The organism is Arthrobacter crystallopoietes, from assembly GCF_017603825.1.
Classification (GTDB): Bacteria; Actinomycetota; Actinomycetes; order Actinomycetales; family Micrococcaceae; genus Crystallibacter; species Crystallibacter crystallopoietes_B.
This window is the reverse complement of the sequence record NZ_CP072014.1, coordinates 1,483,000-1,713,685: the sequence shown is the minus strand read 5'-3', so window position 1 is coordinate 1,713,685 and position 230,686 is coordinate 1,483,000. Positions and strand designations below refer to the sequence as shown.

The following is a 230,686-nucleotide window of genomic DNA, read 5'->3' as shown; positions in this document are numbered from 1 at the left end:
GGCCGCCAACAGAATGAGCAACAGCTCTACCGCCGGCGCATCCAGCGAGGGGCCTTGCCGGAAACCCGCGGCAATCCTGCCCCACCATTCGACGGCGAAACCCTGAACGTCTTGTGCTGTGCTGGTCATCTCATCCTTGGTTCTCGAACTGCATCCGAACCGGACTGTAGCAGGGCAAGCTGGACGACATTCGGGAACGCCGGGGCACGTCAGCATAATTTGCGACGACGGCACTGGAGCCCGGCGACCCGGATTGCGGACAGCTAACTTGACACTTCAAGTGTTTTGCTGTCATTCTTTTATTGAAGCGTCAATCAATTGATGCTTATCGCTCGTTCCCGACGGCCGATACTTTGACCATAAGAAACGGTGAAAACATCATGAACAAATTCGCTTTGACTACCACCGCCCGCACTGTCCTGCGCGTTGTCCTCGGCTTCCTCTTTACCGCCCACGGCTGGCAGAAGTTCAACGAATGGACGATCGCCGGAACGCAGGCCTCCTTCGGCCAGATGGGTGTTCCCGCCGCAGAGGTCGCAGCTCCGGTTGTCGCCACCCTTGAACTGGCCGGCGGCATCGCCCTGATCCTGGGCCTGCTGACCCGCCCGGTCGCTATCCTGCTGCTCGTAAACATGCTCGGCGCCCTGTTCCTTGTTCACGCCCCGGCCGGTGTGTTCGCTATGGACGGCGGCTACGAACTGGTGCTCCTGCTCGGCACCGCCGCCCTGACTCTTGCACTGGTGGGCCCCGGACGCGTTTCGGTGGATCATGCCCTCTTCGGCCGTAAGGACTCCAAGCTGAGCGTCCTCGCGTAACCAGCACCTAGGCTCAAGAACCTAGACTCAGCACCTCCGGACGCGTCCGCAGTTTTGGCTGGAGTGGCAGCGTAACCTGCCGCCATTCAGGCCAAGGCCGCGGGCGCGTTCGCGTTCGTTCCTGAGAGCAGTCGAACGGCGCTTAGTCTGCTGGTCCATCCCAACGGACAATGCTGCCGTTTAGCCAGGCTCCCTCTGCCACTTTGTGCGGTACCAGCTTGCCGCCGGGCATCAAATGCAGCACGTCCACACCGTGGCGGAGAACCAGCACATCGGAAATAATGCGGCGGTGGCAACGCCACCAGACAGTTTCGCTGCACATCACCGTTGTCACCTGCGAGCGCGCGTAATCCAGCAACCGCTCCAGGCCTGCATCGAATTCAGGGGTCCGCGTGTAGGCGGCATAGGCGCGGAAAGCGGCTACCTTCCACCAACTGTCCGGCTCAGGCTCGCCGGCAGGAATTCTTCGCCTGCCGCCCAGCTGCTCTTCCCAGCGGTATGCGATACCGGCGTCGGGAAGCCATTTGGCCAGAGCATCCTTGCCCATGTCCGGATGCTTGCGGCTGCCCGGAAAGCGCCGCACGTCAACGAGCGCTTCGACGCCTGCCCCGGCCAGCAGCCCGGCCAGTTCATCGCGGCCGCTGGTACCGTGGCCGACCGTGAAGATTCGCAAAGCTGTACCGGACGCCATACCGACAGTCTGCTCGGCACCGAGGCGCCTGTCCAACGCTCCGGCCGGTTCCTGATGACGGCGGAAGCACGCGGACGGCTGGGACGCGGCGAGGGATCCATCTGCTTAAACAGAAACAGGACGGAAATCCCGCCCTGTTTCCTGGCCGAAAGCCTCAGGTCCCTATTTAGAGGACCGTGATGTTTACTGCCTGGGGTCCCTTGGGGCCCTGCTCGGTTTCGAAGCTAACCTTCTGGTTCTCTTCGAGGGACCGGTAGCCACCCGAATTGATCGCAGAAAAGTGCGCGAAAACATCTGCGCTGCCGTCGTCAGGCTGGATGAATCCGAAGCCCTTTTCAGCGTTGAACCACTTGACGGTACCTGTTGCCATTTTTATGCATCCTTCTGTTTGAGACTGTTCCCGACCTTCGGGAAGCCCCAGTCGCGGTGTCCATTGTCCGCTTCTACAGAAAAAACGGCTAGCCCTTTGGGTTCGCCGTTCCAAGTACATGCGCAACACTACAACTGTGACCTAGTGTACACGGACTCGCCCGACACGGACATAGCCCCTGCTCAGTGGAAGTTTGCCTCGCCCAAGAACGGCTGCAGACGGGACTTTTGCTCCGGCGTAACACGCAGTAACCGCTGGTCTGCCTCGTTGAAGAACGCCAGCGTCGTCTCGGCCCGGACGCACTCGTCCTCCGTCACCGGATCACTAATGACATAGGCGATGGTCAGACTTGCCGCCTTTAACGCACTGACCCAGACCTCTACATGTGCCGGAATGTTCCGGTAGTTCAACGGCCGCACATACTTGACCCGGTGCTCGACCACCAGCGCCTGGGCGCCGTCGGGCAGGTCGGAAAATACCGGCAGGTCCACCTCAAGCCCCGGTCCGCCAGTCCCGGCCGGCGGGCCGAAAGCGTGAATGCGCGCCTCCTCGAGGATGCGCAGGATCTCCACATTGTTAATGTGCCCGTAGGCATCCATATCGCCCCAGCGCATGGGAACGTTGCAGCTCAGCCGCTTCCCGCCCTTTTTGGTGTCAGTCTTCATGCTGTTCATTCTGCCGCCGCTGGACTTCCAACAAGAATTTCAGGCCGGCTTCGCTGGCCAAAGGTGGACTGTCGAGAAAATCCTCCTCTTCGAAGACGCCGAGGGTCGCCAGCGTTCGCCGCGCTTCGATGAAGAGGTACATCCCCTGCGCATCGGTGATGCCAGCGCCGTCCGCTGCCCGGAAGCCTGCGGACATCAGGCTGTCCGCGACGGCCTGCCCAAGCATGTTGTGCGGGGGTACTCGGTCTTCCAGCAGCCAGTCCACGAGACGCCGCCGGACTTCTGCCTCTCCAGAGTCTCGCGGATGAGCGAAGCGATCGGCGAGATAGCCCCAGAGCCGCACGTCGTCGTCGTACGTCTTGCGCCCCGCCGGAGTCCGTACGAGCTTCCCCTTGAACTTCCGCAGCAGTCCCCAGTCCTGCAGCGTTGATCGCAGTTCGAACACCGGCAGCGTCTGCGATTCCCGGTTGAACTTGCCGTACCAACGCTTTTCCCAGCCGAGGGTGGTCATCGCGTCGGCGACGACGGCGGGCTTGAGGTAGTCGTCCTTGGTCAGCTCGAGCCCGTCCGCACCGACGCGTTGCAGCAACCACTTTGCAGGAAGTACGACGGTTGCCATTTCCTCAGGCGTGGGCGTCGCGTCCCCGAGTTGGGGACTTAACCGGGCGAGGCTCCGGTTGCATTTCTCCAGGTCGAATTCCTGCGGATCGAACTCCGCGGCAGGCTTATTGGTAACCCAGGAGTACCACGTGGCCAGGTCGTCATGCCGTTCGTGGCTTGGATCCAGCAAGATCCCGCACAGCTCCCGGTAGCCACCGGTTCCGCCGGAATCTTCGACCGGACCGCGGTTGGCGCCGGCGAGGCAGGAGAGCTGGCCGGCGGGCGCCACTGCATGGCCGCTGATGCTGATCTCGTGCTGCCAAGTGTCGCCGAAGTCGTACTCGTAAACCAGCGTGGTGCCCCTGGAAGTGAACACGTCTTCAAGAGTGAAGACCGCTGCAGGCTCGGTTTCCAGCTCCATGATCGTTTCCTCGTTGCTGGCGAACCGGCGCTCCTGGCCCGCGGCATTGGAGCTTTCGAACATGTGCAGGTGCCGGTTGTCCCAGCCGAACGCCCGCTGGATGACCTTGTGCAGGTCAGTGAGCGTGATGGCGGCGGGCACACGCACGTCGCGCCAGATCTCAGGTTCCGTTCCGGCAATAGTGATGTGCAGGTCGAGGGCTTTCTCGGCAGCTCGCATGTTCGTCATTCTGCCAGCTTTGCCGCCAGTCCTGCCGCTAACGTGCGAAAGCGCGTGCCTGCCGGTAGATCTCCGCCAGGTCCGCCTCTTCCCCCGCCTCCAGCAGGCCCACCCAGGTATCCAGCGCGGCGCGGGCCACGGCCCCGGAAATGTCGATGGCCAGGCGCAGTTCCATCTGGTCAGCCCGCTCGGGACCGAACTTTGCGCCCAAGGCAGCCAGCAGGTCCTCGGTTCGTTCCACCGTCTGCCGGACCTGCGCCGAACGCAGCGACGGTTCCTTGCGGATCAGCTGGCTGACCTGCAGCATTCGCTGGGCAGACGGTGAATCATTGTCTGTGTAGGGCAGCACGGTCAGGGCGTAGAGCCGGTCCACTTCGCTGCGAACATCGCCCTGCGGATTCACAGAGGGCAGACCTGCGGCAATGGCCTCATTAAAGTCTTGGTGGACGGGCAAAGCAGCTTCTTCCTTGGTGGAGAAATAGCGGAAGAAGGTCCGCGCCGAGACTCCGGCAGCCGCGGCAATATCGTCCACGGTGGTACTGGCAACTCCGCCCACCGCGAACAGCCGCAGTGCCGCATCGGTGATTTCCGCCCGCGTTTGCAGCCGCCGGCGCTCCCTCAAACCAGGCGAAACAGCAACCGGATGGTCCGCCGTCGCCCGTGTTTCTGCGCTTTTGACCCTCATCCGCCTCTTTCGTCCTTTCCGGTGCCATCCCGGACTTCCCGTGGCGCCGGCCGGGTTCTAGGATATCCCACATTTGCCCACCCCCTGCCAATGTGGCAGTATCTGCCATAATGGCATGAAAGGGCATTATTCTCATGAAGCTTAACGTAGGCGACAGTCTTGTCTACCCGCCGCACGGTGCAGTGACCGTGACAGGCGTTACCAACCGCTCCTTTAACGAGTCCGACACCAAGTACCTGCAGTTCCGCGTCCACCACGACGGTCTGATGATCGAGGTACCCGCGGCCAAGGCCAAGGACCTCGGCGTACGCCAGCCGATCGGCAAGAAGGGCGTACAGAAGGTCATCGGCATCCTGCGCACCCCGGTCTCCACCGAGAAGGAAATCTGGTCCCGCCGCTTTAAGGCCAATCAGGAAAAGATCACTAACGGGGACGTTTACAAGGTCAGCGAAGTTGTTCGTGATCTGACCCGCCGCTTGCAGTCCGGCGTCGCCCCTGCCGGTGAGAAGCGCCAGCTGGAACAGGCCCGCCGGATCCTGGTGTCCGAACTCGCGCTGTCCGAGAACACGGACGAAGCCGGTGCCGGCGCCATCATTGACGACGTCCTGCGTCCGGAAGACGTGGAAGAAACACCAACACCGACGCCGAAGCGCGTCAAAACTGCAGCCAGCGCCTAGCGCGCAACTTGGCAGTACCGCCAGCGGAGCCGGATCGATTCCGGCTCCGCTGTTGCATTCTCAGGAGCCGTTGATGATCCCGAGCTCGTGCAGTTGGGCGGCAATCCCGGCGCCGTCCGGAGCGTAGATCCAATCAATGCCCGGTGTGGCGTTGGCCGGTTTGGCCTGGGAACGTCCACCGGCCAGCACAGCTTCGCTGACGGACAGCTGGCGGATGGCAATGGCCGCAACATGCTCCGGATAGCGCTGGGCGAAGCCTGCGTAGATGGCTTCGTCATGCTGGCCGTCGTCGCCAATGAGCAGCCACTTCACGTCGGGGAATTCGCGGGCCAGCCGCATCAGCTGGCTGGTCTTGTGCTCCATCCCGCTGCGGAACCACCGCTCGCGGGTTGGTCCCCAGTCGGTGAGCAATAGGGCGCCGTCGGGATACAGGTTCCGCGAGAGGAATCGCGTGAGGGTCTGGGCTACATTCCAGGCGCCGGTGGAAAGGTACAGCACCGGGCTCCCCGGATGCTCGCGGGTGACGCGTTCGAGCATGACAGCCATGCCCGGCGTGGCATTACGGGCGTGCTCGTCCAGGACGAAGGTGTTCCACGCTGCCAGGAACGGCCGCGGCAGCGCGGTTACCATCACCGTATCGTCGATGTCCGACAGGATGCCGAACTTGATGTCGGCGGGCACGATGTAGACCGCCGCCTCCACCGGGATCGAGCCCTCGCAGCTGAGCGTCACGGTGGTCCAGCCTTCCGGCAGGTCCGCCGGCACATGCGAATCGACAACGCCGCCGCGGTCTGCCGTGACTTCATGCTCCACGCCGTTGATCCCGATGACGACCCTGGCGTTGGCGACGGGCGGACTGATGAAGTTGCGCCAGCCGCGGATGCCATCCGCCAGAATCTGCGAGGCAACCTTCCCGTTCTCGAACGCGCCTTCCTTGGCCATCACTACGCGTCCGAGTACACGGACCCAGCCATTGGTCCCGTAGCCGGTGAACGGCAGGACTGCGACATTATCGCCGCGCCCACGGGCCTTGCGCTCACGCCAGTTTTGCCACTTGTCCTCAAGGCGCATCCCGATATGGGCGGCCTTCTGCTGGATGTCCTGGTTCTCTACGCTGGATGACATACGCACAGTTTGCCATGCTGGTCCCGCCCCACGGAAAGATTCCCTGTCCCGGGTCGGCATCTGCGCATATTCCGCCCGCTCGGGCAACCCAGCCGCTAAGCTGTCGTCATGCCACCGGAATCGGCTGCATCTTCACCTCTGAGTGTGCCCGAAGCTTTTCTGCTGCTCTGTCTGCGGGACGGAGACGGCAAGGCGATGCTGGACGGATCAACGCTTAGCTATGGTTTGGGCGGAGCGATTCTCAGCGAGCTGGCCCTCACCGGCGCCATCACCATCGAGGGCCGGAAGGTCGTTCCTGCGCCCGGGTATGAGGTCGCCAGTTCCAGCGGTTACGGGCGTTTCCTCCAGCTCATCACCGACGCACGCAGGCCGTATAGGACCGAACACTGGGTGACGAAGTTCGCCAGCCGCTCCCCCAAGAAGTTGGTCGGCGACCTGCTCGCCGACCGGCGCGTTGTGGCCCGCGTAGAAGGCAGGATCCTAGGGCTCTTTCCTACTGTCAGGTACCCGGAGGTCGATCCAGTCCCGGAGCAGCGGCTGCGCGAACGGATTGGCAACGTCCTGTCCGGTCTCCGGCCCGACGGCTTCAGCGCCAGCGTGATCGCGCTGGCGGATGCCACGAAGATTCTGGAGAAGTGTTTCGGCCCGGTCGCCAAGGAACGGGTGCAGGAAATTACCGACGGCGACTGGGCGTCCAAGGCGGTGAAGGACGCTATCTCCGCCGCGATCACGGCTGCCACCACCGTGACCACCATGACTGCGGTGTCCTCAGCGGGATCGAATTAGTGGGGCCGGTTTGAACCAGTGGACCAGCCCTCAGCGGACCGGCCCCGCTAGCAGCCGTCGGCGTTGACCTCAGGCACGGTCCGCCACGTCCTGGTATCCGGATTCCCTGGCACAGTGTGCACAGCAGTACATCCTCTCTTCAGCCTCGACGCCGTGGCCCAGAATGCGGCATCCGCAGTGCTCGCAGGTAGGGGCCAGAGCGTGGATGGCGCATTCGAAACTGTCATAAGTGCCGGTCTTGCCGCCCTTGGTGATCGTGAAGGTCTTGTCGTACGAATTGCCGCAGGTATCGCAGGTGTCCATGAGCGTGCTCTTTCATGCGGTTGGCGCCGGGCCCCGATGCCGCGGCACTGGTAATACTCAGCCTACTTATGCCCTAGAGGTTAGCCACCGTTATCAAGGCAATCGGCTACCGCCGGTGACCGGGGGAACCGCGGCCGAACAGCCGCCGTCGTTATTGCCGGCGGCAACTTTTCCATATGCTTGGCACCCCTGCAGCAGTAGAATTTAAGTGCTGGTACTCCGTCAGATACGCCCTACCAACAGCCGGGCAACCACCCGGAAAATTGTTACTCACAGTTTTGGGAGGAGAAATGACCACCGCTTCACCGTCTGCGCATCATGCACATGTCTCACGTGGAAATGTGCGCAATGCTGCGATGGGCTCGGGCATTGTTCTAATCGTTCTCGGCATCCTGGGATTCATTCCCGGCATCACTATGGCTTATGACCAGCTGGCATTTGCCGCTGGTTCCGAGGCCATGCTCTTCAATGCATTCCAGATCTCCATGCTGCTGAACATCGTCTACATCGTGGTCGGTGCCGCGGGGTGGGCCATGAGCCGTACGGCCGCCGGGGCCAAGGACTTCCTGCTTGGGGCAGGCGCCTTGTATCTGGCCATGTGGATCTATGGCCTCATTATCAATCTCGAATCCGTGGCCAATTTCCTGTCCTTCAATATGGCCACCAACTGGCTGCACTTCATTGTCGGCGTGGTCCTGGCAGGACTCGGAGTTACGTACATGGTCCGGCACCGGGGCGATACACGGATGAAGACCTGATCAGTTTTCAGAATAAATATGCCCTGTACGGGAAACGTACGGGGCACATTTATGTGCAGCTTCTATTCGATTCAGTCCGTCTCAGGGGTGGCCTCCAAATGTCCGGTGGGCTGGCCCTCGTCGAGGGGCTCCTCGCTGAGGGGCTGCTCACTGTCTTTGGACGGTTGGGCCGGCTCCGTTACGCCGAGAGCGTGCTCCCGGTCCCCCGTTTTTTGCTTGATCTCTTCTGTTGATGCCATGACTACCTCCTGGTGCCGCGCGGCTGGCTCCGGCTGGATCCATTCCGGCGGGCCATGACCGACGGCTGCCGGTACCTCAACATTAACAGCGTCCGGGCCGAAAAATAAGGGTATGCGGCACGGGCGCTGAGCAGTAATCACCAGTCCGGGCGGTAGCAATCTTCTGGCTCACTCATGCCAGCAATTCCGGCCATTCCTGAACGCCGGCTGGGAGGTGGATTTGCCTGCGCCTGTTAGCGTCGGTGGTTAACTTGATTGGAAAGGACTTTATGAGCAGCAAAAAGTGGCTTTTGGCCCTGGCCGTGGCGGGCTCAATTTCCGCCGTTACCGCATGCAGTGCCCCGGCCGGAGAAGGCGGGAACAGCGCGAGCACCCAGCAGGAAGCACCAGCCCCGAGCGGCGCGGCCTCCGAAGGCGCGAATCCGGAGGCGCAGGAAATGCCCAAGCCGGACACCGAGGGCGTTCCTGATGTCGTGGCGGAAGTCAACGGCGAAAAGATCGCCAAGAAGGACTTTGTCGCCGCCTATGAAGGCCAGTTCCAGCAAATGGCCATGCAGTCGCAAATGAGCGGGCAGAAGCTTGACCAGGACAAGCTCAAAGACCAGACGGTCGAAGGCATGATCAGCTCGATCCTGCTCACGCAGGAAGCAGACAACCGCGGCCTTGAGGCACCCAAGAAAAAAGTGGATTCCACCTTGGACGAGCTGGTGAAATCGAGCCAGCTCAAGAGCAAGGACGAATTCCTTGCTGCCATGAAGGACCAGGGCATGGACGAGAAAACAGTCATGTCCGAAATCGAGAAGCAGGTAAGAGTGGAAGCGCTCGTTGCCGAAGAGTCCGGGGACACCAAGCCCACGGAAGAAGAGCTGAAGAAGGCCTATGACCAGGCCAAGGCCCAGCAGGAGCAAATGAAGCAGCAGGGCGGCCAGGGCGCCGAGATTCCGCCTTTTGAGGAAGCCAAGCCGGCTCTCGAAGAGCAGCTGAAGAGCCAGAAGCAGGGCGAAGCAGCGCAGGCATTGATCAAGGACCTGCGTGCAAATGCAGACGTAAAGATCCACCTGTAGCCCGCGGGCGGGACTGGCTGCCGCGTCGCGGCCGGTCCCGCGCAGCAGCCGTTTGCCGACAGAGGCCGGAGCATCAGGCTACACCGCCGGGGTTGAGGAAAACCTAGCCTGGAGTAACTCTGGACGACGGCCATCCGGCGGCCGGATACTAGCCGCATGTTAGTCATGGTTGGCTGCGGCCTTCTGGCGCTTTCCGGGCTGCGAACATCGGAATATGGGGCGGCCATGCCCTCACTCCTCCTGCCCCGACCAGCGGCGGCCCCCTCCTCTGGGAGGTCCTCCGCCGGACGCTCTGGTGGGCGAATCTGTCCTTGTCTGCAGGTATCGCTGCTGGGATCCTGCTCGCGGGAGCCGGAGGCCGTTTGGTTATGCGCCTGCTCGCCGTCATGTCACCGGAGGAACAAGGACGCCTGACCGAGGCCAATGAAACGATCGGCGAAATCACGCTCGGCTTCATCGTCTTTGCCGGGCTGTTTGCCGGTTTGTCGGCTGCCCTGCTTTATTCGGTCTTGCAGCGCTGGCTGCCTTCAGGCCGGCTGGGCGGCGCGATCTTCGGATCTGGGCTGCTGGTGGGGCTGTCCGCCGTTGAACCCCTCCGCGCAGATAACCGCGACTTCCAGATTCTCGGGCCGGGATGGCTGTCCGTCCTGGCCTTCGGACTGCTCGCAGTGCTGCATGGCATGCTCGTGGCCGCCGTAGCGGCCCGGCTCAGCCGTGCCGTCCCCTTGCTGCACCGCACTCGCGACCTGTGGGCCTACGCGCCGCTGCTCGGCTCGCTGCTGTTGCTCTTGCTGGCGGCCCCGGCCGCAGCAGCAATCGTGATCGGCGCCATCATCCAGGCCGCGCTGGCGGGGACAGTTATCCGGTGGGCCGCCCCAAACTGGGAGGCTCGCTGGCGCCAGCCTTGGGTCACCCTCGCAGGGCGTGTTGTTATCGCGATGGCCGTTCTAGCGGCGGTGCCGGCCTTCACCCTGTCTGTCTCTGAAATCCTCGCCGCACGGCCCTGACGGGGAACCACCCGAGTCTGGTCCCGCCGTCGTACTTTAAATAGTTCCGCCCTGCCGTGCTTCACAAGCACTGCAGGGCGGAACTATTTCTGCTGGACCTTGCCTGATCAGGCGCTGACGGCCAGCAGTTCGGTGCGGATGGTGGTGAAGCCCTTGGCCCACGGGACCAGCTGGTCAACCATAGGAGCCAGTGTGCCGGCGTTCTGTTCGGTCGGCTTGAAGTCGGCGAAGTTCTCGAAGTCCGTGAAGAGCGAGAACATCACCTGGTTGCGGACGACGGCAATCTGCAGTTCGGCGAGAACGTTGCGCAGGTGCTCGGCGGAGCGGACACCGCCCATGGAACCGTAGGAGACGATGCCGGCGGCCTTGTTGTTGAATTCCACATTCAGGAAGGACAGGGCGTTGGTCAGCGCCGGCCCGACCGTGTGGTTGTATTCGTTGGCAACAAAGATGAAACCGTCAAACCCTGCGATCTTCGCGGACCAGGCCTTGGTGTGCTCGTTCTGGTAGCTCTGGTACATGGCCGGGGCCGGCTCGTCCAGCAGCGGCAGATTGAAATCGGCGATGTCAACAAGTTCGAATTCGGCGTCGGTGCGGCCGGCGGTCTGGGCCAGGACCCACTCGGCCACGGAGCCGTTCACCCGGCCCGGGCGAGTGCTTCCGGTGACGATAGCGATCTTGGGAAGGCCCGCAGCACTCGCGACAGGGGCAGCCTCGACTACCGGCGCCGGCGCGGCAGCCTCCACTGTTACAGCGGCGGGAGTCTGCTCAACGGGGGTTTCGGCAGAGCGACGGCCATTGGACGAGCGGAAGAGGTTCTTGAACCAGGACATGATTACCTTCTGTCTGTTGGTTGATTCTTCAACTATCTTAGAGGCAGGTTCATTGACATGTCAACAGAACGGGCATCGTCGCGCCCTGCAGGCGCAGATCGCATATCGAGCAGACGGCGGCAACGGCAGGCTGGGTCAGGGTGCGAGCGAACTGCCGGGCGGACGGACGTATTCGAAAATCACCGTGGTGTTGGTCCCGGCCACTTCCGGCCGGAGGCTCAGGTTGTTGGCCACAAGATCCCGCAGCGCCTCGGAGTCGGCCACCGCGACATGGATCATGAAGTCCCGGTCCCCGGTGACAAAAAAGATGCTTTCGACGGCGGACAAGCCGGCCAGGTACTTTTCGAACCTGGTCAGGTTGGACCGCGCATCCGCCTGCAGGCGGATGGAGATCAACGCCTGCAGACCCCGTCCCACGGCAGCGGGGTCGACATCCGCATGGAAGCCGCGGATGATCCCGCGCTCCTGGAGTGAGCGGATCCGGCCGTGGCAGGTGGATGGTGCGATGCCGGCGGCAGCGGCAATCGCATTGTTGGGTGTGCGCGCATCGGCCTGCAACAGCTGCACGACGATGCGGTCCGTTTCGTCCAAAACAGGGTGTCGAACGTTATTCGGCCGGCGGGTATAACTTCCGGCTTTTGTTGAATCACTCGGCATAAATCCAGCTTCGCGCAGAATCATTGTCGAATCAATTGCGACTTGTTTTTAGATTGTTCACACTGGAGGCAATGCCATGTGGCACGAGTCATAGTTTGAGGGAGAGCAAAGTGTACTCACGCGCACAGTCGCCGCGCACCGCCGTCGTTGTCGGTGCTGGAATGGTTGGCCTGGCTACGGCTTGGCATCTGCAGGAACGCGGGCTCGAGGTGACGGTCCTGGATCGCTCCGGCGTAGCTGCCGGCGCTTCATGGGGCAACGCCGGGTGGCTGACACCCGGCATGGCCATGCCGCTGTCCGATCCGACTCTGTGGTCCTACGCACCCAAGGCGCTTCTCGATTCGACCGCGCCGCTGCACATCCCCGCCCGGCTGGATCCGAAGCTCTGGGCGTTCCTGGCACGCTTCGGCCTGCACGCCACTGCGAAGGCCTGGGAAAAAGCGATGGCCGCGCTGACGCCGATCGACCGCATGGCTCTGGACTCCTTCGACGAACTGACGTCGAACGGCGTGGACGCGTGGACGCGGAAGGGCCCCTTTGTCATCGGCTTCGAGCGGGAAAGGGAAAGCGGCCCTTTCATCCACGAGATCCAGCAGGTGGAGAAGGCCGGCCAGCGCGTGCCCCTCAAGCGCCTGGACAATCCGCAGGTGAAGGTGCCCCAGCTGTCCGCCGGAGTGTCCACGGTTTATGAAATGGAAGACCAGCGCTTCATCGAACCGGGGCCGTTTGTGCAGGCACTGGCCGACGCAGTGCAGGCCCGCGGCGCCAGGATCGTGACCGGCGGCGAGGTGCACTCCCTGCGCCACGGCCCGCAGGGAATCTCTGTCGACAGCTACGGACAGGAACCGGTGAACGCCGACGTCGTGGTGCTCGCTACCGGGGCCTGGCTGCCGAAGCTGGCCAAGCCGCTTGGGGTGAAGACACAGATCCAGGCCGGCCGCGGCTACTCGTTCAGCGTGGCCACCGACGATCCTGCCGAGTTCCCCATCTACTTCCCGGCCCGCCGCGTGGCGTGCACGCCTTACCAGGGCCGGCTTCGCATCGCCGGCACGATGGAGTTCCGCGGTCCGGACGAGCCACTGCAGACCGGACGCATCGACGCCATCCTTGCCTCGGTGCGCCCGCTGTTTACCAACATGGACCTGGAGAACCTCGAGGACATCTGGGTTGGCGCACGGCCGGTCACACCGGACGGACTGCCGGTGGTCGGCGCCACCCGCTCCCCCGGGGTCTACGTGGCCGGCGGCCACGGTATGTGGGGCATTGTCCTAGGTCCGGCAACCGGCAAACTGTTGGCCGAGCAGATCGTCACCGGACACGTTCCGGATGAGATCCGCCCCTTCGACCCGCTCCGGTAACACCATCCGGTCCGGTGACAGCACGGAAGGCCGGGTCTAGCATTGATGTCACACGGAAGGTGGCGTCATGGAGACACTGAGCATTCCCAACCTGAACGCGCGCACCATTGAAGGCCTCCGTGTGCTGGCCGCTTGCCACGGCCGCACACTGGAGACCGAGGCGCGAGCCATTCTTGAGCAGGCCGCCCGCGGACTGACCGAAGCGGACGAGTTCCTCGCCTCGATCGTCACCCACGACCAGCCGGCCCCTTAAAAGAACTTTGCCCTGCCGCACGTTGGAGTAGCGGCAGGGCAAAGTTCTTCTAGCTGGGTATGCATTTACCCGCGGGGTCAGCCGCCGAAAATCGGGGCGATGGCCTTGACCAGCTGCTGGACACCGAGGATCCCGAACAGCAGAGCACAGATGCCCAGGGCGATGTTGGTATGCAGCTTGTTCGACCATTCCTTCGGCACGCGCTTGCCGTTGAGCAGGCCCAGCAGGGTCAGGGCCAGGAACGGCATGAACAGCGAACCGAGTACACCGTAAGCCAGGATCAGGCCGATCGGCTTGCCCAGGATGAACAGCAGCATCGGCGGGAAGGTCAGCCAGAGCACGTAGAACTTGAAGTACTTGCCGCCCACTCGGGTATCCGGGTGGCCGGATTCCTTCTTGCGCATATGTCCCCAGAAATCGGCGAACATCAGGGAGACACCGTTCCACACGCCGATGATCGACGAGAACGATGCGGCCCAGAAACCGACCAGGAAGCCGGTGCCGACGACGTCGCCATAGCGCTCGTTGAGGACGCCGGCCAGTTCCAGCAGGCCTTCGTCGCCACCGCTGATGGAGACGCCGGCGGAGCGGACAACCTCTGCACCGACAATCAGCATGGCCAGGACGAAGATGCCGGTCATGATGTACGCAACCGAGTTGTCGATCCGCATGACGCGCATCCACTTGGGCGTGTACCAGCCCTTTTCACGCAGCCAGTAGCCATAGGCCGCCAGCGTGATGGTGCCGCCGACGCCGCCGGCGAGGGCCAGGGTGGACAGGAGTCCGCCTTCAGCCGGGATCGACGGGATCAGGCCCGTGAGCATTTCGGGGATGTTGGGAACCGCGATGACTGCCAGCCCCACAACGGTCACGAACATGATGCCGACCAGGGCAGCGGTGATCTTTTCGAAGGTGGCGTACTTGCCGAACCAGACCATCGCGAAACCGGCCAGGCCCATCAGGATCGCCCAGACCCAGAGCGGGAACACCGGGAACAAGGCAGCCAGCGGCAGGGCGGCCGAGGACATCGCGGTGGCGCCGTAGACGAAGCCCCAAATGATGATGTACGGCCCGAAGTACCAGGTGGTCCAGCGGCCCAGCGAGCGCCAGCCTTCGAAGATGGTCTTGCCGGTGGCCAGGGTGTAACGGCCTGCACCTTCAACCAGGACAATCTTCAGGATGACACCGACGATAACGGCCCAGAAGAGCTGGTAACCGAACTGGGAGCCTGCCACCAGGGTGGCCACCATGTCCGCGGCACCGACACCAGTCGCCGCAACGACGAGTCCGGGGCCAACAATTTTCCATTTGGCGGGCTTGCCGCCGTCGTCGTCAATCCGGTCGGCGTGGTTCACCGCTCCGGTTGGCGTGTTGCTGTCAGCTGACATCAGCCATTTTCCTATCCTTGGGGAGATTGGTCCCGGGCTCTGGCGGTATGCCGGCCATCACGGGGACCCGTGTATTGTTTCACAGCTTCCGACCGGACATTCAGTAATACGTGGCCGGCACGATGGCCGGCGCGATGGACGGGGCCATTTTGTCGGCAAGCGGATCGGCCCGCCCCACGGCTGCGTAACTTTGCGTGCGCGGATTCTCCACCAGCCGTGGCCTCGGCGGAAGGGACCGGGCGGAGATTCCACGTTTAAGTCGCAAGATTTCCTCACTGCCGACCAATTAGGGCACAAAAGTTTGACGCAAAGGGCAGCCTAAGTAAGGGTTACCTTTGTTCCTTTCCCCGGCTACCTCAGGGAGTCTGCTGATGACTTTGCTGCCCCAAACGGAAGAGCGGGCCGATTTCGGCTCGCGGATTGAACTGGCTCTCGGTGCCAGTAACCAGCTCTTCAACGCCCGCAATTCCCCGCGCTATGTGGCCGATGTCCTGCAGGCGGTCAATCTCGTCGCCACCAAGGTCTCCCGCGTCGACAGGCCCTTCACCGGAATCGCCCCGGCACAGCTGGCTCCTGTGGTGGACGCCGTTGACCTGGAAGCCCCGTTGGCGGACACTGCCGCTGCGCTGGAGGAGCTCGAAACCCTCTACCTCCGCGACGCCGTCTACTTCCATGACAGCCAGTACGCGGCCCACTTGAACTGCCCGGTGGTCATCCCCGCGCTCGTGGGTGAGGCCGTCCTCTCGGCGGTGAATTCCTCGCTGGACACCTGGGACCAGAGCGCCGGCGCCACACTGATGGAACGCCGGTTGATCGATTGGACTGCCGGCCGGTTGGGTCTGGGGCCGGCGGCGGACGGTGTGTTCACCAGCGGCGGCACGCAGTCCAACCTGCAGGCCCTGCTGATCGCCCGCAACCATGCCGTCAGCCGGCTTCGGCAGGATCAGGCCCTTGCCGCCGAGCGCCTGCCCGGCCTGCTGGACAGGCTGCGGATTTTCGCCTCCGGGGCCAGCCATTTCAGTATCGAAAAGTCCGCCTCGCTCCTGGGTCTAGGGTACGACGGCGTCATTCAGGTTCCGTGCGACGCTCACCAGCGGATGGACCCGGCTGCCCTGCGCGAGGCACTTGCGGGCAGCCGGGCCCGGGGCGAGTTCCCGCTGGCCATCGTCGCAACGGCAGGCACCACCGACTTTGGCAGCATCGATCCGCTCGCCGCCCTGTCAACGCTGGCGGAGGAGTTCGGCGCATGGCTCCACGTCGACGCGGCCTATGGCGGCGGGCTCATCACCTCCCTGCGGCACCGGCACTTGTTGGACGGGATCGGCGCAGCAGACTCGGTCACGGTGGATTACCACAAGACGTTCTTCCAGCCCGTCAGCTCCAGCGCAGTACTGGTACGCGACGGCGCCATGCTGGGGCACGTGGCCTACTACGCGGATTATCTGAACCCGCAGAGCACGGCAGGCAGCGTTTCCCTCAACCAGGTGGACAAGAGCATCCAGACCACCCGCCGCTTCGATGCCCTCAAGCTCTGGTTGACCCTGCGGATCATGGGGCCGGACGGTATCGGCGCCCTGCTGGATGAGTCGATCGATCTGGCCCGGCAGGCCGGCGAACTGCTGGCACGCGACCCGGACTTCGAGCTCGCTGCCCCGGCGCAGCTGAGCACCCTGGTCTTCCGCTACCTGCCGCAGGCTCCGGACGGCTTGGACAGCGTGGACGGCACCCGCGGTCTCGACGGAGAAACGGCAGACGCCCTCAACCTCCACATCCGCCAGGCCATCTTCGCTTCGGGCAAGGCTGTCATCGCCGGGACCAAGGTTGATGGCCGGCACTACCTGAAGTTCACCCTGCTCAACGCGGAGACCACGCTGGAAGACCTGCAGGAGATCCTCGCCCTGGTCCGGAGCATCGGAGCCGGCTACCTGGCGGGAGAGCGTGCATGAACACCAAAATCCACGACTTCATAGCCGTCGGCGTCGGGCCCTTCAACCTGGGCCTGGCCGCACTCACCGAACCGATTCCCGAGCTCGACGGCGTATTTCTGGATGCCCGCCCCGGCTTCGATTGGCATCCCGGCATGCTGCTCCAGGACGCCCATCTGCAGGTGCCGTTCCTGGCCGATCTGGTCACTCTCGCCGACCCCACGTCGTCGTACTCCTTCCTGAACTATCTGAAGGACAGCGGACGGCTGTATCCGTTCTACATCCGAGAAAACTTCTATCCCCTCCGCGCGGAATTCAACCAGTACTGCCAATGGGTGGCGGCCAAGCTGCCCAACGTCCGGTTCGGCGAGCGCGTGGTAAACGTCGGCTATGACGACGGCGTTTACGAAGTTCGCTCCCGCAACGCCCGCAGTGGCGATGAAACCGTCAGCCGCGCCCACCGGCTGGTGCTGGGAACCGGGACGGAGCCCTTTGTCCCGGAGTCCTGCCGTGACATCCTTGCCTCCGGCGGAACCGCGCTGCACAACTCGCAGTATGTGGAGCGGAAACGCGAACTGCAGGACAGCGCCAGCATCACCATTGTCGGCAGTGGCCAGAGCGCCGCGGAACTGTATTACGACCTCCTGCAGGACATCGATACCTGTGGCTACGAGGTGAACTGGGTTACGCGCTCAGGCCGGTTCTTCCCGCTCGAGTACAGCAAGCTGACCCTGGAAATGACATCGCCGGACTACGTCGACTACTTCCACGCCCTGCCGCCGGAGACCCGGCAGGGTCTGAATGCCAACCAGCACAATCTGTACAAAGGCATCGACGGCGCCCTGGTCAACGACATCTACGACTTGCTCTATACCAAGAGCCTGACGGGTCCCGTGCGCACCCGACTGCTGACCAATGCCTCGTTGGAAGCTGCGGAGTACAACCCGGCAACCGGACTCCACACGCTGGAACTGCACCACGTCGAACAGGGACGAAGATTCACAGTGGATAGCGCCGCCGTCGTTCTTGGCACTGGCTACACGTACCGGGAGCCGGATTTCCTGGCCGGCATCACCCACCGGATCCGGCGGGATGGGCAGGGCAGGTTCGATGTGGACCGCGGCTACGGCATCGGCGTCGGGTCCGGCGAAATTTTCGTGCAGAACGCGGAACTGCATACGCACGGGTTCGTAACACCGGACCTGGGCATGGCCGCGTACCGCAATTCCTGCATCATCCGCGAGATGCTCGGCTGGGAGTACTACCCGGTGGAGCGGCGCATCGCGTTCCAGGAGTTCGGCGTTCCCCCGGCCGAGGCGTCCGGCGTTCAGCCTGCGGCCGCACCGGTAGCGGCCGAGGTGGCACTGTGAACTTCACCTTTGAGCCCGTTGATCCCGTCCTGCACGCACCCCTCCTCCACAGCTGGGTCACGCAGGAATACGCACGCTTCTGGGACATGCTGGATGCCACGGTCAGCGACGTCGCCAACGAGCACTCCAGGATTGCCGCCGACCCGCACCACGAGGCGTGGCTAGGGTACGACGGCGGTGTCCCCGTCTTCCTGCTCGAATGCTACGAACCGCTGCACTCGCCCTTGGCGGGCCGCTACAACGTGCTGCCGGGCGACGTCGGGATGCATCTGCTGGTCGGGCCGCCGGAAGTTCCGCGCACCGGCTACACCGCAGCCGTCTTCCGCAGCGTTATGGAGTTCCTCTTCGAGCGGCCCGGGACCGAACGGGTGGTGGTCGAGCCGGACGTGCGAAATGCCAAGATCCTCGCGCTCAACGCCCGCATGGGTTTCCGGCCGGACCGGGTCCTCACCCTGCCGGACAAGGACGCCCTGCTCAGTTTCTGCAGCCACGAACAATTCAGCCAAGCCATCGAAGGAGTCCGATCATGACTACCGCAGCCGATTCCCGCCACGCTCCCCTGCCAACCCACGACGTCCCAGCCCACGACGCCGCCTTCCACCCCGGTGCCTGGCGGAACGTCACCACACCCGAGACCACAGCTGGCGAACCTGTCCATCTGACGCCCGCACGCTGGGCGGCGGCGAACCGCCATCTGGTCCGGAAAGCCCTGGCCGAGTTCTCGCATGAGCGGATCTTCACGCCCGAACCCCGCGGCGGCGGCGCCTACCGGCTGGTCTCCGACGACGGGCGGGTGCAGTATCTCTTCGCCGCCGAACTGCTGGAGCTGGACCACTGGCTGATCCCCGCTGCCAGCATCCACCGCGTGATCGATGGAGCGGAGCGGCCCCTCGATGCCCTCGACTTCATCACGGAGTTCCGCCGGACCCTCGGCATCAACGAGGCCATGCTCCCGGTCTATCTGGAGGAGATCAGCAGCACGCTCTCCGGACACGCCTACAAGAATTCCGGGCAGGCCGCGGATCCCCTCGCGGATACTGCGGAGGATCCGGCCACTCGTCCGGCCGCCCCGGCTTCCACGGCGCTGGCTCAGGGCGTCACGCGCGGGGCAGATCCCGCCGCCGACTTCCAGACCATCGAGCGGTCCATGTCCGAGGGGCACCCCTGTTTCGTCGCGAACAACGGCCGGCTCGGTTTCGGCCTGCAGGACTATCTCGCGTACGCGCCGGAGACCGGCAGCAGCGTCCGCCTGGTGTGGATTGCGGTGCACCAAAACCACGCGGCGTTCCACGCGATCAACGGACTGGGCTACCGGGAGCACATGGAGGCCGAGCTCGGTGCGGCCGCCCTGGCCGTCTACGACGCCGAGCTGACCTCGCGTGGCCTGCTGCCGGAGGACTACCTGTTGATGCCGGTCCATCCCTGGCAGTGGGAGAACAAGCTGACGGTCACCTTCGCCGCCGAGATCGCCCGGCAGCACATCGTCTACCTGGGGCCCGGCGAGGATCTGTACCAGGCGCAGCAGTCAATCCGTACGTTCTTCAACCGGACTACCGGCACCAAGTGCTACGTCAAAACGGCGCTGTCGGTCCTGAACATGGGCTTCATGCGCGGGCTCTCACCCGACTATATGGAGAGCACGCCGGCCATCAACGACTGGGTCTACCGCCTTGTCGAGTCCGACGGAACTCTGCAGGACCAAGGCTTCAGCATTCTGCGCGAAACCGCTGCCATCGGCTACCGCAACCGCTATTTCGAGGCCGGCTCGCCCGCCGGTTCCGGACACCGCAAAATGCTTTCGGCCCTGTGGCGGGAAAGCCCGATGCCTTCGCTGGCACCGGGAGAACAGTTGGCCACCATGGCATCGCTGCTGCACGTGGATGCGGACGGCCAGCCGATGGCCGCCGCCTTGATACGCCGCTCGGGCCTGTCGGCGGCAGCCTGGCTGACGCGCTACCTGCGGGCGTACCTGGTCCCCGTCCTGCACTGCTTCTACCGCTACGAACTGGTCTTCATGCCGCATGGCGAAAACCTGATCCTGGTGCTGCAGGACGGCGTACCGGTGCGCGCCATCATGAAGGACATTGGCGAAGAGATCGTGCTGCTGGGCGACTCGGTTCACGTACCGGCCGAGGCTGCGCGCATTCGGGTCGAGGTGCCGGAGCAGGACAAAGTGCTCTCCATTTTCACCGACGTCTTCGATTGCTTCTTCCGTTTCCTCGCCGCGGTCCTGCACGAGCACGGCGAACTGGACCAGCTTCAGTTCTGGCGCACCGTCGCCGCCGTCGTGAATGAATACCAGGAGGAGCATCCCGAGCTGGCGGATGCCTTCGCCCGGCACGATCTTTTCGCGCCGCAGTTCACGCTTTCCTGCCTGAACCGGCTGCAGCTGCGCAACAACCAGCAGATGCTGGATCTGGCTGATCCATCCGGCAGCCTGCAGTTGCAGGGAACGCTGGTTAACCCGCTGGCCCGCTCCCGGCCGTAAAGAACGCAAGCACGCAGCAGCCGTCCCTCCGGCGCCCCATCCGGAAGGACGGCTGCTGCCTGCCGTTACTCGCTGGAAGAGGTGTCCGTGGTCAGACCGCGGTCGTCCGGTTCCTCCCGGTCCTTTTCCGCCGCCGGTCCCGTGGGTTCGCCGGCCGCGGGGACTTCGACGGATTCCGGATCGGCTGATGCGTCCTCGGCGGAGGCCTGCTCGGGCACGCCGAGGTCCGGCGAACGTTCCTCGTGCGCCACCGGGGCGGGCCGCCCGTCGTTCAGGTCATCGGTGCCGCTCTCGGAAGAGCTGCTGCTGCCCGAGCCGCTGCTACGGTCAGAACCGCTGTCCGAATGCCCGGTGTCCTCGGGAGCGGCCTCCGGGGTTTCTTCCGGTTCGAAGGTGCTGGCCTCTCCCCCGGCGCCCATGCCCACGCCGTCCTGTGTGTTGGGGATGGTCCCCTCCGGCTCGGTCGTCCGATCCTCTTGCGGATTGCTGGCGTCAGTGCTCATTGACCTTCTCCTTCTCATCCTCGGGCGGCGTTCCCAGGCTGCGTTACAGTGCCTGCGGCCGGTGTTTTCCACGCTAACAGTGCTTGTCGCCAAAGGTAAGGCTCCGCCGTCGTTCGCACGGCGAAGCGCGGCAGTCAGTAGGCTTGGAAGATGAAACGACCGAGTATCCTGGCAATCATTCTCGCCGGCGGAGCGGGCGGCCGTTTGGGCGTGCTGACGGACCAGCGGTCCAAACCCTCGGTCCCGTTCGGCAGCCACTACCGCTTGATCGACATCCCGCTGTCCAACCTGAAGCACAGCCATATTTCGGACGTCTGGATTGTGGAGCAGTACCTGCCCTATTCGCTGAACGACCACATCGCCAACGGCCGGCCCTGGGATCTTGACCGCACCCACGGCGGCCTGCAAATCCTGCCGCCGTACCAGGGCGCGGACGGTGAGGGTTTCGCCGAAGGCAACGCGGATGCGCTCTACCGGCAGGCCAAGCTGATCCGCGATTTCAATCCAGATCTGGTCCTGGTCCTCAGCGCCGACCATCTGTACCGGCTGGATTTCCGTGACGTGGTCGATACGCACCTTCAGGCCGAAGCCGCAATGACCATGGTCACCACAGAGATCGACGGCGATACCTCCCGTTACGGCGTGGTCCAGGCTGACGGCGGCCGGGTCACCGGATTCGACTACAAGCCGGAGGAACCGCAGGGCAAGCTGGTGGCCGCGGAGGTCTTCCTCTACGACGCCGAGGTCCTGCTCGACACCATGGATCTGCTCGCCGACTCGGAGGCCGGGCTAAAGGACTACGGGGACAGCCTAGTCCCGTATCTGGTGGAAAAGGCTGCAGTGGCCGAGCACCGGCTGGACGGGTACTGGCGTGACCTCGGTACGGTGCCCAGCTACTGGGAAGCGCACATGGAACTGCTCGACGGCGGCGGATTCAACCTGCATGATCCGGGGTGGCCCGTCCTGACCGCCAGCCCGCAGCTGATGCCCGCGTACATTGCCGCCGGCGCGCGGATCGAGGACAGCCTGATCGCGGCGGGAGCTACGGTTCACGGGACTGTGCAGCGCAGCGTCATCGGCCCCGGTACCGTCGTGGAAGAAGGCGCCGTCGTTGCGGATTCCGTCCTCCTGCACAACGTCCGGGTGGGACCGGATGCCCGGCTGGTCCGGGTCATCGCCGACGATAGCGTCGTCGTCGGCCGCAATTCAAAGATCGGCGACGACGGCGGCATCACCGTTCTCGGCGCCGGAAACCAGGTCCCGGCGGACCGGCTGGTTGCCGCGGGAACGGAACTCGAACCGGACAGTGGCACCAGCAAGTAGGTGAGGTGCTGCTGCGGCTGTGAGCCCAGCGCGAACCGGGCCACAGCCTGTCGGCCGTGCGTGACAAGATGGAAGACGTGCCCCAACTTTCTTTTCCGCAGGTGGATGCCGGCGAGATCATCCGCCATGTCGGCGGTGCCGCCTTCGCCCGCGGCAAGGCTTACTCCTCGGGCAACACCGTGGAGGATCTGACCTGGGATCCGGACACCGGCGTGCTGCAGAGCAGAGTCAACGGCACCGCTGCGGTTCCGTACCGCTGCCGGGTCCAGCTCAAGAAGAAGCACGACGGCGGTTACAGCCTGCTCGATAATTCCTGCAGCTGCCCGGTGGGTTACGACTGCAAACACGTGGCGGCGACCCTGCTGTACGGCAACCTGATGAATCTGCGCGCGAGCGAGGAATTCAAGCTGTCCGCTGAATCCACTCCATTTGCCGGTTACGGTGCATCGGCTTCTCCGGCGATTCCGCAGTGGCAGCAGGCGCTGGACTCGTTGCTGGCAACGGGACCGCAGTCCACCCCGAAGCGCGCTGCCAGCAGCATCGGCCGCAAGACACGCAGCCGCCTGATGCCGCTGGGGCTGCAGTTCGAAGTGCGGGACCAGACCTTGCAGGCGCACCAGCAATGGCGGCCCGGATCGGGTGTGAGCCATAGCGGCCGCGTGCCTACCAACCGGATCCAGCTCGGCGTACGCCCGGTGGTCCGGAACGACAAGGACCGCTGGGTCAGGAACAATCTGCGCTGGAATTCCATCAGTTTCAAGACCTTCGGAATGAGTCTGGATCCCGAGCAGCACCGCTGGTTTTCGCAATTCGTGCCGCTCCACCGCGCCAGCGGCCAGCTGCATTTCGGCGAAGACAATGACTGGCTGTACCTGGATGAGTTCAGCAGCCCGCTGCTGTGGCAATTACTTGACGAGGCCAAGCGCCTTGGCATTGCCATGCTCGGCGCCAAGGCGGACACCGCGGTCATCATCGGCCGGCACGCCGAGCTCCGTCTGGACGCCCGGGCGCCTGAGTCGGGCCTGACCCTGGAGCCCTCGCTCTACATCGACGGGACGCCGCAGCCGCTGGAAATGGCCGGTGCCATCGGCAACCACGGAGCGTACAGCTACGACAACGTGCTACGCCAAATCACGCTGGCTCCCACTCGAAAGCAGTTGACTGCCGGCGAGCAGCAGCTGCTGCAGCGGCCTGCCGCCGTCGCCGTTCCTGAGCAGGATGTCCCGCAGTTCCTCGAACAGGTCTATCCCCGGCTGCAGCGCACCATTAGCGTCACCAGCAGCGACGCCTCCGTGGAGCTGCCCGAAATCCTGCCGCCTACGCTTGTCCTTACGGCGACCTACGGCAAAGCGAACAGCCTGAAGCTGGAATGGGCCTTCGAATACGGCCGGAAAGAGTCGGCGGCCCGCAAGCCGCTCGAAGCAGAACCGCAGGAAACCGGCTACCGGGACGCGGAAGCCGAAGCCGAGTTGAAGGCTGCCGTCCGCAAAGTCCTGCACGTTGAGCACATTCCGGCCGAAACCACGGTTAAGGACATGGGCGCCGTGGATTTCACGCAGGAGACGATTCCCAGGCTGGAAAAGATCGACGGCGTGCGCGTGGACGTCATCGGCGAGCAGCCTGACTATCGCGAGCTCACCGAGACGCCGGAACTGACCATCAGTACCGTGGAAACCGAGCAGACCGACTGGTTCGATCTGGGTGTCATGGTCACGGTGGCCGGCCGCAAGATCCCCTTCGGCGACATCTTCAAGGCACTGTCCAAGGGGCAGAAGAAGCTCCTGCTGGTGGACAAAACCTACCTGTCACTGGAACAGCCCGTGTTCGACAAGCTGCGCGAACTGGTGGATGAGGCTATGGCCTTGCAGGACCGGGGCAGCGGCGAACTGCAGATCAGCCGGTACCAGGCCGGGCTGTGGGCCGAGTTCGAGGAGCTCGCCGAGGACACGGAGCAGGCGCAGGCCTGGCAGCAGTCGGTCAGCGGGCTGCTGAAGCTGGACAAGGTGGAGCCCACGCCCCTGCCGGCCGGGCTGCACGCGGAACTGCGTCCCTACCAGGCCGAGGGGTTTAACTGGCTGGCCTTCCTGTGGCGGTATCGCCTCGGCGGAGTGCTCGCCGACGACATGGGCCTGGGCAAGACGCTGCAGGCTTTGGCGCTGATGCTTCACGCTAAGGAAACCGCAACAAACGACGTCGGCCCCTTCCTCGTCGTCGCCCCCACCTCCGTGGTACCCAACTGGGTGACCGAAGCCCGCCGGTTCGCTCCCGGCCTGCGCGTCACCTCGATCACCGATACCCAGGCGCGAACCCGCCTCCCGCTGTCCGAAACGGTGGCAGAGGCCGACGTCGTTATCACTTCCTACACAATTTTCCGACTGAACGCGGAGGACTACCAGGAGCAGAAGTGGGCCGGGTTGATCCTCGACGAGGCACAGTTCGTGAAGAACCGCACCACCAAGGCTCACCAAGCTGCCCGCCACCTGCAGACACCGTTCAAGCTGGCCATCACCGGTACACCCATGGAAAACAATCTGATGGAGCTGTGGTCGATCTTCGCGATTACGGCCCCGGGACTGTTCCCCTCGGCGCTGAAATTTGCGGACACGTACCAGCGGCCCATCGAACGCAGCGGCAGCACCGAACTGCTGGCCAGATTACGACGGCGGATCCGGCCGCTGATGATGCGGCGCACCAAGGAGGCGGTCGCCTCGGACCTGCCGCCGAAGCAGGAACAGGTCCTCGAGGTTGAGCTCAGCGCCAAGCACCGGAAGATTTACGACACCCACCTGCAGCGCGAGCGGCAAAAGATCATGCGCCTGGTGGACAACATGGACAAGAACCGGTTCACCATCTTCCAGTCGCTGACGCTGCTGCGCATGCTCAGCCTGGATGCTTCGCTGATCCACGATGACTACGCCGCCGTGCCGTCAAGCAAACTGGATGTCCTCTTCGAGCAACTCGAGGACGTGCTGGCGGAAGGCCACCGGGCACTGATTTTCAGCCAGTTCACCAGCTTCCTCAAGAAAGCAGCCGAACGCCTCGATGTCGAGGGCGTCGAATACACCTACTTGGACGGCTCCACCCGCCGCCGGGCCGAGGTGATCAACCGCTTCAAGGAAGGGCATGCGCCAGTCTTCCTGATCAGCCTCAAGGCCGGCGGTTTCGGCCTGAACCTGACGGAAGCGGACTACTGCTTCCTGCTGGATCCCTGGTGGAACCCCGCCAGCGAGGCGCAGGCGGTGGACCGGACGCACCGGATCGGGCAGACCAAGAATGTGATGGTCTACCGAATGGTCGCCAAAAACACCATCGAGGAGAAGGTCATGGCCCTGAAGGAAGGCAAGTCCAAGCTCTTCTCGTCCGTGATGGACGACGACGCCATGTTCTCATCTAAACTCACCGCCGACGACATCCGCGGGTTGCTCGAGAGCTAAGAGCTCCGCCTACTCGAGCGACAATGCCTCGCGGTACACCCAGCTGCCGCCGTCGTCGCGCACAAACGTACTGACCTCGTGATGCTCGTGGTCAGCGCCGTCCTGCCGGAAACGGGCCGTAAATTCGACCGTGCCCATTTTGTCCTGCGGGCCGCCCTTTCGAGTACCGAGGATCTGTAGTCCCGTCCACTTCTGTTTCGGATCCAGTTCCACCGCGGTGGGCCGGGTCTCGCTGTACCAGGTTTGCAGAAGGTAGTCCTCGGCGCCGACCGCGAAAGCTGAATAGCGGGACCGCATAAGTTCCTCCGCGGTGCCCGCCGCAGCGTCACCTCGATGGAACCGGCCGCAGCATTCGGCATACTCCTGCCCGCTCTGGCAAGGGCAAAGTGCTGAGCTGTCGTCGATGGATGAGGCAGTAGATTTCACCTGCCCATTATCAGCCATTCGCGTGCCGCAGCGACCAGCGCATCAATCCCGAGGCCGAGGGTCGGCCGGATGAGCGGAGCGAAATGCGGCGAGTGATTCGACGGAATGTCCTCGGGCAGCCTGCCGGTAGATGCCAAGGCCTCGGCCAGTGACGGGTCGGCACCACCGAGAAACCAGAAAACAAGCGGCGCTCCGGCAGCAGTGGCGAGCACTCCGACGTCTTCGCTCCCGGAGATCGGGCCGGGATCAATGATCTGTTGGCCGAAAACGTTGCCCAGTGCCCCCGTCGTTCGACGGGTTGCCTGTTCGTCGTTGCGGGTCAGTGGAAAGTGCTCGTCGTAGCTGATCAGCGGGTCCTTGACGGCACCCGATACCGATGCTTCACCTCGTACGATCCGCTCAATGGCATTCACCATCTTCGTCCGGACCGGTTCATCGAAGGTGCGCAGGCTGATTCCCAGGGTGGCTTCCGCGGGGATGATGTTGTTCTTGGTTCCGGCGTGGAACTGTCCAACAGTCAGAACCGCCGAATCGCCGGCCGCCAGCTCCCGCGAAACAATCCCTTGGAGCCGCATGGTTGTCGCAGCCGCCATGACCACCGGGTCGACGGTTGTTTCCGGCCTGGAACCGTGGCCGCCGGCTCCGAACATCGTGATGTTGATCGAATCCGCCGATGCCATGGCGACGCCCGGCCTGATGCCGATCCAACCCGCGGGAAATGGTGCTACGTGCTGGCCGAGAACTACATCCGGTCGGGGAACAAGATCGAAGAGGCCGGCGTCGACCATAGCTTGGGCCCCACCGCCCGACTCTTCCGCCGGTTGGAAAACCGCGATGACCGTTCCTTGCCAGTTTGCGCGCTCGTCCACGAGCCTTTCCAAGGCCCCGAGGAGACAGGCGACGTGGACGTCGTGGCCGCAGGCATGCATGACCGGTACATCCTTGCCGTCCTGATCGACGCCACGGGCAGTGCTGGCGTAGTCCAGTCCTGTTGCCTCTGCTACGGGCAGGCCATCCATGTCCGCCCGCAGCAGCACGGTTCCACCCGGACCGTTGGTAATGATGCCGGCAACACCGGTGACGCCGATGCCGGGGTGCACGGTGAACCCTAGGGCACGAAGGTGCTCAGCCACGATCCCGGCGGTCCGGTGTTCCTGGAAGGAAAGCTCGGGGTGTGCATGCAGATCCCGGTACAGCTGCTCAACGTCTATGCCCATACTGCAGTGTAGGAATAAAGGATGATCCGCGGTAGAGGATAGGAACCCGCCCCATTTTCACCGACTTTTCAAGAACGACGGCGCCGTCCGGTTTGGTAGCCGGACCAGAAGGTCAGTAGCAGCAGGCCCAGACCTGCCAGGGCCAGGCCCAACTGGTCCAAGCCGGTCAGCAACAACAGGCTGCCGCCGCCGGTCAGGGTCTCCTCAGCCAGCGGCGCATAGGCGAACCAGCCGAACGATTCGGTTCCGGCAACTACGAGCATCAACGCGACACCGGCAACGATGAGCAGCACCGCGGCAATCGGCGCGCCAATCCGCACTCTCCGTCCCATGCCCTTGGTCATATGCCCACACAATCATGCTCCCGCTGATCAGTCGATGCCCCCTGGAACCGTTGCCACGGGCAGCTGCTGATGGTTGCATGAGGCATGCAGTATTCGGCATGGACAGCCTGAGCCGTGGCAATTCTGTTCGCCCTTGGTTCGGCGTTCTTTTACGGCGTCGCGGACTTTGTGGGCGGTTTGTTGTCGAGACGGGCTGATCCAACAACGATCGCCCTGATCGGCCAGCTGGGCGCCCTGCTGCTCAGCCTGGCTGCCGCTCTATTCTTCCCGGCACCGTCCGTCGAGCTGGCGGACCTGACCTGGGGTGCGGTGTCCGGCATCGGGACGGGCATGGGCATGATGTTCCTCTACCGCGGCCTCAGCCGCGGCAGCATGAGCGTCGTCGTTCCTTTCGTAGCAGTCGGCGGCACCGCCCTTCCCGTCCTCATTGGCGTCACGGTCCTGGGTGACCGCCCCACCGTTCCAGCCTGGCTGGGCATCGCTTTGGCCATCCCGGCACTGTGGCTGATCTCGGTCATCAAGAACGGTCCACAAGGTCCACGAGCGGCCGGCACGCTCGACGCCCTGTTCTCCAGCATTGGCATCGCCGTGCAGTACATCGCCCTGGCGCAGGCCGGGGCAGAAGCAGGACTGTGGCCGATTGTTGCCGGTCGCGTCGCCGCTGCCTTGGCCATCCTTCCCCTCGCCCAGCCGTCGGCCGCCAAGCTGCGCGGTATCGGGGCGCGGATTGTCCTGGCTGCCGCACTGACTGGAGGCATGGCCGCGCTGGCCCTGACGCTTTACATGCTCGCGGCCCGGTTGCAGTTGATGAGCATCGCGGTGGTGCTGTCTTCCCTCTATCCGGTGCTTCCAGTGGTCCTGGGCATCACCGTACTCAGGGAGCGGCTGACCGCCCGCCAGCTGGTCGGGCTGGTCAGCGCCGGAGTGGCCGTCGGCCTCATCACCATGGCCTAGCCGGCCTCGTCGCTTTCGGCTACCTCGGCAATCACATAAGCAAAACTATTTTAGATCTCCGGTTTAAACAGTTTTACAGGTCATTGCGGATACCGGATTATCGATAGGAAGTGATAGGCGACACACACAAGGAGTTTTGCAACATGACCGGTACCGATCTGACGCCACGCGTCGTCACCCTGGGCACTGCCGGCGGTCCACGCTGGTGGACCGGCGAGAATGCCGGGAAGCGCTCGGGGATCGCCACCGCCATCGTTGTTGGCGACAGCACTTACCTGGTGGACGCCGGGCACGGCGTGGGACGCCAGCTCATGCTCGCCGGGCTTTCGGTCAACTCGCTGCGCGGGATCTTTATCACCCACCTGCATTCGGACCACACGATCGATCTGGGCAGCCTGGCCATTTTCGGCATGTTCACGCTGAAGGACAACCAGCACCAGATCAAGATCATGGGCCCCGGCGACCGCGGCGAGCTTCCCCCGGTTTCCGCCCGTGCCGCCGTCGCACCTCCGCCGGTCTTCCCGGAGAACCCGACGCCCGGCACCAAGGCAATGTTCACCCATCTGATGGCCGCCTACGCCACGGACCTGAACGACCGCATTCTGGACGCACTGCGGCCTTCCCCCTTCGACTACTTTGTGCCGGAGGACATCCAAATCCCGACGTCGAGTGGTTACCACCCGAACGAAAATCCGACACCCGCCATGGAGGGTTTCGAGATCTACCGGGACGAAAACGTCACGGTGACGGCCACGCTGGTGAAGCATCCGCCGATCGCGCCCGCCTTCGCCTTCCGGTTCGACACCGCGCACGGCTCCGTCACCATCTCCGGCGACACCGCACCGTGCGAGAACGTGGTCCGCCTCGCAGCGGACACTGATCTGCTGCTCCACGAGGCCATCGATTTTGACTGGGTGCAGCGCGCCTATGGCTCGGCCGCGAATTCCACCGGCCAGGCATCCATCGACCACCACAAGAAATCGCACACCAGTGCCGCTGAAGCAGTCGCACTGGCCAACCGCGCAGGGGCAAAAGCCTTGGCCCTGCATCATTTAGTACCAGGCACCACTCCCGTGTCCGTGTGGGAAAGCGCGGGCGCCGACTTCGACGGCCGCTTCTACGTCCCGAACGATCTGGACGTTATTCCCTTCGGTACTGACTCCACTGACCGTATTCTGGAAGAAATGGCTACTGTCCAATGAGTGCTAATACCGTGACTCCCCCGCAGCCCCAGGCATCCTCCATCTCGGAGAGCCTGAATACGAAGCAGATGCGCCGCATCCTGGCCTCCAGCTTCATCGGCAGCGCCATCGAGTTCTACGACTTTATTCTGTACGCGATGGCAGCGTCCATCGTCTTCAACCAGGTGTTCTTCGCGAACGTCTCCCCCGCCGTCGGGCTCTTCATGTCCTTCGGCACCCTCGCTGTGGGCTACGTTGCCCGTCCGCTGGGCGGAGCGATCTTCGGCCACTTCGGCGACCGGATCGGCCGCAAGACCGTACTGATCGTGTCGATGACCCTGATGGGTGCGGGCACCACGCTCATCGGCCTGCTGCCCACCACGGCGCAGATCGGCATGGCGGCGCCCATCCTGCTGGTAGTACTGCGGCTTGTCCAGGGACTCGCCGTCGGCGGTGAATGGGGCGGAGCCATGCTGGTTGCCCTCGAGCACGCGCCGGCAAAGCGCCGCGGTTTCGCCGCCAGCTTCGCCAATATGGGCGGCCCCGCCGGTGCGGTGCTGGCAACGCTGACCGTTTCGGCCTTCTCCACCCTGCCCGAGGAAGCATTCATGAGCTGGGGCTGGCGGATCCCGTTCCTGCTGAGCCTCGTGCTGATCGCCGTGGGCCTGGTCATCCGGCTCAAGGTTGCCGAAACGCCGCTGTTCCTGGAACTCGAAGCCACCGCCGAAAAGAAGAAGATCCCGTTTGTAGAGGTCGTCACCAAGTACCCGAAGAACCTGGTGCTGGGTGTGCTGGCCGGCATGAGCTCCTACACGGTGCAGGGCCTGATGACGGTGTGGGCCGTCTCCTACATCATCGAGGCCGGCGTGGACACTACCTCGGTCCTCAACATCAAGGCCGTCGGCGCCACCCTGACCATCGTGGCCATCTGGTTCGCGTCCCGCCTGAGCGATAAGTACGGCCGCAAGCCGGTCATGCTGGCCGGTATGATCGCCGGAGCGGTCCTGGCCTACCCGATCCTGTGGCTGCTGCAGACCGACACTTTGTGGGGCTTCGCCATCGGCCTGTTCCTGGCCAACGGCATCATCCAAGGTGTCATCTTCGGACCGTTCGGCGCCTTCGTGGCCGAGCTCTTCCCGACCCGCATGCGTTACACGGGCGCCTCGCTGACGTACCAGTCTTCCTCCACCCTGGGCGCTGGCTTCACACCGATGATCGCCTCCGGCCTGGTCCTCATCGCCGGCGGGGAGCTGTGGCTGGTCGGCTTGGTCTGGCTCCTGTCCTTCGTCGTGGCGGCCGTCTGCGTGCTCGCCACCAAGGAAGGCAAGAACATGGACCTCAGCGGTGAAATGAAATAGTAGTACGACGACGGTGCCGGTTCCTGCGGGAGCCGGCACCGCTTGGTTTAAGCACTGTTTCGGTTCAGCCGCGCGTCAGTCCTGCCGCCCTGCCGCCCCGTTGCCGGCCTCGACGCTCTGGGCACAATAATCCATCAGCGCGGTCAAGCGCCGGCTTAACCGTTGGCGCCCCGGGTAGGCGAAACAGATGTCGCTGTGGCCGATGTGCCCATCGATGGGAACGCAGACCAGCGGCAAGCCTTCGTAGCTGACATCGAGCGGAGGCCGCTGGACCAGGACCGTATAGCCCAGTCCGCGGGCCACCATCCCGCGCACCGCTTCAAAGCTGGTCGACCGCCAGGCGATTTTCGGATCCAGCCCGGCGTCGCGCAGGTTCGGCAGCTGGTTGTCACGCACCGAGGGGATGTCCAGCAGTACCATGTCGTCCTCGGCGAGCTCCGGCAGGGCGATCTTCCCGCGGCCGGCCAACCGGTGCTCCGCGCCCAGCAGGATGTAGGGCCGGCCCTCCTTGATCACGCGCATTTCCGCGCCGCCGGTGACATGCCGCGTGTGCGTCAATACGGCATCGAGCCTACCCTCGAGCATCTGCAGCTGCAGCTCATCGGCCGCGCCTTCGGTGATCGTGAGCTCCAGCTTGGGATTCGGCGCCGCGAAACCCGCCGTCATCAACGGTACCCAGAACGCCGACAGCGTGGTGTAGCAGCCGATCGCCAGCGGTCCGGCCAGCTCCCCATGCCGCTCCTCGATCCGGGCCTGGATCTCCTCGGCTTCGCGCAGAAGTACCTGCGCGTCCTTAAGGAAGCCCCGCCCGGCAGTGGTCAGGGTAATACCTTTCGCCTTCCGCCGGACGATGAGCTGGGTCCCGACGGCCTTTTCCAGTTCGTTAATGGCCAGCGACATTCCTGCCTGCGACACATGGCAGGCTTGTGCGGCGCCGCTGATGGAGCCGGATTCAGCGACTGCCACGTAGTACTGGATCTGCCGCAAGGTGTACCGGAACATAAGGAAAGCCTATCCATTTCCGCCCGCTTCCACGGTTCCCCTGGCACGCGCTACCCGGGCTTATGGTCCGGAGCCGTGGTCTGCGCCACGGCGTACCGGCCCACTTGCCACGGGTCGATGGCCGGCACGGCAAGTTTGCTGTAGCCGGCGACGTTACGGGAGACGACGGTCAGGCAGTACCGGATCGCCGTAGCCGCGATGAGCGACTCCACCGCCGGAACATCCGGGCGGCTGGACATCGGCCCCCAGACCGTCGCGACCTTCAGGTCCACCGGCAGGATGAAGCCTTCAAAACGCTTAGTCAGCTCCGCAAGCCAGCGGCCGTCGTCGTTGTTTGACGCGGTTTCCTGCTGGGCATGCGCGGCACGCAGTTCCCCAACGGTCAGCGCGGAGATGAAGATGCGCAGGTGTCGTCGCTGCTGCAGGAAATCGACGACGGCGGCGTGCGGCTCGGCGCTACGCACCTCCGTCACCACGTCCGTATCGAGCAGCAGACCGGCTTGCTCCCTCACGAGCCCGTGTTGATCGCGCTGGCGGCGGCAGACCGGGCGGCGGCAGCGCGGCCGGTGCGGAGGAGGAAATCGACAAAATCCTCCCGGGCGGCTGCTACCTGCTCGTAGTCATTGAGGCTCATTACGCGCAGATCCTGGCGCACAGGGGAAATACTGATCATGAAAAACGGTGCCGGGCACCGGTCCTTTCGCGTGCTCTTGCCCGCACCATCTGCCAACGGCGAATGCAGGCCGCTTCGTCATCCGAACCACCCATAGAGCGTGGGGTTGGTATGCGGCCAAGTCGGAGCTTAGCGACCGCAGTTCCTGAAGCTGTTGAGAGTATGCCACGGGTTTGGCGTCGCGTCACGCACTGTTGTTCATGCTGTGTAACAGGACGAGAACCAGCGACTCGGAGCGACATTTAGCCCTATCCGAATATTTACCTGTGGGCAATCGTTTGGCTATCTGCGTCCGTGACCATATAGTAGGAGTGCTTCACGAGATGTGACGGGCAACACAGTCGGCTAGCCGGCGGTGTTGCAAAGGCTCCGACCGGTCACGCACCAACCCCATGTTCGCGGGTGGTTCGGATGACGAAGCGGCCTGCATATTCGCAGAACGACGAGGTTCTAAGGGGGACCCGTGCGGGCAAGAACTATCGAGAGAACGAAATGATGAATACATACTCAACAGAACACCACCGCAATCACACCGACCAGGCCGCGGGCCTTCCGGACGAAAGTATCTTTGACGAATGGGTGGATGTCCGGATCCACATTGAAGCCGAGCTCAGCCTGGTGCAGTTCTGCCAGCAGGGCGTACAGAAGATGTTCTACTCAGAGGACATCGACGCTGTACAAAAGGCCGCTCTGGACTCCGACGGCACCGCACAGTGGTGCGAGAAGTACGCGAAACTGCTCATTCCCAGCACCCGCAGCGGCGCGGGCAACCGCTTCTTTTCACTTGTGCGGATGGAAATGGACCCAGCGGACAGGTAACCGCCGCAGCATCGTCATAAATTGTCAGACCGGGCTGGTAGAAGTTAATTACGTCTATCAACACCGCGGACGCCGGAATTCCCCTCAGGGATTCCGGCGCCGGCGGCACCGTCAGCCCGGGAGGCCTTGTGTTCCTGCTTGAATCAGAATCAGCCGGCGCGGAACCGCAACTGGTCTTCACCGCCAGCGACCTGGTGGTGGCTGCCGGCTGTGAGTACCAGTTGCTGCGGAAGCTGGACGAGAAGCTGGGCCGCATGCCCAAAGCCGCCTTCGCTCCGGACGAGATGCTGGAGCGCACGGCGGTGCTCGGCGATGTCCATGAGCACCGGGTTCTGCAGGAATTCAAGGACCGCTTCGGGGCCGGCGTTGTGGAGATTGCCGAAACCACTGGATACACCCGCCCGGAACTCACCGCCAAGCATGCCGAATCCATTGCCGCCTTGGAGACCGGGGCAGATGTCGTGTTCCAGGCATCCTTTTTTGACGGCAGCTTCCATGGGCGCTCGGATTTCCTCGTTAAGGAGAACGACGGCGGGACGTTGCGTTACGCGGTGTATGACACCAAGCTGGCCCGCCATGCCAAGGTGACCGCCCTGCTGCAGCTTGCCGCCTACGGCGACCAACTCGCCAAGGCTGGAATCATGCCCTCCCCCACGGTCACGCTGGTGCTCGGTAACGGCGTGCACAGCAACCACAGTCTCACGGACATCCTCCCCGCCTTCAAGGAGCGCCGGGCCCGGTTCCTGGCCATTACCGGCCAGCATCGCGCGCAGCCGGATCCCGCGGCCTGGAATGACGAACGCTACACCGCCTGCGGCCGCTGCAATTACTGCGCCGAGCAGGTCAAACTGCACCGGGACCTGCTGCTGGTTTCGCACATGAGCACCGCGCGCCGGCGCCAGCTGATGGCAGACGGGATCCGCACCATCGATGACTTCGCCTCCATGCCGCTGCCGGCGGGCGAAGGTTCCGGCGGAACGTTGGCCAGGCTGCGGGACCAGGCGCGTATGCAGACCGGCGCTCAAGAGCCGGACGGATCGGTCGAGTTCACGGACAAAGACGGCGAACCCCATAAGGTCGCCTACCGCGTGCTGGAGCAAAACGCGCTGGCAGCGCTCCCCCGCCCCAGTGAGGGTGACATCTTCTTCGACTTCGAGGGGGATCCGCTATGGCAGGATGCCACCGGTACGTGGGGCCTCGAGTACCTTTTCGGCGTGGTGGAGAACCCTGTCTCCCCGCGGGACAAGCCGCCGTTTCTGCCCTTCTGGGCGCACAGCCGCGCGGAGGAAGGCCAAGCCCTGGTTAACTTCCTGGACTACGTCGCGCGGCGGCGCGAACGGTATCCGGACCTGCACATTTATCACTATGCCAACTATGAAAAGGCGGCCCTGCGCCGGCTGTCGCTGCAGCATGTTGTGGGCGAGGACGCCGTGGATGGGCTGCTGCGCGAAGGCGTGCTGGTTGACCTCTACGACACGGTGCGCAACAGTCTGCGGATCTCGGAGAACTCCTACAGCATCAAGAAGCTCGAGCCGCTATATATGGGCGACAACCTGCGCAGCGGTGACGTGACGGACGCCGGGGCCTCGGTGGTGGCTTATGCCCACTACTGCGCGGCACGCGATGCCGGCCGGGCCGACGAGGCGGCGAAGATTCTCGCCGGAATCAGCGACTACAACGAATACGACTGCGTCTCCACCCTTGAGCTGCGCAACTGGCTGCTCAAGCTGGCGGCCGAACGGGGCATCCAGCCCGGCTCGACCGCCGATGGCGCTGCGTCAGTCGAAGGCGGGAAAGCACCTGAGGCTCCGGAGGAGCCCTCCCAGGACGAACAACGGCTGCTGGACCACGTGGCCGCCGCCGCGGACAAGGCCGCACATACAGGCGAGCCGTTGTCCGACGATGACCAGGCCATCGCCATGGTTGCCGCGGCGGTCGGTTACCACCGGCGCGAGGACAAGCAGTTCTGGTGGAGCCACTTCGACCGGCTGAACGCGCCGGTACCGGACTGGGCAGACACGAGGGACGTGTTCATCGTGCAGGACGCAGAGGTTGTTGAGGAGTGGGCCGTACCGCCGGGAAAGCGGAATCCCGTCCGCGTGCTCCGGCTGACCGGATCGTTGGCCCCCGGCTCGACCATCAAGGAAGGCACCTCGCTGTGCCGGCTCTACGACCGGCCGTTTCCGGACTTCGTGCAGGCCAGGGACACCGGCGTCGACCAGCGCAGCTACTGCTTCGAAACGCAGGTCATCGAGTTGGATGCGGCCGGCGACAAGGATGTCCTGCTGGTCCAGGAGCGGCTGCCTTCCAAGGCGGATCCGTATGACCAGCTGCCGATGGCGCTGTCGCCGAACCAGCCGCCGGCCACCACGTCGCTGAAGCAGGCACTGGCTGACCTTGCCGGATTCGTAAGCAGCGGATTGCCGCAGCTGCCGCCGCATCCGGCACTCGATCTGCTCCGCCGTGTTCCGCCTCGACTGCACAACCTGGCGTCGCTGCCGGTCGTCGAACAGGAGCCGGACGGCTACATCGACGCGATCACCACCGCTGTCCAGGCATTGGACCGTTCCTATCTGGCTGTCCAAGGTCCGCCCGGCTCCGGCAAAACGCATATTGGCGCCCATGTTATCGGCCGACTGGTGGCGCAGGGCTGGAAGGTTGGCGTGGTCGGACAGTCCCATGCTGTCGTGGAAAACATGATGAAGGCCGCGGTGGAGAAGGGTAGCGTCCCGCTGGAGCGGGTGGCCAAGAAGCTCAATGGGGAAAACGTCCCATGGCGGAACCGCACGGATGCCGAGGTGGAACGGCTGCTCACGGAACCGGGTGGGGCGCTGGTCGGCGGCACAGCCTGGACGATGACCGGCAGCAAAGTTCCGCCAAGGTCACTGGATCTGCTGGTTATCGACGAAGCCGGACAGTTTTCGCTGGCCAATACCCTGGCCGTCTCCCGCGCCACCCGGCGCCTGCTCCTGCTGGGAGATCCGCAGCAGTTGCCGCAGGTTACCCAGGCCACCCATCCGGAACCGGTGGATACGTCCGCTCTGGGCTGGCTGTCGGCCGGGCACGCCACGCTGCCGCCGGAGCTGGGATATTTCCTCGCGCTGACGTGGCGGATGCACCCGGCTTTGTGTACCGCAGTCTCGCGGCTCGCCTATGAGGGCCGCCTGCACAGCGCACCGGCTGCGGACGGACGCCAACTTCAGGGCGTGCCAGCGGGAGTGGAATGTGTCCTGCTGGAGCATCAGGGAAATTCGACCTCGTCGGCCGAGGAAGCCGCTGAAGTTCTCCGGCAGGTGCAGCGCCACCTCGGTCTGCACTGGACGGACGGCGGCACAACCCGGCCGCTGGCGCCGGCGGACATTCTGGTGGTGGCGCCCTATAACGCCCAGGTACAGCTGATCCGGCACCAGCTTCAGTCAGCCGGACTGGGCGCTGTCAGGGTGGGAACCGTGGACAAGTTCCAGGGCCAGGAGGCTCCGGTCGTGATCGTGTCGACGGCAGTATCGGCACCGTCAGAAGCGCCGCGCGGAATGGAGTTCGTCCTCAACCGCAATCGGACCAACGTAGCTGTTTCCCGCGGGCAGTGGCGGGCGGTCATCGTCCGTTCCCGGGAGCTGACCAGTTATCTCCCGAGTAAGCCGGAGGGACTTGAAGAGCTGGGCGCTTTCATTGGACTGTGCCTGCCGGACTGAGCCCTGGGCGGCCAGGCAGCGGTCGACGCGGCTCATGCCGGCGCCGTACCACAGGGCTTGCGAGTCGTTCACCCACTAACAGACGAACCATGGGGTGTCCGCCGCATCGCACGCTCCACCGCGTCCACAATTTTAAGACACACCTAACTCATTCCTTTTTCTCTACACAGCGTAGAAGAATGGATGCATGATGTTCCAACACGATGAACCGGTCCTAGAACTCACCGACGAGCAGTCCTGGAAACTACTGGAAAAGAGCCAACACGGTCGCATTGTCCTGACCGCCGCCGGAGAGACGGACATCTTCCCCATCAACTACCCCGCTCACGAGGGCAAGCTGCTGATGCGAAGCGCACCAGGCACCAAGCTGGCTGAAGCCACCATTAACGAGAACGTCCTATTTGAAACGGACGGGATCACCAGCGATGAGGCATGGATCGTCGTAATCAAAGGAACTGCACGGATATTGCAGTCCGGCGATGACATCGAGGCTGCAGAAAAGCTCGGGCTCAAGTCCTGGATTCCAACGCTCAAGGATTTCTACATTGAGCTCAAGCCAGTGCAGCTCAGCGGCCGTCACTTCAATCTGGGCGACCAACCGGAGCGCTACTGACAGACAGGCCGAGGTCAGCGACCGACGTTGGCTAGGATTTCTTCGAAACTCATTGACTCGATGCCGCCGCGGCCTTGCTCTTCGGCGGGCACATCCTGGACCAGCGCCACAAGCTCCGCTGCTGCACGGCCTGCCCGGCGCCCTATGCCGCCGCCAGCCTCGTCCGCGCCACCCCAGTCTTCGGGTGCAGCGAACACCACGGTCTGGGTCGTGCGTGCCCGCAGGTAACTGAAGAGCGGGCGGATGGCGTAGTCCAGGGCGAGTGAATGGCGCGCGGTACCCCCGGTCGCGCCAACGAGTACCGGCTTGCCGGCCAGCGCATCCTTGTCGATGACATCGAAGAAGGACTTGAAGAGGCCGCTGTAGGAGGCGCTGAAGACCGGCGTGACGGCGATCAACGCATCTGCCGCGGTGACAGCATCGATGAGCTCCTGGAGTCTGGGCGCGGCATAGCCTGCCACCATGTTGTTGGCGATATCTACAGCATACTCACGCAGTTCGTAGGTCTTCACCGAAGCGTCGGCCCCTTCTTGCCGGAACCGGTCAGCGGTGGATTTTGCCAGCTGGTCCGCCAACAGCCGGCTGGAAGACGGTACGCCCAGCCCTGCGGACAACACCACGATTTTGCGCTCTGACACCGGTTTCTCCTTCATGTCTTCATTGTTCATGCGATTGCATCTATCTCCACAACTGAGAGCGCGGTCGGATTATTCCTGCCGGCGGAAATGCTTCTGTTGCGCGCACAGAAACGGTGCCACACTGGGATAACCATCATCCGATAAGACCCCCGGCAAGGGCCTTCTCCCGCCAGGAGGACCGGTGATCCTGAATCAATACCACCTCAGTTCACTGTCATTGAGCTCCTACTTGATCGGGGACGAGAGCACCGGAAATGCTGTTGCCGTGGATCCACAACGGGACATCGACCAGTATCTGGACGACGCTTCCCGGAACAACCTCACCATTGTGGGCGTGATCGACACGCACTTCCATGCCGACTTTGTGGCCGGACACCTCGAACTGGCCGCCGCCACCGGAGCGTGGATCGGGCTCGGCGCCCGGGCGGAAGCCGCCTACGACTTCCGCAAACTGCACCACGGGGAAAAGATTTCGCTAGGTGAGGTCGAACTGGAGATCCATGAAACCCCCGGCCACACCTGGGAGTCCATCACTGTGCTGGTCCGCGAGCGCGCAGCGGACAAAACTCCGCTTGCGGCCCTGACCGGAGACACCCTCTTCATTGGCGATGTGGGCCGGCCCGACCTTGCCGCTTCTGTCGGCGCTGATCCCGTGGAACTTGCCCGCGCGCTCTATCACTCTGTGCACGATGACCTGATGAAGCTTGATGGCAGCGTGCGCCTGCTGCCTGCGCACACCGCAGGAAGCGCATGCGGCAAAAACCTCTCGGCCGAGCGCGAATCGACGATCGGTCAGCAGCAGGCCGCGAACCCTTCCGTCCAGCCGATGAGCGAGGACGAATTCGTGACCCTGATCACCAGCGGCCAACCGTCCGTCCCGACCTACTTTGCCACCGATGCGAGGCTGAACCGCAGCCGGCATCCCGTGATGGCCGGCAGGCTGCACCCCGCAGCCCTGCCGACGGATGCACTGGAACGGGCACTATCTTCAGGGGCACGGATTCTTGATGCGCGGCCGCCGGCCCCGTTCGCCGCAGGCCATGTGGCAGGTTCCATCAACGTCGGCATCAACGGGCGCTTTGAGGAAACAGCAGGCATGTTCTTCGACCACCGGGATGTCATCGTCGTTGTAGCCGAACCGGGCAAGGAAGCCGAAGTCCAACTAGGTCTTGCCCGAATTGGTTGTGACAGAGTGGTCGGCTTCGTCCCGAATCTTCCCGACCTGCTCGTGGCGAAGCCTCAGCTGGCCGGCAGCACGGACCGGGTCCCCGCGGATGAATTGGACAGCACTCTGGCCGATCCGGAAACCGTCGTGCTCGATGTCCGCAATGCCGGGGAGCGGGAGGAAGGCGCCATTCCCGGAACCCAGCACATTCCGCTGGCCGAACTGCCGCAGCGCCACGACGAACTCCCGGCAGACAAGCGCATCGTTGTGCACTGCGCCAGCGGCTGGCGCTCCAGCGTTGCCGCGAGCGCGTTGAAGGCGCTCGGCTATACCGACGTCGCCGATGTTGCGGGCGGCTATAACGCCTGGGCGCGGGACCACCGCGCGGCGTAGATTACGAATAACGACCCTTCCAGGAACCGGTAGCCCGCACCTCGGTTTGACCGTGCGGCGAAATCCGTGCGCGCAAGCCTGTAACCACGACGCTGGCGGCCGAAACGGCGCCACAGCATCATGGAAACGGCCTTCAATTGGACGCGTCGAGAGTCGTGTTATCGACCCATCTTTTACACCCACACTGCTTTATGTGTCCACAAACACGCATAACGAATTTGTAACAAGACACGCCGACACGATACTTTTGAAAGGCATTCTTACGCAACCAGTGGTAAGAGCCTGATCCGTACGCCTAGCCCTGTCAGCGGATCAGTCCGTTCAATTCTTCCCAGACAGGGGCGGAGGAACCACACACGGCGCTTGGGGCGCCTTGGGGTGAAGTTCTGTCAGCAATATCGAAGGCACATTGTTTGCCGCTGACCGAACCGAGTGAACTCTCTCTCGAATCCGACAGCTAACTTCGCAGGCGCAAATGAGAGGACCTCCCCTTTGCACACGAACAAGCCTGTGCGCGGACGCCGTCGCGCCGAAGATACTTCCCTGCTGACCGCCGTGCGGAACCAAGACAGCGAAGGCCGCCGTCGCGCCTCGAAGCGCCGCTTTTCCAGCACTTCCCAGAAGGCCGGCCTGGCCTTGGCTGCCACCGGCATCATTGCCTTGGCCGCCGTCCCCACCGCCCAAGCGGTCTCCGGTAACGAGGACCTGAGTACCGTCAGCGCCGCCAGCACCTCTTCGGCCCCGGTGACGGCGGCCCAGGACAGCGAGATGAAGTTCGAGCGCATCGAGGTAACCAGCAAGGCTGCCCCCAAGCAGAAGGCTGAGCCGAAGACCGAAGTCAAGGCTGCGTCGGCTGAAAAGGCCGATGCTGCGAAGAAGACCACCGCCAGCGGACTGGCCGCCCCAGTCGCCGATCTGAATGAGTCCTCGGGCTTCGGCTACCGGATCAACCCTGTCACCGGGGCAGCCGGCGAGTTCCACAACGGCTCCGATTACGCCCTCGCTTGCGGTACCGATGTCAAGGCTGCTGCAGCAGGCAAGGTCGTAGAGGCCTCCTCCAGCGCCGTCGGCTACGGCAACCGTATTGTCATTGAGCACGGCGACGGCATGAAGACCACCTACAATCACCTGCAGAGCATCGGCATCAACAAGGGCCAGCAGGTGTCCGCCGGCGATTCCATCGCCGATCTGGGCACAAGTGGCAATTCCACCGGTTGCCACCTGCACTTCGAGGTCGTCGTCGACGGCAAGGAAGTAGACCCGGCCAAGTACTTCTAGCCACAACATCCGCCTCGGCGGATCCACGGCCAGACCCAACGGGGCTGCGCGGCATGAGCTGCGCGGCCCCGTTTTTTGTCCCTAGTCACCACCTGTCAAGAGGACTAGCGTGGGGCGTACCCGCCGCATCCTTACACTGGTGCTGAGCCGCGCCAGTACCGAGTCGAGCCGTCCCATGCCGGCGGAACCAGCGCTAGGAGACAAAAATGAACACCCTTACCCTTGCAGATGCCCGCAGCATCATCGCAGCTGCCGAAGCCCGCGCAGAAGAAATTGGACAGCCGATGAACATCGCCGTGGTCGACGCCGGCGGCAACCTCATCTCCCATGTGCGGATGGACGGCGCCTGGCTGGGCAGCATCGACATCTCCATCAACAAAGCCTTCACCTCCCGTGCCTTCGACATCCAGACCAAGGATCTGGGCGACAACTCGCAGCCGGGCAACCAGTTTTACGGCATCCATGCCAGCAACCACGGCCGGATCATGATTTTCGCCGGCGGCGTGCCGCTCAGCCGAGACGGCCAGGTAGTCGGCGCGATCGGCGTCAGCGGCGGCAGCGGCGAGCAGGATCAGACCGTTGCGGAGGCAGGCGCAGGCGCCCTCTGACAACCGCACCCTAAGTACCTATAGCCATAGTGGGTGAAGTCCGCTAGCGTGATGGCTATCACCGTGCGGTCCAGAATAAGGAGTCATGCCCGTGTCAGGAAACAGAGCCGTTGCCTACAAAGGACCTGGGAAGGTCGAGGTCATCGACACCGACTACCCCACCTTCGAACTCAAGGACGCCCCGGGGATCAACCCGGCCAACATTGGCCGCAAGGTCCCCCACGGCGTCATTCTGCGAACAGTCACCACCAACATCTGCGGCTCGGACCAGCACATGGTCCGCGGCCGCACCACCGCCCCGACCGACCTGGTACTCGGACACGAAATCACCGGCGAAGTCATCGACACCGGTCCCGACGTCGAATTCATCAAGACCGGCGACATCGTCTCGGTTCCCTTCAACATTTCCTGCGGCCGCTGCCGCAACTGCAAGGAACGCAAGACCGGCATCTGCCTCAACGTCAACCCGGACCGCCCCGGCAGCGCCTACGGCTACGTCGACATGGGCGGCTGGGTCGGCGGCCAGGCCGAATACGTCATGGTGCCCTACGCGGACTGGAACCTGCTGAAGTTCCCGGACCGCGACCAGGCCCTCGAGAAGATCATGGACCTGACCATGCTCTCGGACATCCTGCCCACCGGCTTCCACGGCGCCGTCACCGCGGGCGTCGAAGTCGGCTCCACCGTGTATGTCGCCGGCGCGGGCCCGGTCGGCCTGGCCGCCGCAGCCGGCGCGCAACTGCTCGGCGCCGCCGTCGTCATTGTCGGGGACCTCAACGAACAACGGCTCGCGCAGGCACGCAGCTTCGGCTGCGAAACCGTCGACGTCTCCCAGGGCGACCCGAAGGACCAGATCGAACAGCTCCTGGGCGTGCCCGAAGTGGACTGCGGCATCGACGCCGTCGGTTTCGAAGCCCGCGGCCACGGCAAGGACGCCTCGCACGAAGCCCCGGCCACCGTGCTGAACTCGCTGATGGACATCACCGCCGCCGGCGGAGCCCTGGGCATCCCCGGACTCTACGTCACCGGCGACCCCGGCGCCGCGGACGAAGCCGCGCAGCACGGCTCGCTCTCCATCAGCCTCGGCACCGGCTGGGCCAAATCGCTGTCCTTCACCACCGGCCAGTGCCCGGTCATGAAGTACAACCGGCAGCTGATGATGGCAATCCTGCACGACAAGGTCAAGATCGCCAAGGCCGTCAACGCCAAGGCCATCCCGCTCGAAGACGCCCCCAAGGGCTACGCCGAATTCGACGCCGGCGCCGCCACCAAATACGTCCTGAACCCGAACGGCTACGTCAAGAACTGATCGAGGAGAGGAACAGCAACGATGAATGCGAAGAACCTGCAGGAAGTCCTGGATGCCTCCGGCAACACCGTCGAGCTGCTGCGCAATTCCCAGCTCGGCGCCTACATCTACCCGGTGGTCGCCCCGGAGTTCACCAATTGGCGCAGCGAACAGCGGGCTTGGCGCGAGACGGCAGTGCTCTATGACCAGTCCCACCACATGGACAATCTGTTCATCAAGGGTCCCGACGCCTTGAAGCTGATTTCCGACACAGCCATCAACAGCGTGGCCAACTTCCCGGTCAACAAGGCCAAGCAGTATGTGCCGACCACGCCGGCCGGACATGTGATCGGTGATGGCATTCTCTTCCACGAGGCCGAGGACGAGTACATCTACGTGGGCCGTGCCCCGGCGGCCAACTGGCTGCTCTACCACGGCGAGACCGGCGGCTACGATGCCGAGATCGTCGTTGACCGCCGTTCGCCGTCGCGCCCGATGGGCCAGCCGGTCAAGCGCAAGTACTGGCGCTTCCAGATCCAGGGGCCCAACGCCTGGCAGATCATCGAAAAAATCAACGGCGGCCCGGTGGAGCAGCTGAAGTTCTTCAACATGGACCACATGAACGTGGCCGGCGCACAGGTCCGCACGCTGCGCCACGGTATGGCCGGCGCTCCCGGACTGGAGCTGTGGGGACCCTACGAAACCTATGACAAGGCCCGCGACACGATCCTGCAGATCGGCCAGGAGTTCGGCATGCTGGCCGTGGGCTCGCGCGCCTACCCGTCCAACACCTTGGAGTCGGGCTGGATTCCGTCCCCGCTGCCGGCGATCTACACCGGTGAAGAACTGCGGCCGTACCGCGAATGGCTGGGCGCGGACAGCTACGAGGCGACCAACGCGGTGGCCGGCAGCTTCGTCGCGGACAAGATCGAGGACTACTACCTGACGCCGTGGGAGCTGGGTTACGGCTCGTTCGTGAAGTTCGACCATGACTTCATCGGCCGCGAGGCGCTGGAGAAGATCGATCCGGTCGCCCAGCGCAAGAAGGTCACGCTGGCGTGGAACCCGGAGGACATGGCGAAGATCTTCGCGTCCCTGTTCGACACGGAGGGTACGCCGTACAAGTACTTCGACCTGCCGCTGGCCAACTACGGCTCCTCGAACTACGACGCCGTGATCGATGCGGACGGCACCAATGTGGGCCTGTCCATGTTCACCGGCTACAGCGCCAACGAGAGGCGTGCACTCTCGCTGGCCACCGTGGATCCATCCGTGCCCGAGGGAACGGAGTTGAGGGTCATCTGGGGCGAGCCGGACGGCGGTACCCGCAAGACCACGGTGGAGCCGCACCAGCAGCTCGACGTGCGCGCCGTGGTCAGCCCGGTCCCGTACTCAGAGACGGTCCGGAAGGACTACCAGGGCGGTTGGCGCTCCGGCCAGCAGAGTTAACCGGAACCGGCGGGGCCAGGAACATCATCCTGGCCGCGCCGGTAAACACTCCGAAGAACGACGGCGGGTGGCGGGCCAGGTGCCCGCCACCCGTTGCGTTCATCCGCCGGCGCGGAACTCGCGGACCCACTCCGCCGTGCTCTTCAGACCGCCGAAGGTGTAGAAGTGCAACAGAATCCGGCCGTGCTCGGCCTCGTTGTGGCGCTGCGCGACTTCCTTAATGATCTTGTCCGGGCCGGCAGTACCGAGCAGGTTCGTCAGTGAAAACCCGTACTTGTGCACAATCCCTGCGGAGGAAGCTACACCAAAACGGCGCGCATAGTTGAGCAGTCGCTTGACGCCGGCAGGTCCGGGCACACCGATCTCCACCGGGGCCAGGACACCCCGCCGCCGAAGTTCCGACAGCCAGGCGAAGACCGGATCGGCGTCGAAACCGAACTGCGTGATGATCGAGCATTCCAGACCGAGTTCCTGCAGCGCAGTGTACTTGTCCGTGAGCGCCTGCCACAGCACGTCGTCGCTGATGTCGGGGTGCCCTTCCGGGTAGCCGCTGATGCTCACATGCTTGAAACCGTACTTGCCCAGCAGCCCCGTCCGGATGAGGGCAAGGGAGTCCTCATAGGGTCCTTCGGGCTGGGCGGGGTCACCGCCGACCACAAACACATCCTCGGGGGCCGCCTCCGTTGCCAACGCATCGAGGAATCGTTCCAGCTCGGCCTGCGAGGCCAACCTGCGAGCGGAGATGTGGGGGACCGGGACGAACCCCAACCGCTTGACGGCAGCCGCCGCGGCGACCCGCATGGGCAGGTCCTCGTTGCCCAGGAATGTCACTGAAATCCGGGTGCCCAAAGGGATGACACCCGCCGCTTCTTCCAGCGCGGGCACATCCTTGCCCGTCATCTCCAGGGAGAAGTCCTCGAGCAGCGAGCGCACGGCGTCGGGGTTGGTGGGACTGTGGTTGGCCATAGCGTTCCTTCTTCTGTCGGATCTCGCCGAAGACCGCGGGTGCCGGCGACAGTGATTCGATTCTATCGTCCAATAACTATCTGCATAGGGGTTGGGGGCCGCATTGGGCCGCCATTGTTCCGCAGCTTAAAATGGGTGTATGGCCGATTCGCTCACCCCCGAGCAGCGCAGCGCCAACATGTCCCGGATCCGCGGCAAAAACACCAAACCGGAACTCATTGTCCGCCGACTGCTGCATGCCAGAGGTTACCGGTATCGGCTGCACGGCTCGGCCGCTGGAGCCAAGCTTCCCGGCCGGCCGGACCTGGTCTTTGCGGGGCGCCGCAAGGTCATTTTCATCAATGGCTGCTTCTGGCATGCGCACAGCTGCAAGGTAGGCCAGCACGAACCCAAGTCCAATACCGAGTTCTGGCAGGCAAAGCGGTCGCGGACCGCGGCCCGGGACGCGGCGCAACGTCAGGAATTACACGAGGCAGGCTGGGACGTGCTGACGGTGTGGGAGTGCGAGTTCAAGAAGTCGAGCGATCTGGGCAGTCTGGAAGAACGGCTCGTCGGCTTCCTGGGCTAGAGGCCGTACTCGCGCCGGCCAAGTCCGGCAGCCTCCTACCTCACCGTGGTACCGCTCTGCTGTTCCCGCAGCCGCAGTTCCGCGCGCGTGGGCAGCGCCTCCCAGTCCCCCGGATAACCGACGGCGAACGCACCCAGAGTGGCGCCGCGTTCCAGCCGCGCCGGCACATCGAGCCCGTCCAACAGACCCGACAGGTAGCCGGCGGTGAAGGCATCACCGGCACCCACGGTGTCCCGTACCACGACCTGATGGGCCGCCACATGATGCGGCTGCCCATCGCTCCAGCCCGTGGCGCCGTCGGCCCCGCGTTTGATGATGACTTGGCCCACGCCCTGGACAGCCAATGCAGCGGCAGCCGCGGCCTCGCCGTCGTTGGCTTCGGGGACTGCGAGCGCGAGCTCGTCCTCGGAGGCGATAACGACGTCGGCGCACGCGGCGATGGCGGGCAGCGTTTGGGCCGCCTGCTCCACCGTCCAGAGTTTGGCGCGGAAGTTGACGTCGAAGGAGACCAGGATTCCGGCATCGCGCGCTGCACGTGCCGCCCACAGCACCGTCTCGGCGGCGGAGTCGGACAGCGCAGGCGTGATGCCGGTCAGGTGGAGGATCCGGGCGCCGGCTGCCACGGCCGGACGGATCAGGTCGACCGTCAAGGCGGAACCGGCAGAGCCCGCCCGGTAATACTGCACGCGGGCCAGCTCCGCGGTTCGCTGCTCTAGCAGCATCAGTCCAGTGGGCCGGTGCTCATCATGGCTGACCGCATCCGTGAGCACGCCTTCGGCCCGCAGCTGCCGCAGCGCGAAGGCGCCGATCTCGTCCTGCCCCAGGCGCCCGGCCCAGCGCGTGGTGTGCCCCAACCTGGACAGGCCGATGGCAACATTGGACTCCGCGCCGGCCAGGCACAGCTGTGCGCTGCCGCCCATGCGCAGCAGGCCGGCGTGGCGGAACGAGCCCATGGACTCGCCGAAGGTCAGGACGTCTGCCGGTTCCACTATCAGCCCCGGGAGTCCGCGGCCAGCTGCAGGTACGCGCGCGCCCGGCTGCGCAATTCCGCCAGGTTCCCGCCGGAGGCGGCATCGCCCACCAGCGGGCCACCGACTCCGACGGCGAGCGCGCCGCGCCGCCAGTACTCGGTGGCTTCGGCTTGTCCCACACCGCCTATGGCGATGAACGGGATGTCCGGGAACGGATCGCGCACCGCCTTGAGGTAGTCCGGTCCGCCGGCCGAGGCGGGGAAGAGCTTGATGGCGGACGCGCCGAGTTCCATGCCTCGATAGCACTCGCTCGGTGTGAAGGCACCGGCGATGACCGGGACGCCGCGTTCGGCCGCTTCGGCGACGGAAGGTGCCAGCGACGGGGTCAGAATGAACTGCGCCCCGGCGCCCAGGACCGCCGCGACGTCGTCAACGGTCAGGACAGTTCCGGCGCCTACCACCACCTCCGGACCCGCATGCTCGCACACGGTTTCGATCACCCGCTGGGCGTCCGGCGTCGTGATGGCGATTTCAAGGTACTTGACCCCCTCCTCCGCCAAAGCGAGCGCCGCGGCAATGGAGGCGTCGGCGTCGTTCCCGCGGATGACGGCCAGCAGCCGGGCCTCACGGAGTCCGGCGACCAGATCGTCCGGTTTTAAAGGGTTCGGTTGCATCATCATCACCATTCCGCGTGGGAGCCGTCGGCGTGGCGCCAAAGCGGTGAACGCCAATGGTGTTCCAGCTTGTCGGCCACCCGCACCGCGTTTTCGTCAATCTCGATGCCGAGGCCGGGTCCGGTCAGCCGTTCAATATGTCCGTCCACGAACTTCAGCGGCGCCTTGTCCAGCACGTAGTCCAGCACCTCGGCGCCTTGGTTGTAGTGGATGCCGATGCTCTGCTCCTGGATCAGGAAATTGGGCGTGGCGAAGCCGACCTGCAGGCAGGCGGCCAGCGCCAAAGGACCCAGCGGGCAGTGCGGGGCCAGTTGGACATCGAAGACCTCGGCCAGGGAGGCAATCCGGCGCACTTCCGAGATGCCCCCGGCGTGGCTGAGGTCCGGCTGGGCGACGGCAATGCCGGCCTGCAGCACGGGCAGGAATTCCTGCCGGGAGTACAACCGCTCCCCCGTGGAGACCGGGATGGAGGTGGAGCGGGCCAGCTCGCCGATCAGATGGGAGTTTTCCGGCACCACGGGTTCTTCCAGGAAAAACGGGCGCAGCGGCTCCAGCAGCGGCGCCACCCGGCGGGTGTTGGCCAGGGTGAAACGGCCGTGGAAATCCACCGCCACGTCCCGGTGCTCCCCCAGGACTTCCCGGGCCGCCGCCACGCGCGCGACAACGCCGTCGATCTCCGCCACGGTGCCCAGCCTGCCCATTTTGCCCGAGGCATTCATTTTGACCGCGGTTAGCCCGGCGTCGAGCTGCTCGAGGATGTGGTCCTTGACCTCGTTGGGGTCATCGCCGCCCACCCAGCCGTAGACGCGGATGCGGTCCCGCACGTGTCCGCCCAGCAGCTGGTGCACCGGCACGTCAAGGTGCTTGCCGGCAATGTCCCACAGCGCCTGGTCGATCCCGGAGACGGCGCTGGCCAGAATGGGGCCGCCGCGGTAGAAGCCCGCCTTGGTCATCACCTGCCAGTGGTCTTCGATCCGCAGCGGATCCGACTGCAGCAGCACCTCCGCGAACTGGGCGACGGCGGTCCGCACGGTCTCCGAGTGGCCTTCGCAGGTGGCCTCGCCCCAGCCCACAATGCCCGCGTCCGTCTCGATCCGGACAAAGAGCCATCGCGGCGGCACCAGGAAAGTCTCAACTTTGACAATGCGCATTGGTCGCGCTCCCATCCCTGGCCTATCCCTTGGTCGCGCCGGCGGTCAGGCCGGAGACGATGTACTTCTGCGTGAACAGGGCGATGATCATGATCGGAATCGTGACCACCGTGGCCGCGGCCATCAGGCCGCCCCAGTCGATGGAGGCGTAGGAAACGAAGTTGAAGATGGCTACCGGCAGGGTCTTGGTGTTGGCCCCGGACAGCACCAGGGCGAACATGAAGTTGTTCCACGAGAAGATGAAGGACAGGATGCCGGCGGTGGCGATGCCGGCCACGGACAGCGGCAGCGTGATCCGGGTGAACGCGCCGATCGGGGTCAGCCCATCCACCTGCGCCGCCTCCTCCAGCTCCAGCGGCATCGAGTCGAAGTAGCTCATCATGATGTAGACGATCAGCGGCAGGGCCACGAACATGTGCGAGAGGATCAGCACCTCGTACCCGCCGACCATCCGCAGGTTCGAGAACACGTAGTACCAGGGCACCAGCAGCGAGACACCCGGGATGATGCGCGCCATCAGCACCACCAGCGCGGAGCGGCGCATCGCGAACCGGCTCATCGAGTAGGCCGCCGGAATCCCGATGATCAGGGACAGTCCGGTGGAGACGAAAGCCACCCAAAAGCTGTTGAAGATGAAGGTGAAGTAGTTGTTCCGGCCCAGGACGTTGTCGTAGTTTTCCCATGTCGGGGGGAAGATGACCGCCTTGGACGCGTCGTAGATATCCACATTGGTCTTCAACGAGGCCAGCAACATCCACACCAGCGGTGCCAGGAACGTCAGCACGATCGCCACCAGCGCCACGACCCGGAACCACTTGTAGGCGCGGGTACGGATCGGCTTACGACGGCGGGCGGCCGGCTTCGCGGCGCCGGTTCCGTTGCCGGAACCATCGGCTGCCGTGGTGGCGTTGCGTTGGGTATCAGTCAGGGCGTTCATTACTTGTTCCCCTTCCGGCGGAAGGTCACGAGCCACATGCAGGCGACGATGATCATGAAGAACAGGATCAGCACGGCCGAGGCCACACCGTAATCCATGTAGTCGAAGCTGAGGCCGTAGGCGTAGATGTTCAGCGTTTCCACTTCGTTGAAAGAACCGCCGCCTTTGCCCTTCGTTGCGTAGAGGATGTCGAAGGTCTTCAGCGCGTCGATGCCGCGCAGCAGGACGGCCACGATCACCGTGGGCATCATCAGCGGCAGCGTCACGTACCAGAAGCGCTGCCAAGCGGTGGCGCCGTCGATCCGCGCAGCTTCGTCCGGTTCATCGGACAAGGACGTCAGCCCGGCCAGCAGGATCAGCACCACCATGGGCGTCCACTGCCACACGTCCACAAACAACAGCGTGGTCAGCGCCGTCTCCGGGCTGGAGAGCCAAGGCTGACCCGGCAGGCCGAAGAACCCCAGCAACTGGTTGGCGAACCCGATGTTCGGATCCAGGATCAGCCGCCACATCATGCCGACCGCCACGGGGGTCGCCACCAGCGGTAGCAGGATCACCACGCGGACAAACTTTTCGCCCTTGAATGGCCGCCAGAGCAGCAGCGCAATGCACATGCCCAGCACCATCTGGATGGCCAGGGCACCGATGGTGAAGTAGAAAGTGCGTCCGACGGCGGGCCAGAACCGCTGGGTATCGGTCAGGACTTCCGCGTAGTTCTCGAGCCCGATGAAGTCGGATTCGGCACGGACGGAGCCGGAGGCATCCGTCAGGCTCAGGTAGAGGGTCCAGGCCAGCGGGAAGACGATCAGGATGCCCACGAAGGCCATCGCCGGGGCGGCGAAAAGCCATTTGCGGTGGTCGTTGGCCCAGTCCGAGTAGGCCTGCCAGCCGGTCTTTTTCGGTCCCTTGCCGGCGGGCCCGCGCTGCGTGGTGTCAGTGGATAGTGCAGTCATCTCTCACCCTGGGTTGGAGTGGTGGGAGAACGACGGCGGCGCTTCACCGCCGTCGTTCTCCGTCAGCCTTTGATCCGGCTACTTTTCGTCTTCGAGGAAGGCCTCGAAGGACGTGTTGGCGGTTTCCGCGGCCTCGGCCGCATCCGCACCGGTGATGGCGGCAACGATCGGATCGCCGACAATTTCGCGGGCCTCGGCTACCGAGACCACGAGCGGACGGTCATAGCCGACCCCGTTCTCGGCGCTGACCGCAATAGCCTCCGCGAGGTCCTTCGGGTAGGTGGAGATGCCTTCCGGGTCCTCCCAAACGGACGAGCGCGGTCCGGGCACGCCGGCCTTCTGGACCTCGAGCGTCTTTTCCTTGCTGGTGGCCCACTCGATGAACTTCCACGCATTGTCCTGGTTGGCCGAGGCTTCGTTGATCGCCAGACCCCAGGAGGGAACGTTGTACGGCTTGGAGCCTGCCGGGCCTTCGGGCATCGGCGCGAAGCCGACCGTCTCCGCCACCTTCGAGTCCGCGGGATCCGTGGCGTTCTTGTAGAGGCTGTCCGCCTCGGTATAGAACGCGGCGCCGCCCTGCGTGAAGATGGCCATGGCCTCGGGCCAGCTCATGTCCGTGCTGACGTTCTCCGGGCCGTACTCGCGGATCATCCGGCCGTAATAGTCGTAGGCTTCCTTGGCCTCGGGAGTGCCGATGGCTGACTTGCCGGAATCGTCGATGAAGTCCCCGCCGAAGGAGTACAGGTAGGAGGAGAACTGCGTGACCGCCGCAGACCGGCCGGTGCGCGCGACGAAGCCCGCAGTGTCCGGATTTTCTTCCTTGATCTGCTTGGCCGCGGCTTCCAGCTCCTCCAGGGTCTTGGGCACCTCAAGGCCGGCCTTTTCCAGCAGATCCTTGCGGTAGTAGAGCACCTCGCGCTCGGTGATCAACGGCACGCCCACCACTTTGTCCTCGAACGTGGTGGCCTGGACGGGACCGGACTGGAAGTCCGACCAGTCCCATTCCGCGTTGCCCTCGACCCGCTCGGTCAGATCCGCCAGGTAGCCGTTCTGCGCGAAAAGCTTGCCCTCCTGCAGCGGCCGGTACATCATCACGTCGATCTCGTCCGTACCCGCATTGAGCTTCACGTTGTACTGGTCCGAGAGCTGGTCTTCGCCCAACTGGGTGAGCTCAACGGTGAGGCCGGTCTCCTCTTCGAATTCCGGGATGGCCTCCTTGATGATGTCCGTCCACACGTGGTTGGCCAGGGTTACCCGCAGCGTGCTGGAGGCTTCTTCGCTGCCTCCGCCGCCGCTGCCGCAAGCTGTGAGCCCGAGGGAGAGCAGGGCTGCCACCGCCGTAGCGCGCATTACATTGTGTCGTTTCACGCTGACTCCGTTTCTGGATGGGGCCCTGATCGACTTTGACGGACCCGGAGCAAATGCCTCTTTACATCTGCCGATTACTTGAACAATAGTGAGTTAGATCATACTTATTCAAGAGGCGTAGTGGAATTGAAAGATCAGTGGCGGGAGGCACGCGGCAAAATGAGCAAGCGCACAGCGACGGCGGACGCGTCGGCAGGGCCGGCCGCGGCCTCCGCGCCCGTGCCGACCTCGTCGGCGCCCACGCCGACAGGGGGCGCGCCCGGCTTGCAGGGGCGCGTACTGGAACAGCTCGGCATGGCAATCTGCGGGGGAAGCCTGCACCCGGGCGAGGTCCTGCGCAGCGACGCGTTGGAAGAGCGCTACCACGTCTCCCGATCGGTAATCCGGGAGGCACTGAGCATCCTCGGTTCCATGGGCCTGGTCGAGTCACGCCGGCGGGTGGGCGTGACCATCCAGCCCGCCACGGCCTGGAACCTCTACGACCCGCTGGTTATCCGTTGGCGCCTGGCCACCAATGGACGGCTGAAGCAGTTGCGCTCGCTTACCGAATTGCGCAGCGCCGTCGAACCCCAGGCCGCGCGGCTCGCCGCGCAACGCGCCCCCTTATCGGGCGCCTCGGACCTGGTGGGACTGGCTGCCAAAATGTGGGCCGCGGGACAGGCCGGCAACTCCGAAGAGTTCTTGGCCTTGGACATCGAGTTCCACCGGTTGGTGCTGCAGAGTTCGGGCAACGAGATGTTCGCCAAGCTCGATTCACTGGTCGCGGAGGTGCTCGCCGGCCGGACGCAGTACGGGCTCATGCCGCACCATCCCAGCGACGAGGCCCTGCAACTGCATGCCGACGTCGCCAGCGCGGTCCAGCGCCGCAAGCCGGATGAGGCCCATGCGGCCATGCTGCACATCATGCAGCAGGCCATTGAGGAAATGAGCAGCCTGTGGGCGCAGGATCATCCCGGCGAGCCGCTGCCGGCCGAATAAGAATGCCGCGCCTCAGTCGGTTGCCCGAACCTCTCGCTGAGCAGAAAAAAGCAGTCCCCCCACGCGGGAGGGGCTGCTTTCAACCGAACGGCTCGATGGAGCCGCCGCCAACTAAACTACTGGCCTGAATCGCCGGAAATGCAGTCAACCTGGCCTGTGCCCGAGTTGGAGGCAACGCTCTGGCCGTCCATGATGATTTCACAGGTCACCGTACCGGAATCTCCCGTCACGCTGAGCTGGCCGAAAGGAAGACCGGTGAATTCGATTTCGGTTTCCCAGTCTCCCGGAATCTCTTCCTGGCCCACGGTCGCTCCATCGAAGTACTGGACCGTGGCAGGACCTTCCGAAGTCACCTTGTACTGCACGGTGTGGTCACCGACCGCGTTGCTAAAAATCGTGGCGATGATCGCGGTGATGACGATGGCTGCGATCACGCCGAGCGCGCCCAGGACAATGCCCGTGATGGACATTCCCTTCTTCTGCTTCTTGATCAGCGCGATAATGCCGAAAATGATCGCCAGCGGACCAAGGATGAAGCTGAGGAAGCCAATACCGGGAACCACCCCGAGCACAAGGGCCACGATGCCCAGCACCAGTGCCGTAATGGCCAGGCCCTTCTTCTCCTGCACCGGGGCCTGGTAGCCGTAGCCGCCCTGGTCCGGGTACTGGCCATATGGTGAATTCTGCTGCGGTGCCTGGCCGTAAGGCTGGTTCGACGGGTAGTTCGAGGCAGGCTGGCCTGCGCCTTCCTGTGGCTGGTTGGACGGATTTTCGGGAGACTGGTTAGACACGGATTCCCCTGGGCTAGGTGCGGGTGATACGGAAGCAGCATCGACCGCTGCCCCCTTCGGCGAGTCTAACCGAACCGCGGGAAGTCCTCGATGGGGAGTTCTCTCCCGCCTCTCTCACGTTGCCAGGTGCGTCGGGGCGAACATCTTGAGCAACGTCTCAACAACGACGACGTTGGGACCGTCCGCCGCGAAGCTCTCCTCGAGGGCCTGGCGGACGTTCCCGGGCTCCACCCGGCGTGCCGGGACCCCGAAGGCTTCGGCCAACTTCACGAAGTCCGGCCGCGCGAGCTCGGTGGCGGTAGCCTGCCCGAAGGTGTCCTCCATGTATTCGCGCAGGATGCCGTAACCGCCGTCGTCGACAATCAGCCAGGTAACCGGGAGATTGTGCTGCTTGGCGGTGGCCAGCTCGCTGATGGAATACATTGCGGAGCCGTCGCCCGAAACGGCCAGCACGCGTGCCGGCAGCCCCTTGCTGGCCAGCCCGACCGAGCCGCCGATGGCTCCCGGGAAGCCGAAGCCCAGGCCGCCCGCGCCCTGCGCCGAGTGGAACTGGCCCTCACGCGAATCCCAGCAGCTCCATGCCCAGTATGCGGAAATTGTCATGTCCCAGAAGGTCTGCATGTCGTCCGGAACCGCCTCGCGGATGTCGGCCATGAACTGCCGCTCCTTGGCCAGGTCCTGGGCATCAAGGCGGGCCTGCACATTGGCCAGGGTTTCCTTCACCAGTTGTTCCGGAGACTTGCCGTGCCAGTCCGGCGAGAACGCGGGCTCCGGCTGCGGCAGGGCCGAGGCGATCAGCGCTTCATCCAGCGCCTGCAGGGCCTGGCCCGCGTCGGCCCGGATCCCCAAAGCCGGCCGGTTGGATTCGAGTACCCGGGGCTCGGCATCGATCTGGATGATCCGACCGCGCGGTTCAAAGGTGAAGTAGTTGCTGGTCACCTCGCCCAGCGAAGAACCGACCACCACCAGCACGTCGGCGTCTTCCAGCACATCGGTGACATAGCGGTCCTCCACCCAGGACTGCAGCGACAGTTCGTGCCGCCAGGGGAATGCGCCGTTGCCGCCCGGCGAACAGACCACGGGGGCACGCAGCTTTTCCGCGATGGAGCGCAGCCACGGCTCGGCCCTGCCCCGGCGCACCCCGCCGCCGGCGATGATGGCGGGGCGTTCGGCAGCAGCAAGCCACTTCACCGCTTCCTTCACGAGCTCGGTCCGCGGCGGATTGTCGAAGGCTTCGGCGAGCGCATCCTCGACGGGCGGGACCATGATCGGGTCGAGCAGGACATTCTGCGGCACTTCCACCCAGACCGGCCCCTGCGGCGAGGAAATGGCCTCGGTCCAGGCGTCCTGGATGGCCGACGGAATGCCGGAGGCGTGCTGGATCAGCCGTTGGCTCTTGGTGACATTGGCGGCGGAGGCCTTCTGGTCATCGAGCTGGTGCAGCATGCCCTTGCGCCGGGCTCCGAGCCCTTCGAGCGGAATCTGGCTGGCTACCACCACCATCGGCACCCCGGTGGCGTAGGCTTCCTGCAGCCCGGCCAGCGAGGTCAGCGCACCCGGTCCCGTGGAGAGGAAGAGGACGCCGACGTCGCCGGTGGCGCGGGAGAAGCCGTCCGCGGCGAAGGCCGAGTTGTTCTCCACCCGGGAAGAAACAAAGTGCAGATTGGACCGGCTCAGGGCGTCGAAGAGCCCGAGCGCGTGCTGGCCGGGAATGCCGAATACGGTGGTGGCGCCCAAGGCGCTCAGGGTTTCCACGACGAGGTCCCCGCCGTTGCGGGCCGCGACGATTGTTCCGCTCGTGCTCGCACCGCCAGTACTGGGCAGCGCCATGTCAGGACCCTTCCCCGCCGCGCAGCGCGTTGGCGGCCAGCGGATCCCCGTGCGGCGGCGTCCCGGCCTGCGCCTCGCTGCCGCGCTGGTCCGCTCCCCCGCGGCCAACGGAAGCACCGCGGCCAACGGAAGCACCGCCGTCGTTGTTCTGGCTGTCCGAGGCGTTTGCGGCCATCAGCGTCAACAGATCGTAGGCCACGTGGCTGGCGGCGACACCGGTGATTTCGGCATGGTCGTACGCCGGCGACACTTCCACCACGTCGGCACCGATGAGGTTCATGCCACGGAAGCCGCGGATGATCTCCAGTAGTTCGCGGCTGGTCATGCCGCCGGCCTCGGGCGTCCCGGTGCCGGGTGCGTGCGCCGGATCCAATACGTCGATATCGACCGAGATGTAGAGCGGGCGGTCGCCGATCCGGTCGCGCAGCTTGGCCACCACTTCGCGGACGCCCTGGTAGTAGACGTCGGAACTGGTCACGATGCCGAAGCCGAAGCGGTGGTCATCGTCCAGGTCCTTCTTGCCGTAGAGCGGGCCGCGGGTGCCCACGTGCGAGATGGCTTCGGTGTCCAGGATGCCCTCTTCCACCGCGCGGCGGAACGGGGTGCCATGGGTATACTCGGCGCCGAAGTAGGTATCCCAGGTGTCCAGGTGCGCATCGAAGTGCAGCATGGCCACCGGCTGGCCGGCACGTTCGGCGGCGGCGCGCAGCAACGGCAGGGCGATGGTGTGGTCACCGCCGAGCGTGATGAGCTTGGTGCCGCTTTCGGTCAGATCCAGCGCGTTCTGCTGGATAGTCTCGATCGCCTCGTTGATGTTGAACGGGTTGACTGCCATATCCCCGGCGTCGGCGGCCTGCAGGCTCTCAAACGGGCTCACGTCCCAGGCCGGATTGTACGGGCGCAGCAGCCGCGAGGCTTCGCGGACGTGGTTGGCGCCGAAGCGTGCACCCGGGCGGTAGGAAACCCCGGAATCAAAGGGAATACCGACGACGGCGACATCGGCCCGGGCGACCTGGTCCAGCCGCGGGAGGCGCGCGTAGGTGGCGGCGCCGGCAAAGCGCGGAATCCGTGATGAATCGATGGGGCCGAGTTTGCCGTTGGCCTCGACGCGGAGTTCTTCCATGTGGTCTCTCCTGAGAAAAAGTTGCCCAATAAGCATCAAGTGTTTTGAAATAGGCTAATTGTGGTCGGCGTCTCAGTCAAGGTTGGCCGATCTCTGGCCAACGGGAAGGGGCGTGTATAGCCTGACACGAAGCTGAGGTTGCAGCACGGCATGGGAGGCAGGATTGCAGGCACTGACGGTTACCCCCGGGGTCAAAGATTCCCTTGCACTACGGGATGTGGCGGAGCCGGACTCCGGGGAGGGCGCGGTCCTTGTCGATGCGCTGTCCGTCGGCCTCTGCGGCACGGACCGGGAGATCATCGCGGCCGAATACGGCTCGGCGCCGGACGGCAAGGAGCATCTGGTGCTGGGGCACGAGAACCTGGGCCGGGTCCGCGAGGCGCCGCCGGGGTCCGGCCTGGCGCCGGGCGATCTCGTGGTGGGCATTGTCAGGCGCCCCGATCCGGAACCTTGCGCCGCCTGCGCCGTCGGCGAGTGGGACATGTGCCTCAACGGGCAATACACCGAGCACGGCATTAAGTCACTGGACGGGTTCGCTCGGAAGCATTGGCGGGCCGAGCCGGACGCGATGGTGAAGCTCGACGCCGCCTTGTCCGAAGTCGGCGTGCTGCTGGAACCAACCACCATTGTGGCGAAGGCCTGGGAGCAGATCGAGCGCATCGGCGCACGTGCCTATTTCGATCCCAAGGTCGTCGCGGTAACCGGCGCGGGACCCATGGGCCTTCTGGCCGCGCTGCTGGGAGTGCAGCGCGGGCTGGAAGTCCACGTCTACGATCTGGCCGATGAAGGGCCGAAACCGGGTCTGGTGAAGGACCTCGGCGCAGCGTTCCACTCGGACCCGCTCCCCGAATCGGGCGTGGAAGCCGACGTACTCCTCGAATGCACCGGGGTTCCCTCCGTAGTGCTCGACACCATCAGCTGCGGCGCAAACAACGCCATCACCTGCCTTACCGGTGTGTCCGGAACCGGACAACGGACACCTGTCGACTTGGGCCGACTCAACCGCACCGCGGTGCTGGAGAACGACGTCGTATTCGGCACTGTCAACGCCAACCGCCGCCACTACCTCCAAGCCGCGGAAGCGCTGGCCAAGGCCGACCAGGCCTGGCTCGGACGCCTGATCACCCGCCGGACCCGGCTCGAAGACTTCGCCCAGGCCTTCGAACAACGCGACGACGACGTGAAGGTGGTCATCGACTTGCAGCAGGAGTAGCCGTAGACCTGCGCCGGAAGAATTAGCGCGCGGCAGCCGGGACCAGGGTCCAGGTCACGATTGCCTGCTCATCCGTCTCGTTAATCCAGCTGTGCGGCTCGCGGCCGGAGAAGGAGATAGTGTCGCCCGCATTGAGTTCGTAGCGTTCGGACGTGAAGATCAGCGTGATGCGGCCGGCAATCACATGCAGGACGTCCACTTCGCAGTCCACCGAGTACAGCTCGGATTCGCCCCGCCCGCGGGGCTCAATGACCGCCCGGATGATCTGGAGGCGGCGCTCATGGCGCGCGGTCAGCAGCTCTTCCCTAATGCCCTGACCGCCGAGGCTGATCCGCGGCCCCTCCCCCGCCCGGGACAAATGCGTTTCCGGCATCAGGAACAAGTCGCCGATGGAAATGCCCAGCACCTGGCACAGCGTCACCAGTGAAGCTACCGACGGCGACGTGAGGTCCCGTTCGACCCGGCTCAGGAAGCCCTTGGTCAATCCGGTTGAGTCCGCAACCTGCTCGATAGTCATGCGCTGCTCCTGCCGCGCCGCGCGGATCCGCGATCCGATCGCTACCGGGGCATTGCTGGGCTCAACAGGCAGTGCTTTCACTGAGCAACTCTTTCTCGCGGGCGGAGAGGACTACTCCCCTGGATCTTCGAAATATCTTGACGTGTCGGGCACATCACAATTAGCCTAGCACTCAACACTTGTTGCCTTACAGGCAATTTCTTCCTTTCCTGCTTCCAGGAGCTTCTTCCCATGGATGGACAATTCATCAACGTCATTATTGTGGTCGCCTACTTGGCCGCAATGCTGCTGTTCGGCTGGTGGGGCAAGTCCCGCACCAAGAACAATAGCGATTATCTCGTGGCCGGCCGCCGACTCGGCGGGCTGCTCTACACAGGCACCATGGCCGCCGTCGTTCTTGGCGGTGCCTCCACCGTCGGCGGCGTTGGCCTCGGCTACAAGTTCGGGCTGTCCGGCATGTGGCTGGTGGTGGCCATCGGCACGGGCGTGCTGCTGCTGAGCCTGCTTTTCGCGCCAACCTTGCAGAAACTGAAAATCTACACGGTGGCCCAGATGCTGACCCTGCGGTACGGCGTCAGCGCTACCAAGGTCTCCGGCATCGTCATGTTGGCGTACACCCTGATGCTGTGCGCCACGTCGACGGGTGCCTACGCGACCATCCTGGTGGTGCTCTTCGGCTGGGAACGTTGGCTGGCCATCACCGTAGGCGGCGCCATTGTGCTGATCTATTCCACCATCGGCGGCATGTGGTCCATCACGCTGGCGGACATGGCGCAGTTCGTCATCAAGACCATCGGCGTCTTCCTACTCATGCTGCCGTTCACCTGGAACGCTGCCGGCGGACTGGACGGGATCCGCGAGCGCGTTGACGCGTCCTTCTTCGACATCGGCGGCATCGGCACGCAGACCATCATCACTTACTTCGTTGTCTACACTCTGGGCCTGCTGATCGGGCAGGACATCTGGCAGCGCGTTTTCACCGCGCGGACTCCGGGGGTCGCCCGCTGGGGCGGCGCGACGGCCGGCATTTACTGCATCTTTTACGGTGCTGCCGGCGCCCTGATCGGCATGGCAGCCGCCGTTGTCATTCCAGGTCTGGAGAACCAGGACGACGTCTATGCGGATGTCGCGATGAACCTGCTGCCCATCGGCATCGGCGGCATTGTGCTCGCCGCCGCCGTGGCCGCAATGATGTCCACTGCTTCCGGCACCCTGATTGCCGCCGCCACCGTGGCGAAGGCAGATGTGGTGCCCTTTGTCCGTTCCTGGTTCGGCAAGCCGGCCCACCACGAGCACGGCGAAAACCCTGAGCACGATGTGCAGGGCAGCCGCTGGTATGTCCTCGGTCTGGGCGTCCTGGCGATCGTGCTGGCCATCCTGGTGCAGGACGTGGTCGCCGCGCTGACCATCGCCTACGACATCCTGGTCGGCGGATTGCTCATTGCCATCCTCGGCGGCCTGGTGTGGAAGCGCGGAACCGGTCTCGGCGCCGCGGCGTCCATGGCAGTCGGCAGCGTAGTCACCTTGACCACCATGATCATCCTCGAGGTCAACGCGGAAAACCAGTACGACGGCATTTACGCCAATGAGCCGATCTATTATGGCTTGATCGCCTCGCTGGTCGCCTACATAGTGGTGTCCCTGGCAACCAGGCCGACCGACCCGGCCGTGCGCGAGGCCTGGGATCTGCGGGTCGCAGGCGCCGTCTCGGACGAGGTCCCGGTGGAAGGCCCGGAAGAGGCCCACAGCCGCTGACCCGCTGTTCCTGCCGAGTCTGTTGTTCCTGCCCGCCGGCTAACCGCCCACGGGCAGGAACAACACCGTGTAAATGCCCAGCGCACCCAGGACAAAGACGCTGGCGGACGTAAAAAGGACACCAACGACGTCGGCATGGACCGTTTCGCTGGCAATGCCGCGGACGGCGCGGTGGTACCGGAGTTTCTGTGTCAGGTTGATGGCCAGGGCCGTCACCAGCGTGACGGCTACCAGGATCCCGGCAAACCAGCCGTGATGCGGCATCCAACGCAGGAAAATCGCGGCGGCAACCACCATGGCCATAGTAGTCCGGCCCCAGGCGAGCGACGTGCGCTCGGGCTGGAGTCCGGCGTCGTTATGTTCGGGTGCGGGACCGCGGCGCAGTGCCATGGTCAGAGGGGCCGCAGGACAACGAAGACCACCAGGATCGCCGCGACAACTGCCCCGCCGACGGCCAGGATGGGCGCGATCAGCGGCAAGGGCAGCGGAGTCTTGTGCCGCATGGCCCGCTCCACATTCAGCCACCGGAAGAAGGCGCCGGCACCAATCACCATGGCCAGGACCAGCAGAAGGATGGCCACGGTCTTGCGGATCTCGGTGACAAACAGTTCAGTGGTGAACGCCTCGACGGCGATGCCGCCGGCCAGCAGTGCCAGCGAGGTGCGGATCCAGGCCAGGAAGGTACGCTCGTTGGCCAGGGTGAAACGCGGGTCCGGTTCGGTGCCGCCGCGCAGCAGTCGGGTGGAGAACTTGTTGCGCCCGGGTGCGGGATCCGGGGTAGGAGATGCCGAGGTAGCCACGGCTCCATCCTAACGGCGGCCGGTGTTCTTCCCGGCATCGATGCTCCCCCATGACACTTCCCCGCGCTGTCCTTCATGAACGCCTGTGTGTGCCGGCTAACCCCCTGTCTCCGGGAACTTCGGGCCCCGCCACGGTATGATGGAGGCTGCGAAGGGGAGTAGCTCCACCGCCTGTCCGGGATTTCCGGTTTATCGGAATGCCCGTCATGGAACGGCGTGGAGGCCTGTCGACATACTGGCCAGCACGATTGGCCCGGCAGTCCACCTGATCCTGCATCAAACCGGCAGGCTTCGGGCGAGCGAGACCTTCGGTCAGTTTGCCGCATAACTGACCGGAGCCATCCCGTCTCCGGTCCATGATCAGGAGCATCGCCACCATGAGCCCTTCCCGCGAAGGACCCACCCAATCCAGCCAAGCCCCGCCGTCGAGCCGGAATATCAAACTCTGGCGCCGGTATCTTGCCGACGAACGTGCCGAAGCGGCCATCTACCGGGACCTGGCCCGCCGCCGCGACGGCGAAGAACGTGCCATCCTGCTGGAACTGGCCGAAGCCGAGGGCCGGCACGAACAGCACTGGCGCGATCTGCTCGGAGAACACGCGGACAGGCCTGCACGCCCATCCTTCCGGCGCAGTCTGCTGCGCACCATGGCGCGTTGGTTCGGCTCGGTTTTTGTCATGGCGCTGGCGCAGCGGGCCGAGGGCCGCTCCCCCTACAGCTCCGAACCGGCCGCCACGAATGCGATGGCCGCCGACGAACTGATCCACGAAGAGGTGATCCGAGGCCTGGCAACCCGCGGCCGGGCCCGGCTGTCCGGCAACTTCCGCGCCGCTGTCTTCGGCGCCAATGACGGGCTGGTCTCCAACCTCGCCCTGATCATGGGCATCGGCGCCACCGGTGTCTCCAGCGGCTTCATCCTGTTCAGCGGCATCGCCGGCCTGCTGGCCGGGGCGCTGTCCATGGGCGCCGGCGAGTACGTTTCGGTTCGTTCCCAGCGCGAACTGCTCAGTGCAACAAAACCCACCCAGATCACCCTGACGGCGGCTCCGGACCTGGATCTGAAATCCAATGAACTGGTTCTGGTTTACCGGGCACGCGGCATGACCCTTGAAGCGGCCGAGCACCGGGCAGCGGAACGGATGGGCTATCTGGCCTGCGACTGCGATCCCAGCCTGTCCCTGCACCCCGGAGTGGAGGAGGTCGAGTACCAGGAGATCGGGACCGGCTGGAACGCAGCCATTTCCAGCTTCCTGTTCTTCTCCAGCGGCGCGCTGGTTCCGATCCTGCCGTACATCTTCGGCTTGCAGGGCCTGCCGGCCATATTGGTTTCGCTGGTCCTGGTTGGCCTGGCGCTGCTCGTGACCGGAGGAATCGTCGGCCTGCTCTCCGGAGCTTCGCCGTTCAAACGGGCGATGCGGCAGTTGGGCATCGGATTCGGCGCAGCACTGGCAACCTATCTCCTGGGCCTGTTGTTCGGCACCGGGGTCGCCTGACACTGTGGCGCCGCTGCTGGCGGGACTGGACAAGCTGAGGGCTACGGCAGCGTGAGCTCCACCGCTGCCTCTACCGAATCGACCAGGTGGATGGCCTCCTCCATCGCCCGTCCGCGGGCCAGCGACTGCAGCAGCGGCCACACCGGAAGCTGCTCGGTCCAGTACGAAGCGCCGACCAGGATCATCGGTGAGAGCTTTTCCGGCGTCGCATAATAGTTTTCGCACGCGTCCTGGAAGATCTCCTGCACCGTTCCGCCGGCGCCGGGAAGGAAGACGATGCCGCCGTTGCACCGCTCCAGCAGCACAGCCTCGCGGATGGCATTGGCGAAGTACTTGGCGATGTGCGTGGCGAAGAGATTAGGGGGTTCGTGACCGTAATGCCAGGTTGGAATGCCAAGATTAACGACGCCGCCGCGGTGCTGTTCGAGGACCCGGGCTGCTGCCCTGGCCCAGGCCGTTACTGAAGGGCGGAAGGAAGGCACTTCGGCAAGCGAGGCCAGCGCCTGGGCGAAAGCGCTGTCCTTCGCCGATGACAGGTAGGCCCCGAGATTGGCGGCCTCCATCGCGCCCGGGCCGCCGCCGGTCGCCACTGCACACCCCGCATTCGCGAGTTGCCTGCCCAGGCGGGCGGCGTCGTCGTACGTCTTACTCCCCCGCTGGGCAGCGTGCCCGCCCATCACGCCGACCACTTTCCGGCCGTTAAAGCCCGGGCCGTCGAACAACGCATCCATGGCGTCGCCGACGGCGTGGTCATGCAGGCTGGCCGCGAGGGTGGCATCGAGGTTCACCCGGGCAGCAGGCTGCGTGGACCAGGCGTAAATAGTTGCGTCCGGCGTTGCCTCGTACTCCGCGGCGGCCAAGCCATCAAACAGCTCGGCGGGCGTATACACCGCGGCACGGTAAGGATCGAACGGGATACCGGGAAGGACGGGGAACAGCAGCGCGCCGCGGGCACGCAGCCACTCCTCCATCCTGGGCTCGAAGTCGCAGCCAAGGAAGATCGCACCGGAGGGATCCAGGTCCCGCAGCACGCCGGTCCGCTCCCGCAGGTCCACCGACTGGAAGTGCCAGCCGCTCAAGGATTGTCCGTCCCCGGCCCGCAGCGTCTTCGCACCCTCCGCTACGAGCCGGTCGAACTGCTCGAGTGTCTCGATTTCGAGGACACGCGGCTCTTTATGCAGTGCAGGTGATGCGCCCATGGAGCAAGCTTAGCCACCGGACCCGTGCCTCGGACTGCCATCCGGACAGTCTGCCGGACCCGTGGCCGCGGTTGGGCCGTGGTTCAGCGTCGGCTGGGCTCGGCCTGCCGGGCGGCCTCGCCGTCGTCGTCGGCTGTGATCAGCACGTTGCCCTCTGCGAGCGCCTCCGGCATCACGTCCGGCTCCAGCGAGGTGGCCAACGGCTTCTCCTTGATGAACAGGCACAACACGGCCGCAGCCAGGGCCAGCGGGACCATGAAGGCGAACAGCGGCATCAGCGCCTCGTTATAGGACTCGACGATCTGCGTCTGGATGGCCTCGGGCAGGCCATGGACCATTTCAGGGGTCAGCGAGTTGCCGCCACCGGTGGCCGCAACGGCATCAGCCGGCAGCCGTTCGGTCAGGAAGCCCACCAGCCGCGAGGCGAAAAGACTACCAACGACGGCGGAACCGAGCGTGGCGCCGATCTGGCGGAAGAAGTTGTTGGCCGCCGTCGCTGTTCCCACCTGCCGCGCGGGGAACGAGTTCTGCACAATGAGCACGAGGATCTGCATGTTCAGGCCCAGCCCCAGACCCAGCAGGCCGAGGTTCAGGCAGATATGCCAGACCGCGGTATCGGCGTGGACCAACCCCATCAGCACCAGTGCGACCGCGAGGATGGCCGAACCGGCAATGGGCATCCACTTGTACCGGCCGGTCTTGGACACCAGCGAGCCCGAGACCACGGAGGCCGCCAGCAGTGCGCCCATCATCGGGATCATCAGCAGGCCGGCCTCGGTGGCGGTGGCCCCGGTAGCCATCTGCAGATAGGTGGGCATGTAGCCGATGGCGCCGAACATCGCCACCGAAACCAGCAGGCCCGAAATGGTGGTGAGGTTGAAGTTGAGGTCCCGGAACAGCTCCATGGGGATGATCGGTTCCGCGGTGCGGCGCTCCACCAGGACAAAGAGGAACGCGGCCAATACGGTGCCGGCGATCAGGCTGATGATGACCGGATCGGACCAGTCGTAGGTACTGCCGCCCCAGCTGCTGACCAGCACCAGTCCGGTGGTGGCGGCGGCCATCAGCAGGATGCCCCAGATGTCGAGTTTGGGCCGGCTGGTCTTGGCCGGAGTCTTGAGGAAGAAGATCGCGCCCAGCAGGGCCAGCACAGCAACCGGCACGTTGAACCAGAAGGTCCAGCGCCAGCCCGGGCCCTCTGTCAGCCAGCCGCCGATCAACGGGCCCACAACGGAGGAAAAGGCGAAGACACCGCCCATCCAGCCCATGTACTTGCCGCGTTCGCGGGCGGGCACCACGTCGGCGATGATGGCCTGCGAAAGGATCATCAGGCCACCGCCGCCCAGGCCTTGGACGATGCGGGCGGCAATGAGCCAAGTCATGTCGAGGGCCAGCGCGCCGATGATGGACCCGGCCAGGAAGACGAGGATCGCCCCGATGAGCAGGGACTTGCGGCCGATCAGATCGCCGAGCTTGCCGTAGATCGGCATCATGATGGTGGAGGCCAGGATGTAGCCGGTAATCACCCACAGCATCAGGTTGGCGCCGTTGAGTTCGCCGACGATGGTAGGCAGCGCTGTGCCCAGGATGGTCTGGTTCAGGGCGGCAAGCAGCATGGCCATCACCAGGGCCACAAAGACCAGCGCCAGTTTGCCGTGCTGCGCGCCGCTTTCGACAGTTGCGGGTTTGCTCACAGAAGTTCCTTCAGGATGTTGCGCATCAGTTCCATGCCCTGATCGAGGGCCTCGGACTGCGATTCGCGGGTGGGGTGGGAAATGGTTTTTTGGATGGCAAAGCGGAGCCCGGCTCCGGCGACGAGGACCAGCATCTTGGCGACGTCCTCTACGTTGTAGCCCGCCGGGGCGGCAGCCCATCTGCTCGACTGGGCGAGCTTTTCGGCCACGGCATCGGTGACGAGCTGCTCCACCTTGACGATGTACTGGAACCTGCGGTGCATCAGCTGCGGATACCGGCAGATAACCTCGCGGCACCGGTTGCCGTCCTCGTCAGCGCTGCCGTGGATGGTCCGGGTGACGGCGTGCATCAAATGGCTCACGCTTGCCAGCAGGTCCCCGTCAACGTCGAAGTCCGCCAGCATGGACTCGTCGACGAACGGTTCCTGCAGGCCCAGGACGGCGTCTTCCTTGGAAGCGAAGTAGTTGAAAAAGGTGCGGGGGGAAACGCCGGCGTCAGCGGCCACGGCGTCCACCGTCACGCACTCCAGGCCCTTGTCCAAGGCTGTGCCGGCTGCCGACAGGTGCAGTGCCGCCCACGTCTCGGCGCGCTTGCGGTCCCGCAGGGAAAGTAGTTGACTCACCGAACCATTATTGCAGTCACTGCAAAAATACACAACTGCAAAGTTTCAGGAGTGCAAAGGGTCACGCCGGCAGCGGTTAAACAGCAACGGCGGCTCTCACCTGAAAAGGTGGGAGCCGCCGTCGTTGTTTGCCAGCGGTGCCTTAGGTCAGCGCAGCACTACGGTCCGGTTTCCGTGCAGGATGACGCGGCCTTCGCAGTGCCACTTCACTGCGTTGGAAAGCGCCTTGCATTCGGTATCACGCCCGGCCGCAACCAGGTCCTCGGGGCCGAAGGTATGGTCCACGTCCACCAGCTGCTGGGCGATGATCGGACCCTCATCCAGCTCGCTGTTGACGTAGTGCGCGGTGGCGCCCACGGTTTTCACGCCGCGCTCGTACGCCTGGTGGTACGGCTTGGCACCCTTGAAGCTGGGCAGGAATGAGTGGTGGATGTTGATGACCCGGCCGGCCATGCGGGTGGCGAGCGAGTCGCTGAGCACCTGCATGTACCGGGCCAGCACCACCAGGTCCACCTCGAAACGGTCCACCAGCTCCAGCAGCTTCGCCTCTGCTTCCGGCTTGGTGTCCGGGGTGACAGGGATGTGGAAGAACGGAATGCCGTGCCACTCCACCAGCCGCTGGTGGTCGCGGTGGTTGGATACCACGGCGACAATCTCTACCGGCAGCTCCCCCGTGCGTGCGCGGAAGAGCAGGTCGTTCAGGCAGTGCCCGAACTTGGAGACCATGATCATCACGCGGCGCTTGGCCCCGTGCCGGTCGAGCTCCCAGCTCATCCCGAAACGCTCGGCCACCGGCACCAAGTCCTTGCGCAGGGCTTCCTCGTCCAGCGCCTCGCCGGTCGAGGAGGCTACATGGACCCGCATGAAGAAGTGGCCCAGGCGCCTGTCGTCGAACTGCTTGAGTTCGACGATGTTGCAGCCGTGTTCCAGCAGCACGCCGCTGACGGCGTGCACAATGCCCGGCGCCTCCCGGCAGTCCAGGGTCAGCACCAGTTCGGACGCCGCTTCGGCGCCCGGGGCGGGCTGTTGTTCAGCACTCAATGACGTTGACGGCCAAGCCACCACGGGAGGTCTCCTTGTACTTGATTTTCATATCTTTGCCGGTCTCGCGCATCGTTTTGATGGCCTGATCCAGGGAGACCTTGTGCTCACCGTCGCCCTGGAGGCAGAGCCGCGCTGCGTTGATCGCCTTGACGCTGGCGATCGCGTTGCGCTCGATGCAAGGAATCTGCACCAGCCCTCCTACAGGATCACAGGTCAGCCCCAGGTTGTGCTCGATGCCCACTTCGGCAGCGTTTTCAACCTGTTCCGGTGTCCCGCCCAGCACCGCGCACAGCGCGCCGGCGGCCATGGAGCAGGCCGAGCCTACTTCGCCCTGGCAACCGACTTCTGCACCGGAGATGGACGCGTTCTCCTTAAAGAGGATACCCACTGCCGCCGCCGTGAGCAGGAACTCCACCACGCCGTCGTCATCTGCACCCGGGACGAACCGGGTATAGAAGTGCAGCACGGCCGGAATGATGCCGGCCGCCCCGTTGGTCGGCGCAGTAACAATCCTGCCGCCGGAGGCATTTTCTTCATTGACCGCCAGCGCGTAGAGATTGACCCATTCCATCGCCCACAGCGGATCCGCCTGCGGAGCGCCGCTGGTGGCGGCCGCCGCCTCGGTCTGGCGCAGCTTGCGCCGCAGTTCAGGAGCACGACGGCGGACCTTCAGTCCCCCGGGCAACCTCTCCTCCGTGCGGGTACAGCCGTTTTCGACGCACTCCTGCATGACCGCCCAGATGTGCAGCAGCTGCGAGCGCAGCTCGGCTTCGCTGCGCCAGGTGAGCTCGTTGGCCAGCATGACCTGGGCAATGGAGAGGCCTTCGGTCCGGCAATGCGCCAGCAGCTGGGCACCGGTCGTGAACGGGTACGGCAGGACCGTGGAGTCTTCCACGATCCGGTCCGCGCCGGCGGCATCCTCGTCCACCACAAAGCCGCCGCCCACTGAGTAGTAGGTGCGTTCGCGCAGCAGGTCCCCGGCGTCGTCGTAAGCGAAGAAGGTCATGCCGTTCGGATGTGCCGGCAAGGCCTTGCGCCGGTGCAGGATCACATCGGCATCCCAGTCGAAGGACACCGGGTGTTCACCGGCCAACGCCAGCTTGCGCGCGGCGATGGCGTCCCGGACCTGGGTGTCGGCTGTGTCTGTGTCCACTGTCTCCGGGTCCTGCCCCTGCAGGCCCAGCACCACGGCCTTGTCGGAGCCGTGGCCGAAGCCGGTGGCGCCCAATGAGCCGAACAGCTCGGCCCGGACGCGGGCCACTGCGTTCAGCTGCCCGTCCCGGACCAAGCCGTCGGTGAACCGCTTGGCCGCCCGCATCGGCCCCACCGTGTGCGATGAGGAGGGGCCGATGCCAACGGAAAACAGATCCAGTGCGCTGAGCGCCATTACGGCACCTCGGGTGAGGCGAACTCCGTCATCGCGTCCAGCAGCCAGCGCGCGGTGTAGTCCGCGAAGGAGGCGCGCGGCAGGATCCGGTAGGTCTGCGCTCCGCCTTCCTCCGCCGTCTGCCACAGCAGCACCGGTACCGGGCCGAGCTGGGTCATGACCGCGGTGCCCGGGGTGAAGGCCCGCGGGTGCAGGTCCACATGGCAGCCCTTCTCCAGCACGGCGCGTGCCGATGGGCCGGACAGTTCCAGCGTGGTGCGGTTCGCCGAAAGATCGACGACGGCGCCCGGCTCGGCTCCCAGGGCTTCAATCAGCGCCGCGGTGGCGTTGGAGCCTTCCGGGCCGACCAGCAGGAACTCGTCCGGGCCCAGCCACAACAGGGCGGTTCCGTCAACGGTGCCCGCCACCTGTCCGTGGCCTGCCGGCAGCGGCAGACCCAGAGCGGCCTCCAGCGCCTTGGCCCCGGCCGAACCCGGCTCGGCCCGCAGGCCGACCATGTTCAGGAACGGGATCTCGCGCAGGCTCACGCCCCGTTCGCCGGACACGGCGCCTTCGCGGATTGCGTCTTCCAGATGTGCCAGCGGGCTGCGGCGCAGCGCTGCAATGTCAGTCAATACCTGTTCAGCCATCACGACGGCTCCCTTCGGGATCGTAAAGTACGGGTTCTGCGATGACAACGTCTACAAGCTGCCCGCCGAGCGGGGCCTGCAGCGTCTCACCGATCCGGTTGCGGCCATTCTTGATCATGGCCAGGCCGAAGCTGCGGCCCAGCGCGGCGCTGTGGTAGCTGGAGGTCACGTGGCCCTCCATCGGCACCGGCGCTTCGGCCGGGGCGATGCGGGTGCCCTGGTTGACCAGCTGCGCACCCTCCGGCAAGCGGAACGACTTGTCCACCGGCAGGACGCCGACCAACTGCTTGCGGTCCTCGCGCACGTTGTCCACCCGCGAGTAGGAACGCTTGCCCACGAAGTCCTTGGCCTTGGAGACCACCCATTCCATCCCCGCGTCCTGCGGGGTGACGGTGCCGTCCGTGTCCTGGCCGACGATGATGAAGCCCTTTTCGGCGCGGAGCACGTGCATGGTTTCGGTGCCGTACGGTGTGATGTTGAACTCCGCACCGGCCTCGGCCACGTCTTCCCAGACCTTGAGTCCGTACCAGGAGGACACGTTGATCTCAAAGGCCAGTTCGCCGGAGAACGAGATCCGGCAGACGCGCGCAGGAATACCGGACGCGAGCGTCGTTTCCTTGAACGCCATGAACGGGAACGCGTCATTGTCCAGGTCCAGCTCCGGCGCCATCTTCGCGATCACGGCGCGGGACTTCGGTCCAACCACGGCGACGGTGGTGTACTGCTCCGTGACGGAGTTGCAGACCACGTCCAGCTCCGGCCATTCGGTCTGCAGCCATTCCTCCAGCCAGTCCAGCACCTTGGCGGCGCCGCCGGTGGTGGTGGTCATGAAGTAGCGGTCCTCATCGAGGCGCAGGGTCACGCCGTCGTCGAAAATCATGCCGTCAGGGGTGCACATCAGGCCGTAGCGGCCCAACCCCGGCTTGAGCTTCTTGAACGCGTTGGTGTACATCCGGTTGAGGAACTCACCGGCGTCCTTGCCGCGGATCTCGATCTTGCCCAGCGTGGTTGCGTCCATGAAGCCGACGCTTTCACGCACGGCGGCGCATTCGCGCAGCACGGCGGTGTCCATATCCTCGCCCGGCAGCGGGAAGTACCACGGTCGCTTCCACTGTCCGACATCCTCGAACAAGGCGCCGTGGGCCACATGCCACGGGTGGATCGAGGTCAGCCTCGCCGGGTCGAAGAGCTCCCCGCGCTGGCGTCCGGCCAGTGCCGTGAAGGCCACCGGCGTGTAAGGGGCGCGGTAGGCGGTAGTGCCGATGCTGCCGATGTCCGTGTTGTTCAGTGCCGCCGCGATAACGCCGATGGCGTTGATGCCGGAAGTCTTGCCCTGGTCATTGGCGGTGCTGATCGAGGTGTAGCGCTTCACGTGCTCCACGCTGCGCATACCGGCACCGGTGGAACGCAGCACGTCGGCCACGGTCTGGTCGCGCTGGAAGTCCACAAAGTGGGTCTTCCAGCCGGCGGCCTCGCCCTCGAGTCCCGGAACCAGCCACAGCGGGCGGATAGGGGCAAAGGTCTCGGGTGCGGCGGCGGGAACCAGCGCGTTGGCGCGGAAGCCGGCCCGGGTGGCGGCCTCGGCACCGGCCTGGGCGCCTTCCTCCAGGCAGCCGGCCAGATCCAGGTTGCCGTTGAGGGCACCGGCAACCTGCTGGTCCTTGACCTCGCGGCCGGGGACGAACGCGGCGAGCGCCTCGTCCCACTTCAGCTGGCGCTCACGCTGGCTGTGCAGGTGGACCACGGGGGTCCAGCCGCCGGAGACTGCGAGCAGATCCGTTTCGATCTTTTCCGGTTCGCCGGTCAGCTGCCCGTCGGTGTCCAGACCGCTGACGACGACGGCGCTGATCCTTCCGCCGTCGTTGTTGCCTTCGGTGTCCACCACGGCGCTGCCGGTGATCAGGCGGATGCCCGCGGAGGCCAGGGCCTCGGCTGCATCGCCGGTGACCTCGGGCCGGGAGTCGACCACGGCCGCAATCCCGATGCCGGCCGCCTGCAGGTCGGCGACCAGCTTGTAGGCGGAGTCATTGGTGGTAGCAACGACAACATTGTGTCCGGCCGCAACTGCGTAGCGGTTCAGGTAGCTGCGCACGGCGGAGGCCAGCATGATGCCGGGACGGTCATTGTTCGCGAAAACGATCGGGCGCTCGTGCGCACCGGTGGCGAGCACCACCTGCTTCGCACGGACATGCCAGATGCGTTCGCGGGAGACGCCGGCGCCAAGTTCGCCGGTCAAGTGGTCGGTGCGGCGCTGCACAGCGACCACGAAGTTGCTGTCGTAGCTGCCGAACGCGGTGGTCCGCGAGAGGTAGGTAACCTCCTCGGCGGCGGCCAGTTCGGCCGTGGTACGGGCGATCCAGTCCTGCGCGGGCAGGCCGTCGATGACCTCGTCCCGGCCGGACAGCAGCGAGCCGCCGGCTTCGGGCTGCTCGTCCATCAGGATGACGCGGGCGCCGCTCTTGGCTGCTTCGCGGGCGGCGGCCAGCCCGGCGGGGCCGGCGCCGACAACCAGGACGTCGGCGTGGACGTACTTGCGGTCGTACACGGCCTTGTCCGTGCGCGGGTCCAGCTGGCCCAGGCCCTGGAGCAGCTTGGCGTCCATACCGTCCGTCAGCTCAACGGCGGTTGCCGGCAGCATGGACTCGTCCACGTGGCCCTCGAAACGGGCGCTGATCTTGACAAGGGCGTTCGCTTCTTCGACACCGGCGGAGAGGATGCCGCGGGGACGGTCAAGGTAGAGCGAGTTTCCTACCGTGACCTTGCCGGCGGCAAGCATTGCCGAAGCCAGCGTGTCACCGGCGAAGCCGCTGAAGGCCTCGCCGTCGAGCGTAAAGGCCAGGGGCTTGCTGCGGTCGATCCGCGCAGCGGCTGTGGCTTCAGCGGCGAGCCGCTGGGACTGGTTGGCACTGGGGGCGGTCACTTCGCTCCTCCTTTAGCTGACGGGACCTTGGCACCGGCTACGTTGCCGGCGTCGATCTGTGGTTTCTTCTCACCGGGCTTGTACACGGCCTTGATGTCATAGCTGACGGTGTCGCGTACCGCGTTGAACCAGCGCCGGCAGCCGGTGCTGTGCACCCAGCGTTCAGCGAAGAGGCCCTTGGGATTGGCACGGTAAAAGAGGAACTTGGCCCATTCCTCGTCGCTGAGCTGGTTGGGGTCTTCGGGGTAGGCCACGTGGGCCTCGCCGCCGTAATGGTATTCGGTCTCGTCGCGCGGCCCGCACCAGGGGCATTCGATCAGAAGCATCGTGGTTTTCCTTCCTAGTGGGCTACGGCTGCGGCGCCGTGTTCGTCGATCAGGTGCCCGGTTTCGAAGCGGTCCAGGGCAAACGGCGCGTTGAGCGGATGCGGCTCGTCCATTGCAATGGTGTGGGCGAAGGTAAAGCCCGCGCCCGGGGTGCCCTTGAAACCGCCGGTGCCCCAGCCGCAGTTGACGTACAACTGGTCGATGGGAGTCTTGGAGATGATCGGGGATGCGTCCATGGTGGTGTCCACAATGCCGCCCCAGGTACGCAGCACGTGGGCACGCCCGAAGATCGGGAAGAGCTCGACGGCGGCAGCCATCTGCTCCTCGATCACGTGGAAGGCGCCGCGCTGGCCGTAGCCGTTGTAGCTGTCGATGCCGGCGCCCATGACCAGTTCGCCCTTGTGCGCCTGGGAGACGTAGACGTGCACGTGGTTGGACATGACCACCGTGGGGTGCACCGGTTCGTGCAGCTCGGAGACCAGTGCCTGCAGCGGGTGGGACTGGATGGGCAGTTCGAAACCGGCCAGCTCGGCCAGCACGGAGCTGTGTCCGGCACCGGCCAGGGCCACCTTGCCGGCATTGATCCGGCCGCGGTTGGTTTCGACGCCGACCACGCGGTTGCCGTCCTTGATGAAACCGGTGACCTCGCAGTTCTGGATAATGTCCACGCCCATCTCGTCGCACTTGCGTGCAAAGGCCCAGGCCACGTGGTCATGCTTGGCGATTCCGGCGCGCGGCTGGTAGGTCGCTCCCATGATCGGGTAGCGGATGTCGTCCCCGGTGTTGATGATCGGGCAGAGTTCCTTGACCTGCTCCGGGGTAATCCACTCCGCATCCACGCCATTGAGCACGTTGGCGTTGACCCGTCGCATGCTCTCGCGCACGTCCTGCAGGGTGTGCGCGAGGTTCATGACACCGCGCTGGCTGAACAGGAAATCGTATTCCAGTTCCTCGGGCAGCTGCTCCCACAGCTTCAGCGAGTGCTCGTAGATGCCCGCGCTCTCGTCCCACAGGTAGTTGGAGCGGATGATCGTGGTGTTCCGGGCCATGTTCCCGCCGGCCAGCCAGCCGCGCTCCAGCACGGCGATGTTGGTCATGCCAAAGTTTTTGGCCAGGTAGTAGGCGGTAGCCAGGCCGTGCCCGCCGCCGCCGACGATAACGGCGTCGTACGACGATTTGGGCTCAGGATTCCGCCACAGGAAATCCGGGTGCTCAGGCAGCAGATCGGCCATTACTGTGCTCCGTTCGAGGTATCAGCGTTCAGGTTCGGGTAGAGGGGGAACTTGTCGGCCAGGACGGTGACCCGACTCTGCAGCTCCGAGGTCAGTTCCTCGGTCAGATCATGGGTCAAAGCCGTGGCAATGATGTCGGCGACTTCGGTGAATTCCGCATCCCCGAAGCCACGCGTTGCCAGCGCCGGTGTACCGATCCGCAGGCCGGAGGAAACCATCGGCGGGCGGGGGTCGAACGGGACGGCATTGCGGTTGACGGTGATGCCAACGCGGTGCAGCCGGTCTTCGGCCTGCTGGCCGTCCAACTCCGAGTTGCGCAGGTCCACCAGCACCAGGTGGACATCGGTTCCGCCGTTGACCAGGCTGATGCCGGCCGCGGCCACATCGTCCTGCAGCAGGCGGTCGGCCAGCAGCCGCGCACCTTGCAGCGTCCGCTGCTGGCGTTCCTTGAACTCCGGTGAAGCTGCCATTTTGAAGGCGACTGCCTTGCCGGCGATCACGTGCTCCAGCGGGCCGCCCTGCTGGCCGGGGAAAACCGCCGAGTTGATCTTCTTGGCCAGCTCCTGCTTGGACAGGATTACGCCGCCGCGGGGACCGCCGAGGGTCTTGTGGGTGGTGGTAGTAACGACGTCGGCGTAGGGCACCGGGTTCGGGTGCAGTCCGGCGGCGACCAGCCCGGCGAAATGCGCCATGTCAACCATGAGGTAGGCGCCGACCAGATCGGCGATGCGCCGGAACTCCGCGAAGTCCAGCTGCCGGGAGTAAGCGGACCAGCCGGCCACGATGAGTTTCGGCTTGTTCTCGACGGCGAGGCGCTCGACTTCGGCCATGTCGATCTTGTGGTCTTCCTCGGACACTCCGTAGGAAACAACGTTGTAGAGCTTGCCGGAGAAGTTGATCTTCATCCCGTGGGTCAGGTGGCCGCCATGGGCCAGATCCAGACCGAGAATCGTGTCTCCCGGGTTCAGCAACGCAAACATAGCGGCCGCGTTGGCCTGCGCACCGGAGTGCGGCTGCACGTTGGCGGCCTCGGCGCCGAAGAGTTCCTTGACCCGGTCAATGGCCAGCTGCTCGATCACGTCGACGTGCTCGCAGCCGCCGTAGTAGCGCCGGCCAGGGTAACCCTCGGCGTATTTGTTGGTCAGGACTGAGCCTTGGGCTTCCATCACTGCGGTCGGGGCGAAGTTCTCGGAAGCGATCATTTCCAGCGTGGACTGCTGGCGATCCAACTCCTGGCCAATGGCTGCGGCGACCTCTGGGTCGGCGCTTGCCAGCGGGGTGGTCAGGGTAGACACCATTCGTTCTCTCCTTTGAAAAACAACTAATGTGTATCTGATATATCAGAACTGGTTGCAATAGTATGATGGTGATCACACACTGTCAACAGCAGTAAGATTTAGCCCAATCCGCCCAGCCAAGGAGCGAAGCCCGTGAGCATCATTGCTGAGTCGACCCATAGCGCCGACCTGTCCCTCTCGCTGGCCGAGCGCGCCTATCGTGAACTCCGGGACAAACTGATCATGCTGGATATCCGCCCCGGGGAGCCGATCAATGACGGGCAGCTGGCCGCTGAGATGGGCATCGGCCGCACGCCCGTCCGCGAGGCGCTTAAGCGGCTGGAAATCGATCACATGGTGACCTCCTACCCACGTAGGGGAACCTTCGCCACCATCGTTGACATCACCGCCTTGGCCGACGTTTCCGAACTCAGGCAGGCCCTGGAACCGCTCGCAGCCCGACGCGCCGCACGGATGGCAGGCCCCGAGGTCAAGGAAGAGCTGCACAATCTTGCCCGCGACATCGAACGCCTCGACGGCCAAAAGCCCGAGAAGCATGCGCTGATGCGCTACGACCTGAGCGTGCACCGCCTGATCTACAAAGCGGCCGGCAACCAACATCTGGAAGAAACCCTCATCCGGCTGGACAACCTCGCCACCCGGATCTGGTGCCTGGTGCTGGACCGCGTACCATCGATCGCCGGCCACATCACGGAACACGTGGAACTACTGGATGCGATAGTTGCCGGCGACGCCGACAAAGCCGCCACCTTGGCACTGGAGCACGTCACCAGCTTCGAAGAGACCATTCGGAAGGTTCTCTAGTTTCGACGTGAACCCTGTATCTGCAGATCACACCTATCCGTTTCAGTACGAACGAAGGTAGCGCCCCAACCGCGCAGCCAAATGAAGCCCGGCAAGCCTGTCAGTACCGCGCGGGTCCCCGCCGATGAGCTCGAAGATCTTCTCCAACCTGTTGTACAAAGACTGTCGCTCAAGATGCATCGTCCGCGCAGTCTCCGCCGTGTTGCAGCCGGAGGCTAACCATTCGTCAAACGTTTCGAGCAAGCGCGAACGTCGGGCGTCATCGTGTGCGATGAGCCCGCCGAGGAGTTCATCCACCACGTGATGGATCGCTTCGTCACCGGATGCTTGAGACGCCAAGCGTTCTATCGCGAAGGCATCGGCGTCGATAACGGAACCAGGCCCTGTCCCCGCGGGGGCCAGATCGAATGTCAGCCTCGCCTCCGCAAGGGACCGCGCGGCATCGGCGATCCCCGCCGAAACGGGACCGACCACCAGCACCTGGGGTTGGTCGACGATACCCGCTTTCAGCTCAGACAATAACGTTGCCCGGCGGGCTCGCGAACCCTTGGCTGGAAGCGCCGCCACAGCGACCATTTCCTGCTGCTGGACATAAACAATGCCCTTCGTCCGGTATTTGCGGACCAGCCTCTCGACACCGGCCCAGCGACAGCCGGCACCCAGCGGCCTGCCGAGAACGACCACGAACTGGTCGTCGGGATCCATGCCGGCCGTTCGGCAAAGCTGCCTCAGCCGCTGGCCCTGGAGTCCGCCCAAGATGGATCGCACCAACTCCTTGCCCGCGACGTCCACGAGATCCGGTGCGTGCCGTCCATGCAGCGCCAGCGCAAGGATGCTCGCCGCCCGCTCACCCACAACCTGAGCCCAGGAGCTGTCGCCATCCGTTTTGGGGTGGAGGCGCAAGGAAGCTGTCACCGTACCGCGCTGGGAGATATCGAATTCGAGGGGCGGGAACTCAACTTCGGGGTGACTAGTGTCAGCTGTCGGCGCCACCGCCTCCTCGATGACCGTTCCCGCCCCGTCCATGACCACCACATCGGCCGGGATCTGCCTGGCCAGGAGTTGCAGGAGCTCCTTCAACCCGCCGCCGTTCGCCAGTTCTGCTGCCAAGTTTTGGGACAGAACATCCGCTTGGCGCAGCAGGTCCACCGATCGGGTAACCAGGAGGCTATTGATGGACTGGGCGATCTGCACAAAGGGTGCAACCTTCCTCAGTTCGATCAGGGGCAGTTCATGTGCCTCGGCTGTCTGGATAAGATCGGCGGGAATCGTCTTCAATGGTCCGCCGGATTCGATGCCGAGCGCGGCGATACTGCGGGCAGCGAGGTCGCGGATGTACTGCCGCCGCTGTTCCGCGGATGCAGCCGCGAGCTCCACACCGCCCGTCAGGAGCAGCTCTCCGCCGCTGAGCAGCGGAGCGATATCCATAACTTCGCTCGAATGAACCCATCGCACCTGACGTCCAGGCACAAATGCGGAGCCAGCACGGACAATGGGACCAGCCCTTCGGAACGCCTCGTGGCCGAGTACCTCTTCGAGCTCGATATTCATTGACGATCTGTCCATTTCAGTTAGCGCTTATGCGACACATCGAATATAGATCATGTGACTCAGCCCACATAATATTGACCCAGTCCCAAAACTCACCGGAGGAATCCAATGATTCAGAACCAACAGGGCACCCCTTCTTCCCCCGCAGCAGACTCTTCGTCCCACGACGATGTGGAGCAAGACCTGCAGTGCATTCCCGAGTCCTCCCGCACGAGAAAAGTCTCAGGCCAGTTCTGGATCTGGGCAGGCGCGAACCTCGCACCCATCAACTGGGTTCTCGGAGCACTCGGAATTAACCTTGGTCTCGGCTTCGCCGACACAATAACAGTTCTCGTCCTCGGAAACTTGATCGGCATGGTGCTGTTCGGCTTCTTCGTTCTGCTCGGACAGAAGACCGGCGCAACCGGAATGGTCCTCGCACGTGCAGCGTTCGGCCGCCGCGGCAACTACGTTCCGGCAGCAATCCAGGCAACGCTGGGCATCGGCTGGTGCGCGGTCAACACCTGGATCATCCTCGACCTGGTCATGGCCTTGTTCGGGAGCATCGGCTGGGTAGACCCGACTCAGGAGAATTATGGCTGGAAGATCGGTGTTGCCGCAGTCATCATGGGACTGCAGGTCCTGATCGCATTCTTCGGCTACAAGGCCATCGCCGCCTTCGAACGGTGGACCGTTCCGCCCACGATCCTGGTCCTCATCGCTATGTCCGCTGTGGCTTGGTTCGGCATGGATATCGACTGGAGCTATGCGGGCCCGGCGGGAGAAATCCTCACCGGCACCGAGCGCATCGCTGCAATGAGTGCCGTAATGACCGCTATCGGCATCGGCTGGGGAATCACCTGGTTCACCTATGCAGCGGACTACTCACGCTTCGTGAGCACTAAGACCTCCAAGAAGCGCCTGTACCTGGCCTCCGTGCTGGGCCAGTTCATCCCGGTCGTATGGCTCGGCGTCCTCGGCGCCAGCCTCGCAACGAAGAGCGGAAGCATCGACCCCGGGCAGCTCATCGTGGAAAACTACGGAGCTCTGGCCATCCCCGTCCTGCTGATGGTTTTGCACGGCCCCATCGCCACCAACATCCTGAACATCTACACGTTCTCGGTGGCGGCACAGGCCCTCGATGTCCGCATCAAACGGCGCGTCCTGAACCTGATTGTGGGCGTCTTCGCCCTGATCGCCGTCATCTTCTTCATCTACCAGACCAACTTCGCAGCCGTGCTTGACTCCTGGCTCATCGGCCTCGTCGCCTGGGTCGCATCATGGGGAGGCATCATGCTGGTGCACTACTACGGCATCGAACGCCGCCACCCGCAGGACCCGGCCCGCCTCTTCGACCCCATCGGCACCCATCGGCTGCCTGTAGTGAACTGGGCCGGCATCACCGCCCTGTTCGCGGGCATCTTCGCCACCTGGCTGTTCATGTACGGCATCCTTCCGGCCACGCAGGGACCCATCGCCGTCGCAATGGGCGGACTGGATCTGTCCTGGCTCGCCGGCGGGCTGACGAGCGCCACGGCGTACGCAATTCTCGGCCCGCGCGTCCACCGCCGCTACGCCACCAGCACCTCCAGCATCTCCACGCCTGAACCTGTCGTTGCACCCAAGGAACAGGAGCCAGGCCGCCACTTGGACGCCACCTATGGCGGTGTATCCTGACTGCCTTCCCATCAGCAAGTCAATGAGTAATCCTTGGAAGTACGGCCTATTGCTTGCCTTTACTTGACACCCTCCCCCGGTACGGCCGGAGCTGACTCTCAGCTCCGGCCGTACAGACGTTTCCGCGCTAAAGACGCAACACCAGATCCTCGACCAATAACGAACCGGAGCACCATGCCCACCTTGTCACGACCCAGTTTCGAAGCCGCCGTGGAAGCTGCACGAAAGAGCATGTCAACGGGCGGCATACCCATCGGTGCCGCCCTTGAGCGAAACGGCCAGTTGATCGCCACGGGACACAATCAGCGGTTTCAGCAAGGGGACCCTACTGCCCACGGAGAAATTGATTGCATTCGGGCAGCAGGCCGCCAGAACACCTATACCGACACCGTTCTCTACACCACACTGGCCCCCTGCGCGATGTGCGCCGGAACCATCATCCAGTTCAAGATTCCGACCGTCGTCGTGGGCGAGTCCACCACTTTCCCAGGTGAACTGGACCTTCTGCGGTCACGGGGCGTTGAGGTCATCGTCCTCAACGATGAGCGGTGCACCCAGCTAATGCAGGATTTCCAGCGAACCCAGCCGGAGTTGTGGGCGGAAGACATCGGCGAACTCACCGAGAATTAATTGAAACAGCTCAATAGATTGCAGTAAAAGCAACGCTGTTGCGCGCCCTCCCCCGGAAACTCTGGGAAGGGCGCGCTTTACGTATGCCCAAAAGTATTGACAGTGATGCAGGGCACATCTATGGTTGACGCAACACCGTTGCAGTAGATGCAACTTCTTCGAATCTGGATGGTTTTCCCCCATGAAACTGAGCAAAACTCGGGCCGGCAATGGCGCCCCCGTTCCAGGAACCAAAGACACAACCACGGTGGCCTTTTCGAACGACGGCGCTCCCTCCCTCAGCGGCCAACGTCGGCTTGAGTCGAAGGTCGGCCGGGACACCCGCCGCAAAGTCATCGCTGCCAGCTTTATCGGCAACTTTGTCGAGTGGTTCGATTACGCCGTCTACGGCTACCTGGCCGTCACCATCACGGCCGTGTTCTTCCCTGAGTCGGACCCCCAGACCGGGCTCCTGCTGACCTTCGCCCTCTTCGCCATCTCCTTCTTGGTCCGGCCTCTGGGCGGCTTTGTCTGGGGGCACATCGGAGACCGGATCGGCCGGCGCACCGCGCTGTCCTGGTCGATCCTGATCATGTCCGCGGCCACGTTCTGCATCGCACTGATCCCCGGCTATGCAACGATCGGCATCTGGGCCCCCATTCTGCTGCTGATCATCCGGGTCGTGCAGGGCTTTTCGGCATCGGGAGAGTACGCCGGTGCATCCGCCTTCCTCGTTGAGTACGCACCGCCGAACCGACGCGGCCTTTATGCTGCCGTCGTTCCTGCCAGCACCGCGACCGGCCTGCTGCTCGGCTCGCTGCTCGCGGCGCTGCTGACCGGTCTGCTCAATGACAGCCAGATGCAGGACTGGGGATGGCGACTGCCGTTCCTGCTGGCCGCCCCCATGGGCCTGATCGGCCGCTACATCCGAACCAAGCTGGAGGATACCCCGGCCTTCCGGGCGCTGGCTGCCGAGGACCATGCCGTCAAGGCACCGGTCAAGGACATGTTCCGCACTCATTGGCGCCAGTTGCTACAGGCCGTCGGCGCGGTGCTGCTCAACGCCGTCGGTTTCTACGTCATCCTCAGCTACATGCCCACCTACCTCTCGGAAGAGCTTGGCCTAGGCGCCACTGAGTCCTACATCGCAACGACGATCGCCCTGCTGACGTATATCGGCTTCATCTTCCTGACCGGCATGCTCTCGGACCGCTTCGGCCGCAAGAAGGTCCTCATTTCCGCCTCGGTGCTGTTCATTCTGCTGACCGTTCCCGCGTTCAGCCTGCTGGGTACCGGCAACTTCCTGGTCATCGTCCTGGTCCAGATCCTGCTCGGCGCCATGCTGACGCTCAATGACGGTACGCTGCCCAGCTTCCTGGCCGAGATGTTCCCGACCCGCGTGCGCTACAGCGGCTTCGCCGTGAGTTTCAATCTCTCCAACGCCCTCTTCGGCGGAACCGCACCGATGATGGCGACACTGCTGATCGCCGCAACCGCGAACGATCTGGCGCCGGCGTTCTACCTCGTGGCGGCCGCCATCATCTCCCTGGTCGCGGTCTCGCTCTCACGCGAAACCAGCAACCAGCCACTGCGGCACGAATAAAAGCTTCCCTCACCCAGATCCAAAACAACACAACATCCTTTAGGAGATTCAATGACCATCGCAGCTGCTCCCGCCAATTCCGTCGCCGAACTCGAGCGCCTGAAGGTCCTGCACAACGGCACCAAGCAGAAGCTGACGTTCTCCGACGCCGAGTTCGAACGCCGCCTGACCGGACTGCGCCGGATCATGGCCGCGAAGGAACTCGACGCCGTCATCCTCACCAGCTACCACGGCATCAAGTACTACTCCGACTTCCTCTACACCACCTTCGGCCGCAACTACGCCCTCGTCGTCACCGCCGACGACTCCGTCACCATCACCGCGAACATCGACGCCGGCATGCCCTGGCGCACCAGCTACGGCGAAAACATCGTCTACACCGACTGGCGCCGCGACAACTTCTACTACGGCCTGCAGGAAGCCCTGCGCCAGCGCGGCATCACCGCCCGCCGCCTCGGCGTCGAAGACGACGCCCTGCCCGTGATGACCCGCGAAAAAATCCAGGCCGCCTTCGCCGACGCGCAACTGCACGACATCTCCCAGGACGCCATGCGCCAGCGCATGATCAAATCCGCCGAAGAAATCGAAGTCATCAAACACGGCGCCCGCATCGGCGACCTCGGCGGCGAAGCCATCAAAGCCGCCATCCGCGAAGGCATCACCGAATACGAAGTCGCCCTCATCGGCACCGAAACCATGGTCCACGAAATCGCCCGCACCTTCCCCGAACAGGAAGTCCGCGACACCTGGGTCTGGTTCCAGTCCGGCATCAACACCGACGGCGCCCACAACTGGGCCACCACCCGCAAACTCCAGCGCGGCGACATCCTCTCCCTGAACTGCTTCCCGATGACCTCCGGCTACTACACCGCCCTGGAACGCACCCTCTTCCTCGGCCAGCCCGACGAACGCTCCCTGGAACTGTGGAACGTCAACGTCGAAGTCCACAAACGCGGCCTGGAACTGATCAAGCCCGGCGCCGTCTGCAAGGACATCGCCGCCGAACTCAACGAAATCTACATCGGCCACGGCCTGCTCCCGAACCGCACCTTCGGCTACGGCCACTCCTTCGGCGTCCTCTCCCACTACTACGGCCGCGAAGCAGGCCTGGAACTGCGCGAAGACATCGACACCGTCCTCGAACCCGGCATGGTCGTCTCCATGGAACCCATGATCACCGTCCAAGACGGCGAACCCGGCGCCGGCGGCTACCGCGAACACGACATCCTCGTCATCGGCGAAAACGGCAACGTCGAAAACATCACCAAATTCGGCTTCGGCCCCGACAACAACATCATCGACGCCTAATACGGCACCTTTCAAGGCGGAATGGGAGTGAATGCGGCGCAGACGGACACCCGTCTGCGCCGCATTAGCCGTTCCATAGGCCAGAATGGACACCACCATGAGTGATACAGCTGCATCCGGTTCAACTGCACCCGCGAGCGACGGCGCCACGTCCGATGTGCGCGGCGCTTCCGTCCTGGTCAACGCCATCGAGGTCCTTCGCTGCTTCACCGCGGAACAACCGCTTCAAGGAGTCACGGAGATTGCGGCGCAGGTAGGCCTGCACAAGAGCACCGTCTCGCGCATCCTTGCTACCTTGGAACAGGAGGACCTGGTTGAACGCGACGCCGCATCGCGACGGTTCAAGTTGGGTCTGGGGCTGATCGCCGTCGCGGGTCCGCTATTGGCAGATCTGGATGAGCGCCGGGCGGCTTACCCTGTGCTGCAGGAATTGACCGAGCTCACCGGCGAAACCAGTGCACTTATGGTCTGGAACGGTAGTGAGTCAGTCTGCGTTGAGCAGCTGCCCAGCCGGCAGCAGGTCAAGCACACCACCCCCCTGGGTACCCGCTACAACACCGCGGTCAGTTCCTCGGTTCAGGTCTTCCTGGCCGGCGAAGGGACCGAACGGGCAGGGACACGGCTCACCAGCGGACAGATTATCCTCTCCGCCCCTACGCAGGAGAACGTGGACGAGTATCTGACACGGCTCAAGCAGGTTTCGTCGCAGGGCTATGCCACCAACTACGGGGAGACCTCGCTGGACGAGGTGGGCGTCGCCGCCCCTGTCTTCGACCACCGCGGCGATCTCGTTGCCTGTGTCATGCTGGCAGCTCCCCGCTACAGGGTGTCCACCGATCAGCTGCAGGCATTGGTGGGAGCCTGCACCGCAGCCGCACGCAAAGTCACCGTCCGGCTCGGCGGAAACCCCGCCTGATCCCCTCACATTGAAAGAGGTCCCATGTTCGAACCGCGAGGCAACAAGGCCAGCTCGCGCGGCCTGATGCCTGCATCCTCCCCATGTCTGAGAGCATGGTGATATGCCTGCAACTGACTTCACTATCGACGACGAGAGCCCGGACGCCGGCCGCGGGGTTCAGTCCGTCGATCGCGCCATCACGGTTCTCGAAATTCTCGCGCGCACCGGGTCTGCCGGAGTAAGTGAGATTGCCGAAGAAATGGGCGTGCACAAATCCACTGCTTCCAGGCTTCTGGCATCGCTCGATCAACGAGGGATGGTCCAGCAGAACTCCGAGCGCGGCAAGTATCATCTCGGTTTTAGCATTCTCCGGCTAGCCAATTCCATTCCAGGCAGGCTGAGCCTGGTCCGCGAAGCACGGCCGATCCTGGAAGCCTTGGCCGAACAGCACAAGGAAACAGTCAATCTGGCCGTCCTGCGTTCCAATTACGCCGTCAACGTGGATCAGGCGATGGGCCCTTCCACCCTGTCCACGCATGACTGGATCGGCAGCCTCACGCCGCTCCACGCCACTTCCAGCGGCAAGGTGCTGCTCGCGGCGCTGACATCGGAACAACGGCAAAAGATCCTCAAGGAGACCGGGCTCCCAGCCCAAACCGCCCGGACCATCACTTCCAAACAGGAACTTGAGAAGGAGCTGCTCGAGGTGGGCAGCTCAGGCTATGCCGTGGTCTCCGAAGAATTCGAGATAGGCCTCAGCGCGATCGCCGTTCCCGTATATGACCACCTCGGGACAGTCATCGGCGCCGTCAGCATGTCCGGTCCTTCGTTCCGCTTCAAGCCCAAGGAAATGCCCGGCCTGATCGAGGATCTCAAACAGGCCGGGCAAGATATCAGCTCACGGATGGGTTACAGCCTCGAGTGATTCAGGAGCATCGGGTACGGCGTCGGCAACGGGACCGGAGACCGTACCGGTGCCGTCGATCATCTGCTGCACCCAGTGATGGAACGCGCCGATGTGGTGCTCGCTGGGAACCAGGACGCCGCCCTTGGCATAGATCTTCGAGCCCATGGCGGGCTGGCATCGTTCACAGGCATCGAAATCCTGCTGGTTCACCCGATGGAACAGCTCCACGGACGAGGTGAGATCTCTACCGCTTTCCACAACGCTGGGCAGATAGAGCCAGTCGCATTCGACGATCGTGTGGTCCGCGGCCATCGGGAACATCCGGTGGATGATGACGTGGTCCGGCACCAGGTTGACGAAGACTGTCGGTTTGATCGTAATGGCATAGTAGCGGCGGTCCTGATCGTCGCCGATTCCCGGAATCCGGTCCACGCCTTCTGAACCGTCGATGGTGAAACCCTTGACGTCTTCGCCGAACTCCGCGCCGTGGCCGACGAAGTACTGGGCTGCCAGTCCATCTGCGAATTCGGGCAGCACCTCCGTCAACTCTGGATGGATGGTAGCGCAGTGGTAGCACTCCATGAAGTTCTCGATGATTAGCTTCCAATTCGCCTTCACATCGTAGGTGATACGCCGGCCAAGTTTCAGGTTGGCGACGTCGTAGCTCTCGATAGCCTGGACATCGCCGAGGCGTTCCTCGATAGCCCCGACAACGTCGTCCTCGAACGACGGCGGCTCATCGGCCAGACAGAGCCAGACATAGCCGAGGTATTCGCGCACAGCTACATGGACCAGCCCATACTTTTCCCGGTCGATATCCGGCATCTTCGTAAGATTCGGGGCCGCGATCAGCTTGCCATCAAAGTCGTAGGTCCAGGCGTGGTAGGGGCACTGGAAAGAGCGGCCGGCCTCACCGGATTCCTCCATGCACAGCTTGACCCCGCGGTGCCGGCAAATGTTGTAGTAAGCCCGAATGGCGCCTTTCCGGTTGCGGGTGACGATGACGGACTCGCGGCCAATCTGGACTGTCTTGTAAGCGCCGGGCTTCGCCAGGTCCTCCGACCGCACGGCACAGAACCACATTTGCTCAAAGATGCGTTCCTGCTCGGTCCGGAAAATGTCCTCGTCGACATAGGTGTTGCCGGGCAGAGTCGAGATAAGACTTTCCGAGATGATTTCGGCGGTCATAGGGGTACTCCTTGGAAATGCGAGAAGCGGAAGGTGGAATCAGATATTTGGAATGGCTACGGCAGTAAGTGGTGCTGACCGGCTCAAGAGGCGGCCACGAACTCCCCTGCCGGGACCAGATACTGCTGAGCGTTTTTGTTCAGGAACTTGCGCCATTTGGTGAACTGCCGGGTCTGGTCCACACCCAGCACGGCGACCGGTTCGGCGCCGGCGTAGTACACGGCCAGGAAGCAGCGCTCGGCAACGTCGCCGTGCTCGATTTCGATCCGGTCATGCCCCCGGACCTGACCGGCAAACTGGATTCGGGATCCGTACTGATCTGACCAGAAGTACGGCGGATTGACGGGCTGCTGCACGGCGTTTTCGTCCAGCAGTGCGGCTACGGCGAGAGCCGGGCGTTCGTTCGCCCCGGCCCAGTGCTCTATGCGCTGGTGGCTTTGAGCCTGCAGGTCGTACCACGCGGCACAGTCGCCAACGGCGGATACACCGGGCCGGTTGGTCCGGCCCATGGCATCGCACAGGACGCCATTGTCCAGCGCGATGCCCGATCCTTCCAGCCATTCAACGTTGGGTTGCGCTCCAATGCCAACGAGTACGACGTCGGAGGGCAGCCGCCTGCCATTGTCCAGGACTACTTCGCTCACCGAGGTTCCGCTCATGGTGAAGGAGGAAACACCGGTCCCACAGAGCAGCTCCACTCCGGCTGCTTCGTGAAGGCCGGCCACCGCAGCGCCCATTTGGGCTCCGAGCGGGCCTGCCAGCGGTGCAACCGCCCTTTCCACTACGGTCACGTCCATGCCGGCTGCCTTCGCCGTGGACGCGGTTTCCGCTCCGATAAATCCTGCACCGATGACTACCAGTCGATGCCCGGAGACCAGCCGGGGCCGCAGAGCCTGCGCATCGGCAAGCGTGCGCAGAGTGAAGACGTTCTGCATGCCTTGCAGTTCAGCCAACCCGCGGGCCGAAGCGCCTGTGGCAATTATTACCTTGTCTGCGGTGACGCTGCGCCCATCGTTGAGCGTGACGGTCAAGGACTGGGCGTCGAAGCGCTCGGCACGGACTCCCAGCAGCCATTCCGCGTTCAGGTCCTCGCCAACTTCCTCCAGCGCCAGGTCCTCCAGACCGATCTTGCCTGCCAGGAAGTCCTTGGACAGCGGCGGTCGATCATAAGGACGGGGCGCTTCGTCCCCGATGATGACGAGTCTGCCGGCAAAGCCTTGGGCCCGCGCTGCCCGGGCGGCGGAGAGTCCGGCCAGGGACGCTCCCACGACTACAAGAGTCTGCATAGATTGGCCTTTCACAACACTGGAGAGATGCGCTCCTGCACCTTCTGGTTAAGAAGCTTGCTCAATTGCGCTCAACGCAACTTGCATCGCTATGTGAAACAGCATGACTTCCGCAACGACCCTGTGTCAAGAGTCACAAATACGCAATCGCGGGGTTGCAGATTATTGCGAATCATGTGGCCTGCGACACAAAAACTCTTGACAGGTACCACCTTCAGCAGTCAGGCTGTTGCCTATCGTGAACGAAGTTGTTCATGACGGAACTGCCGCCAAAGAGCGGCTGGCAATGAAAGAGGTTCGCTCCATGCACAAGGCATGCCCACTGAAAGAGCTGGCACCCGGAGACGCCATCCGCCTGGATACGTCCCCTCCCATCGCTGTTTTCCACACCGAGGAGGGCGAGCTCTTCGCCATCGATGATACGTGCACCCATCAGGACGCATCGCTGGCGGATGGCTGGGTCGAGGGCTGTGAAGTGGAGTGCCCGCTGCACGCCTCCAAATTCAACTTACGCACGGGCAATGTGGACGCCCCGCCAGCGAAGCTGCCGGTCCGGGTCCACGAAGTCGAGGTAGTAGACGGAACCATTATGGTCCGCGAATCAGGCGACGCTCCGAATCTTCCGCCTGGCCTGACCGTAGACGGACACATTTAGCCGGGGCATAGGTCATCGAGCATAGGAAATTCATGACAACGAATAAAGAACTTGCAGTTGATGATGGCACTCCTGACGATGAGCTCAGCGAACTCGTCCGCAAGGATCCGCTGGGCGATGACCAGCAAGCCAAACCGCCGGCTGCAGAAGAAACTTCACTGGATCAGCAGATCCTGCAGGAACTGCGCGATTCGGAAACAGAGCACGCCGCTGCCCGCCGGAGCCTGGTACCCCGTGGTCTGGACAAGACGGTCTTCGCGGTAGCGGGCGTCCTCGCTCTAGGTTTTGTCGCGTGGGGCTTCCTCGGCACCGACAACCTCTCAGCCACTTCCCAGAACGCGCTCAACTGGGTCATGGAAAACACCGGCTGGCTCTTTATCCTGCTCGCCTCGCTCTTCGTTGTCTACGTGCTTTGGCTCGCGCTGGGCCGCTTCGGCAATATCCCGCTAGGTAAGGACGGTGAGAAGCCGGAGTTCAGGACCATCTCATGGATCTCCATGATGTTCGCCGCCGGCATGGGCATTGGCCTGATGTTCTACGGGGTGGCCGAGCCGATGTACCACTACGTCGCCCCGCCGCCCGGCAGCGTGAACGGTCAAACACCTGAAGCTATCCAGACCGCCATGGCTACGTCCCTCTTCCATTGGACGTTGCACCCTTGGGCGATGTACGCCGTCGTCGGTGTTGCCATGGCCTATGGGACGTACCGTCTGGGTCGCAAGCAGTTGATCTCCGCCACCTTCACCTCGCTGTTCGGCCATAAGACCGTGGAGGGGCCGGTCGGGAAGTTCATCAACATTCTGGCTATCTTTGCCACGCTCTTCGGCACGGCGGCCTCGCTTGGCCTTGGCGCCTTGCAGATCGGCAGCGGCATGGCCTTCAACGGTTGGGTTGGCGACCTAGCCACCCCAGTCCTGGTGGCCATCGTCGCCGTGCTTACTGTCTGCTTCGTCGCCTCCGCGATTTCCGGCATCCGACGCGGCATCCAGTGGCTGGCGAATATCAATATGGTCCTCGCCGTCATCCTCGCGCTGATCGTTTTCGTAGCTGGTCCCACGCTCTTCATTCTCAATCTGGTGCCCGCCGCCGTTGGCGACTACGCCCGTGACTTAGCTGAAATGGCTTCACGCACCGAAGCCGTCGGCGACGAGGCCCTGCGTACCTGGATGTCCGGCTGGACAATCTTCTACTGGGCCTGGTGGGTCTCCTGGACGCCGTTTGTAGGCATGTTCATCGCCCGCATTAGCCGGGGCCGAACCATTCGTCAGTTTGTCACCGGGGTGCTCCTGGTGCCCAGCGTCGTCAGCGTGATCTGGTTTGCAATCTTCGGCGGTGCTGCGTTCAGTGTTCAGGAGAAGGCTAATGAAACACCGGACACTGGCGACGGGCTGGTCGACGTGGTCGACGGCGAACCCTCCATCTCCTTCGACGGCGCCCTTTTCGATCTGCTCCAGAACCTTCCGCTGCCGAATATTATCGCGGGCGGGGTTGCCGTTCTCGCCATGGTCCTGGTGGGCATCTTCTTCGTAACCGGCGCGGATTCCGCCTCGCTGGTCATGGGCTCGCTGAGCTCCAACGGTGCCGAGGAGCCCTCCCGAGGCGTCGTCATCTTCTGGGGCGTGCTGACTGGCGGAGTTGCGGCGGTCATGCTGCTGGCTGGTGGTGATCAGCCCGCTGAAGCCCTCTCCGGTCTCCAGCGAATAACCATTGTGGCAGCCCTGCCCTTCGTCCTGGTCATGCTGCTGATGTGCTTCGCGCTGGCCAAGGACCTGCGCCGGGACCCGCTCTCCTTGAGGCGGCGGCTGGCAACGTCAGTGGTGGAACGCGCCATCCGCTCCGGTGTAGATCAGCACGGCGGCGTCCATTTCGACCTCGTCACGAGGCACGAATGCGACGAGCAGTGCGATTCCAGCGATAAATGCCCATCCCGGAGCTCCGGCTCCTGATTTTTCTACCGAACTTGCGAGGTAAATGACTATGACGGCTTTGGCCACCACTGAATTACTCAACGATGACCTTACGGCTGACCGTGTCCACGCGTACGCTGGGAAACACACGGCCCCGTTTGTCCTGACGCTCTCGTGTCCGGAACGTCCCGGAATTGTCCACGCTGTGACCAGCTTCCTGGCCGAGCGCGGCTTCGACATCGCGGAGCACCAGCAATTCGACGACCATGTAAGTGGCACGCTGTTCCTGCGGACAGCTTTTGCGCCGGCGGGCATAACAGCTGGATCCGGCGGGGACAAGGGCAGCGACGCGGATCGCCCGGCGATGGCGGCAGCCTTGGCTGAGGAGTTCGTGGATGTGGCGGACAGGTTCGGAATGACCTTCGAAATCCATGACGGCAGCCCCAAGCGGCTGCTGGTCATGGTGTCGAAATTCGGCCATTGCCTCAACGACCTGATCTTCCGGTGGCAGGCCGGGAGCCTTGGGGCTGAAATCGCCGTCGTTGTTTCCAATCATGAGGACTTGCGCCCGATGGCCGAGGCAGCTGGCCTGCCCTTTGTGCACGTGCCTGTGACTGCCGCTACCAAGGCCGACGCCGAGCGGCGGTTGCTGGAGCTCGTCGCAGAACACAACGCCGACCTGGTGGTGCTGGCACGCTACATGCAGGTGCTCTCGGACGACCTTTGCGAGGCCTTGCGCGGCCGCGCGATCAATATTCACCACTCGTTCCTGCCCGGGTTCAAGGGTGCCAAGCCGTACCACCAGGCCTACGACCGCGGCGTGAAGCTGGTCGGGGCCACCGCCCACTACGTCACCGCCGACCTGGACGAGGGCCCGATCATCGAGCAGGAGGTGTTCCGGGTTGACCACAGCCTGGATCCTGCGTCACTGGTTACAGTGGGCCGCGATGCCGAGGCCCAGGCCTTGTCCCGCGCCGTGAAGTGGCATTGCCAGCACCGAGTCCTGCTCAACAACACCCGCACCGTCGTCTTCCGCTAAACGCGATCCTAGGAGAATACTTATGAGCCACACACCCCGCGTAGTCATCATCGGGGCCGGCATTGTCGGCGCCAACCTGGCCGACGAGCTGGCCACCCGCGGCTGGAACAACGTCACCGTCCTCGAACAGGGACCGCTGCATCTGGCCGGTGGTTCCACCTCGCATGCACCCGGCCTGGTGTTCCAGACCAACCCGTCCAAGACGATGACCGAGCTCGCTGGCTACACGGTGGAAAAGCTGCTCTCGCTCAGTGCGGACGGGCGCTCCTGTTTCAACCAGGTCGGCGGGCTTGAGGTCGCCACCACAGAGGCGCGCCTTCAGGAGCTGAAGCGCCGGCTGGGCTTCGCTACATCCTGGGGTCTTGAGGGCCGGCTGATCGACCCGGATGAGTGCGAGAAGCGCTACCCGATGATCAACCGGGATATGGTCCTGGGCGGACTGTATGTACCCTCCGACGGCCTGGCCTCCGCCGCCCGCGCGGTGCAGCTGCTGATCGAAAAGGCCAGCGAAGCGGGCGTAAAGTTCATCGGCTCCACCCCCGTGACCGGCATCGAGCAGGCTGGCGGCAAAGTCACCGGCGTGGAGACGCCCGACGGTGTGGTGCCGGCGGACATCGTGGTTTCCTGCGCCGGTTTCTGGGGCCCCAAAATCGGTGCCATGGTCGGCATGCCGGTGCCGCTGCTGCCGCTGGCACACCAGTACGTCAAGACCACGGCAGTGCCGGAGCTCGCGGGCCACAACGAGCTGCCCAACGGCGCCCGTCTGCCTATCCTGCGCCATCAGGACAAGGATCTGTATTACCGCGAGCATGGTGAGCGGATCGGCATCGGTTCCTACGCGCACCGCCCGATGCCGGTGGATCTGAACGAGCTGCCGCAGGTACGGGCAGACCAGATGTCCGAGCACCGCATGCCCTCGCGGTTGGAGTTCACCGAGGCCGATTTCCTGCCGTCGTGGCAGGACAGCAAGGAGCTGCTGCCCGCCCTGCGCGGCGCCGAGATTGAGGACGGCTTCAACGGGATCTTCTCCTTTACGCCGGACGGCGGCCCCCTGATCGGCGAGTCGCCCGAGGTTGAGGGCTTCTACCTCGCGGAGGCCGTCTGGGTGACTCACTCGGCCGGCGTCGCCAAGGCCGTCGCCGAGCTGTTGGTGGAAGGCCAGTCCGGCACGCCCCTGCACGAATGCGAGGCGACACGCTTCGAGAAGGTGCAGGTCAGCAAGGAGTATGTCAGCGAAACTTCGCAGCAGAACTTCGTGGAGATCTACGACGTGCTCCACCCGCTGCAGCCACGCGAATCTCCGCGCGATCTCCGCGTCAGCCCGTTCAACGTCCGCCAGCATGAACTCGGCGCATTCTTCCTCGAGTCCGCCGGCTGGGAGCGTCCGCACTGGTACGAGGCCAACAGCGCGCTGCTGCAGGAGCTGCCGGAAGAATGGCAGGCACCGGAGCGGGACAGCTGGTCCAACATGTTCCACTCCCCCATCTCTGCGGCCGAAGCGTGGAAGACGCGTACCGCCGTCGCGCTCTATGACATGACTCCGCTGAAGCGCCTGGAGGTGACCGGCCCGGGTGCCCTGGCGCTGCTGCAGCGGCTGAGCACCGGCAACATCGCCAAAAAGCCGGGGGCCGTCACCTACTGCCTGCTGCTGGCGGACGACGGCGGCGTCCGCAGCGATGTGACCATCGCACGGCTCGCCGAGGAGACCTTCCAGCTCGGAGTGAACGGCAACATCGACTTCGACTACTTCCGGGTCGAGGCCCGCAAGCAGTCCGCAGCCGACCCGGCACAGTGGGTCCATGTCTCCGATATCACCGGGGGAACCTGCTGCATCGGCCTGTGGGGGCCGCTGGCCCGCGAGGTCATCGGCAAGGTCAGCGAGGATGACTACACCAACGATTCGCTGCGCTATTTCCGGGCCAAGGAGGTCCACATCGGCGGCATCCCCGTCACGGCCATGCGGCTTTCCTATGTCGGGGAGCTCGGCTGGGAGCTGTACACCTCGGCCGAGTACGGACTGAAGCTATGGGATCTGCTCTTCGAAGCCGGCCAGGAGCACGGCATCGTCGCCGCCGGCCGCGGTGCCTTCAACAGCCTCCGGCTGGAAAAGGGCTACCGGCTCTGGGGCACCGACGTCACTCCCGAGCACAGCCCGTATGAAGCCGGACTCGGGTTCTCGGTCTTCAAGGACAAGACGGACTTCGTGGGATACGAAGCCCTGACAGCCCGCCGGGCCGAGCCGGCCTCCCGGGAACTGAAGTGCCTGACGGTCGACGACGGCACGTCCGTAGTTTTGGGCAAGGAACCGGTGTTCGTCGACGGCGAGCCCGCCGGTTACGTCACCAGCGCGGCCTACGGCTACACCGTTGGGCGGCCCATCGCCTACGCCTGGCTGCCGGCCGGTCTGGAGGAGGGCGATTCCGTGGAGATCGGTTACTTCGGCCGGAAGGTCGCTGCGACCATCGCTGCTGAACCGCTGGTGGATCCGAAGATGGAACGGCTGCGCGGGTAGCGGGTGACGGATCAATGACAGGCTAGCGCCGCAATTGGCAGCAGCGGCCCCGCTCCAGTGGGAAGGAGCGGGGCCGCTGCTTTGTGCTTGGTGCTTTGCAGCGATTAGCGGCGTTTAGTCTGCGACGTTTTCGTCGTCTGCGGCGGCGAGCTGCCCGCAGGCGCCGTCGATCTCTTTGCCGCGGGTGTCGCGCAGCGTTGTCGGGATGCCGGCGGCGATCAACCGGTTGATGAACTCGGTCTCCACCGCCTTCTCCGACGAGGTCCAGATGGAACCGGGCGTCGGGTTCAGCGGAATCGGGTTTACATGCACCCAGCCGCGGCCGCGCTTGTTCAGCTTCTTGGCCAGCAGATCTGCGCGCCATGCGTGGTCGTTCATGTCCTTGATCAGCGCGTACTCGATGCTGACCCGCCGGCCGGTCACAGCGTAGTAGTTGTAGGCCGCATCCAGCGCCTCGTCGACCTTCCACCGGCTGTTTACCGGAATCAGCTCGTCGCGCAGTTCGTCGTCCGGCGCGTGCAGGCTCAGTGCGAAGGTAACCGGAATGTCCTCGGCAGCGAGCTTGTTGATCGCCGGCACCAGACCCACGGTGGAGACGGTGATGTTGCGGGCGGACATGCCCAGGCCCTCGGGGGCCTCGGCTGCCATGCGGTGCACCGCTGCCATTACGCGCTTATAGTTGGCCAGGGGCTCGCCCATGCCCATGAAAACGATGTTGGTGACACGCTCGGCGTCGTGCCCGCCGTCCCTGCGCTTGCCGCCCAGCGCGCCTTCGGCGATTACCCGGTTGGCCTGGACAATCTGGTCCAGGATCTCCGCAGTTGACATATTGCGCGTCAGTCCGGCCTGGCCGGTGGCACAGAACGGGCAGTTCATACCGCAGCCGCACTGGCTGGAGACGCACAGCGTGATCCGGCCCGGGTAGCGCATCAGCACCGACTCGACCAGCGAGCCGTCGAACAGCCGCCACAGGAATTTGATGGTGTCGCCGTTGTCCGTCTTGAGCTGCTTGACCTTGGTCAGCAGCGTCGGGAACATTTCGGCGACCAGCTCTTCGCGGCCGTCCTTGGGGAGGTCGCTCATGGCTTCCGGGTCCGTGGTGAAGTGCTGGAAGTAGTGCGTGGAGAGCTGCTTGGCGCGGAACGCGGGCAGGCCCATTTCCTTGAGCTTGGCCTGCCGCTCGGCGAGGGTCAGATCGGCCAGGTGTGTCGGCGGCTGCTTCACGCGCGGCGATTTGAACTGCAGCAGCGGACGGCCGTCGCTGGTGACAGCGGGTTCGGCACCTTCTACGGCAGGACGCACCTGTGGCCGGGAAGACGTGGCAGTGGGGGAAGAATTCAAAACAGACATCTACACCATTCTCCCATGCCGATGCAAATGAGTCGGACCCCTCTCCCCTTACGGCTTGAGCAGCACCTTGATCGCGCGGCGTTCATCCATGGCCTTATACGCCTCGGCCGCGTTGTCGAGCGGCATTTCGACGTCGAAAACCTTGCCAGGGTTGATCTTGCCGGCAAGTACGTCTGCCAGCAGCTCGGGCAGGTAGACCCGGGTGGACGCGGCCCCACCTGCCACCGAGATGTTCTTGGCAAACAGCACGCCGATGGGCAGTTCCGCTCCGCCCGCCGGAACGCCGACAAAACCGATGCTGCCGCCGGGGCGCGTGGACCGCAGCGCCTGGTCCATCGATTCCTCGGTTCCCACGCATTCGAGCACCGAATCCGCGGACACCCCGCCCAGCAGGGAACGCACCGCTTCCGCCCCGGCCTTTCCGCGCTCCTCGACGATGTCGGTAGCGCCGAACTCTTTGGCTAGCGCCTGCCGGTCAGTATGCCGGGACATCATGATGATCCGCTCCGCACCGAGCCGTTTCGCTGCCAGCACGCCGCACAGCCCCACCGCCCCATCTCCAACAACGACGACGGAACGGCCGGGCCCCACCGCTGCACTCACTGCCGCGTGGTGCCCCGTGCCCATGACATCGGAGAGCGCCAGCAGGTCGGCGGTCAGTTCCGCATCCGGCCGGTCCACGCCGGGCACCTTCACCAGCGTTGCCTCGGCCCGTGGCACGCGCACGGCTTCGCCCTGGCCGCCGTCGACGTGGAACCCATCCTCGTCCGTGCTGCCCCAGGAGGCCCGATGGTCACACGCCACGGTGACGCCGTTGCGGCACTGCGGGCACTCGCCGCAGCTGGCCACCCATGGCGCGACCACGAAGTCACCCGGGGCCAGGGCCGTCACCGCATCCCCGACCCTCTCGACCACACCGACGAATTCGTGGCCGATGGCGCGCGGCTCTGCAGTCTCGCGGATGCCCCGATAGGGCCACAGATCGGAGCCGCAAACACAAGCGGCGGTCACTTTGACCACCACGTCCGTGGGAAGCTGCACCGTGGGATAGGGCCGCTCTTCCACCCGGATATCGCGGGGTCCGTGGATGATCGTGGCGCGCATGTGCTCTCCTTGCGTCGGGAACGGCTGTTTCCAGCCTAGCCAGCCGCCGGACCGTACGGAATCACGCTGCGTAAAGTACGACGGCGGCGCTGTCACCTTCGCGATGAAGGTGACAGCGCCGCCGTCGTTAGCTTGGAACTTTCCGCTTTCGCGGACGAACCCTTAGAGGTTCGAGGGTTCCTCATGCTCGGGGTAGACCTCGCGCAGCAGGTGGGCGGTCTCGGACGGCGTCTTGCCGACCTTGACTCCTGCGGCCTCGAGGGCCTCCTTCTTGGCCTGGGCGGTACCGGCGGAACCGGAAACGATGGCGCCGGCGTGGCCCATGGTCTTGCCCTCAGGCGCGGTGAAGCCTGCCACGTAGCCGACAACCGGCTTGGTGACGTTGTTCTTGATGAACTCGGCCGCACGCTCTTCGGCGTCGCCCCCGATCTCGCCGATCATCACGATGGCCTTGGTATCGGGGTCAGCCTCGAACGCAGCCAGGGCGTCGATGTGCGTGGTGCCGATGACCGGGTCGCCGCCGATGCCGATGGCGGTGGAGAAGCCCAGGTCGCGCAGTTCGTACATCATCTGGTAGGTCAGGGTGCCGGACTTGGAAACCAGGCCGACGCCGCCCTTGCCGGTGATGTTCGCCGGGGTGATGCCCACGAGGGACTCGCCCGGAGTGATGATGCCGGGGCAGTTCGGGCCGATGATGCGGGTGATCTGGTTGCCGTCGGCATCCTTCTTGGACTGTGCCAGCGCCCAGAACTCTGCGGAGTCCTGGACCGGAACGCCTTCGGTGATGACGACGACGAGGCCGATTTCGGCTTCGATGGCCTCGACCACGGCGTCCTTGGTGAAGGCCGGCGGAACGAAGACGATCGAGACGTCAGCGCCGGTCTCGGCAATGGCTTCCTTGACCGAACCGTAAACGGGCAGTTCGAGCTGGGCGCCGCGCTGGTCCTTGTGCTGAACAGTGGTGCCGGCCTTGCGGGCGTTCACGCCACCGACAACGTTGGTGCCGGCGTGGAGCATGCGGGCGGTGTGCTTGGAGCCCTCGCCGCCGGTGATGCCCTGGACGATGACCTTGGAGTCCTTGTTAATGAAGATAGACATGTTCTTTTTCCTCAATCCTCAGGCGTTCGCCAGTTCGGCGGCCTTGTCGGCGCCTTCGTCCATACCGACTGCCAGGGTGACCAGCGGGTGGTTCGCGTCCCGGAGGATACGGCGGCCTTCCTCGACGCTGTTGCCGTCCAAACGGACAACCAGCGGCTTGGTGGCCTTCTCGCCCAGGATCTCCAGGGCCTTGACGATACCGTTTGCGACGGCGTCACAGGCAGTGATGCCACCGAAGACGTTGACGAACACGCTCTTGACCTGCGCGTCGTTCAGGATGATGTCCAGACCGTTGGCCATGACCTCGGCCGAAGCGCCGCCGCCGATGTCCAGGAAGTTGGCCGGCTTGACGTTGCCGTGGTTTTCGCCGGCGTAGGCGACGACGTCCAGCGTGGACATGACCAGCCCGGCGCCGTTGCCGATGATGCCGACCTGGCCATCGAGCTTGACGTAGTTCAGGTCCAGTTCCTTGGCCTTTGCCTCGAGCGGATCCGCGGCGTCCTTGTCCTCGAGCTCGGCGTGCTCGGGGTGGCGGAACGCGGCGTTCTCGTCGATGGAGACCTTGCCGTCCAGGGCGACGATGTCGCCGGCGCCGGTCTTGACCAGCGGGTTGACCTCGACCAGGGTGGCGTCTTCCTTGATGAAGACATCCCAGAGCTTGATGATGGTTTCGGCGACCTTGCCGCGCAGTTCCTCGGCGAAGCCGGCGGCGGCGACGATTTCGTCGGCCTTGGCCTGGTCGATGCCGACGGCGGGGTCAACGGCGATCTTGGCCAGAGCGTCGGGGCGCTCGACAGCCAGCTGTTCGATCTCCATGCCGCCTTCCACCGAGCACATGGCCAGGTAGTTGCGGTTGGCCCGGTCCAGCAGGACGGAGAAGTAGTACTCCTCGGCGATGTCCGCGCCCTGGGCGATCATGACCTTGTTGACCGTGTGGCCCTTGATGTCCATGCCGAGGATGTTGGTGGCGTATTCGAACGCTTCGTCCGGAGTCTTCGCGACCTTGACGCCGCCGGCTTTACCGCGGCCGCCAACTTTTACCTGAGCCTTGACGACAACAACGCCGCCAATCTTTTCGGCTGCTGCTTTGGCTTCTTCTGGAGTGTAGGCAACGATTCCTGCAAGCACGGGTACAGCATGTGCCTCAAAGAGATCGCGCGCCTGGTATTCATACAGGTCCACGGGTTGTGTCCTTCTACGTCGAAGTCGTTTCTGACTCGGAGCGCGGATCTGCGTCACTTCGTGCCTGCGTAGGCGGACATTTTTTCGGTGCAAATCCGTTCGCGCTCCAAGGGGAACTTTAGTCCCTTGGCGTGCGACGCCTGTCCTAGAGTACCGCTTTCGTGATCAAGGGCACAGTTCTATGGTTTGTAGAAAAGTAACCCTTTGCGGTACTTTGCGACGCGTCGCTCACGGCCCTGCGGGCCGGGCCTACTGCTTGCCTTGGCGGCTTTCGTCCGGGGCCTCGGCGGAGGCGTCGGCGTGGCTTTCCGAACCGGCCGGTACGAGCACGGGGCTCCCGTCCTTGATGACGGTCTGGTTCAGCAGCGGAATGCGCAGTCCGGCACGGTCCAGATCACCCTTCAGACGTGCGCGCATGGCGCGTGCCACGCCCCACTGCTCCAGCGGTTTGGTCCGGATGGCGAGGCGGATGACCACGGATTCGCCTGTGAGCGCCTCGACGCCCCAAATCTCCGGATCGTCCAGGATGAGCCGCCGGTAGTCCGGGTCCGCGCGCAGGTCCTTGGCCGAGTTAAGGATCAGGTCGCTGACCTTTTCGACGTCGGCATCATAGGGAACCGGGATATCCAGCACGGCGCGCGCCCAGCCCTGCGATGAGTTGCCCACGCGCAGGATTTCACCGTTGCGCACGTGCCAGAGGGTGCCGTCCACCGCACGCACTTGAGTGACGCGCAATCCAACCGACTCCACCGTTCCCGAGGCTTCGCCCAGGTCCACCACGTCGCCGATGCCGTACTGGTCCTCGGCCACCATGAACAACCCGGAGAGGTAGTCCTTCACCAGGGTCTGGGCACCGAAACCGATCGCCACACCGGCGATACCAGCACTGGCCAGCAGCGGTCCGAGGTCGAACCCGAGTTCGGTCATGACCATCAGGATCGTCATGATCCCAATAACCACCGTGGCGATGGAGCGCAGCACCGAGCCAATGGTCTGTGCCCGCTGGGCCCGGCGCACGGCCGCGATCGGCGAATCCTGCATCAGCCAGTAGCGCGGGTCCTTGATGTTTTTGCCGATCGCGTCGGCGTCGAGTTTCTCCAGCTTCGCTGTCTCGCCGTTGGCGATCTTCGTCGACATCCGTCGGATGACAATCCGCACCAGCAGGTTCAGCAGGAAACCGCCGATCAGAATCACCGCGACGCGAAGCGGTTTATCCATCCAAAATCCCAAGGTGCCCAGCTGGGCAACATCCACATCCGCCACATTCAAATCCATGGGAAAAACGCTATGTTGTTATGCCAGCGTGACCAAATACGGATGGCCGCCGCGTTGGCATTCTGCGCCGTGCCGCCGGGTTGTGCCGCGGGAGCCTTCCCTCCCCGGCGGCACATCATCCCTAGTCCGACTTGGTCAGCGGTGCATAACGCAGCAGCAGGCGCTTCTCGCCGATGTCGAACTTGACCTTCGCCACAGTCTTGTCCCCAGCGCCTTCAAGCGAGAGCACGGTCCCGTTTCCGAAGCTGGTGTGGCTGACCTTGTCACCCACGGTCAGCGCGATGACTTCCTTCTGCGGCTGGACGCGGCCCGCCCGCACGGCGGCAGGCGCCATGGACCGGGCCGAACCCGGCAGCGAGGAAACATCCTGGTTGCCGCCGGCACCGGCACCCCAGTGGGAACCGCTGTAGCGGCTGGAGCCGAAGCTGCCGGAGGAGGTGAACGCCGGGCGCTTGCTGCCCTCGCGCTTCCAGTCGATGAGTTCCGGCGGGACTTCCTCGATGAACTGGCTTGCCGGGTTGTACTGGCTCTGGCCCCACATGCTCCGCGATTCGGAACGGGTCAAATAGAGCCGCTTGCGGGCACGGGTCAGCCCCACATAAGCCAGCCGCCGTTCTTCGGCCAGCTCCTTCGGATCCGTCATGGACCGTTGGTGCGGGAATACGCCATGCTCCATGCCGGTAAGGAACACCACCGGGAATTCCAGCCCCTTGGCCGTGTGCAGCGTCATCAGCGTAACCACGCCCTGATCCTTGGCCAGCTGCGCGCTTTCCTCGTCCGGCGCATCCGGGATCTGGTCCGCGTCCGCCACCAGGGCCACCTGCTCGAGGAAGCTGCCGAGCGTTCCCTCCGGATTGTCCCGTTCGTATTCACGCACGACGGCGACCAGTTCGGCCAGGTTTTCCACCCGGGACTCGTCCTGCGGGTCATTGCTCTGCCGCAGCGCCGCCAGGTAGCCGGTCTGTTCCAGTACCGCTTCCAGCGCAGCCGAGGCCCCGGATCCGTTGGCCACTTCGGTGAGGTCATCGATGAGCTTCACGAAACCGGCCACCGCATTGACGGAGCGGGTGGCCATTCCCGGCGCATCATCGGCCTTGCGCAGGGCTTCCATGAAGGACAGCCGGTCCCGCTCGGCGAGCGCGGCCACCGCGTACTCGGCCCGGTCCCCGATGCCGCGTTTGGGCTCGTTCAGGATCCGCCGCAAGTTGACCACATCGTCCGGGTTCACCAGTACCCGGAGGTAGGCCAGGGCGTCCTTGATTTCCTTGCGCTCGTAAAAGCGCGTTCCGCCCACCACTTTGTACGGCAGGCCCACCCGGATCAGGAGGTCTTCAATGGAACGGGACTGCGCGTTGGTCCGGTAGAAGATAGCCACGTCCCCCGGGCGCAGGTTCTCGGCGTCCTGCAGCCGGTCGATCTCGTTGGCGATGAATCGGGCCTCGTCGTGCTCGTTTTCGCCGACGTAGCCGATGATCCGTTCGCCGTCCCCTTCCGCGGTCCAGAGCCTCTTGGCCGGACGGTTGGGGTTGCGGGAGATCACCGCGTTGGCAGCCGTCAGAATAATCTGCGTGGAGCGGTAGTTCTGCTCCAGCAAGATGGTCCGTGCGTTGGCATAGTCCTTTTCGAACTCCACGATGTTGCGCACGTCTGCACCACGGAAGGCGTAGATGGACTGGTCCGAGTCCCCCACCACGGTCAGTTCGCCGGGCGGGAAGTCCTGCTCCGATTCGCCCGTCCCGCCGGTGAGTTCGCGGACCAATACATACTGGGCGTGGTTGGTGTCCTGGTACTCGTCTACCAGGACGTGCCGAAAGCGCCGCCGGTACGAATCGGCTACCGCCGGGAAGGCCTGAAAGATGAAGACCACCTGGGCAATCAGATCATCGAAGTCCATGGCATTCGCCTGACGCATACGCTGCGTGTAGCCCTTATAGACCTCAGCCACAGCCTGCTCGAACGGATCGGAGTAGTTCGCCGTCGCGGCGTAGGCTTCGTCGTCGATCAGCTCGTTCTTCAGCGCGGAGATCTTGTGCTGGATGGACTTCGGCGGAAAGCGTTTCGGATCCAGATCCAGGCCCTTGGCCACCAGGGTGATCAGGCGCAGTGTGTCCGCCGAATCATAGATGGAGAAGTTCGAATGGAGCCCAACGTTCTTGGCCTCCCGACGCAGGATCCGCACGCAGGAGGAGTGGAACGTGGAAATCCACATGTTCTTTGCCCGGTCCCCCACCAGCGACTCGATCCGCTCACGCATTTCCGCGGCGGCCTTGTTGGTAAAGGTGATGGCGAGAATCTCTCCCGGGCGGGCACGCTTAGTGGCCAGCAGGTGGGCGATCCGGTGGCTGAGCACTCGGGTCTTTCCGGACCCGGCACCGGCAATGATCAGCAGCGGCGAGCCGGCATGCTTGACTGCCTCTTCCTGCTGCGGGTTCAGCCCAGCCAGCAATTCCTGCGCATCAGGCAAGGCAGGGGCAGGAGCATCGTAGGCAGGGTCAGTCAGAAAATCCATGGTCCTATCAGTCTATTAGCCACCGCTGACACTCGGTGCCGGATTCGCCCACGGCCTAGCTCCGAGGCGCTTCGCCGCCCGGGGCCATAATGGAGATATGTCCAAGTCCCGCGCGCAGCGCCTCCGCAAGCACGGTCCCGCAGCAGCCGACGCCCGCACTGGCGACCCTTCCTCCACAAACCCAGGATCCGGCGTCGTCAATCCGAGCACTAGCCGCACGCCGACCAAGGCGGCGGGCAATGCCAACATGATTGTCATCGCCGGTGCGGTGGCATCGGCGTTCCTGTTCGGGTACTCGTTCATCCTGATCATGCCGCAGTTCCAGCAGCTGAGCGGCGGTCTGGCCATGCCGGACACATTGGTCACCGGCTACAGCACCGAGTACGTGCAGGACGTGCGCACCGCCTTCGGCGAGGACGGCGCCGGCCAATACAATTACTGGCACAAAACGGCCGACACGATCTTCCCGTTGCTGTTCGGCTTCACCTGGCTGCTGCTGATCGGCCAGCAGCTCAAACGCGGACTGCTCCGCTGGCTTTGCTGGGCACCCGTACTCCTGTATGTCATTGCCGATCTGGCCGAGAACTGGGTGCTGGACTCGATTATGAGCACCGATCCGGTGGGCGACGCAGCGCTGGCAAGCTTCCTCACAGTAGCGAAATCCGTGCTGTTCGGCCTGAGCATTCTGGCCGCGCTCTACGCGGTTTTCCGCGGACCACGCCGGAAACAGAATGAAACAACGACGGCGGCAAAAGGGTAAGCTGGATAGGTTCGCGCCTCTGTAGCTCAGTTGGATAGAGCGACCCTCTCCTAAAGGGTAGGCCGTCGGTTCGATTCCGGCCAGGGGCACTCTTCGCAACACCGCCGCTGGTGCCGCAGTTAAGCAGGAAAGCCGCCGTCTGCGCATCCCCCCACGGATGCGCAGCCGGCGGCTACCGCATTTGGTGCATCCCAAAGTACTTCAACTGCGAGAACCCTCCAAAGAGAAGCTGCAGTCCCGGGCTTCTTCCCGTTCGCCGGAACTGCTCGCGATCGCTGTTGTCCTACTTGGTTGACGGCACGCGCCCCTCCCCAGGGCCACGCCCGCTCTTGAACCGTTCATTTCAAGAGTTTGCGCGATCATACGAACGCCTGCCGTCACCAACCATGTTTGTCCATACGATGGACTAAATCAAGCCCAGCGGGTGAACATCGGATTAACCTGGAGAAATTCGCCCGAATGTGACGTCAAATACACTTTGTGACGTTTCTTTACGTCTCCAGTAAGAGTCCCCGGGTCTTCGGCGAGAAGGCTTGGTCCAGCACCAGGCATGCTCCGCCGATGGCGCCCACCTGCTCGCCGAGGTTCGATCCCACGACTTCAAGCTGGTGGATGTCCCTCGCCACGAAGTGCTTTTGAATCTCCTCGCGCAGCAGTGGCAGGCCCACACCCGCAAGGCCGTCCCAGAGCGGCCCACCAAAGATGATCCGCTGAACGTCGAGCACGTTGGCCACCTGCGCCACGACGAACGCAAGATTCCGGGCCGCCCGGTGCATAATGGCGTAGGCTTCGGCATTGCCCGCTCCAGCCATGCTGGTCAGCTCGAAAATAGCCGCAGTTGTCCCGTCGAGTCCCTGCTCGTCGTGGTTCTTGGGGAAGATCCCGGCTTCGATGCCCTGCCGGATGAGGGTCACGAAGTTCAGGCTCATGCCCACACAGTTCCGTCGGCCGCATTCGCACAGCGGCACTTCGTCCGGCACCGGGAAGTGCCCGATCTCGCCGATGTTTCCGGAGGAACCGTGCTGCACCTCGTTCTGCAATACCACGCCGGCGCCAAGCCCGGTTCCCAGATAGATGAAGGCAAAGCTGGACGGCGCATCCCTATCGCTCGCCCAGAGCTCGGCGACTGCGGCCGCCGTCACGTCCTTGTCCAGCCACACCGGCAGCTTGATCTGTTCCTCCAGCGGCACCCGCAGCGGCACCCGGTCCCAACCAGGCAGCATCGGCGGCGACACCATCATGCCCTCAACCCCGTCGATTGGGCCCGGCGCGGCAAGGCCCACGCCCAGGATCCGGTCGCGGTCCAGCCCTGCTGTTGCAATCAGGCTTTCGACGGCGTCGGCCATCTGGGACACGATGCCATCAGGCTCGTCTACCTCCGGCATCCGGTGGTGCATACTGGCCGCCACTTCGCCGTGCAGGTTCAGGGCGACCACGGTCATGACGGCAGGATCCAGGTGGATGCCGATGGCAATGCGGCTGGAAACTTCCAACTCCAGCACCGTCCGGGGTTTACCCGGCCCGGAGACAGTCTTGCGGTCCTCCCGCACCAGGCCATCGTCGACGAGGCGGCGCACTACATTCGAAATGGTCTGCGGCGACAGACCCGTGCGCTCCACCAGTTCAACTCTGGCGATGCCTTCGGGAGCGCGGCGGATCGCATCCAGGATCACCGCCTGGTTATAGCCGCCAAGACGGCCGAGATTACTACCGCGCTGCATTAATGAGCCCTGCTCCCCAAAACTCTGCTGTGACTTAGGTCAACCCATGACACTGTAACGAAAGACGGACCAGATAGCACTGATAAAATTCCGCGCGCCGCTCAGGGCACGCGGGCTTTTGCTGCTCAGGGCATGGCAGGCGTTTCAGTCGTTTCTGTGCGGAACTGCGTCCGGTACAGCTCGGCATAGCGCCCGCTGCGGGCCAGCAGTTCAAGGTGCGTGCCCCGTTCCACGATTTCGCCGCCCTCGACCACCAGGATCTGGTCCGCGGAACGAATGGTGGACAGCCGGTGTGCAATAACGACGGCGGTGCGCCCCTCAAGCGCTTCGGTCAAGGCAGCCTGCACCGCGGCTTCGTTGGTCGAATCCAGGGCAGCGGTTGCCTCGTCCAGGATGACCACCTGCGGATGGGCGATCAGCAACCGCGCGATGGTCATCCGCTGACGTTCACCGCCGGACAGCCGGTAGCCGCGCTCCCCCACCATGGTCTCCAGCCCGTCCGGCAGTGAGCGGACCATCGGCTCGAGCCTGGCCCGGCGCAGCACGTCCCAGATCTCCTCGTCCGTAGCCTCCGGCCGGGCCAATGCGAGGTTCCCCCGGATGGTGTCATGGAACAGGTGTCCGTCCTGGGTCACCAGGCCGATGGTTGAACGAATCGCATCGAAGCTCAGGTCTCGAAGATCGACGCCGGAAAGTTCCACGGAGCCGGAGTCGACGTCGTACAACCTGGCCAGCAGGGAGGCGATGGTGGACTTTCCTGCGCCGGACGACCCGACCAGCGCCAGGGTCTGCCCGGGCTCAACCTTGAAGTTGATGCCATGCAGCACTTCCTCGCCGCCGCGGGTGTCCAGCGTGGCAACCTCTTCCAGCGAGGCCAGCGAAACCTTGTCGGCTGACGGGTAGGCAAACCGGACGTCCTTGAACTCAACGGTGACCGGCCCCGGCGGGACGGAACCGGCGTCGGGCTTTTCCTTGATCAACGGATCCAGGTCCAGCACCTCGAAGACGCGCTCGAAGCTCACCAGCGCGCTGGCGATCTCCACGCGCGCATTGGCCAGCGCAGTCAACGGCGCATACAGCCGGGTCAGCAGCAGGGCCAGCACCACCACGTCACCCGGATCGAGCCTGCCGATGATGGCGTAGAACCCGCCCAGACCGTAAACCAGTGCCAGCGCCAGGGCAGAGACCAGGGTCAGCGCGGTCACGAAGGTCCACTGCAGGACAGCAGACTTGATACCGATGTTGCGCACGCGCTCTGCCCGGACCTTGAACTCCCGGGACTCTTCCTCGGGCCGGCCGAAAAGCTTGACTAACGTGGCGCCGGGGGCGGAAAAACGCTCCGTCATCTGCGTGCTCATGGCGGAGTTGTGGTTGGCTGCCTCGCGGCGCATCTCCGCCAACCGCGACCCCATCTGCCTGGCCGGCAGCAGGAAAATGGGCAGCATAACAAGCGCCAGCAACGTCACCTGCCAGGACGTATTGAGCATGACAATCAGTGTCAGCACCAGGGCCACAAAATTACTGACGACGCCGGAAAGCGTGCCGGCGAAGGCGCGCTGGGCGCCGATCACGTCATTGTTCAGCCGGCTGACCAGCGCTCCCGTGCGCGTGCGGGTGAAGAACGCAATCGGCATCTTCTGCACATGATCGAACACGGCCGTGCGCAAGTCCAAAATGACGTCCTCGCCCAGGCCGGAGGAAACCCAGCGGGTGACCATGCTCAGCGCCGCGTCGGCAATGGCGACGATGGCGATGATGACGGCCAGCCAGACAATCGTCTCAACACTGGTCTTCGCTACGATCGCGTCGATTACCTGGCCGGCGAGCACCGGCGTCGCAACCGCCAAAGCGGCCGAGATGATGGACACGATGACAAAGAAGATCAGCTTGCCCTTGTAGGGCGCTGCGAACGCCAGGGTACGTTTGACGGTCTTCTTGGAGAACCCGTGCTTGGCCTTGTCCGACATGGAGAGCCGGTACAGCGAACTCCAGGCCGCCCCTTCCATGGACATGCTGACTCCTTTGAAACTGGGAACGAATGTACTAATACAGCCTAGGTCTTATTTTTACGAGAGCTCGCGTTGCACCAGCGGCAGCACCTCGGTCCCGAGCAGTTCGATGGATTCCAGAACGGTTTTCTGCGGCACCGAGGAGAGGTCCATCTGCAGGATGTGCCGATCGTGCTGCATGTGCTGATGGGTCAGCACCAGCTTCTCTGCTACCTCCTCCGGGTTGCCCACGTAGATACCGCCCGACCGCGCCGCCTGCATGTTGTAGCTGACACGACTGGGCTTGGAGAACCCTCGTTCAGCCGCAATCCGGGTGAGCGAGTCCAGCCAGTGGGGATAGAACTTATCCGCCGCGTGCTCCCGCGCCACCAGACCGGTGCTGCTCACGCCCACTTTCAAACTGCCGACGTCGTGCCCCGCCTTGGCCGCTTCGGTGCGGTAGAGCTGTGCGTGCTGTGCGAAGCTGTGGACGGTGCCACCGAGCAGCGCATACATGACGTTCTTGCCCAGCGTTGCCGCCCGGACGGTCGACGCCGGCGTGCCGCCGGTGGCGATCCAGATATCCAGGTGGCCCGCGCCTGGATTGCCCGTCGGTCTGGGCAGAATTCTGGCGTTGTCGAGTGCGGGCCGGAACTTTCCGTTCCAAGTGACCTCTTCCTGCTCGTCCAACTGGAGCAGCAGGGCGATTTTCTCCTCGTACAGCTCGTCATAGTCGGCCAAAGCGGCCCCGAAGAGTGGGTAGGACTCGATGAAGGAACCGCGACCGGCGGTCAATTCGGCGCGGCCGCCGGACAGCAGATCCAGCGTGGCAAATTGCTGGTAGACCCGGACCGGGTCCTCCGTACTCAATACCGTGACAGCAGAGCCAACTTTGATGTTCTTGGTCTGTGCAGCCGCCGCGGCCAGCACGGGAACCGGAGCAGAGACTGCATAGTCCGGGCGGTGGTGCTCCCCTATCCCGAAATAGTGGAGGCCCACTTCATCAGCCAGCCGGGCCCGCTCCAGCAGATCCGCCATCCGTTCTTGCGGCGATGTCCGCTCCCCCGTCAGCGGGTCGGGGTGAATGTCGCCGAAGCTATAGATGCCGAGTTCCATACCTGCCGCAACCTCTAATCGCAGGCGCCTATTCCCTTTACGACGGCGACGCTGCGCGCATAGCTAATGCTGCGGCGTTCGGGCAGCCGCTCGGTTCCAAGGCAGAGTCCGAAAGATCAGGAAAGCTTCGGCCAATTGGTGTGGATGGTGCTGAATTCGGGATTGCTTGTCGGTGGCAGATGGTGGACTGGACTCATGGCAACGGTAGAGCTTTCGTCATCGGTTCGCGGGATTCCCGCGGCCGGCGGGAATCCCGCGGTGCGGTCCGCGACGGTGTGGTCAGCGCCGGTGTGGTCGGCTTCAATGTGCTTCCTGCCGGGCTCGGGGAAAACCGGTGCTGAAAAGAATTTTGAAGAAATTTCGCGGATGCGGGATCTTGGTGTTTTTGAACCTCCGAACTGTCATAACCGGATGATGGACTGAAGTCATGGCAACGGAAGAGCAGTCGTCTCCGGGTTCCGGGATCCCTGCCCATGGGCAGGGGCACGCGGGGCGCGTGTCCGTGAGTCATGGCCTTCCGGTGCGGTGTTTGATGCCGGGCCGGCCCACAACCCCCGGGGCACGGCAGGAGGCCGTGCGGAAGGCCCTGGCGGTTTTGGACGACCAGTGCGCGCAGAGCCGGAAGCAGGGCATGGCGCAGGCGCGCGAATACATCGCGGCGAGCTTGTCAAGATATTTGTGTAAGTGGTGTCGGTTGCCTTTTAGTTCAGGTGGGGTTCTATTCGTTCCGGATAGGCCAGGGCGAGAGTGCCGAGGGCTTCGCTCCAGCCTTGGGTGAAGGACCCTTCGATGAGGGTATGGACCGATTTGCTGCGGTTGTCACGGACCTTGCCGTGGAGCTTGGACCGTTCTCTGGCGCGTTTGTCTTCGATGTTGCAGATCGCGAGCCAGAGCAGTTTTACGGCGGAGTTGTCGTTGGGGAAATGCCCGCGGTTCTTGATGATTTTGCGCAGCTGGTAGTTCAGGGATTCGATGGCGTTGGTCGTGTAGATGACGCGGCGCAGCGGCGGCGGGAATGCCAGGAACGGGATGAACTTTTCCCAGCTGTTGCGCCAGGTATTGACCGTGGCGCGGTATTTGGTGCCCAGCGGCGAGGCGGCAAATTCCTCCAGCGCAGCTTCGGCGGCCTCGACGGTTGAGGCGGTGTAGATGGGTCTGAGCGCGGCGGCAACTTTCTTGCGGTCCTGGTAGCCGATGAAGCGCAGTGAGGCGCGGATCAGGTGCACCACGCAGGTTTGGACGGTCGCCAGCGGCCAGGTCGCCGCGATGGCTTCGGGGAAGCCGGTCAGTCCGTCGCAGCAGACGATGAGGACATCCTTGACGCCGCGGTTGGCCAGTTCGGCGCAGACGCCGGCCCAGAACTTGGCGCCTTCGGTGGCTTCGACCCAGATGCCCAGCACGTGTTTAATGCCGTCCATGTCGACACCCACGGCGATGTGGGCGGCCTTGTTGCGCACCTGCGCACCGTCACGGATTTTGACCATGATCGCGTCGAGATAAAGGACCGGATAGATCGGATCAAGCGGGCGCCGCTGCCAAATGAGCACCTCGTCCAGCACATCGTCGGTGATTTTGGAGATCGTCTCGTGCGAGAGCTCGGTACCGATGGTGGACTCCAGGTGGTACTGGATGTCGCGGATGGTCATGCCGCCGGCGTAGAGGCTGATGATCATCTCGTCCAGCCCGCCGGTGCGGCGGGAGCCTTTGGGCACCAGCTGCGGGGTGAACGAGCCGTTGCGGTCCCGCGGGATGTCCAATCCGACGTCGCCGGCCTGGCTGGCCAGCGTCTTCGGATATGAGCCGTTGCGGGCGTTGGGCAGCAGCCGTGCGGCGGGATCGCCTTTTTCGTAGCCCAGATGCCCGGAAAGTTCCGCCTGCAGCCCCCGTTCCAGCACGGCCTTGATCATCTGGTTCAGGAACCCGTTCTTGCCATCAATCTGCAGCTGCCCGGAGTCGATCTGCTCCATCAGTTCGTCGAAGGCCCCTGACTCACGCAACTGCTCGATCCCTCCGGCAGCTGCCACCTTTGCGGCAAGCTCGGCGCTGAGCTCTTCATTGGAATCAATCATGGTCACAGTGTTCTCCAATCAACCGAGGACCGGAACCCCTACACAGACCATCTGACACCCCCATCGCGGCGGGCAAACCGCCCAAGCACGCCACGATGGCTGCCTATATGGAGGAGATCCGGGCAGCTGCCATGGGCCCGGTCCCGGAACCGCCCACGCTTGAATCCTGCGGTCCGGACCCGCTGGCCGGGCAGGACATTCCGCGCTGCGATGACGAGCCGCCGCTGTACGGCAGCCCGGAGCCTGATGACTTCGCCCCGTGGGAGCGTGAAGTGGAGTGGGACTGCCCGCCGCTGACGGGGCCGGTCCCGGCCTGCTGGGGCACCGCGGAGGAACTCGGCCATGTCCCCGCCGAACTGCTCACCGAAGGACATGAGGACTATTACGCCGAACGCCTGGCCCGGATCAGCGCCGGCGGCCCGGCCGACTGGTTCGGACTCTTCGCGGCCACCGCCAACGCCGGCAACAGGAACGCTGTGAACACGGCCGGTGATTCCGGCGATACTCCCGCCGCAGGTGCCGCCGCCGGTGATGCCGCTGTGGCTGCCGCCGGGGTGCGGGGCTTCGCGGAACTGGATTACCGGTCGGCGGTGGAGCAGCTGGCCGCGGGCCGGCGGCTGGCGGCGTGGCTGGACGCGGGCCTGGTGCGTCTTACCCACCGGATCGGGCAAACCGCGGTGGAGGAACTGCCGCCGCGGGAGCCGGGGGCGCCGCCGCCGGGCCGGGCCGAGCTGGAGGACCTGGCCGAGCAGTCCGTGGTGAAGGAACTGGCCTGCCTGTACCGGATCACCGAGAAACAGGCGCGCGACCGGTACGAAACCGCGCAGGATCTGTGCGAGCACTACCCGGGCACACTGGCCGCGCTCACTGCGGGGGACCTGGACCTGGAACGCGCGGGCGTGATCACCCGGCAGGGCGACACCCTGCCCGACGACGCGAAACCCGGGTTCGAAGACGCCCTGCTCGTGGAGGCGACGGACAAAACTCCGGGCGAGCTGCGCTCCGCGGCGCGGAAGCAGCGCGAGTTGCTGAACCCGGAAACCATCAAGATGCGCCGTGAACGGCAGATCCGGTGCCGCGCCGTGCAGCTGGAACCGGCGGACGACGGGAGGGCGTTCCTCGGCGCGTACCTGCCGGCAGAGGAAGCGCACGCCATCCACGACCGTCTCACCCGGGCTGCCCGCGGCCTGCAATGCTCCACGGAGACCCGCACGCTGGGGCAGCTGCGCGCTGACGTGTTCACCGACCTGCTCCTGCACGCCGGAATGCAGACCGGGCCCGCGGCCGGGATCCGGCCCGAAGTCGCGCTCACCGTGCCGGTATTTACCCTGATGGGCCTGGACGAGGAACCTGCCACCCTCGACGGATACGGGCCGATCCCCGCCGACGCCGCACGCACACTTTGCGAGGGCGCGGCGTCGTTCTACCGGATCCTGACCCACCCCGAAACCGGGACCATCCTCTCCTACGGCAAAACCGTGTACCGTCCGCCGGCGGACCTGGCCCGCGCGGTGCGCCACCGCGATACGACGTGCACCGGCCCGGGCTGCATTGTCCCGGCGAAGGACTGCGATCTGGACCACACCATCGATTACCACGCGAACGGCGGCCACGGCCGCACCGATTACGCCAACCTCGGCCCGCGCTGCCGCTCCGACCACCGGCTCAAGTCCCTCGCAGGCTGGAAGGTGACCCAGACCAGGCCCGGGGAATTCACCACCACGACGCCCGGGAACCAGACCTACACCACCAAACCCGGCGACACCGGCGCCGGACCACCCACCTTCACCGACCACGTCCTGCACGCCCTGCCCAAGAGCTTCCGCCGGCGGCTCAAACGCAAAAAACCACCACCCGAAGCTGAAAAAGAACCACCATTCTGACCAATGGTGAAGCGGCCGTTAGCTCGGCATCAGCTCGCTATTACTATCCGTCTGCTCGGTCTGACCAGCGGCAAGAGTCTCCGTATCGTTTTCCTGCACCGAGACGAACCGGACGGTGATCGCTTTGAATCCGGGAGTGTTGGATTCACGTGCAACCAATTCCCGATGAACCAGGACGTTTGCTTCGGGGAAGTAAGCAGCCGCGCAGCCACGTGCCGTCGGATAGGAAACAAGCCGGAAGCTGTCCGCTCGGCGTTCCGTGCCATTGAAGGTGCTGATGACATCCACCAGCTCGCGGTCTTCGAAACCCAGTTCCTTCAGGTCGTCAGGATGCACGAGGATGACACGGCGTCCGTTGGAGATGCCACGGTATCTGTCATCCAAGCCGTAGAACGTGGTGTTGTATTGATCGTGGCTGCGCATGGTCTGCAGGATCAGGTGCCCTTCCGGAGCCGACAGGTATTCCAGCGGGCTCACGGTAAATCTTGCACGACCAATGTCCGTGGCGAACGAGCGCGAATCCCGCGGCGGATTGGGCAGCACGAACCCATTCTTGTTGCGGATTCGCTGGTTGAAGTCTTCAAAGCCCGGCAGTACACGGGAAATATGGTCGCGGATGACGTCGTAGTCCTCGGCCATGGCTCGCCAATCCACAACATGATCGTCGCCCAGTACGGCCTGCGCCATGCGGGCTATGATTACCGGCTCTGCCAACAGGTGCTCCGAGACAGGTGTTAGACGTCCACGGGTGGAGTGGACAACCGACATCGAGTCTTCCACGGACAGGAACTGCGGCCCCTTCGGGTGCTTATCATCCGTATCGGTCCGTCCCAAGGTGGGGAGGATAAGAGAGGTCTTGCCATGGACAACGTGCGAGCGGTTGGGCTTGGTGGAAATATGGACGGTCAACCCGGCCCGCTTCATGCCTGCCTCGAGCGCCTCGGTATCCGAGTTGGCCAGCGCGAAGTTCCCGCCTAAGGACACGAAAACATCCACGTCACCCAGCTCGAAGGCATGCAAGGCCTCTGTGGAGTCAAAGCCGTGTTCGCGCGGCGACTCGATGCCGAACTCCTTGTCCATAGCTTCGAGAAGCCATTCCTTGGGCTTCTCCCAGATGCCCATGGTCCTGTCGCCCTGTACGTTGGAGTGCCCGCGGACCGGGCAAGCGCCCGCACCGGGCTTGCCGAAGTTGCCCTGCAGCAGAAGCAGGTTGATGATTTCCTTCAGTGTGTCCACCGAGTGAGGCTGCTGGGTCAGGCCCAGCGCCCAGCAAATGATGGTCGCCTTGGACTTGGCTAGCAGGTCGGCAATGTTCGCGATTTCCAGCCGTGAAAGCCCCGTGGCCTTCTCGGTTTCGTCCCAATCAATGGACTTGCGGGCGTCGCGGTAGGCTTCGAAGCCTTCGGTCTGCTGCTCGATAAAAGCCTTGTCCACCACTGAGCCGGGAACGCGTTCTTCCTCTTCCAGCAACAGATGGCCGAATGCTTGGAACAGGGCCAGGTCCCCGCCTACCTTGATCTGCAGGAATTCATCGGAAATTTGGCTACCGCCCTGGACCAGCCCCTCAACGCTCTGCGGGTCCTTGAACTTCATTAGTCCGGCTTCCGGCAGCGGATTGATGGACACGACCTTTCCGCCATTTTCCCTGCACTCCCGGAGCGCGGAGAGCATACGCGGATGGTTGGTGCCCGGGTTCTGCCCGACGACGAAAATCAGCTCAGCCTCGTGCAGGTCTTCCAGCGAAACGGTGCCCTTACCAATGCCGATCGTGGGGTTCAAGGCCGAGCCTGAGGATTCATGGCACATGTTCGAGCAGTCCGGAAGGTTGTTGGTGCCCAGCGACCGCGCGAACAACTGATACATGAACGCTGTCTCGTTCGCGGTACGTCCCGAAGTGTAAAAAACGCAACGGTCCGGCGTCGTCGCCCGGACATGTTCACCGATGAGGTCGAACGCTTCCGCCCAGCTGATCGGCGAATAGTGCGTGTCGCCTTCCCGGATGACAACCGGCTGGGTAATCCGCCCCTGGTTGCCGAGCCAATATTCGGTCTTCTGTTCCAAGTCCTTGATGGAATGCTCGGCCCAGAACTCCGGGCCTACGGTCCGGAGGGTGTTTTCCTCGGCAATGGCCTTGGCGCCATTCTCACAGAATTCGGCGGGCTTGCGCTTCCCGGTGATCGATTCGGGCCAGGCGCAGCCCGGGCAGTCGAAGCCGCCATGCTGGTTAACCCGGAGCATCGAGCGCACGGTCCGGGTTACTCCAGCTTGGGCCAGTCCTCGTTCCATGGAGACCATGACCGCTTTGACGCCGGCAGCGGCTGTCTTCGGTTCCTGGACTTCCAGAGAGTCTTCATTTATGTCATCAATAGGTGCACGGCGAGCCATGAACCCAATGTATCCCGTGTCACAGGGGAATCTCGACCTTAGCTCCGATAATTCGTCCTGGATGAGCATAAATATTCACTGTGTTACCTCGGCTGAATCCCGCCAGCGTCAATCCCGCCTCCTCCGCGAGTTCGACTGCGAGTGATGACGGCGCGCTGACGGCGGCCAGTACGGGGATTCCGGCCAGGTAGGCCTTCTGCACAAGTTCAAAGGAAGCACGGCCTGAAACCTGCAGGACAGTGTCGGTCAGCGGCAACCGGCCTTCCCGCAATGCCCAGCCCACCACCTTATCGACGGCGTTGTGCCGGCCGACGTCTTCCCGCAGGCAGAGCAGTTCGCCGTCGAAGCTGAACAGTCCTGCCGCGTGGACACCGCCTGTCCGGTCGAAGACCTGCTGGCGCTCACGCAGCTTATCGGGCAAGGAAAGCAGCGTCGCCAATGGCAAATACCGCGAGGCGCTGCCGGCCAACGCGCCGTCGTCGTTCTCTGTGTCCTGATCAGCGTCAGCCGTGTCCGCTCCCAGAATCGGATAATGCGAGCTCTTGGTGACCGCGTCGATGGACGCCGTTCCGCAGATCCCGCATGAACTCGAGGTGTAGACGTGACGCTCCAACGAGGTGTCGGGAAGTGCGACGCCCGGAGCCAGCTGGGCGTCTATGACGTTATAAGTCTGGCGGCCCTGTTCGTCTTCGCCGGCGCAGAAGCGCATGGCGCCGAGCTGGGAAGCCTCCCAGACCACGCCTTCCGAAACCAGGAAGCCCGCGACCAGATCGAAATCGTCCCCGGGGGTACGCATGGTGATGCTGAACGCTTTGGCGCCGAGCCTGATTTCCAATGGCTCTTCCGCGGCGAGGGTATCCACCCGACGGTTGGGCTGTCCGTCGAGGCTGAGTCTGAGCACCTTGCGGCGCTGGGTTACGCGTCCCATGAAATTCTCCTTGCTGACTACTGCCAGCTTAATTCACCAAGGCAGCGACAGGGTACGCAGCTCCTGCCCAACTGCGGCGCCTTCCGGCGGAACCACTATGACGCCGTCGGCGTTGGCCAGTCCGCGCATCATGGCGGAACCGACATGGCCGGCCGGAACAGCGCCCACCTCCGTCATCGCATACGGGATCAGCCGGTCTTTCCCATCCAGCGGGGCGAACCGGGTTCCGGCTGCAACCCGGCCCATGCCCGGAAGCCGGCCGCCGGTCATGCCGGCGAGCAGGGGGCCGCCGAGGGTCAACAGTGCCATCATGGCGGCGAGCGGATTCCCGGGCAGCCCGATCAGCGTCCGCCCGTCGGCGAGGCGGGCCATCAGTGCGGGATGGCCGGGGCGCATGCGGATGGAAGGAGCCAGGACCTCGGCCTGCAGCTCGGACAGAACGCGGCGCAGGTGGTCTGCCCGTGAATGCCCGGTTCCGCCGGTGGTGATCACAACGTCCCCTCCACACTCAAGAATGGCTCGGCGGGTGGCCTCGAAGTCATCCGGCAAGCGGCGGGAGCTGGAAGTTTCGCCCCCAAGGACATGGATGATCGAGGGCAAGGTCGGCCCAAAGGTATCCCGGACCTGCCCGGGCGCCGGAACACCGGACGTAACGACTTCGTCCCCGGTCAGCAAGAGCGCGGCCGACGGCCTCGGGTATACCGGGAGCTGGTCGTGGCCGCAGACGGCGGCAATGGCAACGTGCGCGGGGGTGAGCTTTGTTCCGGCCGCGATGATCGGCTCCCCCGCAGCAGCTTCTTCGCCGGCGGGGCGAATGTGCCGCCCGGGAGGTGGCTCCGTAGCCGGAACATCCCGGAGGCGGTGGAGCAGGGTTTGCTCCGCAACGCTTTCCGTCCGGCCGTATTCGCTGCGGAGTACCGCTTCGGCACCGGCCGGTATCAGCCCACCGGTCACCACGGAGGTTGCCTCCCCCGGGGAGAGCGCCGTTCCGGGCAGGACCAGCTCCCACGGCGGGGCACCGGCAATGGCCCAACCGTCCATCGCCGAGGAGGCATAATGCGGCACGTCAAACTCAGCCGTGACACCCTGCGCCAACGTCAGCCCGGTGCAATGCGCCAAGTCCACGGACGCGGGGCGTGCGCCGTTGTCCTGCCCCGTTTTATAAGCCAGCTCCCGCGCCGCGTCCCAGCTCACGGAGGGTTCTTGATGCCTCACGCCTGTCCGGTCTCGCCAGTTCCGTTCCCTACGCTTCCGTCCCCTGCTGCTCCGGTTGCTCCGTGACGACGGGCGACTTCATCCGCCACTCGGCTGGCGGCACGCATGGCCACGGCCGGCGCTGCCTGTCCGGTTGCGGCAGCCAGCCCTGCGGCATAACCGACAATAAACGTGGTGACAGGCGCTGCCGGGCGGATCACGCTGTGGGCCGCCACTCCGGCCAGCCCCAGAACCGCCTCAAGGTCTACCGGCGTGTCCTCGATCTCCAGGGCTGCGAGCAGCTCTGTGACGAAAGGTTCAAGCATTTCTTCGGCTCCGGCCACCTGGTCCTCCGATGTTCTTTTCGCCCTGCGCCGGGCACAAAGCGCGTGCAGGAACAGCTCAATAATGAGTTCAGGCTACGGTGCCGGCGGTGCTATGCCAAAGCGTTGCGCGTCATCCCAGGTATCCACGTCGGCGGTCGCGGTCGACGCCAGCGGGAGCTTCAGTGATTCCATCCTCTCGAGTAGCTTCCGTACCGGCATTCCGGCCAGCCCGTCTGGGCCATATCCGGCCACTGCTGCATCCAGTGCCGCGCTGTCGATGCAAGAGGCTAAGGGCTGGGTGCGGCCATCGGCGTCCACAGGCAGCACCAGCTGCACGGCCGGATTCCGCTCGGCCGCATCAAGCAGCAGCTGCGGCAATGTGCCCAGCGCCGGCATGTCGCACGCCAAGATCAAGGTGAGGGGCGCCCTGAAGGCGGCACCGCCGTCGTCGTTGGCAGAGCCCTCGCACAACACCTTGACTGCTGCACCGATTCCTGCCGCCGGGCCCGAAAAAGGAGGATCTTCACGCGTCAGAACCACCGTGGTTCCGGGCTCGGCATCGATGAAGGCGTCCAGTTCCACGCGAAGCTCATCGGGGCCAACGACGGCGATGCGCCGGGCCGCTCGAACGCTATTCAGGGTGCGGCGCAGGAGCGATTGGCTGTTGTAGCGGAGCAGCGCTTTGGGCTCGCCGTTCAGGCGCGAGGAACGGCCGCCGGCCAGGATGACGGCGTCGAATCCGGACAGGCTCATCAAGCCGCCGGGTTGGAGTCGAGGAACTCGCTCCATGCCGGAGCCGGGCGCTCCAGTTCACGGATCCGCCAGTGGCTGCCGCGGGGAGCACGCGGGGTAATGCGCAAATGCCAGCCCATCTGCTTCAGTGTCCGGTCCCCCTTGGCATTGTTACAGCGCAGGCAACAGGCGACGAGATTCTCCCAACTGTCGATTCCGCCGCGCGAACGTGGCTTTACGTGGTCAACGGTGTTGGCCGTCTTCCCGCAGTAGGCGCACTCGTAATTGTCCCGGCGCAGCACACCCCGACGTGTCACTGTCATGTCTTGAGGATAGGGAATCTTGATGTAACGGTTGAGCAGGATGACCGATGGCCTGCCGAATATGTCGTTGGGCCCGACGACGGGTTCGCCGTCCTCAGCGATGATGCTCGCCTTACCAGTGAGCACAAGAAGCAGCGCCCGGCGGAAGGTCACTACCGCCAGCGGTTCGTATCCAGCGTTCAGAACGAGTGTGCGCATGCACGTTCCTGTCCGTCCGGCCACGTCCGGGGCTGCGGGATCGGCTGCTCCCGGCCATGGTGATTCGACACTGACAAGAGTTAGAGTAAGCGGAATCACGCCCGCTGCGCTAATTATTCGCCTATCGAAATTCCGACGGGGGGCCCGCGGCGCTGATGAAACGTTGTTTTCGGTTCTCGTCAGACGAGAACCGTGCCGATCAGGGGCAAGGCGCACCCACCCCTTAACTACTGCAGGGCCGCCCTCGACGGAGGACGGCCCTGCAGGCAAAAACGTTGATCCAGGTCTATTCCAGCTCCGCCACGGGCAGACCGGCGTTTGCAACTGGGGCCGCCGGCAGATGCCGGCAGGCCTCCGTACGGCGGAACGCCCGGGATGGTACTGCTATGACCTAGGAAACGTGTACAGGTACCGCAGACCCTGCTGAAACTCTTAGCCGTTGGGGCGGATGAAGACCGGGCCCGAACCGATGTAGGCATCGGCCAGCGCGGTCGTGTAACCGGTCCAGCCACCATGAATGGCCTGGCCGTTGCCCACGTAAATCGCGATGTGCGGCACACCGGCACCGGCATCGTCGTAGTAGATCATGTCGCCCGGCTGCGGCGTCGAAACCTGGGTACCGTACGCCATGAACTGCGCCGGAGCCAGATCGCCCACGGAAATACCGGCCGAACGCAGCGCGTTCTCCACCATCGCGGTACAGTCCTGCGACACACCGATCTGGCCGTAAGCCGACGCCACCAAAGCGGCACCAATACCGCTGGCAGCAACATCAGCCTTCGCCTCGGGCTTCGGCGCTTCCTCAGCCTTCTCAACCGGGGCAACAGCCTTCTCGGCAGCTTCCTCAACCACCGGAGCAACTTCCTCGGCCACAGCCTCAACCACAGGCTCCGGCTCTTCAACCACCGGAGCGGCCGTCGAGGTCACACCCGAACGCTCAAGATCCAGCTCAACAGCAGCAGAAGCCTGCACAGCCTCAACCTGCACCCGCGACGGAGCCGCAGCAGCAGCCTGGACCGAAGCCTCACGCTCAATACTGGTCGCCTGCGCCGGAACACCGACAGAAAGAACCAGACCGGACGCGGCAGCAATCACAGCAGCCTGGCGGCCCACGGAACCGGCATTCGAAGAAACAGCCTTGGAAATAGACTCCAACGGGCTGGTACGGACGGGCACAGCACGGTGGCGGCCCAAAGCAGCAGTGTTCTTAGACACGAGTGATTACCTCTCCCAATGCCTGCGAGGTGAGCTGTCGGGTTCGGATGGGAGTCATCCGGCCATGGGAGCCCCGGCCTCAGCCAAGAACACCCACAACTTAACCCCAAGGGCCTCCAAAAGAAGCCCGGAAGTTGGTTCCCCCGCCCCTGCCATGCGAAATCGTTGCGAACGGACCCCGGGAAGTGGCAGAGCTAGGCAATCCACCCGGAGGTACCAAACCATGATCCGGTTTGGCACGAACAAGACGGTATACGATTTACAGCCCTAAGTCACATTCAGATCACGGGAAATCCGCTTTGAATCGGCCAGACAGCGTCCTCCCAGCCCGTATCGTTTCATCATGCCCCGGAAATTCGCGGTTTTCTTTCACGTCTGCGTGATTTAATTCACATTTTTCGCCGTTACCTGAATGTGACGAGAAGTGCGGAAGAATGCAGCCGGAATATAGGAGTTGGCCGAAATGGCAGGCACGGAAAGAGCACCATAAGAAATCAAGGAAGGGGCCCGCATCCCTTACGGATGTGAACCCGTCCGCTTGAATAGGCCGGCTGGCAGCGGGGCTGCGCTAATTGCGCCTTAGCCGTTGGGGCGGATGAAGACCGGGCCCGAACCGATGTAGGCATCGGCCAGCGCGGTCGTGTAACCGGTCCAGCCACCATGAATGGCCTGGCCGTTGCCCACGTAAATCGCGATGTGCGGCACACCGGCACCGGCATCGTCGTAGTAGATCATGTCGCCCGGCTGCGGCGTCGAAACCTGGGTACCGTACGCCATGAACTGCGCCGGAGCCAGATCGCCCACGGAAATACCGGCCGAACGCAGCGCGTTCTCCACCATCGCGGTACAGTCCTGCGACACACCGATCTGGCCGTAAGCCGACGCCACCAAAGCGGCACCAATACCGCTGGCAGCAACATCAGCCTTCGCCTCGGGCTTCGGCGCTTCCTCAGCCTTCTCAACCGGGGCAACAGCCTTCTCGGCAGCTTCCTCAACCACCGGAGCAACTTCCTCGGCCACAGCCTCAACCACAGGCTCCGGCTCTTCAACCACCGGAGCGGCCGTCGAGGTCACACCCGAACGCTCAAGATCCAGCTCAACAGCAGCAGAAGCCTGCACAGCCTCAACCTGCACCCGCGACGGAGCCGCAGCAGCAGCCTGGACCGAAGCCTCACGCTCAATACTGGTCGCCTGCGCCGGAACACCGACAGAAAGAACCAGACCGGACGCGGCAGCAATCACAGCAGCCTGGCGGCCCACGGAACCGGCATTCGAAGAAACAGCCTTGGAAATAGACTCCAACGGGCTGGTACGGACGGGCACAGCACGGTGGCGGCCCAAAGCAGCAGTGTTCTTAGACACGAGTGATTACCTCTCCCAATGCCTGCGAGGTGAGCTGTCGGGTTCGGATGGGAGTCATCCGGCCATGGGAGCCCCGGCCTCAGCCAAGAACACCCACAACTTAACCCCAAGGGCCTCCAAAAGAAGCCCGAAAGTTGGTTCCCCCGCCTCTGCCATGCGAAATCGTTGCGAACGGACCCCGGGAAGTGGCAGAGCTAGGCAATCCACCCGGAGGTGCCAAACCTCTAACCGGTCTTCGGCACGGGTTCGACACTATAACGTTTCATCTTCTAAGTCACATTCCGATCACGGAATGGTGTGTCCTTGGTTACAGCCAACCCTTGGGGTCAACCATGTCGCCGTTGACAACTACCTCAAAGTGAAGATGGCAACCGGTGGAATTACCGGTTGTACCACTTTGGGCCAACAATTCCCCACGGCTGACGGTGTCGCCGACTTTGGCGCTAATGCTTGTCAGGTGGTTGTACGTGGTCTCAAGGCCGTTGCCGTGGTCCACCACCACGCGGTTGCCATAGCCGCCAAACCAGCCGGCTTCCTTGACCGTGCCGCCTGCGGCAGAGTAGACCGGCGAGCCGCAGGCTGCGCCGTAGTCCTGGCCGGTGTGCATTTCACCGGCATACCCGGTTACGGGATTGACCCGCATACCGAACGGGGAAGTCATCTTCATGCTGTCCATCTCCATTGGCTGGGACAGCGTACCTTCACTGCTGACGGCCTTGGCATCGCTGCCGGATGCCACCATGACCTGTTCGAGCTTGGCGTCCGGATCAAAATTGCTGGTCAGGCCAGCGCGCTGGAAGTGCAGATCAACTTCCGCTGCCGCTGTCACGGGCGCGGCGGCGACGGCTGTGACCTCGGCTGCTGCCGCATCAACGGTGGGTTCGCCGGACGCAGAGGCACCTGCGGTGGTGGGCAGCAGGACAGTAAGCGCCATGCCGGATGCGGTGGCCACAATGGCGGCCTTGTGGCCGGCACCGCGGACTACTGAGGTAACGGGCGACGGAGCAGCTTCGGCGCGTCGGCGGCCGGTGCTTCCCGAACGCGGCCGCGACCTACCTGCCGGGGCGGCCGAACGACGCCGTCCCGTGGCTCTTTGTTCTGACAAAACTCTTCCCTCTCCTATAAGCCTGCGAAGTTAGCTGTCGGATTCGAGTAAGAGATAACTCGGCCACAAGACGTGCGGCATCAGCGCGGAAAGCGGCTGGTACCGAAATCAAGCGTGGCTTCACCCCTAGGCAGCTGGGTAGGCTGCCGATGGTGGGTCCTCCGCCCCTGTCAATGCGGGTCGCTGATCCGCTGACAGGGTTCGGCTACGGATCAGGTAACGCCAATGCATCGGCGTCAAGCAACAACTATAAAGGGAAACCCTCCAGAGTAATAATTCCTTTATCCATTCCTGTGGACAACGCGGTTAAGCGTTTCCAGCTGGGACGGGATCGAACGCCACAAAGATGTGGGCAGCCACCTCGGGCGGCAGTTCGAGGGCGCCCTCGATGCCTGGGACACGAACTGAAATGTATTCGCCCACGGTTTCCAGCTGCAGCTTGGCCCCGGGTTTCAGGCCCCCTTCATCCAGTTGGAGGAGCAATTCCGGCTCCACCTGGATCGGCTCGGCTAGCCGGATAATGGTCACGGTGTCCGACGGTTGGTACTTCCGCATGGCTTCTGTGAGGTTAACAACACCGTTGATGAACTCCTCAGCAGGCTTTCCGCCCAGGGCCTCAAGCCCCGGGATGGGATTGCCGTAGGGCGACTCAGTAGGTTTACCCAGCAGCTCATAGAGGCGCTGCTCCACCCGCTCGCTCATCACATGCTCCCACCGGCATGCTTCGTCGTGGACATAAGCCCAGTCCAGACCGATGACATCCGCCAGGAGCCGCTCGGCCAGCCGGTGCTTGCGCATCACTTCGGTGGCGCGGCGCCGGCCGTTCTCCGTAAGCTCCAGGTGCCGGTCTCCGGAGACAACCACTAACCCGTCACGCTCCATCCGCCCCACGGTCTGGGAAACGGTAGGTCCGGAATGGCGCAGGCGCTCCGCAATGCGGGCCCGCAGGGCAACGATGTTCTCTTCTTCCAGCTCGAGAATGGTCCGAAGGTACATCTCGGTTGTGTCGATGAGATCAGTCACTGGAATTCTTGCTCCTCAGCGCAGGTGGCGGGATAGATCCGAAAGCCGACGCACCGGCGTCGTGGTCCCCCAACAAGGTTATCTTGTTTGCCGCAAGGGCCGATAATTCCAGTGTGTGAGCCTGAGGCGCAATAGATTACGGGACGCGCCCGCATCCCAGGTCCAGCATGCGAAATATGGGCGTCTCAAGTATCGGACGGCCGGACCTCTGCGACAGAATGTGAGGAGGTTCGAAGGCGAACTGTCTAGAGATCAGCGTAAGCCCGCCAGGAAGAAGCCCTTATGAGCGACAACCAGTCAATAAGCATTCCCTCAGACCTGCTGCCCCGGGACGGGCGTTTCGGTGCCGGACCGTCCAAGATTCGCTCCGAACAGATCGACGCCGTTGTGGCGGCCGGCCGGGATCTGCTTGGCACCTCCCACCGCCAGGCGCCGGTCAAGAACCTTGTGGGCAGCGTGCGCGAGGGCCTCCAGACGTTCTTCCGGGCTCCCGAGGGGTATGAAGTTATCCTTGGCCTCGGCGGGGCCACTGCTTTCTGGGATGTCGCAACTTTCGGCCTGGTCGAGAACAAGGCACAGCACCTCTCCTTCGGTGAATTCAGCTCGAAGTTTGCCGCGGCCACGAACAACGCCCCCTTCCTGGCTGGCTCCTCCATCATCAAGGCCGAGACCGGTTCCCTGCCCAGCCCGAAGGCGGAAGCCGGTGTAGACGTTTATGCCTGGGCCCAGAACGAAACCTCCACCGGCGTTGCCGCTCCGGTCAAGCGCGTGGACGGCGCGGACGAAGGGTCGCTGGTGCTTGTCGACGCCACCTCCGCGGCTGGCGGGCTGCACGTGGACGTCTCCGAGAGCGACGTTTACTACTTCTCGCCGCAGAAAAACTTCGCGTCCGACGGCGGTATCTGGTTGGGGATGTTCTCCCCTGCGGCGCTGGAACGCGCGGCAAAGATCGGCGGCACCGACCGCTGGATCCCGGACTTCCTCAACCTGCAGACCGCGATCGACAACTCGCTGAAGAACCAGACCTACAACACGCCGGCGCTGACCACTCTGGTGACCCTGAACAACCAGATCGAGTGGCTCAACAGCAACGGCGGCCTGGAGTTCGCCGCCAAGCGCACGGCCGATTCTGCCGGCCGCGTCTACAGCTGGGCTGAAGCGTCCGACGTTGCAACGCCGTATGTGGTCAACCCCGAGCACCGTTCGAACGTCATCGCCACGGTGGACTTCGATGACTCGGTCGACGCCGCCGCCGTCGCCAAGGTCCTGCGCGCCAACGGCGTGGTGGATGTTGAGCCGTACCGCAAGCTCGGCCGCAACCAGCTGCGCATCGCCACCTTCGTCGCGATCGAGCCGGACGACGTCAGCGCCCTGCTCAACTGCGTGGACTACGTCATTGAGCAGCTGAACGGCTGATTTCCGCCAACCGCAACAACGAGGCACCCTGGTTTTCCAGGGTGCCTCGTTGTTTGTGTTGCGCGGGAGCAAGCATGCCTCAGGCTTCGGGCCTCGGGGATACCGTCCGGTGCCCGCGCCGCCGCTCCGGCAGCCTATCGCCGCTGCTGCAGATAAGTAATGCGCAGCTTCTGTTTGGCGCTGCGGTCGAACTGGAAGCGCATGTGCCGGGCCCGCCATGCCCAGATGAAGCCGACAAGTGCCGCGGCCAGCCCGGCAAGGGCCCCCACGCCCAGGCCCCACCGCGGCCCGAACGCGTCGGTGACGGCGCCGACGATAGGAGCACCGATCGGGGTTCCGCCCATGAAGATCGCCATATACAACGCCATCACGCGTCCACGCATCACCTGGTCCGTGTTGGTCTGCACGTAGGCGTTAGCGCCGGTCATGATGGTCAGGGCGGAGACTCCGATGGGCACGAGGGCCAGGCCGAACAACCAGGCGTTGGGTGCCAGGGCTGCCGCCGTGCAGGCGACCGCGAAGGCTGCCGCGGCCCCGAAAATGAATCGCAGCCGGGGCCGGTCGCGGCGGGCAGCAAGCAGTGACCCCATGACCGAGCCGATGGCCATGACGGACGACAGCAGGCCAAAGTCGCCGGCGTGCCCACCGAATTCCGTCCGGGCCATGGCGGCAATATAGATGGCAAAGTTCAGTCCGAAGGTTCCGATGATGAAGATCGCCGTCATGACGACCATCAGGTCCGGCCGGTGGCGCACGTAGCGGAACCCTTCGCGGATTCTGCCCTTGCCCTTGGCAGCCTTAGGCAGTGACCGCAGCTCACTGCCGCGGATTACCAGCAGTGCGGCGATCATGGCACCGAACGTGCCCGCGTTGATAAGGAAAACCCAGCCAGGACCGACGGCGACCGTCAGCACGCCCGAAACGGCCGGTCCCACCATGCGGGCCAGGTTGAAGGAAGTGCTGTTCAGCGCGACGGCGTTGGGCAGGAAATCATCACGGACGAGCTCCGAGACAAAGGTCTGCCGGGCCGGGGCATCCACGGAGGCCACCATGCCCAAGGCCAGCGCGAAGGCGTAGACGTGCCAGAGCTCCACAACGTCCGCGATCACCATGATGCCCAGCCCAAGGCCCAGCAGTGCCATGGAAATCTGGGTGATCATGAGCAGGTGGCGCCGGTTGAAACTGTCCGCGATCAGTCCCGACCATGGTGCCATGAGCAACTGCGGGCCAAGCTGAAGCGCCATGACGATACCCATGGCAGCAGCGTCCTGCTTGGTCAGGATGTCGTAAACCAGCCAGTCCTGTGCGGTCCGCTGCATCCAGGTGCCGATGTTGGAGACGATCGCCCCGACAAACCAGATGCGGTAGTTGAAGAACTGCAGCGAACGGAACATTTATACAGGCGCTCCTTTCTGCCGCGGAATTCACATGGCCGCGGATGGTTTAGGCGCTTGCCTCCGGGCGTGGGCTGGTCTCAGGTGCCTCGAAGTCGGACTCGGCTGTCTCCGGGCCAGCCTCTGCTGCCTCCGCATCAGCCTCAGCTGTCTTCAAATCCGAGCCGGGTTCGTCCGTAACAAGTTCGTCGGCCGAAGGCTCCGACGAGTAGGGCTCAAGCACTGCGTCCGCTGAGCCTGCGTTCTCCGAGGTTGCGGAGTGCGAAGTTGAGGGATCCGGGTCAGCCGATGCTTGGCCCGCGGATTCATCCACGGCGGGAGCGGCGGCTTCGTCGACTGGCCCAGCTTCAGCGGCGCCATCAACATCGTTGCCAGCTTCATCCGGCCTCTGGCCGTCGGCGTCATTACTTTCGCCGTCGTTGTTCTCGGCTTCCGCGGCTGCTTCTTCGGGACGCACCCGCTCGGCCCACGGAACCCAGTCCGGCGCCAGCAACGACTTTTCCGAGGGCAGCAGGCCGATTTCGCAGACCGTGATCTCTTTACTCCGCGGCGCGCGCGCCAGGGAGGCGAACCACTGCCAGCCGATGTAGCCGGGCAGTTTGGATTCGAACCGGTGGACCACCAGGCGCTCGGCTTCCGCCACCACACCCACATGGTCGCCGACCTGTTCCGCCGGGGCCATCTCGAGCACGCCCTGACGGGCACGGTCCACGGCGGCGGCCAGCAGCGCATCCAGTTTCGCGGGCCGCTTGGCAGCGGGCCGCCGTCGTACCGGAGCAGGGCTTTCCGCGGCGGTGTCTACTGTCGGTTCCACTGCAGATTCCGTTTCTGTCTCAGCGCTGCTCATGTATGGACTCCGCCGGCTCAGACGTCCAGCTGATCCGCGACGTGGCGCAGCACGGCTGCGACCTTGGCCGAGTGGGCCTTGTCGGGATAGCGGCCCTTGCGGAGCCCGTTGGAGATACCGTCGAGCAGCTTGATGAGGTCCTCGGTGATGACGGCCATGTCTTCCGCCGGCTTCCGGACAGCCTTCGCGACCGATGGCTTGGCATCGATGATGCGGGCCGAAAGGGCCTGCGCTCCCCGGCGTCCCTCGGCTACGCCGAACTCCATGCGGGTGCCGGCCTTGACCTCGGTGACACCGGCCGGAAGGGCAGAGGCGTGCAGGAACACTTCCTGGCCCTCATCCGTGGCCAGGAATCCAAAACCTTTTTCCGTGTCAAACCATTTGACCTTGCCGATGGGCACTTCAGTTACCTCGTTCTACGATTCCATTGCAGGGTAATCGCCCGCTGCTGCGCTTTTCATGTCCCGTGCAGGTTCCGGTGCCAGCGATCTGTGCTGGCTGGACGGTAACCCTGGACGGGGAAGTCTCTATCTAGATTAGCTTGTTCCGACAGCCGCCCCGGACTTTGCCGGCAACATGTCCGCTGTTAGCGTTATCTGCATGTCCGCCCCTGTTCCGTCGTCCAGTTCCGCGGCCCGCCCGGAGACGGGCAGGCTCCTGATCGCCTTGGTGACGATTGCCGCCGTCGTATCTCTCGCAGGGCTTGCCAGCCTGACCGTGATCCTGGTCAGCGCCCTCTTCGGGAACGAAGCCTGGCCCGGTTTCCTGGCCATCGCCTGGACCGGTTTCCCCGTGGCGTTCCTCTTGATGGGCTTCCTGATCCTGCGCAGCATCAGGCGCCGGCGCAACCTCTGATCTTGTTGCGGCGTTGATATCCGCGCCAGCCGGCTACGGGCTTGCCGGGCGGGGTAACGTTAATCTGATGTCCTCCATCCGTGCGCTGGCCGATGATTTGGCTGCCCGCAGCGACAGCCAGCTGCGGGCGTTGCTGAGCGCCCGCCCGGATTTATGCTTGCCTCCGGTTCCGGATTTTTCCGCTCTGGCCGCCCGGGCCTGCACCAGAATCAGCCTGCAGCGGGCGCTGGAGAAACTCTCCCGGCCGGAGCTGGACGTGCTCGAAACCATCGTCCTGACCACCGACGTCGACGCCGGCGCAGGCATCGACGCGGACGCACTCAAACCACTGCTCGTCTCTGCCCCGGGCAACACCGCCGAGCCCCAACTGGACGCCTTCCTCGCCAAGCTGCATTCGCTGAGCCTGCTGGTGCCGGCTTCTGCCGAAAATCAGCAGTCGGCGGGGTTCCTGCCGGTGGCCAGCCTGCCTGACGTGCTTGGTCCTTATCCGGCCGGTCTGGGCCGCACCTACGCGAAGCTAGCCGCCGCGAGCGCCGAGGCGGGCGAACGGATGGTCGCCGTCGTCGCTGCCCTCAGGGTCGCCGGCTACCCGCTGCCCGCCGTGGACGAGCCTGCGCTGCCTCCGGCGGACAAGGCTTCCGCCGCTGCCCGCGCCCTGGAATCCTGGCTCTCCGCCGCCGACACCTGGGATGCGCTGCTGGCTGAGGCGCCGCCGAAGGCCGCCCAGCTGCTGGAGCGGTTCCGCCGCTCGCCGGTAGGCACAGTCCCGCAGGCGCTCCGGAATCTGGCAGTGCACGATACCGAGGCCTCGCCGCTGGAGTGGCTACTCGCCCGCGGCCTGCTGGTGCCGGTGGACGCAAGCCACGTTGAACTGCCGCGCGCCGCCGGGATCGCGGCCCGCGGCGGCGCCGTGATCAACCCCTGGGAAACCTCGGCCCCCGGGCTCGGGACGGGCAGGGAAGCCGCCAAGCGGGGCACCGGGACAGCGCTGACGGTACGCTCCAGCCTGCGCGACAACGCCGCCTATTCCGCCGTCGCCGAGACCTTGCGGCTGGTCTCCGAGCTCCTGGTGCTCGCGGACACGACACCGGTGGCAACCCTGCGTGCCGGAGGTGTCGGCGTGCGCGAAATCAAGCGGTTGGCGGACGAGCTCCGCATCGACACCGCCGAGGTGTCCTGGCTGCTCGAGCTGACTGCCGCGGCCGGGCTGCTCACCTTGGACGTGGATACCAGTAAGTGGAGGACCAACGACGCCGGCACTTACGGCGCGCTTGACCGTCACCATCAGTGGCTGCTGCTGGCAACGGCATGGCTGGCACTCGACCGCGCGCCGGCGTTGGTGGGCTCCCCGGCCCAGCCGGGCTCCCGGCCAGACTCACGGCCAGGCGTGCGGCCTGGCTCCCAGCCGGACGCGGCGAGGTCCGGCATTAACGCCCTCGCCGCGGAAGCATCGCGTCCCGACGCACCCGCCGTCCGCCGTCGTTTGCTTGATGCCCTTGCCGAACTCTCCCTCCCGATCGGCGACGGCACATCGGTGGCGGCACCGGCAGAATCCCTGCTGACCGATTACCTCTGCTGGCACCAGCCGCGGCTCCGCCGCCGGTTCGAGCGTCTGGTCCCGGGCATGCTGGTTGAGTCCGCGAGCCTGGGCCTGCTCGGCTCCGGTGCGCTGACCGAGCTGGGCGCCGCGCTGGCCGCCGGCGAGCCGGAGGAAGCCGCGGAACTGTTGGATAAGCAACTGCCGGAACCGCTGAGCCACTTCCTGCTGCAGGCGGACCTGACCGCGGTGGCCCCGGGTTACCTGGAGCCGGCGGTGAACCGCGAACTGGCGTTGCTTTCCACCGCCGAGGGGCAGGGGCCGGCTGCCATCTACCGGTTCTCCGCGGATTCCGTCCGCCGCGCCCTGGATGCGGGGCAGGACGCCGAGGGCATCCTCGAATTCCTGACCCGCCACTCGGCCACCGAGGTGCCGCAGCCACTGCGCTACCTTGTCGAAGACACCGCGGCCCGGCACGGTGCCGTCCGCGTGGGCAGCATGTCCGCCTACTTGCGCAGCAACGACCCCGACCTCCTGGACGCGTTGCTGACGGATCCGCGGGCCGCGCTGCTGGGGCTGCGGAGGCTGGCGCCCACCGTGCTGGCGTCGAAGTCGAGCGCCCGCGAACTGCTGCACACCCTGCGCGAGCTCGGCTACTCCCCCGCACCGGATAAGGACGACGACGGCGTTGCCCTCACCGCTGCGGGGGATGTGGCGGGAAGTAGCCCCGCGTCCCGTGAGGCTGGCCGTGTGGGTGGCAGCGCGCCGTCGTCGTTCCCGGTCCGGACCAATCCTTGGCTGCTCATGGACGAAGACCTGCAGGCCCAGCTGGACCGGTTGCGCGGAGCCGGCACGCCGGCCAAGTCCGCCGCGGGCGCCGAGGCGGAACCACTGCTGGCCTTGGAGACCCTGCGCAAGGCGATCCGGCTCAAGCAGCTGGTCCGGATCGGATTTGTGGAGCCCAACGGGACCCACCGGCGCGAAATCCTGCAGCCGCTTTCCGTGGGCGGCGGGCGGCTGCGGGTCTTCGACGCGCGGCGCGACAGCGAGCGCGTGGTCTCGATCCACCGCGTGATGGACATTGAGCTGGTCGATGAGGCTGGCGGCAAGAAGAGGAGCACCACCGATGGCTGACGGGCCGCTGATCGTCCAGAGCGACAAGACCATCCTGCTGGAGGTCGACCATGAGCAGGCCACCGAGGCGCGCCACGCCATCGCGGCCTTCGCCGAACTCGAGCGCGCACCGGAGCATATGCACAGCTACCGGATCACGCCGTTGGGGCTGTGGAACGCGCGCGCTGCCGGCCTGGATGCCGAGCAGGTGCTGGACACCTTGTTGCAGTATTCGCGCTTCCCCGTGCCGCACGCACTGCTGATCGACATCGAAGAGACGATGTCCCGGTACGGGCGGCTGCGGCTGGAAAAAGACCCGCAGCACGGGCTCGTGCTGCGCACCGACGACTATCCGGTGCTCGAGGAAGTCATGCACGCCAAGAAGATCCAACCGCTGCTCGGCCCGCGGATCGACGGCGAGACCACCGTGGTGCATTCCTCGCAGCGCGGCCAGCTCAAGCAGTTGCTGCTTAAACTCGGCTGGCCCGCCGAGGACCTGGCCGGTTACGTGGACGGCACGCCGCATCCGATCGCGCTGGAAGAGAACGGTTGGAAGCTCCGCCCCTACCAGCAGGTGGCAACGGAGAACTTCTGGGCCGGCGGTTCCGGCGTCGTTGTTCTGCCCTGCGGTGCGGGCAAAACGCTGGTGGGCGCCGCGGCGATGGCCACGAGCCAGACCACCACGCTGATCCTGGTGACCAACACGGTCTCCGCGCGGCAGTGGAAGGACGAGCTGCTCAAGCGCACCACGCTCACGGAGGACGAGATCGGCGAATACTCGGGCTCGCTCAAGGAGGTGCGCCCGGTGACCATCGCTACGTACCAGGTGCTCACGCTGCGCCGCGGCGGCCTCTATCCGCATCTGGAGCTGGTGGACAACAATGACTGGGGTCTGATCATTTACGACGAGGTGCACCTGCTGCCGGCGCCGATCTTCCGGATGACTGCGGATCTGCAGGCCCGGCGGCGGCTCGGCCTGACGGCGACGCTGGTGCGCGAGGACGGCCGTGAGGGCGAGGTGTTCTCGCTGATCGGGCCTAAGCGTTATGACGCCCCATGGAAGGACATCGAGGCGCAGGGCTACATTGCGCCGGCAGACTGCGTGGAGGTGCGGGTGGATCTGCCGCGCGACGAGCGTACGGCGTACGCGATGGCCGACGACGCCGACAAGTACCGTCTCTGCGCGACGTCCGATACCAAGAACTCGGTGGTGGAGCAGCTGGTGACCCACCACAAGGGCGAGCAGCTGCTGGTGATCGGGCAGTACATCGACCAGCTGGACGAGCTCGCTGAACGGCTGGCCGCGCCGTTGATCAAGGGCGAAACCTCGGTGAAGGAGCGCCAGCGGCTCTTCGACGAGTTCCGGTCCGGCTCCCTGCACACCCTGGTGGTTTCCAAGGTGGCGAACTTCTCGATCGATCTGCCCGAAGCGTCGGTGGCGATCCAGGTTTCCGGTTCGTTCGGCTCGCGGCAGGAGGAAGCCCAGCGGCTGGGACGGCTGCTGCGGCCCAAGTCGGACGGCCGGGCTGCGCGGTTCTACACCGTGGTGGCGAGGGAGACGCTGGACCAGGAATTTGCCGCCAAACGCCAGCGCTTCCTCGCGGAACAGGGTTACGCCTACACCATTCTCGATGCCAAAGATGTTGGAAAGACGGGGAGCTGAGCCGGTCCGGAGACGCCGCCGGGGCGTAAGATTTCAGCCATCCAAACGAGTGGGGAGGCCGCCGTGGGCGCTGAACAAGTTGTCGCCGAGCATTACGGGAAGCCGGGTCTGGAGGATGCCATCCTCGCGGGGGTAGCCGCTGTCGGTCTCGACCCGGACCATTTCGAGCCGGACGATTTGGCCGCGGTGGACCAATTCCATGTCGGCGGTGCCGAAGCTGCCGAGAACGTGGCCCGCGGCACCGGCATCCGCAGCGGCATGCGGGTGCTGGACATCGGCTCGGGCATCGGCGGACCGGCACGCTTGTTCGCGCACCGGTTCGGCGCCACGGTACACGGCGTGGATCTTACCCCGTCTTTCGTGACCACGGCCCAATCCCTGACGCGGCGCTGCGGCTTGGCCGGCCTGGTCAGTTTCTCCGAGGCCAGCGGCCTGGACCTCCCCTTCAGCGACGGCGAATTCGACGCGGCAACGATGATGCACGTCGGCATGAACGTCGAACCCAAAGATGCCTTATTCCGCGAAGTCCACCGAGTTCTCAGGCGCGGCGGAGTCTTCGCGGTCTACGACATCATGCTCACCGGGGAGGGCGAACCGCAGTTCCCCCTGCCGTGGGCGGCGAGCGCCGAAACGTCCTTCCTCCGTTCGCCCCTGGACTATATACGGGAGCTGGAGGAAGCCGGTTTCACCGTGACGGGCGAGCGCAACCGGCACGGTTTCGCGCTGGAATTCCTGACCCGTGCACAGGCCCGGCTGGCAGACGACGATCCCCGGCTGGCCGGAATGCGGATGGTTCTAGGGCCGGAAGGACCCGTGCGGCTGGGACACCTCGTCCAAGCGATCCGCAGTGGAACGCTCGCCCCGGTAGAGATTTTCAGCCGGCGCGACGGGGCGAGAGAACCAAATGCTTAGACGTCCGCAGAATTAGAAGGCCTCGCCGTCGTGATCCCTTACGGCTGAGTAACGGCTGGCATCGGGCCAGCATCCAAGGAATGTACAGACAACTCCCAGAATCTGTGAGCATACTGACAAGCGTGAAGAAAAAGGAACCTGAAGCAAAACTGCTCGTAGTTGACGACGAACCGAACATTCGGGAACTGCTTTCAACCTCCCTGCGCTTTGCCGGGTTCGAAGTTGTTGCCGCCGCAAACGGCCGTGATGCCCTCGCTGCCGCGGAAGAACACAACCCTGACCTGGCGGTGCTGGACGTCATGCTGCCGGACATGGACGGTTTCACGGTGACGCGGCGGTTGCGCGCGGCCGGGCGCCATTTCCCGGTCGTCTTCCTCACGGCCCGCGACGACACCGATGACAAAGTCACCGGCCTGACCGTCGGCGGCGATGACTATGTGACCAAGCCCTTCAGCCTGGACGAGGTGGTGGCCCGGATCCGCGCCGTGCTGCGCCGCACCCAGCCGCTGCTCGAAGACGACGCCGTCATCCAGGTAGACGACCTTGAACTCGACGACGACGCGCACGAAGTCCGCCGGGGCGGGCTGGTCATCGACCTCTCACCTACCGAATTCAAGCTGCTGCGCTACCTGATGCTGAACCCCAACCGGGTGCTCTCCAAGGCGCAGATCCTGGATCATGTCTGGGAGTATGACTTCAACGGCGACGCGTCCATCGTGGAATCCTACATCTCCTACCTGCGCCGGAAGATCGACGCCAATCCCGAGGCTCCGGCACTCATTCAGACCAAGCGTGGTGTGGGGTACCTGCTGCGCACGGCGGAAAAGCGCTGATCGTGATCCAACGGTGGAAGTCGGCCTCGCTTCGCACACAGTTGGTCGCAATCATCTGTGTGCTGATGGCCGCTACCATCGCACTGACGTCAGCGCTGACCATCGCGTTCCTGAAAAATGACCTGATCAACAGATTGGACCAAACGCTGAAGGCCAACGCCGGAAGCATGAGTGTCGCATTGTTGTCCCCCTCAGGGGCAGTTCCTCTCGGGGACTACCACGGGTTGATGCTTCTTCCTGATGGCGCCATTGCCAAGGAAACTCCCCAGACCAGTAAAGATGTTCCTGCCCTTCGAAGATGGACATATGAGGACGTCCGTCAACATCCAAGAGGATTCTGGTACACCGTGGAAAGTGAGGATCCGGACAGTCCTCGCTGGCGAGCCTATGTATATCCCTTGCAAAATCAACTCGGCACAGTCACTATCGCAGCTTCATATGAGGAAGTGGAAACGACGGTTGAGACGGCGACGGCGCTGAGTCTTCTGCTCGGCCTGTTCGCTACGGCGGCGGCATCAGCCATCGCCTGGTTGGCTATAACGCGCGCGTTCAAGCCTCTCAGCACGGTTGAAAAAACTGCTGCAGCCATCGCCGCCGGCGACCTGACCCGACGTGTTGAAGTGAGCAACCCGAACACGGAGATCGGCAAGCTTTCCAGTTCGCTCAACGCTATGCTCGCCCACATCGAATCCGCCTTCGCCGGCCGCGCAGCTTCCGAAAAGCGCATGCGCCAGTTCGTCGCGGACGCTTCCCATGAACTGCGCACTCCACTGGTGACCATCCGCGGATTCTCGGAGCTCTACCGCCACGGCGCCTTGCAAAGCCAAGACGACGTCGGCGCGGCCATGGGCAGGATCGAGAGCGAGGCCACCAGGATGGGCCAGCTCGTGGAAGACCTGCTCACGCTCGCGCGCGTGGACGAACAGCGTCCGCTGGAGGCAAAGCCGTTGGACCTGCTGCTACTCGGCAACGATGCCGCCATGGATGCCCGTGCCAGCGCCCCGGACCGGGATATCAAGGTCATCGGGCTCGACGGCGCTGCGCCCCAGCCAGCGCCCATCGTCGGGGACGAAGGAAGGCTGCGTCAGGTCGTGGCGAACTTGATGACCAACGCACTGCGCTATACGCCTGAAGGATCGCCGATCGAAATCGCGGTGGGTGTTGAACCAGTCATCGACGACAAAAAGGACTCCGTGATCGAGGTCCGCGACCACGGTCCCGGGATATCGGAGGAAGAAGCAGCCAGGGTTTTCGAACGCTTCTACCGCGCGGATTCCTCACGCTACCGCGAGACCGGCGGGACCGGACTTGGCCTGGCCATCGTCGCGGCGCTGGTCGCCCAGCATGACGGCACTGTGCGATTGCTCGACACGGAAGGCGGCGGGGCGACCATGTCCATCCGGATTCCATATGAGCCAGCACCCGATGACGACCGCAGCGTCTTCGAATACAGCTAACCCAGGGACAGTAAACGGTTCCCTGGGCCCGGTGGAAGCCGAAAAAGCCGCGAGACTGTGCTCCTCCACTTTCGTGCTGCAACTCTGCGTTATCCACAATCGCAGCCGGACCCCTCGTCTGCACTCCTTACGCTCCTTACCCTCGAAGTATCGGTTGGATCAACTACTTCGAAGGGAACATCATGGCTGTATTCCATGTGGACAGTGAGGCCTTGAACGCCAAGAGTATGGCGGTCCAGGGCACTATCGGACGCCTGCAGGCCGAGGTAAACACCATGCAGTCCGGGCTGCGGGAACTGGAATCACTGTGGACGGGCTCCGCTTCCGCGAACTTCCAGCAGTTGATCACTGACTGGCGTGCAACACAGCTGAAGGTTGAAGAGTCCCTGGCCAGCATCAATACGGCACTGGCCCAGGCGTCGCAGCAGTATGCTCAGGCCGAAGAAGCCAACGCGCGCATGTTCATGGCCTGACCAAGAACCGCAGTCGGGCCGGAATCCCCCAGCTGGACCCCGCGCCGCCGCTGCCTGTCAGCTCTGTTCCGGCGTTCCCTGATGGAACCGCAGCCGCCACTGTTCCCCCTCGCGGAGCCACAGTGAGCTGCGCAGAGCCGAGCCGGTGCGCGAGCTGCTGCGGTAAGTCAGCAGGACGCTGTCTTCGCCAAGCCGTTCAGCGGCGAAGACCTCCACGGTTGCTTCCGTCTCCGGATCCCCCTGGAGCGCGCTGATCGTGTCGTCCCTGGTCCACATCCGGCCCGACTGCCCAATCTCGGTGAAGTCCGGGTGCAAGAGCACGGCAAGACGTCCGAAGTCGGCGCGTGTACCGGGGCTGAGGAGTTCCTGTTCCAGCCTGACGATCAGTTCCTCGACAGGTTCCTGCGTGTCCTCCGCGGAGAAGTCCTCCAGCTCAGAGAACAGATCGGGTTCCGGGCTCTCAGGGCTCTCCGCCCGCTGAGCCAGACGGGGCTCCGGAACTCGGACGGCCGATTGGGTGACGGCGGGAGTATCCGCTGCGGCTGAGGCCGCCCGGCCTTGGAATCCTGGCCCGTGGGGAATAACCGATCCGTTTTGGAAAGCCAAGGCAACTGCCCGGGCGCGGACATCGGCTGCTTCGTTCAGGTCATGCCCGGCATGGCCCTTCACCCATTCGAATTTGTAGCTGCGGCCTTTGATGACCTGGTCGATCTGCTTGAGGAGGTCCACGTTGAGTACGGCTTTGCCGTCGGCCTTGCGCCAGCCCTTGCGTTTCCAGCCCGGCATCCATTTAGTGATGCAGTTGATGACGTACTGGCTGTCGCAGAGGATGTGCAGGGGCTCTTCCGGCAGGTGCTCGGTGGCACGGAACAAATCGAGCACCGCCATGAGCTCGCCCTGGTTGTTGGTTCCGTGCGGCCAACCTCCAGCTGCCCAGGAATTTTCGTCAATGTACCAGGCCCAGCCAGCAGGGCCCGGGTTGCCGAGGGCAGAGCCGTCGGCGGCAGCAGTAATCGTCATAGTCTCCATCTTTTCAGATCGGCAAGGTCCTATCGGACATAGGCTGGCAGGGTGGCAATTCTTATCGATCCCCCGCTGTGGCCGGCCCACGGAACGCATTTTTCCCATCTGGTCTCGGACTCGTCACTGGACCAACTGCATGACTTCGCGGCGGCCGCCGGGGTCCCCCGGCGGGCCTTCGACCTGGACCATTACGATGTTCCGGCAGAGCGGCATGCAGAACTTGTTGCCCGGGGTGCCGTAGCCGTCTCGGGCGGTGAGCTGGTGCGCCGCTTGATCGCCAGCGGGCTGCGAGTGCCGGCGCGCCGCAGACCTGGAAAGCTGGAACACGTACTGCTGCAGCACTGGAACGCCTTGATCCCCGATCAGGAACCATTGGGCCGGGAGCTTATCGCGAGGTGGGGCGGAGACCACCGGCACTACCACGACCATAAGCATCTGCTGGCGGTCATCGAGGCATTTCGCACGCTTCAGGACCATGGGGAGAGGCCGGGAGAAGAATCCCGGGCTGTCTGGCTGGCGGCGTGGTTCCACGACGCTGTCTACAACGGGGTGGCAGGAAAAGATGAAGAAGATTCCGCGGCACTGGCACGCGGGAAGCTGACCGGCGCTGGCTGCCGCCCTAAGGAGGTCGCTGAGACGGCCCGCCTGGTGCTGTTGACAGCGCATCACGCTCCGGCTGACGACGACGCGTCCGGAGCCATGCTGTGCGACGCCGACCTGTCCGTTCTCGGCAGCCCGCCGGATAGCTACCGCCGCTACCTCGCTGCAGTCCGGAAAGAGTATGCGCACGTCGGTGACGCTGATTTCGCAGCCGGACGCACCGCCGTCGTCCGCCGTTTGCTGGCCTCGGAGCCGTTGTATCGGACGGCCACAGCCCGCACGCTCTGGCTGGCCCAGGCCCGGCAGAACCTGAGTGCCGAACTGTCCGGGATTTAACCCGGGAAGGCACGGCTCCCGATCGGGAACCGTGCCTTCCTGTTGGAACTGGTCAGACAATGACCGGCTCGGAAGCGGCTTGCGCCGGACTTCCTAGAAGCCGCCCATACCGCCCATGCCGCCCATGTCGTCGCCGCCGGGCATGGCCGGAGCGTTCTTCTCGGGCTTGTCAGCGACAACGGCCTCGGTGGTGAGGAACAGGCCGGCGATGGAAGCCGCGTTCTGCAGAGCAGAGCGGGTCACCTTGACCGGGTCGTTCACACCGGCAGCCAGCAGGTCTTCGTAGACACCGGTTGCAGCATTCAGGCCGTGGCCGGAAGGCAGGCTGCGGACCTTGTCGGCAACAACGCCCGGCTCGAGACCGGCGTTGAAGGCGATCTGCTTCAGCGGAGCATCGATGGCAACCTTGACGATGTTGGCGCCGGTTGCTTCGTCGCCCTCGAGGTTCAGGTTGGCGAACGCCTTGGCGCCGGCCTGGATAAGGGCAACGCCGCCACCGGCGACGATGCCTTCTTCAACGGCAGCCTTCGCGTTGCGGACAGCGTCCTCGATGCGGTGCTTGCGTTCCTTGAGCTCAACCTCGGTTGCGGCACCGGCCTTGATGACTGCAACGCCGCCGGCCAGCTTGGCCAGACGTTCCTGCAGCTTCTCGCGGTCGTAGTCGGAATCGGAGTTGTCGATCTCGGCGCGGATCTGGGAAACGCGGCCTGCGATCTCCTCGGCGTCGCCGGCACCTTCAACGATGGTGGTCTCGTCCTTGGTGACAACAACCTTGCGGGCCTGGCCCAGCAGTTCGAGGGTTGCGTTCTCCAGCTTGAGGCCAACTTCCTCGGCGATGACCTGGCCACCGGTCAGGATGGCGATGTCAGCCAGCTGAGCCTTGCGGCGGTCACCGAAGCCCGGAGCCTTGACGGCGACGGACTTGAAGGTGCCACGGATCTTGTTGACAACCAGGGTGGCCAGTGCCTCGCCCTCGATGTCTTCGGCAATGATCAGCAGCGGCTTGCCGGACTGCATGACCTTTTCCAGAACTGCAACGAGGTCCTTCACGTTGGAGATCTTGGAGTTGACGATCAGGATGTACGGGTCTTCGAGGACCGTTTCCTGGCGCTCTGCGTCGGTGACGAAGTAGCCGGAGATGTAGCCCTTGTCGAAGCGCATACCCTCGGTGAGCTCGAGCTCGAGGCCAAAGGTGTTGGACTCCTCGACGGTGACAACGCCTTCCTTGCCGACCTTGTCGAGAGCTTCAGCGATCAGTTCACCGATCTGCGGGTCGCCTGCAGAGATCGAGGCGGTAGCAGCAATCTGCTCCTTGGTCTCGATTTCCTTGGCGGAAGAGATCAGCTCGGCGGTGACAGCGTCGACAGCCTTTTCGATACCGCGCTTGAGGCTCAGCGGATCGGCACCGGCAGCAACGTTGCGCAGGCCTTCCTTGACCAGGGCCTGGGCGAGGACGGTTGCGGTGGTGGTACCGTCACCGGCGACGTCGTCCGTCTTCTTGGCAACTTCCTTGACGAGCTCTGCGCCGATCTTCTCGTACGGATCGTCGAGCTCGATCTCCTTGGCGATGGAAACACCATCGTTGGTGATCGTGGGAGCGCCCCACTTCTTCTCAAGGACAACGTTGCGACCACGCGGGCCCAGCGTGACCTTAACAGCGTCAGCGAGGATATTCAGTCCACGCTCGAGGCCGCGGCGGGCCTCTTCGTCAAAGCTAATGATCTTTGCCATGGCGGCATACGTCCCTTCTGGACAGTAGACAGCGGGCGCAGCCTTGGATAAACCAGGACTGCTAACCACTGCGATGCCCGCGACGGACGGATAACGACGGCGGCGATCTCTTTACGCCGCACCGCTACCCTCACCCCAGTGGTTTGGATTTTTCACTCTCCCCCGTCGGCCGACTGCTTAGCAGTCAACCAGCGAGAGTGCTAACACAATAATTAGCACTCACCTCGGTTGAGTGCAAGCTGCATCCAGCAATAGTCTGGCCGCTTCACCACACGCGTAACACCCTGAGCACCACTGACCCCAAGATCAGGGTGGCCCCCGATAGAACCGGCCCATGCCGAGCCGTAGATTGGAGGTAGTCACGCAGCACCATCACATACCGAAGGAAAAGAACATGTCGGAAAATCCGGACGGCAAGCAGGACAAAGCCGGACAGGAGCAGCCGGGACCATCCCGCGGGGAGAATCCCACCGAGCCGTTGCGGGGTGCGGGCACCCATCCCACACAGCCCCTGGGCAATACGCCCGGTGAACCGGCGCCCGGAGGAAAGCCTCCGTTCGGCCAAGCACCGCAGGGCCAGCAGCCGCAGAGCCAGTCACCCTATGGACAACCGCCGTACGGCCAGCAGCCGCAGGGCCAGGCCCCTTACGGGCAACCGCCTTACGGACAACCGCCGCAGGGGCAGGCCCCCTACGGGCAACCGCCTCACGGCCAGAATCCCTACGCGCAGCCGCAGTACGGCCAGGCGCCCTACGGCCAGCCGGGCCAGCCGTATTACGCCGGCTACCCGGAACAGAAGTCCCGCCTGATCGGCGGCTTGCTGGGCATTCTGCTCGGCGGACTGGGTATCCACCGCTTCTACCTGGGCTATGTCGGCATGGGGATCCTGCAGATCGTCGTCACTATCGTCACGTTCGGCCTCGGTGCGATCTGGGGCTTCGTCGAAGGCATCATGATCCTGGTCGGAGCGGAAATGTTCCGCCGCGATGCCAAGGGCGTTCCGCTCAAGGAGTAGCAACAGGTTCCCCACCGAAGCTGCCGAGGGCTGTGTCTATAACTGCGTACGACGGCGGCGGGCGGCTAAATCGATAGCCGCCCGCCGCCGTCGTAATTTGGTAAATCAGGAAGCGAGCTTCACTTCCTCAGCCTGCGGCCCCTTCTGCCCTTCCCCAATTTCGAACTCGACGCGCTGGCCCTCCTCAAGGGAACGGTAACCGTCCATCTGGATGGCGGACCAATGCACGAATACGTCAGCTTCGTTTTCATCGACGGTGATAAAGCCGTAGCCTTTTTCCGCGTTGAACCATTTGACGGTTCCCTGCGCCATATTGCTCTCCATATTTCTAGACCTGGCCCCGCCGCCCCTGTTTCCAGCGGTGGAGATGCGCTCACTCTACCCATGCCGCAGCATGGGTGTGAGCGCCGGCACAGAGAATGTTATGGAGGTGTAACAGAGGCGCCGAAGTATCTCCCGACGGGCAAAACCGGGATGTGGTCAGCCGTTTTGCTGGAATCCAGGACCGAGCACCACGGTCACATACTCGGAGACTGCTCCCTGCCCGGTTTCGCGCAGGTCGGAGATGCCAAGGAGCTCGCCCAACGCCTGCGCATTGGCGCTCTGGCCGGGGTTGTAGAAGATCACGGAGTTGGCCGGGGGCGCACCCTGCCAGTTATCCACTACCCCAACGGCCCAGCCGTCGGACGTGACCGTCTGCGAAACCGCGCCGCCTAGCCCGCTGACGCCGACGCTGTTGAAGATCAGCACCGGATCAGCTTTATTCACGGCCGCGTCAGCTTCGGCGGCCTCGTCAGTGGGTTCCTCGATCGGTTCCTCGGCGGGCTCCGTGGTGGCGTCCGCCGTGGGCTCCTTGGCAGGCTTCGTGGCCTCACCCGCTGCGTCCACAGTTGGTTCCCTGGCGTCGTCCGTGGCTTCGGCCGTTTTAGTAGCGGCATTCGGGGATGCCGACTTGGCCGAGGGCGCCGCGGTGGCTTGGAGTTCCGTGCTCGCGCCCCCCGCTCCGAGCAGCGGCAGGACGAAGAAGGACAACACGCCAACGGCGAGCGCCAGTACGGTAGCCAGGATGATCAGGCCGAGTCCGCTGGATTTCGACGCTGCCATGTGGGCCCGGTGGACGCCATGGCGGTCTGAAGTTTCGGGCACCTGGTCAAACTCGTCCCGGGAATACTTGGTCATCGCTAAGAATGCGTCCTTAGTTGTATCGAAAAAATCTGCGCAGTCGAACGGCTGGACCCGAGCTAGGCGTCTGTGCCCAGCCGACGGGCAGTGCGTGCGCGCTGACGGGACGTCCGCAGCCTGCGCAGCCGCTTGACCAGCATCGGATCGTGGGCCAGCGCCTCTTCGGTATCGATCAAGCCATTGAGGATCTGATAGTAGTGCGTGGCGGACATGTCGAAGAGCTCGCGGATGGCCTGTTCCTTGGCACCCGCATACTTCCACCACTGCCGTTCCAGCGCCAGCATTTTCTGGTCGCGTTCGCTCAGCGGGCTCGATGAATCCAGCTCGGCGTCAAGGGAAAACGCACTGGCATCGACGGAACCAGCCAAGACACACCGTCACTTCCGTTTTGTTTGCAGGGGAAACTGTCCTCCACCATGGTAACGAATCACCGGCCTGTCATTTGTGCACGCCGCGGCGGCCGCGCCTGGCGCCTCGGATCGGCCAGCGGTTCGCCCGCCCAGGCGCCGATCAGCGACCATAGGAAGATGACTGACGACGACGGCGCACTGTTTGAGCTTCCGGCCACCGGGTCAGCGGTGGACACCCGGGAGCCTTTTCCATTCTCTGCACCGGCCGGATTGGACGAGGTCATGCACCCCGAGTGGGCCGAAGTCCTGGCCCCAGTGACGGAAACGGTGCATGGGCTGGCTGCCTACCTTGAACAACGGCGGGCAGCAGGCGGTGAAATCCTGCCGGCGCCCGCCAATATTCTGCGAGCATTCCAGCGACCGCTCTCTGCCATCAAAGTCCTTGTGGTCGGGCAAGATCCTTACCCCACACCCGGGCATTCGATCGGCCTCTGCTTCGCGGTGGAGCGGCATGTTCGGCCGTTGCCCCGCAGCCTGGCCAACATTTACAAGGAGCTGGACTCGGATCTGGGCATCCCGCCGGCACCGCACGGAGATCTGACTGCCTGGGCGGATCAGGGGGTGCTGCTGCTCAACCGGGTCCTGACGGTGGAGGCAGGCAAGACCGGGGCACACCGCCGCAAGGGATGGGAAGAGCTGACCGAGCTGGCGGTCAGGTCGCTCGTGGCGAGGGGCGGTCCGCTGGTCGTGGTCCTCTGGGGCAGGGATGCTCAGTACCTGACACCCTTGCTGGACGCCGTGCCGCGGATCGAGTCCGCACATCCCAGTCCGTTATCCGCCTCACGGGGCTTCTTCGGTTCCCGCCCCTTCAGCCGGATCAACGAACTGCTCAGGGCGCAGGGCGCGGACCCGGTGGACTGGCGGTTGCCGCAGTAATAGTGGTTGGGAACAAAACCGGTGGTGGGTTAGGTTGTCCTTAGTAGTAACCCATCCGCCTTCACTACGTCTTGCGTATTCAGGAGCCGTTTCATGTCTGCCCAGCCCGCAGCCCGCCCCGCACGTCCCCGAAAACCCCAGACGAACCTTCAGGTGCTGCGGACCGAACGCCTCTCCGAGCACATGGTCCGGGTTTTCGCCGGCGGCGAGGGGTTCGGGAAGTTCGAGGCCAAGGACGCCACGGACCAATACGTGAAGATCTTTTTCCTCGACCCGGAACTGGACGTTGAGCTCCCGGTAGACGTCGCCGAACTGAAAGAGACCCTGCCCGCGGACAAGCTGCCGGTCACCCGCACCTACACGGTCCGCAGCGTGGACCGGACCGCCGGGGAAATAGCCATCGACTTTGTTGTGCATGGCGACGAGGGACTGGCTGGCCCGTGGGCCCTCAAGGCACAGCCCGGGGATTGGCTCATGTTCACTGGCCCGGGCGGGGCCTACGCCCCCAATCCCGACGCCGATTGGTACCTCCTGGCCGGAGACGATTCCGCGCTGCCGGCCATTGGCGCGGCCATCGAGGCGCTGCCGGCACATGCAACGGGACATGCCCTGATCGAGGTGGACTCCGCGGCGGACATCCAAGACCTCAGCGCCCCGGCGGGCCTTCAGTTCCACTGGCTCTTCCGCCAAGGCCAGGTCCCGGGCACCACCACACTCCTGCGGGATGCAGTGGCAGGGCTTGATTGGCCTGCCGGTGAAGTGGATGCGTTTGTCCACGGCGAGCGCGGTGCCATCAAATCCCTGCGCGACGTGCTGTTCCAGGACCACGGACTGCACCGCAAGCAGGTTTCCATCTCCGGCTACTGGGCCTACGGCCGGGCCGAGGACGCGTTCCAGGCGGAAAAGCGGACCGAGGTCGGGCAGATCTTCCCGGAGAATTACCCGGCAACCTAGGCTCCTCGCCAACGTGGCCAGGTACGGCTCCGCCCGCTGGTTAGCGGCGGCGGTTCCTGCGGCGGCCCTCGTTGGAGCCCATGTCCCGGGTGAAGGGCTGGGCCAGGTTGTCGCCGAGGACCGTGCCGCCGGAGATCGCAAGGATCACCGTCAGCGCACCGAAGAGGTTGAGCACACCTACGAAGGGGTCGTCCACATTAACGGTCAGATCGTAGGTGGCGCGGAAGATTGACAGTCCGGGCAGCAGGAACAAGATGGCGGGCACCGCCACAACCAGCTGCGGCGAGCCCATCCGCAATCCGACGATACGGCCTAGGAAACCGATAACGACGGCGGCCAGTGCCGGACCTATCCGCTCCCCGATTCCGGCCATGAGGACAAGGTCGTAGAGCAGCAGTGCCACGAGACCAACCAAGGCCGTCGGCACCAGCATGCTGAGCTTGGTTTGCTCGGTGATACAGATAGCCATGGTGGCAATCATGAGCAGCAGCGCCCGCACCACATAGGGGTATTCGCCCTCCCCGTCGACGAAGACCTCGGGCAGGCTGACGCCCACCAGCTCGCCGCCCACCAGGCCCACGGCCACACCGGAGGCGATAGCGGCAAAGGTGAGGAAAGCGGACAGGAAACGGCCGGCCGCCGTGACGGGGAAGCCGTTGATCGCGTCCTGGGTCGCAGAGACCAATCGGCCTGTTGGCAAGAGGTAGAGTATCCCGCCCGCGATTACCAGCGAAGGGCTCAACGGAACCTGCAGCTGCCAGAACAGCAGGGCAACCACGGTGGCAAGGCAGGACCCGATCGCAGTGACAAAGAAGTCCGGCACGCGCCATTTACCCAGCTTGCGGCCCAGCAGACCCATCAGCACGGTTGACAGCATGGCCACCAGCGAAGCGAAGATCCCGCCGCCGAGGAACGCCACAATGGAACCGGCGAAAACGCCGCCAGCGCCGATGGCCATCCACTTGGCAAACGGCTTGGGCCGCGCGGCAATCTCCTGCAGCCGCTCCTTGGCCTCGGTCCGCCCCACACCGCCGTTGACGATGTCCGTGACCAACTGGTGGACCAGTGACAGACCGGCGTAGTTGTTCGTCCAGGACCGCACGACACGCATCAGGGTCAGCGGGACCGTGTCCGCCTTGGCATAGTTGATCAGCACGGACTGGTTGGTGATATCGACATCGATCTCGCGCAGGCCAAAGGCCGCGGTTACGGCAATGATGCTCGTTTCCACTTCCAGGGCGCCGGCGCCGTAGCGGAACATGGTCTCGGCCAAATCCAGCGCAAAATCAAGGGTGAGCCGGGCGGAGGTATCCACCCCGGCGGCCTGGATCATGGGGTTGGCATACGGGCTCCCCGCGAGCCGTTCAACAATGCTCATCGGGGCCGTGGGCGGCGCCTCGCCCTGCACCAGTTTGCGCAGCATCCGGCGGGCAGCGGCGTTGGTGCGCTGCTGGCCCTTGGGCATCGGCAGCGGAGCGGTGCCGAACGGAACCGGCTTGGCCGCTTTGGCCACCGGTTCCCTAGGGATCGCAGGCTTGGCCTTGGGCTTGGTTCCCGCGCGCTTTGCGGGCGCGTTTTTGCCGACCGGCTGCTTCGCCGTCGGAGGTGTCCCCGATCCCGGTTCCGAGCGCTCTCCGGTCTCCCCGGCAGCCCCGTTTTCCGGCATATCGGCGGGCTTGCGGGGGATCTTGATGATGGGCAGGCTGCCGACCCGCGGCGACATCGGAGTACCTGAATCCTGCTGGCCGTCCTTGTCCTGCACTGCCCCTCCGTTCCTGTGTTTTCGGGTGAATTTCCGGCCGGTTTCATCCTCCCACACGGCCGTTGCCGCAAGCCGTGAAAGCGTCGAGAAACGCATCACATGCGGCACCCGCCAGGCTGCCCGCGACTGGCCGGATCGCTAGCTTTCGACGCCGCTTCTTCCCTCGGCACGCCAGGGCGTCAGCCGCGGGAGCCAACCTGGCACGTTGCGCTTGTAGCGACGGTATTCATCGCCGAACTGCCGCTCCAAAACCGGCTCCTCGTAGAGCCTGACGAAAAGCCCCACGGGAACGGACATCACGGCGCAGTAACCGAGCAGCCTGGGCCGGCCCAGCATCAGCGCCTCGCCGAGGACCATCGACAGCAGCGCCACGTAAATCGGGTTGCGCACGTAGCGGAACGGCCCGGTGACCACCAGATACTTCGTCGGCACCATCGGCGCGGGCGTACCCAAGCCCTCCCGGGCGAACCGCACAAAAGATTCAATAACGACGGCGGCGCCTCCGGCGGCGAGCACCGCGCCGCCGGCTCTGGCCGGCAATCCGCCAGGCACCGGGACCCGGGCCCGCCAGCGGGTGAGCAGCCAGGGCACAACACCAGCGGCCACCACCGGAGCCACCGCGAAGGCCGCGGTTCCGAGGACGGCCCGTCTGTATTCCGCCTGCGCCGCATCTCTCATGCCTTCATTGTGGCCCGGGGACACTGGGGATGTAACCCCTCCGCGCCGGGTCCGGCTGCCGTGAGCATAGTCCGGCATTTGCAGGCCCGGGTTTCTGCAGCCGCCGGCTTCGGTCCGGACAGGACGTTCCGCCCGGCAAGCCTTGACAGTGTTGCCGGCGGTCCTAACGTTGGAAGTACATGAACTGGTTGAACGCCGAGGGTTTCGAGGTCGCGCGGCAGGTGCTGCAGCGCGGGATTGCCGCCGTCTACGTGATCGCGTTCCTCTCCGCCGTCGCGCAGTTCCGTGCCCTGCTCGGCGAGCACGGGCTATTGCCCGTGCCGCGCTATCTGGCCCGCTCCGCCGGCCGCGGTCCCACGCTTTTCAGCTGGCGCTATTCCGACAAGCTGCTGCTCGCGGTAGCGTGGACCGGCGCCGCCGTGGCCGCAACTCTGGTGGTTGGTTTGCCGCAGCTGGGCCCCCCGTGGCTGCCGATGCTCGCTTTCCTGCTGCTCTGGGGCCTCTACATGTCCATCGTGAACGTCGGCCAGACGTTCTACGGCTTCGGCTGGGAGACACTCCTGCTCGAAGCCGGCTTCCTGGCCGCGTTCCTGGGCTCCAACGAGATTGCCCCGCCGGTTACGGTGCTCTGGCTTTTCCTCTGGCTCACATTCCGGCTGGAATTCGGGGCCGGCATGATCAAGATCCGCGGGGACCGCGTCTGGCGGGATCTGACCGCACTGTATTACCACCACGAGACGCAGCCGATGCCCAACCCGGCCAGCAGGTACTTCCACCATCTGCCCAAGCCGCTGCACAAGGCGGAAGTCATCGGGAACCACTTCGCCCAGTTGGTGGTGCCGTTCTTCCTGTTCTTTCCGCAGCCCGTGGGCAGCATCGCCGCGGCCATCATCATCGTCACGCAACTGTGGCTGGTCATCTCAGGCAACTTCGCGTGGCTGAACTGGCTGACCATCTTGGCCGCCGCCGCTGCCCTCAGTGACGACGCCATCTCCGCGGTACTGCCCGGCAGCCCGGAACTCACGCCGGACTACGCGCCCACGCCGATCTGGTTCGCCGTCGTCGTCCTGGCCATGACCGCCCTGATGGTCTACCTAAGCTATTGGCCGGCCCGCAACCTGGTCTCCAAGCGGCAGTTGATGAACACCAGCTTCAACCGCTGGCATCTGGCAAATGCCTACGGCGCGTTCGGCAGCATCACCCGCGAGCGCTACGAGATCATTGTCGAAGGATCGGCCGACGGCGTCAGCTGGCAGGAATACGAGTTCAGGGGCAAGCCCGGGGACCCGGGACGCATGCCGCGGCAATTCGCGCCCTACCACCTGAGGCTGGACTGGCTGATGTGGTTCCTGGCCCTCGGCGCTCCCGGCGACAGCTGGTTCATCCCGTTCCTGCGGCGCCTGCTGGCTGCGGACCGGGCGACCCTGAAGCTGCTGAGAATCGATCCGTTCGACGGCGAACCGCCCCGGCAGGTTCGGGCGCTGGTCTACCACTACCGGTACTCCACCCGGCAGGAAAAGAAGGCCACCGGGTTGTGGTGGATCCGCCGGCAGGTCGGCCTGTTCGTGCCACCGCTGAGAAACCCCGCGGCCCGGTCGGAATAAGATCCCGCGCTCCACCGTTGCCGATAATGATGCAAACGCATTGATCATTCTTCAGGAAGGCGCCCGCAGCGTGGCACGCAAAATTGAACTGGGTCTGGACACCTTCGGGGACGTTACTTACGACGCCGGCGGCAGGCCACTCCCGCAGGATCAAGTGATCCGCAATGTCGTCGCCGAGGCGGTGCTGGCGGACGAAGTCGGGCTGGACTTCATCGGCATCGGCGAACACCACCGCGAGGACTTCGCCGTCTCCGCACCGGATGTCGTCCTGGCAGCCATCGCCGGCCAGACCAGGAACATCCGGCTGGGTTCAGCCGTCACCGTACTCTCCTCGGACGATCCGGTGCGGGTCTTCCAGCGTTTCTCCACGCTCGACGCGGTCTCGAACGGACGCGCCGAGGTGATTTTGGGCCGCGGCTCCTTCACCGAATCCTTCCCGCTGTTCGGCTTGGATCTGGGCGACTACGACATCCTGTTCGACGAAAAGCTCCAGCTCTTCACCGAGCTGCGCAAGGAAAAGCCAGTCACTTGGGCGGGGCAGACGCGGGGCCCGCTGGAGAACAAAACGATCTACCCGCCGACGGCCTCGGGCTCCCTCCCCACCTGGATCGCGGTGGGCGGCACGCCGCAGTCCGTGGTGCGGGCCGCCCACTACCGCTTGCCCCTCATGCTCGCCATTATCGGCGGCGCCCCGATGAACTTTTCCCCCTTCGTGGAGCTCTACCACAAGGCCCTGGACCAGTTCGGCCAGCCCCGGCTGCCCGTCGGCGCCCACTCCCCCGGCTACATCGCGGCGACGGACGAGCAGGCCAAGGAAGAGATGTGGCCGCACTACGTGGATATGCAGGAACGCATCGGCCGCGAGCGCGGCTGGAGCCGCATGACGCGCGGACAGTTCGAGACGGAGGCCGGCCCGGACGGCGCCCTGTTTGTTGGCTCACCCGAAACCGTGGCCACCAAGATCGTCAAGGTAGCCAAGGGCCTGGGACTGGACCGCTGGGATATGAAGTACAGCCTCGGCACGCTCCCGCACGAAAAACTGATGCGCAGCATCGAGCTCTACGGCAAGGAAGTTGCCCCCGCCGTCCGCGAGCAGCTCGCCGCGGAATAGCCCGGCGAACCAGCCCAAACCAGCAGGGCCAGCCAGAGCTACTGCCCAACCAAGCACGACGCCGGCGGGAGACTTTGAAAGTCTCCCGCCGGCGTCGTTCGCTGGCTTTTACTGCGCTGGACTTAGACGGTTACCGGCTTGCGTTTGCCGAGCTCTTCGGTCGGAACCCTGTAGGTTTCCCGGGCGGTCAGCGCGGAGATTGCCGCGATGGCACAGATGACCGCGGTGAAGACGCTGGTGGCAACCCAGCCGCCTTCCTGGATCCCGCCGATGGCCGCCACGATGGACGGAGCGAAGCCGGCCATCAGGAAGCCCAACTGGGTGCCGATCGCCAGTCCAGAGAAGCGGACCTTGGCGCTGAACATCTCGGCGTAGAACGAGGGCCAGACGGCGTTGGCCGCGGCGTAGGCGCAGGAGAAGGTCACCACGGACAGGGCGAACTGCAGCAGCGTGTTGCCCGATTCCATCGAGAGCAGATAGAACGGCATGAAGACCGCACTGCCGACGGCACCGTAGATGAAGACCGGCTTGCGGCCGATCCGGTCCGCCAACTTGCCGAAGAGCGGCTGGGTGAACAGGGCACCGATGTTGCCGGCGACCACCAGCCACAGCGTAATGCCTTCGTCGACGCTGCCGACCTCGGCGCCGTACTTGATCGCCAGCGTGCCGTAGACGGTAGAGACCGCGGCGATGAACGCGCAGCAGATCACCCGCAGGACGTCGCGCCAGTGGCTCTTCAGCAGCACGGCGACCGGGAGCTTCGCGATTTCGTTGTTGGCCTTGGCGGCCTCGAAGGTGGGGGTCTCGTGCAGCGAACGGCGGATGAAGTAGGTGACGATGACAACGATTGCGCTGAGCCAGAACGGAATGCGCCAGCCGATGCCGTACTTGATCTCGTCAGGCAGGGCCACCACGGGGATGAAGACCAGGGCCGCGAGGATCTGCCCGCCCTGGGTACCGGTCAGAGTCCAGGAGGTGAAGAAGGAGCGGCGGTTGTCCGGAGCGTGCTCCAGCGTCAGCGAACTGGCGCCGGCCTGCTCGCCGGCGGCGGAGAGCCCCTGCATCAGGCGGCAAAGCACCAGGATGGCGGGAGCCCACCAGCCGATGGTCTGGAAGTCCGGAATACAGCCGATGATGAACGTAGAGGCGCCCATCAGCACGAGCGTGAACATCAGCACCTTCTGGCGGCCGATCCGGTCGCCGAAATGGCCCACGAAGATGGCGCCGACCGGGCGGGCGATGTAGGCGAAGCCGAAGGTGGCCAGCGACATGATGCCGGCCTGCGCACTTTCATCCGGGAAGAACACGTGCGGGAAGATCAGGGCCGCGGCGGAGCCGAAAATAAAGAAGTCGTAGTACTCGACGGCGCTGCCCATAAAGCTGGCGATGGCAGCCCGCTTCGGCGTCTTGCCGTGATGGGCGAAGGCCTCATCCTCTTGGTGAACGGCGGTCATGAAGTGCTCCTTGCAACTGCTGCGGGATGTGGGGGCAGGGAAAGCGGCCTGAGGCGGAGTGTCCCGCCTAACCTATTTGTGCGCATTGCGCACTAGTGTGCACAAATCGAACGATTGTTAAAAGGTAGCCCACCTCACAGGGCGTGCGCAAGGACACGTCCCATCGCTAACATCTGCGGCCCCCATCAAGCTCCGACCTACTCCGACCGACGGGTCTTTTCAAGCCTTGTGCGATATGCGTACAATTGTGCAGAAATCGAACGAGGGAAGGAACGCGCATGAGCACGGTGTCGGAGTCCTATTTAGTCGGTCTGATCGGCGACGGGATCACGGTGTCGTTGACGCCGCCCATGCACGAACGCGAGGCCGACCACCACGGCATCCGCTACCTGTACCGGCCCATTGATCTGACATCGCTCGGCCGTCCGGGTGAAGACGTCGGCGAACTGCTGCGCCAGGGCCGCGAGCTCGGCTACAACGCCTTCAACATCACGCACCCCTGCAAACAGCTGGTGATGGAACACTTGGATGAGATTTCCGATGACGCCCGCCGGCTCGGCGCCGTCAACACCGTCCTGATCCGGGATGGCAAGTTCCTCGGCCACAACACGGATTTTTCCGGTTTCAGCATGGGCATGGACAACGGGCTTCCGGACGCGGAACTCGGTTCGGTGGTGCAGTTGGGCACCGGAGGCGCCGGTTCCGCCGTCGCTTACGCCCTGCTCAAGAAGGGTGCACGGAAACTGACGCTGCTGGATCTTGACCCGGCGCGCTCCGCCGAACGTGCCGCCGCGTTGGCCGGACTCTTCCCCCAGCAGCAGGTCGCCGCCGCGCGAATGGAAGACCTCCCCGCCGTCCTCGCCGACGCTGACGGTCTCCTCAACGCCACCCCGGTGGGCATGTACAACCACCCGGGGCTGCCGTTGGACACGGAGCTGCTTGAGCCGCGGCACTGGGTAGCCGACGTCATCTACCGGCCGGTGGAGACCGAATTGATCAAGACCGCCGCGGCCAAGGGCTGCCGCGTGCTCGATGGCGGGCACATGGCCGTCGGCCAGGCCGTCGACGCTTTCCGCTACATCACGGGGCTGGAGCCGGATCCGGCCCGCATGCGCGGACACTTCCTCGAGCTCCTGGCCCAAGGCCTCTAGCATTCCTTCACTGCCTTCGAAAGGTCCCCTGTTGCGCACTTCCATTGCCACCGTTTGCCTGAGCGGAACGCTCGAAGAGAAAATGCACGCCTGCGCCAACGCGGGCTTCGACGGCATTGAAATCTTCGAACAGGACCTGTTGGTCTCCCCGCACAGCCCCGAGGAAATCCGGGCCCTGGCTGCCCGGCTCGGCCTCAGCCTGGACCTGTACCAGCCGTTCCGGGATTTCGAGGGCGTGCCCGAAGAGCTGCTGGCGGAGAACCTCTACCGCGCCGAGGCGAAGTTCCGCCTGATGCGCAGCCTCGGGATGGACCTAATGCTGCTCTGCAGCAATGTCGGTACCGCCACGATCGACGACGACGAGCTCGCCACTGCCCAGCTCCGTCGGCTCGGCGACCTCGCCGCCCGTTACGGCATCCGCATCGCCTACGAGGCACTGGCCTGGGGTACGTTCGTCAACGATTTCGAACACGCCATGCGGATCGTGGACCTGGCGGACCACCCGAACATCGGCACTTGCCTGGACAGCTTCCACATCCTCTCCCGTGGCTGGAATCCGGCCGGCATCGAAAAGATCCCAGCGGAGAAGATCTTTTTCGTCCAGCTGGCCGATGCGCCGCTATTGAGCATGGACATCCTGTCCTGGAGCCGGCACTACCGGGTCTTCCCCGGCGAGGGTGCCTGGGAACTGGACAAGTTCATGGGCCACCTGGTGCGCAGCGGCTACAACGGTCCGGTGTCCCTGGAGATCTTCAATGACGTCTTCCGACAGGCCGACGAGGAACGCACAGCCGTCGATGCCATGCGTTCGCTGATCTGGCTCGAGGAACGCACCTCGGTCCATCTGCTCGAAACCGACGGCCCGGACGCCCGCTTCCCGATGCAGCTGGCCACCCTGCCGCAAGTCGCCGAACCCACCGGCTTCAATTTCGCCGAGGTCAAAGCGGAGAACACGGAGCACGTCCAGCAACTGCTCTCGCAGCTCGGCTTCACGTTCCGGGGCCGGCACCGCACCAAGCCGGTGCAGCTGTACACGCAGGGACAGGCCCGGATCATTATCAACGAGCAGCAGGCCCGTGGGCTCGAGCCGACCATCGCGGCACTGGCTTTCGACGTCGAAGACCCGCTGGTCGCCGCATCCCGCGCCCTGCAGCTGAAGGCCACCGCCGTGCCGCGCCAGAGCCAGGCCAATGAAGCCGTGCTCCAGGCGGTCAAGGCACCGGACTCCACGGAGATCTTCCTCTGCGAGGCGACGCCGGACGGAACGGCAGCCTGGACGGACGAATTCGCCACCGACGGCGCCAAGCGGTCGCACCAGGACCTGATCACACATATCGACCACGTCAACTTGGCCCAGCCCTGGCAGCACTTCGACGAAAGCGTCCTCTTCTACGAAAGCACCCTGTCGCTGGCCCCGCGGCCGTCCACCGAGGTCCCCAGCCCGGTAGGCCTGGTGCGCAGCCAGGTCATGCGCACCGAGGACGGCAATGTCCGCCTCGCCCTGAATATCGCCCCGCTGGTGATGGAACAGGCGGGCCCGTCGGCAGAGTCGGCCTACCCGCAGCACATCGCCTTCGCCTGCGCCGACCTTATCGCCTTGGCCCGCAACGCCGTAGCCAGCGGGCTTGAGTTCCTGAAGATTCCGGCCAACTACTATGCGGATCTGCAGGCGCGCTTCCGGCTCGCGCCGGAACTGCTGGCCACGCTGCAGGAACTGAACCTGCTCTACGACCGGGACGACCAGGGCGAGTTCCTGCACTTCTACACAGCCACTGTGGGAAGCGTCTTCTTCGAAGTAGTCGAACGCCGCAGCAGCTACGACGGTTACGGCGCACCGAACGCCCCGGTCCGCCTCTCCGCTCAGTACTTGCTGAGCAAACACGGCTAGAATCACTGGGATTGCCCGCAAGGAAAGTTAGGACCATGGAACAGCTCGACGAAGCCGTCAGCGATCAGACCCCTGCCTATTGGGTCAAGTCGGCGGAGAAAACCCTCGCAGTCCTGCTGGCATTCAGCGCCGACGAACCGCGCCTGACCATCACCAGGGCCGCCGCGAAGGCAGACCTCAGCCGCGCCGCAGCCCGTCGCTTCCTGCTGACGCTGACCGACTTGGGCTACCTGCGCAACGACGGCAGTGTCTTTGAGCTGACCCCGCGCGCGCTGGACATCGGCGCTACCTTCCTCTCCAGCCTGACCCTGCCGCAAATCGCCGAACCGCACCTGAAGCAACTCGCCGTGGACCTGAATGAGACGGCATCGCTGTGCATCCTGGACGGCACTGATGTGGTTTACATTTCCCGGGTGCTGGCACCGCGGATGCTCAGGGTATCCGTCAACGTGGGAACCCGGTTCCCGGCCTGGGCTACTTCGATGGGCCGTGTACTCGTCGCCGGACTGCCGCGAGCAAGCCGCGAAGCGTTCTTCGACGGCATCGAGATCACCCAGTACACCCAGCACACCATCAGCAGTATCGCCGAGCTTCGGGAAGAGGTGGAACGCACGGCCGAGCGCGGTTGGTCCTTGGTCTCCCGGGAGCTCGACGACGGCCTGCGCGGGCTGGCGGTTCCGGTCCGACGCGGCGGCGACCTGATCGCCGCGCTCAATGTCTCGCTGCAGACCCACCGCGGCCCGGAGGAGACCATCGCCGAAACAATCCTGCCCCGGCTGCAAGCGGCAGCGGAACGTATCGCCGACGACTTCGGCGGCCGCCAGCGCGGCGTCTAAGCCCTGGCCGTGGCGGCCTGCTTAAGCGGGGCTGCGGCTGGGCAGCCCCATCAGTTCGGCCAGCCTGTCATCCGAGTCGGCGAGCGCGGCTGAATCGAAGGTGTTCCCGGTGACCATGAACTCGTTGGCGCCGGTGGCTCCGAGCAGGCGGGCGAGCTGCTCCGCGACCTCTCCAGGAGTGCCGAAGATCGACGAGGCAAGGCTTTCATCGATCAGCTTCTGCTGCCGCCCTGTCAGTTGGCGCTGGAGGAGACTTTCCACCGGCTCCAACGGCGGGAACTCGCCGCGCGTGCGGGACTGAGCCAGCGCCCAGGCCTCGGGCAGGAGGAGTTCTCGCGCCTGCCCGACCGTCCCCGCGACGGCGACATTGCCCGAAACGATCACGTACGGTTCCGGATACCACCGCGAGGGGCGGAAGTTCCGGCGGTACCGGGCCAGCGCAGCCGGCATGCCCGTCCGTCCGGTGTAGGCAGGACCACCAACAACGACGGCGAGCCCCGCCTTGGCAGCGATGTCGGCACCTTGACCGGTGGCCAGCACGAAGGGCGGCGTAGCACCGCCGTCGTACGGTCGGGAGGTGATGGCGGACTCCCCGGTCAGGAACCCCAGCAACTCGACCAGATCCGTCTCAAAGCGGTCCGCGCCGTCCTTGTCCTGGCGCAGCGCCTGCCGGACAGCGGGAGTGAACCCGACGGAGCGGCCCACGCCAAGATCAATCCGGCCGGGGAAGAGCGCCTGCAGCGTCGCGGTCTGTTCTGCGACCACCAGCGGCTGGTGGTTAGGCAGCATCACGCCGCCTGATCCCACCCGGATCCGCTCCGTCTGCGCGGCAACGATCCCCATCAGGACCGTAGGTGCCGAACCGGCAATCCCCGGGACACCATGGTGTTCGGCCACCCAGAACCGGTGGTACCCCAGTTCCTCCGCCCGGCGCGCCCGGTTCACCGTCGCCCTCAAGGCCTCCGCCTCGGTACCTCCGGAGCGGGAGTTGGCACGGTCGAGAATGGAGACGGGGGTCTTGATTAGTGGCACACCAGTCATAACAGCCAGCAGCCTGTTCTATTCCGGCGGCTGCGGCATCGCCCTTATTCGGCGGAGGGGCGGTCCGTGAGCGTGACCGTTATCTGGCTGGCTTTACCGCCCCGGCTGATCTCCACCTCCACGTCGTCCCCCGGTGCATGGGCGCGCAAGGCCGCAAGCAGGTCCTCGGGCGTCTGGATCTCTTCGCCGCCCAGCCCCACGATCACGTCGCCGGGCTCCAGTCCGGCCTCCGCGGCCGGACCACCGTCCACAACGGACAGCACCAGGGCGCCCCGAGTATCCGGCAGGCCAAGCTGCTCTGCGATCTGGGGCGTGATGGCCGCAGGCCCCAGCCCCATGAAGGCGTGCTCGGCGCTGCCGTCCTCGCGCAGTTGTTCGGCAACCTCGGTCGCAGTCGCCGCCGGAATCGCGAAGCCCAGCGCTACGGCCCCCGCCTGCGGCGGAATGTAGGCCTCGCTGATGCCGATGACTTTCCCCTCGCTGTTGACCACGGCCCCGCCCGAGTTGCCCGGGCTGATCGGGGCATCGGTCTGAATCAGGTCCACCAGCGATTGGCTGTTGGAAGCCGAGCCCGGAATTTCGCGGTGCAGCCCCGAAATGATCCCCGCCGTCGCCGTGTTCGCGAAGCCGAGCGGACTGCCGATCACCACCGCCAGCTCCCCTACCCTGGGCAGCGACGGCTCGAATTCCGCCGCGGGCAGCCCGGTCCGCTCCACCCGGACCAGGGCCAGATCCGTCACCGGGTCCTCCGCCACCACGGTACCGGCCTCGCGCTTGCCATCGGCAAAACCAACCTCAACCCCATCCGCTCCGCGGACCACATGTTCGTTCGTCAGGATCAGGCCGTCCGCACTGTAAATAACGCCACTGCCCAGACCACCTCTCTCGGTAAAGATGGTCACAACTGATGGCTCCACGCTGGCAACGATGTCCGGAATGGAAACGCCTTCGCTGCCGCCTTGTTCGAGCGCCTCCCCTGCTGCCGGGGATGAGACTGCGCCCTCCGTCTGTGTGCCCGGCTCCTGTTCCGTTGCGGTGCAACCGGCCAGGAGGACGACGGCGGCGACCGCGGCCGCTGCCCCGGTCCGCCTTACGTTGCGGCTGTGTTCCAAGGCGCTGCCGGCCCCGCTGCCACCGCTGTCTGCAGGTGTGCCGTTTGCTGTTGGCTCTGTCTCGAAATGCAGCCGCATCGTTGTCTCCTTCACACTGTCACCAGCCAACGCCGTCGTCGTATTGGCGTCAAGGCCCAAACGGAGAATGGGGAAAACCGGCCCGTGTCTTGGCAGTACCTGGATCCAGCGGCTGGCCGAGGCCCTGTCCAGTCGCTAGCGTTGGCGGGGGATGGCTCGGTAGATGAACGGGCGTTCACACCACGGACGAGCTGGAGGGTACATGGCGCAGCCACGCGACGATCTGGAAACAGCGGCACGTCTGGACCGCGCCGAGGCACTGGCTGCCCGGCTTGACCGGCCGATGGGCGTCCTGGGCCTGGTGTTTGTGTTCGTCGTCCTCGGCCAGATGCTGGCCACGCGGCCCGGGCTGCTGACGTTCTTGTCGGTTCTCGGCTGGCTGTTCTGGGGAATCTTCGTCGCGGAATTCCTGCTGCGCGCCTATATAGCCAGGTTCCAGCGCCGGTTCTGGAAGCGCAACTGGTGGCAGATTATTTTCCTGTTGGTGCCCTTCCTGCGCTTTTTCCGTGCGTTGCAGGCGCTCCGGGTGTTGCGGGCGGCACGACTGGCCAGATTCGGCAGCGTGCTCTCGGCCGGTATCCGTGGCGGGCGTTCAGCCGGCAGACTGCTGTCCAGCCGGATCGGTTGGCTGGCAGCAGTCACTGCCATGGTCATTATGGTCTCCAGCCAGTTGCTCTATGTATCCGGTTCCTACCAGCGGTACGGCGATGCGCTGCATCAAGCCGCCATGTCGACCGTTACCGGCAGCGAGCTGACTGCCGCGGGTGGCTTCGCGCGGCTGCTGGAAGTGCTGCTGGCGGTCTATTCGGTCGCTGTTTTCGCCACCTTGGCAGGGGCTGTCGGCGCCTTCTTCCTCCGCGGCAGCAGCGCGGAAGAACGGGCCACGCTACAAAGCGGGGACGGTTCGTAGACGGCTGCGGACTTAGGATGAGCATATCCCAGGTTCCGGCCAGCGGGAGCTCGCTGCCCTGTTCGGGGAATATACCGGCGATGACGTGGACAAGTTCGGCTCCTGCAATTGGCACCAGGGACCGGGCGGCGTTCCGGTCCTGACGGATTGTCCCCGCCGAATGATCGCGGACGTCCTGGACCGGTTCGATCTGGGCGACCATGTGGGCTTCCTGCTGGCCCCTTCCCAGATGGAGTCCAGTTCGGGAGCAAAGCCCTTGCACGTCTCCCAGGTTTCGGAGCTGGACGCCGGGCATCCGGCCTGAGCTTCCCTGATACCGGACGCGCCGACGGCAGAGATCAAATACTGTCAGTGGCGGGACGTAAATTGGGAGCATGAGCACGAAGAGCGCACCCACCACCGGATCACTGCAACGCGGCAGCGAAACCCCATCCGCCCGGCACCCCCAGCGGGGTCGGCGTTACAGCATCGAGGAGCTTGAAGTCCTGGCGGATGAGGGCAACGCCTGGGCCATGGCCAAAGTAGACGAATGGGAACAGCGGTTCGCCAACGACTACGCGGGAGACCTCTCGGACACATGCCCGGATGAAGACTGCGAGTACTTCGGAGAATCAGTCAACGTCCTCTACGGCGAGCACGGCACGGTCCTCGAAGTGGACCACGGCAACTGGAGCCATTACCCGTTCATAGCAAAGGCTTCATGAGCGGACGGGCGCCTGTCCCTGAGGTGGGTGACCCAGCGCCGCTGGCCCCGCCGTCAGACTTTGGGTCACCCGTACCCTCGGAAGCCGGGGGCACCTTGTCCTGCAGGTCCTCGTCGATCTCCGACCCGGGTTCAATGACCACGCCGTCTTCACGCTGGTCGATTTCCGGATCCAGTTCCGGTTTGTCTCCGCTCATAATCCGCCTCCGTAGCTGTCTCCGCCACTATAAGCCGGACCTGCTGAGATTCAGGCCGAACCCGGAAACTTTGAACGGATCAAAACCGCTGCTAGCTGCCGAGCATGAGGGTGTCCCAGCCGCCCTGGCCGATGGTGCTGCGCCGGTTGACCTGGTTCGGCGAGACCGGGTAATGATGCAGGTTCCCGTACTTGTCCCGCGCCAGAATGCCCGGCCTGCTATTTCCCAGGTGATTGTTGATGGATGACAAATGGTGCATGGTGTTCCAACCGGACACGCCGATAATCCTGCGGTATTCGGAAACGAATCTTGCATTTCCGTGCGTGCGGTACAGCTTCAGCTGGCCTCGCGGCGTCTTGGCGACCAGGTCCATCCTGCCGTCGTAGTCGAAGTCGAGCGTGAATATTTCCAGGTCCACCCACCCTGAGGCACCGATTAACGTACGGGAACCGTGCCGTTCGCCGTAAGGATTGTTGTAGTAGTAGAGCCTGCCGTTGGACTGGTTCTTGGCAACGATCGCCGGGTACAGGTCCCCCTGCTTCCAATCGGTCACCGTAATGTCATAGTTCGCCCAGCCGGAGCTGCCCACCGTACGGGCAGCCGCCAGACCTCCTCGCGCCAGCCCGTAGTGCACGGTCAATTTCCCTGAGCTCCACCTCGCCACGATGTCCTGAATGCCGTCAGCGTTCCAGTCTGCAACTTCGACTTCAAGCGCACCATTGAACCCGGAAGCGATATAGCTGCGCTGCCACAAGTCGCCGCCGAAGGCGGTGGGATAGGCATAAAGGTTCCCGGCGGAATCGATGGCCGCAATGTCTCCGTCATTGAAAGACGCCATGTCGATACCGGGATGCGGCGGCAGTTCCGCACGCGTACCGGGATAGCCGGCGATATTGGCAACGACGACGTACATGCCGTACCAGCCGGACTTGGTCGTCTTCATATAGCCGATGCCGATGTCCGTGGCGCTTGGGCTCAACATGCCTGCCTTGTGCACGGGAGAGTTCATCCACCAGTCCACAATCTGCTGGGCGTTGTTGTTGATGCCAATGATTTCCGTATACCAGTCGTAACCGTCGGGGATTTGCTGGCTTCCGTACGCGGGACGATGGATCGTCGAGAGGCTGTATTTATCGTTGTTGATGCGGTTGTTCTGCTCTTCCGCCCATTGCTGCGAGACATTGCCGACGCTCTGGTTCCAAACCACCGGCGACAGTCCATGGCCGGCACGCTCCTCGTTGATCAGCCGCAGCACCTCTTTAACGAAGGGGTCGCTGGCCGTCCGGGTCACCGCGGACGCGGGCGCCATGCCCGACAGGAGCATCATCAGCAGCACAGTCAAGGCAATGAATGGTTTAACAGTTTTTTGCACAAGTAGAAGCTTAGATGCTTACTTGCCCTGATGGAACGTTTTTCGAAATCCTTTAACCAACTTTCTTCCGCTGGTCAAGGATGCTGCTCCGGCGTGTCCGGTTTTACTTCCGCTATTTGGTCCGCCAGCAGGACGGCTATGGCCGCCAACATTGCCGCGGCGAGGAAGATGGGTGCGGCCGAGGGCAGCTGCGCCCAGGCCGGCGCCCCGCCGCCCAGCACTGTCATGATCGCAATGAACGCAAGAGCAGCACCCAGCAGTGCCCCGACTCCGGCAACGGCCGACCTGATCCATCGCCTGCCCTGCAGCCAACGCCCACCGATGAGAAGAGCCGTGAGTGATGCGACGCTGGCCGTGATCCCCATGAATGCCCCGGCAATGGTGCCGAGGATCAAGGCAAACTGCCCCATGTCGACGCCACCGGCGCGCCGCGTTGTGGGCGCATTCGCGAACGCAAACAATGTTGTGGGCACGAATCCGTAGACCGCGCCGACGAGGGCTCCGATGGTTGTCCCGCCGATGACCAGAACGACACCGACCGGCACAGGTTTCACCGATCTGCCCTCCCCGGTACAGCTGGAACGCACGCGTCCGTCATCGTTTCATTCTTCCCCTCGATGAGCTGCCGGGGAAGCGCCGCCCATCGGCCGAACCATGGAGAGTCATCAGGGCGCCCTCGCAAACCGGGACCTGACAAAAAACGAACGAGGCTCCGATCCCTAACCTTCAGGAACCGAAGCCTCTCGCGGTGGAGCCCCCTGCCGGATTCGAACCGGCGACCCCCTGTTTACAAGACAGGTGCTCTGGCCAACTGAGCTAAGGAGGCGTGCTGGCTTCGCAGCCTGCTCTGCTGGAAATTCCAGCTAGATAAGGTTAGCCCAGTTGGGCGCTTCGCGCGAAACGCAAAGCATCCAACCGGGCGTCACCTTCGGATTGTGAACTAGGAGCGGGCGTCGATCATCGGCTTTGCGAACTCAACGAAGTCGCCGGTGTTGTCCCAGACCTCGCCGTCGACGTAAACAGCAGGAGTTCCGCCGACGCCATCGGCGCGGGCCAGCGCATCGGTGTACGCAGCGTAGGGACGGTAGGTCCCATCCTGGATGCAGCTTTCTGCACCGTCGGCACCGGTCTCGGCAGCAGTGGCGGCGAGCTCGTCGCTAGAAAGACCTGTGGGTACCTGCTTTTCGAAGAGCAGTTCCACGAAGGAGAGGTAGTTCTCCGGCGAAGACTCGGCGACGCAGGCCAGCGCGTTGGCGCCACGGGAAGAGTAGTTGCCGGTAGCCGGCTGGTCGAGGAACGCCACAGCGCGGTATTCAACCGTAGCATCGCCGTTGTCCAGCCATTCCTCCAGCTGATCGCCATAGGTGGCTTCGAAGGTGGCGCAGTGGCTGCAGGCGGCATCCACGTAAATCACGATCTGGGCCGGCTCACCCTCAGCGGCCTTTTCGATGCCGCTGGGCACGGCCGGCGGCTCCGCCTCGGCGTCGACGCTGTTCACGTCCACAGTGGTCTGGGTGGTCGGTTCCAGCTCGGTGCTGGATGTCAGCGTGATGCCGCCGTATTCGTTGCCGTTAGCCGGAGTGGGACCGGCATCCGGGAAGTCGCCGCGCTGGTTTGTGGCCACGATGATGGCGACAATCGCGACAATCGCGACAACAGCTCCGATAACACCCCAGCGGACCAGCAACGAATTGCGCTTTTCCTTGCGTTGCTGCGTTTCACGCATTTGACGGGCCTTTTCACGCGCCTCGGCAGTGCGCTCGGCCTTGGTGGGCCTGGGGGTGTTCTGGGATGCCATATGTCCTCAAGTCTTCCGGCTCTGCTGACGGCCACGTCCGGCCGTCCAAGCAACAGCTTAGTTGAAACTACAATATTCGCGGTGCTCTCGTGGTGCAGCTCACCGCACTTACATTCATTATTAACGCCCCGGGCCTGCCTGATGGTTCCTGTCTTATAGAGTCAATATCAGGATTCATTACGGTCAGGAGAGTTACATGGCGAAAACCAAGGCGAACAATTCTGGCGCGTCGGACCGATCCGGCTATGGAGACTATGACTTCATCGTAGTCTCCAACCGGTTGCCGGTAGACCGCGTTGCAGGCGAGGACGGCGGCAACAGCTGGCGCCGGTCGCCGGGAGGCCTGGTCACCGCGCTAGCACCGGTGATGGCGAAAACGGACGGGGCCTGGATCGGCTGGCATGGCGCCGCGGATGAGGCTTTGGAGCCCTTCGACCACGACAACATGCGTCTGGTGCCGGTTGAACTCAGTGGCGATGACGTGGAGCTGTACTACGAGGGATTCTCCAACGCAACCCTCTGGCCGCTCTACCACGATGTCATCGCCCCGCCGGAGTTCCATCGCACCTGGTGGGAGGTCTACAAGGCGGTCAACCGGCGCTTTGCCGAGGCCACTGCCGGATCGGCGGCAGAAGGCGCCACGGTCTGGGTCCAGGATTACCAGCTGCAGCTGGTCCCCAAACTGCTGCGGGAGCTGCGGCCCGACCTGAAAATCGGTTTCTTCAACCACATCCCCTTCCCCCCGCTGGAGATTTTCGCCCAGCTGCCTTGGCGCCGCCAGGTGATCGAGGGGCTGCTGGGTGCGGACCTGGTAGGTTTTCAGCGTCCCAGCGATTCAAGCAACTTCCTGCGCTGTGTCCGGCGTTTCAGCGGACACACGATCAAGTCCCAGCATGTGAACATCAGGACCGACGACGGCGACAGGATCTGCCGCGCCGGCGCCTTCCCGATCTCGATCGACGTGGACCAGATCAACCAGCTGGCCAAGAGCCCCGAGGTCATCGAACGGGCCCGGCAGATCCGCGAGGAGCTGGGCAATCCCAAGACGGTACTGCTGGGCGTGGACCGGCTGGACTACACCAAAGGCATCCAGCACCGGATCAAGGCGTACGGCGAACTGCTCGAGGACGGCCGCGTCACCGTGGAGGATGCGGCCCTGATCCAGGTGGCAAGCCCTAGCCGCGAGCGCGTCGAGTCCTACCGGCTGTTGCGCGAGGAGATCGAGGGCGCGGTCGGCCGGATCAACGGCACTTACGACACCCTGAGCAACACCGCGATCCGCTACCTCCACCACAGCTATCCCAAGGAAGAGATGGTGGCGCTCTACCTTGCGGCGGACGTCATGCTGGTCACGGCCCTGCGCGACGGGATGAACCTGGTGGCCAAGGAATACGTGGCGTCGCGGACCGGGGTCAACGGTGCGCTGGTGCTCAGCGAGTTCGCCGGCGCCGCCGACCATCTGAAACAGGCCATCCTGGTCAACCCGCACGACATCGACGGGCTCAAAGACGCGATCATGCGCGCCGTGGAAATCGCCCCCGGCGAGTCCACCCGCCGGATGCGCGTCATGCGCCGCCAGATCCTGCAGAACGACGTCGAGCAATGGTCCCAAAGTTTCCTGCGCGCCCTCGATGGCGAAACCCTGGGCAAAACCGCGGGGAGCGACAATGAGTAAGGAGCACGCGGCAATGAATGAAAACCGTGCCGCAACGAGCGAGAACCGCGGGGAGCTGGATCCGGCGCTGCGCCGTGCGCTGGAGAAAATCAGCAGCACGCCGCGGCTGCTCGTGGCGCTGGACTTCGACGGCACGCTGGCGCCGATTGTCGCGCGCGCCGAAGATGCCCGGGCATTGCCGGCCGCCGCCGCCGCCGTAAGGGAACTGCTCGAACTACCCGAAACAACGACGGCGTTCATTTCCGGCCGCGCCCTCGAGAGTCTGCGGCTGGTTGCCTCGCCGGACGATAGAACCCTGCTCATCGGCTCGCACGGCGCCGAAGTCTTCACCGGCCCCGGCAGCCCAGCCCTGACCCTGGATCAGGCGCAGGCGTTGGCGCTGCGCCAGGCCACGGCGGTGGTTGAAAAGGTGGTCGCAGCCCACCCGGGCACGAGGCTGGAAGCCAAGCCGGCCGGCGTCGTACTCCATACCCGCACGGCAGAAGATCCGGTGGCCGAGGCCGCCACCGAGGCAGCGCGCCGCGAGCTGTCGGAAATCGAGGGACTGCACCTGACGGACGGCAAGCGGGTGCTCGAGACCTCGGTCCTAAGCTCCGACAAGGGGCAGGGACTGGAACTCCTGCGCGCGTTTACGGAGGCTACGGCGGTCTTCTTCGCGGGCGACGATGTCACGGACGAGGACGCCATCAAGGCCCTGCAGCCGCAGGATCTGGGTGTCAAAATCGGATCCGGAGAGTCGGGAGCGGCTTTTCGGGTGGATTCCCCGGATGCTTTTGCCCGGGTACTCGAGACCTTGGCGGAACTCCGCCGGACCTCCCAACAGCACGGAACCGGCTCCCAACTGAGCTGAGCCGCCGCCAACTACTTGCCGCCGCATGCCATACTTGGTTCCGTGAGCCCGCTCACCTAACTGAATATCAACCCATCACAACGGATCGTCGGGCACGTACCTGCCCGTGAAGGGAAACACCATGGCAACGGTAACGTTCGATAATGCTACGCGCTTGTACCCGGGCACAGAGAAGCCTGCAGTGGACAAGCTTGACCTGGAAATCGCGGACGGCGAGTTTCTGGTCCTGGTCGGCCCCTCGGGCTGCGGCAAGTCCACCTCCCTGCGGATGCTGGCAGGACTGGAAGATGTGAACTCGGGCCGGATCCTGATCGGCGACCGCGACGTCACCGACGTTCCGCCGAAGGACCGGGACATTGCAATGGTGTTCCAGAACTACGCGCTCTACCCGCACATGTCCGTGGCCGACAACATGGGCTTTGCCCTCAAGATCGCGGGCATCGCCAAGGAGGAGCGCGCCCAGCGCGTCCGTGAGGCGGCCAAGCTGCTGGACCTTGAGGAGTACCTGGACCGCAAGCCGAAGGCGCTCTCCGGCGGCCAGCGCCAGCGCGTTGCCATGGGTCGGGCTATTGTCCGTAATCCGCAGGTCTTCCTCATGGACGAGCCGCTCTCCAACCTGGATGCCAAGCTGCGCGTCCAGACCCGGACGCAGATCGCCTCGCTGACCCGGCGCCTCGGCGTCACCACCGTCTACGTCACCCACGACCAGGTCGAAGCGATGACCATGGGCGACCGGGTCGCCGTGCTCAAGGACGGCATCCTGCAGCAGGTGGACTCCCCGCGCAACCTCTACGACACTCCGGCCAACATTTTCGTGGCCGGGTTCATCGGCTCGCCGGCCATGAATCTGCTGGAACTGCCAGTGGCCGACGGCGGCGTCCAGTTCGGCGGAACGGTCTATCCGGTGCCGCGGGACGTTCTCGGTGCGGCGCACGGCAGCACCGTCATGCTCGGTGTGCGTCCGGAGGACCTGGAGCAGGCCCCGGACGGCCAGGGTCTGGCCGTGGAGATCGATGTGGTCGAGGAACTGGGCGCCGACGCCTATGTGTACGGCCACACCGAAGTCAACGGCAGCCGCCACGACATCACGAGCCGCGTGGACGGGCGCACGCCGCCGAAGGCCGGCACCACCGTGTACGTGCGCCCGAAGCAGGGCCACGTCCACTTGTTCGACACCCAGACCGGCCTCCGGCTGGGCGATAATGCGCCGGCGGCGCCCCAGGCGTCCCTGGCTGATCTGGACCGGCCGCTGGAGGCGGACAAGGCCTGAGTTCCGGCAGCGCTTTCGACGGGTCACTGCAGATGGACGCCAACTGGCACAACGAACCTACCGACTTCGGTCAGGTGGGAAAACTGCCGCGCCCGCATAATGGCGGAGCGGCCGCAGTCCTGGGTTCGCTGAACATCACCTCTGCCACGACGGACGAGAGCCTGCTTGACCTGCCTTGGCATATTGCGTTGGAAGAGTGGCCGGCGAAAAACCTGGCCGCTCTTCCGCGCGGTATTTCCCGGCATATCGTCCGGTTCGCCCATCTGAGCGGTTCCGTGATTGCCATCAAGGAAACCAGCGAGCATATCGCCCGGCACGAATACCACATGCTCCGCAAGCTCCAGCGGCTGGACGTCCCCTGTGTAGAGCCGGTCGCCGTCATCAGCGGCCGGCACACCCGGGAAGGCGAGGACCTGGACCCCGTGCTGGTCACCCGGCACCTGAAGTTCTCGCTCCCCTATCGGGCGCTGTTTTCCCAGACCTTGCGCAAAGACACACTGACCCGGCTGATCGATGCCCAGGCCCTGCTGCTGGTCCGGCTACACCTGGTCGGCTTCTATTGGGGCGATGTCTCTCTGTCCAACACCCTGTTCCGCCGGGATGCCGGTGCATTCGCCGCCTACTTGGTGGACGCGGAAACGGGCGAGCTGTACCCGAAGCTCTCCACCGGCCAGCGTGAGTACGACCTGGAGATAGCGCGGGTCAACATTGCCGGCGAACTGATGGATCTGCTTGAAGGCGGCTTGATCGAGGACAAGGTCGACCCATTGGCCACCAGCGAGCGGATCATGGACAGCTACCGCAAGCTCTGGGCGGAACTGACCGAGAAGGAGTCCTTCGAGCTGGGTGATCGGTGGCGGGTCAATGCCCGTATCCGCAGGCTGAATGATCTGGGTTTCGACGTCGAAGAGTTCTCCATCAAAACGACGCCGGACGGGTCCCAGATCCAGCTCCAGCCCAAGGTCGTGGATGCCGGGCACCACCAGCGCCGGCTGATCCGCCTGACCGGACTGGACGTGCAGGAAAATCAGGCGCGGCGGCTGCTCAATGACCTGGACAGCTACCGGGCGGACAACAATCCGGATCTGGACGAGGAAATCAGCGCCCACGCGTGGGTGCGCCACGTCTTCGAGCCGGTAGTGCGGGCCATTCCTCGCGAGCTGGCGGGCAAGCTGGAACCGGCGGAGGTGGTCCACCAGGTCCTCGAGCACCGCTGGTACATCTCCGAGAGCCAGCGCCGCAACGTGCCGTTGGCGGAAGCGGTCCAGGCCTACATCGACGACGTGCTGCGCCATCGCCGGGACGAAGCGGCGATTCTGCTCAACCCCGACGACAAGACCGCGCGGCTGCTCGCCGCAAACGCACTAGAAAACAACGACGACGAATAGGCCCGGCCCGGGAACCCCCGGAACGCGTGGGCTTCATTGAGCCTCGCGCCGGAGCGCGCCCGCTGCCTTTACGCAGCCAAGCTGAAGACAGCTACCAGGAAGTCCGACGACGGTGTGAAGGGGCGCAAGTCCCAGGTTCCGAACTTGTGGTCCGTGGCCAGGCCCGCACCCGCGGCGTCCGCCATGAACGTGTCCAACTCGTATCCCCTGCCCGCGCCGAACCCGGTCACTAGCCGGCCTCCCGGCGCCAGATGCCGCGCCAGTCTGGCCAGGACTTCCGGAGCTGTCCCCGGAGCCAGGAAGGTGAGCACGTTGCCCGCACAGACAATCACGTCGAAAGCCTCGGCTATTCCTTGTGCAGGCAGATCCAGCTCTGCCAGGTCCCCGACTAGCCAGTTAACGTCGGGGTGGTCGCGGCGGGCGGCTTCGATCAGTTCCGGATCAACGTCGACCCCCACCACGTGGTGCCCGCGGGCCGCCAGCTCGCCGCCCAGCCGGCCCGGGCCGCAGCCGGCATCCAGAATCCGGCTGCCGCGCTCCGCCATCGCATCGATCAGCCGGGCCTCGCCGTGAAGGTCGTTTCCTTGCGCCCGCATGTTTTCGAAGCGCTTGATGTACCAAGCCGAATGGCCCGGGTTCTCACGCTTCTGGGCCTCCCATAATGTCTCTTTACGCACACCCACAGCCTACGCCTCGATCCGTTCCGGCAATGCCTTGCCCGGATTCAGCAGTCCCTTTGGATCGAACAATGCCTTGATCCCCCGCTGCAGCTCCAGGACTTCTTCCCGCTGTTCAAGCGGGAGCCAGCGCACTTTGTACTGACCGACGCCGTGTTCGCCGGTAATGGTGCCGCCCAAAGCAAGGCCGACCTCGACGGACTCATCCAATGCGGCGTTGAGCACCGGGACTTTTTCGGCCTCTCCGGCCGGCACCCAGAAGGTTGGATGGAGGTTCCCGTCACCGGCATGCGCCACAACTTTGAGCCCGACCTCGTGGTCGGCGGCTATACGTTCGAGTTCGGCGATGTAATGGACAAGCTGGGACCGTGGCACGGCAACGTCCTCACCCACTCGGAAGACATCGTCCACTTCGGCACCCCGGCTGTGTCTGCGCAGCTCCACCAGACGGACGGCTTCCTCGCTGACTTCAGCAGTGACGGTGGCACCGAGCGCTCCCAGCACCTGCCGGACAATCTTCGCTTCGGTCTCTGCCGCAAAGCCATCTGTCTGGATCAACAGCAGCGCACCACCACGCTGGCGCAAGTCGGAGCCCTGTTCTGCGTCCAGCTGGACCAGCGTATTGCCGTCGAGCAATTCCATGATTGCCGGTTGCACGCGCGCCTTGCCGACAGCCAGCACACCGGCCGCCGCCGTCGTTACCTCTGGGAAGAATGCGGCAATCGTCTGCACATCGGCAGGAAGGTAGCGCAGCCGCACCGTGGCGCCTACAACGACGCCAAGAGTGCCCTCGGAGCCCACAAAAAGACCCGTCAAGTCATAGCCCGCCACGCCCTTGAAAGACCTGCGCCCCGTTTTGATAAGCGTGCCGTCAGCCAGCACGACGTCGAGAGCCAGGACTGATTCACGAGTAACGCCATACTTGGCGCAGCGCAGGCCTCCCGCGTTCGTCGCGACATTGCCGCCGATCGTGGATATCTTGTAGCTGGCCGGATCGGGTGCATACATGAGCCCGTATTCGGCCACTGCCATGTTCAGATCGGCGTTGACGACTCCGGGCTCCACACGGGCAATTTCGTCCTCGGGGTGGATCTCGAGTATGCGGTCCATTCGTTCCAGGCTCAGGACGAGGCAACCGGGCGTGGCATGGGCACCGCCGGACACTCCTGTGCCGGCGCCTCGGCAAACTACCGGAACACTGTGCGTGGACGCCAGCCTCATGACGGCCTGCACGTCTTCGACGCTTTGCGCCCACACGACGGCGATGGGCAGCTCGTGGGCCACCACGGGACCCTGGTCCAGCGCATGCGCGGCCAGTACGTCCTCCCGTACGCTCACCTGTTCTGTCGGCAGCGCCGCTTGCAATGCGCTGATGATGGAGTCAGTCATTAGGTAGGGCCTTCCGAATCTCGTCGTCAAATATTTTCGGTCCACAGACGTGAACTGTGCACGGCTGGAAAAGCTGGCCGGGGCCAGAGGGTCGTTCGTATCGATTTCAGGGAGCGTTGCTTCAGCGAATGGCTCCCATGAACCTCGCATATTTGCTCAGCACGGAAGGCCAGTCCTGCTGGTACTTTAGTCGGCGTTCTGCGCCATCGGCTGCTTGGTCCCAGTCTGAGTGTCTCAGCCGGACGACGGTGCTCTGGCCCTCCGCAGTGAACCGGACTTCGAGCCTGGTGGCTGATAAGGGCCCGGCGCCGGGATGCCAGGTCAGGGATAGGAGCCGGCCCGGCTCCCACTCAAGAATGTCGCCCCAGTTGCGGACCTCGTCCCGGTCCGATGTCTCGGTCAGGACTGTCTCTTCGAACTCAACGTGTGCGCCGTCGCCGAAGATGCTGTGGGAATCCACCGGCCACCAGAGGTGAATGAGGTCCGTGAAACCCTCGAAGGCCTGTTCCGGCGGGTGCGGGACCGTGACCTCGAAGGTGATCGGTTCCAAGACTTTGGAAGGCTGGGGTTCCTCAGCAGCGTGCGAGAACAGCGATGGGCTCATACCCCAAGCCTATCGGGGTCGACCTACCTCATTTGCCGTTTAAATGGGTGAAGGGCTCCACCGTCATGGTGGAGCCCTTCACGCTCAAAAGATGTCCGGCGGTGACCTACTCTCCCACACCCTCCCGGGTGCAGTACCATCGGCGCTGTGGGTCTTAGCTTCCGGGTTCGGAATGGGACCGGGCGTTTCCCCCACGCTATGACCGCCGTAACCCTTGCCACCCTCCGGGCCCGGTTCCGCGGGCTGGGGGTGAAACCTGTGGTTACATCAGTTCATGGTTGGACTGTATGCAATTGTGTGTTCCTGCGGACGGTTGTTGTCCGGGAACCACATAGTGGACGCGATGCACGTATCTTTTCCTTCCCCTGTATGTTGCCGGGAACCGTTTGAAGTCGGTTCGGCGGCCAGGGAAGTGTGTGGTGTAAGTTATCGGCCTATTAGTACCGGTCAGCTTCACAGGTCTTTAGTCCCTGCTTCCACATCCGGCCTATCAACCCAGTGGTCTGGCTGGGGGCCTCCCACACCTCGAGGGTGTATGGAAATCTCATCTTGAAGCCGGCTTCCCGCTTAGATGCTTTCAGCGGTTATCCAATCCGAACGTAGCTAATCAGCGATGCACTTGGCAGTACAACTGACACACCAGAGGTTCGTCCGTCCCGGTCCTCTCGTACTAAGGACAGACCTTCTCAAATTTCCTGCGCGCGCAGCGGATAGGGACCGAACTGTCTCACGACGTTCTAAACCCAGCTCGCGTACCGCTTTAATGGGCGAACAGCCCAACCCTTGGGACCTACTCCAGCCCCAGGATGCGACGAGCCGACATCGAGGTGCCAAACCATGCCGTCGATATGGACTCTTGGGCAAGATCAGCCTGTTATCCCCGAGGTACCTTTTATCCGTTGAGCGACGGCCATTCCACAATGTGCCGCCGGATCACTAGTCCCGACTTTCGTCCCTGCTTGAGATGTCTCTCTCACAGTCAAGCTCCCTTGTGCACTTACACTCGCCACCTGATTGCCAACCAGGCTGAGGGAACCTTTGGGCGCCTCCGTTACTCTTTAGGAGGCAACCGCCCCAGTTAAACTACCCATCAGGCACTGTCCCTGACCCGGATTACGGGCCGAAGTTAGATGTCCAGAGTGACCAGAGTGGTATTTCAACGATGACTCCACCCGAACTGGCGTCCGGGCTTCACAGTCTCCCACCTATCCTACACAAGCCACACCGAACACCAATACCAAACTATAGTAAAGGTCTCGGGGTCTTTCCGTCCTGCTGCGCGTAACGAGCATCTTTACTCGTAGTGCAATTTCGCCGAGTTTATGGTTGAGACAGCGGGGAAGTCGTTACTCCATTCGTGCAGGTCGGAACTTACCCGACAAGGAATTTCGCTACCTTAGGATGGTTATAGTTACCACCGCCGTTTACTGGGGCTTAAATTCTCAGCTTCGCCCCCGAAGGGGCTAACCGGTCCTCTTAACCTTCCAGCACCGGGCAGGAGTCAGTCCGTATACATCGTCTTGCGACTTCGCACGGACCTGTGTTTTTAGTAAACAGTCGCTTCCCCCTGGTCTCTGCGGCCCACACCCGCTCCACAGAGCAAGTCTGTATCACGGGGCAGGCCCCCCTTCTCCCGAAGTTACGGGGGCATTTTGCCGAGTTCCTTAACCATAATTCTCTCGATCGCCTTGGTATTCTCTACCTGATCACCTGTGTCGGTTTGGGGTACGGGCGGCTAAAACCTCGCGTCGATGCTTTTCTCGGCAGCATAGGATCACCAGATCCCCCCATACGGGGGTCCCGTCAGGTCTCAGGCTTAGTGAACGGCGGATTTGCCTACCGTTCGCCCTACATCCTTGGACCGGGACTACCATCGCCCGGCCTGGCTACCTTCCTGCGTCACACCTGTTAATACGCTTACCTCCCCGGTTCAGGTCCCGCGCGCCCCGCACATACTGGCCCCGAAGGGCACGGATGCACGGTTTGGACGGTTAGTATCACCGGCTCGGTATGGGCGGTTTTTCGCCGGTACGGGAATATCAACCCGTTGTCCATCGACTACGCCTGTCGGCCTCGCCTTAGGTCCCGACTTACCCAGGGCAGATTAGCTTGACCCTGGAACCCTTGATCATTCGGCGGACGGGTTTCCCACCCGTCTTTCGCTACTCATGCCTGCATTCTCACTCGTGTAGGCTCCACCGCTGGTTTCCACCGCGGCTTCACTGCCCACACGACGCTCCCCTACCCATCCACGCCCCTGAACCAAGGGAACAAGTCCCCGGCTTGGGTAATACATGAATGCCACAACTTCGGCGGTGTACTTGAGCCCCGCTACATTGTCGGCGCGGAATCACTTGACCAGTGAGCTATTACGCACTCTTTCAAGGATGGCTGCTTCTAAGCCAACCTCCTGGTTGTCTTCGCAACTCCACATCCTTTCCCACTTAGCACACGCTTAGGGGCCTTAGTTGGTGGTCTGGGCTGTTTCCCTCTCGACTATGAAGCTTATCCCCCACAGTCTCACTGCTGCGCTCTCACTTGCCGGCATTCGGAGTTTGGCTGACGTCAGTAACCTTGTAGGGCCCATCGGCCATCCAGTAGCTCTACCTCCGGCAAGAAACACGCAACGCTGCACCTAAATGCATTTCGGGGAGAACCAGCTATCACGGAGTTTGATTGGCCTTTCACCCCTACCCACAGCTCATCCCCTCCATTTTCAACTGAAGTGGGTTCGGTCCTCCACGCGCTCTTACACGCGCTTCAACCTGGCCATGGGTAGATCACTCCGCTTCGGGTCTAGATCACGCCACTGCAACGCCCTGTTCAGACTCGCTTTCGCTACGGCTTCCCCACACGGGTTAACCTCGCGACGTAACACTAACTCGCAGGCTCATTCTTCAAAAGGCACGCCGTCACAGCTGCTAGGGCTGCTCCGACGGATTGTAAGCACACGGTTTCAGGTACTGTTTCACTCCCCTCCCGGGGTACTTTTCACCTTTCCCTCACGGTACTTGTCCGCTATCGGTCATCAGGTAGTATTTAGGCTTACCAGGTGGTCCTGGCAGATTCGCACGGGATTTCTCGGGCCCCGTGCTACTTGGGATACTCTCCAAGCGGCAGCACACATTACGGTTACAGGGCTAACACCTTCTCCGGCCGGCCTTTCAAGACCGTTCACCTATGCATCTGCACTCACTTCAGCTGTCCGGCAGAACAGCAACGGAAAGTCCCGCAACCCCGGCCATGCAACGCCCGCCGGCTATCACACATGACTCGGTTTAGCCTCATCCGCGTTCGCTCGCCACTACTAACGGAATCACTGTTGTTTTCTCTTCCTGCGGGTACTGAGATGTTTCACTTCCCCGCGTTCCCTCCACGTACCCTATGTGTTCAGATACGGGTCACCAGGTAACACAAGTGCCCCTGGCGGGGTTTCCCCATTCGGACATCCTGGGATCAAAGTTCGGTTATCAACTCCCCCAGGCTTTTCGCAGATTCCCACGTCCTTCTTCGGCTCCTGATGCCAAGGCATCCACCGTGTGCTCTTAAAAACTTGACCACAAAAGATCAAAATCAGCATTTAATATCGAGAGAACCACAGATCCAAAACAGATCCAGGTTCATCAAAATTGCTTCTTTATAAGATGCTCGCGTCCACTATGTAGTTCTCAAACAACAACCCCGTCGCACCCATCCCCGCACCACGTATTCACCGTGGCCCGGACCCGGACTGCGCAGGAAACCAGAAACAAACAAACACCGGCCCATGAACGGCCGGTCCCTGTTGCCTCAGGACCCAACAGTGTGCCAAACAACAACCCCCCGGACAACCCCCACACGTTCCAGGCACCCCCGAAAGGACACCGTACTGGCATGGAAACCGCCAAAAGACCATCTATCCATTGATATTCCACCCTCGAGCACCCACCGCAGAACAAACGCCTGCGCAATGGGCTCTCCTGCAAACCGCACAACCAACACTCGGGAAGGTTCCGCTAAATTTGAGGCGCTCCTTAGAAAGGAGGTGATCCAGCCGCACCTTCCGGTACGGCTACCTTGTTACGACTTAGTCCCAATCGCCGGTCCCACCTTCGACGGCTCCCTCCCACAAGGGGTTAGGCCACCGGCTTCGGGTGTTACCAACTTTCGTGACTTGACGGGCGGTGTGTACAAGGCCCGGGAACGTATTCACCGCAGCGTTGCTGATCTGCGATTACTAGCGACTCCGACTTCATGAGGTCGAGTTGCAGACCTCAATCCGAACTGAGACCGGCTTTTTGGGATTAGCTCCACCTCACAGTATCGCAACCCTTTGTACCGGCCATTGTAGCATGCGTGAAGCCCAAGACATAAGGGGCATGATGATTTGACGTCGTCCCCACCTTCCTCCGAGTTGACCCCGGCAGTCTCCTATGAGTCCCCGCCATAACGCGCTGGCAACATAGAACGAGGGTTGCGCTCGTTGCGGGACTTAACCCAACATCTCACGACACGAGCTGACGACAACCATGCACCACCTGTAAACCAGCCCCGAAGGGAAACCGCATTTCTGCGGCGGTCCGGTCCATGTCAAGCCTTGGTAAGGTTCTTCGCGTTGCATCGAATTAATCCGCATGCTCCGCCGCTTGTGCGGGCCCCCGTCAATTCCTTTGAGTTTTAGCCTTGCGGCCGTACTCCCCAGGCGGGGCACTTAATGCGTTAGCTACGGCGCGGAAAACGTGGAATGTCCCCCACACCTAGTGCCCAACGTTTACGGCATGGACTACCAGGGTATCTAATCCTGTTCGCTCCCCATGCTTTCGCTCCTCAGCGTCAGTTACAGCCCAGAGACCTGCCTTCGCCATCGGTGTTCCTCCTGATATCTGCGCATTTCACCGCTACACCAGGAATTCCAGTCTCCCCTACTGCACTCTAGTCTGCCCGTACCCACTGCAGACCCGGGGTTGAGCCCCGGGCTTTCACAGCAGACGCGACAAACCGCCTACGAGCTCTTTACGCCCAATAATTCCGGACAACGCTTGCGCCCTACGTATTACCGCGGCTGCTGGCACGTAGTTAGCCGGCGCTTCTTCTGCAGGTACCGTCACTTTCGCTTCTTCCCTGCTGAAAGAGGTTTACAACCCGAAGGCCGTCATCCCTCACGCGGCGTCGCTGCATCAGGCTTTCGCCCATTGTGCAATATTCCCCACTGCTGCCTCCCGTAGGAGTCTGGGCCGTGTCTCAGTCCCAGTGTGGCCGGTCACCCTCTCAGGCCGGCTACCCGTCGTCGCCTTGGTGAGCCATTACCTCACCAACAAGCTGATAGGCCGCGAGTCCATCCAAAACCAAAAAATCTTTCCACCAACCACCATGCGGTGAAAGGTCGTATCCGGTATTAGACCCGGTTTCCCAGGCTTATCCCAGAGTCAAGGGCAGGTTACTCACGTGTTACTCACCCGTTCGCCACTAATCCCCGGTGCAAGCACCGGATCATCGTTCGACTTGCATGTGTTAAGCACGCCGCCAGCGTTCGTCCTGAGCCAGGATCAAACTCTCCGTTAATGTTTACTAACAGACACAACACCGGCCCCCGGGAAAACGGGAACCAGCACTGCACTAAATTCAAACCAGGCTAAAAAACATCGCGGAAACACCACGGAGGCGGTGCCCCACGACAATAATTCAACCAATAAAAAATTGGTATCAACAAACTTGGCACACTATTGAGTTCTCAAACAACAGGAGCACCCGGCACCAGTCGGACCCTTCTTCAAGGCCCTCCATCGCTCCGGAGCAACTTTTCAAAGTTACCCGATCCTGCAGCAGTTCGCAAATCGCCTTCCGGCTGATTCCCGCTGCAACCACGGTCCCCGCAACCTCATCCGCACGGTAAATCGAACCGATTGAAAGTGATTGTTTTGAAGGGGTTGGCCTCCCTGCCTGCTAAGCGCTTTCGCTCCCTAGCTGCGGTGGCTTGGAAGACATTACACGCCTTCGCGGACCACTGCAAATCCGCCTCCGGGAACAGCACCGCCTGCCGCGGAAAACCGCGGATCCATGCGGATCCTCCCACTCCCGGATCCGCGGCACCGGCCCCGGCCGGCCGCGCACCCAACCCGGGCACCGCAGCAAACCGGGTTCGTTTTCCCCGAAAACGGACCCGGCGGCAAAGACGCCCGCAGCGCCGCCGCTGTGGCCAAGCACTCAGTACGCGCAGCTCCCCTGCCCGCATCCGTCCGGGATCCGCGCGGACCGCCCGCCGCCCGGACGCCACCGGCACCCTCGCGGCGAAAAGTGTGCTTAAAATCCAACACCAGCCAACACCGCCGCTGCACGGCAGCCGGCCCCACGCGGCCGGCAGGACCACCACCTGCCTGCCGGAGCGGAACCAGGAAGCGCCGGCCATCTGCGGCATCCGGACCAGGGCGCCGGCACGGCCCGCGGCAGGAGCACCGGGATCCCGGCCAGCCCCGGCCCCGGCGCAGCAGCTGCAGCCCGGCGGCAGCCGGAGCCCGGCACGGCAGGCCTGCAGCCAGGGCACCGGGAACGGCGTTGAGGTTATGCAGGTTGGCATGGTTACCGCCAACGGGCCCTAAAGCCAACGGGCCTTAAATGGGTGAAGGGCTCCACCGTCATGGTGGAGCCCTTCACGCTCAAAAGATGTCCGGCGGTGACCTACTCTCCCACACCCTCCCGGGTGCAGTACCATCGGCGCTGTGGGTCTTAGCTTCCGGGTTCGGAATGGGACCGGGCGTTTCCCCCACGCTATGACCGCCGTAACCCTTGCCACCCTCCGGGCCCGGTTCCGCGGGCTGGGGGTGAAACCTGTGGTTACATCAGTTCATGGTTGGACTGTATGCAATTGTGTGTTCCTGCGGACGGTTGTTGTCCGGGAACCACATAGTGGACGCGATGCACGTATCTTTTCCTTCCCCTGTATGTTGCCGGGAACCGTTTGAAGTCGGTTCGGCGGCCAGGGAAGTGTGTGGTGTAAGTTATCGGCCTATTAGTACCGGTCAGCTTCACAGGTCTTTAGTCCCTGCTTCCACATCCGGCCTATCAACCCAGTGGTCTGGCTGGGGGCCTCCCACACCTCGAGGGTGTATGGAAATCTCATCTTGAAGCCGGCTTCCCGCTTAGATGCTTTCAGCGGTTATCCAATCCGAACGTAGCTAATCAGCGATGCACTTGGCAGTACAACTGACACACCAGAGGTTCGTCCGTCCCGGTCCTCTCGTACTAAGGACAGACCTTCTCAAATTTCCTGCGCGCGCAGCGGATAGGGACCGAACTGTCTCACGACGTTCTAAACCCAGCTCGCGTACCGCTTTAATGGGCGAACAGCCCAACCCTTGGGACCTACTCCAGCCCCAGGATGCGACGAGCCGACATCGAGGTGCCAAACCATGCCGTCGATATGGACTCTTGGGCAAGATCAGCCTGTTATCCCCGAGGTACCTTTTATCCGTTGAGCGACGGCCATTCCACAATGTGCCGCCGGATCACTAGTCCCGACTTTCGTCCCTGCTTGAGATGTCTCTCTCACAGTCAAGCTCCCTTGTGCACTTACACTCGCCACCTGATTGCCAACCAGGCTGAGGGAACCTTTGGGCGCCTCCGTTACTCTTTAGGAGGCAACCGCCCCAGTTAAACTACCCATCAGGCACTGTCCCTGACCCGGATTACGGGCCGAAGTTAGATGTCCAGAGTGACCAGAGTGGTATTTCAACGATGACTCCACCCGAACTGGCGTCCGGGCTTCACAGTCTCCCACCTATCCTACACAAGCCACACCGAACACCAATACCAAACTATAGTAAAGGTCTCGGGGTCTTTCCGTCCTGCTGCGCGTAACGAGCATCTTTACTCGTAGTGCAATTTCGCCGAGTTTATGGTTGAGACAGCGGGGAAGTCGTTACTCCATTCGTGCAGGTCGGAACTTACCCGACAAGGAATTTCGCTACCTTAGGATGGTTATAGTTACCACCGCCGTTTACTGGGGCTTAAATTCTCAGCTTCGCCCCCGAAGGGGCTAACCGGTCCTCTTAACCTTCCAGCACCGGGCAGGAGTCAGTCCGTATACATCGTCTTGCGACTTCGCACGGACCTGTGTTTTTAGTAAACAGTCGCTTCCCCCTGGTCTCTGCGGCCCACACCCGCTCCACAGAGCAAGTCTGTATCACGGGGCAGGCCCCCCTTCTCCCGAAGTTACGGGGGCATTTTGCCGAGTTCCTTAACCATAATTCTCTCGATCGCCTTGGTATTCTCTACCTGATCACCTGTGTCGGTTTGGGGTACGGGCGGCTAAAACCTCGCGTCGATGCTTTTCTCGGCAGCATAGGATCACCAGATCCCCCCATACGGGGGTCCCGTCAGGTCTCAGGCTTAGTGAACGGCGGATTTGCCTACCGTTCGCCCTACATCCTTGGACCGGGACTACCATCGCCCGGCCTGGCTACCTTCCTGCGTCACACCTGTTAATACGCTTACCTCCCCGGTTCAGGTCCCGCGCGCCCCGCACATACTGGCCCCGAAGGGCACGGATGCACGGTTTGGACGGTTAGTATCACCGGCTCGGTATGGGCGGTTTTTCGCCGGTACGGGAATATCAACCCGTTGTCCATCGACTACGCCTGTCGGCCTCGCCTTAGGTCCCGACTTACCCAGGGCAGATTAGCTTGACCCTGGAACCCTTGATCATTCGGCGGACGGGTTTCCCACCCGTCTTTCGCTACTCATGCCTGCATTCTCACTCGTGTAGGCTCCACCGCTGGTTTCCACCGCGGCTTCACTGCCCACACGACGCTCCCCTACCCATCCACGCCCCTGAACCAAGGGAACAAGTCCCCGGCTTGGGTAATACATGAATGCCACAACTTCGGCGGTGTACTTGAGCCCCGCTACATTGTCGGCGCGGAATCACTTGACCAGTGAGCTATTACGCACTCTTTCAAGGATGGCTGCTTCTAAGCCAACCTCCTGGTTGTCTTCGCAACTCCACATCCTTTCCCACTTAGCACACGCTTAGGGGCCTTAGTTGGTGGTCTGGGCTGTTTCCCTCTCGACTATGAAGCTTATCCCCCACAGTCTCACTGCTGCGCTCTCACTTGCCGGCATTCGGAGTTTGGCTGACGTCAGTAACCTTGTAGGGCCCATCGGCCATCCAGTAGCTCTACCTCCGGCAAGAAACACGCAACGCTGCACCTAAATGCATTTCGGGGAGAACCAGCTATCACGGAGTTTGATTGGCCTTTCACCCCTACCCACAGCTCATCCCCTCCATTTTCAACTGAAGTGGGTTCGGTCCTCCACGCGCTCTTACACGCGCTTCAACCTGGCCATGGGTAGATCACTCCGCTTCGGGTCTAGATCACGCCACTGCAACGCCCTGTTCAGACTCGCTTTCGCTACGGCTTCCCCACACGGGTTAACCTCGCGACGTAACACTAACTCGCAGGCTCATTCTTCAAAAGGCACGCCGTCACAGCTGCTAGGGCTGCTCCGACGGATTGTAAGCACACGGTTTCAGGTACTGTTTCACTCCCCTCCCGGGGTACTTTTCACCTTTCCCTCACGGTACTTGTCCGCTATCGGTCATCAGGTAGTATTTAGGCTTACCAGGTGGTCCTGGCAGATTCGCACGGGATTTCTCGGGCCCCGTGCTACTTGGGATACTCTCCAAGCGGCAGCACACATTACGGTTACAGGGCTAACACCTTCTCCGGCCGGCCTTTCAAGACCGTTCACCTATGCATCTGCACTCACTTCAGCTGTCCGGCAGAACAGCAACGGAAAGTCCCGCAACCCCGGCCATGCAACGCCCGCCGGCTATCACACATGACTCGGTTTAGCCTCATCCGCGTTCGCTCGCCACTACTAACGGAATCACTGTTGTTTTCTCTTCCTGCGGGTACTGAGATGTTTCACTTCCCCGCGTTCCCTCCACGTACCCTATGTGTTCAGATACGGGTCACCAGGTAACACAAGTGCCCCTGGCGGGGTTTCCCCATTCGGACATCCTGGGATCAAAGTTCGGTTATCAACTCCCCCAGGCTTTTCGCAGATTCCCACGTCCTTCTTCGGCTCCTGATGCCAAGGCATCCACCGTGTGCTCTTAAAAACTTGACCACAAAAGATCAAAATCAGCATTTAATATCGAGAGAACCACAGATCCAAAACAGATCCAGGTTCATCAAAATTGCTTCTTTATAAGATGCTCGCGTCCACTATGTAGTTCTCAAACAACAACCCCGTCGCACCCATCCCCGCACCACGTATTCACCGTGGCCCGGACCCGGACTGCGCAGGAAACCAGAAACAAACAAACACCGGCCCATGAACGGCCGGTCCCTGTTGCCTCAGGACCCAACAGTGTGCCAAACAACAACCCCCCGGACAACCCCCACACGTTCCAGGCACCCCCGAAAGGACACCGTACTGGCATGGAAACCGCCAAAAGACCATCTATCCATTGATATTCCACCCTCGAGCACCCACCGCAGAACAAACGCCTGCGCAATGGGCTCTCCTGCAAACCGCACAACCAACACTCGGGAAGGTTCCGCTAAATTTGAGGCGCTCCTTAGAAAGGAGGTGATCCAGCCGCACCTTCCGGTACGGCTACCTTGTTACGACTTAGTCCCAATCGCCGGTCCCACCTTCGACGGCTCCCTCCCACAAGGGGTTAGGCCACCGGCTTCGGGTGTTACCAACTTTCGTGACTTGACGGGCGGTGTGTACAAGGCCCGGGAACGTATTCACCGCAGCGTTGCTGATCTGCGATTACTAGCGACTCCGACTTCATGAGGTCGAGTTGCAGACCTCAATCCGAACTGAGACCGGCTTTTTGGGATTAGCTCCACCTCACAGTATCGCAACCCTTTGTACCGGCCATTGTAGCATGCGTGAAGCCCAAGACATAAGGGGCATGATGATTTGACGTCGTCCCCACCTTCCTCCGAGTTGACCCCGGCAGTCTCCTATGAGTCCCCGCCATAACGCGCTGGCAACATAGAACGAGGGTTGCGCTCGTTGCGGGACTTAACCCAACATCTCACGACACGAGCTGACGACAACCATGCACCACCTGTAAACCAGCCCCGAAGGGAAACCGCATTTCTGCGGCGGTCCGGTCCATGTCAAGCCTTGGTAAGGTTCTTCGCGTTGCATCGAATTAATCCGCATGCTCCGCCGCTTGTGCGGGCCCCCGTCAATTCCTTTGAGTTTTAGCCTTGCGGCCGTACTCCCCAGGCGGGGCACTTAATGCGTTAGCTACGGCGCGGAAAACGTGGAATGTCCCCCACACCTAGTGCCCAACGTTTACGGCATGGACTACCAGGGTATCTAATCCTGTTCGCTCCCCATGCTTTCGCTCCTCAGCGTCAGTTACAGCCCAGAGACCTGCCTTCGCCATCGGTGTTCCTCCTGATATCTGCGCATTTCACCGCTACACCAGGAATTCCAGTCTCCCCTACTGCACTCTAGTCTGCCCGTACCCACTGCAGACCCGGGGTTGAGCCCCGGGCTTTCACAGCAGACGCGACAAACCGCCTACGAGCTCTTTACGCCCAATAATTCCGGACAACGCTTGCGCCCTACGTATTACCGCGGCTGCTGGCACGTAGTTAGCCGGCGCTTCTTCTGCAGGTACCGTCACTTTCGCTTCTTCCCTGCTGAAAGAGGTTTACAACCCGAAGGCCGTCATCCCTCACGCGGCGTCGCTGCATCAGGCTTTCGCCCATTGTGCAATATTCCCCACTGCTGCCTCCCGTAGGAGTCTGGGCCGTGTCTCAGTCCCAGTGTGGCCGGTCACCCTCTCAGGCCGGCTACCCGTCGTCGCCTTGGTGAGCCATTACCTCACCAACAAGCTGATAGGCCGCGAGTCCATCCAAAACCAAAAAATCTTTCCACCAACCACCATGCGGTGAAAGGTCGTATCCGGTATTAGACCCGGTTTCCCAGGCTTATCCCAGAGTCAAGGGCAGGTTACTCACGTGTTACTCACCCGTTCGCCACTAATCCCCGGTGCAAGCACCGGATCATCGTTCGACTTGCATGTGTTAAGCACGCCGCCAGCGTTCGTCCTGAGCCAGGATCAAACTCTCCGTTAATGTTTACTAACAGACACAACACCGGCCCCCGGGAAAACGGGAACCAGCACTGCACTAAATTCAAACCAGGCTAAAAAACATCGCGGAAACACCACGGAGGCGGTGCCCCACGACAATAATTCAACCAATAAAAAATTGGTATCAACAAACTTGGCACACTATTGAGTTCTCAAACAACAGGAGCACCCGGCACCAGTCGGACCCTTCTTCAAGGCCCTCCATCGCTCCGGAGCAACTTTTCAAAGTTACCCGATCCTGCAGCAGTTCGCAAATCGCCTTCCGGCTGATTCCCGCTGCAACCACGGTCCCCGCAACCTCATCCGCACGGTAAATCGAACCGATTGAAAGTGATTGTTTTGAAGGGGTTGGCCTCCCTGCCTGCTAAGCGCTTTCGCTCCCTAGCTGCGGTGGCTTGGAAGACATTACACGCCTTCGCGGACCACTGCAAATCCGCCTCCGGGAACAGCACCGCCTGCCGCGGAAAACCGCGGATCCATGCGGATCCTCCCACTCCCGGATCCGCGGCACCGGCCCCGGCCGGCCGCGCACCCAACCCGGGCACCGCAGCAAACCGGGTTCGTTTTCCCCGAAAACGGACCCGGCGGCAAAGACGCCCGCAGCGCCGCCGCTGTGGCCAAGCACTCAGTACGCGCAGCTCCCCTGCCCGCATCCGTCCGGGATCCGCGCGGACCGCCCGCCGCCCGGACGCCACCGGCACCCTCGCGGCGAAAAGTGTGCTTAAAATCCAACACCAGCCAACACCGCCGCTGCACGGCAGCCGGCCCCACGCGGCCGGCAGGACCACCACCTGCCTGCCGGAGCGGAACCAGGAAGCGCCGGCCATCTGCGGCATCCGGACCAGGGCGCCGGCACGGCCCGCGGCAGGAGCACCGGGATCCCGGCCAGCCCCGGCCCCGGCGCAGCAGCTGCAGCCCGGCGGCAGCCGGAGCCCGGCACGGCAGGCCTGCAGCCAGGGCACCGGGAACGGCGTTGAGGTTATGCAGGTTGGCATGGTTACCGCCAACGGGCCCTAAAGCCAACGGGCCTTAAATGGGTGAAGGGCTCCACCGTCATGGTGGAGCCCTTCACGCTCAAAAGATGTCCGGCGGTGACCTACTCTCCCACACCCTCCCGGGTGCAGTACCATCGGCGCTGTGGGTCTTAGCTTCCGGGTTCGGAATGGGACCGGGCGTTTCCCCCACGCTATGACCGCCGTAACCCTTGCCACCCTCCGGGCCCGGTTCCGCGGGCTGGGGGTGAAACCTGTGGTTACATCAGTTCATGGTTGGACTGTATGCAATTGTGTGTTCCTGCGGACGGTTGTTGTCCGGGAACCACATAGTGGACGCGATGCACGTATCTTTTCCTTCCCCTGTATGTTGCCGGGAACCGTTTGAAGTCGGTTCGGCGGCCAGGGAAGTGTGTGGTGTAAGTTATCGGCCTATTAGTACCGGTCAGCTTCACAGGTCTTTAGTCCCTGCTTCCACATCCGGCCTATCAACCCAGTGGTCTGGCTGGGGGCCTCCCACACCTCGAGGGTGTATGGAAATCTCATCTTGAAGCCGGCTTCCCGCTTAGATGCTTTCAGCGGTTATCCAATCCGAACGTAGCTAATCAGCGATGCACTTGGCAGTACAACTGACACACCAGAGGTTCGTCCGTCCCGGTCCTCTCGTACTAAGGACAGACCTTCTCAAATTTCCTGCGCGCGCAGCGGATAGGGACCGAACTGTCTCACGACGTTCTAAACCCAGCTCGCGTACCGCTTTAATGGGCGAACAGCCCAACCCTTGGGACCTACTCCAGCCCCAGGATGCGACGAGCCGACATCGAGGTGCCAAACCATGCCGTCGATATGGACTCTTGGGCAAGATCAGCCTGTTATCCCCGAGGTACCTTTTATCCGTTGAGCGACGGCCATTCCACAATGTGCCGCCGGATCACTAGTCCCGACTTTCGTCCCTGCTTGAGATGTCTCTCTCACAGTCAAGCTCCCTTGTGCACTTACACTCGCCACCTGATTGCCAACCAGGCTGAGGGAACCTTTGGGCGCCTCCGTTACTCTTTAGGAGGCAACCGCCCCAGTTAAACTACCCATCAGGCACTGTCCCTGACCCGGATTACGGGCCGAAGTTAGATGTCCAGAGTGACCAGAGTGGTATTTCAACGATGACTCCACCCGAACTGGCGTCCGGGCTTCACAGTCTCCCACCTATCCTACACAAGCCACACCGAACACCAATACCAAACTATAGTAAAGGTCTCGGGGTCTTTCCGTCCTGCTGCGCGTAACGAGCATCTTTACTCGTAGTGCAATTTCGCCGAGTTTATGGTTGAGACAGCGGGGAAGTCGTTACTCCATTCGTGCAGGTCGGAACTTACCCGACAAGGAATTTCGCTACCTTAGGATGGTTATAGTTACCACCGCCGTTTACTGGGGCTTAAATTCTCAGCTTCGCCCCCGAAGGGGCTAACCGGTCCTCTTAACCTTCCAGCACCGGGCAGGAGTCAGTCCGTATACATCGTCTTGCGACTTCGCACGGACCTGTGTTTTTAGTAAACAGTCGCTTCCCCCTGGTCTCTGCGGCCCACACCCGCTCCACAGAGCAAGTCTGTATCACGGGGCAGGCCCCCCTTCTCCCGAAGTTACGGGGGCATTTTGCCGAGTTCCTTAACCATAATTCTCTCGATCGCCTTGGTATTCTCTACCTGATCACCTGTGTCGGTTTGGGGTACGGGCGGCTAAAACCTCGCGTCGATGCTTTTCTCGGCAGCATAGGATCACCAGATCCCCCCATACGGGGGTCCCGTCAGGTCTCAGGCTTAGTGAACGGCGGATTTGCCTACCGTTCGCCCTACATCCTTGGACCGGGACTACCATCGCCCGGCCTGGCTACCTTCCTGCGTCACACCTGTTAATACGCTTACCTCCCCGGTTCAGGTCCCGCGCGCCCCGCACATACTGGCCCCGAAGGGCACGGATGCACGGTTTGGACGGTTAGTATCACCGGCTCGGTATGGGCGGTTTTTCGCCGGTACGGGAATATCAACCCGTTGTCCATCGACTACGCCTGTCGGCCTCGCCTTAGGTCCCGACTTACCCAGGGCAGATTAGCTTGACCCTGGAACCCTTGATCATTCGGCGGACGGGTTTCCCACCCGTCTTTCGCTACTCATGCCTGCATTCTCACTCGTGTAGGCTCCACCGCTGGTTTCCACCGCGGCTTCACTGCCCACACGACGCTCCCCTACCCATCCACGCCCCTGAACCAAGGGAACAAGTCCCCGGCTTGGGTAATACATGAATGCCACAACTTCGGCGGTGTACTTGAGCCCCGCTACATTGTCGGCGCGGAATCACTTGACCAGTGAGCTATTACGCACTCTTTCAAGGATGGCTGCTTCTAAGCCAACCTCCTGGTTGTCTTCGCAACTCCACATCCTTTCCCACTTAGCACACGCTTAGGGGCCTTAGTTGGTGGTCTGGGCTGTTTCCCTCTCGACTATGAAGCTTATCCCCCACAGTCTCACTGCTGCGCTCTCACTTGCCGGCATTCGGAGTTTGGCTGACGTCAGTAACCTTGTAGGGCCCATCGGCCATCCAGTAGCTCTACCTCCGGCAAGAAACACGCAACGCTGCACCTAAATGCATTTCGGGGAGAACCAGCTATCACGGAGTTTGATTGGCCTTTCACCCCTACCCACAGCTCATCCCCTCCATTTTCAACTGAAGTGGGTTCGGTCCTCCACGCGCTCTTACACGCGCTTCAACCTGGCCATGGGTAGATCACTCCGCTTCGGGTCTAGATCACGCCACTGCAACGCCCTGTTCAGACTCGCTTTCGCTACGGCTTCCCCACACGGGTTAACCTCGCGACGTAACACTAACTCGCAGGCTCATTCTTCAAAAGGCACGCCGTCACAGCTGCTAGGGCTGCTCCGACGGATTGTAAGCACACGGTTTCAGGTACTGTTTCACTCCCCTCCCGGGGTACTTTTCACCTTTCCCTCACGGTACTTGTCCGCTATCGGTCATCAGGTAGTATTTAGGCTTACCAGGTGGTCCTGGCAGATTCGCACGGGATTTCTCGGGCCCCGTGCTACTTGGGATACTCTCCAAGCGGCAGCACACATTACGGTTACAGGGCTAACACCTTCTCCGGCCGGCCTTTCAAGACCGTTCACCTATGCATCTGCACTCACTTCAGCTGTCCGGCAGAACAGCAACGGAAAGTCCCGCAACCCCGGCCATGCAACGCCCGCCGGCTATCACACATGACTCGGTTTAGCCTCATCCGCGTTCGCTCGCCACTACTAACGGAATCACTGTTGTTTTCTCTTCCTGCGGGTACTGAGATGTTTCACTTCCCCGCGTTCCCTCCACGTACCCTATGTGTTCAGATACGGGTCACCAGGTAACACAAGTGCCCCTGGCGGGGTTTCCCCATTCGGACATCCTGGGATCAAAGTTCGGTTATCAACTCCCCCAGGCTTTTCGCAGATTCCCACGTCCTTCTTCGGCTCCTGATGCCAAGGCATCCACCGTGTGCTCTTAAAAACTTGACCACAAAAGATCAAAATCAGCATTTAATATCGAGAGAACCACAGATCCAAAACAGATCCAGGTTCATCAAAATTGCTTCTTTATAAGATGCTCGCGTCCACTATGTAGTTCTCAAACAACAACCCCGTCGCACCCATCCCCGCACCACGTATTCACCGTGGCCCGGACCCGGACTGCGCAGGAAACCAGAAACAAACAAACACCGGCCCATGAACGGCCGGTCCCTGTTGCCTCAGGACCCAACAGTGTGCCAAACAACAACCCCCCGGACAACCCCCACACGTTCCAGGCACCCCCGAAAGGACACCGTACTGGCATGGAAACCGCCAAAAGACCATCTATCCATTGATATTCCACCCTCGAGCACCCACCGCAGAACAAACGCCTGCGCAATGGGCTCTCCTGCAAACCGCACAACCAACACTCGGGAAGGTTCCGCTAAATTTGAGGCGCTCCTTAGAAAGGAGGTGATCCAGCCGCACCTTCCGGTACGGCTACCTTGTTACGACTTAGTCCCAATCGCCGGTCCCACCTTCGACGGCTCCCTCCCACAAGGGGTTAGGCCACCGGCTTCGGGTGTTACCAACTTTCGTGACTTGACGGGCGGTGTGTACAAGGCCCGGGAACGTATTCACCGCAGCGTTGCTGATCTGCGATTACTAGCGACTCCGACTTCATGAGGTCGAGTTGCAGACCTCAATCCGAACTGAGACCGGCTTTTTGGGATTAGCTCCACCTCACAGTATCGCAACCCTTTGTACCGGCCATTGTAGCATGCGTGAAGCCCAAGACATAAGGGGCATGATGATTTGACGTCGTCCCCACCTTCCTCCGAGTTGACCCCGGCAGTCTCCTATGAGTCCCCGCCATAACGCGCTGGCAACATAGAACGAGGGTTGCGCTCGTTGCGGGACTTAACCCAACATCTCACGACACGAGCTGACGACAACCATGCACCACCTGTAAACCAGCCCCGAAGGGAAACCGCATTTCTGCGGCGGTCCGGTCCATGTCAAGCCTTGGTAAGGTTCTTCGCGTTGCATCGAATTAATCCGCATGCTCCGCCGCTTGTGCGGGCCCCCGTCAATTCCTTTGAGTTTTAGCCTTGCGGCCGTACTCCCCAGGCGGGGCACTTAATGCGTTAGCTACGGCGCGGAAAACGTGGAATGTCCCCCACACCTAGTGCCCAACGTTTACGGCATGGACTACCAGGGTATCTAATCCTGTTCGCTCCCCATGCTTTCGCTCCTCAGCGTCAGTTACAGCCCAGAGACCTGCCTTCGCCATCGGTGTTCCTCCTGATATCTGCGCATTTCACCGCTACACCAGGAATTCCAGTCTCCCCTACTGCACTCTAGTCTGCCCGTACCCACTGCAGACCCGGGGTTGAGCCCCGGGCTTTCACAGCAGACGCGACAAACCGCCTACGAGCTCTTTACGCCCAATAATTCCGGACAACGCTTGCGCCCTACGTATTACCGCGGCTGCTGGCACGTAGTTAGCCGGCGCTTCTTCTGCAGGTACCGTCACTTTCGCTTCTTCCCTGCTGAAAGAGGTTTACAACCCGAAGGCCGTCATCCCTCACGCGGCGTCGCTGCATCAGGCTTTCGCCCATTGTGCAATATTCCCCACTGCTGCCTCCCGTAGGAGTCTGGGCCGTGTCTCAGTCCCAGTGTGGCCGGTCACCCTCTCAGGCCGGCTACCCGTCGTCGCCTTGGTGAGCCATTACCTCACCAACAAGCTGATAGGCCGCGAGTCCATCCAAAACCAAAAAATCTTTCCACCAACCACCATGCGGTGAAAGGTCGTATCCGGTATTAGACCCGGTTTCCCAGGCTTATCCCAGAGTCAAGGGCAGGTTACTCACGTGTTACTCACCCGTTCGCCACTAATCCCCGGTGCAAGCACCGGATCATCGTTCGACTTGCATGTGTTAAGCACGCCGCCAGCGTTCGTCCTGAGCCAGGATCAAACTCTCCGTTAATGTTTACTAACAGACACAACACCGGCCCCCGGGAAAACGGGAACCAGCACTGCACTAAATTCAAACCAGGCTAAAAAACATCGCGGAAACACCACGGAGGCGGTGCCCCACGACAATAATTCAACCAATAAAAAAATTGGTATCAACAAACTTGGCACACTATTGAGTTCTCAAACAACAGGAGCACCCGGCACCAGTCGGACCCTTCTTCAAGGCCCTCCATCGCTCCGGAGCAACTTTTCAAAGTTACCCGATCCTGCAGCAGTTCGCAAATCGCCTTCCGGCTGATTCCCGCTGCAACCACGGTCCCCGCAACCTCATCCGCACGGTAAATCGAACCGATTGAAAGTGATTGTTTTGAAGGGGTTGGCCTCCCTGCCTGCTAAGCGCTTTCGCTCCCTAGCTGCGGTGGCTTGGAAGACATTACACGCCTTCGCGGACCACTGCAAATCCGCCTCCGGGAACAGCACCGCCTGCCGCGGAAAACCGCGGATCCATGCGGATCCTCCCACTCCCGGATCCGCGGCACCGGCCCCGGCCGGCCGCGCACCCAACCCGGGCACCGCAGCAAACCGGGTTCGTTTTCCCCGAAAACGGACCCGGCGGCAAAGACGCCCGCAGCGCCGCCGCTGTGGCCAAGCACTCAGTACGCGCAGCTCCCCTGCCCGCATCCGTCCGGGATCCGCGCGGACCGCCCGCCGCCCGGACGCCACCGGCACCCTCGCGGCGAAAAGTGTGCTTAAAATCCAACACCAGCCAACACCGCCGCTGCACGGCAGCCGGCCCCACGCGGCCGGCAGGACCACCACCTGCCTGCCGGAGCGGAACCAGGAAGCGCCGGCCATCTGCGGCATCCGGACCAGGGCGCCGGCACGGCCCGCGGCAGGAGCACCGGGATCCCGGCCAGCCCCGGCCCCGGCGCAGCAGCTGCAGCCCGGCGGCAGCCGGAGCCCGGCACGGCAGGCCTGCAGCCAGGGCACCGGGAACGGCGTTGAGGTTATGCAGGTTGGCATGGTTACCGCCAACGGGCCCTAAAGCCAACGGGCCTTAAATGGGTGAAGGGCTCCACCGTCATGGTGGAGCCCTTCACGCTCAAAAGATGTCCGGCGGTGACCTACTCTCCCACACCCTCCCGGGTGCAGTACCATCGGCGCTGTGGGTCTTAGCTTCCGGGTTCGGAATGGGACCGGGCGTTTCCCCCACGCTATGACCGCCGTAACCCTTGCCACCCTCCGGGCCCGGTTCCGCGGGCTGGGGGTGAAACCTGTGGTTACATCAGTTCATGGTTGGACTGTATGCAATTGTGTGTTCCTGCGGACGGTTGTTGTCCGGGAACCACATAGTGGACGCGATGCACGTATCTTTTCCTTCCCCTGTATGTTGCCGGGAACCGTTTGAAGTCGGTTCGGCGGCCAGGGAAGTGTGTGGTGTAAGTTATCGGCCTATTAGTACCGGTCAGCTTCACAGGTCTTTAGTCCCTGCTTCCACATCCGGCCTATCAACCCAGTGGTCTGGCTGGGGGCCTCCCACACCTCGAGGGTGTATGGAAATCTCATCTTGAAGCCGGCTTCCCGCTTAGATGCTTTCAGCGGTTATCCAATCCGAACGTAGCTAATCAGCGATGCACTTGGCAGTACAACTGACACACCAGAGGTTCGTCCGTCCCGGTCCTCTCGTACTAAGGACAGACCTTCTCAAATTTCCTGCGCGCGCAGCGGATAGGGACCGAACTGTCTCACGACGTTCTAAACCCAGCTCGCGTACCGCTTTAATGGGCGAACAGCCCAACCCTTGGGACCTACTCCAGCCCCAGGATGCGACGAGCCGACATCGAGGTGCCAAACCATGCCGTCGATATGGACTCTTGGGCAAGATCAGCCTGTTATCCCCGAGGTACCTTTTATCCGTTGAGCGACGGCCATTCCACAATGTGCCGCCGGATCACTAGTCCCGACTTTCGTCCCTGCTTGAGATGTCTCTCTCACAGTCAAGCTCCCTTGTGCACTTACACTCGCCACCTGATTGCCAACCAGGCTGAGGGAACCTTTGGGCGCCTCCGTTACTCTTTAGGAGGCAACCGCCCCAGTTAAACTACCCATCAGGCACTGTCCCTGACCCGGATTACGGGCCGAAGTTAGATGTCCAGAGTGACCAGAGTGGTATTTCAACGATGACTCCACCCGAACTGGCGTCCGGGCTTCACAGTCTCCCACCTATCCTACACAAGCCACACCGAACACCAATACCAAACTATAGTAAAGGTCTCGGGGTCTTTCCGTCCTGCTGCGCGTAACGAGCATCTTTACTCGTAGTGCAATTTCGCCGAGTTTATGGTTGAGACAGCGGGGAAGTCGTTACTCCATTCGTGCAGGTCGGAACTTACCCGACAAGGAATTTCGCTACCTTAGGATGGTTATAGTTACCACCGCCGTTTACTGGGGCTTAAATTCTCAGCTTCGCCCCCGAAGGGGCTAACCGGTCCTCTTAACCTTCCAGCACCGGGCAGGAGTCAGTCCGTATACATCGTCTTGCGACTTCGCACGGACCTGTGTTTTTAGTAAACAGTCGCTTCCCCCTGGTCTCTGCGGCCCACACCCGCTCCACAGAGCAAGTCTGTATCACGGGGCAGGCCCCCCTTCTCCCGAAGTTACGGGGGCATTTTGCCGAGTTCCTTAACCATAATTCTCTCGATCGCCTTGGTATTCTCTACCTGATCACCTGTGTCGGTTTGGGGTACGGGCGGCTAAAACCTCGCGTCGATGCTTTTCTCGGCAGCATAGGATCACCAGATCCCCCCATACGGGGGTCCCGTCAGGTCTCAGGCTTAGTGAACGGCGGATTTGCCTACCGTTCGCCCTACATCCTTGGACCGGGACTACCATCGCCCGGCCTGGCTACCTTCCTGCGTCACACCTGTTAATACGCTTACCTCCCCGGTTCAGGTCCCGCGCGCCCCGCACATACTGGCCCCGAAGGGCACGGATGCACGGTTTGGACGGTTAGTATCACCGGCTCGGTATGGGCGGTTTTTCGCCGGTACGGGAATATCAACCCGTTGTCCATCGACTACGCCTGTCGGCCTCGCCTTAGGTCCCGACTTACCCAGGGCAGATTAGCTTGACCCTGGAACCCTTGATCATTCGGCGGACGGGTTTCCCACCCGTCTTTCGCTACTCATGCCTGCATTCTCACTCGTGTAGGCTCCACCGCTGGTTTCCACCGCGGCTTCACTGCCCACACGACGCTCCCCTACCCATCCACGCCCCTGAACCAAGGGAACAAGTCCCCGGCTTGGGTAATACATGAATGCCACAACTTCGGCGGTGTACTTGAGCCCCGCTACATTGTCGGCGCGGAATCACTTGACCAGTGAGCTATTACGCACTCTTTCAAGGATGGCTGCTTCTAAGCCAACCTCCTGGTTGTCTTCGCAACTCCACATCCTTTCCCACTTAGCACACGCTTAGGGGCCTTAGTTGGTGGTCTGGGCTGTTTCCCTCTCGACTATGAAGCTTATCCCCCACAGTCTCACTGCTGCGCTCTCACTTGCCGGCATTCGGAGTTTGGCTGACGTCAGTAACCTTGTAGGGCCCATCGGCCATCCAGTAGCTCTACCTCCGGCAAGAAACACGCAACGCTGCACCTAAATGCATTTCGGGGAGAACCAGCTATCACGGAGTTTGATTGGCCTTTCACCCCTACCCACAGCTCATCCCCTCCATTTTCAACTGAAGTGGGTTCGGTCCTCCACGCGCTCTTACACGCGCTTCAACCTGGCCATGGGTAGATCACTCCGCTTCGGGTCTAGATCACGCCACTGCAACGCCCTGTTCAGACTCGCTTTCGCTACGGCTTCCCCACACGGGTTAACCTCGCGACGTAACACTAACTCGCAGGCTCATTCTTCAAAAGGCACGCCGTCACAGCTGCTAGGGCTGCTCCGACGGATTGTAAGCACACGGTTTCAGGTACTGTTTCACTCCCCTCCCGGGGTACTTTTCACCTTTCCCTCACGGTACTTGTCCGCTATCGGTCATCAGGTAGTATTTAGGCTTACCAGGTGGTCCTGGCAGATTCGCACGGGATTTCTCGGGCCCCGTGCTACTTGGGATACTCTCCAAGCGGCAGCACACATTACGGTTACAGGGCTAACACCTTCTCCGGCCGGCCTTTCAAGACCGTTCACCTATGCATCTGCACTCACTTCAGCTGTCCGGCAGAACAGCAACGGAAAGTCCCGCAACCCCGGCCATGCAACGCCCGCCGGCTATCACACATGACTCGGTTTAGCCTCATCCGCGTTCGCTCGCCACTACTAACGGAATCACTGTTGTTTTCTCTTCCTGCGGGTACTGAGATGTTTCACTTCCCCGCGTTCCCTCCACGTACCCTATGTGTTCAGATACGGGTCACCAGGTAACACAAGTGCCCCTGGCGGGGTTTCCCCATTCGGACATCCTGGGATCAAAGTTCGGTTATCAACTCCCCCAGGCTTTTCGCAGATTCCCACGTCCTTCTTCGGCTCCTGATGCCAAGGCATCCACCGTGTGCTCTTAAAAACTTGACCACAAAAGATCAAAATCAGCATTTAATATCGAGAGAACCACAGATCCAAAACAGATCCAGGTTCATCAAAATTGCTTCTTTATAAGATGCTCGCGTCCACTATGTAGTTCTCAAACAACAACCCCGTCGCACCCATCCCCGCACCACGTATTCACCGTGGCCCGGACCCGGACTGCGCAGGAAACCAGAAACAAACAAACACCGGCCCATGAACGGCCGGTCCCTGTTGCCTCAGGACCCAACAGTGTGCCAAACAACAACCCCCCGGACAACCCCCACACGTTCCAGGCACCCCCGAAAGGACACCGTACTGGCATGGAAACCGCCAAAAGACCATCTATCCATTGATATTCCACCCTCGAGCACCCACCGCAGAACAAACGCCTGCGCAATGGGCTCTCCTGCAAACCGCACAACCAACACTCGGGAAGGTTCCGCTAAATTTGAGGCGCTCCTTAGAAAGGAGGTGATCCAGCCGCACCTTCCGGTACGGCTACCTTGTTACGACTTAGTCCCAATCGCCGGTCCCACCTTCGACGGCTCCCTCCCACAAGGGGTTAGGCCACCGGCTTCGGGTGTTACCAACTTTCGTGACTTGACGGGCGGTGTGTACAAGGCCCGGGAACGTATTCACCGCAGCGTTGCTGATCTGCGATTACTAGCGACTCCGACTTCATGAGGTCGAGTTGCAGACCTCAATCCGAACTGAGACCGGCTTTTTGGGATTAGCTCCACCTCACAGTATCGCAACCCTTTGTACCGGCCATTGTAGCATGCGTGAAGCCCAAGACATAAGGGGCATGATGATTTGACGTCGTCCCCACCTTCCTCCGAGTTGACCCCGGCAGTCTCCTATGAGTCCCCGCCATAACGCGCTGGCAACATAGAACGAGGGTTGCGCTCGTTGCGGGACTTAACCCAACATCTCACGACACGAGCTGACGACAACCATGCACCACCTGTAAACCAGCCCCGAAGGGAAACCGCATTTCTGCGGCGGTCCGGTCCATGTCAAGCCTTGGTAAGGTTCTTCGCGTTGCATCGAATTAATCCGCATGCTCCGCCGCTTGTGCGGGCCCCCGTCAATTCCTTTGAGTTTTAGCCTTGCGGCCGTACTCCCCAGGCGGGGCACTTAATGCGTTAGCTACGGCGCGGAAAACGTGGAATGTCCCCCACACCTAGTGCCCAACGTTTACGGCATGGACTACCAGGGTATCTAATCCTGTTCGCTCCCCATGCTTTCGCTCCTCAGCGTCAGTTACAGCCCAGAGACCTGCCTTCGCCATCGGTGTTCCTCCTGATATCTGCGCATTTCACCGCTACACCAGGAATTCCAGTCTCCCCTACTGCACTCTAGTCTGCCCGTACCCACTGCAGACCCGGGGTTGAGCCCCGGGCTTTCACAGCAGACGCGACAAACCGCCTACGAGCTCTTTACGCCCAATAATTCCGGACAACGCTTGCGCCCTACGTATTACCGCGGCTGCTGGCACGTAGTTAGCCGGCGCTTCTTCTGCAGGTACCGTCACTTTCGCTTCTTCCCTGCTGAAAGAGGTTTACAACCCGAAGGCCGTCATCCCTCACGCGGCGTCGCTGCATCAGGCTTTCGCCCATTGTGCAATATTCCCCACTGCTGCCTCCCGTAGGAGTCTGGGCCGTGTCTCAGTCCCAGTGTGGCCGGTCACCCTCTCAGGCCGGCTACCCGTCGTCGCCTTGGTGAGCCATTACCTCACCAACAAGCTGATAGGCCGCGAGTCCATCCAAAACCAAAAAATCTTTCCACCAACCACCATGCGGTGAAAGGTCGTATCCGGTATTAGACCCGGTTTCCCAGGCTTATCCCAGAGTCAAGGGCAGGTTACTCACGTGTTACTCACCCGTTCGCCACTAATCCCCGGTGCAAGCACCGGATCATCGTTCGACTTGCATGTGTTAAGCACGCCGCCAGCGTTCGTCCTGAGCCAGGATCAAACTCTCCGTTAATGTTTACTAACAGACACAACACCGGCCCCCGGGAAAACGGGAACCAGCACTGCACTAAATTCAAACCAGGCTAAAAAACATCGCGGAAACACCACGGAGGCGGTGCCCCACGACAATAATTCAACCAATAAAAAATTGGTATCAACAAACTTGGCACACTATTGAGTTCTCAAACAACAGGAGCACCCGGCACCAGTCGGACCCTTCTTCAAGGCCCTCCATCGCTCCGGAGCAACTTTTCAAAGTTACCCGATCCTGCAGCAGTTCGCAAATCGCCTTCCGGCTGATTCCCGCTGCAACCACGGTCCCCGCAACCTCATCCGCACGGTAAATCGAACCGATTGAAAGTGATTGTTTTGAAGGGGTTGGCCTCCCTGCCTGCTAAGCGCTTTCGCTCCCTAGCTGCGGTGGCTTGGAAGACATTACACGCCTTCGCGGACCACTGCAAATCCGCCTCCGGGAACAGCACCGCCTGCCGCGGAAAACCGCGGATCCATGCGGATCCTCCCACTCCCGGATCCGCGGCACCGGCCCCGGCCGGCCGCGCACCCAACCCGGGCACCGCAGCAAACCGGGTTCGTTTTCCCCGAAAACGGACCCGGCGGCAAAGACGCCCGCAGCGCCGCCGCTGTGGCCAAGCACTCAGTACGCGCAGCTCCCCTGCCCGCATCCGTCCGGGATCCGCGCGGACCGCCCGCCGCCCGGACGCCACCGGCACCCTCGCGGCGAAAAGTGTGCTTAAAATCCAACACCAGCCAACACCGCCGCTGCACGGCAGCCGGCCCCACGCGGCCGGCAGGACCACCACCTGCCTGCCGGAGCGGAACCAGGAAGCGCCGGCCATCTGCGGCATCCGGACCAGGGCGCCGGCACGGCCCGCGGCAGGAGCACCGGGATCCCGGCCAGCCCCGGCCCCGGCGCAGCAGCTGCAGCCCGGCGGCAGCCGGAGCCCGGCACGGCAGGCCTGCAGCCAGGGCACCGGGAACGGCGTTGAGGTTATGCAGGTTGGCATGGTTACCGCCAACGGGCCCTAAAGCCAACGGGCCTTAAATGGGTGAAGGGCTCCACCGTCATGGTGGAGCCCTTCACGCTCAAAAGATGTCCGGCGGTGACCTACTCTCCCACACCCTCCCGGGTGCAGTACCATCGGCGCTGTGGGTCTTAGCTTCCGGGTTCGGAATGGGACCGGGCGTTTCCCCCACGCTATGACCGCCGTAACCCTTGCCACCCTCCGGGCCCGGTTCCGCGGGCTGGGGGTGAAACCTGTGGTTACATCAGTTCATGGTTGGACTGTATGCAATTGTGTGTTCCTGCGGACGGTTGTTGTCCGGGAACCACATAGTGGACGCGATGCACGTATCTTTTCCTTCCCCTGTATGTTGCCGGGAACCGTTTGAAGTCGGTTCGGCGGCCAGGGAAGTGTGTGGTGTAAGTTATCGGCCTATTAGTACCGGTCAGCTTCACAGGTCTTTAGTCCCTGCTTCCACATCCGGCCTATCAACCCAGTGGTCTGGCTGGGGGCCTCCCACACCTCGAGGGTGTATGGAAATCTCATCTTGAAGCCGGCTTCCCGCTTAGATGCTTTCAGCGGTTATCCAATCCGAACGTAGCTAATCAGCGATGCACTTGGCAGTACAACTGACACACCAGAGGTTCGTCCGTCCCGGTCCTCTCGTACTAAGGACAGACCTTCTCAAATTTCCTGCGCGCGCAGCGGATAGGGACCGAACTGTCTCACGACGTTCTAAACCCAGCTCGCGTACCGCTTTAATGGGCGAACAGCCCAACCCTTGGGACCTACTCCAGCCCCAGGATGCGACGAGCCGACATCGAGGTGCCAAACCATGCCGTCGATATGGACTCTTGGGCAAGATCAGCCTGTTATCCCCGAGGTACCTTTTATCCGTTGAGCGACGGCCATTCCACAATGTGCCGCCGGATCACTAGTCCCGACTTTCGTCCCTGCTTGAGATGTCTCTCTCACAGTCAAGCTCCCTTGTGCACTTACACTCGCCACCTGATTGCCAACCAGGCTGAGGGAACCTTTGGGCGCCTCCGTTACTCTTTAGGAGGCAACCGCCCCAGTTAAACTACCCATCAGGCACTGTCCCTGACCCGGATTACGGGCCGAAGTTAGATGTCCAGAGTGACCAGAGTGGTATTTCAACGATGACTCCACCCGAACTGGCGTCCGGGCTTCACAGTCTCCCACCTATCCTACACAAGCCACACCGAACACCAATACCAAACTATAGTAAAGGTCTCGGGGTCTTTCCGTCCTGCTGCGCGTAACGAGCATCTTTACTCGTAGTGCAATTTCGCCGAGTTTATGGTTGAGACAGCGGGGAAGTCGTTACTCCATTCGTGCAGGTCGGAACTTACCCGACAAGGAATTTCGCTACCTTAGGATGGTTATAGTTACCACCGCCGTTTACTGGGGCTTAAATTCTCAGCTTCGCCCCCGAAGGGGCTAACCGGTCCTCTTAACCTTCCAGCACCGGGCAGGAGTCAGTCCGTATACATCGTCTTGCGACTTCGCACGGACCTGTGTTTTTAGTAAACAGTCGCTTCCCCCTGGTCTCTGCGGCCCACACCCGCTCCACAGAGCAAGTCTGTATCACGGGGCAGGCCCCCCTTCTCCCGAAGTTACGGGGGCATTTTGCCGAGTTCCTTAACCATAATTCTCTCGATCGCCTTGGTATTCTCTACCTGATCACCTGTGTCGGTTTGGGGTACGGGCGGCTAAAACCTCGCGTCGATGCTTTTCTCGGCAGCATAGGATCACCAGATCCCCCCATACGGGGGTCCCGTCAGGTCTCAGGCTTAGTGAACGGCGGATTTGCCTACCGTTCGCCCTACATCCTTGGACCGGGACTACCATCGCCCGGCCTGGCTACCTTCCTGCGTCACACCTGTTAATACGCTTACCTCCCCGGTTCAGGTCCCGCGCGCCCCGCACATACTGGCCCCGAAGGGCACGGATGCACGGTTTGGACGGTTAGTATCACCGGCTCGGTATGGGCGGTTTTTCGCCGGTACGGGAATATCAACCCGTTGTCCATCGACTACGCCTGTCGGCCTCGCCTTAGGTCCCGACTTACCCAGGGCAGATTAGCTTGACCCTGGAACCCTTGATCATTCGGCGGACGGGTTTCCCACCCGTCTTTCGCTACTCATGCCTGCATTCTCACTCGTGTAGGCTCCACCGCTGGTTTCCACCGCGGCTTCACTGCCCACACGACGCTCCCCTACCCATCCACGCCCCTGAACCAAGGGAACAAGTCCCCGGCTTGGGTAATACATGAATGCCACAACTTCGGCGGTGTACTTGAGCCCCGCTACATTGTCGGCGCGGAATCACTTGACCAGTGAGCTATTACGCACTCTTTCAAGGATGGCTGCTTCTAAGCCAACCTCCTGGTTGTCTTCGCAACTCCACATCCTTTCCCACTTAGCACACGCTTAGGGGCCTTAGTTGGTGGTCTGGGCTGTTTCCCTCTCGACTATGAAGCTTATCCCCCACAGTCTCACTGCTGCGCTCTCACTTGCCGGCATTCGGAGTTTGGCTGACGTCAGTAACCTTGTAGGGCCCATCGGCCATCCAGTAGCTCTACCTCCGGCAAGAAACACGCAACGCTGCACCTAAATGCATTTCGGGGAGAACCAGCTATCACGGAGTTTGATTGGCCTTTCACCCCTACCCACAGCTCATCCCCTCCATTTTCAACTGAAGTGGGTTCGGTCCTCCACGCGCTCTTACACGCGCTTCAACCTGGCCATGGGTAGATCACTCCGCTTCGGGTCTAGATCACGCCACTGCAACGCCCTGTTCAGACTCGCTTTCGCTACGGCTTCCCCACACGGGTTAACCTCGCGACGTAACACTAACTCGCAGGCTCATTCTTCAAAAGGCACGCCGTCACAGCTGCTAGGGCTGCTCCGACGGATTGTAAGCACACGGTTTCAGGTACTGTTTCACTCCCCTCCCGGGGTACTTTTCACCTTTCCCTCACGGTACTTGTCCGCTATCGGTCATCAGGTAGTATTTAGGCTTACCAGGTGGTCCTGGCAGATTCGCACGGGATTTCTCGGGCCCCGTGCTACTTGGGATACTCTCCAAGCGGCAGCACACATTACGGTTACAGGGCTAACACCTTCTCCGGCCGGCCTTTCAAGACCGTTCACCTATGCATCTGCACTCACTTCAGCTGTCCGGCAGAACAGCAACGGAAAGTCCCGCAACCCCGGCCATGCAACGCCCGCCGGCTATCACACATGACTCGGTTTAGCCTCATCCGCGTTCGCTCGCCACTACTAACGGAATCACTGTTGTTTTCTCTTCCTGCGGGTACTGAGATGTTTCACTTCCCCGCGTTCCCTCCACGTACCCTATGTGTTCAGATACGGGTCACCAGGTAACACAAGTGCCCCTGGCGGGGTTTCCCCATTCGGACATCCTGGGATCAAAGTTCGGTTATCAACTCCCCCAGGCTTTTCGCAGATTCCCACGTCCTTCTTCGGCTCCTGATGCCAAGGCATCCACCGTGTGCTCTTAAAAACTTGACCACAAAAGATCAAAATCAGCATTTAATATCGAGAGAACCACAGATCCAAAACAGATCCAGGTTCATCAAAATTGCTTCTTTATAAGATGCTCGCGTCCACTATGTAGTTCTCAAACAACAACCCCGTCGCACCCATCCCCGCACCACGTATTCACCGTGGCCCGGACCCGGACTGCGCAGGAAACCAGAAACAAACAAACACCGGCCCATGAACGGCCGGTCCCTGTTGCCTCAGGACCCAACAGTGTGCCAAACAACAACCCCCCGGACAACCCCCACACGTTCCAGGCACCCCCGAAAGGACACCGTACTGGCATGGAAACCGCCAAAAGACCATCTATCCATTGATATTCCACCCTCGAGCACCCACCGCAGAACAAACGCCTGCGCAATGGGCTCTCCTGCAAACCGCACAACCAACACTCGGGAAGGTTCCGCTAAATTTGAGGCGCTCCTTAGAAAGGAGGTGATCCAGCCGCACCTTCCGGTACGGCTACCTTGTTACGACTTAGTCCCAATCGCCGGTCCCACCTTCGACGGCTCCCTCCCACAAGGGGTTAGGCCACCGGCTTCGGGTGTTACCAACTTTCGTGACTTGACGGGCGGTGTGTACAAGGCCCGGGAACGTATTCACCGCAGCGTTGCTGATCTGCGATTACTAGCGACTCCGACTTCATGAGGTCGAGTTGCAGACCTCAATCCGAACTGAGACCGGCTTTTTGGGATTAGCTCCACCTCACAGTATCGCAACCCTTTGTACCGGCCATTGTAGCATGCGTGAAGCCCAAGACATAAGGGGCATGATGATTTGACGTCGTCCCCACCTTCCTCCGAGTTGACCCCGGCAGTCTCCTATGAGTCCCCGCCATAACGCGCTGGCAACATAGAACGAGGGTTGCGCTCGTTGCGGGACTTAACCCAACATCTCACGACACGAGCTGACGACAACCATGCACCACCTGTAAACCAGCCCCGAAGGGAAACCGCATTTCTGCGGCGGTCCGGTCCATGTCAAGCCTTGGTAAGGTTCTTCGCGTTGCATCGAATTAATCCGCATGCTCCGCCGCTTGTGCGGGCCCCCGTCAATTCCTTTGAGTTTTAGCCTTGCGGCCGTACTCCCCAGGCGGGGCACTTAATGCGTTAGCTACGGCGCGGAAAACGTGGAATGTCCCCCACACCTAGTGCCCAACGTTTACGGCATGGACTACCAGGGTATCTAATCCTGTTCGCTCCCCATGCTTTCGCTCCTCAGCGTCAGTTACAGCCCAGAGACCTGCCTTCGCCATCGGTGTTCCTCCTGATATCTGCGCATTTCACCGCTACACCAGGAATTCCAGTCTCCCCTACTGCACTCTAGTCTGCCCGTACCCACTGCAGACCCGGGGTTGAGCCCCGGGCTTTCACAGCAGACGCGACAAACCGCCTACGAGCTCTTTACGCCCAATAATTCCGGACAACGCTTGCGCCCTACGTATTACCGCGGCTGCTGGCACGTAGTTAGCCGGCGCTTCTTCTGCAGGTACCGTCACTTTCGCTTCTTCCCTGCTGAAAGAGGTTTACAACCCGAAGGCCGTCATCCCTCACGCGGCGTCGCTGCATCAGGCTTTCGCCCATTGTGCAATATTCCCCACTGCTGCCTCCCGTAGGAGTCTGGGCCGTGTCTCAGTCCCAGTGTGGCCGGTCACCCTCTCAGGCCGGCTACCCGTCGTCGCCTTGGTGAGCCATTACCTCACCAACAAGCTGATAGGCCGCGAGTCCATCCAAAACCAAAAAATCTTTCCACCAACCACCATGCGGTGAAAGGTCGTATCCGGTATTAGACCCGGTTTCCCAGGCTTATCCCAGAGTCAAGGGCAGGTTACTCACGTGTTACTCACCCGTTCGCCACTAATCCCCGGTGCAAGCACCGGATCATCGTTCGACTTGCATGTGTTAAGCACGCCGCCAGCGTTCGTCCTGAGCCAGGATCAAACTCTCCGTTAATGTTTACTAACAGACACAACACCGGCCCCCGGGAAAACGGGAACCAGCACTGCACTAAATTCAAACCAGGCTAAAAAACATCGCGGAAACACCACGGAGGCGGTGCCCCACGACAATAATTCAACCAATAAAAAAATTGGTATCAACAAACTTGGCACACTATTGAGTTCTCAAACAACAGGAGCACCCGGCACCAGTCGGACCCTTCTTCAAGGCCCTCCATCGCTCCGGAGCAACTTTTCAAATTTACCCGCACTGCTGGTCCCTGTCAAACCTACCCGTTACCGCATGCCTCTCAACGAGGTTCGACCTAAGCCTTATGTGGTTTCGAGCTGTTCAACTGTTCCCTCAGCGCGGATATAAACTATACACCGGTTCGGTCCCAATGTAAATCCAAGGTTGCCGGCCAGCGAAGACCCGCGGAATTCCGGGGGTCTTCGCTGCGGCAGCTTTAGCTCGCCGGCTTCAGATACAGGACTCCCAGCGGAGGCACCGTCAGCGCTGCGGAGGCCGGATGACCATTCCACGCGCCTTCAGTCCCGGCGACCAGCCCCTTGTTCCCGACGCCTGATCCCCCGTACTCCGGGTCATCCGTATTCAGGACTTCCTGCCAGTTACCGGCCCATGGCAATCCGACACGGAAATCGGTATGCGGGTGTCCGGCGAAATTCGCGATGCAGACCACCGGGTTGCCGTGGTTGTCCCAGCGGATAAAGGAGAGCATGTTGCGCGTCGCGTCATTTTCGTCGATCCACTGGAAGCCAGCAGGTTCGTTGTCCCGTTCGTACAGAGCGGGGGTCTCACGGTAGAGCCCATTGAGGTTGCGGACCAGCTTCTGCAATCCCTTGTGCGGAACGTTCTCGGACAGCCACCAGTCGAGGCCGTGTTGCTCGGACCATTCAGCTTCCTGCCCGAACTCCGTCCCCATGAAAATCAGCTGCTTGCCCGGATGCGCCCATTGGAAAGCAAGGTAAGCGCGCAGGTTTGCGAGCTGCTGCCACCTGTCCCCCGGCATCTTGCGGAGCATCGAGCCCTTCCCGTGCACAACCTCGTCGTGGCTGATCGGGAGCAGGAAGTTTTCCGTGTAGGCGTAGACCATGGAGAACGTGGCCTTGTTGTGGTGGTGGACCCGGTTAATGGGGTCCTCGGAAATGTACTGGAGGGTGTCATGCATCCAGCCCATGTTCCACTTCAGCCCGAAACCCAGCCCGCCGGCGCTGGTGGGCCTGGTGACGCCGTCGAACGCGGTGGATTCTTCCGCAATGGTGACGATGCCCGGGACCCGCTTGTAGGCCGTGGCGTTGACTTCCTGTAGGAAGGAAATGGCTTCGAGGTTTTCGCGGCCGCCGTGGATGTTGGGGTACCACTGGCCTTCTTCACGCGAATAGTCGCGATAGAGCATGGAAGCGACAGCATCCACGCGCAGCCCGTCGATGTGGAACTCCTCAAACCAATAGAGGGCATTAGCAACCAGGAAGTTGCGTACCTCGCGGCGGCCGAAGTCGAAGATGAGCGTGCCCCAGTCGGGGTGCTCGCCCAACCGGGGATCTTCGTGTTCGTAAAGCGGCTGGCCGTCGAAGCGGGCCAAAGCCCACTCGTCCTTGGGGAAGTGCGCCGGCACCCAGTCCAAGATGATGCCGATGCCGGCCTGGTGCAGCTTGTCCACCAGGTATTTGAAGTCGTCCGGATGGCCAAAACGAGAGGTCGGCGCGTAGTAGGAGGTGACCTGATAGCCCCAGGACCCGCCGAAGGGGTGCTCGGCCACGGGCATCAGCTCGACATGCGTAAAGCCCTGCCACTTAACGTACTCGACCAACTGCTCGGCCAGCTGGCGGTAGTCCAGACCAACCCGCCAGGAACCCAGGTGCACCTCGTACACACTCATGGGCGAGTTATGCGGATCGCGTGCGGCACGCCGGGCAAGCCACTCGCCGTCGGAGAAGTTATACCGGGTATCCACGACACGTGAACCGGTCAGCGGCGGCACCTCCGTCCAGCGGGCCATGGGGTCCGCTTTCTCATGCCAATGCCCGTCGCGGCCCAGCAGCTCGTACTTGTAGATCGAGCCCGATGCGACGCCCGGGATGAAAATTTCCCACACGCCGGATCCGCCCATGGACCGCATGGCATGCCGGACGGCGTTCCAGCCATTGAAGTCCCCCTTCACCCGCACGGCCTGGGCATTCGGCGCCCACACCGCAAAGCTGGTGCCGGTGACTTCGCCCAGCGTGGAATTGTAGTGGCGGACATGAGAGCCCAGCGCCGTCCACAGCGTTTCGTGCCGGCCCTCGCCGATCAGGTGCAGGTCGATTTCGCCCAGCGTCGGCAGGTAATGGTACGGATCGTCTACCAGGATGGGGGCACCGCCGTCGTACACCACCTCAAGGCGGTAGTCCGGCACATGGCCCGCACGTTCCGCGGGCAGGGTGGCAACCCAGATGCCTTCCTGCTCATGCTGCATAGACACGCGTGCTGCCGCGGTGATGACGGTGACAGAGTCCGCCAGCGGCTGCAGCGATCGGACCGTCACGTGACCGTGGTCATCCAGATGGGCGCCGAGGACAGCGTGCGGCTGGAAGTAGCTGCCATGCGCGACGGCGGACAGCGTGTTCCGATCAACCGGCACCGGATTGCCGGCGCTGGCGGCGGAGGTCGACGACGTTTCGGCCCGGCCTTCGGCAAGTGTCGCTGCTGCGGGAGCGGCCGCATGGGCCGGTTCCGAGGAGGAAGTCTGGCCTGCAGCGGAACTGCTTGCAGCCGGTTCGCCCTCTCCCGCAGTAGAAGAGGTGGCGTCGGAAGAGTTGGCGGTAGAGGTATTGGCAGCCTGCAACTGTTCCAGCGCGCGGCGGACAGCCTTGACCGGGACCCCGACCCAGCGCGGGCGGTTCCGCTGTTCATACACAACTTCGTAGAGCGCCTTGTCCAGCCAGAGGCCCAGGAACAGCGGGGAGGTCGTGTCGATGCGGACCCCGGTCTCGCGTTCATAGCCGGCGATGAATGCGTCCGCGGCCGCCGCTGTCCAGCGGTCTGCTGCGGCTTCCACCTGTCCCGATTCATTGCCCTCGGCGGTGGTGACAGCGACACCGCCCGCGTAGTCGAAGGACCGAAGCATGCCAACGACGTCGCGCAGGGCGACATCGTCGGTACCGCGGCTGCCCATGGGCCGCAGCGGTTCGCCTTCAAAGTCCAGGACTACCCAGCCGCGTTCGGCCGAATGAAGGACCTGGCCCAGGTGATAGTCGCCGTGGATCCGCTGAAGCTCGGGGCGCTCCTCGAGGTTTTCCAGCCGGCGCAGCAGCTCATCCACCGTCCGGTCCAGCGGACCGACGGCGGATCCGGCCTGCGCCCAACCCCACCGGATCCGCTCGCGGAGTTCGGCTGCCAGCGCCGCGGCTTCCTCTTCGGTAGCCTCATGGGCGCCGAAGCTCTTCCGCAGCTGGCTGTGGATTCGGCCCGTAACCTGCCCAAGTTCGCCGGCTTCCTTGGTGAAATCGGCGTCGTCCAAGGCCGCCGCCGAGGCGGTGCGCCAGGCGTCCTTGCTGTTCGCGATGTACTCGCGCAGCACGCTCAGATGCCCGGAGTCCCACAGCTTGTCTGCATCCGCATCCGTGTGCTGGCCGGGTGTGTGCCAGCCACCGGTCACCCAGCCGTAGGTGGCGGGAACTTCGCTGGCGCCAAGCTCACTCAACATCGCACCGATTTCAACATCGGGATTGGCGCCGGCCTCCAGGACGCGAAAGAACTTCACGATGAGGGCTGCGCTGTCCGTTTCCACGACCACCGAGGTATTGGACTGCTCGCCGGCGAGCACGGAGGCCTTCAGCGGAGCGTCAAACGGCGGCCAGTCGCCGAAGCCTGCGCCGGCGTGGCCACGGGTGCGCCCGTCCGCGGTCACGGATTCGCGCCGCATCAGTTCCAGCCAGGCGGCGACGAAGACCGGGTCGTGGGTACCGTCGTACAGCCAGCAGTTTTCCGTGCCCTGCCGTGGTTCGGCTCCGGTATGTCCGATCAGCGCCGCTTCGCCGCCCTCAAGCGGTTCGTGCCGAAAGCTGACCGGCACGTTGACGATAAAGACGTCTTGGTCGGTATGGACCGCAACAATATGAACCTCCAGCGCGACGGCGTCTGCCGGATCCTGCAGGCGGATGCCGCCAAGCCGACGCAGCACCGTTTCTTTGCCTTTGGCCGGGAACCATCGCTGCTGCGGCAACCAGTCGTGAAGCAGTTCGGGCAAGGACTGAGAAGCATTGGTAACGGTATTTGTCATGGGCTCTCCACCTCAGAACGGGTGTTCACCGAAGTGAGCACGGGAAGGGCTTCGGTCAAAGGCGACGCCGGATTGGACCGGGCCGAACGCACACGCAGCCAGAAGAAATCGTGGCTGCCGAGCGTCAGGGTCAGCTGACCGGCGTCGTCAAGGGCAGGAAACGGTAGTCCGCCGAACAAGTCGCGCAGACCTCGCCCCGCAAATTCCGGCATCCGCAGGGGCGCGGCCACCGGGTGTTGCGACAGATTAAAAATGCACAGCAGCGCTTCCGGTTCCGCCCCTTCGCGGTTGCCCGGCGGAATTTCGCGGATGAATGCCAGGACGGATTCGGCTTCTGTGGGCACGTTGCGGTAGCCACCTAGCCCGAAGGCAGGATGGGCTTTGCGTACCGCGAGCATTTGGCGCACCCAGTGCAGCAGGGAGCTGCTGTGGGCAAGCTGCGCCTCGACGTTGACGTAGTTGTAGTTGTATACCAAGGACTGCACCACCGGCAGGTAAAGCTTTCCCGGATCCGCTGTCGAGAAACCGGCGTTGCGGTCCGGGTTCCACTGCATCGGGGTGCGGGAGGCATCGCGGTCTTCGAGCCAGATGTTGTCGCCCATGCCGATCTCGTCCCCGTAATACAGGAACGGGCTGCCCGGCAGCGACAACAACAGCGCGTGGATCAGCTCAAGCTCGGCGCGGGAGTTATCCAGCAGCGGGGCCAGCCGGCGACGGATACCGATGTTGGCCCGCATCCTCGAGTCCGGGGCGTACCAGCCGAGCATGGCCTCCCGTTCTTCATTGGTGACCATTTCCAGCGTCAGTTCGTCATGGTTGCGCAGGAACGTGCCCCACTGTGCGCCGGTGGGAATGTCCGGTGTCTCTTCCATGGTCTGGATGATGGGTGCGGCCTTCTGGTCGCGCAGGGCGTAGAACAGCCGCGGCATGATCGGGAAATGGAAGCACATGTGGCATTCCGGTACCAATCCGCCGTCGTCGGTCTTTTCGCCGAAGTACTCCACGACTTCATGCGGCATCTGGTTGGCCTCGGCGATGATGACCCGGCCGGGGTACTCCGAGTCCACCAGGGCGCGCAGCTCCTGCAGGAACTTGTGGGTCGCCGGCAGGTTTTCGCAGTTGGTCCCGTCCTCTTCGAACAGGTAGGGGATGGCGTCCGCGCGGAAACCGTCGATGCCCTGGTCCAGCCAAAACCTAACGACGTCGAAAACGGCCTCGATGACCTTGGGGTTCTCGTAGTTCAGGTCAGGCTGGTGGCTGAAGAACCGGTGCCAGAAGAACTGCCGGCGGATCGGGTCGAACGCCCAGTTGGATTCCTCGGTATCGACGAAGATGATGCGTGCATCCTGGTACTTCTCGTCAGTATCACTCCAGACATAGAAGTCCCCGTACGGCCCGTCGGGCTCCCGCCGCGACGCCTCGAACCACTGGTGTTGGTCCGAAGTGTGGTTCAACGGCAGATCGATGATCACCCGGACGCCGCGGGCATGGGCCTCGGCCACCAGGCGTTTGAAGTCGCTGATGGTGCCGAATTCGTCCAGCACGTCGTAATAGTCGGCGATGTCGTAGCCGCCGTCGCGCAGGGGGGATTTGAAGAACGGCGGCACCCACAGGCAATCGATCCCCAGCCACTGCAGGTAGTCCAGTTTGTCGATCAGCCCCGAGAAGTCTCCCGACCCGTCCCCATTGGCATCTGCGAAACCGCGAACCAAGACCTCGTAAAAGACGGCCTTGCGATACCAATGGGGGTCATGCGCCAGCCCAGGCGCATGGAGTTGGAAGGGACTGGCCACTAGCTGCTCCTACGGATATGCAGGATATGCGCGGGCTCGAAGTGCGCGTCCAGCCGCACATAGTTGTGCTCGCCCCAGCGCCAGCTTTCCCCGCTGATCAGGTCGTCTACCCAGAAGGTGCCGTCCTCGTTCAGGTCCGCGGGGTCCAGGCCGAGTGCGGCGAGGTCCAGGCTGACGGTGCATTCGCGGGCGCTGTGCGGGTCCACATTCACGACGACAATGATCGTGTCCTTCCCGGTGCCCTCGCTGCCGTCCTCGGCCGGCAGGTTTTCCTTGTGCTTGGAAAACACGACGGTGGCGTCATCCGTGCTCCGGTGGACAGTGAGGTTCTGCAGGTCCCGAAGCGCCGGGTGGGCGCGCCGGATGTGGTTCAGGCGAGTCAGGTACGGGGCCAGCGAGCGGCCTTCCGCTTCCGCACGGGCAAAGTCCCGCGCCTTGTACTCGTACTTCTCATTGTCGATGTATTCCTCCGCGCCGGGCCGGGCTACGTGCTCGTAGAGTTCGTAACCGGCGTAGACGCCCCAGAGCGGGCTTCCCATTGCGGCCAGCACGGCGCGGATCTTGAACGCCGCCGGGCCGCCGTACTGAAGGAACTCGGTCAGGATGTCCGGAGTATTGACGAAGAAGTTCGGCCGGAAGAACGCCGCGGTTTCATGGCTGACCTGGGTCAGGTACTCCTCGATCTCGGTCTTCTGGTTTCGCCAGGTGAAGTAGCTGTAGGACTGCTGGAATCCTGCACGGCCCAGCGCATGCATCATCGCCGGCACGGTGAATGCCTCGGCAAGGAACACTACATCCGGATCAGTGGCGTTGACCTCGCCGATCAGCCACTCCCAGAACCAGACAGGTTTAGTGTGCGGATTGTCCACGCGGAAGATCTTCACGCCGTGGCTGATCCACAGCCGGACGATGCGCAGCACTTCTTCCGACAGGCCCTCGGGGTCGTTGTCGAAGTTCAGCGGGTAGATGTCCTGGTACTTCTTCGGCGGGTTCTCAGCGTAGGCAATGGTGCCGTCCACGCGGGTGGTGAACCACTCCGGGTGCTCCCTGGCCCAGGGATGGTCCGGCGAACACTGCAGCGCGAGGTCCAACGCAACTTCGAGCCCCACGTCCGCGGCGGACTGGACGAAGCGGTCGAAGTCCTCGAAGGTGCCCAGGTCAGGGTGGATGGCGTCATGGCCGCCTTCGGCGGCACCGATGGCCCATGGCGAGCCCGGATCTTCCGGCCCGGCGGTGAGGGTGTTGTTGGGCCCCTTGCGGTTCGTCACGCCGATGGGGTGGATGGGGGGCAGGTAAATGACGTCGAAACCCATGTCGGCAACGGCTGGGAGCCGCTCTGCCGCCGTCGTAAAGTTTCCCGACGTCCATTTGCTGGCGGCCGGGTCGAAGACGGCGCCCTCGGAGCGCGGGAAGAACTCGTACCAGGCGCCGCGCCCGGCCAGGTCCCGCTCCACCAGGATGGGGTACCGCTGTGACTCTGTGACGAGGCTGCGGATGGGGTGGGTGCGTACTGCCGCGAGGACCTCTTCCGAGCCTCCCGCGGCCAGGCGGTCCTCGACTGAGCGGCCTTCATCGGCGATGGCACCGGCGGCCCGGCGCAGGACCTCGGCGTTCTCGGCCGGGCGGCCGTCCTGTCCGGCGGCCTGGTTGAACAGGCGGATGCCTTCGGCGAGCATCAGGTCCACGTCAACGCCCGCGGCAATCTTGACCTCGGCGTTGTGGTGCCAGGTGGCGTAAAGATCGCCCCAGCCTTCAATGGTGAAAGTCCAGTTCCCCGGCGATGCTGGCCGGAGGGTGCCGGCCCAGCGGTCCGTTCCGCCGCCGAGCGGACGCAGGTGCGTCCGCTGCACGGCGTGGCCGTCCGGATCGTAAAGCACCGCGGTCACGCCGAGCCGATCGTGGCCCTCGCGGAAGACGGTGGCGGCGACTTCAATGTCCTCCCCGGGCACGGTTTTAGCGGGAAAACGCCCGCAATCCACCACCGGAGAGACCTCGGTGATGGGGATCCTGCCAAAGCGCAGGCGTGAATTGGACGGTGCCGGACGCGGTTCCTCAGTGAATGTGCTCACGGACTAGACGTTAGCGACAAATGTGCCGGTTTGCTAAGGCTTTATGGCGAACTGGGTACAAATTCGGATCGTTACTCAAGCGTTTACGTCTTTGAAACCGACATATGGTTACATCTGCGCTACCGTAGGCCGGGTGAAGGCAATCCGCAGATTTACGGTCCGCACTGTTCTCCCTGACAGCATCGCCGCCCTGGGCCGGCTGGCAGGCAATTTGCGCTGGTCCTGGCACCAGCCCACGCAGCAGTTGTTCGAGCGCCTTGACCCGGTCCTGTGGGCCAAAAGCCACGACCCGGTGGCGCTGCTGGGCTCGTTCAACCGCGAGCAGCTCCAGGCGCTGGCGTCCGACGCCGCGCTGGTGGACCAGGTCCAGGCCCTCAGCGCAGACCTCGACCGGTACCTGAGCGACGACCGCTGGTACCAGACCCTCGGCGCGGACGCACCGGCGTCGATCGCTTACTTCTCCCCCGAATACGGCATCAGCTCCGTCCTCCCCCAGTACTCGGGCGGGCTCGGCATCCTCGCCGGGGACCATCTCAAGGCCGCCTCGGACCTGGGGGTGCCGCTGATCGGTGTCGGCCTGCTCTACGCGGCCGGCTACTTCAAGCAGTCACTCAGCCGCGACGGCTGGCAGCAGGAAACGTACCCGGTGCTGGATCCGGACGGGCTGCCGCTGACCCTCCTGCGTGAAGCCGACGGGACGCCGGCGCAGGTGGAACTGCCGCTGCCCAATGAGCGCCGCCTGCTGGCGCACATCTGGCGTGCCGACGTGGGGCGCGTGCCGCTGCTGCTGCTCGACTCGAACGTGGCCGGCAACGACGAGGCCGCACGGCACATTACGGACCGGCTCTACGGCGGCGGCGGCGACCACCGGCTTCAGCAGGAGCTGCTGCTGGGCATGGGCGGGGTTAAGGCCCTGCGCATTTACGAACGTCTGACGGACACGCCCGCGCCGGAAGTTTTCCACACCAACGAAGGCCATGCGGGCTTCCTCGGCGTGGAACGGATCCGCGAGCTGATGGACACCGGGCTGACCTGGCACGAGGCCCTGACGGCGGGCCGCGCCAACACGGTTTTCACCACGCATACCCCCGTACCGGCCGGAATCGACCGCTTCGAGAAGCTGCAGGTGGAGCATTTCTTCCGCGCCGGGCTGGCCCCCAAGGTGCCCATCGAGCAGATCCTGGCCCTTGGCGCCGAAAATTACGACGGCGGGGATCCCACCAAATTCAATATGGCCGTCATGGGCCTGCGGCTGGCCCAGCGGGCCAACGGTGTAGCCAAGCTTCATGGGGTGGTCTCCCGCGGCATGTTCTCCGGACTCTTCCCGGGGTTCGATACGCAGGAAGTACCCATCACCTCGGTCACCAACGGCGTGCACGTTCCCACCTGGGTTGATGCCCGGATTGCCGCGCTGGCCAAGGCCAAGTTCGGCCCGGAGTCCGTGGTGGCCCGGCAATGGGACAAGGTTTACGACGTCGCCGACGAGGAGATCTGGAACCTGCGCCGCGAGCTGCGCTCGACCCTGATCGACGACGTCCGGCGGCGGCTGCGTTCGTCCTGGAAGAAGCGCGGCGCCACGGACGCTGAGCTGGCCTGGACCAAAAATGTGCTGGACCCGGATGTGCTGACCATCGGCTTCGCCCGGCGCGTACCCACGTACAAGCGGCTGACGCTGATGCTCCGCGATCCGGCCCGGCTCAAGGCACTGCTGCTCCATAAGGAGCATCCCATCCAGCTCGTCATTGCCGGCAAGTCGCATCCTGCCGACGAGCAAGGCAAGCGGATGATCCAGGACCTGGTCCGTTTCACCGACGACCCCGCGATCCGGCACCGGATCGTCTTCCTGCCCAACTATGACATCGCCATGGCGCGCACGCTCTTCCCGGGTTGCGATGTCTGGCTGAACAACCCGCTGCGCCCGCTGGAGGCCTGCGGGACGTCGGGCATGAAGGCGGCCATCAACGGCGGTCTGAACCTGTCCGTGCTGGATGGCTGGTGGGATGAAATGTACGACGGCGACAACGGCTGGGCGATTCCGACGGCTAATCCTTCCACGACATCCGGAACGGATTCGCTAGTCAGCCCGGAGGAACGCGACGACATCGAGGCCGCCGCACTGTACGACCTGCTGGAGAACCAGGTGGCTCCGCGCTTCTATGGGGCGGAGGCCACCGATGGCGCTGCTGCCGCCGGGCCGTCAGCGCCGGTTGCACCGTCCGACTGGCTGCCCCACCAGTGGATTGCCATGATCCGGCATACCCTCGCCAATCTCGGGCCCGCGGTTTCCGCCGAGCGCATGGTGGAGGACTATGTCCGCCAGCTCTACACGCCCGCCTGCACCGCCGGCCGCGACGCCCGCGCCGGGGACTTTGCCGTCGCACGGGATTTTGCGGCCTGGACCAAGCGGCTGCGTGCCGCCTGGCCGGAGGTGTCGGTGGAACACGTCGACTCGCTCGGAGTCTCGGACAATCCGCAAATCGGGGACCCGCTGCGGGTCAACGCCTACGTACGTCTGGGGAAGCTCAGCCCTTCGGACGTCTGCGTCGAGGTAGCCCATGGCCAGGTGGGCGAGGGCGATGAACTGGACCAGACAGGCTTTGATCCGCTCTGCTTTAAAGAGGACTTGGGCGAGGGTAGATTCCTGTTCAGCGGGGAGGTCGTGATCGACTGCTCTGGTTCCTTTGGCTACACCGTGCGGGTCCTGCCACTGCATGAGTCCATGGCGGCGAAGGCCGAGCTCGGGCTGGTGGCCAACGCGAACTAAGAGTCCGGCCGCCAAGCCAGCCTATGCGTCCGAGGAAGGCTGTTCGGCTCTGCCGACGGCGGTGGTGAAGCCGATCAGCTTATGCGTGCCGTCGCAGTACGGCTTGATCGAGGAGGCTCCGCAACGGCACAGCGCTACGGTCTTCCGGCGGCGCGGTACCGGTTCACCGTCCGGTGTCACAATTTCGACGTCGCCGCGCAGCAGGAAGGGCCCGTCCGGGCAGGCTACGAGGACGTTGCGCGGCTCGGCAGGCTCAATTCGCTCGGCTGGCTCGGCTGGCTCGATCGGCTCGGCTGACTGCATGGGAAGTTCCTTTCCTGGTCCCGTGGCGGGAGCGGTGACGGGATGTGCTGTGATCGTTGGGCGGCATACTTCCGCCGCAGTTGGTAGCGGGGCGTGCCGGCCGTGGGCATCCGGTTACCGGCGTATTTCACGCCACCGGCCAGCCGCTGGCCCAGGGCCAGCCAGATGCAGACGGCGCGTTCGAGCAGCCAGCACGGCACCCACAGCGCCGAGGTCGGCGGGAAGACGGCGCGTCCGTTTTTCCGCCGTCGTCCGGCTTCCGCCATGGCAACGGCCGCCGCAAGCAATGGGATCCAGCGGGCCGGCCGGCGTGCCGCGAAGATGATTAGCGGCAGCAGCGTAAGTTCCACGGCCAGCCGGACTGGCTGGGCGAAGTCGTCGTAGGCCTGTCGGATCCGCTGTCCCCTGAAATGTGCGGCCGTTGCCGGGATCCGGCCGACAAAAAGATTGTCCGCCCGAAGTTCCCTTCCGCCGGCGGCCTTGACCGTGCGGATCAACTCGAGGTTTTCGAACAGTACATCCCCGTCATAACCGTCCGTGGCCTCCAGCGCGCTGCGGCGGACCCCCAGCGTGCCGGGGAAGTCCGAGGCCACGGCGCGGTTGAGCAGCGTGCGGGCGGTGTCCCAGCGCGCGTGCCAGGGCAGGGTCAGGAAGTAGTTTTGCGGCCGGACAACGTCCGCCCCCGCCAGCAGTGCCACCAGCCGGCGGAGCGCGGGAAGGGTGTAGCGGACGTCGTCGTCGGCCAGCACCAGGTATTCCTTCCTGCTGTGCCGCACTCCTGTCATGACGCCGGCGACTTTGCCGTTGCGCCCCGGCCAGACTTCGGGCCTGCGGTGCTCCACCAATCCGGCCCACGCCGCTGCGTGCACGTTAAACAGTGCGGGGGCGGAGCCGTCCACCACGGTGATGCGGATCCAGCCCGAGAGCAGACGGAGGTAGCCGGTCAGCTCATCGAGGCCATCGTCCGAAAACCAGCGCAGCGGCAGAATGTACTCCGCTTCGGGCAGCTGCACCTCGTGGCCGCTGCTGCCCGCAGTCCCGGTCATGCTGGCGCCCCCCTTCCTGCCCCGGACAGACCGCAGCTGCTCATGCCGCCAGATCCAGCGGGATCCGCAGCGAGCTGCGCCCGGCCTGCCACGCCGAAAGCTGGTGCGTTCCCACCAAAGCGTCCACGGCCAAAGCCGCTGCGGCTCCAAACAGGATGTCCGGCAGCAGCTGCGGTTCCGCTTCCGCGAGTCCGCCGGCCAGATCGCGCCCGGCGATCTGTTCGTGGACCGCATCGGCCTCGACATGCTCGTCGAAGTAGCCGGTGACATCCTCACCGTGGCCATGGCGGCGGAAGCCCCGGCTGTAGAACTTGTTCGGGATGGATGACGTCATCTCGTACGCCGCCAAATGCCCTACGATCGCGCCGTGCAGCCGCCGGTTCAGGCCGAACAGCGACATCATATTGACCGAGGCCAATGTCACGGCAGGGATCAGGTCCACATACGCGCCGTACTGATCGTCCAGCCCCAGACCCCGCATGGACCGTGCGAAGAGAGCCGAGTGCATCCTCTCTGGCTGGCCGCCGCCATACTCGTCCGCCTGGATCTCCACCAGGGCTGCCTTGGCCCGTCCGGTCAGCCGCGGGATGGCCCAGCTGTGCGGATCCGCTTCCTTGAGCTGGTAGACGGAGCGGTGGATCAGGAACTCCCGCAACTGCTCCGCTGTCGCCTCCCTGGCGACGTATTTCGAAACGCTGGGGCCGTCGTCGTCCCCCGTGAGTTTAAACAGCACCGCAGCCACGTCCGCGGCAATGGGCTGTGGAGCGTCGGGCACGCGCGTCATCCGGCGGAGGACGCCCTCGAAGCGGCGTTCCAGCTCCAGCCGGAACGCGGTCAGCTCCGGATGCCATTCCCACCGGTCGTCCACGCCCTCGATGCCGCCGTAGTGCAGCTCGTAGAGACAGAAGAGCGCGAGCTGCAGGTCGTCGTCGTCCATCAGCTGACCCGGGGCCGTCTGTTCCATGGCGGCGCCCATCCTTGCTAGCTCGGGCACATGGTGTTGCGGTGCCGTGGCGAGGATGTCCATCAGGATCGAGCTCCCCGGTCCGCGAGGCGTAGGCATTTTCATTATTTCTCCTGTTCCAAGGGAACCCCTTACTTCTAAGCATACTTACCAATACGATGGAATTTGTCCGACCATGTCGGCCGCTGCCCAGGAGGTGATCATGACACACGAAGATACGACGGCAAAGGGATCGCGGGCGCCATCGCCCGAAGACTCCCGCAAGCCCGGTTCCCCCGGCGACATTAAGAAACCGTCCTGGCTCTATGTCTTCCGCAAGGCCATTCGTGAGTTCTCCGCCGACCAGTGCACGGACCTGGCTGCTGCCCTGACCTACTATGCAGTGCTGTCCTTGTTCCCTGCCCTGCTGGCGCTGGTCTCGCTGCTCGGCGTCTTCGGACAGGGCGAGCAGACCACTACATTCATGACCGACATGCTCCAACGCGTGGCACCGGGACAGGCGGCAGACACCCTGCGCCAGCCGATCGAGCAGCTGGCCAGCGCGCCCACTGCGGGGCTGGCACTCATCGCCGGTGTCGTCGGTGCTTTATGGTCCGCCTCCGGCTATGTGAACGCCTTCAGCCGCGCGATGAACCGGATCTATGAGATAGAGGAGGGCCGGCCCTTCTGGAAGCTGCGTCCGGTCATGTTGCTGATCACCCTGGTGGTGGTGCTGCTGGCCGCGCTGATGCTGCTCATCCTGATTCTGTCCGGGCCCGTTGCTGAAGCCCTCGGTTCGGCCATCGGACTGGGTGCCGTGGCACTGACGGTGTGGAACATCGCCAAGTGGCCCGTGCTTGCAGCCTTCGCCGTGCTGGTGGTGGCACTGCTCTACTACGCCACTCCCAATGTGAAGCAGCCGAAATTCCGCTGGATGAGCATGGGCGCGTTGATCGCGCTGCTGGTACTGGCCCTGGCCACTGCCGGGTTCGCCTTCTACGTAGCCAATTTTTCCAACTACAACCGGACCTACGGCGCTATCGGCGGCATGATCGTACTGCTGCTGTGGTTCTGGCTGTCCAATCTGTCCCTGCTCTTCGGCGCCGAGTTCGATGCAGAAACCGAACGCGGCCGCCAGCTGCAGGCAGGCATCGAGGCGGAGGAAACCATCCAACTGCCGCCCCGAGATACGCGCAAGAGCGACAAGCAGCTCGAAAAAGAAAAGGAGGACATAGAGCGCGGCCGTTCTCTGCGCCGCAAGTACGCCCAGACCGAGGATGATTCCGGCGGCCCAGGCTAACCATCATCTGCTCCGTAGGAAGAAACCGACGAGGAAAAGGAATTGCGATGACTACGAATCCGAATACCGGCAACTACGACGACGGCGTTCCCGGCTACAGCCAGCCCGGTGGCCCGGTCAGTCAGGATCCCTACGCAACGGATCCTTATGCCACGCCGGCAGGCCAGCAGTCCAAGAGCGACATGGCAAAAGAAGAGGCCAGGGAAGTAGGCCGCGAGAGCAAAGCCGCCGGCGAGCACGTCAAGGAAACGGCCAAGGGCGAGGCGAAGCAGGTAGCGCAGGAGGCCAAGCAGAAGGCCCGCGGCCTGGTGTCCGAGCTCGGCGACGACGTCAAGAGCCAGGCCAGCACCCAGCAGCAGCGCGTGGCATCGGGCCTGCGCTCCATCGGCGATGAGCTCCGCTCCATGTCCCAAAACTCGGAAGGTTCGGGTACGGCCACCCATCTTGTGAGCCAGGCGGCTGACAAGGCAGGCTCCGTGGCAGGTTGGCTGGAGAACCGTGATCCGGGCTCGCTGCTGGACGAAGCCAGGCGCTTTGCGCGCCAGCGTCCCGGCGCCTTCCTGGCCATCGCGGCCGGCGCCGGACTGCTTGCAGGCCGGTTGACCCGCGGCATGACCGCCGACAGCGGTGGATCCGGACAGAGCGCACAGGGCGGAACACAGTACGGCGGCGCACACCGTGCGACCCCGGCAGTGTCCGATTATGACTACGACACGCAGAGTGCCGCGGGCTTCGCGGCCCCGGGTGCGCAGACAGGCTCGGCACTCGGGGGCACAGCCGGAGCACCGGAAACCATCGGATATCCCTCCGCCACCCCGACCGGTGCCACCGAGCGCCGGGAAACACATTCCGGTCTCGGTGGAGCGGCTGGCGCACCGGAGACCATCAGTTACCCGGAGGAACCGCCGGCTGGCGGCCGGGGCACGGCCATTCCGGAACGGGACCCGTATGAGGGCGGTGGGAGCCGATGACCGAGAACCGCGTTCCCGATCCCGGTCAGGTTCCGCCCACACGCGCCGAGGTCAAGGCCGAGAACGAGTCGCTGGGCGATTTGCTCGGCGAAGTCAGCCGTGACATTTCGATCCTGATGCGCCAGGAACTGGAACTGGCCAAAGCCGAACTGAAGGAGTCCGGTACAAGGGCCGGCAAGGGCGTAGGGATGATGGTTGGTGCCGCGGTCGCGGGCCACTTCGTCCTGCTGTTCCTCTCCATCGGCCTTTGGGATGCCCTCGGCTCCCTCATCGGCTGGGGCTGGTCCGCGGTGATTGTCGCCGTCATTTGGGCAATCATCGGCGCCATCCTCTTCTCGGTCGGCAAGAAGCAAATGAAGACCATCCAGGGGATGCCACGCACCACGGAGTCCGTCAAGAAAATACCCGAAACTCTCAAGCCCAGTGAGGAAGCACGATGAGCCAGTCACCAGAAGAAATCCGAGCAGACATTGAACGCACCCGGGCACGGCTCGGCACGGATGTAGACGCCGTGGCAGAGAAGGCCTCGCCCTCGAACATTGTGCACCGGCAGACGGACAAGGTGAAGGATTCCGTTGGCCGGGCCAAGGACAAGGTCATGGGCGCCAAGGACTCAGTCATGGCTGCCAAAGATGACGCGGGCGGCTCCGCTCGGTCCATGGCACACGACGCCGGTCAAGCAGTCAGCGATGCACCGCACCAGATTGCCCGCAAGACCGAGGGCAATCCGCTGGCCGCGGGCCTGATTGCCTTCGGCGCCGGCTGGCTGGTCTCCTCGCTGTTCCCCGCCAGCAAGGTAGAGCAGCAGGCGGCCGAAAAGGTGAAGGACCAGGCCCAACCGTTGGTCGACGAGGTCAAGACGTCCGCCCAGCAGGTGGCGCAGGATATGAAGGAACCTGCCCGGCAAGCAGCCGAGGATCTGAAGACCTCGGCCAAGGAATCGGCGGAGAACGTCAAGGCAGAAGGCCAGTCGGCTGCGCAGGACGTCAAGGACCGGGCCGACACGGCACGGCAGCACGTCCAGGAACCGCCGGCCGGCCGGATGTAGAGGCGGCTTTCAGGGGTATCCGCTCCGGATTGGTCTGCGACTGTAGCAGAGCGGGACCTGGCCAAGACGGGTAAGGAGAACGACGGCGGTGGTGCACACCGCCGTCGTTCTCTAGTTTTCGCCCGGTAGCCAGACGCGGTAGACGCTGAGGGCATCCGCCCCGATGATCTCGCGTTCGCCGCTGCGTACCTTGGCGCCGCGGCGCTGGTCATCCAGCTTGGAAGTAGTCAGGACCAGTTCAAACATACGGTTGTTGCCGGCCTGGACGCCGAAATCCTTCAGGGCGCCGGTACTGGGCATCGTGATCTTGCGCGGTTCGCACCGGCCGTTGATCACTACCAGCCCGTCGATGACGCCATCCGGCGAGCCCATCAGCAGCTGGAGCGTCCGGCTGCCGGGGTCGGTCCACTGCTCGTGGGTCATGGGTTCGCCCGCTTCGTTGAACCACAGCAGGTAGGAGCTTTGTTCCCGGGTGGGATAACTGCGCGGCTGGCTGGTCAGGAAGGACTGCCGGATCCGCAGCAGCCGCCGCGTGATCTTGAACATCTGTTCCTGACGGTCATCGAGCACCCAGTTGAGCCAGGACAGCTCGTTGTCCTGGCAGTACGCGTTGTTGTTGCCGTGCTGGGTTTTGCCCAGTTCGTCCCCGGCGGTGATCATCGGGACGCCGAGCGAGAGCAGCAGCGTGGCCATCAGGTTCCGCGCGGAACGGGCGCGCGCGTCCAGGACGGCCGCGTCGCCCGTGGGACCTTCGACCCCGTGGTTGTAGCTGCGGTTGTGGTTGGTTCCGTCCCGGTTTTCTTCGCCGTTGTCCTCGTTGTGCTTGCGGTCGTACGATGTCAGGTCCGCCAGGGTGAAGCCGTCGTGGGCGGTGATGAAGTTTACCGACGCCAGCGAGCTTCGGCCGGAACCGGCGAAGACATCGGCCGAGCCGGCCAGGCGGCTCGCCAGGCGTGCCACCGATCCGCCCGGCATGCCCTGGCGGATTGCGTGCTGGTCGCCGAGCCAGAAGTCCCGGACGGTATCGCGGAAGCGGTCGTTCCAGTCCGCCCAGCCGGCGGGGAAATTACCGGTCTGCCAGCCGCCCGGCGCCACGTCCCATGGTTCGGAAATCAGTTTGATCTCGGACAGCGTAGGGTCCTCCGCCGTCGCACGCAGGAACGGATGGCGCGGGTTGAAATGGCCGTCCGGGTCGCGGCAGAGCGAAACGGCCAGGTCGAAACGGAAGCCGTCGACATGGAATTCCTGGACCCAGTACCGCAGCGAGTCCACCACCAGGGCCAGGACCTGCGGCTCGTTCAGGTCAAGGGTGTTGCCGCAGCCAGTGGTGTCCAGATAGTTGCCGTGGCCGTCGTGGCGGTAGTAGACCTCGTCGCCGAGGCCGCGGAACGAGTAGGTCTGCTGGTGTTTGCCGCCCTCGGCGGTGTGGTTATAGACCACGTCGAGAATGACTTCGAGCCCGGCTTCATGCAGGCTCTTGACCATGGACTTGAACTCGTCCTGCACAGCCTTTGGCCCCGCCGCGCGCGCAGCTCTGGTGGCGTACCGGGCGTGCGGGGCGAAAAAGCCCAACGTGTTGTAGCCCCAGTAGTTCGACAGCCCCAGTTCCTGCAGGTGCGGCTCATCGATATGGAAATGCACCGGCAGCAGTTGGACGGAAGTGATTCCCAGGTTCTTGAAGTACTCGAGCATGACCGGGTGTGCCAGGCCCGCGTAAGTTCCTCGGAGCGCTTCGGGAATCTCCGGGTGCAGCTTGGTCTGGCCCTTCACATGGCATTCGTAGACCACCGTGTCCCGCCACGGCACCTCCGGCGCGGTATCACCGGCCCAGTCGAACCCGGCGTCCACGTGAACCGAACGGAAGATGCCGCCGTCGTCGTCAATCGCACGGCCGTAAGGATCCAGCAGCAGCTGCCCCGCACCGCCGCCGGGCAGGGCCTTGCCGTGCGGCCAGAACGCATAACGGTTGCCGGGGAGCAAACCCCGGACGATCCCGTGGTGCACGCCGTCGGTCAGTTCCGGCAGGAGTGCGGCGCCCCACCGGCCGTCGGCGTCCTCGAAATGGATATCCAGGGCGGAGACCGCCGGCGCGAACACCGCCACGTTGACCTCCCCGGCCAACAGCCCTGCAGCACCGGCGCTGACGCCGAGCGGTACGGGATTGGAGGTGCGGGAGGAACGGCCCTCGCTGCCCCGGTGCCCGGCGGTTTGCCGGCCAACGCTCGCGTTGGTTGTGGTGTTGATGGGAGTGACGGAATCGGCGGGGTTGGCCAAGGGTATGCCTGTTCTGTTGGTACGGCGGCGCTATTGCGCTGCGCGCTGCCGGGATACTTCGTACAGGCTGATGCCCACGGCCATGGACGCGTTCAGCGATTCCATGTCCGAGTCGATCGGGATGGAGACAATCTGGTCGCAATTCTCGCGGACGAGCCGGGACAGGCCCTTGCCCTCGGAACCGACCACGATGCACAGCGGCTCGGTTGCCAGTTCCAGTCCGGGCAGCGAAACGTCGCCGCCGCCGTCGAGCCCCACTACGTAGATGCCCAACTGCTTGAAGGCCTTGAGCGCGTTGTTCAGATTGGAGGCCCTGGCCACCGGAACGCGCACGGCTGCCCCGGCACTGGTCTTCCAAGCAGAGGCCGTCATGCCCACCGAGCGGCGCTCGGGCACAATGACGCCGTGACCGCTGAAGGCCGAGGCCGAGCGGATGATGGCGCCGAGGTTGCGCGGATCCGTGATGCCATCCAGCGCGATGAACAGCGGCGCGTTGCGGATGTAGCCCTTCTTGAACTTGGCCATGGTTTCTTCAGCCAGTTCCAGCGCGTCCTGGTAGTCGTACGGCGGGATCTGGAGGACCAGGCCCTGGTGGACGGCATCCTCGGTCATCCGGTCCAGTTCCGGCTTGTGGGATTCCATCACCGGAATACCGCGTTCGGCGGCGAGCTTCAGGGACTCCTTGACCCGGTCATCCATCTCAACCCGGACCGCTACGTGCAGCGCCTTCGCCGGCACTCCGGCGCGCAGTGCCTCCACCACGGAGTTGCGCCCGGTGACAACCTCCTCGGCGGTCTTGCTGCGTCCGCGGGAGGCACCTGCCCGGCCTGCGGGCCGCTTGGCGGCGGAACGCTCGGCGAGTTCCTTGCCGCGATAAGCCTTGTGGTACGGCCGGTCCTCAGCCTTCGGGGTCGGCCCCTTGCCTTCGAGGGACTTGCGCCCGTGCCCTCCGGTCCCCGTGGTGGGGCCCTTCTTGGTCTTGCGCACCGCTCCGGGGCGTCCTTTGTTGGCCATGGTTTTACCTTCGGTCAGTCAAATATGCTCCGCACCGGTCGGCGCGGGATCAGTTTCTAGCGATTCCCGTCGTCCAGGTCTTGCCTATGCCTACGAGTTTACCGGGCTGCCACGGTCCACGTGGGCCCGTCCGCGGAATCCTCCACAACGACGCCGGCCGCGGCCAGCGTATCGCGGATGGCATCGGCCCTGGCCCAGTCCTTGGCTTCGCGGGCCGCGCGGCGTTCCTCGAGCTGCGCCTGAACCAGGGTGTCCAGCGCCTGGCGTGCGGCGATGTCCGTTCCGCCTGCGTTCCAGTGCGGATCCAGCGGATTGATGAAGAGCACGTCCGTCATCGCGAGTACCTGGTGCAGCGCCCGCTCTATCCCCTCGCTGTCCTTGCCGTCCAGGGCTGTGTTGCCGGCGCGCACGGTCTCATGGATCACCGCCAGCGCCTGCGGCACGTTCAGGTCGTCGTCCATCGCGGCGCGGAAGGCCTCCGGGACATCGCTGCCTACGAAGCCGAAGTCTTCGCCGTAGAGGAACTTCAGCGCCCGTTGCAGGAACCCTTCAATGCGTTCGACGGCGGCCGCGGCCTCCGTGAGCGAGCCCGGGTTGTAGTCCAGGGCGGAGCGGTACTGCGCCTGGCCCAGGTAGTAGCGGACCACCACCGGCCGGGCCAGCTCCAGCATTTCGGTCGGCGTGACAATGTTGCCCACGGACTTGGACATCTTTTCGCCCTCGTAGGTGACCATGCCGTTATGCATCCAGAAGTTCGCGAAGCCGTGGCCGGCGGCGCGGGATTGCGCCATCTCGTTTTCGTGGTGCGGGAACCGCAGGTCCAGTCCCCCGCCGTGGATATCGAACTCCGGGCCCAGGTACTTGGTGACCATGGCCGAGCATTCCAGATGCCAGCCGGGGCGGCCGGTGCCCCACGGGCTGGGCCAGCTGGCGGTGGCGGGCTCGCCCTCTTTGTAACCCTTCCACAGCGCAAAGTCGCGCGGATCCTTCTTGCCGCGGGGACCGGCGTCGGGCGCTGCCTGCATGTCTTCAATCTTCTGCCGTGTCAGCGAGCCGTACTCGGACCACGAGCGCACGTCGAAGTAGACGTCACCGGAGCCGTCCAGCGCCGGGTAGGCGTGGCCGCGGTCGATCAGCAGCGCGATGAGCTGGTGCATTTCCGGAATGTGCCCGGTGGCGCGCGGCTCGTAGGTGGGCCGCTGGACGCCGAGGATGTCGTAGGCGCGCTCGAAGGCCTGCTCGTAGCGGTAGGCCAGCGCCCACCACGGCTCGTTGGGGACCGCCAGCGGGTCCTCCAGCGCTTCCGGCAGGTAGGAGGCGGCGGATTTGGCCAGGATCTTGTCGTCGATGTCCGTAACATTGCGGACCACCGTGACCTCGTAGCCGCTGTAGCGAAGCCAGCGGGTCAGCTGGTCAAACGCGATGCCCGAACGGATGTGGCCCACGTGCGGATCCCCCTGCACGGTGGCACCGCAGTAGTAGAGGCCTACCTTGCCCGGCTGCAGCGGGACGAAATCGCGGACTTCTGCACTGGCGGTGTCATAGAATCTCAGGCTCACCGCTCCAGATTAGCTGTCAGGGCTGGCGAACCGAAACAACGACGGCGGTCGCCACGGCCGCGATCCCCTCGCCTCTGCCCGTGAACCCCAGTCGGTCGCTGGTCGTGGCAGAGACGCTCACCGGTGCACCGGCCGCCTCGGTGAGGGCCGCCTCGGACTCGTCCCGCCGCGGGGTGAACTTGGGCCGGTTGCCGATCAACTGCACGGCGACGTTGCCGATCTCGAACCCGGCATCGCGGACGATCCGGGCGGCCGCGGCCAGCAGCGTGAGCCCGGAAGCGCCGGCGTATTCCGGCCGGTCGGTGCCGAAGTGGGTACCGAGGTCGCCCACTCCTGCGGCCGAGAACAGGGCGTCCGCGGCGGCGTGGGCCACGGGATCGCCGTCGGAATGACCGGCCAGGCCGCGCTCACCTTCCCAGTGCAGGCCGCCCAACCACAGCGGCTGCGGGTCATCCTCGGGGGCGTAAGCATGCACGTCCACGCCGATGCCGGTGCGCGGAAGCGGGTAGGGCAACGTGGCCATGGATCAATCCTCCATTGTCGGGACAGGCTGGTTTGCGGTGGGCTGGACGGTGCGGGAGCGAGCTGCCACCAACGCTTCGGCGGTCATCAAGTCGAGCGCCGTGGTGATCTTCAGTGCCTCCGGCGATCCGGGCACCAGGAATACATCGGTACCCTGGCTTTCCAGCAGCATCGCATCGTCCGTGATCGCCTCGGCCTCCAGCGGCCCCATCGCGGCCAGGGTGCGGTGCGCGGACGTCAGGGCGGCAGCGTCGAAACCCTGCGGAGTCTGCACTGCGCGCAGCCGGGAACGGTCCGGGGTTCCGGCCACCTTTTCGCTGGCGATGGACTGTTGTCCGGCTGCGGAGGGAACGGCGGTCTTGATGGTGTCCGCCACGGGAACAGCAGGAATGACCGCCTTCGCCCCCGCGGCCAGCGCATCGACTACGCGGACGAAAACTTCCGGCGGCGTGAGCGCCCGGGCGGCGTCGTGGACCAGGATGCCGTCCAGATCCGGCCCCAGTCCGGCCAGTGCCTGGCTCACGGAAGCGGCACGGCTGGCACCGCCTTCCACCGCTGTCACCGGAACCCGTCCGGAGACCCCTTCGCAGACGGTCCGCAGCACGCAATCCCCCACCGGTACGGCTACGCAGATCCGCTCCGCGACCCCTGAAGCCAGGATGCCCTCCAGGGCGTGCGCCAAAATGGTGCGTCCGGCCAGCGGTACCTGGGCTTTGGGCAGCCCGTAGCCAAGGCGTTGGCCGGAGCCTGCAGCAACAACAACGACGCCGATCCGCGGCTTGGAACTTCTGGGCACGGCCCAAGCCTATACCGGCATCAAAAAAGCGGCCGGTCCAACAGGACCGGCCGCTCTAGGTTCATTGTGCCTTGCAGGCTGCCGGGTTAGGAGGCCAGAACCTCGTCGAGCACTTCAGCTGCCTTGTCTTCGTCTGTCTTTTCCGCAAGAGCCAGTTCGGAAATCAGGATCTGGCGGGCCTTGGCCAGCATGCGCTTTTCGCCTGCCGAAAGACCACGGTCCTGCTCCCGGCGCCACAAGTCACGGACTACTTCCGCTACCTTGATAACGTCACCGGAGGCCAGTTTTTCCAGATTCGCCTTGTACCGACGCGACCAGTTGGTGGGCTCTTCAGTGAACTCGGCACGGAGAACGTCGAACACGTGCTCCAGGCCTTCCTTGCCCACTACATCCCGAACGCCAACCAGGTCTACGTTCTCTGCCGGAACCTCAATGGTCAGGTCACCCTGAGCCACGCGGAGCTTGAGATACATCTTCTCTTCGCCCTTGATGGTGCGCATCTTGATCTCTTCGATCTTCGCTGCACCGTGGTGAGGGTAAACTACCGTCTCGCCGACCTCAAATACCATGTGGACTTTCCCCTTTCCCGCCTACAAGTTTACCACGGAAAAAGGCCCTACTTCCCCGAGTTTGCGCTGGTCAGAGGCCCTCGGAAGGGCAAAATGACCAGCATTATGGTCTTGACGGATCCGATGATTGATGCATCCCGGGGTCAGCCTGACGCGTTCTTTACGGGTGCCGAGTCCTGTTTTTTGGGCAAATACGGCTAGGCTAGTGACCGTGTTGTGCTTTCTGTCTGCGCAACCGCCACTCATCTACAAAGCCTTTTGATTGAGGAGTTCCTGCTGTGAAGATTGCGCCGAAGAACCGTGTGCAGCGTGCCCTTGTAGCCGGCGCCGCCGCACTAGCCCTGCTGGGGAGCGCAGGGTGCAGCGCCATCAGTGAACAGGCAACTACGTTCTCCTACGCGGCCAGCGACGGCATCGTGGCCGACATTGGCCCCATCGACCTGCGCAACCTGATGATCCTTGCCGCCGATGCCGAATCGCAGGGCCGGGTTCTGGGCACCGCCGCCAACACGTCCGACTCCCCCGTCCAGCTAAGCCTTACCGTCGGCGGGAGCAACGCAAGCGTTACCGTGCCGGCAAACGGGCAGATCCGTTTCGAGCAGGACGAGAATGAAACGACCCTCAGCAGCCCTGGCGGCATTCCCGGTTCCATCGTGGACGTCACCGTCCAGGTGAACTCGGACTCCGAGGTCGTCGGCGTGCCGGTCCTGGACGGCACTCTGCCCGAATACGCCGAGTTCGTACCCGGCGGCACCCCGGCCCAAACCACCGCCCCCACCGAAAGCGCCAGCCCGGAAGCAACCGAAACGGCCTCGCACTAGCCGCTGTCCAGCGCCGGCTGGCCCGGACCGGGCATATAAAAGGACCGCACTCACAAGGAGTGCGGTCCTTTTTATATGCCCAGGTGTTTAGGGCTCGAATTTATAGCCGAGCCCGCGGACGGTGACCAGGTAACGGGGGGCGGACGGGTCCGGTTCCACCTTGCTGCGCAGCCGCTTCACGTGGACGTCCAGGGTCTTGGTATCCCCGACGTAGTCGGAGCCCCAGACCCGGTCGATCAGCTGGCCGCGGGTGAGCACCCGGCCTGCGTTGCGCAGCAGCATTTCCAGCAGTTCGAATTCCTTCAGCGGCAGCGAGACCTGCTCTCCGCTGACGCTGACCACATGCCGCTCGACATCCATCCGCACCGGGCCGGACTGGACCGTGTTGGAAATCAGCTCTTCCGGCTCGCCCTGGCGGCGCAGGACGGCGCGGACCCGGGCTACCAGTTCGCGCGAGGAATAGGGCTTGGTGACGTAGTCGTCCGCGCCCAGTTCCAGGCCGACTACCTTGTCGATCTCCGCATCCTTGGCGGTCAGCATGATCACGGGTACGTTGGATCGCTGGCGCAGCTGCCGGCAGACCTCGGTGCCGGACTGTCCCGGCAGCATCAGATCCAGCAGGACCAGATCCGCGCCGGACCGGTCAAACTCCACGACGGCGTCCAAACCGTTGTCGACAACTTGTACTTCAAAGCCCTCTTTGCCCAGAAGATAGCTCAGCGGATCGCTCAGCGACTCTTCATCTTCGACAACCAGAATGCGGGTCAAGCACTAACTCCTTGCTCACGGGCGCCTGCGCCCTTTGGTGTTTCCCGGGCCGGTTCATCGCCGGCCTCGTCCTCGGAATCGGACTGCTCCATCTCCGGCAGCCGGACGGTAAAGGTCGATCCCTGCCCGGGCTGGGACCAGACCGAAATCTCGCCGCCGTGCTGGGAAATGACGTGTTTGACGATGCTCAGGCCCAGCCCGGTTCCGCCGGTCTGCCTCGAGCGCGCGGCATCGATGCGGTAAAAGCGCTCGAAAATCCGGTCCTGCTCATCCTGGGAGATCCCGGGCCCCTGGTCGGTAACAGATACCGTGGCGAGGCCGTCGCGGGTTCGCATCCCGACTCCCACGGTGGAGCTCTCCGGCGCATAGCGGATGGCATTGTCGATGAGGTTACGCAGCGCGGTCATGAGCAGGTCGGCGTCGCCGTAGACTTCGTTGTCCACCTTGCCGCCCACCACAATCTTGATGTCCTTGCTTTCGGCCGGCAGCCGGTTGCGGTCCACGGCTTCGGTGACCACCGCGTTGAGGTCGACAGCCTCGCCGGACTGCACCACGTCGGCGCTTTGCAGCCGGGACAGTTCGATGATGTCCTGCACCAGCGCGCTGAGCCGTTTGGACTCCTTCTCCATCCGCTGGGCGAACCGGCGCACCGCCACCTCGTCATCCGCGGCCTCTTCGATCGCCTCGGCCAGCAGCGACAGGGCGCCGACCGGTGTCTTCAGTTCGTGCGAGACGTTGGCGACGAAATCTGTGCGCATCGCCTCGGTGCGGGTGATTTCGGTCCGGTCGTCGGCCAGCAGCAAAATGTATTCGTCCCCGATGGGAGCCACCCGCACCTGCACGATGATGGTGCCCTGCCCCAGCGGGCCGCGGGGCAGTTCCAACTGGCGTTCCTCGATGACGCCGTCGCGGCGGACCCGTGCAGTCAGTTCCAGCAGTTCCTTGTGCACCACCGTATGGCCGCGCACCAGGCCAAAGGCATAGGCCCCGGGGCTGGCACGCACTACGCCGTCGATCACATCAACAATCACGTAGGCACGTCCGACGACGGACAACACTTCCGCCGATCCATCCGGAATGGTCGGCTCGGCAACTTCGATACGGTCCCGCCGCTGGCTCTCGCTCAGCCTGAAGGCGAGCACACCAAAGGCGCCCAGCACGATGCCGGCCAGTCCGGCCAGCAGGCCGATCATCAGAGCACTCACGCCTCTAGCTTATGCCTACGAAAGCGCCACAATTACCCCTTCCGGTAGTAATCAAACAGGGGTTCAACTAACGTTCACCTAGAGACGGGTAACAGTTCACCGGGCGCTGAAAGTCTGCTTGGTAAGTGTGACCATAACTATTGCAACAAGCGAAAGGACGCCCTGTGCGCAAGGTATTCCAGGCAGAGCTCCACCAGGTCGGCGAACAGCTGATCGAAATTTCACGGCTCGTAGCCGAGGCCATGGAGAAGGCGAATGAGTCATTCGTCAACGCCGATATCGAACTCGCCCAGGAGGTCATCGCTGCCGACGCGCGGATCGATTTCCTGCAGAACGATCTGGACGAACGTGCCATTGAGATCCTGGCGCTCCAGGGACCGGTGGCTTCGGACCTGCGCATGATCGTAGGAGCCTTGCGCATGAGCGCTTCGCTGGAGCGGATGGGCGACCTGGCCCGCCATGTCGCCCAGCTGGCCCGCATGCGTTATCCGGCGAATGTCAGCCCCGAGTCGCTGCGCCCCACCTTCGCAGAGCTCGCCGAGAACGATATTGCCATCGCCCGGAAGCTGACGGAATTGCTGGACACCCGCAACCTGGAGCTGGCCCGGGACATCAACCGCCACAACGACCGCATCAACGAACTCCATGCCGGGATCTTCAAGGCCATTGCGGCTCCTGACTTCGCCGAAACGGCTCCCACCGCCGTCGACGTTTCGCTGGCCAGCCGCTACTTCGAGCGCTTCGCGGACCACGGCGTCTCGGTCGCGCGCAAGGTCACTTACCTGGTGACCGGCGAATGGGCACCGAACGGCGCGTCCCACTAGACCGTTCAGTGGTCCGGGCGGCCACCGTCCGGCCGCATGACACGTCAGGACCAAAGCGAAGGCCGGCCCTCAGCGCAGTTACTGCGCTGAGGGCCGGCCTTCGGCGTTTGCGGGGCAGCAGGCTACTTTTTGCCTTGGTTGGCCACGGCTTCGATGGCCGCCGCCGCGGCGTCGGCGTCGAGGTACGTGCCGCCGGCCTTCACGGGCTTGAGGTTTTCGTCCAGTTCGTACACCAACGGAATGCCGGTGGGGATGTTGAGGCTGGCAATGTCGTCGTCGCTAATGCCGTCCAGGTGCTTGACCAGGGCGCGCAGCGAGTTGCCGTGCGCGGCCACCAGCACGGTCTTCCCGGCTTGCACGTCCTTGGAGATGTCCGATTCCCAGTACGGCAGGAAGCGCTCCAGCACGTCCTTGAGGCACTCGGTGCGCGGGAGGTTGCCGTTGAGGTCCGCATAGCGCGGGTCCCCCACCTGCGACCATTCGCTGGAGTCATCCAGCTTGGGCGGCGGGGTGTCGTAGGAACGGCGCCACAGCATGAACTGCTCGTCGCCGAACTCTTCGCGGATCTGCGCCTTGTCCTTGCCCTGCAGCGCGCCGTAGTGGCGCTCGTTCAGGCGCCAGTCCCGCTTGACGTCGATCCAGTCCCGGTCCGCCGCCTCTAGGGCAATGTTGGCGGTGACGATGGCGCGCTTGAGCCGCGAGGTGTAGAGCACGTCCGGCAGGATACCCGCCTCGACCAGCAGTTCGCCGCCGCGCTTGGCCTCGGCCCGGCCCTGTTCGGTCAGCGGAACGTCCACCCAGCCGGTAAAGAGGTTTTTCTCGTTCCAGTCGCTTTGGCCGTGCCGCAGCAGAATCAGCTTGTAGTTCGAAGAGGCAGTCATGGCTGTAATCCTAGCGTTTACACGCCTTTACCAGCCGTCCGCGACCGTGACGTTACGCACGCTGCTGCGCCGCGCCCCGCCGTCGTCATGGGGGCTTTCCCCTGCTGTGACCTGCGGATTTAGTTTCCATCAGGGGGAATTACGACGGCGGTGGGCGGCCGGCGTCGTCATCCCGTGTTTCCGTGCGGCACTTATTCTTTTTCCTTGTGCCCAGCCTGAAGACTGCCCCCGCCGCGTCCGGCCACACTGTGGAGTACCCGAGGGGCAGGCCTGGCAGGCCAGGCAAACCGGTCGGTTCCATCACGCGGGGCACTACCAACCCGAACCGGCTGCGGCGGATGGACCGCTGGCTTTCCGGCCCGAGCGCGGCCAGCGTCAAAAAGGCAGCCGATCCGCTGGTCATCGATCTGGGCTACGGCGCCGCGCCGATCACCGCCGTCGAGCTCCACCACCGGCTGGCCAAAGTGCGCCCCGATGTCGAAGTGATCGGGATCGAGATCGAACCCGAGCGGGTCCGGCGTGCCAAAGCGCTGGAGCGGCCCGGGTTGAGTTTCCGGCAGGGCGGCTTTGAGATCCCGGTGGCGGGGCGCCGTCCGGCGGTGGTGCGCGCCTTCAACGTGCTGCGCCAATATGACGAGTCTGAGTACGCCGCGCATTGGGACATGGTGCGGGGGCGGCTGGCACCAGGCGGACTGTTCATCGACGGCACCTGCGACGAGATCGGCCGGCGTGCCACCTGGGTGGCCATTTCGCCGGAGGGGCCGGTGTCGCTGAGCATCTCGCTGCGGTTCGGTGCTTTCGACCGGCCCTCCGATGTGGCCGAGCGGCTGCCGAAAGCGCTGATCCACCACAATTTCCCCGGCGAGAAGATCCACCGCTACCTGCAGGCACTGGACAAGGCCTGGGCCGAGGCCGCCGTGCTGGCTTCCTTCGGCAACCGGCAGCGGTGGCTGGCGATGTGCCGCGGTGTGGCCGCGGCCGGCTGGCCCGTACTGGACGGTCCCTCGCGGTGGCGCCTCGGTGAAGTGACGGTGGCCTGGGCGGCAGTCGAGCCGGGTTACCAAGGCCCGTAGGGGCCGCTTACCAGGGTCCGTAGGGGCCGTAGGCGCTGCCGCCGGATCCCTTCAGCTCGTTCAGCGCCGGCTTCACATCCGCCAGGTACACGGAGGCAGCGGCGACGGCGGCCAGCTGGAACAGCATCCAGGTGCCCAGTCCGGTCCCCAGCAGCGACAGCGCGCCCACGGCGACGGAACCGGCGGTCATGCCGGTCCAGAACCCCTTGGTGCGCTTGAAGGCGGCCTGGAAGTGCTCGCCCTTCCGGCCGAGGCAGTCGACCAGCGCCCACAACTCAATGCCCAGGGCGAGGATCCCCAGACCGAAATACAGCCAATGCTGGAACGCGTAGACAAGTAGCACCTTCCAAGCCTAACTGTTCTTTCGCCTATCAGTCCTGCACTTTTCCCAGCGCCTGGTCCAGATCGGCCCACAGATCGGCTGCGTTCTCAATTCCGACGGATAGCCGCAGCAGGTTTTCGGGCACGCTTGCCGGTTCGTTGACGTGCCGGCGGCGCCGCTCGATCAGCGACTCCACGCCGCCCAGCGAGGTTGCGGGCAGCCACAGCTGCAGTGCCTCGGTAACGGCTTCAGCGGCAGCCGAACCGCCGCGGATCTGGATGGCGATGATGGAGCCGAAGCCGTTCATCTGCGCCTTGGCGCGCTCGTGCCCCGGATCGCCCGGCAGGCCCGGGTAGCGCACGGCTTCCACCCGCGGATGCTGCTGCAGTCTCGCGGCGAGCTCCGCCGCCGTCGCCTGCGAACGCTCCACCCGCAGCGCCAAAGTGCGCACCCCGCGCAGCGCGAGCCAGGTTGCGAACGGTCCGGCGATAGCCCCGTGCAGGGAGCGGTGCGTCAGCAACTTCGCCTGCAGCTCCGGATTGGAGGTGACCACGGCGCCAAGGACGACGTCGGAATGCCCGGCAAGATATTTCGTCACCGAATGGACGACGACGTCCACGCCGACCTCCAGCGGGCGCTGTCCCAGCGGGGTGGAAAAGGTGTTGTCGGCAACCACCAAAGCACCGGCGTCGTGCGCTGCCTTGGCCAGGACGCCGAGCTCGGCTATTTCGAGCATGGGGTTGGTGGGGCTTTCCAGCCACACCATGTCCGCGCCCTCCAGCTGGGCCTTGACGGCTTCGGTATCCGCAATGTCCACGGTGCGGATCTTCACCGCGCCGCGCCCGGCCAGGTCTTGGGCCAAAGCCAGGCTGCCCTGGTAGCTGTGCTGCGGCATGACAACCACGCCGCCGGCGGGAACCAGGGACAGCGCCGCAGCCACGGCGGCCAGTCCCGACGCGAAGACTAGGGCAGGCAGTTCTGCGCCCTCGAGCTCGCCCAGGGTTTCCTCGAACGGGTCCCAGGTGGGGTTGGAGTAACGCCCGTAGGCACGGTCGCCCGCGACGACTTCGCCTAGCCCGAAGAACGTCGAGGACAGCACCACCGGCGGGTTCACCGGGGAATCGTGGGTCCGCTCCGGGCGGCCGGCGGAAACCACCACGGTGTCCGGGGCAAGGTGGTCTGGATGCTGGGGTGCGCTCTGGCTCATGACAGCTAGGTTAATCCCGCGGGCCGTCCACAGGTTAACTCGTGACCTTTCTTTGGCACGGTAGGCTAATTGGGTGACTTCCCCCGGTACCCACTCCCCTGCTGGCGCGCGCACGGGACTGTTCATCGCGTTCGAGGGCGGCGACGGGGCAGGCAAGTCCACCCAGGCAGCCGC

184 protein-coding genes, 2 tRNA genes, 15 rRNA genes and 6 riboswitches (2 of these 207 running past the window's edge) are annotated in these 230,686 nt (G+C 63.4%); of the genes, 82 read left to right on the top strand and 119 right to left on the bottom strand.

Annotated features, from left to right (window positions below):
- Positions 1-129 carry the start of a M50 family metallopeptidase gene (locus J5251_RS07845; RefSeq protein WP_208575667.1) on the bottom strand. Its footprint begins 645 nt before the window's first position, so the window shows 129 of its 774 coding nt (coding positions 1-129); the start codon lies at positions 127-129; its stop codon lies off the left edge, out of view.
- Positions 130-380: 251 nt separating this feature from the next.
- Here J5251_RS07845 and J5251_RS07840 point away from each other — a divergent pair, with 251 nt between their 5' ends.
- Entirely contained in the window at positions 381-815 is a 435-nt protein-coding gene (locus J5251_RS07840) for a DoxX family protein (protein ID WP_208575666.1), read from the top strand.
- A gap of 142 nt (positions 816-957) precedes the next feature.
- Here the strand turns inward: J5251_RS07840 and J5251_RS07835 are convergent, their stop codons facing one another.
- From J5251_RS07835 to J5251_RS07815, 5 genes are all read right to left on the bottom strand, one after another.
- A complete protein-coding gene (locus J5251_RS07835) occupies positions 958-1,506 on the bottom strand; it encodes a DUF488 domain-containing protein (RefSeq protein WP_208575665.1) in 549 nt (182 codons plus the stop codon).
- 166 nt (positions 1,507-1,672) lie between these two features.
- Positions 1,673-1,876 (bottom strand): cold-shock protein, encoded by a 204-nt coding sequence (locus J5251_RS07830; RefSeq protein ID WP_074699652.1) that lies wholly within the window; start codon positions 1,874-1,876, stop codon positions 1,673-1,675.
- 182 nt (positions 1,877-2,058) lie between these two features.
- Positions 2,059-2,541 (bottom strand): acyl-CoA thioesterase, encoded by a 483-nt coding sequence (locus tag J5251_RS07825; RefSeq protein ID WP_208575664.1) that lies wholly within the window; start codon positions 2,539-2,541, stop codon positions 2,059-2,061.
- Entirely contained in the window at positions 2,531-3,790 is a 1,260-nt protein-coding gene (locus J5251_RS07820; RefSeq protein ID WP_208575663.1) for a plasmid pRiA4b ORF-3 family protein, read from the bottom strand. The genes J5251_RS07825 and J5251_RS07820 overlap by 11 nt, the downstream gene beginning before the upstream one ends.
- A 28-nt stretch (positions 3,791-3,818) precedes the next feature.
- On the bottom strand, positions 3,819-4,466 hold the full coding sequence (locus J5251_RS07815; protein WP_208575662.1) for a TetR family transcriptional regulator: 648 nt from the start codon (positions 4,464-4,466) through the stop codon (positions 3,819-3,821).
- A 134-nt stretch (positions 4,467-4,600) separates the two neighbouring features.
- On the opposite strand from J5251_RS07815, the gene J5251_RS07810 reads away from it, so the two are divergent.
- Positions 4,601-5,143, top strand: a complete 543-nt coding sequence (locus J5251_RS07810; RefSeq protein ID WP_139006118.1) for a CarD family transcriptional regulator — start codon at positions 4,601-4,603, stop codon at positions 5,141-5,143.
- A 60-nt stretch (positions 5,144-5,203) separates the two neighbouring features.
- On the opposite strand, the gene J5251_RS07805 is transcribed toward J5251_RS07810, so the two are convergent.
- Entirely contained in the window at positions 5,204-6,268 is a 1,065-nt protein-coding gene (locus tag J5251_RS07805; RefSeq protein ID WP_208575661.1) for an App1 family protein, read from the bottom strand.
- A 144-nt stretch (positions 6,269-6,412) separates the two neighbouring features.
- On the opposite strand from J5251_RS07805, the gene J5251_RS07800 reads away from it, so the two are divergent.
- Positions 6,413-7,054: a GOLPH3/VPS74 family protein gene (locus tag J5251_RS07800; protein WP_208575660.1), complete on the top strand. Its 642-nt coding sequence runs from the start codon at positions 6,413-6,415 to the stop codon at positions 7,052-7,054.
- 69 nt (positions 7,055-7,123) lie between these two features.
- Here J5251_RS07800 and J5251_RS07795 read toward each other — a convergent pair whose 3' ends face one another.
- A complete protein-coding gene (locus J5251_RS07795) occupies positions 7,124-7,357 on the bottom strand; it encodes a hypothetical protein (RefSeq protein WP_139006115.1) in 234 nt (77 codons plus the stop codon).
- Between the two features lie 290 nt (positions 7,358-7,647).
- Between J5251_RS07795 and J5251_RS07790 the strand changes: the two genes are divergently transcribed.
- Positions 7,648-8,115, top strand: coding sequence for a DUF4383 domain-containing protein (locus J5251_RS07790; protein WP_208575659.1), 468 nt, complete (start codon positions 7,648-7,650; stop codon positions 8,113-8,115).
- Positions 8,116-8,186: 71 nt separating this feature from the next.
- Here the strand turns inward: J5251_RS07790 and J5251_RS07785 are convergent, their stop codons facing one another.
- The gene (locus J5251_RS07785) at positions 8,187-8,354 is read right to left on the bottom strand and encodes a hypothetical protein (RefSeq protein WP_208575658.1); all 168 of its coding nucleotides are present in this window, start codon (positions 8,352-8,354) and stop codon (positions 8,187-8,189) included.
- Positions 8,355-8,623: 269 nt separating this feature from the next.
- Here J5251_RS07785 and J5251_RS07780 point away from each other — a divergent pair, with 269 nt between their 5' ends.
- The gene (locus J5251_RS07780) at positions 8,624-9,418 is read left to right on the top strand and encodes a SurA N-terminal domain-containing protein (RefSeq protein WP_208575657.1); all 795 of its coding nucleotides are present in this window, start codon (positions 8,624-8,626) and stop codon (positions 9,416-9,418) included.
- Positions 9,419-9,729: 311 nt separating this feature from the next.
- Positions 9,730-10,425: a hypothetical protein gene (locus J5251_RS07775; RefSeq protein ID WP_208575656.1), complete on the top strand. Its 696-nt coding sequence runs from the start codon at positions 9,730-9,732 to the stop codon at positions 10,423-10,425.
- A gap of 107 nt (positions 10,426-10,532) precedes the next feature.
- Here the strand turns inward: J5251_RS07775 and J5251_RS07770 are convergent, their stop codons facing one another.
- Together J5251_RS07770 and J5251_RS07765 are read right to left on the bottom strand one after the other, a co-directional pair.
- Positions 10,533-11,258 carry an NADPH-dependent FMN reductase gene (locus tag J5251_RS07770; RefSeq protein ID WP_208575655.1) on the bottom strand — a complete coding sequence of 242 codons (726 nt, stop codon included), beginning with the start codon at positions 11,256-11,258 and terminating at the stop codon, positions 10,533-10,535.
- A gap of 135 nt (positions 11,259-11,393) precedes the next feature.
- A complete protein-coding gene (locus tag J5251_RS07765; RefSeq protein ID WP_244250844.1) occupies positions 11,394-11,849 on the bottom strand; it encodes an Lrp/AsnC family transcriptional regulator in 456 nt (151 codons plus the stop codon).
- Positions 11,850-12,025: 176 nt separating this feature from the next.
- On the opposite strand from J5251_RS07765, the gene J5251_RS07760 reads away from it, so the two are divergent.
- Entirely contained in the window at positions 12,026-13,273 is a 1,248-nt protein-coding gene (locus tag J5251_RS07760) for an NAD(P)/FAD-dependent oxidoreductase (protein ID WP_279633611.1), read from the top strand.
- 67 nt (positions 13,274-13,340) lie between these two features.
- Complete coding sequence (locus tag J5251_RS07755; protein WP_139006108.1) at positions 13,341-13,526, top strand: FitA-like ribbon-helix-helix domain-containing protein; 186 nt, start codon at positions 13,341-13,343, stop codon at positions 13,524-13,526.
- A 77-nt stretch (positions 13,527-13,603) separates the two neighbouring features.
- Here J5251_RS07755 and J5251_RS07750 read toward each other — a convergent pair whose 3' ends face one another.
- Positions 13,604-14,914, bottom strand: a complete 1,311-nt coding sequence (locus tag J5251_RS07750; protein ID WP_139006107.1) for an Nramp family divalent metal transporter — start codon at positions 14,912-14,914, stop codon at positions 13,604-13,606.
- A gap of 371 nt (positions 14,915-15,285) precedes the next feature.
- Here J5251_RS07750 and J5251_RS07745 point away from each other — a divergent pair, with 371 nt between their 5' ends.
- The 4 genes from J5251_RS07745 to J5251_RS07730 are packed head-to-tail and all read left to right on the top strand — an operon-like array spanning position 15,286 to position 20,697.
- Positions 15,286-16,860: a pyridoxal phosphate-dependent decarboxylase family protein gene (locus J5251_RS07745; RefSeq protein ID WP_208575652.1), complete on the top strand. Its 1,575-nt coding sequence runs from the start codon at positions 15,286-15,288 to the stop codon at positions 16,858-16,860.
- Positions 16,857-18,209, top strand: coding sequence for a lysine N(6)-hydroxylase/L-ornithine N(5)-oxygenase family protein (locus tag J5251_RS07740; RefSeq protein WP_208575651.1), 1,353 nt, complete (start codon positions 16,857-16,859; stop codon positions 18,207-18,209). The genes J5251_RS07745 and J5251_RS07740 overlap by 4 nt, the downstream gene beginning before the upstream one ends.
- Entirely contained in the window at positions 18,206-18,739 is a 534-nt protein-coding gene (locus tag J5251_RS07735) for a GNAT family N-acetyltransferase (protein ID WP_139006104.1), read from the top strand. Before J5251_RS07740 ends, J5251_RS07735 begins: the two co-directional genes overlap by 4 nt.
- Positions 18,736-20,697, top strand: a complete 1,962-nt coding sequence (locus J5251_RS07730; RefSeq protein WP_208575650.1) for an IucA/IucC family protein — start codon at positions 18,736-18,738, stop codon at positions 20,695-20,697. The genes J5251_RS07735 and J5251_RS07730 overlap by 4 nt, the downstream gene beginning before the upstream one ends.
- Before the next feature lie 65 nt (positions 20,698-20,762).
- Here J5251_RS07730 and J5251_RS07725 read toward each other — a convergent pair whose 3' ends face one another.
- A complete protein-coding gene (locus tag J5251_RS07725; RefSeq protein WP_139006102.1) occupies positions 20,763-21,200 on the bottom strand; it encodes a hypothetical protein in 438 nt (145 codons plus the stop codon).
- A gap of 150 nt (positions 21,201-21,350) precedes the next feature.
- Between J5251_RS07725 and J5251_RS07720 the strand changes: the two genes are divergently transcribed.
- Together J5251_RS07720 and J5251_RS07715 are read left to right on the top strand one after the other, a co-directional pair.
- Positions 21,351-22,523, top strand: a complete 1,173-nt coding sequence (locus J5251_RS07720) for a glucose-1-phosphate adenylyltransferase family protein (RefSeq protein WP_208575649.1) — start codon at positions 21,351-21,353, stop codon at positions 22,521-22,523.
- Positions 22,524-22,579: 56 nt separating this feature from the next.
- Complete coding sequence (locus J5251_RS07715) at positions 22,580-25,957, top strand: DEAD/DEAH box helicase (RefSeq protein WP_208575648.1); 3,378 nt, start codon at positions 22,580-22,582, stop codon at positions 25,955-25,957.
- Between the two features lie 9 nt (positions 25,958-25,966).
- Here J5251_RS07715 and J5251_RS07710 read toward each other — a convergent pair whose 3' ends face one another.
- From J5251_RS07710 to J5251_RS07700, 3 genes are all read right to left on the bottom strand, one after another.
- Complete coding sequence (locus tag J5251_RS07710; RefSeq protein WP_244250842.1) at positions 25,967-26,383, bottom strand: YchJ family protein; 417 nt, start codon at positions 26,381-26,383, stop codon at positions 25,967-25,969.
- On the bottom strand, positions 26,380-27,600 hold the full coding sequence (locus tag J5251_RS07705) for an amidohydrolase (protein ID WP_208575646.1): 1,221 nt from the start codon (positions 27,598-27,600) through the stop codon (positions 26,380-26,382). Before J5251_RS07705 ends, J5251_RS07710 begins: the two co-directional genes overlap by 4 nt.
- Before the next feature lie 68 nt (positions 27,601-27,668).
- Positions 27,669-27,944, bottom strand: coding sequence for a hypothetical protein (locus tag J5251_RS07700; RefSeq protein ID WP_208575645.1), 276 nt, complete (start codon positions 27,942-27,944; stop codon positions 27,669-27,671).
- A 114-nt stretch (positions 27,945-28,058) separates the two neighbouring features.
- On the opposite strand from J5251_RS07700, the gene J5251_RS07695 reads away from it, so the two are divergent.
- The 3 genes from J5251_RS07695 (at position 28,059) to J5251_RS07685 (ending at position 31,437) form a co-directional block, all read left to right on the top strand.
- A complete protein-coding gene (locus tag J5251_RS07695; RefSeq protein WP_208575644.1) occupies positions 28,059-28,898 on the top strand; it encodes a DMT family transporter in 840 nt (279 codons plus the stop codon).
- A gap of 143 nt (positions 28,899-29,041) precedes the next feature.
- A complete protein-coding gene (locus J5251_RS07690) occupies positions 29,042-30,100 on the top strand; it encodes an MBL fold metallo-hydrolase (RefSeq protein ID WP_208575643.1) in 1,059 nt (352 codons plus the stop codon).
- Entirely contained in the window at positions 30,097-31,437 is a 1,341-nt protein-coding gene (locus tag J5251_RS07685) for an MFS transporter (RefSeq protein ID WP_208575642.1), read from the top strand. Before J5251_RS07690 ends, J5251_RS07685 begins: the two co-directional genes overlap by 4 nt.
- Positions 31,438-31,512: 75 nt before the next feature.
- Here J5251_RS07685 and J5251_RS07680 read toward each other — a convergent pair whose 3' ends face one another.
- From J5251_RS07680 to J5251_RS20465, 3 genes are read right to left on the bottom strand one after another with little or no spacing between them, the layout of a single operon-like run.
- Positions 31,513-32,439: a LysR substrate-binding domain-containing protein gene (locus J5251_RS07680; RefSeq protein ID WP_139006093.1), complete on the bottom strand. Its 927-nt coding sequence runs from the start codon at positions 32,437-32,439 to the stop codon at positions 31,513-31,515.
- A 50-nt stretch (positions 32,440-32,489) separates the two neighbouring features.
- On the bottom strand, positions 32,490-32,951 hold the full coding sequence (locus tag J5251_RS07675; RefSeq protein ID WP_139006092.1) for a PIN domain-containing protein: 462 nt from the start codon (positions 32,949-32,951) through the stop codon (positions 32,490-32,492).
- Entirely contained in the window at positions 32,948-33,073 is a 126-nt protein-coding gene (locus tag J5251_RS20465) for a hypothetical protein (RefSeq protein ID WP_276608399.1), read from the bottom strand. Before J5251_RS20465 ends, J5251_RS07675 begins: the two co-directional genes overlap by 4 nt.
- 67 nt (positions 33,074-33,140) lie before the next feature.
- A riboswitch (SAM riboswitch) is annotated at positions 33,141-33,263 on the bottom strand.
- A 163-nt stretch (positions 33,264-33,426) separates the two neighbouring features.
- Positions 33,427-33,594: riboswitch (SAM riboswitch) on the top strand.
- 10 nt (positions 33,595-33,604) lie between these two features.
- Between J5251_RS20465 and J5251_RS07670 the strand changes: the two genes are divergently transcribed.
- The 3 genes from J5251_RS07670 (at position 33,605) to J5251_RS07660 (ending at position 38,236) form a co-directional block, all read left to right on the top strand.
- Positions 33,605-33,931 carry a hypothetical protein gene (locus J5251_RS07670; protein ID WP_279633610.1) on the top strand — a complete coding sequence of 109 codons (327 nt, stop codon included), beginning with the start codon at positions 33,605-33,607 and terminating at the stop codon, positions 33,929-33,931.
- Between the two features lie 128 nt (positions 33,932-34,059).
- The gene (locus tag J5251_RS07665) at positions 34,060-37,623 is read left to right on the top strand and encodes a TM0106 family RecB-like putative nuclease (protein ID WP_139006090.1); all 3,564 of its coding nucleotides are present in this window, start codon (positions 34,060-34,062) and stop codon (positions 37,621-37,623) included.
- A gap of 187 nt (positions 37,624-37,810) precedes the next feature.
- The gene (locus J5251_RS07660; protein ID WP_139006089.1) at positions 37,811-38,236 is read left to right on the top strand and encodes a pyridoxamine 5'-phosphate oxidase family protein; all 426 of its coding nucleotides are present in this window, start codon (positions 37,811-37,813) and stop codon (positions 38,234-38,236) included.
- A 14-nt stretch (positions 38,237-38,250) separates the two neighbouring features.
- Here the strand turns inward: J5251_RS07660 and J5251_RS07655 are convergent, their stop codons facing one another.
- Positions 38,251-38,874, bottom strand: a complete 624-nt coding sequence (locus J5251_RS07655) for a CE1759 family FMN reductase (RefSeq protein WP_139006088.1) — start codon at positions 38,872-38,874, stop codon at positions 38,251-38,253.
- 181 nt (positions 38,875-39,055) lie between these two features.
- Here J5251_RS07655 and J5251_RS07650 point away from each other — a divergent pair, with 181 nt between their 5' ends.
- The 5 genes from J5251_RS07650 to ligM all read left to right on the top strand — a co-directional run bounded on the left by J5251_RS07650 (position 39,056) and on the right by ligM (position 45,055).
- Positions 39,056-40,432: an MBL fold metallo-hydrolase gene (locus J5251_RS07650; protein WP_139006087.1), complete on the top strand. Its 1,377-nt coding sequence runs from the start codon at positions 39,056-39,058 to the stop codon at positions 40,430-40,432.
- A gap of 308 nt (positions 40,433-40,740) precedes the next feature.
- Positions 40,741-40,919, top strand: a riboswitch (cyclic di-AMP (ydaO/yuaA leader).
- A 5-nt stretch (positions 40,920-40,924) separates the two neighbouring features.
- On the top strand, positions 40,925-41,710 hold the full coding sequence (locus J5251_RS07645) for a M23 family metallopeptidase (protein ID WP_139006086.1): 786 nt from the start codon (positions 40,925-40,927) through the stop codon (positions 41,708-41,710).
- Between the two features lie 206 nt (positions 41,711-41,916).
- Complete coding sequence (locus J5251_RS07640; protein WP_139006085.1) at positions 41,917-42,318, top strand: GlcG/HbpS family heme-binding protein; 402 nt, start codon at positions 41,917-41,919, stop codon at positions 42,316-42,318.
- A gap of 91 nt (positions 42,319-42,409) precedes the next feature.
- Positions 42,410-43,627, top strand: a complete 1,218-nt coding sequence (gene fdhA, locus J5251_RS07635) for a formaldehyde dehydrogenase, glutathione-independent (protein ID WP_171059415.1) — start codon at positions 42,410-42,412, stop codon at positions 43,625-43,627.
- 21 nt (positions 43,628-43,648) lie between these two features.
- Positions 43,649-45,055, top strand: a complete 1,407-nt coding sequence (gene ligM / locus J5251_RS07630; RefSeq protein ID WP_208575641.1) for a vanillate/3-O-methylgallate O-demethylase — start codon at positions 43,649-43,651, stop codon at positions 45,053-45,055.
- 99 nt (positions 45,056-45,154) lie between these two features.
- Here the strand turns inward: ligM and J5251_RS07625 are convergent, their stop codons facing one another.
- Positions 45,155-46,021, bottom strand: coding sequence for a methylenetetrahydrofolate reductase (locus tag J5251_RS07625; protein WP_139006082.1), 867 nt, complete (start codon positions 46,019-46,021; stop codon positions 45,155-45,157).
- A 139-nt stretch (positions 46,022-46,160) separates the two neighbouring features.
- Here J5251_RS07625 and J5251_RS07620 point away from each other — a divergent pair, with 139 nt between their 5' ends.
- Positions 46,161-46,589 (top strand): very short patch repair endonuclease, encoded by a 429-nt coding sequence (locus tag J5251_RS07620; RefSeq protein WP_139006081.1) that lies wholly within the window; start codon positions 46,161-46,163, stop codon positions 46,587-46,589.
- A gap of 35 nt (positions 46,590-46,624) precedes the next feature.
- On the opposite strand, the gene J5251_RS07615 is transcribed toward J5251_RS07620, so the two are convergent.
- From J5251_RS07615 to J5251_RS07590, 6 genes are all read right to left on the bottom strand, one after another.
- Positions 46,625-47,578: a sugar kinase gene (locus J5251_RS07615; RefSeq protein WP_240793155.1), complete on the bottom strand. Its 954-nt coding sequence runs from the start codon at positions 47,576-47,578 to the stop codon at positions 46,625-46,627.
- 2 nt (positions 47,579-47,580) lie between these two features.
- Positions 47,581-48,240, bottom strand: coding sequence for a bifunctional 4-hydroxy-2-oxoglutarate aldolase/2-dehydro-3-deoxy-phosphogluconate aldolase (locus J5251_RS07610; protein WP_139006080.1), 660 nt, complete (start codon positions 48,238-48,240; stop codon positions 47,581-47,583).
- On the bottom strand, positions 48,240-49,385 hold the full coding sequence (dgoD, locus tag J5251_RS07605) for a galactonate dehydratase (protein WP_139006079.1): 1,146 nt from the start codon (positions 49,383-49,385) through the stop codon (positions 48,240-48,242). Before dgoD ends, J5251_RS07610 begins: the two co-directional genes overlap by 1 nt.
- A gap of 22 nt (positions 49,386-49,407) precedes the next feature.
- Positions 49,408-50,322 carry a carbohydrate ABC transporter permease gene (locus tag J5251_RS07600; protein WP_139006078.1) on the bottom strand — a complete coding sequence of 305 codons (915 nt, stop codon included), beginning with the start codon at positions 50,320-50,322 and terminating at the stop codon, positions 49,408-49,410.
- Positions 50,322-51,275, bottom strand: coding sequence for a carbohydrate ABC transporter permease (locus tag J5251_RS07595; RefSeq protein WP_240793153.1), 954 nt, complete (start codon positions 51,273-51,275; stop codon positions 50,322-50,324). The genes J5251_RS07600 and J5251_RS07595 overlap by 1 nt, the downstream gene beginning before the upstream one ends.
- A gap of 78 nt (positions 51,276-51,353) precedes the next feature.
- Positions 51,354-52,643, bottom strand: coding sequence for an ABC transporter substrate-binding protein (locus tag J5251_RS07590; protein WP_240793152.1), 1,290 nt, complete (start codon positions 52,641-52,643; stop codon positions 51,354-51,356).
- A gap of 159 nt (positions 52,644-52,802) precedes the next feature.
- Between J5251_RS07590 and J5251_RS07585 the strand changes: the two genes are divergently transcribed.
- Positions 52,803-53,621, top strand: coding sequence for a FadR/GntR family transcriptional regulator (locus J5251_RS07585; protein WP_139006166.1), 819 nt, complete (start codon positions 52,803-52,805; stop codon positions 53,619-53,621).
- 116 nt (positions 53,622-53,737) lie between these two features.
- Here the strand turns inward: J5251_RS07585 and J5251_RS07580 are convergent, their stop codons facing one another.
- From J5251_RS07580 to speB, 3 genes are all read right to left on the bottom strand, one after another.
- Positions 53,738-54,412, bottom strand: coding sequence for a DUF4190 domain-containing protein (locus tag J5251_RS07580; RefSeq protein ID WP_139006077.1), 675 nt, complete (start codon positions 54,410-54,412; stop codon positions 53,738-53,740).
- A 114-nt stretch (positions 54,413-54,526) separates the two neighbouring features.
- Positions 54,527-56,242: a thiamine pyrophosphate-binding protein gene (locus tag J5251_RS07575; RefSeq protein ID WP_139006076.1), complete on the bottom strand. Its 1,716-nt coding sequence runs from the start codon at positions 56,240-56,242 to the stop codon at positions 54,527-54,529.
- 1 nt (position 56,243) lies between these two features.
- On the bottom strand, positions 56,244-57,365 hold the full coding sequence (gene speB / locus J5251_RS07570) for an agmatinase (protein ID WP_139006075.1): 1,122 nt from the start codon (positions 57,363-57,365) through the stop codon (positions 56,244-56,246).
- Between the two features lie 217 nt (positions 57,366-57,582).
- Here speB and J5251_RS07565 point away from each other — a divergent pair, with 217 nt between their 5' ends.
- A complete protein-coding gene (locus tag J5251_RS07565) occupies positions 57,583-58,578 on the top strand; it encodes a glucose 1-dehydrogenase (protein ID WP_244250840.1) in 996 nt (331 codons plus the stop codon).
- A gap of 22 nt (positions 58,579-58,600) precedes the next feature.
- Here the strand turns inward: J5251_RS07565 and J5251_RS07560 are convergent, their stop codons facing one another.
- Positions 58,601-59,176, bottom strand: a complete 576-nt coding sequence (locus tag J5251_RS07560) for a helix-turn-helix domain-containing protein (RefSeq protein ID WP_139006073.1) — start codon at positions 59,174-59,176, stop codon at positions 58,601-58,603.
- 150 nt (positions 59,177-59,326) lie between these two features.
- Here J5251_RS07560 and J5251_RS07555 point away from each other — a divergent pair, with 150 nt between their 5' ends.
- Entirely contained in the window at positions 59,327-60,850 is a 1,524-nt protein-coding gene (locus tag J5251_RS07555; RefSeq protein ID WP_139006072.1) for a sodium:solute symporter, read from the top strand.
- 39 nt (positions 60,851-60,889) lie between these two features.
- Here J5251_RS07555 and J5251_RS07550 read toward each other — a convergent pair whose 3' ends face one another.
- Positions 60,890-61,240 (bottom strand): DUF202 domain-containing protein, encoded by a 351-nt coding sequence (locus J5251_RS07550; RefSeq protein WP_139006071.1) that lies wholly within the window; start codon positions 61,238-61,240, stop codon positions 60,890-60,892.
- Between the two features lie 2 nt (positions 61,241-61,242).
- Entirely contained in the window at positions 61,243-61,650 is a 408-nt protein-coding gene (locus J5251_RS07545; protein ID WP_139006070.1) for a YidH family protein, read from the bottom strand.
- A gap of 377 nt (positions 61,651-62,027) precedes the next feature.
- On the opposite strand from J5251_RS07545, the gene J5251_RS07540 reads away from it, so the two are divergent.
- Entirely contained in the window at positions 62,028-63,143 is a 1,116-nt protein-coding gene (locus J5251_RS07540) for a VIT1/CCC1 transporter family protein (RefSeq protein WP_139006069.1), read from the top strand.
- A gap of 41 nt (positions 63,144-63,184) precedes the next feature.
- Here J5251_RS07540 and J5251_RS07535 read toward each other — a convergent pair whose 3' ends face one another.
- The 10 genes from J5251_RS07535 to glyA form a co-directional block, all read right to left on the bottom strand.
- Positions 63,185-64,342 carry an LOG family protein gene (locus tag J5251_RS07535; protein WP_139006068.1) on the bottom strand — a complete coding sequence of 386 codons (1,158 nt, stop codon included), beginning with the start codon at positions 64,340-64,342 and terminating at the stop codon, positions 63,185-63,187.
- A gap of 83 nt (positions 64,343-64,425) precedes the next feature.
- Positions 64,426-66,036 (bottom strand): MDR family MFS transporter, encoded by a 1,611-nt coding sequence (locus tag J5251_RS07530; RefSeq protein ID WP_240793150.1) that lies wholly within the window; start codon positions 66,034-66,036, stop codon positions 64,426-64,428.
- On the bottom strand, positions 66,033-66,659 hold the full coding sequence (locus tag J5251_RS20300; protein WP_240793149.1) for a TetR/AcrR family transcriptional regulator: 627 nt from the start codon (positions 66,657-66,659) through the stop codon (positions 66,033-66,035). The genes J5251_RS07530 and J5251_RS20300 overlap by 4 nt, the downstream gene beginning before the upstream one ends.
- Positions 66,660-66,806: 147 nt before the next feature.
- Positions 66,807-67,700: a formyltetrahydrofolate deformylase gene (purU, locus tag J5251_RS07525; RefSeq protein ID WP_139006065.1), complete on the bottom strand. Its 894-nt coding sequence runs from the start codon at positions 67,698-67,700 to the stop codon at positions 66,807-66,809.
- The gene (locus J5251_RS07520) at positions 67,690-69,090 is read right to left on the bottom strand and encodes an L-serine ammonia-lyase (protein WP_139006064.1); all 1,401 of its coding nucleotides are present in this window, start codon (positions 69,088-69,090) and stop codon (positions 67,690-67,692) included. Before J5251_RS07520 ends, purU (J5251_RS07525) begins: the two co-directional genes overlap by 11 nt.
- Positions 69,090-69,719, bottom strand: coding sequence for a sarcosine oxidase subunit gamma (locus tag J5251_RS07515; protein WP_139006063.1), 630 nt, complete (start codon positions 69,717-69,719; stop codon positions 69,090-69,092). The genes J5251_RS07520 and J5251_RS07515 overlap by 1 nt, the downstream gene beginning before the upstream one ends.
- Positions 69,712-72,639 carry a sarcosine oxidase subunit alpha family protein gene (locus tag J5251_RS07510; protein WP_139006062.1) on the bottom strand — a complete coding sequence of 976 codons (2,928 nt, stop codon included), beginning with the start codon at positions 72,637-72,639 and terminating at the stop codon, positions 69,712-69,714. Before J5251_RS07510 ends, J5251_RS07515 begins: the two co-directional genes overlap by 8 nt.
- Positions 72,636-72,965 (bottom strand): sarcosine oxidase subunit delta, encoded by a 330-nt coding sequence (locus J5251_RS07505; RefSeq protein ID WP_139006061.1) that lies wholly within the window; start codon positions 72,963-72,965, stop codon positions 72,636-72,638. The genes J5251_RS07510 and J5251_RS07505 overlap by 4 nt, the downstream gene beginning before the upstream one ends.
- A gap of 14 nt (positions 72,966-72,979) precedes the next feature.
- On the bottom strand, positions 72,980-74,197 hold the full coding sequence (locus J5251_RS07500) for a sarcosine oxidase subunit beta family protein (protein WP_139006060.1): 1,218 nt from the start codon (positions 74,195-74,197) through the stop codon (positions 72,980-72,982).
- Positions 74,197-75,495 (bottom strand): serine hydroxymethyltransferase, encoded by a 1,299-nt coding sequence (gene glyA / locus J5251_RS07495; RefSeq protein WP_139006059.1) that lies wholly within the window; start codon positions 75,493-75,495, stop codon positions 74,197-74,199. The genes J5251_RS07500 and glyA overlap by 1 nt, the downstream gene beginning before the upstream one ends.
- A gap of 132 nt (positions 75,496-75,627) precedes the next feature.
- Between glyA and J5251_RS07490 the strand changes: the two genes are divergently transcribed.
- Positions 75,628-76,299, top strand: coding sequence for a GntR family transcriptional regulator (locus tag J5251_RS07490; protein ID WP_208575640.1), 672 nt, complete (start codon positions 75,628-75,630; stop codon positions 76,297-76,299).
- 42 nt (positions 76,300-76,341) lie between these two features.
- Here J5251_RS07490 and J5251_RS07485 read toward each other — a convergent pair whose 3' ends face one another.
- Positions 76,342-77,850: a PucR family transcriptional regulator gene (locus J5251_RS07485; RefSeq protein ID WP_171059414.1), complete on the bottom strand. Its 1,509-nt coding sequence runs from the start codon at positions 77,848-77,850 to the stop codon at positions 76,342-76,344.
- A gap of 108 nt (positions 77,851-77,958) precedes the next feature.
- Here J5251_RS07485 and J5251_RS07480 point away from each other — a divergent pair, with 108 nt between their 5' ends.
- The 6 genes from J5251_RS07480 (at position 77,959) to J5251_RS07455 (ending at position 84,849) form a co-directional block, all read left to right on the top strand.
- On the top strand, positions 77,959-79,506 hold the full coding sequence (locus tag J5251_RS07480; protein ID WP_139006056.1) for a purine-cytosine permease family protein: 1,548 nt from the start codon (positions 77,959-77,961) through the stop codon (positions 79,504-79,506).
- Between the two features lie 174 nt (positions 79,507-79,680).
- Positions 79,681-80,136, top strand: coding sequence for a nucleoside deaminase (locus J5251_RS07475; protein ID WP_139006055.1), 456 nt, complete (start codon positions 79,681-79,683; stop codon positions 80,134-80,136).
- 181 nt (positions 80,137-80,317) lie between these two features.
- Positions 80,318-81,718 carry an MFS transporter gene (locus J5251_RS07470; RefSeq protein WP_240793148.1) on the top strand — a complete coding sequence of 467 codons (1,401 nt, stop codon included), beginning with the start codon at positions 80,318-80,320 and terminating at the stop codon, positions 81,716-81,718.
- Positions 81,719-81,769: 51 nt separating this feature from the next.
- Positions 81,770-83,026, top strand: a complete 1,257-nt coding sequence (locus J5251_RS07465; RefSeq protein WP_208575639.1) for an aminopeptidase P family protein — start codon at positions 81,770-81,772, stop codon at positions 83,024-83,026.
- 97 nt (positions 83,027-83,123) lie between these two features.
- Positions 83,124-83,942: an IclR family transcriptional regulator gene (locus J5251_RS07460; RefSeq protein ID WP_139007292.1), complete on the top strand. Its 819-nt coding sequence runs from the start codon at positions 83,124-83,126 to the stop codon at positions 83,940-83,942.
- A 103-nt stretch (positions 83,943-84,045) separates the two neighbouring features.
- Positions 84,046-84,849: an IclR family transcriptional regulator gene (locus J5251_RS07455; protein WP_139007293.1), complete on the top strand. Its 804-nt coding sequence runs from the start codon at positions 84,046-84,048 to the stop codon at positions 84,847-84,849.
- Here the strand turns inward: J5251_RS07455 and J5251_RS07450 are convergent.
- Positions 84,823-86,019, bottom strand: a complete 1,197-nt coding sequence (locus J5251_RS07450; protein ID WP_139007294.1) for an aromatic ring-hydroxylating oxygenase subunit alpha — start codon at positions 86,017-86,019, stop codon at positions 84,823-84,825. The two genes, J5251_RS07455 and J5251_RS07450, sit on opposite strands and share 27 nt — an antisense overlap.
- 83 nt (positions 86,020-86,102) lie before the next feature.
- Positions 86,103-87,305, bottom strand: coding sequence for an NAD(P)/FAD-dependent oxidoreductase (locus tag J5251_RS07445; RefSeq protein ID WP_139007295.1), 1,203 nt, complete (start codon positions 87,303-87,305; stop codon positions 86,103-86,105).
- A 304-nt stretch (positions 87,306-87,609) separates the two neighbouring features.
- On the opposite strand from J5251_RS07445, the gene J5251_RS07440 reads away from it, so the two are divergent.
- From J5251_RS07440 to J5251_RS07425, 4 genes are read left to right on the top strand one after another with little or no spacing between them, the layout of a single operon-like run.
- Positions 87,610-87,960: a bifunctional 3-phenylpropionate/cinnamic acid dioxygenase ferredoxin subunit gene (locus tag J5251_RS07440; RefSeq protein ID WP_139007306.1), complete on the top strand. Its 351-nt coding sequence runs from the start codon at positions 87,610-87,612 to the stop codon at positions 87,958-87,960.
- Positions 87,961-87,992: 32 nt separating this feature from the next.
- Positions 87,993-89,906, top strand: coding sequence for a BCCT family transporter (locus tag J5251_RS07435; RefSeq protein ID WP_139007296.1), 1,914 nt, complete (start codon positions 87,993-87,995; stop codon positions 89,904-89,906).
- Between the two features lie 25 nt (positions 89,907-89,931).
- Entirely contained in the window at positions 89,932-90,906 is a 975-nt protein-coding gene (gene purU / locus J5251_RS07430; protein WP_431188608.1) for a formyltetrahydrofolate deformylase, read from the top strand.
- Between the two features lie 22 nt (positions 90,907-90,928).
- Complete coding sequence (locus tag J5251_RS07425; RefSeq protein WP_208575638.1) at positions 90,929-93,418, top strand: GcvT family protein; 2,490 nt, start codon at positions 90,929-90,931, stop codon at positions 93,416-93,418.
- Between the two features lie 114 nt (positions 93,419-93,532).
- Here the strand turns inward: J5251_RS07425 and rlmN are convergent, their stop codons facing one another.
- From rlmN to pcrA, 6 genes are all read right to left on the bottom strand, one after another.
- Complete coding sequence (gene rlmN, locus J5251_RS07420) at positions 93,533-94,768, bottom strand: 23S rRNA (adenine(2503)-C(2))-methyltransferase RlmN (protein ID WP_139007298.1); 1,236 nt, start codon at positions 94,766-94,768, stop codon at positions 93,533-93,535.
- A 48-nt stretch (positions 94,769-94,816) separates the two neighbouring features.
- Positions 94,817-95,872: a zinc-dependent alcohol dehydrogenase family protein gene (locus J5251_RS07415; protein WP_208575637.1), complete on the bottom strand. Its 1,056-nt coding sequence runs from the start codon at positions 95,870-95,872 to the stop codon at positions 94,817-94,819.
- A gap of 162 nt (positions 95,873-96,034) precedes the next feature.
- A complete protein-coding gene (gene sucD / locus J5251_RS07410; protein ID WP_074699720.1) occupies positions 96,035-96,970 on the bottom strand; it encodes a succinate--CoA ligase subunit alpha in 936 nt (311 codons plus the stop codon).
- An 18-nt stretch (positions 96,971-96,988) separates the two neighbouring features.
- Positions 96,989-98,152, bottom strand: coding sequence for an ADP-forming succinate--CoA ligase subunit beta (gene sucC / locus J5251_RS07405; protein ID WP_139007300.1), 1,164 nt, complete (start codon positions 98,150-98,152; stop codon positions 96,989-96,991).
- A 249-nt stretch (positions 98,153-98,401) separates the two neighbouring features.
- The gene (locus J5251_RS07400) at positions 98,402-99,427 is read right to left on the bottom strand and encodes a mechanosensitive ion channel family protein (RefSeq protein WP_240793276.1); all 1,026 of its coding nucleotides are present in this window, start codon (positions 99,425-99,427) and stop codon (positions 98,402-98,404) included.
- A gap of 121 nt (positions 99,428-99,548) precedes the next feature.
- Positions 99,549-101,936, bottom strand: coding sequence for a DNA helicase PcrA (gene pcrA, locus J5251_RS07395; RefSeq protein ID WP_208575636.1), 2,388 nt, complete (start codon positions 101,934-101,936; stop codon positions 99,549-99,551).
- A gap of 97 nt (positions 101,937-102,033) precedes the next feature.
- Here pcrA and J5251_RS07390 point away from each other — a divergent pair, with 97 nt between their 5' ends.
- Together J5251_RS07390 and J5251_RS07385 are read left to right on the top strand one after the other, a co-directional pair.
- Positions 102,034-102,696, top strand: coding sequence for a hypothetical protein (locus J5251_RS07390; protein ID WP_208575635.1), 663 nt, complete (start codon positions 102,034-102,036; stop codon positions 102,694-102,696).
- Positions 102,697-102,711: 15 nt separating this feature from the next.
- A tRNA-Arg gene (locus tag J5251_RS07385) sits at positions 102,712-102,785 on the top strand.
- A 402-nt stretch (positions 102,786-103,187) separates the two neighbouring features.
- Here the strand turns inward: J5251_RS07385 and J5251_RS07380 are convergent.
- The 3 genes from J5251_RS07380 to J5251_RS07370 all read right to left on the bottom strand — a co-directional run bounded on the left by J5251_RS07380 (position 103,188) and on the right by J5251_RS07370 (position 107,521).
- Positions 103,188-104,417, bottom strand: coding sequence for an ROK family transcriptional regulator (locus J5251_RS07380; RefSeq protein WP_208575634.1), 1,230 nt, complete (start codon positions 104,415-104,417; stop codon positions 103,188-103,190).
- Between the two features lie 125 nt (positions 104,418-104,542).
- The gene (locus tag J5251_RS07375) at positions 104,543-106,429 is read right to left on the bottom strand and encodes an ABC transporter ATP-binding protein (RefSeq protein ID WP_208575633.1); all 1,887 of its coding nucleotides are present in this window, start codon (positions 106,427-106,429) and stop codon (positions 104,543-104,545) included.
- A 54-nt stretch (positions 106,430-106,483) separates the two neighbouring features.
- Positions 106,484-107,521, bottom strand: a complete 1,038-nt coding sequence (locus tag J5251_RS07370) for an LLM class flavin-dependent oxidoreductase (RefSeq protein WP_208575632.1) — start codon at positions 107,519-107,521, stop codon at positions 106,484-106,486.
- Positions 107,522-107,716: 195 nt separating this feature from the next.
- Between J5251_RS07370 and J5251_RS07365 the strand changes: the two genes are divergently transcribed.
- Positions 107,717-107,944, top strand: a complete 228-nt coding sequence (locus J5251_RS07365) for a hypothetical protein (protein WP_208575631.1) — start codon at positions 107,717-107,719, stop codon at positions 107,942-107,944.
- A gap of 278 nt (positions 107,945-108,222) precedes the next feature.
- Here J5251_RS07365 and J5251_RS07360 read toward each other — a convergent pair whose 3' ends face one another.
- Entirely contained in the window at positions 108,223-109,590 is a 1,368-nt protein-coding gene (locus J5251_RS07360) for an IS256 family transposase (protein WP_139007410.1), read from the bottom strand.
- 95 nt (positions 109,591-109,685) lie between these two features.
- On the opposite strand from J5251_RS07360, the gene J5251_RS07355 reads away from it, so the two are divergent.
- Complete coding sequence (locus J5251_RS07355) at positions 109,686-111,473, top strand: HNH endonuclease signature motif containing protein (RefSeq protein WP_208575630.1); 1,788 nt, start codon at positions 109,686-109,688, stop codon at positions 111,471-111,473.
- Positions 111,474-111,491: 18 nt separating this feature from the next.
- Here the strand turns inward: J5251_RS07355 and J5251_RS07350 are convergent, their stop codons facing one another.
- The 10 genes from J5251_RS07350 to J5251_RS07305 form a co-directional block, all read right to left on the bottom strand.
- Entirely contained in the window at positions 111,492-113,858 is a 2,367-nt protein-coding gene (locus J5251_RS07350) for an FdhF/YdeP family oxidoreductase (RefSeq protein ID WP_208575629.1), read from the bottom strand.
- A gap of 19 nt (positions 113,859-113,877) precedes the next feature.
- On the bottom strand, positions 113,878-114,786 hold the full coding sequence (gene fdhD / locus J5251_RS07345; protein WP_208575628.1) for a formate dehydrogenase accessory sulfurtransferase FdhD: 909 nt from the start codon (positions 114,784-114,786) through the stop codon (positions 113,878-113,880).
- 33 nt (positions 114,787-114,819) lie between these two features.
- Positions 114,820-115,980, bottom strand: a complete 1,161-nt coding sequence (locus J5251_RS07340) for a molybdopterin molybdotransferase MoeA (protein ID WP_244250839.1) — start codon at positions 115,978-115,980, stop codon at positions 114,820-114,822.
- Between the two features lie 17 nt (positions 115,981-115,997).
- Positions 115,998-116,306, bottom strand: coding sequence for a DUF6457 domain-containing protein (locus J5251_RS07335; RefSeq protein ID WP_346764141.1), 309 nt, complete (start codon positions 116,304-116,306; stop codon positions 115,998-116,000).
- 93 nt (positions 116,307-116,399) lie between these two features.
- Entirely contained in the window at positions 116,400-117,059 is a 660-nt protein-coding gene (mobA, locus tag J5251_RS07330) for a molybdenum cofactor guanylyltransferase (protein ID WP_208575626.1), read from the bottom strand.
- On the bottom strand, positions 117,059-117,559 hold the full coding sequence (locus J5251_RS07325; protein ID WP_074699732.1) for an HNH endonuclease: 501 nt from the start codon (positions 117,557-117,559) through the stop codon (positions 117,059-117,061). The genes mobA and J5251_RS07325 overlap by 1 nt, the downstream gene beginning before the upstream one ends.
- A 432-nt stretch (positions 117,560-117,991) precedes the next feature.
- The gene (locus J5251_RS07320; RefSeq protein WP_208575625.1) at positions 117,992-118,774 is read right to left on the bottom strand and encodes a C40 family peptidase; all 783 of its coding nucleotides are present in this window, start codon (positions 118,772-118,774) and stop codon (positions 117,992-117,994) included.
- 5 nt (positions 118,775-118,779) lie between these two features.
- Positions 118,780-118,949, bottom strand: a riboswitch (cyclic di-AMP (ydaO/yuaA leader).
- A gap of 404 nt (positions 118,950-119,353) precedes the next feature.
- A complete protein-coding gene (locus J5251_RS07315) occupies positions 119,354-120,136 on the bottom strand; it encodes a C40 family peptidase (RefSeq protein ID WP_208575625.1) in 783 nt (260 codons plus the stop codon).
- 5 nt (positions 120,137-120,141) lie between these two features.
- Positions 120,142-120,311, bottom strand: a riboswitch (cyclic di-AMP (ydaO/yuaA leader).
- A 132-nt stretch (positions 120,312-120,443) separates the two neighbouring features.
- Entirely contained in the window at positions 120,444-121,088 is a 645-nt protein-coding gene (locus J5251_RS07310) for a M23 family metallopeptidase (protein WP_244250838.1), read from the bottom strand.
- A gap of 157 nt (positions 121,089-121,245) precedes the next feature.
- Positions 121,246-121,458: riboswitch (cyclic di-AMP (ydaO/yuaA leader) on the bottom strand.
- An 89-nt stretch (positions 121,459-121,547) separates the two neighbouring features.
- Positions 121,548-122,264, bottom strand: coding sequence for a metal-dependent transcriptional regulator (locus tag J5251_RS07305; RefSeq protein WP_139006742.1), 717 nt, complete (start codon positions 122,262-122,264; stop codon positions 121,548-121,550).
- A 282-nt stretch (positions 122,265-122,546) separates the two neighbouring features.
- On the opposite strand from J5251_RS07305, the gene serC reads away from it, so the two are divergent.
- Entirely contained in the window at positions 122,547-123,680 is a 1,134-nt protein-coding gene (gene serC / locus J5251_RS07300) for a phosphoserine transaminase (protein WP_208575624.1), read from the top strand.
- A gap of 134 nt (positions 123,681-123,814) precedes the next feature.
- On the opposite strand, the gene J5251_RS07295 is transcribed toward serC, so the two are convergent.
- The 3 genes from J5251_RS07295 to J5251_RS07285 are packed head-to-tail and all read right to left on the bottom strand — an operon-like array spanning position 123,815 to position 126,322.
- A complete protein-coding gene (locus J5251_RS07295; protein WP_139006740.1) occupies positions 123,815-125,074 on the bottom strand; it encodes an MFS transporter in 1,260 nt (419 codons plus the stop codon).
- Positions 125,075-125,123: 49 nt separating this feature from the next.
- Entirely contained in the window at positions 125,124-125,888 is a 765-nt protein-coding gene (locus J5251_RS07290) for a DUF3027 domain-containing protein (protein ID WP_240793225.1), read from the bottom strand.
- 50 nt (positions 125,889-125,938) lie between these two features.
- Positions 125,939-126,322, bottom strand: coding sequence for a cold-shock protein (locus J5251_RS07285; protein WP_139006738.1), 384 nt, complete (start codon positions 126,320-126,322; stop codon positions 125,939-125,941).
- A 199-nt stretch (positions 126,323-126,521) separates the two neighbouring features.
- On the opposite strand from J5251_RS07285, the gene J5251_RS07280 reads away from it, so the two are divergent.
- The 7 genes from J5251_RS07280 to J5251_RS07250 all read left to right on the top strand — a co-directional run bounded on the left by J5251_RS07280 (position 126,522) and on the right by J5251_RS07250 (position 134,764).
- Positions 126,522-126,776 (top strand): hypothetical protein, encoded by a 255-nt coding sequence (locus J5251_RS07280; protein WP_139006737.1) that lies wholly within the window; start codon positions 126,522-126,524, stop codon positions 126,774-126,776.
- Positions 126,777-126,843: 67 nt separating this feature from the next.
- Positions 126,844-129,447, top strand: coding sequence for a helicase-associated domain-containing protein (locus tag J5251_RS07275; protein WP_208575623.1), 2,604 nt, complete (start codon positions 126,844-126,846; stop codon positions 129,445-129,447).
- A complete protein-coding gene (locus J5251_RS07270; RefSeq protein ID WP_139006735.1) occupies positions 129,440-131,089 on the top strand; it encodes a DNA repair helicase XPB in 1,650 nt (549 codons plus the stop codon). Before J5251_RS07275 ends, J5251_RS07270 begins: the two co-directional genes overlap by 8 nt.
- A gap of 63 nt (positions 131,090-131,152) precedes the next feature.
- Entirely contained in the window at positions 131,153-132,001 is an 849-nt protein-coding gene (locus J5251_RS07265; RefSeq protein WP_139006734.1) for a class I SAM-dependent methyltransferase, read from the top strand.
- A gap of 122 nt (positions 132,002-132,123) precedes the next feature.
- Positions 132,124-132,834, top strand: coding sequence for a response regulator transcription factor (locus J5251_RS07260; RefSeq protein WP_139006733.1), 711 nt, complete (start codon positions 132,124-132,126; stop codon positions 132,832-132,834).
- A 446-nt stretch (positions 132,835-133,280) separates the two neighbouring features.
- Positions 133,281-134,291 carry a sensor histidine kinase gene (locus J5251_RS07255; protein WP_240793224.1) on the top strand — a complete coding sequence of 337 codons (1,011 nt, stop codon included), beginning with the start codon at positions 133,281-133,283 and terminating at the stop codon, positions 134,289-134,291.
- Positions 134,292-134,473: 182 nt separating this feature from the next.
- Positions 134,474-134,764 carry a WXG100 family type VII secretion target gene (locus J5251_RS07250; protein WP_074699746.1) on the top strand — a complete coding sequence of 97 codons (291 nt, stop codon included), beginning with the start codon at positions 134,474-134,476 and terminating at the stop codon, positions 134,762-134,764.
- Positions 134,765-134,821: 57 nt separating this feature from the next.
- Here the strand turns inward: J5251_RS07250 and J5251_RS07245 are convergent, their stop codons facing one another.
- A complete protein-coding gene (locus J5251_RS07245; RefSeq protein WP_139006731.1) occupies positions 134,822-135,784 on the bottom strand; it encodes an RNase H family protein in 963 nt (320 codons plus the stop codon).
- A 51-nt stretch (positions 135,785-135,835) separates the two neighbouring features.
- Here J5251_RS07245 and J5251_RS07240 point away from each other — a divergent pair, with 51 nt between their 5' ends.
- On the top strand, positions 135,836-136,723 hold the full coding sequence (locus J5251_RS07240; RefSeq protein ID WP_139006730.1) for a DUF4031 domain-containing protein: 888 nt from the start codon (positions 135,836-135,838) through the stop codon (positions 136,721-136,723).
- A 93-nt stretch (positions 136,724-136,816) separates the two neighbouring features.
- On the opposite strand, the gene groL is transcribed toward J5251_RS07240, so the two are convergent.
- Positions 136,817-138,454, bottom strand: coding sequence for a chaperonin GroEL (gene groL, locus J5251_RS07235; protein WP_139006729.1), 1,638 nt, complete (start codon positions 138,452-138,454; stop codon positions 136,817-136,819).
- A 394-nt stretch (positions 138,455-138,848) separates the two neighbouring features.
- On the opposite strand from groL, the gene J5251_RS07230 reads away from it, so the two are divergent.
- Entirely contained in the window at positions 138,849-139,469 is a 621-nt protein-coding gene (locus J5251_RS07230) for a TM2 domain-containing protein (protein ID WP_139006728.1), read from the top strand.
- Between the two features lie 105 nt (positions 139,470-139,574).
- On the opposite strand, the gene J5251_RS07225 is transcribed toward J5251_RS07230, so the two are convergent.
- The 3 genes from J5251_RS07225 to J5251_RS07215 form a co-directional block, all read right to left on the bottom strand.
- Positions 139,575-139,781 (bottom strand): cold-shock protein, encoded by a 207-nt coding sequence (locus tag J5251_RS07225; protein WP_139006727.1) that lies wholly within the window; start codon positions 139,779-139,781, stop codon positions 139,575-139,577.
- Between the two features lie 168 nt (positions 139,782-139,949).
- Positions 139,950-140,648, bottom strand: a complete 699-nt coding sequence (locus J5251_RS07220) for a LytR C-terminal domain-containing protein (protein ID WP_139006726.1) — start codon at positions 140,646-140,648, stop codon at positions 139,950-139,952.
- A 62-nt stretch (positions 140,649-140,710) separates the two neighbouring features.
- Positions 140,711-141,019 (bottom strand): DUF3263 domain-containing protein, encoded by a 309-nt coding sequence (locus tag J5251_RS07215; protein ID WP_074699753.1) that lies wholly within the window; start codon positions 141,017-141,019, stop codon positions 140,711-140,713.
- 159 nt (positions 141,020-141,178) lie between these two features.
- Between J5251_RS07215 and J5251_RS07210 the strand changes: the two genes are divergently transcribed.
- Both J5251_RS07210 and J5251_RS07205 read left to right on the top strand, forming a co-directional pair.
- A complete protein-coding gene (locus tag J5251_RS07210; RefSeq protein WP_139006725.1) occupies positions 141,179-141,937 on the top strand; it encodes a uracil-DNA glycosylase in 759 nt (252 codons plus the stop codon).
- A 93-nt stretch (positions 141,938-142,030) separates the two neighbouring features.
- Positions 142,031-142,891, top strand: coding sequence for a siderophore-interacting protein (locus J5251_RS07205; RefSeq protein WP_139006724.1), 861 nt, complete (start codon positions 142,031-142,033; stop codon positions 142,889-142,891).
- Positions 142,892-142,931: 40 nt separating this feature from the next.
- Here the strand turns inward: J5251_RS07205 and J5251_RS07200 are convergent, their stop codons facing one another.
- Complete coding sequence (locus J5251_RS07200; protein ID WP_431188597.1) at positions 142,932-144,614, bottom strand: threonine/serine exporter family protein; 1,683 nt, start codon at positions 144,612-144,614, stop codon at positions 142,932-142,934.
- Between the two features lie 177 nt (positions 144,615-144,791).
- The gene (locus J5251_RS07195) at positions 144,792-145,331 is read right to left on the bottom strand and encodes a methyltransferase family protein (RefSeq protein ID WP_139006723.1); all 540 of its coding nucleotides are present in this window, start codon (positions 145,329-145,331) and stop codon (positions 144,792-144,794) included.
- A gap of 179 nt (positions 145,332-145,510) precedes the next feature.
- On the opposite strand from J5251_RS07195, the gene J5251_RS07190 reads away from it, so the two are divergent.
- Together J5251_RS07190 and J5251_RS07185 are read left to right on the top strand one after the other, a co-directional pair.
- On the top strand, positions 145,511-146,935 hold the full coding sequence (locus tag J5251_RS07190) for a lipase maturation factor family protein (RefSeq protein ID WP_139006722.1): 1,425 nt from the start codon (positions 145,511-145,513) through the stop codon (positions 146,933-146,935).
- 70 nt (positions 146,936-147,005) lie between these two features.
- Positions 147,006-148,046 (top strand): LLM class flavin-dependent oxidoreductase, encoded by a 1,041-nt coding sequence (locus J5251_RS07185; protein WP_139006721.1) that lies wholly within the window; start codon positions 147,006-147,008, stop codon positions 148,044-148,046.
- A 122-nt stretch (positions 148,047-148,168) separates the two neighbouring features.
- On the opposite strand, the gene J5251_RS07180 is transcribed toward J5251_RS07185, so the two are convergent.
- Positions 148,169-149,500, bottom strand: coding sequence for an MFS transporter (locus J5251_RS07180; protein WP_139006720.1), 1,332 nt, complete (start codon positions 149,498-149,500; stop codon positions 148,169-148,171).
- A 278-nt stretch (positions 149,501-149,778) separates the two neighbouring features.
- On the opposite strand from J5251_RS07180, the gene J5251_RS07175 reads away from it, so the two are divergent.
- The 3 genes from J5251_RS07175 to J5251_RS07165 are packed head-to-tail and all read left to right on the top strand — an operon-like array spanning position 149,779 to position 153,375.
- Entirely contained in the window at positions 149,779-150,651 is an 873-nt protein-coding gene (locus J5251_RS07175; protein WP_139006719.1) for a shikimate dehydrogenase, read from the top strand.
- A gap of 31 nt (positions 150,652-150,682) precedes the next feature.
- Entirely contained in the window at positions 150,683-152,539 is a 1,857-nt protein-coding gene (locus J5251_RS07170; protein ID WP_139006718.1) for a bifunctional sugar phosphate isomerase/epimerase/4-hydroxyphenylpyruvate dioxygenase family protein, read from the top strand.
- A 35-nt stretch (positions 152,540-152,574) separates the two neighbouring features.
- Entirely contained in the window at positions 152,575-153,375 is an 801-nt protein-coding gene (locus tag J5251_RS07165; protein WP_139006717.1) for an IclR family transcriptional regulator domain-containing protein, read from the top strand.
- A gap of 21 nt (positions 153,376-153,396) precedes the next feature.
- On the opposite strand, the gene J5251_RS07160 is transcribed toward J5251_RS07165, so the two are convergent.
- A complete protein-coding gene (locus tag J5251_RS07160; RefSeq protein ID WP_139006716.1) occupies positions 153,397-154,416 on the bottom strand; it encodes an LLM class flavin-dependent oxidoreductase in 1,020 nt (339 codons plus the stop codon).
- Positions 154,417-154,460: 44 nt separating this feature from the next.
- Positions 154,461-155,606, bottom strand: coding sequence for a S1C family serine protease (locus tag J5251_RS07155; RefSeq protein WP_139006715.1), 1,146 nt, complete (start codon positions 155,604-155,606; stop codon positions 154,461-154,463).
- Positions 155,607-155,808: 202 nt separating this feature from the next.
- On the opposite strand from J5251_RS07155, the gene J5251_RS07150 reads away from it, so the two are divergent.
- The 3 genes from J5251_RS07150 to J5251_RS07140 all read left to right on the top strand — a co-directional run bounded on the left by J5251_RS07150 (position 155,809) and on the right by J5251_RS07140 (position 157,220).
- The gene (locus J5251_RS07150; RefSeq protein WP_139006714.1) at positions 155,809-156,516 is read left to right on the top strand and encodes an ion transporter; all 708 of its coding nucleotides are present in this window, start codon (positions 155,809-155,811) and stop codon (positions 156,514-156,516) included.
- Positions 156,517-156,541: 25 nt separating this feature from the next.
- On the top strand, positions 156,542-156,820 hold the full coding sequence (locus J5251_RS07145) for a flavin reductase family protein (protein WP_139006713.1): 279 nt from the start codon (positions 156,542-156,544) through the stop codon (positions 156,818-156,820).
- A 70-nt stretch (positions 156,821-156,890) separates the two neighbouring features.
- Positions 156,891-157,220 carry a hypothetical protein gene (locus J5251_RS07140; protein ID WP_139006712.1) on the top strand — a complete coding sequence of 110 codons (330 nt, stop codon included), beginning with the start codon at positions 156,891-156,893 and terminating at the stop codon, positions 157,218-157,220.
- Here J5251_RS07140 and J5251_RS07135 read toward each other — a convergent pair.
- The 5 genes from J5251_RS07135 to J5251_RS07115 all read right to left on the bottom strand — a co-directional run bounded on the left by J5251_RS07135 (position 157,201) and on the right by J5251_RS07115 (position 160,586).
- A complete protein-coding gene (locus tag J5251_RS07135) occupies positions 157,201-157,416 on the bottom strand; it encodes a hypothetical protein (RefSeq protein ID WP_208575622.1) in 216 nt (71 codons plus the stop codon). The genes J5251_RS07140 and J5251_RS07135 overlap by 20 nt on opposite strands.
- A gap of 91 nt (positions 157,417-157,507) precedes the next feature.
- A complete protein-coding gene (locus tag J5251_RS07130) occupies positions 157,508-158,788 on the bottom strand; it encodes a CAP domain-containing protein (RefSeq protein WP_139006711.1) in 1,281 nt (426 codons plus the stop codon).
- A gap of 74 nt (positions 158,789-158,862) precedes the next feature.
- On the bottom strand, positions 158,863-159,342 hold the full coding sequence (locus tag J5251_RS07125; RefSeq protein ID WP_139006710.1) for a hypothetical protein: 480 nt from the start codon (positions 159,340-159,342) through the stop codon (positions 158,863-158,865).
- Positions 159,343-159,537: 195 nt separating this feature from the next.
- A tRNA-Thr gene (locus J5251_RS07120) sits at positions 159,538-159,614 on the bottom strand.
- 114 nt (positions 159,615-159,728) lie between these two features.
- On the bottom strand, positions 159,729-160,586 hold the full coding sequence (locus tag J5251_RS07115) for a DsbA family protein (RefSeq protein ID WP_208575621.1): 858 nt from the start codon (positions 160,584-160,586) through the stop codon (positions 159,729-159,731).
- A gap of 196 nt (positions 160,587-160,782) precedes the next feature.
- Here J5251_RS07115 and J5251_RS07110 point away from each other — a divergent pair, with 196 nt between their 5' ends.
- The 4 genes from J5251_RS07110 (at position 160,783) to J5251_RS07095 (ending at position 165,769) form a co-directional block, all read left to right on the top strand.
- Positions 160,783-162,261, top strand: a complete 1,479-nt coding sequence (locus tag J5251_RS07110; protein WP_208575620.1) for an alpha,alpha-trehalose-phosphate synthase (UDP-forming) — start codon at positions 160,783-160,785, stop codon at positions 162,259-162,261.
- Positions 162,262-162,274: 13 nt separating this feature from the next.
- On the top strand, positions 162,275-163,111 hold the full coding sequence (gene otsB, locus J5251_RS07105) for a trehalose-phosphatase (RefSeq protein WP_208575619.1): 837 nt from the start codon (positions 162,275-162,277) through the stop codon (positions 163,109-163,111).
- A gap of 121 nt (positions 163,112-163,232) precedes the next feature.
- Positions 163,233-164,381 (top strand): ABC transporter ATP-binding protein, encoded by a 1,149-nt coding sequence (locus J5251_RS07100; RefSeq protein WP_139006701.1) that lies wholly within the window; start codon positions 163,233-163,235, stop codon positions 164,379-164,381.
- A 32-nt stretch (positions 164,382-164,413) separates the two neighbouring features.
- A complete protein-coding gene (locus J5251_RS07095; protein ID WP_139006700.1) occupies positions 164,414-165,769 on the top strand; it encodes a DUF4032 domain-containing protein in 1,356 nt (451 codons plus the stop codon).
- 68 nt (positions 165,770-165,837) lie between these two features.
- Here the strand turns inward: J5251_RS07095 and J5251_RS07090 are convergent, their stop codons facing one another.
- The 6 genes from J5251_RS07090 to J5251_RS07065 form a co-directional block, all read right to left on the bottom strand.
- Positions 165,838-166,446 (bottom strand): class I SAM-dependent methyltransferase, encoded by a 609-nt coding sequence (locus tag J5251_RS07090; protein WP_208575618.1) that lies wholly within the window; start codon positions 166,444-166,446, stop codon positions 165,838-165,840.
- A 9-nt stretch (positions 166,447-166,455) separates the two neighbouring features.
- A complete protein-coding gene (locus J5251_RS07085; RefSeq protein ID WP_208575617.1) occupies positions 166,456-167,835 on the bottom strand; it encodes an FAD-binding oxidoreductase in 1,380 nt (459 codons plus the stop codon).
- A 121-nt stretch (positions 167,836-167,956) separates the two neighbouring features.
- Positions 167,957-168,439 carry an SRPBCC domain-containing protein gene (locus J5251_RS07080; protein WP_139006697.1) on the bottom strand — a complete coding sequence of 161 codons (483 nt, stop codon included), beginning with the start codon at positions 168,437-168,439 and terminating at the stop codon, positions 167,957-167,959.
- A gap of 93 nt (positions 168,440-168,532) precedes the next feature.
- A 5S ribosomal RNA gene (rrf, locus tag J5251_RS07075) occupies positions 168,533-168,649 on the bottom strand.
- A 206-nt stretch (positions 168,650-168,855) separates the two neighbouring features.
- Positions 168,856-171,998, bottom strand: a 23S ribosomal RNA gene (locus J5251_RS07070).
- A 458-nt stretch (positions 171,999-172,456) separates the two neighbouring features.
- Positions 172,457-173,980, bottom strand: a 16S ribosomal RNA gene (locus tag J5251_RS07065).
- A 734-nt stretch (positions 173,981-174,714) separates the two neighbouring features.
- On the opposite strand from J5251_RS07065, the gene J5251_RS07060 reads away from it, so the two are divergent.
- Positions 174,715-175,014, top strand: a complete 300-nt coding sequence (locus tag J5251_RS07060) for a hypothetical protein (RefSeq protein ID WP_208575616.1) — start codon at positions 174,715-174,717, stop codon at positions 175,012-175,014.
- Positions 175,015-175,080: 66 nt separating this feature from the next.
- On the opposite strand, the gene rrf (J5251_RS07055) is transcribed toward J5251_RS07060, so the two are convergent.
- The 3 genes from rrf (J5251_RS07055) to J5251_RS07045 form a co-directional block, all read right to left on the bottom strand.
- A 5S ribosomal RNA gene (gene rrf / locus J5251_RS07055) occupies positions 175,081-175,197 on the bottom strand.
- Positions 175,198-175,403: 206 nt separating this feature from the next.
- Positions 175,404-178,546: ribosomal RNA gene (locus J5251_RS07050) — 23S ribosomal RNA — on the bottom strand.
- A gap of 458 nt (positions 178,547-179,004) precedes the next feature.
- Positions 179,005-180,528, bottom strand: a 16S ribosomal RNA gene (locus tag J5251_RS07045).
- A 734-nt stretch (positions 180,529-181,262) separates the two neighbouring features.
- Here J5251_RS07045 and J5251_RS07040 point away from each other — a divergent pair.
- The gene (locus J5251_RS07040) at positions 181,263-181,562 is read left to right on the top strand and encodes a hypothetical protein (protein ID WP_208575616.1); all 300 of its coding nucleotides are present in this window, start codon (positions 181,263-181,265) and stop codon (positions 181,560-181,562) included.
- 66 nt (positions 181,563-181,628) lie between these two features.
- On the opposite strand, the gene rrf (J5251_RS07035) is transcribed toward J5251_RS07040, so the two are convergent.
- The 3 genes from rrf (J5251_RS07035) to J5251_RS07025 form a co-directional block, all read right to left on the bottom strand.
- Positions 181,629-181,745 (bottom strand): 5S ribosomal RNA (gene rrf, locus J5251_RS07035).
- A gap of 206 nt (positions 181,746-181,951) precedes the next feature.
- Positions 181,952-185,094 (bottom strand): 23S ribosomal RNA (locus tag J5251_RS07030).
- 458 nt (positions 185,095-185,552) lie between these two features.
- Positions 185,553-187,076 (bottom strand): 16S ribosomal RNA (locus J5251_RS07025).
- A 735-nt stretch (positions 187,077-187,811) separates the two neighbouring features.
- Between J5251_RS07025 and J5251_RS07020 the strand changes: the two genes are divergently transcribed.
- Positions 187,812-188,111 carry a hypothetical protein gene (locus J5251_RS07020; protein WP_208575616.1) on the top strand — a complete coding sequence of 100 codons (300 nt, stop codon included), beginning with the start codon at positions 187,812-187,814 and terminating at the stop codon, positions 188,109-188,111.
- A gap of 66 nt (positions 188,112-188,177) precedes the next feature.
- Here the strand turns inward: J5251_RS07020 and rrf (J5251_RS07015) are convergent.
- From rrf (J5251_RS07015) to J5251_RS07005, 3 genes are all read right to left on the bottom strand, one after another.
- A 5S ribosomal RNA gene (rrf, locus tag J5251_RS07015) occupies positions 188,178-188,294 on the bottom strand.
- Between the two features lie 206 nt (positions 188,295-188,500).
- Positions 188,501-191,643: ribosomal RNA gene (locus tag J5251_RS07010) — 23S ribosomal RNA — on the bottom strand.
- Between the two features lie 458 nt (positions 191,644-192,101).
- Positions 192,102-193,625, bottom strand: a 16S ribosomal RNA gene (locus tag J5251_RS07005).
- A 734-nt stretch (positions 193,626-194,359) separates the two neighbouring features.
- On the opposite strand from J5251_RS07005, the gene J5251_RS07000 reads away from it, so the two are divergent.
- Positions 194,360-194,659, top strand: a complete 300-nt coding sequence (locus tag J5251_RS07000; protein WP_208575616.1) for a hypothetical protein — start codon at positions 194,360-194,362, stop codon at positions 194,657-194,659.
- Between the two features lie 66 nt (positions 194,660-194,725).
- On the opposite strand, the gene rrf (J5251_RS06995) is transcribed toward J5251_RS07000, so the two are convergent.
- From rrf (J5251_RS06995) to J5251_RS06970, 6 genes are all read right to left on the bottom strand, one after another.
- A 5S ribosomal RNA gene (rrf, locus tag J5251_RS06995) occupies positions 194,726-194,842 on the bottom strand.
- A 206-nt stretch (positions 194,843-195,048) separates the two neighbouring features.
- A 23S ribosomal RNA gene (locus J5251_RS06990) occupies positions 195,049-198,191 on the bottom strand.
- Positions 198,192-198,649: 458 nt separating this feature from the next.
- Positions 198,650-200,173, bottom strand: a 16S ribosomal RNA gene (locus J5251_RS06985).
- Together the 16S, 23S and 5S rRNA genes form the textbook arrangement of a ribosomal RNA operon.
- Before the next feature lie 451 nt (positions 200,174-200,624).
- Positions 200,625-204,440 carry a 1,4-alpha-glucan branching protein GlgB gene (glgB, locus tag J5251_RS06980; protein WP_208575615.1) on the bottom strand — a complete coding sequence of 1,272 codons (3,816 nt, stop codon included), beginning with the start codon at positions 204,438-204,440 and terminating at the stop codon, positions 200,625-200,627.
- Positions 204,437-206,233: a maltose alpha-D-glucosyltransferase gene (gene treS / locus J5251_RS06975; protein WP_139006817.1), complete on the bottom strand. Its 1,797-nt coding sequence runs from the start codon at positions 206,231-206,233 to the stop codon at positions 204,437-204,439. The genes glgB and treS overlap by 4 nt, the downstream gene beginning before the upstream one ends.
- Positions 206,233-208,302: an alpha-1,4-glucan--maltose-1-phosphate maltosyltransferase gene (locus tag J5251_RS06970; protein WP_244250836.1), complete on the bottom strand. Its 2,070-nt coding sequence runs from the start codon at positions 208,300-208,302 to the stop codon at positions 206,233-206,235. The genes treS and J5251_RS06970 overlap by 1 nt, the downstream gene beginning before the upstream one ends.
- Before the next feature lie 133 nt (positions 208,303-208,435).
- On the opposite strand from J5251_RS06970, the gene glgP reads away from it, so the two are divergent.
- Positions 208,436-211,066 carry an alpha-glucan family phosphorylase gene (glgP, locus tag J5251_RS06965; protein WP_208575614.1) on the top strand — a complete coding sequence of 877 codons (2,631 nt, stop codon included), beginning with the start codon at positions 208,436-208,438 and terminating at the stop codon, positions 211,064-211,066.
- A gap of 21 nt (positions 211,067-211,087) precedes the next feature.
- On the opposite strand, the gene J5251_RS06960 is transcribed toward glgP, so the two are convergent.
- The 3 genes from J5251_RS06960 to J5251_RS06950 are packed head-to-tail and all read right to left on the bottom strand — an operon-like array spanning position 211,088 to position 213,484.
- Positions 211,088-211,369 carry a CDGSH iron-sulfur domain-containing protein gene (locus J5251_RS06960; protein ID WP_208575613.1) on the bottom strand — a complete coding sequence of 94 codons (282 nt, stop codon included), beginning with the start codon at positions 211,367-211,369 and terminating at the stop codon, positions 211,088-211,090.
- A complete protein-coding gene (locus tag J5251_RS06955; protein WP_244250835.1) occupies positions 211,291-212,415 on the bottom strand; it encodes a glycosyltransferase in 1,125 nt (374 codons plus the stop codon). Before J5251_RS06955 ends, J5251_RS06960 begins: the two co-directional genes overlap by 79 nt.
- A 40-nt stretch (positions 212,416-212,455) precedes the next feature.
- The gene (locus tag J5251_RS06950) at positions 212,456-213,484 is read right to left on the bottom strand and encodes an iron-containing redox enzyme family protein (RefSeq protein ID WP_208575612.1); all 1,029 of its coding nucleotides are present in this window, start codon (positions 213,482-213,484) and stop codon (positions 212,456-212,458) included.
- Between the two features lie 97 nt (positions 213,485-213,581).
- Here J5251_RS06950 and J5251_RS06945 point away from each other — a divergent pair, with 97 nt between their 5' ends.
- The 4 genes from J5251_RS06945 to J5251_RS06930 are packed head-to-tail and all read left to right on the top strand — an operon-like array spanning position 213,582 to position 216,677.
- Positions 213,582-214,658, top strand: coding sequence for a YihY/virulence factor BrkB family protein (locus J5251_RS06945; RefSeq protein WP_208575611.1), 1,077 nt, complete (start codon positions 213,582-213,584; stop codon positions 214,656-214,658).
- A 47-nt stretch (positions 214,659-214,705) separates the two neighbouring features.
- Complete coding sequence (locus tag J5251_RS06940; protein ID WP_208575610.1) at positions 214,706-215,629, top strand: hypothetical protein; 924 nt, start codon at positions 214,706-214,708, stop codon at positions 215,627-215,629.
- Complete coding sequence (locus tag J5251_RS06935; RefSeq protein ID WP_139006825.1) at positions 215,626-216,069, top strand: phage holin family protein; 444 nt, start codon at positions 215,626-215,628, stop codon at positions 216,067-216,069. Before J5251_RS06940 ends, J5251_RS06935 begins: the two co-directional genes overlap by 4 nt.
- A complete protein-coding gene (locus J5251_RS06930) occupies positions 216,066-216,677 on the top strand; it encodes a DUF3618 domain-containing protein (protein WP_208575609.1) in 612 nt (203 codons plus the stop codon). The genes J5251_RS06935 and J5251_RS06930 overlap by 4 nt, the downstream gene beginning before the upstream one ends.
- A 111-nt stretch (positions 216,678-216,788) precedes the next feature.
- Here the strand turns inward: J5251_RS06930 and glgX are convergent, their stop codons facing one another.
- The 6 genes from glgX to J5251_RS06900 all read right to left on the bottom strand — a co-directional run bounded on the left by glgX (position 216,789) and on the right by J5251_RS06900 (position 223,411).
- Positions 216,789-218,798, bottom strand: coding sequence for a glycogen debranching protein GlgX (glgX, locus tag J5251_RS06925; protein ID WP_244250929.1), 2,010 nt, complete (start codon positions 218,796-218,798; stop codon positions 216,789-216,791).
- Between the two features lie 183 nt (positions 218,799-218,981).
- Positions 218,982-219,965 (bottom strand): 23S rRNA (guanosine(2251)-2'-O)-methyltransferase RlmB, encoded by a 984-nt coding sequence (rlmB, locus tag J5251_RS06920; protein WP_139006827.1) that lies wholly within the window; start codon positions 219,963-219,965, stop codon positions 218,982-218,984.
- Between the two features lie 98 nt (positions 219,966-220,063).
- Positions 220,064-221,524, bottom strand: a complete 1,461-nt coding sequence (gene cysS, locus J5251_RS06915; protein ID WP_208575608.1) for a cysteine--tRNA ligase — start codon at positions 221,522-221,524, stop codon at positions 220,064-220,066.
- A 16-nt stretch (positions 221,525-221,540) separates the two neighbouring features.
- Positions 221,541-222,047 carry a 2-C-methyl-D-erythritol 2,4-cyclodiphosphate synthase gene (ispF, locus tag J5251_RS06910; RefSeq protein WP_208575607.1) on the bottom strand — a complete coding sequence of 169 codons (507 nt, stop codon included), beginning with the start codon at positions 222,045-222,047 and terminating at the stop codon, positions 221,541-221,543.
- Positions 222,048-222,050: 3 nt separating this feature from the next.
- Positions 222,051-222,842, bottom strand: coding sequence for a 2-C-methyl-D-erythritol 4-phosphate cytidylyltransferase (gene ispD / locus J5251_RS06905; protein ID WP_208575606.1), 792 nt, complete (start codon positions 222,840-222,842; stop codon positions 222,051-222,053).
- An 86-nt stretch (positions 222,843-222,928) separates the two neighbouring features.
- A complete protein-coding gene (locus tag J5251_RS06900; protein WP_074699806.1) occupies positions 222,929-223,411 on the bottom strand; it encodes a CarD family transcriptional regulator in 483 nt (160 codons plus the stop codon).
- A 278-nt stretch (positions 223,412-223,689) separates the two neighbouring features.
- Between J5251_RS06900 and J5251_RS06895 the strand changes: the two genes are divergently transcribed.
- Positions 223,690-224,232: a hypothetical protein gene (locus tag J5251_RS06895; protein ID WP_139006831.1), complete on the top strand. Its 543-nt coding sequence runs from the start codon at positions 223,690-223,692 to the stop codon at positions 224,230-224,232.
- Between the two features lie 87 nt (positions 224,233-224,319).
- Here the strand turns inward: J5251_RS06895 and J5251_RS06890 are convergent, their stop codons facing one another.
- Together J5251_RS06890 and J5251_RS06885 are read right to left on the bottom strand one after the other, a co-directional pair.
- Positions 224,320-225,000 carry a response regulator transcription factor gene (locus J5251_RS06890; protein WP_074699808.1) on the bottom strand — a complete coding sequence of 227 codons (681 nt, stop codon included), beginning with the start codon at positions 224,998-225,000 and terminating at the stop codon, positions 224,320-224,322.
- Positions 224,997-226,196, bottom strand: coding sequence for a sensor histidine kinase (locus J5251_RS06885; RefSeq protein ID WP_171059477.1), 1,200 nt, complete (start codon positions 226,194-226,196; stop codon positions 224,997-224,999). Before J5251_RS06885 ends, J5251_RS06890 begins: the two co-directional genes overlap by 4 nt.
- A gap of 173 nt (positions 226,197-226,369) precedes the next feature.
- Here J5251_RS06885 and phoU point away from each other — a divergent pair, with 173 nt between their 5' ends.
- Positions 226,370-227,029, top strand: coding sequence for a phosphate signaling complex protein PhoU (gene phoU / locus J5251_RS06880; RefSeq protein ID WP_139006832.1), 660 nt, complete (start codon positions 226,370-226,372; stop codon positions 227,027-227,029).
- A gap of 122 nt (positions 227,030-227,151) precedes the next feature.
- Here the strand turns inward: phoU and J5251_RS06875 are convergent, their stop codons facing one another.
- Complete coding sequence (locus J5251_RS06875) at positions 227,152-227,910, bottom strand: phosphoglyceromutase (protein WP_208575605.1); 759 nt, start codon at positions 227,908-227,910, stop codon at positions 227,152-227,154.
- Between the two features lie 338 nt (positions 227,911-228,248).
- Between J5251_RS06875 and J5251_RS06870 the strand changes: the two genes are divergently transcribed.
- Positions 228,249-228,983 (top strand): class I SAM-dependent methyltransferase, encoded by a 735-nt coding sequence (locus J5251_RS06870; protein ID WP_348272980.1) that lies wholly within the window; start codon positions 228,249-228,251, stop codon positions 228,981-228,983.
- 7 nt (positions 228,984-228,990) lie between these two features.
- On the opposite strand, the gene J5251_RS06865 is transcribed toward J5251_RS06870, so the two are convergent.
- A complete protein-coding gene (locus J5251_RS06865) occupies positions 228,991-229,326 on the bottom strand; it encodes a DUF2516 family protein (RefSeq protein ID WP_139006834.1) in 336 nt (111 codons plus the stop codon).
- A 28-nt stretch (positions 229,327-229,354) separates the two neighbouring features.
- The gene (locus J5251_RS06860; protein ID WP_208575604.1) at positions 229,355-230,512 is read right to left on the bottom strand and encodes a trans-sulfuration enzyme family protein; all 1,158 of its coding nucleotides are present in this window, start codon (positions 230,510-230,512) and stop codon (positions 229,355-229,357) included.
- Positions 230,513-230,585: 73 nt separating this feature from the next.
- Here J5251_RS06860 and tmk point away from each other — a divergent pair, with 73 nt between their 5' ends.
- On the top strand, positions 230,586-230,686 hold the 5' portion of the coding sequence (gene tmk, locus J5251_RS06855) for a dTMP kinase (RefSeq protein ID WP_208575603.1). Its footprint extends 559 nt past the window's final position; the window shows 101 of its 660 coding nt (coding positions 1-101); its start codon is at positions 230,586-230,588; its stop codon lies off the right edge, out of view.

What these genes read in the sequence shown, in the direction of transcription:
- J5251_RS07840 (WP_208575666.1), top strand. Translation starts at nt 381, where the DNA reads ATGAACAAATTCGCTTTGACTACCACCGCCCGCACTGTCCTGCGCGTT.
- J5251_RS07835 (WP_208575665.1), bottom strand. Translation starts at nt 1,506, where the DNA reads ATGGCGTCCGGTACAGCTTTGCGAATCTTCACGGTCGGCCACGGTACC.
- J5251_RS07830 (WP_074699652.1), bottom strand. Translation starts at nt 1,876, where the DNA reads ATGGCAACAGGTACCGTCAAGTGGTTCAACGCTGAAAAGGGCTTCGGA.
- J5251_RS07825 (WP_208575664.1), bottom strand. Translation starts at nt 2,541, where the DNA reads ATGAAGACTGACACCAAAAAGGGCGGGAAGCGGCTGAGCTGCAACGTT.
- J5251_RS07820 (WP_208575663.1), bottom strand. Translation starts at nt 3,790, where the DNA reads ATGACGAACATGCGAGCTGCCGAGAAAGCCCTCGACCTGCACATCACT.
- J5251_RS07815 (WP_208575662.1), bottom strand. Translation starts at nt 4,466, where the DNA reads ATGAGGGTCAAAAGCGCAGAAACACGGGCGACGGCGGACCATCCGGTT.
- J5251_RS07810 (WP_139006118.1), top strand. Translation starts at nt 4,601, where the DNA reads ATGAAGCTTAACGTAGGCGACAGTCTTGTCTACCCGCCGCACGGTGCA.
- J5251_RS07805 (WP_208575661.1), bottom strand. Translation starts at nt 6,268, where the DNA reads ATGTCATCCAGCGTAGAGAACCAGGACATCCAGCAGAAGGCCGCCCAT.
- J5251_RS07795 (WP_139006115.1), bottom strand. Translation starts at nt 7,357, where the DNA reads ATGGACACCTGCGATACCTGCGGCAATTCGTACGACAAGACCTTCACG.
- J5251_RS07790 (WP_208575659.1), top strand. Translation starts at nt 7,648, where the DNA reads ATGACCACCGCTTCACCGTCTGCGCATCATGCACATGTCTCACGTGGA.
- J5251_RS07785 (WP_208575658.1), bottom strand. Translation starts at nt 8,354, where the DNA reads ATGGCATCAACAGAAGAGATCAAGCAAAAAACGGGGGACCGGGAGCAC.
- J5251_RS07780 (WP_208575657.1), top strand. Translation starts at nt 8,624, where the DNA reads ATGAGCAGCAAAAAGTGGCTTTTGGCCCTGGCCGTGGCGGGCTCAATT.
- J5251_RS07770 (WP_208575655.1), bottom strand. Translation starts at nt 11,258, where the DNA reads ATGTCCTGGTTCAAGAACCTCTTCCGCTCGTCCAATGGCCGTCGCTCT.
- J5251_RS07755 (WP_139006108.1), top strand. Translation starts at nt 13,341, where the DNA reads ATGGAGACACTGAGCATTCCCAACCTGAACGCGCGCACCATTGAAGGC.
- J5251_RS07750 (WP_139006107.1), bottom strand. Translation starts at nt 14,914, where the DNA reads ATGTCAGCTGACAGCAACACGCCAACCGGAGCGGTGAACCACGCCGAC.
- J5251_RS07745 (WP_208575652.1), top strand. Translation starts at nt 15,286, where the DNA reads ATGACTTTGCTGCCCCAAACGGAAGAGCGGGCCGATTTCGGCTCGCGG.
- J5251_RS07740 (WP_208575651.1), top strand. Translation starts at nt 16,857, where the DNA reads ATGAACACCAAAATCCACGACTTCATAGCCGTCGGCGTCGGGCCCTTC.
- J5251_RS07730 (WP_208575650.1), top strand. Translation starts at nt 18,736, where the DNA reads ATGACTACCGCAGCCGATTCCCGCCACGCTCCCCTGCCAACCCACGAC.
- J5251_RS07725 (WP_139006102.1), bottom strand. Translation starts at nt 21,200, where the DNA reads ATGAGCACTGACGCCAGCAATCCGCAAGAGGATCGGACGACCGAGCCG.
- J5251_RS07720 (WP_208575649.1), top strand. Translation starts at nt 21,351, where the DNA reads ATGAAACGACCGAGTATCCTGGCAATCATTCTCGCCGGCGGAGCGGGC.
- J5251_RS07705 (WP_208575646.1), bottom strand. Translation starts at nt 27,600, where the DNA reads ATGGGCATAGACGTTGAGCAGCTGTACCGGGATCTGCATGCACACCCC.
- J5251_RS07700 (WP_208575645.1), bottom strand. Translation starts at nt 27,944, where the DNA reads ATGACCAAGGGCATGGGACGGAGAGTGCGGATTGGCGCGCCGATTGCC.
- J5251_RS07690 (WP_208575643.1), top strand. Translation starts at nt 29,042, where the DNA reads ATGACCGGTACCGATCTGACGCCACGCGTCGTCACCCTGGGCACTGCC.
- J5251_RS07685 (WP_208575642.1), top strand. Translation starts at nt 30,097, where the DNA reads ATGAGTGCTAATACCGTGACTCCCCCGCAGCCCCAGGCATCCTCCATC.
- J5251_RS07680 (WP_139006093.1), bottom strand. Translation starts at nt 32,439, where the DNA reads ATGTTCCGGTACACCTTGCGGCAGATCCAGTACTACGTGGCAGTCGCT.
- J5251_RS20465 (WP_276608399.1), bottom strand. Translation starts at nt 33,073, where the DNA reads ATGAGCCTCAATGACTACGAGCAGGTAGCAGCCGCCCGGGAGGATTTT.
- J5251_RS07670 (WP_279633610.1), top strand. Translation starts at nt 33,605, where the DNA reads ATGATGAATACATACTCAACAGAACACCACCGCAATCACACCGACCAG.
- J5251_RS07660 (WP_139006089.1), top strand. Translation starts at nt 37,811, where the DNA reads ATGATGTTCCAACACGATGAACCGGTCCTAGAACTCACCGACGAGCAG.
- J5251_RS07640 (WP_139006085.1), top strand. Translation starts at nt 41,917, where the DNA reads ATGAACACCCTTACCCTTGCAGATGCCCGCAGCATCATCGCAGCTGCC.
- ligM (WP_208575641.1), top strand. Translation starts at nt 43,649, where the DNA reads ATGAATGCGAAGAACCTGCAGGAAGTCCTGGATGCCTCCGGCAACACC.
- J5251_RS07625 (WP_139006082.1), bottom strand. Translation starts at nt 46,021, where the DNA reads ATGGCCAACCACAGTCCCACCAACCCCGACGCCGTGCGCTCGCTGCTC.
- J5251_RS07620 (WP_139006081.1), top strand. Translation starts at nt 46,161, where the DNA reads ATGGCCGATTCGCTCACCCCCGAGCAGCGCAGCGCCAACATGTCCCGG.
- J5251_RS07610 (WP_139006080.1), bottom strand. Translation starts at nt 48,240, where the DNA reads ATGATGATGCAACCGAACCCTTTAAAACCGGACGATCTGGTCGCCGGA.
- dgoD (WP_139006079.1), bottom strand. Translation starts at nt 49,385, where the DNA reads ATGCGCATTGTCAAAGTTGAGACTTTCCTGGTGCCGCCGCGATGGCTC.
- J5251_RS07600 (WP_139006078.1), bottom strand. Translation starts at nt 50,322, where the DNA reads ATGAACGCCCTGACTGATACCCAACGCAACGCCACCACGGCAGCCGAT.
- J5251_RS07595 (WP_240793153.1), bottom strand. Translation starts at nt 51,275, where the DNA reads ATGACTGCACTATCCACTGACACCACGCAGCGCGGGCCCGCCGGCAAG.
- J5251_RS07585 (WP_139006166.1), top strand. Translation starts at nt 52,803, where the DNA reads ATGAGCAAGCGCACAGCGACGGCGGACGCGTCGGCAGGGCCGGCCGCG.
- J5251_RS07575 (WP_139006076.1), bottom strand. Translation starts at nt 56,242, where the DNA reads ATGGCGCTGCCCAGTACTGGCGGTGCGAGCACGAGCGGAACAATCGTC.
- speB (WP_139006075.1), bottom strand. Translation starts at nt 57,365, where the DNA reads ATGGAAGAACTCCGCGTCGAGGCCAACGGCAAACTCGGCCCCATCGAT.
- J5251_RS07555 (WP_139006072.1), top strand. Translation starts at nt 59,327, where the DNA reads ATGGATGGACAATTCATCAACGTCATTATTGTGGTCGCCTACTTGGCC.
- J5251_RS07550 (WP_139006071.1), bottom strand. Translation starts at nt 61,240, where the DNA reads ATGGCACTGCGCCGCGGTCCCGCACCCGAACATAACGACGCCGGACTC.
- J5251_RS07540 (WP_139006069.1), top strand. Translation starts at nt 62,028, where the DNA reads ATGAGCCCTTCCCGCGAAGGACCCACCCAATCCAGCCAAGCCCCGCCG.
- J5251_RS07535 (WP_139006068.1), bottom strand. Translation starts at nt 64,342, where the DNA reads ATGGGCGCATCACCTGCACTGCATAAAGAGCCGCGTGTCCTCGAAATC.
- J5251_RS07520 (WP_139006064.1), bottom strand. Translation starts at nt 69,090, where the DNA reads ATGGCGCTCAGCGCACTGGATCTGTTTTCCGTTGGCATCGGCCCCTCC.
- J5251_RS07515 (WP_139006063.1), bottom strand. Translation starts at nt 69,719, where the DNA reads ATGGCTGAACAGGTATTGACTGACATTGCAGCGCTGCGCCGCAGCCCG.
- J5251_RS07505 (WP_139006061.1), bottom strand. Translation starts at nt 72,965, where the DNA reads ATGCTTCTGATCGAATGCCCCTGGTGCGGGCCGCGCGACGAGACCGAA.
- J5251_RS07500 (WP_139006060.1), bottom strand. Translation starts at nt 74,197, where the DNA reads ATGGCCGATCTGCTGCCTGAGCACCCGGATTTCCTGTGGCGGAATCCT.
- glyA (WP_139006059.1), bottom strand. Translation starts at nt 75,495, where the DNA reads ATGGTGTCTACCCTGACCACCCCGCTGGCAAGCGCCGACCCAGAGGTC.
- J5251_RS07485 (WP_171059414.1), bottom strand. Translation starts at nt 77,850, where the DNA reads ATGAATATCGAGCTCGAAGAGGTACTCGGCCACGAGGCGTTCCGAAGG.
- J5251_RS07480 (WP_139006056.1), top strand. Translation starts at nt 77,959, where the DNA reads ATGATTCAGAACCAACAGGGCACCCCTTCTTCCCCCGCAGCAGACTCT.
- J5251_RS07475 (WP_139006055.1), top strand. Translation starts at nt 79,681, where the DNA reads ATGCCCACCTTGTCACGACCCAGTTTCGAAGCCGCCGTGGAAGCTGCA.
- J5251_RS07470 (WP_240793148.1), top strand. Translation starts at nt 80,318, where the DNA reads ATGAAACTGAGCAAAACTCGGGCCGGCAATGGCGCCCCCGTTCCAGGA.
- J5251_RS07465 (WP_208575639.1), top strand. Translation starts at nt 81,770, where the DNA reads ATGACCATCGCAGCTGCTCCCGCCAATTCCGTCGCCGAACTCGAGCGC.
- J5251_RS07460 (WP_139007292.1), top strand. Translation starts at nt 83,124, where the DNA reads ATGAGTGATACAGCTGCATCCGGTTCAACTGCACCCGCGAGCGACGGC.
- J5251_RS07455 (WP_139007293.1), top strand. Translation starts at nt 84,046, where the DNA reads ATGCCTGCAACTGACTTCACTATCGACGACGAGAGCCCGGACGCCGGC.
- J5251_RS07450 (WP_139007294.1), bottom strand. Translation starts at nt 86,019, where the DNA reads ATGACCGCCGAAATCATCTCGGAAAGTCTTATCTCGACTCTGCCCGGC.
- J5251_RS07445 (WP_139007295.1), bottom strand. Translation starts at nt 87,305, where the DNA reads ATGCAGACTCTTGTAGTCGTGGGAGCGTCCCTGGCCGGACTCTCCGCC.
- J5251_RS07440 (WP_139007306.1), top strand. Translation starts at nt 87,610, where the DNA reads ATGCACAAGGCATGCCCACTGAAAGAGCTGGCACCCGGAGACGCCATC.
- J5251_RS07435 (WP_139007296.1), top strand. Translation starts at nt 87,993, where the DNA reads ATGACAACGAATAAAGAACTTGCAGTTGATGATGGCACTCCTGACGAT.
- purU (WP_431188608.1), top strand. Translation starts at nt 89,932, where the DNA reads ATGACTATGACGGCTTTGGCCACCACTGAATTACTCAACGATGACCTT.
- J5251_RS07425 (WP_208575638.1), top strand. Translation starts at nt 90,929, where the DNA reads ATGAGCCACACACCCCGCGTAGTCATCATCGGGGCCGGCATTGTCGGC.
- rlmN (WP_139007298.1), bottom strand. Translation starts at nt 94,768, where the DNA reads ATGTCTGTTTTGAATTCTTCCCCCACTGCCACGTCTTCCCGGCCACAG.
- J5251_RS07415 (WP_208575637.1), bottom strand. Translation starts at nt 95,872, where the DNA reads ATGCGCGCCACGATCATCCACGGACCCCGCGATATCCGGGTGGAAGAG.
- sucD (WP_074699720.1), bottom strand. Translation starts at nt 96,970, where the DNA reads ATGTCTATCTTCATTAACAAGGACTCCAAGGTCATCGTCCAGGGCATC.
- J5251_RS07400 (WP_240793276.1), bottom strand. Translation starts at nt 99,427, where the DNA reads ATGGATTTGAATGTGGCGGATGTGGATGTTGCCCAGCTGGGCACCTTG.
- pcrA (WP_208575636.1), bottom strand. Translation starts at nt 101,936, where the DNA reads ATGGATTTTCTGACTGACCCTGCCTACGATGCTCCTGCCCCTGCCTTG.
- J5251_RS07390 (WP_208575635.1), top strand. Translation starts at nt 102,034, where the DNA reads ATGTCCAAGTCCCGCGCGCAGCGCCTCCGCAAGCACGGTCCCGCAGCA.
- J5251_RS07380 (WP_208575634.1), bottom strand. Translation starts at nt 104,417, where the DNA reads ATGCAGCGCGGTAGTAATCTCGGCCGTCTTGGCGGCTATAACCAGGCG.
- J5251_RS07375 (WP_208575633.1), bottom strand. Translation starts at nt 106,429, where the DNA reads ATGTCCATGGAAGGGGCGGCCTGGAGTTCGCTGTACCGGCTCTCCATG.
- J5251_RS07370 (WP_208575632.1), bottom strand. Translation starts at nt 107,521, where the DNA reads ATGGAACTCGGCATCTATAGCTTCGGCGACATTCACCCCGACCCGCTG.
- J5251_RS07365 (WP_208575631.1), top strand. Translation starts at nt 107,717, where the DNA reads ATGGCAACGGTAGAGCTTTCGTCATCGGTTCGCGGGATTCCCGCGGCC.
- J5251_RS07360 (WP_139007410.1), bottom strand. Translation starts at nt 109,590, where the DNA reads ATGATTGATTCCAATGAAGAGCTCAGCGCCGAGCTTGCCGCAAAGGTG.
- J5251_RS07355 (WP_208575630.1), top strand. Translation starts at nt 109,686, where the DNA reads ATGGCTGCCTATATGGAGGAGATCCGGGCAGCTGCCATGGGCCCGGTC.
- J5251_RS07350 (WP_208575629.1), bottom strand. Translation starts at nt 113,858, where the DNA reads ATGGCTCGCCGTGCACCTATTGATGACATAAATGAAGACTCTCTGGAA.
- fdhD (WP_208575628.1), bottom strand. Translation starts at nt 114,786, where the DNA reads ATGGGACGCGTAACCCAGCGCCGCAAGGTGCTCAGACTCAGCCTCGAC.
- J5251_RS07335 (WP_346764141.1), bottom strand. Translation starts at nt 116,306, where the DNA reads ATGCTTGAACCTTTCGTCACAGAGCTGCTCGCAGCCCTGGAGATCGAG.
- mobA (WP_208575626.1), bottom strand. Translation starts at nt 117,059, where the DNA reads ATGAGCCTGTCCGGATTCGACGCCGTCATCCTGGCCGGCGGCCGTTCC.
- J5251_RS07325 (WP_074699732.1), bottom strand. Translation starts at nt 117,559, where the DNA reads ATGCGCACACTCGTTCTGAACGCTGGATACGAACCGCTGGCGGTAGTG.
- serC (WP_208575624.1), top strand. Translation starts at nt 122,547, where the DNA reads ATGAGCGACAACCAGTCAATAAGCATTCCCTCAGACCTGCTGCCCCGG.
- J5251_RS07295 (WP_139006740.1), bottom strand. Translation starts at nt 125,074, where the DNA reads ATGTTCCGTTCGCTGCAGTTCTTCAACTACCGCATCTGGTTTGTCGGG.
- J5251_RS07280 (WP_139006737.1), top strand. Translation starts at nt 126,522, where the DNA reads ATGTCCGCCCCTGTTCCGTCGTCCAGTTCCGCGGCCCGCCCGGAGACG.
- J5251_RS07275 (WP_208575623.1), top strand. Translation starts at nt 126,844, where the DNA reads ATGTCCTCCATCCGTGCGCTGGCCGATGATTTGGCTGCCCGCAGCGAC.
- J5251_RS07270 (WP_139006735.1), top strand. Translation starts at nt 129,440, where the DNA reads ATGGCTGACGGGCCGCTGATCGTCCAGAGCGACAAGACCATCCTGCTG.
- J5251_RS07250 (WP_074699746.1), top strand. Translation starts at nt 134,474, where the DNA reads ATGGCTGTATTCCATGTGGACAGTGAGGCCTTGAACGCCAAGAGTATG.
- J5251_RS07245 (WP_139006731.1), bottom strand. Translation starts at nt 135,784, where the DNA reads ATGACGATTACTGCTGCCGCCGACGGCTCTGCCCTCGGCAACCCGGGC.
- groL (WP_139006729.1), bottom strand. Translation starts at nt 138,454, where the DNA reads ATGGCAAAGATCATTAGCTTTGACGAAGAGGCCCGCCGCGGCCTCGAG.
- J5251_RS07230 (WP_139006728.1), top strand. Translation starts at nt 138,849, where the DNA reads ATGTCGGAAAATCCGGACGGCAAGCAGGACAAAGCCGGACAGGAGCAG.
- J5251_RS07225 (WP_139006727.1), bottom strand. Translation starts at nt 139,781, where the DNA reads ATGGCGCAGGGAACCGTCAAATGGTTCAACGCGGAAAAAGGCTACGGC.
- J5251_RS07220 (WP_139006726.1), bottom strand. Translation starts at nt 140,648, where the DNA reads ATGACCAAGTATTCCCGGGACGAGTTTGACCAGGTGCCCGAAACTTCA.
- J5251_RS07210 (WP_139006725.1), top strand. Translation starts at nt 141,179, where the DNA reads ATGACTGACGACGACGGCGCACTGTTTGAGCTTCCGGCCACCGGGTCA.
- J5251_RS07205 (WP_139006724.1), top strand. Translation starts at nt 142,031, where the DNA reads ATGTCTGCCCAGCCCGCAGCCCGCCCCGCACGTCCCCGAAAACCCCAG.
- J5251_RS07200 (WP_431188597.1), bottom strand. Translation starts at nt 144,614, where the DNA reads ATGTCGCCGCGGGTCGGCAGCCTGCCCATCATCAAGATCCCCCGCAAG.
- J5251_RS07195 (WP_139006723.1), bottom strand. Translation starts at nt 145,331, where the DNA reads ATGAGAGATGCGGCGCAGGCGGAATACAGACGGGCCGTCCTCGGAACC.
- J5251_RS07190 (WP_139006722.1), top strand. Translation starts at nt 145,511, where the DNA reads ATGAACTGGTTGAACGCCGAGGGTTTCGAGGTCGCGCGGCAGGTGCTG.
- J5251_RS07180 (WP_139006720.1), bottom strand. Translation starts at nt 149,500, where the DNA reads ATGACCGCCGTTCACCAAGAGGATGAGGCCTTCGCCCATCACGGCAAG.
- J5251_RS07175 (WP_139006719.1), top strand. Translation starts at nt 149,779, where the DNA reads ATGAGCACGGTGTCGGAGTCCTATTTAGTCGGTCTGATCGGCGACGGG.
- J5251_RS07165 (WP_139006717.1), top strand. Translation starts at nt 152,575, where the DNA reads ATGGAACAGCTCGACGAAGCCGTCAGCGATCAGACCCCTGCCTATTGG.
- J5251_RS07160 (WP_139006716.1), bottom strand. Translation starts at nt 154,416, where the DNA reads ATGACTGGTGTGCCACTAATCAAGACCCCCGTCTCCATTCTCGACCGT.
- J5251_RS07155 (WP_139006715.1), bottom strand. Translation starts at nt 155,606, where the DNA reads ATGCGGCTGCATTTCGAGACAGAGCCAACAGCAAACGGCACACCTGCA.
- J5251_RS07150 (WP_139006714.1), top strand. Translation starts at nt 155,809, where the DNA reads ATGGCGCAGCCACGCGACGATCTGGAAACAGCGGCACGTCTGGACCGC.
- J5251_RS07140 (WP_139006712.1), top strand. Translation starts at nt 156,891, where the DNA reads ATGAGCACGAAGAGCGCACCCACCACCGGATCACTGCAACGCGGCAGC.
- J5251_RS07135 (WP_208575622.1), bottom strand. Translation starts at nt 157,416, where the DNA reads ATGAGCGGAGACAAACCGGAACTGGATCCGGAAATCGACCAGCGTGAA.
- J5251_RS07115 (WP_208575621.1), bottom strand. Translation starts at nt 160,586, where the DNA reads ATGGCATCCCAGAACACCCCCAGGCCCACCAAGGCCGAGCGCACTGCC.
- J5251_RS07110 (WP_208575620.1), top strand. Translation starts at nt 160,783, where the DNA reads ATGGCGAAAACCAAGGCGAACAATTCTGGCGCGTCGGACCGATCCGGC.
- otsB (WP_208575619.1), top strand. Translation starts at nt 162,275, where the DNA reads ATGAATGAAAACCGTGCCGCAACGAGCGAGAACCGCGGGGAGCTGGAT.
- J5251_RS07100 (WP_139006701.1), top strand. Translation starts at nt 163,233, where the DNA reads ATGGCAACGGTAACGTTCGATAATGCTACGCGCTTGTACCCGGGCACA.
- J5251_RS07095 (WP_139006700.1), top strand. Translation starts at nt 164,414, where the DNA reads ATGGACGCCAACTGGCACAACGAACCTACCGACTTCGGTCAGGTGGGA.
- J5251_RS07085 (WP_208575617.1), bottom strand. Translation starts at nt 167,835, where the DNA reads ATGACTGACTCCATCATCAGCGCATTGCAAGCGGCGCTGCCGACAGAA.
- J5251_RS07080 (WP_139006697.1), bottom strand. Translation starts at nt 168,439, where the DNA reads ATGAGCCCATCGCTGTTCTCGCACGCTGCTGAGGAACCCCAGCCTTCC.
- glgB (WP_208575615.1), bottom strand. Translation starts at nt 204,440, where the DNA reads ATGACAAATACCGTTACCAATGCTTCTCAGTCCTTGCCCGAACTGCTT.
- J5251_RS06960 (WP_208575613.1), bottom strand. Translation starts at nt 211,369, where the DNA reads ATGCAGTCAGCCGAGCCGATCGAGCCAGCCGAGCCAGCCGAGCGAATT.
- J5251_RS06955 (WP_244250835.1), bottom strand. Translation starts at nt 212,415, where the DNA reads ATGACCGGGACTGCGGGCAGCAGCGGCCACGAGGTGCAGCTGCCCGAA.
- J5251_RS06950 (WP_208575612.1), bottom strand. Translation starts at nt 213,484, where the DNA reads ATGAAAATGCCTACGCCTCGCGGACCGGGGAGCTCGATCCTGATGGAC.
- J5251_RS06945 (WP_208575611.1), top strand. Translation starts at nt 213,582, where the DNA reads ATGACACACGAAGATACGACGGCAAAGGGATCGCGGGCGCCATCGCCC.
- J5251_RS06940 (WP_208575610.1), top strand. Translation starts at nt 214,706, where the DNA reads ATGACTACGAATCCGAATACCGGCAACTACGACGACGGCGTTCCCGGC.
- J5251_RS06935 (WP_139006825.1), top strand. Translation starts at nt 215,626, where the DNA reads ATGACCGAGAACCGCGTTCCCGATCCCGGTCAGGTTCCGCCCACACGC.
- J5251_RS06930 (WP_208575609.1), top strand. Translation starts at nt 216,066, where the DNA reads ATGAGCCAGTCACCAGAAGAAATCCGAGCAGACATTGAACGCACCCGG.
- rlmB (WP_139006827.1), bottom strand. Translation starts at nt 219,965, where the DNA reads ATGGCCAACAAAGGACGCCCCGGAGCGGTGCGCAAGACCAAGAAGGGC.
- ispF (WP_208575607.1), bottom strand. Translation starts at nt 222,047, where the DNA reads ATGGCCACGTTGCCCTACCCGCTTCCGCGCACCGGCATCGGCGTGGAC.
- J5251_RS06900 (WP_074699806.1), bottom strand. Translation starts at nt 223,411, where the DNA reads ATGGTATTTGAGGTCGGCGAGACGGTAGTTTACCCTCACCACGGTGCA.
- J5251_RS06875 (WP_208575605.1), bottom strand. Translation starts at nt 227,910, where the DNA reads ATGACTGCCTCTTCGAACTACAAGCTGATTCTGCTGCGGCACGGCCAA.
- J5251_RS06870 (WP_348272980.1), top strand. Translation starts at nt 228,249, where the DNA reads ATGGACCGCTGGCTTTCCGGCCCGAGCGCGGCCAGCGTCAAAAAGGCA.
- J5251_RS06860 (WP_208575604.1), bottom strand. Translation starts at nt 230,512, where the DNA reads ATGAGCCAGAGCGCACCCCAGCATCCAGACCACCTTGCCCCGGACACC.